This window comes from Streptomyces sp. NPDC029159, from assembly GCF_055564055.1.
Window position 1 is genome coordinate 3599 of record NZ_JBVHWT010000011.1, and the last position, 223515, is coordinate 227113.

A 223515-nucleotide genomic window follows, 5' to 3' on the forward strand; every position below is an offset into this window, starting at 1 on the left:
ATTCCCTCTCCCTCCCCCTCCCCCCGTCGCCGTTCCCCCCCCCCCTCCCCCCCCCCCCCCCCTCCCCCCCCCCCCCCCCCCCCCCCCCCCCCCCCCCCCCCCCCCCACCACCTCCCGTTGTACGTCGGGTGCGGACCGCCCCCTCGGGAGGGAGGGGCAAGAAAAAAGCAGGGTGCGGGCCCTGGTCAGCTGTGGCCCAGTTCCTCGGTGGGGGTGGTGTCCTCTACGGAGCCGCCGGTGGGTTCGGGGCGGAGGGTGAGGGGTTCGATGATGGTTTCGTCCACGACCGGGGTGGCGGGGCGGGGTGGGGCGGGCATGACGGCGGCTTCGGAGTGGCCGCCGCAGCCGTAGGAGAGGGAGACGACGTGGCCGTCGGCGGGGGAGAACTCGTTGGCGCAGACGCCGAAGGCTTGGCGCAGGGAGCCGGCGAGCGGGGTGAGGAAGCCGCAGGAGATGCAGGTGGCGGGGGCCGCCTGGGCCATCGGGGTGCGGGCGCCGAAGGACTCGTCCCAGCGTTCGGCGGCCTCGTGCAGGCCGTAGCGGGAGAGCACGCGGGCGCGGCGCATGCCCAGTTCGTCGGCGAGGGAGGCGAGGTCGCCGCGGGCGGGGGCGGGCTGGACGGCGGGCGAGCCGGGGACGACGTCGGCGTCCTCGGTGTCGGCGATCTGCGCGATCTCCGCGGTCTCGGCGGGCAGCTCCGCGGCGAGGACGGAGTTGGGCGGCGGGGCGTCCTCACCGGTGTAGCCGGGCTCCAGGCGGAGGTCCTCGGCGTCGGTGGGCAGCAGGTCGCCGGGGCCCATGTCGCCGGGGCGCAGCCGCTCGCTCCACGGCACCCACTCGGGGGCGAGGACGGCGTCCGGGCCGGGCAGCAGCACCGACTCGTCCAGCGTGACGATCTTGGCGCGGGAGGCGCGGGCGACGGTGACGGCCCAGCGCCAGCCGCGGTAGCCGGGCTCCTTGCAGGCGAAGAGATGGGTGACGACGCGGTCGCCGTCGGCGACGGCCTCCAGGTGCTCGCCGACCATGCCCGGCAGCGCGGTCTCCTCGGCCGCCGCACGGGCGAGGTCGACCGCCTCGGCGCACAAGCGGTCCGGGGTACGGCTTCGCATCGCAGCACTCACAAGAATCGATTCTCTCTTCCACGCCGTCTCACGGGTGCGCCAGCCGGAGCTGTCCTGTCCTTGTCCGGACGACCGGCGGGGCGGGGCGGGCGGAGCGGACCTGGGGACCGCGTCGACGTCCGCGCCCGATCGCTTGGGTCGAGCGCACCTCTCACGACCCATTCTGAGGGATCGCGCAAAGGCGCGCGGCCATGGACGACCGCCGGTGGCGCGCTACACACGCTACCCCTTCGTTCGCGGACGACCCCTCGGCGGGAGCGGCAAATGTGATCACCGGGGCCCGCCGGTGGGGGCCGGAGGGGCGCGGACCGCCGTCGCCTCACGCAACAAGCCCAGAAAACCACCCGATAGCCAGCCAATTCGGGCAGTATGGCCGGGTGGCTGCCGCACGGGCGTCGAAGGGGCCGAGGGGCCCGCGGTTCTCGCGCGCGTCGACCCGGAGCGGGGCGGGGCGCGACCGGGTCCGGCAGGCGGGGCGGTCCGCCGGGCGGGCGCTGCACCGCCCGGTCACCGGCGCGGCCCGGGGCGTACGGCGCGCCACCCATGCGCACGGCGCGGGCGAATCGGGCCTGGGCAAACTCATCGAGCTGCACGCGGTGAACTCCGCCGGCGACATGCTGATCACCGTCGCGCTGGCCTCGACGGTGTTCTTCTCCGTACCGACCGACCAGGCACGGGGCCGGGTGGCGCTCTACCTCGCGGTGACGATGGCGCCGTTCGCGCTGCTGGCGCCGATCGTCGGGCCGCTGCTCGACCGGGTGCCGCACGGGCGGCGGGCCGCGATGGCCGCCGCGATGCTGGCGCGGGCGCTGCTGGCCCTGACGATGTCGGGCGCGGTCGCCACCGGTGGCCTGGAGCTGTATCCGGCGGCGCTGGGCGTACTGGTGGCGTCGAAGGCGTACGGGGTGGTGCGCAGCGCCGTGGTGCCGCGGTTGCTGCCGCCGCGGTTCTCGCTGGTCAAGGCCAATTCGCGGGTGACGCTCGCCGGACTGCTGACCACCGCGGTGGCCGCGCCGCTGGGGGGCGGGCTGCATCTGCTCGGGCCGATGTGGCCGCTCTTCGGCGCTTTTCTGGTGTTCTGCGGCGGCACCTTCCTCTCGTTCACGCTGCCGCACACGGTCGACTCGGCGAAGGGGGAGGCCCGCGCGCGGCTGACCGCGGGGCCGGGGCGGCGGCCGGGGCTGCGGACCGTCGGCCCGGCGGTGCTGCACGGCCTCCAGGCCAACGCCACGCTCCGCGCCCTGTCGGGGCTGCTGACGTTCTTCCTCGCGTTCCTGCTGCGCGAGCACCCGCTGGACGGGCTGGGCGCCGCGACCTCGCTGGGGCTCGTCGCGGTCGCGGCGGGCGGCGGCAACGCGCTGGGCACCGCGGTCGGCGCCTGGCTGCGGGCGCGCGGCCCGGAGCGGATCGTCGCCGGGGTGCTGGGCGTCGCGCTGGCCGCGGCGGTGGCGGCGACGGTCGGGTACGCGCCGCTGCCGCTGGTGGTCGTGCCGGTGGCGGCGGCCACCGCGGGCCTCTGCCAGGCGCTGGGAAAGCTGTCGCTGGACGCGATGATCCAGCGGGACGTCCCGGAGACGGTGCGCACCTCCGCGTTCGCCCGGTCGGAGACGGTGTTGCAGCTGTCGTGGGTGGTCGGCGGCGCGATCGGCATCGCGCTGCCGCTCTCCGGCAAGGTGGGCATGATCGTCGCGGCGGCGCTGGTGACGCTGGGCGCGCTGGTGTCCGTACGGGGGCTGCTGGGTGCGGCCCGGCGCGGCGGACGGGCCCGGGCGCGGGTGCGGTGAGGGCGGACGGCGCCGGGTGCGGGCGCTGCGCATGTGGGCGGCGCGGGGCGGCACGCCGCACCCGGGCGTGGTGCGCGCCGGGGCGCCAGATAGCCTGCCCGTCATGACCGCTGCGATGATCTCCTGGGGCAAGGGCCGCCGTGCCGCTGCCGCCATCGGTGCCGTGTCCCTGGGCCTCGTCACCCTCTCCGCCTGCTCGAAGCCGACCGACCTGGCGACCGTGACCGTCGGCTCCACGACCGTCACCGCCGAGGCCACGCCCGGCTGCAACGGCGACGGCAAGCTGCTGAGCAAGAAGCAGGTCGAGACCTGCATCTCCAAGAACGGTGGCAAGACCATCACCGTCCAGCCCGGTGAGCGGGTCCGCGTCGGCGTGACGCCGGACGTCGCCAAGTCCGGCTGGATCGTCATCGGCGGTGGCCCCGTGATGCGTGAGGCGAGCACCCAGACGTACCGCTCCTTCGACGCGGACACCCTGTTCATGCAGCAGAACCCGCAGACCGGCCAGACCACCTACAGCAAGTCGGTCACGCTCCAGGTCGCGGAGCTGGGCAAGGGCGAGGGCCCCAAGACCATGTGGCACTTCAACCTGAAGCAGAAGGACTGAGCCCGCTGATCCGGGCGAGCGCGGGGCGGGCCGGCTGATGCGGGTACTCGTCGTCACGGCGGTGGCCGCCGAACGCGACGCGGTGTGCGCCGCGGGCGGTCCGTACACCCCGCGCGCCCTGCCCGGCGGCCTCGCGCTGCACACCGGCGGCGCGGCCCCGGGCCCCGCCGTCGACGTGCTCGCCGCCGGCGTCGGCCCGGCCGCCGCCGCTGCCGGGACGGCCACCGCACTGACCGCCGCCGCGCTGGACGGCGCACCGTACGCCCTGGTGATCTCCGCCGGGATCGGCGGCGGCTTCGCGCCCGCCGCCCCGCTCGGCTCGGTGGTCGTCGCGGACGCGCTCACCGCCGCCGACCTGGGCGCCGAGACGCCCGAGGGCTTTCTGCCGGTGACGGAGCTGGGCTTCGGTACGGTCACGCACCGCCCGGACCCGGCGCTGGTACGGGCCGTCGCCACCGCGTGCGGGGCGCGCACCGGACCGGTGCTGACGGTCTCGACGGTGACCGGCTCCGCGGCGCGCGCGGCGGAGCTGATGGCGCGCCATCCCGGCGTGCTGGCGGAGGGCATGGAGGGCTTCGGCGTCGCCGAGGCGGCCGTGGCGCACGGCGCGGGCGTGCTGGAGGTCCGTACGGTCTCCAACGCGGTCGGGCCCCGCGACCGGGCGGCCTGGCGCATCGGCCCGGCGCTCACCGCGCTGACCGGCGCGTTCGCGGCGTTGCCCGCCGCACTGCGCGCCCTGTGACACCCCGGCCCGGCCACCGCGCCGGGCCCTTTCGCGAGGAGGACCCGTGACCCGGCCGCTGGACATCGCCTATTCGCCGTGCCCCAACGACACCTTCGTCTTCGACGCCTGGGCGCACGGCCGCGTCCCCGGCGCGCCGGAGCTGTCGGTGACCTTCGCGGACATCGACCGCACCAACGGCATGGCCGAGCGCGGCGAGTTCGATGTGCTGAAGGTGTCGTACGCGGTGCTGCCGTGGGTCCTCGAGGAGTACGCGCTGCTGCCGTGCGGCGGGGCGCTGGGCCGCGGCTGCGGGCCGCTCGTCCTGACCCGCGAGGGCGGCGACGCGGCGGGGCTGGCCGGGAAGACGGTGGCGGTGCCCAGCGAGCGCTCCACCGCGTATCTGCTGTTCCGGCTCTGGGCGGCGGCCGAGGTGCCGGGCGGCGTCGGGGAGATCGTGGTGCTGCCGTTCCACGAGATCATGCCAGCGGTCCGCGACGGCAAGGTCGACGCCGGTCTGGTCATCCACGAGGCCCGCTTCACCTACGGCAACTACGGTCTGACCTGCCTGGCCGACATGGGCGAGCACTGGGAGCGCACCACCGGGCTGCCGATCCCGCTGGGCGCGATCATCGCGAAGCGGTCGCTGGGCGAGGAGACGCTGCGGCAGCTGGCGGACGCGGCGCGGACGTCGGTGCGGATGGCGTGGGACGACCCGGAGGCGTCGCGTCCGTACGTCCTGGGGCACGCCCAGGAGATGGACCCGGCCGTCGCCGACCAGCACATCGGGCTGTATGTGAACGAGTACACCGCCGACCTCGGCGAGCACGGCTATGCGGCGGTGCGGGGGCTGCTGACGCGTGCGGCGGCCGAGGGGCTGGTGCCGCCCCTCGGCCCGGACGCGCTGACGTTCGTCTGATCCACGCGCTCCGGCCGGGCGCGGCCCCTTCGGGCGTGCGCCCGGCGGGGCGGGTCAGACGTCGAGCTGGTCGGCGACCGCGCGGAGCATTCCGGCGATCTTGGCGCCGTGCGCCTTCTCGGGGTAGCGGCCGCGCTCCAACTGCTGGGTGACGTTCTCCAGCAGCGTGGTGAGGTCCTGCACGATCGAGGCGAGTTCATCGGGCTTACGGCGCTGGGCCGCGGCCACCGAGGGCGCCGGGTCGAGGATGGTCACGGACAGTGCCTGGTCGCCGCGCTGACCGGCGACGACGCCGAATTCGACGCGCTGGCCCGGCTTGAGTGCGTCCACGCCGTCGGGCAGCACCGACGAGTGCACGAAGACGTCACCGCCGTCGTCGCGGGAGAGAAAGCCGAAGCCCTTCTCGCTGTTGAACCACTTGACCTTGCCGGTAGGCACGTCTGTCCTCGTCCTCGTACTCGTGGGAAAAAGCGGGCTGACTGCTCGAAAAAAGCCGGAAGTGCGGAAATTACGGAAAAGCGTGCGGGAAAAACGGGTCTGGATAGCAGTGCAGCGGGTCACCCGGACCCGCCGTCACCAAGGCTAATGCTCCCGCGCGCGGTGACAAGACGTACCGGGCGGTTCCTCGATGTCGGTGGCCCGGACTTACCCTGGTCAGGTGTCTGACGAAACGCCCCGTGACGGGGATCTGCTGGTCCGAATCGGCGCGATCGTGTTCCTCATTGGCGCGCTGGCCACTCTGGCCACGATGACCCCACTGTTCATCGGCGCCGAGCCGCTGCCCTCGGTCTTCTACTGGGTGTGCATGCTGATGGGCGTGGGCTTCCTGATCTCCGGTGCGGGTGTGGTCCGCTCCGTCCTGGGCCAGCGCCGGCAGGCTCAGGCGGAGGCGGCGTCCTCCGCGACGTAACCGGCCAGCCAGCCGGGGAACGCCGTCAGGTCGTCGAGGACGACATCGGCGCCGGCCGCGCGCAGCTCCGCCGCGCCGCACGGCCCCGAGGCCACCGCGACCGACAGTGCGCCCGCCGCCCGCGCGCCGCGTACGTCGCCGGTGTGGTCGCCGACGTAGACCGTGGCGCCGTGTGCGCGCAGCGCCTCGCCCTTGGCCTCCGCCCACAGCGAGCCGACGAGGATGTCGACGTCCAGGCCCAGGTGGTCGAGGTGGAGCTTGGCGCTGGGCTCGTACTTCGCGGTGACGACGAGCGTGCGGCCGCCGGCGGCGTGCACCGCCCGCAGCGCCTCACGCGCCCCGGGCAGCGCGGGCGACGGCGCGACCGCGTACCGCGGATACAGCTGCCGGTACAGCGCACTGGCCTCACCGACCTGCTCCTTGGGGAACCACTCGCGTATCTCCTGCTCCAGCGGCGGGCCCAGCCGGGTGACCGCGAGGTCGGCGTCGACGTACACGCCGGTGCGGGCGGTCAGCTCCAGGTAGGTGGCCCGGATGCCGGGGCGGGAGTCGATCAGCGTCATGTCGAGATCGAAGCCGACGGTCGGGGCGGGGGCGGTCGGGCGGGTCGGGGCAGCCATGTCACCCATTGTGCCGGGCACCGCTGACAGCCCGCGGGGCCGCCCGGCCCGGTACGACCCCGGGTCGTACCCTTAGCCTTGCCTTACCTAAGAGCGTGCCCCTGGGGCGCATACGGCGCCGAACGGGATCCGGGGGCGCGTGCCGCGCCCGGATATCTCGAAATGGACCCGATGTCAGCCGACCAGGCAAGCAGCACCCGGAGCGCCGCCGCGCGCCCCGGCGCATCCGGCCCGGGAGGGCGCGCGATGAGCCGGATGCGCGGGCGGCGGCTCGTTCTGACGCTGGCGGCGGTGGCGGCGCTGCTGCTGGCCGTCCTCCTGTCGCTCGCCGTCGGCAGCCGCGCGTTCGCCCCGTCCGAGGTGATCGGCGCGCTGGTGCACGGCGGGGACGGCGACGCCGCGCAGGTGGTGCGCTATCTGCGGCTGCCGCGCACGCTGATCGGCCTGATGGTCGGGGCGGCGCTGGCGATGGCCGGGACGGTCCTCCAGGGCATCACCCGCAACCCGATCGCCGACCCCGGCATCCTCGGCATCAGCCAGGGCTCGTCGGTCGGCGTGGTGCTGGCGATCTCGCTGTTCGGGGTGCACACGCTCACCGGCTACGTCTGGTTCGCCTTCGCCGGCGCCGCCCTCGCCTCCGTCGTCGTCCACGCCATCGCCACCCGGGGCCGGGGCGGCGCGACGCCGGTGAAGCTGGCGCTGGCCGGTGCGGCGATCAATGCGCTGCTGGTGTCGGTGACGATGGCGGTGCTGACGACGCAGGCGGCGGCGCTGGACGAGTTCCGGTTCTGGCAGGTCGGCTCGCTGACCGGCCGGGACAGCGCCGTCGCCGCCCAGATCTGGCCGTTCCTGCTGGTCGGCGCGGTGCTGGTGCTGTCGGTGGCGCGCGGTCTGGACGCCCTGGCGCTGGGCGAGGACGTCGCCCGGGGGCTGGGCCAGAAGGTCGCCGTCGTACGGATCGTCGGCGGGCTCGGCGCGACGGTGCTGACCGGGGCGGGCGTCGCCGCGGCCGGTCCGATCGCGTTCGTCGGGCTCGCGGTGCCGCATCTGGCGCGCGCCGTCGTCGGAGGCGACCACCGCTGGGTGCTGCCGATGGCGGCGCTGCTCGGCCCGGTGATCGTGCTGGTCTCGGACACCGTCGGGCGGATCGTCTTCCCGCCGTCGGAGGTGCCCGCGGGCGTGATGACGGCGCTGATCGGCGTGCCGTTCCTGGTGACCCTCGTCCGCCGGAAGGCGGTGGCCGCATGAGCGCCCCCACGGCCCGTACGGCCCCCGCACGGCCGGTCCGCGGGCACCGGCCGGCCGGTTACGCCGTCGTCGGCACCCGGCGCGTCTCGTTCCTGCTGCACCGCCGCGCCGCGGTCGTCGCCACGCTGCTGGCGGCGCTGCTGGCCGCGGTCTGCCTGGCGTACCTCTGCGTCGGCGAGGACTTCGTCGCGCCGTCCGACGTGCTGGACGTGATCCTCGGGCGGCCGTCGTCGCAGGAGCTGGTCGTCGGGGCGCTGCGGCTGCCGCGGATGGCCGTGGGGCTGCTGGTCGGCGCGGCCTTCGGCATCGCGGGCGGGCTGATCCAGACGGTCGCCCGCAACCCGCTGGCCAGCCCGGACATCATCGGCGTCACCCAGGGCGCGGGCGCGCTGACGGTCGGCGCGATGACGCTCGGCGTCACCTCGTACGCGGCGTTGCCGTATCTGTCGGTCGTCGGCGGGCTGCTGGCGGCGGGGCTGGTCTACGTCTTCGCGTGGCGCGGCGGGCTGCACGCGACCCGCTTCGTCCTCATCGGCATCGGCTTCGCGGTGGCGCTGCGCTCGGTGATCCAGCTGTTCCTGACGAAGGGCGACTACCTGGTTGCGCAGCAGGCGCAGGTGTGGATGACCGGATCGCTGAACGGGCGCGGCTGGGCGGAGGCGGCGCCGCTGGGCTGGGCGCTGCTCGCGCTGCTGCCCGCGGTGCTGTGGGCGGCGCGGGCGCAGCGGACGGTGTCGATGGACGACGACACCGCGACGGCGCTGGGCGTCCGGCTGGGCCGCACCCGGCTGGGGCTGGTGGCGCTGGGCGTGGTGCTGGCGTCGATGGCGACGGGGGCGGCGGGCCCGGTGGACTTCGTGGCGCTGCTGGCGCCGCAGATCGCCCGGCGGCTGACCCGTACCGCGCAGATCCCGCTGCTGTGCTCGGCGCTGCTGGGCGCGGCGATCGTGGTGGGCGGCGATCTGCTGGCCCGCAAGCTGTTCGCGCCGACGGAGCTGCCGGTCGGCGTGTTGACCGCCGCCGTCGGCGCGCCGTATCTGATCTGGCTGATCATCCGGGGCCACCGCACCCGCAGCCGGACGGCGGGCCGCGGCCGCGCCGTCGGCCCCCGTAGTCGTGGCAGCCGTGCCGCAGGAGGAGAAGCGTGACCGAGACCGCCGCCCCCACGACCGGGGAGCCCGCCGCGAGCCGGCTGACGGCGCGGGAGCTGACGCTGGCGTACGAGGACCGCACGGTCGTCGACGGGCTGGATCTGGACGTGCCGCAGGGCGCCGTCACCGTCGTCGTCGGGCCGAACGCCTGCGGCAAGTCGACGCTGCTGCGCGCCCTGGGGCGGCTGCTGCGGCCCCGTGCCGGGGCGGTGCTCCTGGACGGCGCGGACCTGGCCCGCATCCCGACGAAGCAGATCGCCCGCTCGCTGGGGCTGCTGCCGCAGACGCCCGTCGCACCGGAGGCGATCACCGTCGCCGACCTCGTCGCACGGGGCCGCCAGCCACATCAGCACTGGTGGCAGCAGTGGTCGGCGGAGGACGAGCGGGCGGTGACGGAGGCGATGGAGCGCACCGACGTCGCCGAGCTGGCCGAGCGCGCCGTCGACGAACTCTCCGGTGGCCAGCGGCAGCGGGTGTGGATCGCGATGGCGTTGGCCCAGGAGACCGATCTGCTCCTCCTGGACGAGCCGACGACGTATCTGGACATCGCCCACCAGGTGGAGGTCCTCGACCTGGTGCGCCAGCTCAACCACGAGCGGGGCCGCACGGTCGTCGCCGTCCTCCACGACCTGAACCAGGCCGCCCGCTACGCCGACCACCTGGTCGCGATGCGCGCGGGCCGCGTCCTCGCCGAGGGCCCGCCCGCCGAGGTGGTCACCGCGGAGCTGGTGCACGAGGTCTTCGGCCTGGAGGCGGTCGTCATCCCGGACCCGGTGACGGGCTCCCCGCTGGTGGTACCGGGGCGGCCGTGGGCGGGGGCGCAGGTCTAGGGGAGTCCCGGTCCTCGCGGGCCAGGACCCGGGCCTGCCTCGGGCGGGAGTCCGCCCGTCCGTCAGACCTCCGAGGAGACCGTCACGAGGACCGGGCCCGACAGCCCCGTCACCGCCCGGATCGTGTCGGTGAACACCTCCGTCGTCCACGCGGCCGTGTCCGTGGACCACTCGGGGGCGTCGCAGCGGAAGGCGAGCGCCGGGCGCAGCCCCTCGGCCTGCACCGCCCCGGCGAGGGGACGGGCGAGCCCCGGAGTCGTCGCGCGGGCGGGCTTGAGCGGCTCCACCGCCATGCGCCCGTGCGTACGTTCCCGCGCCGCCTCGCCGACCTCGGCGGCCCGCGCGGCGAGGCGTGCCGACGGCAGCGCGTCCACGGTGACCGTCAGCGAGGCGGCGCCGGACGGGTCGGCGAGGGCGAACCAGTCGGCCACCTCGGCGAGTTCGGTGCGGGCGTCCCCGGCGCGGTGCAGCGGCACGAGGGCGTGGGTGCCGGTGAGGCGGACGGTGCCGATGCGGCGCAGGGCGTCCGAGAGGACCGTGACGACGGGCAGCACCGGGAGGCGGCGGGCGCGCCGCTTCCGGCCCGGTGTCCGCACCGGCTGCGGCAGCGACGCGTACAGCCAGGCCAGTTGCCGGACCGTGCTGTCCTGCGTCCAGTCGCCGTCCGCGTCGTGGTGGTCCCAGAGATTGTCGGCGGGCCGGTCCGTCAGGGCGGTGGAACTCCAGGCGAAGGCGGCCGCCCGCTTCACGGCGAGGCCGAAGACGTCCTCGTCGAGGTCGTGTTCGGCGCTCACCCGGTCGATCCAGGGATGCCGCGCCAGCACACCGTGGAGCCCTACGACGAGGGTGGCGTCGGGGCCGTTGTCGCTCATGGTCGTCCTCGCTCCTGGACCGCGTCGTGAGCCGAACGGGCGGCTGCGCAGGGCCGTCTGCCGAGGGCCGTCGGCTCAGCGGCCCGCCGTCCCTGCCGGGACGTCTCCGAGCACATCAGATGGCGCGGCTGGACGCGACCGACTTCGTACGGGCCGCCGCCCGACGGGGAGCCGTGGCCGACCGGCCCTTACGGGTACCCGGCCCTTACGGGTACCCGGACGCGCCCTCGCCCCGTACGGGTATCCGGCCCGTAGGCCCGCCCCTTACGGGTACCTCTACGGGTACGCACCACCGCCCGTCCTCCCCACCCGAGCCGAAAGGGCACTTCATGACCCCCCGCACCGCCCGTCGTGCCGCCACCCGTCACCTGAGCCGCCGTGTGCTGCCGCGTTCCGTCCGCCGTACCGGGGGCGCCGTGGCCGGGACGGTCGCCGCCGCCCTTGCCCTCGCCGCCTGCGGAAGCGGCGGGTCCGACGCCGGTGGCGGCGGGGCCCTGAAGGCGGCCGACTGTCCCAAGCAGCCGGTGACGCACTGGGCGCAGCCGTCCCCGGGCGGTGGGCCGCACAAGGTCGCGACGGCGATGGGCGAGGTGACGGTCCCGGCCGCGCCGAAGCGGGTGGTGGTCCTGGACACCGCGGAGCTGGACTCCGCCCTCACCCTCGGCATCAAGCCGATCGGCGCCACCCGCTCCGACGCCGACTCCGGCTTCCCCGACTACCTGCCGAAGGACGACACCGCGGGCATCAAGGACGTCGGGAAGATCGGCGCCCCGAACCTGGAGGCCGTCGCCGCCCTCAAACCGGATCTGATCCTCACCAACAAGGTCCGCGACGGAGACAGCTACCAGCAACTCACCCGCATCGCACCGACGGTGATGACCGAGACCACCGGCTACCCCTGGAAGCAGAACTTCGCCACCCACGCGGCGGCGCTGGGCCGGATCCCGCAGGCCAGGAAGGTCGTCGCGGGGTACGAGGCGCACGTCCGGCAGGTCACCGCGGCGCTCGGCGGCCCGGCGAAGGCGAAGGCCCTGCGGACCAACGTCGTCCGCTTCGTCGAGGGCGCCGACACCCGGGTCTACGGCTGCCGGAGCTACATCGGCACCGTCCTCGACGACCTCGGCACCGGCCCGACGGACGTCGTCAACGGCGCCAAGGACGGCCTGATGACGGAGCTGAGCGCCGAGCAGATGAACCGCGCCGACGCCGACGCGGTCTTCTACGCGAGCTACGGCTCCCCCGAGAAGTCGAAGGAGGCACAGGTCACCAGCGGTCCGCTGTGGAAGCACCTGCGCGCGGTCAAGAACGGCCGCTCCTTCCGCGTCGACGACCAGCTGTGGATCCAGGGCATCGGCTACACGGCCGCCGACAAGATCCTCGACGAGGTACGGGAGCGGTTGGCCAAGAGGTGAGGGGCGGGCCGCCCTGGGGCGGGCTGCCCTGGGGTGCGCTTTCGGGGGCGTTGTGTTCCCGGGAGACGGTGGCGGGGGGGCCGCGGTGGCTTCGTTCGGTCCCGTACGGGGATGCCGTAGGGGGAATGCCGTAGGGGCAGGCTCCCGTACGGGAGCCCCGTAAGGGCGGACGCCCCCCTACGGGGCGGGCCCGTGAGGGCCGGTCAGGCCGCGAGGGCCCGGCCCCGGAGGGCCCGGCCCCGAAGGGCTCGGCCCGTCACCGGGCCCAGCGCCGCATCCGCCACACCAGGAACACCGCCGAGGCGACGGCGGCGACGCGGACCAGGAGCGGCAGACCGTCGAGGAGCACGGCGCCCATCTTCCCGGAGGCGATCGGGTCGCCCCACCGGCCCGTGGCGCGGCCCCACATCCACACGGCGGCGCCGCCCGCCAGCAGTCCGGGCACGCCGAGCGCGGCGAACTTCGCCTCGGTGTGGGTGAGACGGCGGGAGAGGAACGTCACCGCCCAGCCCGCGGCCAGCGCGAACCAGCTCCCGAGCACCGCACCGGTCAGCAGCAGCACCACGGCGAGCGACACCACGGGGCTGAGCCGGACCCGGGCGGCCGGGGCCTTCTCGGCGGCCGGTTCCGGGGCGGGCGGTTCCGCCGCGGGCGCCGGCTGCTTCCGGCCGAGGGCGCGGCGCAGCAGCCCCGGCAGCGGACGGCCCGCCTCCGCACCGGCGGCGCCCGCCTCCGGCGTACCGTCCTGCACCTTCTCCTTGTCGTCATGCTCGCCGGGCCGCTTCCAGATCTCCGGGATCTCGATGCCGCCGACGAAACCGGGCACCGTCTCGCCCACGCCGGTCGCCTCCGGCCGCGCCAGCCACCAGTCCGCGTCGCCGTCGCCGTCGCCCAGTTCGTCGGCCCCGGCGAGATGCGGCGGAGCGGCTCCCCCGGGCGCCAGCGTGAACCGGGGCCCTGCCCCGGCCGCCTCTCCGGCCCCAGCGCCCTTCTTCTTGAACAGCCCGGCCCACTGCCCGGGCCGCGACCCGTCCCGCGGCCCCGGAACCTTCCCCGCCGCCCCGGCCTGCCCGGACTCCCCCGCCGCCCCCGGCTTCCTCAGCGAGAGGGGCCGGTCCGGCTCTTCCCGCGGCGGGCCGGACGGCTCCGCCGGGCGGGACGGGTGGGATGGCTCGGGCACGTCGGCGGGGCCGGGCACGTCGGCGGTGCCGGTCGGAACTGACGGTACGTCCACGGCCGACGGCCCGGTCGAGGACGACGGCGGGGCCGCAGCCGAAGGAACGTCCGGAGCTGACGGCACGGCCGGAACCACTGGCGTATCCGGGACCGACGGGACAGTAGGGGCCGATGGCACAGCGGAGGCGGGCGGCGCAGCGGAAGCTGACGGCGCGTCCGGTGTCGACGCCTCGGCGGCCGACGGCGACCGCGTCGGCTCCCGTCCGGGCTCCGGCCCCGGCCGTCCGCTCGTCCCGGCGGCCGTCTCCGCCGCCGACACCACCGCCTCCGGGGTGCCCAGCCGGGACAGCACCCGCTTGATCTGGGAGGTCGACGGCGACTTCTGCGCCGCGATCCGGGCCGTGACCTCGGCCCGCAGATCGGCCACCAGCCGCATCCGCGCCGACGAGGGCAGGCCCCGCTGCTGGGCCAGGTCGCCGACCCGGCTCAGATAGTCAAAAACGAGCTGATCGTTCTCGATACCCACGAAATCCCCTGCGGCGTCCGCTGGTTACTTCCCCGACCGTACCGCCTCCCTTCCCCAGCGGTCCGAGGACGGCCCGCCCACTCTCTGAGCGGGTGCCAGAACCCTTACGGGCCACGCCCCTGACGCCCGGTGAGGGGCGGCCCGCAAGGGGGAGGCGTCCCTGGGCTCAGCCGACCGTTCCGGCTTCGGACGACCCCGGACCCGTCGGGCCCCCGTGCGGAGAGCGGCGCCACCCGCCCCGTACAGGTCCCCCGGAGACGACCGCCCAGCCCCTACGGAAAACCCCTGAAGCCGGCCCCGGGACCGACTCACCTCCACCCCGCCCCCTACGGCTCCCCCCGATCCCGGAGCCCGGGGCGTGCGGTGCGTGCGTACGGGCCCTGGTGCGCGCCGTCACAGCGGGATCCCGTTACGGGGGCCACCGGCCCGGCTAACGTAGGGCGGATGACGGATACGCCCCGCACCCTGGCCGAGGAGCTACGGACCCGCACCGACGGCGGGCTCGTCGACCTGCTGCGGGCCCGCCCTGACCTGCTCAATCCGGTGCCGGGCGACGTCACCCAGCTCGCCACCCGGGCCGGGACCCGGGCCTCGGTGGTGCGGGCCGTCGAGCGTCTGGACCAGTTCGCGCTGCAGACCGCCGAGGCGCTGGCGGTGGCGCCCGACCCCTGCCCGTACGCCACGCTCGCCTCCCTGATGACCGGCGCCCCGGCCGTGGCCCCGGGAGCCGCGGCCCCGAACGCGCCCTCTCTGGAGGCGACGGTGCTGACCGCGCTGCCCGGTGCCGTGGCGGCGCTGCGGGCGCAGGCCCTGGTGTGGGGGCCGGACGACCGGCTGCGGCTGGTGCGGACCGCCCGTGAGCTACTGGCCCCGAGCCCGGCGCACCCGTCGCCGACCGGCCTCGGGCCGACCGTCGCGGAGGCCGCGGCCGGGATGTCGCCGGGGCGGCTCCAGGAGGTCATCGCCACCGCCGGGCTGCCGCCGACGCACGACCCGGTGACCGCCGTCGCCGCGCTGACCTCGCTGTTCACCGACGGTGAGCGGATGGCGGCGCTGCTGGACGAGGCGCCCGCCGAGTCCGTCGCCGTCCTCGACCGGCTGCTGTGGGGCCCGCCCTACGGCAGCGTCACCGACCAGCCCGCACCGCATCTGCGCTGGCTCCTGGACCGCGGGCTGCTGCTGCCCGCCGGCGCCCGGAACGTCGTCCTCCCCCGGGAGGCGGCGCTGCATCTGCGGGCGGGGCGCGCGCACCGTAGCCCCGCGCCGGTGCCGCCCGCCCTCGCGCCGGTCACCGCGCGCGATCCACAGGCTGTGGACGCGGCCGCCGCCGGGCAGGCGTTCACGGCGCCGGCGACCGTCGAGGAGCTGCTGAAGGAGTGGGATCTGGGCGGTCCGGCGGTGCTGCGCGCCGGGGGCCTGAGCGTCCGCGACCTCAAGCGCACCGCGACCGCCCTGGACACCACCGAGCAGACCGCCGCCTTCTGGCTGGAGCTGGCCCACGGGGCGGGCCTGATCGCCTCCGATGGCGAGGCCGACGAGCGGTTCGCGCCGACGCCCGCCGCCGAGGAGTGGCGGCAGCTGCCCGACGAGCGGCGCTGGGCAGAGCTGGTGGCGGCCTGGCTGGACGCCACCCGCACCCCGGGCGTGGTCGGCACCGCCGACGCCAAGGGCCGGGCGGCCGCCGCCCTCGGTCCGCACCTCGACCGCTCCCCCGCCCCCGAGGTCCGCCGACGCACCCTCGCCCTCCTCGCCGAGCTGCCGCCGGGCTCCGCCGTCCCCGAGGCGGCCGTCCTCGACCGCCTCCACTGGGAGCGCCCGCTGCGCGCCGCCGCCCCGGAGAGCGCACCCGCCGCCCCTGGTGGCGCCACCCCGCCGCCCGGGGAGGATCTCCGTACCCGGCTCGCCCGGTGGACGCTGGCCGAGGCCGAACTGCTGGGCGTCACCGGACGCGGCGCCCTGTCCACCCACGGCCGCGCGCTCCTGGGGGACGCCGAGGGCTCCGCGGAGGCGGCCCGTACCGCCCCGACGGCCGCCGCGACCCGGGAGGCGGCGGCCCGCGCCGCGGCGCTCCTCGCGCCGCTGCTGCCCGAACCGCTCGACCACGTCCTGCTCCAGGCCGACCTCACCGCGGTCGCGCCAGGACCGCTCCAGCGTCCGCTCGCCGACACCCTGGGCGTCCTCGCCGAGATCGAGTCCAAGGGCGGCGCGACGGTCTACCGCTTCACGCCCGCCTCGGTGCGCCGCGCCCTGGACACCGGCCGCACCGCCGCCGAGCTGCAGGAATTCCTCACCGCCCACTCGCGGACGCCGGTCCCGCAGCCGCTCGCCTACCTGATCGACGACGTGGCCCGCCGGCACGGGCGGCTGCGGATCGGCGCGGCCTCCGCGTACGTCCGCTGCGACGACGACGCGCTGCTCGCCGAGATCCTCGCCGACCGCCGCGCCGCCCCGCTCCGGCTGCGCCGTCTCGCCCCCACGGTCCTCGCCGCGCAGACCGCCCCGGATCTCCTCCTGGAGGGCCTGCGGGCGATGGGCTACGCGCCCGCCGCCGAGTCCCCCGAGGGCGACGTCGTGGTCGCCCGGCCGGACGCGTACCGCACGGGGCCGCGCACCGCGCCCGTCCCGGTGCCCGAGGGGCCGCCGGTCCCCGACGCGCCCCTCCTGGAGGCGGCGGTCCGCGCCATCCGGGCCGGCGATCTGGCCGCCACCGCCACCCGCAAACCCGTCAACGCCGCCACCCCGGCCCCCGGCGCGCCGCCCCGCACCACCTCCGCCGAAACCCTCGCCACGATGCAGGCCGCGGTCCTCACCAACGCCGCCGTCTGGATCGGCTACGTCAACGCCGACGGCGCCGCCAGCCAGCGCGTCATCGCCCCCGTACGCGTCGAGGGCGGCTTCGTCACCGCCTACGACCACACCGCCGACGAGGTCCGCACCTACCCCCTGCACCGCATCACCGGCGTCGCCGACCTGGCGGACGACACGGTCTGAGCGCCCCGGGCCTGCCATTCCACGGCGAGAACCAGGCGAGGACCAGCAACGCCGACACCACCGGCACGGCGACGATCAGGCCGAACCTGATGAGCATGGAGTGGAGAACAGGAGCCACCACGGTCCGTCCCCGCGATGCGGCACACTGGACGTTTGGCCACCCGCCCGGCCTCGGGCCGTGGTCGGTGACCGGGCGGCTACGGAGCCGGCCGGGCGGCACTCATGTAGGAAGGCGAGGCGCGTGAACGGACCTCTCATCGTCCAGAGCGACAAGACGCTGCTGCTGGAGGTGGACCACGAGTCGGCGGACGCCTGCCGGCGGGCCATCGCGCCGTTCGCGGAGCTGGAGCGGGCGCCCGAGCACATCCACACGTACCGGGTGACGCCGCTCGGGCTGTGGAACGCGCGGGCCGCCGGGCACGACGCCGAGCAGGTCGTGGACGCGCTGGTGCAGTTCTCCCGCTATCCGGTGCCGCATGCGCTGCTCGTCGACATCGCCGAGACCATGTCGCGGTACGGGCGGCTGACGCTGGTCAAGCACCCCGCGCACGGGCTCGTCCTGACCAGCACCGACCGGCCGGTGCTGGAGGAGGTGCTGCGGTCGAAGAAGATCCAGCCGCTGGTCGGCGCACGGCTCGACCCCGACAACGTCGTGGTGCACCCCTCCGAGCGCGGGCAGATCAAGCAGACGCTGCTGAAGCTGGGCTGGCCCGCCGAGGACCTCGCCGGATACGTCGACGGCGAGGCGCACCCGATCGCGCTCGCCGAGGACGGCTGGGCGCTGCGGCCGTACCAGCAGCAGGCCGTCGAGAGTTTCTGGCACGGCGGTTCGGGTGTCGTCGTCCTGCCGTGTGGTGCGGGAAAGACGCTGGTCGGGGCCGGTGCGATGGCGCAGGCGAAGGCCACCACGCTGATCTTGGTCACCAACACCGTCTCCGCCCGGCAGTGGAAGCACGAGCTGGTGAAGCGGACCACGCTGACCGAGGACGAGATCGGCGAGTACAGCGGGACGAAGAAGGAGATCCGGCCCGTCACCATCGCCACGTACCAGGTGCTGACGACGAAGCGGAAGGGTGTCTACCCGCACCTGGAGCTGTTCGACTCCCGGGACTGGGGCCTGATCGTCTACGACGAGGTCCATCTGCTGCCCGCGCCGGTCTTCAAGTTCACCGCCGACCTCCAGGCCCGGCGCCGCCTCGGCCTGACCGCGACGCTGGTGCGTGAGGACGGCCGGGAGTCGGACGTCTTCTCGCTGATCGGCCCGAAGCGGTTCGACGCGCCGTGGAAGGAGATCGAGGCGCAGGGGTACATCGCGCCCGCGGACTGCGTCGAGGTGCGGGTCAGCCTCTCCGACTCGGAGCGGCTGGCGTACGCGACGGCGGAGACCGAGGAGAAGTACCGCTTCTGCGCGACGACCGGCAGCAAGCAGCGGGTCACCGAGGCGCTGGTCCGGCGCCACCAGGGCGAACAGACGCTGGTCATCGGGCAGTACATCGACCAGCTCGACGAGCTGGGCGCCCATCTGGACGCCCCGGTGATCAAGGGCGAGACGACCAACGCGCAGCGCGAGAAGCTCTTCGACGCCTTCCGGGAGGGCGAGATCTCGGTGCTCGTCGTCTCCAAGGTGGCGAACTTCTCGATCGACCTGCCGGAGGCGACCGTCGCGATCCAGGTCTCCGGGACGTTCGGCTCCCGCCAGGAGGAGGCCCAGCGGCTGGGCCGGGTGCTGCGGCCGAAGGCGGACGGGCACGAGGCGCGCTTCTACTCCGTCGTCGCCCGCGACACCGTCGACCAGGACTTCGCCGCCCACCGGCAGCGCTTCCTCGCGGAGCAGGGCTACGCGTACCGGATCGTGGACGCAACCGAGCTGCTCTCCGCCGAGGAGGGCGCCTGAGCCGTCGGGAAGACACGCCCTAGGGCTCAGCCCGCGCCCGGCACCGATTCCCTGGCGCCGTCCGGTATGGCCGGCGCCGGGGCCGGTATGCGGACCGGGCCGGCGGCGACGGTCCGGGGGCGCGGGACGGTGGCGCCGGACGGCGTGCCGGGCGCCCCGGGGGCGGCGGTGCGGGCGTGCCACCCCACCGCGGCCAGCAGGGCCAGGCCGAGCAGTGGGTAGGGCGAGGTCAGGGGCTGTTCCCACCAGCTGAAGTGCAGATCGCGGTCGCCGGCGTGCGGGACGATCCACAGGGTGCGGGCGGTGAACGCGACGGTGACGGCGGCGAGCAGCGCCCGGCGCCAGGGGATGCGGTAGGTGTGCGCGGCGAGCGCGATGAGCAGCGGCACGCACCAGACCCAGTGGTGGGACCAGCTGATCGGCGAGACCAGCAGCGCGGTGACGGCGGTGCACAGCACGCCCCAGAGGTCCGATCCGCGGCGCCGGTGGACGCGGTACGCGGCCCAGAGTCCGCCGACCGCGGTGAGCAGCGCGGCGACCGCCCAGACGGCGCCGGGCTCGGGGGTGTGCAGCACGCGGGCGAGCAGGCCCTGGAGTGCTTGGTTGTCGACGATCCAGACCTTGCCGACCCGGTCGGTCTCGAACATCCGCCGGGTCCAGAAGTCGATGCTGGCGTCCGGCAGCACCAGGAAGCCGAGCACGACCGATCCGAGGAAGCCGGCCAGCGCGGTGCAGGCGGCCTTCACCCGGCCGGTGACCAGCAGATAGACCGCGAAGATCGCCGGGGTCAGCTTCACCCCGGCGGCGATGCCGACGGCGAGCCCCTTGAGGCGGGCGCCGTCCGGACGGCTCAGGTCCCACAGGACGAGGCAGGTGAGGGCGAGGTTGACCTGGCCGAAGATCAAGGTCTGGAACACCGGCTCCAGCCAGATGCCGAGCGCCGTGGCGCCCAGGACGGCGGGGGCGGTGTAGGCGGAGCGGCGTACCCCGGCGGCCTTGCAGGAGAGCTGGATCAGCGCGGCGAGCAGTGCGGCGTTGGCGGTGAAGCAGGCGACCTTGAGGGTGGCGAGGGAGATCCAGGTGGTGGGGATGAAGAGCAGGGCGGCGAAGGGCGGGTAGGTGGCCGGGAGGTTCCACCGGGTGGTGGTGAAGCCGTAGAGGTCGCTGCCGGAGGCGGCGGCCTGTCCCTCGGCGCGGTAGACCTCGATGTCGGGCATCGCCAGTGGGTGGACGGTGTAGAGCACGCCCAGTCCGATGAGGGATGCCGCGAGCAGCGCCCCGGCGATGACCATGCGGTGCGGGTGCGCGACGCTCTGCGCCCACGTACGCCGCCATGTCCACGTCCGCGTCCCGTCGGCGGCAGACACTCGTTCCCCTCCCCGTCGTCCTGCACGCTCTCAGCGGCGACGCTAACCGATCAGGGCCGACGGCCCGTAACCGTTTCCGGTCAACCAGATGTCCGGTGAGGAACGCGCCCGGACGCGCGGTGGCGCAGGCAGGTGGCCCGCTGCCGGAGGTCGGCGGTCCCGTCGGGGACGCGGCCGGTCAGGGACGTATCCCGGCGGCGTCGCGGGTGCGGGACGCGTGGCGGCCGGCCCCCTCCTCTCCGTACTCGCCGAGGAGGACGACGCTGAGGGCGGCCGAGGCGAAGACCTTCACGGCGCGCAGGGCGCTGCCGACCGGGTGGCGACCGCTGTGGGCGGGGCCGAGGGCCGTGGCGCCCTTCATCGGGTGCAGGGATGCCGGGTGTCCGGCTGCGGGGTTGATCGTTGCGCTGCTCATGCCTCCATCATGCTTTTCACGCGAATGCCGCACATCGGCCCATGGGCCCATTCCCGGACCGAGGGACCTCTGACTGCGGTATCACCCGCACCCCCTACCGGAGATGTACGCGCCCCCTACGGAGGGGGGACGGCCCGGCGGCGGGCGCAGGTCGGCGGGTGATACCGCCACCACGCCCGCCGACCGGCGCCGACGGGCCGACGGGCGGCCGCAGCCGCGCCCCGTCCGGCCCGCGAGAAATGCGGTGGCGCCCCGCCCGCCCCCTGACTAGAATCGCGCGTCTCCCTGCCTCCCGTCGGCTTCCGTCGAGGAGCGCCGCCGACCGGACGGAAACCGGCCGGTCCTTCGCACCACGCCGATGACCGCCCCACGTCCAGCGGGCGTGGCGCCATCCGGCGTCCGTTCCGTACGACGGCCCGCCGTGCCCGCCCGCCGTGGCGCACGCCCGCCGAAGTGAGAGTCCACCGGAGGCAACGCCCGTGCCCGCGCACGCCCAGCACCCCGTATCCGATCCGCACGCCCCGGCCGCCGGTGAGGGCGCCGATCCGCTCGGCAGCGAGCGGGACCATCTCGCCGCCTCCCGGGCCGCGCTGCGCGCGATGCGCGCCGACGCCGAGGCGCTGAACATCACCGACGTCACCGCGAACTGGGTCAACGCCGAGGTCCTCCAGGGCGAGATCGACGCCCGGATCAAGGCGCTCGCCGATCTCGCCCACACCCCGCTGTTCTTCGGCCGCCTCGACTACCTGCACGCACCGGGCCTCGACCCGTCCGAGGGCGGCGCGGGCGGCCACGGCGGCGAGAACTTCTACATCGGGCGGCGCCACGTCCACGACGCGCACGGCGACCCGATGGTCATCGACTGGCGCGCACCGGTCTCCCAGGCGTTCTACCGGGCGTCCAAGAAGGACCCGATGGACCTCCGGATGCGCCGCAGGTTCGGCTACACCGGCGGTGAGCTGACCGCGTACGAGGACGAGCACCTGAGCGACCCGGCGGAGGCGGAGCGGACGAGCCGGCTGCTCCAGACGGAGATCGAGCGGCCGCGTGTCGGCCCGATGCGGGACATCGTCGCGACGATCCAGCCGGAGCAGGACGAGATCGTCCGTGCCGGGATCAGCGGTTCGGTGTGCGTCCAGGGGGCGCCGGGCACCGGGAAGACGGCGGTGGGCCTGCACCGGGTCGCGTATCTGCTGTACGCGCACCGGGAGCGGCTGGCCCGTTCGGGCACCCTCGTCATCGGGCCGAACGACTCGTTCCTGCACTACATCGAGCAGGTGCTGCCGGCCCTGGGTGAGCTGGAGGTCAAGCAGGCCACCGTCGACTCCCTGGTGGGCCATGTGGAGGTGCGCGCCAAGGACGACGCGGCGGCCGCGTCGGTCAAGGGGGACGCGCGGATGGCGGAGGTGCTGCGGCGGGCGGTGTGGTCGCACATCACGCCGCCCGAGGAGGCGTGCGTGGTGGTGCGCGGCTCGCGGCGCTGGCGCATTCCGGCCTATGAACTCCAGGAGATCGTCGAGGAGTTGCGGGAGCGGGACATCCGCTACGGCGCGGCGCGCGAGGCGCTGCCGCAGCGGATCGCGCACGCCGTGCTGGTGCGGATGGAGCAGGCGGGCGAGGCGCCGGACGACCGGGTGCAGGACGCGGTGGCCCGGAACGCCGCGGTGAAGGCGACGGTCAAGGCGGCCTGGCCGCCGGTGGATCCGGCGAAGCTGGTGCTGCGGCTGCTGGGCGATGCGGAGTTCCTGGCCGAGCACGCCGAGGGGCTGCTGACGCCCGAGGAGCAGAAGGCGGTCCTGTGGGCGAAGCCGGCGCGGAGCGTGAAGAGCGCCAAGTGGTCGTCGGCGGACGCGGTGTTGATCGACGAGGCGACGGACCTGGTGGCGCGGACGCCGTCGCTGGGCCATGTGGTGCTGGACGAGGCGCAGGACCTGTCGCCGATGCAGTACCGCGCGGTGGGCCGCCGCTGTACGACGGGTTCGGTGACGGTCCTCGGCGACATCGCCCAGGGGACCACGCCGTGGGCGACCGACACCTGGGAGGAGGCGCTTCGCCATATGGGGAAGCCGGGTTCGGTGGTCGAGGAGCTGACGCAGGGGTTCCGGGTGCCGCGCGAGGTCATCGCGTACGCCTCCCGGCTGCTTCCGGCCATCGCGCCGGATCTGCGGGAGGCCACGTCGATCCGTGAGGCGGCGGGCGATTTCGAGATCCGCAGGGTGCGCCCGGAGGCGCTGGACACCTCGGTGCTGGCGGCGTGCCACGACGCGCTGGCCAAGGAGGGGTCGATCGGCTTGATCGCGGCGGACGCCCGGGTGCCCGGGCTGCGCGCCGCCTTGGAGGAGGACGGGCTGAAGTGCCTCGCGCCGGGTGAGGAGACCTCCGCCGAGGCGCGGCTGACGCTGGTCCCGGCGACGCTCGCCAAGGGCCTGGAGTACGACTACGTGGTGCTGGACGAGCCCGCCGCGATCGTCGACGGCGAGCCGGACGAGCGCACCGGTCTGCGCCGTCTCTACGTCTGTCTGACCCGTCCGGTGTCGGGGCTGACGGTCGTCCACGCGGCGGCGCTGCCGGAGCAGTTGGCGGACGGCGGCGAGGCCGGGTAGCCCGGCCGGGTTCGTGTGTCCCGGGGCGCGGGCAGGTGCGGCGCGCGCCCCGGGTCGGTCACTCCTCCGCGCCGTCCAGGGCGGTGCGCCAGCGGCGTACGGCCGCCGCGTCGACGGGGGCGGACCAGCCGGACGGGCGGGCGGCGCCGCCGATGTGGAAGGCGTCGACACCGGCCGCGCGCAGGGTGGGGAGGTGTTCCAGGGCGAGGCCGCCGCCCACCAGGACCTGCGGGGCGTAGCCGGGCTCGCCGGCGGTGGTGCGGGCGTGTTCGGCGAGGAGGACGGGCAGGCCGTCGGCGACGCCGGTTGCCGCCCCGGCGGTGAGGTAGGTATCCGGGCCGCCGGTCAGCGTGGCGAGTTCGGTGCGCAGGGTGTCGCGGTCGGCGGCGTGGTCGAGGGCGCGGTGGAAGGTCCAGCGGCAGCCGTCGATCGCCTCGGTGAGCGCCCCTACGGTGGCGAGGTCGGGGCGGCCGTCGGGGGTGAGGAAGCCGAGGACGAATTCGTCGGCGCCCTCCGCCCGGAGCGCGGCGGCATCGGCGCAGAGGGCGTCGACGTCGCCCGCGACGAAGCCGCCGCTGTGGCGGAGCATGACCCGGAGGGGGATGTCGACGGCGGCGCGGATCGCGGCGAAGACGTCGCGGGGCGGGGTGAGCCCGTCGGCGGCCATGTCGGTGACGAGTTCGAGGCGGTCGGCCCCGCCGGTCTGCGCCGCGACCGCGTCCTGCGGGTCGAGCGCGATCACCTCCAGCAGTGCGCGGTTACTCATGGGACCCCAATCGGTGGTGGGTGTGGCGGACGGGCGTCGTGCGGGTGGCGACGCCCGGGGAGCCGCCGCGATAGGTCTAGTCCAATCACGGCCCAGCGTAAACGGTGTCCGCCGCTCCACGGCTTTTTTACGGAACGGACACGGCCGGAAACGTTCCGTACCGACACCGCGCGACGGAGCGCCGCCACCCGCCACGCTCGGCGAACGCCGTTCCGCCCGGCGGCCGGCCTCCCCGCGGGCACCTCTCCGGGCGGCGCGTTTTACGCCCGGAGAAGGCACCCTTCCGCCCGTCGCGGGCCCGGTTGAGAAGATGGTGTGAAACCCGGCGGATATGGGTAACACGCCTTCCCTGTAAGGGCGTTGCGGCATGTCGCGGGCGCCCCACCGACGGGGGGAGAACACATGTCAGAACTGGCCACGGTGTCCGCCGAGATCGCTCCGTATCTCGCGATGGCGGCGAGCAGCCTGGGTACGTCCGTGCTCACCGCGGCCCAGCAGCGGATCACGGACCGTACGGTCGACGCCGGTGAGGGCTTCTTCCGGCGGCTGCTGGGACACGGCACCGACCGCATCGGGGGCGGCACGGAGCCCGTGCTCGACGCGGACCGCGCGGCCTCGCTGGACGGCAGCCTGGCCCGGCTGGGCGACGCCGAGCGACAGGCACTGGCGGAGGCACTCGCCGCCTGGCTGGCCGGTCCCGTCACCGCACGGGACGCCGCCGGGTTCCTCTCGCACCTGGCTCCGCACCTCTCCGGCACCACGATCAACTCCCCCACCACGTACGGGGACCACTCCGCCGCGATCGGCGTGGTGAACGGCACCGTCCATCTGAGCGGTGGCTCGGACACCGAGGCCGCCTCATGAGCCGCGGAAAACCGCCGCGCCGCGCCCGCAGCGCGAGACGCCCGGGGAGCGCGGGCACCGGGAATCTGCCGGGCCGGGAGCGTCCTGCCGGCAACGACGCAGGTCAGCGCCGTACCGGCACGGGGAAGCCGGGAGTTCCCGATACCGGGAGACCGGGGCGCGCCGATACCGGGAGACCGGGGCGCACCGGAGCCGGTGCCGCGCCCGGTGCCGACGAGCCACGCCCGACCGACGCCGCCGCGTCCGGTGCCGACGAGCCACGCCCGACCGACGCCGCCGCGCCCGGTGCCGACGAGCCACGCCCGACCGACGCCGCCGCGCCGCCCTCCGGGAAGGACGACCGTCCGGCCGAAACCGGCCCCTCCCCCGCCCCCGAGGTCCACCACCACGACATCCGGCACAACAACCCCGTCACCACCGGCCCGCACTCCATCGCGGCCAACGACATCAAGAACGTGATCATCCGCTGGGTGATGCACCCCAGCGCCCGCTGGCTGCCGCTGCTGCTGGCCTGTGCCGCCCTGGTGATCGCCCAGACGGCCGACCCGCACGGCCCGGCGGGGCAGTACACGCTCTGCATCACGCTCGCCGTCCTCGCCATCGCGGCGGGGGCGGTGCGGGTGCTGATCCGTAAGACGCCGAGCGTGGCGGCGGTGGGTGCGCTGTCGCTGGTCTCCGTGCTGGCGACGGTCGGCGGCTGGCTCTCGTTCCAGTACACCGCCGCCCACGCCGACATCGATGTGACGGGTCAGATGCAGCCCGCGGGCAAGAGGGCGCCGCTGACGGGCCGGAACAACACCGTCACCTTCGCCCTGGGCCCCGCCCAGCTGCGCGAGCCCCGGGAGCGGCTGCGGCTGACCCTGACCGTGTCGGACTGGGACCCGAGCGCCCCGGCCTGCTCGTACCGCACCTCGGCGACCGCGTATCTGATGGACGGCGGCGCCCCCACGCAGGCGCCGGTCCGCTCCGGCCGTCCCCTGGATTTCGTCCTGAACTCCGGCGCCACCTCCGTACGGATCCAGGTGACGCTGGCGGAGAAGGATCCCGGACGGAACTGCCGGACGGACGTCCGGGCCGTCTCAGCCGTGCTGCACGACTCCTGACCCGGGCCGTACGCGGGGCCGCGGCCGGCCACCGCGTACGGCCACACGGCCGCCGCCGCGTCTCACCTGTCACACCACGCACAACGGGGAGATCCCATGACTTCAGCCGCACCGCGGCGCCGCGCCCTCGTCGGCGCCGCGCTGCTCGTCCTGACCGCGCTCGCCGCGTCCGCCTGTGCGGACGACCGGCCGCCGACCCTCCTCGACCAGCAGTCGGTGTCGGTCGGGGTGAAGAACGACCAGCCGGGCACCGGCGAGGAGGCCGCCTACAAGTTCGCCGGGTTCGACGTCACCGTGGCCCGGCATCTGCTCGAAGAGCTCGGCGCCAAGGGGCACTTCAGCAGTGTGCCGTCGGAGAACCGCAGCCAGGTGATCACCGACGGGGACCAGGATCTGGTCGCCGCGACGTTCTCGATCACCCCGACACGGATGAAGGACATCGACTTCATCGGCCCCTACGCGACGACGTCCCAGGGCGTCATGGTCCGGAACAAGGACGCCGGCCGCATCAAGAAGCTGGAGGATCTCAAGGGCCGGGCCGTCTGCACCTGGAAGGGCGCCATCTCCTTCGACGAGCTGAACAAGGAGGCGTACCGCAACATCAGCGTCTATCAGGTGGCCGACGCCTCACGCTGCATCGACGACCTCCGGGCGGGCCGGGCCACGGCGGTCTCCACCGACCAGATGATCCTTTACGGCTTCACCCAGAAGTACCCCGAGCTGCACGTGGTGCCCGGGATCGTGGTCGGCTCCCCCAACGACTACGGCATCGCCATCGCGAAGAAGTACCGCGCGGACTGCCGCAAGCTCAGTGACAAGCTGCGCGACTATCTCAACGGCACCGACTGGGAGCGGGACTTCGCCCTCTCGCTGCCGTCCATCGCCAACCATGTGCAGAACTGGCAGACGGAGTTCAAGCCGTCCGCCGAATCCGTGGGCCAGCTGTCCTGCCGGGACGCGCCCGCCGCCTGACCGCCCCGGGCCCGCCGGGCGGCCCGGCGGGCCACAATGGCGGTATGACTTCCGACTCCCGAACGGAGCCCGGCGGCCCGGCGGCGGAGCTGCGCCGCCGCTGGGCGGCGACCGTGGCCCGCACCCGAGGCGCGGCGGGCCCCGATCCGGCCCCGTACGCGGAGAACCTGCTGGCCCGCTGGGCGGAGCCGCAGCGCCGCTACCACACGGTCACGCATCTGGCGGCGGTCCTGGAGCGGGTCGACGAACTCGCCGCGTACGCCGCCGATCCGGGCACCGTCGAGCTGGCGGCGTGGTTCCACGACGCGGTCTACCGCCCGGACCGTTCGGAGAACGAGGAGCGCAGCGCGGCGCTCGCCGAACGCGCGCTGCCGGAGCTGGGCCTCGGCGCCGACCGTACGGCGCAGGTCGCGCGCCTGGTCCGGCTCACCGTCAGCCATGATCCGGAGCCCGGCGACCGCGACGGCGAGGTGCTGTGCGACGCCGATCTGGCGGTGCTCGCCGGGGCGCCGGACGCCTATGCGGCGTACGCGGCGGCCGTCCGCGAGGAGTACGCGTTCGTGCCCGACCCGGACTTCACCGCGGGCCGGGCGGCGGTGCTGCGGCAACTCCTCGGTCTGCCCCGGCTGTTCCGCACCCCGCTGGGCCGGGAGCGCTGGGAGGGCGCCGCCCGGCACAACCTGGCGACGGAACTGGCGCTGCTGAACGGCTGACCTGCGGGGACACTGGGCGCACCGCATATCGGGACATACCGCACGGCGTCCCTGGTGCGGGAATGCGACGCGTCCGGGCACTGTTGGTGGCGGACATGCCTGTCCCCTCCGAACGCACCCGTATGCCCGCCGCTGTCTACGTACTGGGCCTGTCCGTATTCGCTCTTGGCACCAGCGAATTCATGTTGTCCGGCATCCTCCAACCGCTCGCCCACGACCTGGGTGTCTCCATTCCGCAAGCGGGTCTGCTGGTCTCCGCGTTCGCGATCGGGATGGTGGTGGGTGCCCCCGTCCTCGCCGCCGCGACGCTGCGGCTGCCGCGCCGCACCACGCTGATAGCCCTGCTCGCCGTCTTCGCACTGGGGCAGGTGGCGGGCGCGGTGGCGCCGACGTACGGCGTGCTCTTCGCCTCGCGGGTGGTGAGCGCGCTGGCGTGCGCCGGGTTCTGGGCGGTCGGCGCCGCCGTGGCGGTGTCGCTGGTGCCGGTCACCGCGCGGGCCAAGGCGATGGCGATCATGGTCGGCGGGCTGAGCATCGCCAACATCGCGGGCGTACCGGCCGGTGCCCTGCTGGGGCAGCACGCGGGCTGGCGCTCGGCGTTCTGGGCGGTGGCCGTGCTGGCGGTGATCGGCCTGGTGGGCGTGGTCTTCGTGGTGCCCCGTACGGAGGTGCCGACGGGCGAGGAGCGGCCGCAGCTCCGCCGTGAGCTGGCCATTTACAAGGACAAGCAGGTCTGGCTGGCGCTGTCCGCCACGGCGCTGAACGCCGCCGCGGTCTTCTCGCTCTTCTCGTACCTCTCGCCGCTGCTCACCAAGACCGCCGGGCTGGCGGAGAGCTGGGTGCCGACGGTGCTGGCGCTGTTCGGCATCGGTGCGCTGATCGGCACGTTCATCGGTGGCCGGGTCGCCGATGCGCATCTCTTCCCGACGCTGTTCGCCGGGATCTCCGCATCGACGCTGGTCCTGGCGGTGCTGGCGCTGACGGCGCACAGCCCGGTCGCCGCCGTCGGGCTCTCGCTGCTGCTGGGTGTCACGGCGTTCACCACCACTCCGGCGCTGAACGCCCGGATGTTCAACGTCGCGAACGCCGCCCCGACCCTCGCCGGGGCGACGACCACCGCGTCGTTCAACATCGGCAATACCCTCGGCCCCTGGCTCGGCGGTCTGGCCATCAGCGCGGGCTGGGGCTACGCCTCCACCGCCTGGCTGGGCGCGGTGCTGGCCGCCGCGGCGGTCGCCCTCACCTTCATCGCCTTCCGGCTGCACCGGGCGCCGCAGCGCTCCCGGGTGATCGCCTCCTCGGCGCCGGGCGCGGCGCCGGGCGCGGAGTCCGGCGTCGAACTGGCGAAGGACGGCGCGGCGACGCCCGCAGGCAGCTGACCGCCGGCCACCGCCCGCCCTCCGGCCGCAGGACCCGCCTCTCGCGGTTCCTGCGGCCGTTCGCCGTTCCGGGGCTCCCTACGCCCCCGGCTCGCCGGGCAGGCTCGGCCCGCTGACGGGCCAGGTGACCGCGCCGGTGACCGGCCAGGTGTCCGGCGGGCGGTGCTTGGGGCGGCGGAGACCGGCGGCGGTCAGGCGGCGGAGCAGCTCCTTGCTGCCGACCTCGACCGCCCCGGCGAGCACCGCGGCGTCGTAGCGCTCCCGGGGCAGGTCGTAGTGATCGCGCTCGAACGCCTTCGGGGGGACGCCGATCCCGGAGGCGAAGAAGTGCAGCTCCTCGAACGACACGTCGCTGACCAGGTGCGACCACATATGGCCGTGGCCGGGCCAGATGGGCGGGTCGATGTAGAGCGCCATCTCAGTGCTCCGCGGGCGCGCCGAGCCTGCCGACGCGGGCCACCGCGACCGCCGTCTTGGGGCAGACCCAGTGCGGATCGGGGCCCAACTCCGGCTCCACGTCGAGCGCGTGCGGATCGCCGGACTCCGTGCACACCGGGCACAGCGGCCAGCGGCCGTACCGCTCCAGCAGGGCGTCCTGGACGTCCTGGGCTATCAGCCCGGCGACGAACTCCACCCCGGCCGGCCACTGCTCCACCCACCAGCGGCGGTGGGTGACGGCGTCCTCGACGAGGGAGACGATGTCGGCGTCGGCGACGTCGTTCGCCACCAGGTCGGCGAGGATCAGCGCCCGCGCGGCGTGCAATGCCTGTTCCAGCTCCATGCCGTCCATTGTCGCGCGGACCGGTGACAGTCCGCTCCGCCGTCCACAGCCCCGCGGCGGGCCCGGCGGCCGTTGTCCACAGGCCGTGACGAAGTATTGACGCGCCCTGGCGTTGAAATTACTTTTCAGTCGTGAGCAGCAGCGTGAAGGAAACTTTCAGCGAGGTGGCCGTCGAGTCCCGACCGGCCCCGACCCCGCCCGCCCCCGCGGCGCTGGCGGCCAAGGTCCGCACCCTCGGTCCGTCGATGACGCGCTCCATGCAGCGGGTCGCCGAGGCCGTCGCGGGCGATCCGGCCGGCTGCGCCGCCCTCACCGTCACCGGCCTGGCCGAGCGCACCCGCACCAGCGAGGCCACGGTCGTGCGCACCTCCCGGCTGCTGGGCTATCCCGGCTACCGCGATCTGCGGCTGGCGCTCGCCGCGCTCGCCGCCCAGCAGGCCGCGGGCGGCGCCCCCGCCGTCACGGCCGACATAGCGGTCGACGACTCCCTGACCGACGTCGTCGCGAAGCTGGCACAGGAGGAGCAGCAGTGTCTGGCCGACACCGCCGCCGGACTGGACGTCACCCAGCTGGAGGCCGCCGTCTCCGCGCTGGCGTCGGCCCGCCGCATCGATGTGTACGGCATAGGGGCGTCGAGCCTGGTCGGCCAGGATCTGGTGCAGAAGCTGCTGCGGATCGGCCTGATCGCGCACGCCCACGCCGATCCGCATCTCGCGGTGACCAACGCGGTGCAGATGCGGGCGGGTGACGTCGCCCTCGCCATCACCCATTCGGGCCGGACGACGGACGTCATAGAGCCGCTGCGGGTCGCCTTCGACCACGGCGCGACGACGATCGCGATCACCGGCCGCGCGGACGGCGAGATCGCCTCGTACGCCGATCACATCCTGACCACCTCCACGGCCCGCGAGAGCGAGCTGCGGCCGGCCGCGATGTCGTCGCGGACCAGTCAACTCCTCGTCGTGGACTGCCTGTTCATCGGCGTGGCGCAGCGTACGTACGACACCGCCGCGCCCGCCCTGTCCGCCTCCTACGAAGCGCTCGCCCACCGCCACTCCCCCCGCTCGCACCGCTGACCCCGCCGCGCGCCGCCCGCCCGGCGGCGCCCGCCCGGCCGGCCCCGCCCCGCCGGCCTCCCCCGCACCCGCACCACAGCACGTCGTACAGATCCGTCCGTACGAGCCGGAAAGAGCCGCCACATGACTTCGACAGCCGACCACGCACATCTGCGGGCCCAGTTGGACACGCTCACCACCGAGGCGTTCCGCCCCGAGCTGGCCGAGATCGACCGGCGATCCACCCTGGAGATCGCCCGGACGATGAACGACGAGGACGCGCGGGTGCCCGGCGCGGTCGGCGCGGTGCTGCCGCGGATCGCCGCGGCCATCGACGCGCTCACCGCCCGGATGGCCGAGGGCGGCCGGTTGATCTACGCCGGCGCCGGGACGGCCGGGCGGCTGGGGGTGCTGGACGCCAGCGAGTGCCCGCCGACGTTCAACACCGACCCGTCCGACGTGCTGGGGCTGATAGCCGGCGGCCCGTCGGCGATGGTCACGGCGGTGGAGGGCGCGGAGGACAGCAGGACGCTGGCCGCCGCGGACCTGGCGGCGCTGGGCCTGACCGAGCGGGACACCGTCGTCGGGATATCCGCCTCGGGCCGCACCCCGTACGCGGTCGGCGCGGTGGAGTACGCCCGGAGCGTCGGGGCGCTGACGGTCGGGCTGTCCTGCAACACCGATTCGGCGCTGGCCGCGGCGGCGGAGCACGGTATCGAGGTCGTCGTCGGTCCGGAGCTGCTGACGGGCTCGACGCGCCTGAAGGCGGGCACGGCGCAGAAGCTGGTGCTCAACATGTTGTCGACGATCACGATGATCCGGCTCGGCAAGACCTACGGCAATCTGATGGTCGACGTCCGGGCGTCCAACGACAAGCTCCAGGCCCGTTCGCGGCGGATCGTGGCGCTCGCCACCGGCGCCTCCGACGCGGAGATAGAGACCGCCCTCGCGGCGGCGGACGGCGAGGTGAAGAACGCGATCCTGATCGTGCTGGGCGAGGTCGACGCCCCGTCGGCCGCCCGCCTTCTCGACGCCTCCCGCGGCCATCTGCGCGAGGCCCTGGAAGCGGCCCGCACGGCCTGAGGCCGCACCGCCCGACCCGTACCGCCTGATACCGGCTCGGCGCCCCGAACGGTCCCGCACCGCCGCGATCCCTACCGTCGCGCCCTCCGGCCACCCGATTCATCCTGTTAAGAACCGTTCCTCCCCTCCGCTCGTTGTCCGCACAGCAAGGCACCGCACATGTCCGAAGACAAGAACCGCGCCACCGCCGCCGCGATCCTCCCCCTCGTCGGCGGCGCCTCGAACCTCACCTCCGTCGCCCACTGCATGACCCGGCTACGGCTCGGGATCCGGGACCGTTCGCTGGTCCGGGAGGAGGCGCTCAAGGCGCTGCCCGCGGTCCTGGGCGTCGTCGAGGACGACACGTACCAGATCGTGCTGGGCCCGGGGGCGGTCGCCCGCGTCACCCCGGAGTTCGAGCGGCTGGTGGCCGAGGAACGCGCCACCGCACTGGAGCCGGCCCCCGCACCGGTGACCGCCGAGGCGGCCCCCGCACCGACCGCCTCCGTCGCACCCGACGCGCCGGAGGCGACGGAGCCCCCAGAGACAGAAACGGCGGACGCCCCCGGCACTCCGGCCCCGGCCGCATCCGGCGGGTCCGCCCCCGGCGCGCCCGCTCCCGCCGGGGCCGCCCCCGCCGGACCCGCGCACGCCACCACCGCCGCCGACCTCGCCGCCCAGGGTGCCGCGCTCAAGGCGCGGCAGAAGGCGCGGAACGCCACGCCGTTCAAGCTGTTCCTGCGCCGGGTCGCCAACATCTTCGTACCGCTGATCCCCGCGCTGATCGGCTGCGGCATCGTCGCCGGTGTCAACGGGCTGCTGACCAACCTCGGCTGGCTGCCGTCCGTCGTCCCGGCGCTGGCCGCGGTCGCCTCCGGCTTCATGTCGCTGATCGCCGTGTTCGTCGGCCACAACACCGCGAAGGAGTTCGGCGGGACGCCGGTCCTGGGCGGGGCGGTCGCCGCCGTCATCGTCTTCCCGGGCATAGCGAACATCACGGCGTTCGGCCAGAAGCTCTCCCCCGGGCAGGGCGGTGTCCTCGGTGCGCTCGCCGCCGCGCTGCTCGCCGTCCAGGTGGAGAAGTGGTGCCGCCGCCATGTCCCGGAGGCGCTGGACGTCCTCGTCACGCCGACGCTGACGGTGCTGGTCACGGGCCTGGTGACGATCTACGGCCTGATGTTCGTGGCGGGCGAGGTGGCCAACGGCATCGGCACGGTCGCCACCTGGCTGCTGGCGCACGGCGGGGCGCTCGCCGGTTTCGTCCTCGGCGGGCTCTTCCTGCCGCTGGTCATGCTCGGGCTGCACCAGGCGCTCATCCCGATCCACACCACCCTGATCGAGCAGCAGGGCTACACCGTGCTGCTGCCGATCCTCGCGATGGCCGGTGCGGGTCAGGTCGGTGCCGCCGTCGCGGTCTATCTCCGGCTGCCGCGGAACACCTCGATCCGCCGGACCATCAAGTCCGCCCTCCCCGCCGGTTTCCTGGGCGTGGGCGAACCGCTGATCTACGGCGTCTCGCTGCCGCTGGGCCGCCCGTTCATCACGGCATGTGTGGGCGGCGCGTTCGGCGGCGGCTTCATCGGCCTGTGCAACCAGCTCGGCGACGCGGTCGGCTCCACCGCCATCGGCCCGTCCGGCTGGGCCCTCTTCCCGCTGGTCAAGGGCAACACCGCCCTCGGCACGACGCTCGCGGTCTACGGCCTCGGGCTGCTCGTCGGCTACATCACCGGCTTCCTGGCCACGTACTTCTTCGGCTTCAGCCGCCAGATGCTCACGGAGCTGAACGCGGCACCGGAGGCTGCGGGCACCCCGGAAGCCGCCGGGAGCGGGCCGGCCCCGGAGGCCGCGCCCGAAGCCCCAGAAGCTCCCGCAGCCCCCACCCCGGAAGCCACCGGCGACGCCTCGGCCCGAATAGCCGACGGCCTCGCCCCGGCACCGGCAACGACGGCCCCGGCCCCGCCCCCGAAGGAGTCCGCCACCACCTGACCGCACCCCGGCCGCCGCCCGCAGCGCACGCCTGCAACACCAAGGCGAGAAGGTCCGTGACCCCTCCCCGCCACTCTCCACGGACAGCGTTCCCCGCGACTTGCGGCAAGTCCCGGGGAACGCCCGAAACGTGCCGGCCCGGTGATTCCGGTTCCGGGCACACCTCCCCAGCGCGCGCCCCGCCCTCCTCGCGGGCGCCCCTGTCGCCTCCTCCCCGACCCAGTACGCTCCCCTCCCGAACAGGTCCGACCAACAGAGGGCCGATCAACGGGGAGTTGGGTACATGCCGCGCGACACCATCCAGCCACCACCGGACCAGAACCCACCGGACCCGAGCCCCACGCCGAGCCCGGCCCTGCCCCCGGACCCGAGCCCGCCCCCGAGCCCCACCCCGAACGATCCGCCGCCCGCCGCCCCGGCCCCAACTCCGCCCGCAGCCCCGGACGCACCTCCGGCCCCGGACCCAACCCTCCACGCCCCCGGCCGCCTCCGCCGCCTCACCCGCTGGTTCACCGCCCTCTCCACCGACCGCAAATTCGCCGTGGTGGGCCTCGTCCTCGCCGCCGTCCCGCTCGCCACCCCTCTCGTCACCGCCGCTTACGACGCCGCCTTCAGCGAACCCGCGCTCGTCCTCTCGGCGGCGCAGAACGACGACACCTGCTCGACGGCTTGGCGCGTCGCCCCAGGTCAGGAAAGTCTCCGCGCGTCCTTGCCGCACGCGGACGTGCATGCGCTCACCCGCTGGGAGCGGGAGCGGAAGATCACGCACCTGGGGACCGTCGACTCGTCCGTCAGCATCCGCGGCAACCTCGGCAAGGCCGTTCAGCTCCGCGACCTCTCGATCACCGTGCTCAAGCGCGGCGCCGCGCTCCCCGGCACCCGGCAGCCCACGGTCGACTGCGGCGGCGCGGGACCGCCCGAGCTGTTCTACGTCGACCTCGACACCCTGCCCGTCAACCGCCCGGTCCCCGCGAGCTACCTGATGACCAGCCCGCACCAGAAGGCGGCCCGCAAGGAGGCCGAGCGGTACAGCCGGAAGCCGATGCGGCTGCCCGTCTCCGTCTCCACCTCCAGCGTCTACGACCTGATGCTCATCGGCCGCAGCCAGTCCCACTACGTCGAGTGGCAGGCCACCGTGACCTGGTGGGACGGCGAGGAAACGCGCACCACGACGATCGACAACGACGGACAGCCGTTCCGTGTCACCGCGGAGCACCGATGAGCGCCCCGGAGACCGCCGCCGCCCGGAACCGCCGCGGTCGCCTCCCCCGCTCCCCCTTCACCTACGCCGCGCTCGCCGTCGCGCTCGTCCACCTCGCCGGTGCGCTCCCCTTCCAGGTCGACTGGGCGGGCCGCATCGGCGCGGACACCGCCCCCGGGAGGGCCCTCGACGCGCTCCGCCTCCTCACCGTCTCGCCCGTCCGCCGCTTCAGCACCGCGACGGGCCCGGCCGCCCTCGGCCTCGAAGCGCTGTGGACCGCCTGCTTCCTCTTCCTGCTGACGGCGGCGACCCGCGCCCTCACCGCCCGTACGACGCTCCCGCCCCGCGACCCGGAATCGGCCGTGACCAGGGCGTACGCGCATATCGCCGCCTGGCCGGTACTCGCCCCGCTCGCGCATCTGGCGGCCCTCGCCCTCACCCGCCTGCCCGAGCTGTCCTTCGACCCGACGCTGCGCGGGAACACCGCGTACACCCTGTTCCTCGATGTCCGCGCCGGGCTCGGGCACACCGTTCTCCTCGGCCTGCTCGGCGGTTTCGCCGCCGCGGCGGCGCTGCTCGCCTTCGACCCCGATGTCGCGGAGCACGCCCCGCCGGCGGGCCCGCGCGATCAACTGCGCCGCCTCCGCGGCCCGCTGTCCACCCTCTGGCCCCGCATCGGCGCCACGCTCCTCACGACTGCCGCCGCAGCACTGCTCCTGGACGTCGTCGCGAACGGCCTCCCGGGCCACGTCCTGGCGCCGCTGGCCCGCTTCTGGTGCGCGCCCTCCGAGATCGCCCAGGTCTGCGGCGACGACCTCGTCCGCCTCTCCGGTCTGGACCTCCCGGAGTTCCCCAACGGCGAACCGCTCCTCGTCCGCTTCTCCCGGCTCTACGCCTGGCAGGCGTTCGTGCTGCTCTTCGCCGTCACGCACTTCGCCGTCACCTCGCTCACCCACGCCCTGCCGCGCCCCGCCCGCGCGGCCCTCGCCGCCTGGTGCGGCTATACGGCGGGCGCGATCGGCTTCGGCGCCGCGGCAGGCGCGGTCTCCGCCCTCTGGAATTCCCCCACCCGCAGCCTGACGCTCAACCAGACCCTCGGCCTGCTCCTCCCGCCCACGGGCCTCAACCACGCCCTCTACTCCGCCCCGTTCGCCGCCCTCCTCTGCGCCGCCCTCACCCGCGTACGGTTCCGGCGACGCAAGGCCCCGGCCGCGACGGACGCCTCCCGAACACCCGAAGCCGCCGCGCCCGCATCCGGCGCGGCGGCCCCCGCTCACGGCAACCGGCTCGCCTGATTCACCTCCGCGACCCGCGCCCACAGCTCCTCCCGCAGCACCGGCTCGCGCAGCTGCTCCGGCGGGCAGTCCCACTCCCGGCCGCCACCCGCGGGCCTGAGCTGCACGTATGGCCCCTCGCGGCCCATGATCCGGCCGAGCCGCCCGTCCCGTACGTCGACGGCGTACCCACCGGGCCGCAGCCACAGCGGCTCCCCGGCCGTCCGCCGCCACGCCCCGGCCCGCGGCGCTCCGTACGGCCCTTCCGGCCGCCGTCCGCCGCTCACTTCTCGCACCGGGCCAGTACCTCCACGAGCTGCCGCGCGGTGGCGAGGTTGCACCGGCCCAGCTCGACGAGCGGACGCGGATCGACCATCGCGCACGACAACGGATCGACGCCCAGCGACGGCAGTTTGACGCCGTGCACCCGCAGCCCCTCGTCCAGCGCCCGGACGACATCGTCCGCCTCCCAGAGCGCGTCGGCCGCCGGCCGCCGTCGTTCGCTCATCTCCATCGTTCTCCACCTTCCACACTGTGTATGACGTTCGCCACACAGCGTGGCCGGACTCGGCTAGCCTGGAAAAGGGGCGCAGACCCAACAACATCCCGTGTACGACCTGGAGTTCTCCATGGCGAAACCCAAGCGTCTCGATCCCTCTTCCTCGCCTCGGGCGATGCTCGGCGCCGAGCTGAGACACCAGCGGGAGAAGGCGGGCCACTCCCAGGAAGAGCTGGGCACCCTGCTCTTCGTCAGCGGCTCGTTCATCGGCCAGCTGGAAGCCGGTACGCGCCGGATGCTGCCCGAGTACGCGCAGAAGATAGACGAAATCCTCAAGACGGACGGGTACTTCGCGCGCAATTGCGGGGCCGCGGCCAAGTCCAAGTATCCGGATCACTTCGCGGAGGCGGCCGAGGCCGAAGCCCAGGCCACGTCGATCAAGGAGTACGCGCCCCAGCTCATCCCGGGACTGCTCCAGACCGAGGCGTACGCACGGGCCGTCTTCCGCGCACACGAACCGACCACGACCGAAAAGGTCATCGACGAACTGACCGCAGCCCGACTCGAACGAGCCCAGCTGCTGGACGACCCAACAAATCCGCTGCTGTGGGTCGTTCTGGACGAGGCGGTACTGCGCCGGGTGACCGGAGGACCGCAGGTCATGGCGGAGGCGCTGCGCCATATCGCCTCGCTGGCCCGGCGTCGCCGGATCATCATGCAGATCCTGCCGCTGGATGTGGGAGCCCACTCCTCGATGGAGGGCTCGCTGAAGTTGCTGGCGTTCAACGACGCCCCAACTCTGGTCTACATCCAGGGCCTGGGAACAGGTCAGTTGCTGGACGATCCGGCAACCGTCGCACGCCACTCGCTGACCTACGATCTGATTAGGGCCAGCGCATTGTCACCGGAAGCTTCTCTGGCCCTGATCGAATCAGTGGCGGAGGAATTCACCCGTGACGAGTGACTACGACCTGAGTACCGCGTCCTGGCGCAAGTCGAGCTACAGCGGCGGCAGCGGCGGCGACTGCCTGGAGGTCGCACAGGACTTCCCGGGTGCGGCCCGCTGGCGCAAGTCCACGTACAGCGCGGGCGACGGCGGCAACTGCCTCGAAGTCGCCGACGGCGTCCCCGGGATCGTCCCCGTACGGGACTCCAAGCGCCCCGAGGGCCCGGCGCTGACGTTCCGGGCCGCGTCCTGGACGCGGTTCGTGGGCGGGCTCAACGCCGGGTCGTTCGGCGAGGTATGAGCGGTACGCGCGAACGCCGCGGCCCCGGTTCCCCATGAGGGAGCCGGGGCCGCTGCGTGCCGTGGTCGGCGGTGCCGCTCCTCGTCACGTCGAGATCCTCGGCTTTTCCCCTACGGGAAAGTGCTCCGGGTGTGCGGGAAACGGCTCGTCCTCGCCGGTGCCGACGGGGCCCCACGCTCCTAGCATGGTTCTCCGTTTCGCTCGGGGGGAGCGCCGCGTGAGAAGCCTTGACCCGGATGATCTCGACCAGCTCGCCACACTTCTCGACGGCAGGAACGGCGTCGCGGCGAACACCGCAGCCGCCCTCGCCCAGGCGTCCCGGCTCGGTGTCGCCGACACCCTCGGGCCGCTCAAGCCCCTCACCTCCTGGTCCACCACGACAGCCACCGACCTGCGGCGACGCGCCCTGATCAGCAGGCTGGAGGAAGGCGACCTGTGGGCGGGACTCCGCCGGATCGGATTCAGCAGCACCGACCTCGCCACGTACGCGGACGCGATCACCCCGGACACGCTCGACTTCGCCAACCGACTGGCGGTCAGGGCGGGCCACGCCGCCAAGAAGCGGCCGAAGGAGACTCTGAACGAGTGGCGGAACCGGATGGAGGCGACCGTCATCACCCGCCTGACCGGCCTCCAGCCTTACGAGCCGCAGGTCCGGAAACTGCTCGGCCTCGGCGGCGACGGGCTCGGGCTGATGACGGCGACCGATGTCGTAACCGTGCAGGGCTCCGCCCTGACCAGGGTGGTCGTCGGCAATTCCCTGCGGGCCGGCTACGGCCGGTCCCTGAAACTCCGTACCGGCGCAACGCTGCGTTCCTTCGGCATGCGAGGGCCGGGAAACCGCCTCATCCAGTGGCAGCCGCGGATCCGCTCCCTCAACGCACCGGGTACGTGGGCCCCCTCGCAGCTGGGGAACTACCTGAACCGTTACCCGGTCTACCGGAACGCCGCGAGCGTCCCCTTCACCCGCAACGTCCGCGGCGACATGTTCGGCCAGGCGTGGAGCCGCGGACGCGGCACCCTGGCGCGGTCGGACCGCGCCCGACGCCTGATCAATTCCGCCATCGGCTCCGACGAGCTGGCCGCCACGTACGGCGGACTCTCCCACTCGGGCCAGCCCGTCACCCGCGCCGCCGGAGCCAGCCTGTGGAGGATCCACCGCACCGCGGGCCTGGGTACCGCGGCGAAGACGGCCGGTTTCCTCCGCGGCGCGGGAGTCGTCGCCAGCGGCGCCGCCACCGGCTGGAGCATTGCGAACGTCGTCACCCAGGGCGATCCCATGGACGCCTTCCAGAAAAGAGGGGCCGCATACGTCGCCGACGTCGCCGAGATGGGGTTCAACGCCTCCATGACCGCGGCGTTGGTGGCGCCGAACCCCGTCACGATCGGTCTGGCAGTCGGTACCGGAGTGGTTTACGGAGCTGCTGAGATCGTCCAGCACTGGGACGACATCAAGAGCGGCTCCCGGAAAGCGACCGCCTGGCTCCAGAACAAGGGCGCGTCGGCCGCCTCCGGTATCGCCCACGGGGCGAAGAGCCTCGCCCGGCACATCAATCCGGTGAATTGGTTCTGAGGCGGCCCTCCGCCGCCGCCCGTCAGGCCCGGCGGCGCCTGCGCAGCCTGGCGTACAGCACACATGCCTCCATCGTGACGAGGAGGCCGGCCGAGCAGACGGCCGACCGAGTCAGCGCCGCGTCGTCGCCGGGCGAGCGGACCCTGGGGGCGAGCCAGCCCGCCGGGTCCACCTGTAGGTCTACATGCTCCAGGCGGAGTTCACGGGCGCAGCCCTGCGCCATCCCGACGGAGTACACCGGGGAATGGAGCACATCGAGTGGGGCGACATCGCACACCGGCTCCGCACCGTGTTTGCGATACACGCTGCGGACGTCCACCACCAGGGCCGGGTGGGATTCGCCGCGCCGGTCGAGGACGTAACTGCCCAGCGCCGGTCCGGCGAAGAGCATCAGGGCGAGACCCACCACGGCCACGCAGGTGCCCAGGACCCCGCCGCACAGCACTCCGGCGACGGTCAGCATGGCCAGCACCAGGAAAGAGGCGAGCACCACCGCGACCACGCCGTCGCGCTGAGCGAGCCACCCGCAGCCGGCCAGCCCCACCGGCAGCAGCACCATGAGCCCGGCCGTGACGAGCCCCCACCGGCGAGGCGGCGGAACCGGGACGACCGGCACCCGCTTCTTCCTCCTGGCCCGCACACGCGTCACCTCGGTACCCGCCCTTCCCGGCAGCAGTGCACGATCAGCCCTCGCCGCTCTCGCCGCTCTCGCCGGAGAGTTCCTCCCGGTCCGGCAGGAGGTCGGCGATCTTCTCCCACAGTTCCCCGCCGCCGACCCGCTGCAACACCAGCGCGGTGTCTGGCCCCGCCTGGCCGGGCAGGACCGGCTCCTCCGGCTGGATGCGCTGCCAGTAGCCGTGCGGTCCGCAGTCCCAGACGGCCAGCGCGCGCACCATGGCCGTACGCGCCCCGTCGTGGCGGCCGTCCCAGGTCACGGTGGTGCGCCAGGTCGCGTTCAGGTCCGTCACCAGGTCGGCGAACCGGTCGCGCGCCGGGCCGTCCAGGTTGCCGTCGTGGTCCGCCAGCGCCGCGCGCACCGCGGCCCGGACACCGTCCTCGTCGGCGCCGGACGCCTCCCCCACCGCGACGAGCGCCGCGTCCAACGCCCCCGCTGTCGTCACCACGCGGGAGGGCGCCGGGCCGTCGGCGCCGCCGCCCCGGAGATTGACCTTGCGCGCGATCTCCCAGACCAGCGTGGCCGGTTCGATCGGCACGTACTCGGACTCCTCCTCCCCGGGCCAGCCGTCGTGGGAGAGGACGGCGTCCTGCCCCACGATCACGCCGTGGTGGACGGTGCCGTGCTCGCCGGTGACCTCCACCCGGATCACGGCGAGCGGGGCGGCGAGCGCGCCGAGCAGATCGCGCAGCAGCGGCGCCAGCTCGCCCTCGGGCCCGACCAGTCCGGTGTCCTGAAGCTCCTCCAGAGAGGGCCACAGGTCGTCCGGCGGACTCTCGCCGTCGAGGAGGTGGGCGAAGACGCTGATGTGGCGGTCGGCCAACCGGAGGCGTCCCCGGGAACTGTCGCTCGACGGCATGCGCTCGGCCCTCTCTCACCGCTGCACGCGGCTCATTTGTCGGGGTGCTGGAGTTCCTTCGCGTCCTGCATCGCTCGATGTGCCTCTCTGCGCAGTTCCCCGGCGACCGCGGCACAGGTCGTGTGCCAGCTCTTCAGCCTGCCCCGCACCTCTGCGGCGTTCGGGCCCGACCAGGTCTTCATGCCGGTGGTGCTGCGGCTCCGCGGTGCGTCGACCAACGATTCGACGTGGTCGGCCAGCGCCCGCAGGGACGCGGCACGCTCCTTCAGCTCCCTGATTCTCGGATCGTTCACGGCGCCTCCCCCGCTGCCATGTCCGCGGTCCAGCGTAGTGCGGAACGCCCCGCGGAAGAGGCTGGACGGAGCCAACTTCGGCCTCGGGGAACATCGGTACAGCGGTTGGCGCTGAGAACGATCTTGTTCAGGGTGTGAGGGCGCTGACCCTGTTCTCGTACTCGCGGCGGGCCTTGCGCTGGGCGGGGACTGCGGGGAGGCCCTGGGCGCCGTCGAGCGGCTGGCAGCGGGCGAGGAGCCCTCGGTGCACGGCGGGGACGGCGCTGACGCGCAGGGTGTAGCCCTGGCCGCGCCGTACGGCCACCCCTTGGTCGAGCGCGGCACGCTCGGCGGACTCCAGCTCGGTGGTGCGGAGGTAGTCGGCGACCTTGCCCGGCATGTCGAGCGCGACCGGTAGCTCAGGGGCGGGCGCGTCCTCCTCGATGGCGGTGTGCTCGGGCAGGAGGTCGGCGACGGCGGTGCGGATCGCGCCGCGGCTGACCCGGTGGTCGCGGGCGAGGGCGGCGATGGAGCGGCCTTCCAGGTACGCGGTGCGTACGTCGTCGGTCTTCGCGCCCGCGACGGCGGGGCGGCGCCCGCCCTTCGCGCCCTTGGCCTCGGCGGCGCGCAGCCCGTCGTAGGTCAGCTCGCGCTGGAGGTCGCGCTGGAGTTCGCCGGCGGCGGCGAGGGTCTGCACCATGAACTTCACGGTGGACAGCAGCTCGCCGGTGCGCGGGTGGCGTGCGGTGAGGTCCATGGCGGAGAACGCGCCGTCGTGGATGCGCAGGGCGAGACGGTCGCGGTGCAGGACGTCGAGCACGTCGAGGATGTCCTGGTTACCGCGCACGAGGCGGAACATCTCGGAGATGTGCACGGTGTCGCCGGGCCGCGCGTAGGTGAGCAGTTCGCGGAACTTCGGGCGCTGGAGCGGATGGAGGCGGCTGGAGGTGCCGGGGTCCTCCTCGAAGACGACCGGGTCCTCGATCCCGGCCTCGTCCAGGACGAGGTCCTGGCGGGCGGTCGACTGCTGGTCGGTCGAGACTCGCTTGTAGACCAGGTTCGCCACTCGTGGGCCCCTTCCGTAGGGAGGAATGGACCCTATCTGTCATCAAACCCTGTCAGCAATCATCATCGGATCTGATTGGATTCGGGCCGCCGCGAACCCCCGGGTTGCAGGGTTCATTGGACGCGCCGCTTGCCTGTCGTCAAACGACCATTTGACGACAGGGCGGCGGTCCCCGGCTTGCCGGTGCTGATGAAGATCACTGAGATGGTCGTGCACACAACCAAGATGCCGACGGCCCACCAGATGGCGGTCGAGGGGCCCTCGCCCCTGCCTGGGTCCTGGTGCGGCTTCAGCGTGGCCGAGGTGTCGCGTGGGCCTTCTTTTGCTTGCGCGGTATCGCTATCAGTCGGCGAGCGTGGTGTAGTCGGTGTAGCCGCGGGTGTCGCCGCCGTAGAACGTGGTGGGATCGGGTTCGGTGACGGGGGCGTGGTTCTGCCAGCGCCGGACGAGGTCAGGATTGGCGATGAAGGCCCTGCCGACGGAGACGAGGTCTGCCCGGCCGCTGTCGATGTGCCGGCGGGCGGCGGTGGCGTCGGTCATCGGGTACCAGCCATCGTTGACGATGAGCGTGCCGTCGAAGCGGGTCCGGAGGTCGGTGAGCAGGGGTGTGGCGGGGTCACCGATGGTGTGCAGATAGGCGAGCCCCAGCGGGGCGATCGCGTCGATGAGAGTGCGGTAGGTCGCGGCGGTTTCGGCCTGGTCGTCCTCGATCGCTCCGTGCAGGTTGATGCCCGGCGAGATGCGCAGGCCCACGCGTTCGCTGCCGACCGCCTCGGCCACGGCCGTCGCCAGGTCGATCGCGAAGCGTGCCCGGCCTGTCGTGGATCCGCCGTAGGTGTCGGTGCGGTGGTTGGTGGACGGTGCGAGGAACTGATGGATCAGGTAGCCGTTGGCACCGTGCAGTTCGATGCCGTCGAGGCCGGCTTCGACGGCGGCGCGTGCGCTGTCCACGTACTCCTCGATGACGGAGGGGATCTCCGCCGTGGTCAGGGCCCGCGGCACCGGGTGTGGCCTGGGCCCGCTCGGGGTGAACATCTCGCCGGGCGCGGCGAGGGCGCTGGGGGCTACGGTTTCATGGCCGTTCTTGTTGTCCGGGTGCGCGATCCGTCCCGCGTGCATGATCTGGGCGACGATGTGGCCGCCTTCCTCGTGCACGCCGTCGGCGACGGCGCGCCATCCGCCGATCTGACGGCGTGTGTGGAGGCCAGGGGTGTTGGAGTAGCCCTGTCCGGTTGCGCTGGGCTGGACGCCTTCGGTGATGATCAGGCCGGCAGTGGCCCGCTGCCGGTAGTAGGTGGCGGTGGCCTCGCCGGGCACGCCGGAGGCGTCGGCGCGGCTGCGGGTCATGGGGGCCATGGCGATCCGGTTGGGCAGTGTCCACTTGCCGACGGTTACGGGGCTGAACAGGTCGGGCATTTGGGGTTTCTCCTTGGGGTGGTTGTGTCTGTCGGCGGTGGCCGGTCGGTCGGGTCGGGTGGTCACGTGGCGAGGCGGCGGATGGCGATGACCGTGTCGGTGACGGTGGTGGTCTGTCCGGCGGGGCCGGCCGATGCCCGGCCGGTCGAATTGCTGGTGCTGTTCGGCAGACAGGGCGAGCGCGCCCATCTGCGGGCCCGAACCACCTGACGGCCGGTGGGCGGGCGTGGGTGCCTCAGCCCTGCTGTGACGGCCCGAGAGACAACAGGCCGTCCAGGCCGTGGCGGCGTTCGCCCATGACCTGCTGGCACAGGGCCGCCTCCGCCTCGGGTGCGAAGACGCCCGCGACGTCACGGGTCCGGCGGCGGGCGAGTGCGGCGTCGGTGTCGGCGGCCACCAGGTCGGCGTTGATGGCCGCGGCTGCTCGTACGCCGCCGGCGGCGGCGGCCGGGACTCCGTCCAGGACGTCGGCCACGTTCCCCGCGACCCACACTCCGCCAGCCGCAGTCAGTCCGGTACCGTCCGCGCCCACCTGATCGCCGATGGCCCACGGATGCTCCACGGCCGTCAGACCGAGCTCGGCGAGGACGTCGTCCCGGGCCTCGAACCGGGGAGCCACGACCAGCGCGGCGAGCGGAACCCGATCTCCCGATGCCAGTCGGACACCGGTCAGGCGGTCGTCCTCGATTACCAGGTCCGTGACGTCCCCCTCCACCACCGCGACCCCTCGGGCCGCCAGCCTCTCCCCGTCCTCGACGCCGAATTCACCGATGCTGTGCCGGAACAGGGTGACCTGGTCGGACAGCTGGCGAAACAGCAGCGCCTGATGGACGGCCGCCGGGCCGGTGGCGAGCACCCCGACCGGCTGATCCCGTACCTCCCAGCCGTGGCAGTACGGGCAGTGCAGCACGTCCCGCCCCCACCGCTCGCGCAGCCCGGCGATGTCGGGCAGCCGGTCGACTAGCCCGGTGCACATCAGCAGCCGCCGTGCCCGGAACCGGTGTCCGCCAGCCGTGTCCACCACGAATCCGTCGCCGTCCCGGCCTGTCGTGACCACCCGGTCGGAGATCATCCGGCCGCCGTACGAAATGACCTCCTCCCGCCCCACGCGCAGCAGTTCGCTCGGGTTGATGCCGTCCCTCGACAGCAGGCCGTGTACACCGGACGCCGGGGCGTTGCGGGGTTCACCGGAGTCGATCACCACCACCGAACGCCGGGACCGGGCGAGCGTCACCGCGCCCGACAGACCGGCGACTCCACCGCCCACCACCACGACATCGACATCGGCGTCGCCGACGACCTCGGTATCGACACCACCTGGGCTGTTCGCGATCTCAGTCATACCAACAGCCTCACCCGGCACCTGTCCGGTGCCCAGAAACCATGCTGTTTCGGCAAGATTCCGGATCGCTTCCGGCCCGGGCAGCAGCGCAGGCCGTCGATCACCAGGTGCAGCAGAGGAGTTGCCTGGTCGGTGGAAGGAAGTCACCCTGTTCCTGCACGAGGGCGCGGGGCTGGCGCAGGAGCAGTGGGAACAGCTGCCTGCTCTGGGCGCGGGTGTGGTCGAGGGCCGGGTCGGCGCTCGGAGGCCGAGGTGTCGCGGCGGGTGCTGAGCCCGCGCGTGCATGGCCTGGAGGGTCTCGTGGACGGTCACTGAGGGGTGCTGGCGTCTTCGCCGGGGCGTGATTCAGGTGGTGCGGGCCTTGAGGTGGGCCCGCTCTCCCTGGGTGCCGAACAGGATCAGCAGTTCTACGGTGCGGTCGTCGTCGGGGCCGAGCCAGTGCGGCACATGGGTGTTGAACTCGGCGGCCTCACCGGGCTTGAGGATCACCCTCTCCTCACCGAGGAGCAGGCGCAGCCGGCCGGCCAGGACGTAGACCCATTCGAAGCCCTCGTGGGTACTCAGCTGCGGCTCGGTGCCGGGCCGGGGCGGAATGAGTAGCTTGTGAGCCTGGACACCGCCGGGCCGGCTCAGCGGCACGAAGGTCATGCCGTCGCGGACGACCGGTTTGAGGTGGATGCGCGGGTCCCCGGTGCGCGGTGCGCCGACGAGCTCGTCCAGGGGTACGGCGTAGACCTCGGCGAGCGGCAGCAGCATCTCCAGAGTCGGTTTGCGGCTCCCGCCTTCAAGGCGGGAGAGGGTGCTCTCGTTGATCCCAGTCTGCTCGGCCAGAGCGGCCAGCGTCAGACCGTGCCTGCGGCGCAGGTCCCGCAGCCGCGGCCCGACCGCGGTCAGACCGTCCTTCTTCCCGATGTGCCGTGCGGCGCTCATACCCACCAGCATGCTGAAACAGCATGAGGCTTTGCAACTCCAGCAGTGGCCATCGCAGTGTCGTACCAGCGGCCGGCCCGATTGCCCGGTGGCCCGCGAATGACCTGCCCTTTTCCCTTGATCTGCTGAGGACTGGCCCCTGCGATGACGACGGAAACCGACGCGGTGGACCGCCGCGAGGACGCTTTGGACCCACGGCGCTGGTGGGCGCTGACGGTGATCTCGGTGGCGACGCTGATGGTGGTGCTGGACGCCTCCGTCATCAACATCGCTCTCCCGCACGCCCAGGCCGACCTGGACATCAGCGACGCGAACCGGCAGTGGGCGGTGACCGCCTACGCCCTCACCTTCGGCGGTCTGCTGCTGCTCGGGGGGCGCGTCGTCGACTTCGTCGGCCGCAAGCGCGTCTTCCTGATCGGCCTAATCGGCTTCGCCGCCGCCTCCATGCTCGCGGGCATCGCCCCGAACGGGATGACCCTGTTCGCCGGACGCGCCCTGCAAGGCGTGTTCGCCGCACTGCTGGCCCCGGCCGCACTGTCCCTGATCGCGGTCACCTTCACCGACCCACGCGAGCGGGCCAAGGCGTTCGGCGTCTACGGCGCCCTGCAAGGTGCGGGCGGCGCGGTCGGACTGATCGCAGGCGGCCTGCTGACCGAGTACACCAGCTGGCGCTGGTGCCTGTTCGTCAACACCCCCATCGCCCTCGCCATGGCCCTGGCCGCACTCCCGGTACTCAAGGAGAGCCGCGCCGAGGGCACCCGCCGCTACGACATCCCTGGCGCCCTGCTGGTCACCACCGGCCTGGTCGCCGTCGTCTGGGGCTTCACCCACGCCGCGGAAGCGGGCTGGAACACCCCGGCGACCTGGCTCCTGCTCGCCGCCGGCCTGGCGCTACTGGCCTCGTTCGTCCTGGTCGAGCAGCGCACCGCCCACCCGCTGCTGCCCCTGCGCGTCATCTGGGATCGGGACCGCGGCGGCGCGTTCCTCGCCTCCCTGCTGATCGGGGCGGGCATGTTCGGCCTGTTGCTGTTCCTGACCTACTACCTTCAAGTCAACCTCGGCTACCAGCCGCTGCGTGCGGGACTGGCGTTCCTGCCCTTCAGCGCCGGCATCATCGCCGCGGCCACCTTCGGCGCCCCGCTGGTGACCCGGCTCGGCCCGAAGACGCTGATGACGGCGGGCACGGCCGTCACGCTGGCCGGCACCCTGGTGCTGACGCTGCTGAAGCCCACCGAGGGCTACCTGGCCGTCGTGCTGCCCGCCATGATCCTGACCGGTCTGGGTCTGGGCGCGTTCTTCGTCGCCCTGCCCAACACCGCCCTTGCCGGCATCTCCCCGTCCGACACCGGTGTCGCCAGCGCGATGATCAGCACCACGCAGCAGGTCGGCGGCGCAGTCGGCCCCGCCCTCCTCAACACCCTGTACGTCTCCGCCCTCGCCGGGTTTCTCGCCGACCGCACCGGCGCCGTGTCGCAGGCGGTCCGGCTGGAGGGATACGTGCACGGTTACCGGGTCGCCTTCCTCGCCAGCGCCGCCCTGTTCGCCCTCGCCCTCGCGGCCACCGGCCTGATCATCACCAGCCGCCGCACCAGCGCCGCCACCTCCTGACCACCCGCACCGAAAGGCCCCGCACATGAACAGCGCAAACGACTCCGCCGCGTTCTGGGAGAAGCACTACGCCGGCATGGACGCGCAGTGGGGCACCAAGCCCAACGCCGTCCTCACCGCCCTGCTCGCCGCCCTGAACCCCACCCCGGGCACAGCCCTGGACCTGGGCTGCGGCCACGGCGGCGACGCACTCTGGCTCGCCTCCCAGGGCTGGGACGTCACACCCGTCGACGTCTCTCAGACCGCCCTCGACCGCGTCGCGGCAGGCGCCGCGGCCACGGGCCTCACCGACCGGGTCCACCCCCAGCAGCACGACCTCTCCGAAACCTTCCCCGACGGCGCCTGGGACCTGGTCACCGCCACCTACTTCCACACCCCCGTCACCATCGCCCGCGAGAGCGTCCTGCGGCGAGCCGCCCAGGCCGTAGCACCCGGCGGGCGGCTGATCGTGATCGAACACGCCTCCACCGCCCCCTGGTCCTGGCAGGCCGGCCAGGACATCCACTACCCCACCCCCGACGACGTCATCGCCTCGCTCCAGCTCGACGACACCTGGGCCGTCGAACGAGGCGACGCACCCCAGCGCACCGCCACCGGACCCGAAGGACAGACCGCGACCGTAACCGACAACGTCATCGCCGTCCGACGCACCGGCTGACACCGCCAGAACAGAGCCACAGCCGCCCCCTGGCTCCACACCACCCCGACGTCCGCCGGAGCACACCATGAAACCGGCGCCGCTTCAGCTCGCCCCGTCGTCATCCTCGTCCAGCTCCGGCCCGTCCGGGTCACGCAACGGACGCAGGGCGCCGGCGGCCGGAACGCTGGCGGTGAAGCTGTAGCGGCCGAGCAGGTTCAGGTTGCGGTGCTTGAGCGGAGACAGACGGGCGATGTCCTCTTCCCGGATCTCGTGGCCCTCGGCGCGGAGCTGGGCAACGGCGGCGTCGATGTACTTCGTCGTCCAGAGCACGATGGCGTTGAGGACCAGGCCGAGCGCGCCAAGCTGGTCCTCCATCCCGTCGCGGTACGCCTGGTGGATCGTGCCGCGCTTGCCGTGGCACACGTCCCGGGCCAGCTTGTGGCGGGACTCCTGCACGGTGAGCTGCCGGTTCATCTGCCGACGGTAGGTGTCGTCCACCGGGTCGACCACCCGCAGCAGGTGCTCGGTCTTCGCGATCCGCCCGTACTCCGCGAACGCCGCCCCGAGCGGCGTCGGGCGCCCGTCGCGGCCGAACATGCGCAGCAGGTCGTAGGCGCGGACCTGATTGGTGACCAGGGAACCGGCGACCTTCAGCATGTCCGGCCAGTGCGTGCTCACCTTGTTCAGGTTCACGCGGTTGCGGGCCAGGTCCTCCACCGCGCCGTACGTGCCGGTCTCGACGCCGGGCATCGTGGCCCGCCAGAACCGCTGGTCGTCCAGGTCGCGGAACCGCGGGCTGAAGTTGTAGCCGAGGATCTTGAACAGGCCGAACACCATGTCGGAGTACGAGGCGTTGTCGGTCGCCACCATCTCCGGCTTCACCCCGCCGTCCAGGTGCAGCAGCGCGTCCAGGATGTGCAGGGAGTCGCGCGGCGTGCCGGGCACGACCATCTGCCCGATGCCCGCGACCTGGTCGTTGACGGCGTTGAGCCAGGTGATTCCCCGCTTGAACCCGAAGTACTTCGGCGACGGGGCGGCGTTGATGGTGCGCCGATGTTGCACGCCTCCGAGACCAGCAGCGCGACCACCGAGGTGGGCAGGTCCTTCATCCGGGTCGTGCCGTCGCCGAGGTGGACGAAGGCGTCGAGGAACCCGGTCCAGGCGTTCACCTCGAACAGCAGGTCCGGCAGGTCGATCTTCGGGAGCATCTTCTCGACCCGCTGGCGCAGCCAGGTCAGGGACTTCGGTTCGCCGAGCGCGCCGAGCTTGTCGACGTTCAGCTTCACCCGCCCGTCGTCCTGGACCTCGATGGAGACCTTCGCCGCCGGCCCCGCCTCCTCCAGCCGTGTCGCGAGCTGCTTCCACCCGGCGTCCAGGCCGCGCACCAGCTCCGCCAGGTGCTCGGTGACGGGCATGTCCAGGCTCAGGGCCGCCAGGACGTCCTCCTCGACCGCGTCCCAGTCGGGCCCGTCCAGCAGGCGGGCGCGCGGGTTGGACCAGCGGTGCGAGGGCGAGGCGAAGACGTCGCGGTTGTTCAGGGCCCGGTGCAGCTGCTCCAGCACGCACACCACGTACGCGTCCCGGTCGACCGCGCCCTGGGGCAGATCGGGGTTGGCGTACACCGCCTTGCGCCACGCGGGCGGCACGAGCTTGTCGTCCACCTCGCGCGGCAGCAGCGGCTTGACCCCCACCTTCCGCCGCGCCAGCGCCGGAAGCCCCCGCACTCCGGCCAGGACCCGCTTCCCGGCGCTCGCCGCGTCCAGAGCCTTCGACTCACCCAGCAACGCGAGGAACGGGCGCACCGTGGCGTACCGGTTCGCGAGCGCGGCCCGCATGGCGACCTCGGCCGAGTTCTCGTCCTCGGGCACCAGGGTCACCACAGTGGCCGCCGCGGTCATCACGGCCGCGCGCGGGGCGACTTCCTCCACGGCTGCCCAGAGCGCGGCCACGTCCAGGTCCGTCTCCTGCTCCTCGACGAGCTCCAGTTCCTCGAACAGCACCTTCGCCGCTCGCGCGAGCACCCGTGACGCCTTCTCCAGCTGCGGCAGCGTGGACAGCCGTTCCTTCTCCGTCTTGCGCTTCGCCGTGTTCAGCAGCCGGGTGGCCATGAGGACCTGGAACAGGTCCAGGGCCTCGTCAATCGCCTTCGCCTCCAGGTGCCGCATCACCGCGGTGAGCATCGCCGTGCGCTTGGGCTCCGCCGCCCGCTCCAGCAGCGGCGCCTTCGATCCCAGCGCGTACCGGGCCAACGCCGCCAACCGGTTCGGCGGGATCTGCGACAACCTCAACCTGCCGAGCCGGTACGCGCCGATCTCGTCCACCCGCTCCAGCGCGCGGGCGAACGCCGTGCCCGTCGTCCGCGTCGGCGGCCGGCGCAGCCGCTCCAGCTCCGAGAACCGCGAGCCCTCCGGCGTCTTCAGCGTCGCCACCAGATCCCCGGGCAGCGCCGGGTCCGCGCGTCGGGCGGCGCCCGCGACGGTGGCGTGCAGCCGCTTGTCCGCGACCTTCCGCACCTCCGACACCTGCCGGGCCAGTACCGAGACACCCGGCAGCAGCACCCGGTTGCGGCGCAGCCAGCCCACCGCATGGTCGAACAGTGCCTTCGGGCCCTCGGCGTGCGTCCACGCACGCCCGTGCAGGAACGTACGGAACCGCCGGGACCACTCCGCATCGTCGTACTCGTGGTACTCGTAGGCGTCCCGGATCTCCCACGCGTGCTCGTACGCCGTCTTCGGCCGCTCGGTGTACCGCTTCACCACCGATGGGTCCTCGATGCCGAGCTGCGCGGCCAGATGCTCGACCACCGGCCACGGTGCGTCGAGCGGGTCGTCCGGGAGAAACCGGCCGATGTAGCGCACCGTGCACATCTGGAGCGCGAAGCCGAGCTGGTGGTGCGTCGAGCGCCGCAGCGCGATCAGATCACGGTCGACATCGTCCAGGAAGAAGAACCGCTCCAGTTCAGGGCGGGTCGGCTCCTCGGCGAACTTCCCGTACGCCTCGGCCTGCTCATCAGTCAGAAACTCCACCGGCACGAGCGGACCGTAACCAGCCCCGGCACCCGCCCGGCGATCTTTCCGCGAACCCCAGCGGAGCCCGCAGCCGGTGTGCTAGCCGACCATGATCGTTCTCAGCGCCAACCGCTGTACCGATGTTCCCCGAGGCCGAACTTCCCCAGGTGTGGGAATGCGGAACTGCCGTTTCCTGCCAGGGACTTCCGGCCACATGTGCCGCCGGTGGCGGAAGCCTTACGGGTGAGTGTCCCGTGATGTTCCGGACCTCTGTCGGGCGGATGGGGCCTGCGATAGCGTCCGGAAAACAGACGGGGTGCCCGTCTGTCTCTGCCGCACGGGGAGGAGCGTCATGGAACGCGGTGCAGACCTGGAGAAGCTCAGGGACCTTTCGCGGGAGTTCCACAAGAAGTCCGCCGAGCTGCACGCGCTGGTGAAGTCGTTGGACAGCAAGACCAGGTCCAGCGAGAGCTACTGGAGGGGCCCGAAGGCCGACCAGTTCCGGCAGGAGTGGGATGCGGTCCGGCCCACGTTCGACAAGTTCGCCGACACGCTGGAGTCCGCGAGCAAGTCCGCGCGGACCAACGCGGACAACATCGAACGCGCCACCTGAGCACCTCGCGCAGGCCGGTACCTCAGTACGACGGGGTGCCGGCCTCCGCCCCGTCCGGCCCCGGTCCGTCCGTCACCACGCACTGGACGGGCCGGAAGGACCCGCCGGATACGTAGAGCCCGCTGCCGACCGGGCCCGCACCGGCGTTCGCCGGGAGCCTCACGTGGAACAGTTCGCCGTCCTGGGCGGTGCGCGGGGCGAGCAGCAGGCCCTGCTGGGCCGCGCGGGCGCTCACCGCGAAGCCGCGGTACTGCGCGGACAGCCCGTCCAGCGCACCGGCGGCGACGAGCCCGTGCCCGCCGTCCATACCGCTCCGTACGACCTGCTCCAACGCCTCGTCCAGCAGCGACTCGTGGAGAAGCTCCGCATCGTCGACGAGGACGGCGTAAGGGCGCTCGCCCGCCTTCTCCAGCAGCTCCGTCAGCTCGTCCTCCGTGGCGTCGGTGCCGCGCAGCAGCCCCAGCACGCCCGGCGCCTCCGCCAGCGCGCGCAGCGGTGAACGGCGCGGGGTGACCAGCACGACCGGGGTCCCGGAGCGCAGCAGGGAATGCGCCGCGGTCACCAGCGCGGTGGAGCGGCCGGATTTGGGCGGGCCCGCGATCACGAAGCCCGGACCGTCCGCCTCCAGGTCGACGCCGACGGGGTGGAGTTCGTCCCCGCCGACGGCGAGCAGGGCCCACAACGGCGAGGGCGGGACGAAACCGGGGACGAGGGCGTCACACTCGCGTGCCGTGATGCGGTGCGGCAGGGCGTCCACCCGCAGGGGACGCAGCCGGGCGGGCAGCTGCCCGGGGTGCGCGCGGCGGGCGGCGTCGGCCAGCTCCCGCAGGGTGCGCACCTGAGCCTGGCCGGACGGGTCCGGGGCGAGCAGGGCGAGCTGGGTCTCCTCGACGCCGCCGTCGGTCAGCCGCAGGGCACGGCCGTTCGCCATCTCCTTCGGGACGTCCCGCGTCTGGAATCCGGCGGTGGCGTAGTCGCCCGGATCCGTCATCCGCAACACCAGCCGCTCCGCGAAGAGGGACGCCACCTGGCCGCCGAGCCCGCTGCGGTCGGCGGTCATGACGACCTTCAGGCCCACCGCCGCCCCCTCGCGGAAGATCCGCTGTGCCGCGTCGACCAGCTGCCCGTAGTTGTAGTCCTCGAACGCCTGGGTGAAGCCCTCCCAGCCGTCCAGCAGCAGCACCAGCCACGGCAACCGCTCCTCCCCCGCCGCACCGGCACGCTGCTCGGCGGCGCCCGCGGCGCCCCCGGCGGCGAGGATCTGCTGGCGCCGGGCGATCTCGGCGAGGAGCCGGTCGAGCAGCCGCCGGACCCGGTCGGGTTGATCGCGGGTGACGACGGCCCCGGCGTGCGGCAGGGCGGTGAGCGGCGCCAGGGCGTTGGAGCCGCAGTCGATGGCGTGGACATGGACGTCGTACGGGGCCGCGGTGCGGGCCAGGGAGCCCGCGAGGGTGCGCAGCGCGGTGGAGCGGCCGGAGCGGGCGCCCCCGACGATCAGGACGTGCTCGCCCCGTACGAGATCGAGGACGAACGGCGCGCGGCGCTGCTGGGACGGGAGGTCGGTGAGGCCGAACGGGACCGGCGGTACCTCGCCGTCGTCCGCCGGGGCCTTCGGCCGGGGCACCTCGTCCAGGGTGAGGCGGTCGGGCAGCGGGGGCAGCCAGGGGCTGCGGGGCGGGGGTGCGCCCGTGCGGGCCGCGGCGTCCCGGACCGCGTCGACGAGGACGGCCAGGTCGGTGACCATGGTGCCGTCGTCACCGGCATCCGCCGCGCGGGGCAGGGGACGGCCGTACGCGGGGCCGTCGAGCGGGATCAGACTGACCCGGGGGCCCGTGTCGCCGGAGCGGGGACGCCGTCCGCCGATCCGGGCCGACTGCACCGCCACGAGGGACTGGGCGCCGGAGCGCACATAGGCGCGGCCGGGTGTGGTGCGGGCGATGGCACCGGCGTCCGGGGCGTCGAGGACATCCGCCGACTCCGCAGCGTCGGTGACCCGGAGCGCGATGCGCAGATTGGTGTTGGCACGGATGTCGGCACTGACCACACCGGCCGGGCGCTGGGTCGCCAGCACCAGATGGACGCCGAGAGAGCGGCCGCGGCGGGCGATGTCGACCAGGCCCTCGATGAAGTCCGGGAGTTCGGCGACGAGTGAGGCGAACTCGTCGATGATCAGGGCGAGCCGCGGCAGCGGCGCCAGCTCGGGGCGGAGCGCGCGGGTGTCGGTGTAGTCCTCCAGGTCCTTCGCCCCGGCGGCGAGCAGGATCTCCTCCCGGCGCCGGAGTTCGGCGGCGAGCGAGGCGAGGGCGCGTTCGGTGAGGTGTGCGTCGAGGTCGCTGACCATGCCGACGGTGTGCGGCAGCCGCGCACAGTCCATGAAGGCGCTGCCGCCCTTGTAGTCGATCAGGACGAAGTTCAGGGCGTCCGGCCGGTTGGCGACCGCGAGCGAGGCGATGAGGGTCTGCAGCAGTTCGGACTTACCGGATCCGGTGGTACCGGCGATCAGGGCGTGCGGGCCGTCCCGGCGGAGGTCCAGCAGGAACGGCCCGTCCGCCGCGACGCCGACGGCGGCCTCGGTGGAGGCGCCGCCGGACCGCCACCGGCGGGCGATCTCCGTCCCCGTCGGCTCCGGCAGCTCCAGCAGGGACAGCAGCCGCGCCTCTCCGGGAAGGGCGCCGTCGGCGTCGTCGCGGCTGACATCCCGTACGGGTGCGAGCGAACGGGCGATCAGCTCGCACCACTCCGCGCCGACCTGGTCGGCCACCACCTCGCCGACGCGCTCCAAGCCGGCGCCGCGGACCACCAGGCGCGTCGCGGCGCCGAGCGGCCAGCGCACGGCGGCTCGGCACTCCTCCGGCAGCAGCCGCTCGTCCTCGTCGAGGCAGAGGGCGAAGATCCCGTGCTCGGGGCCGTCCTGGAGCAGTTCGGGCATCCCCACCACGCGGCGCAGCAGCCGGGCGCCGTCCAGGACAAGGAGGATGTGCGGGTCGGGGCGGAGCGTGCCCGAGGCGCGGTGGCTGTCGCGGGCGGCCTTGCGCCGGTGCAGCTCGGCGAGGAGTTCCTGGACGCGCCGCCCGACGGCCTCGGCGTCCGAGCCGACCAGTGCCGGACAGTCCTGCCCCTGCTGCGGCCGGGTGTGTGGCAGCCAGTGCGCCCATGCCCAGTCGTCACCGGCCGGCCGGGTGGCGGCGAGGACGACGACGGAGAGGTCACGCGGGCTGTGCAGCACCGCGGCCTGCACGGTCAGCCAGCGGGCGGTGGCCAGCGCCCGGGGCCGCTCACCGGCGACCCCGACGACGCCGAGGCGCGGGAAGGACACGGTGGCGGGGACGTCGGGCAGCGCGGGCGGGCGCGGTGCGTCGCCGTCGCGCGGGGCACCGTGGTCGGCGACGAGTTCGATGTCCGCGGGGAGCGCGGCGACGCCGAGGCGCAGTTGCAGGGTGTCGGGGTCGGTGAGGCGCCGCTCCCACAGCCGCCGCCGGGGTCCGGTGGCGAAGAGCAGCACCTCGGCGGGGTCGGGGTGCTCCCGGCGCCGCAGCCGCTGTTCCTCCTTGCCGAGCCTGGTCAGCTCGGCGTCGTGCGCGGCGAGTTCCTTTTTGTACCGGCGCATCGAGGTCTTGTTCCGCTTCTTGCCCTCACGGTTGTCGCTCAGCCACTGGCCGGCCATCATCACCGGGCTCATCAGGCAGAACAGCAGCATGTACGCCTGGCCGGTGACGCCGTACATGACCAGGCCGAAGAGCACCGGCAGGAAGGCCGCGATCAGCTGGAAGCGGGCGCGCTCGGCCCGTCCGGGCGGGGCCGGGACGACGAGCCGGGAGCGGGGCCGTACGGGCGTCAGACGCGGCGGCCGGTGGTAGGCGAGCCCGCCCTCGTGCGTCGGGGTGAGGTGGGCGTCGGCGTCGGCGGGCACGTCCAGCACGAAGAGGGAGTCGCCCGCGCGCAGGACCGCGCCGGGGGGCCAGGCGCGGTCCGTATCCACCGGCGCGTCATCGAGGGAGCAGTCGGCGCCAGGGGCCGGGGCGAGGGTGAGGCCGCCGTGGATGTCCACCGTCACACGGACCGCCAGAGGCGGTAGTTCGGGGTCGCCGACGCGCAGGGTGCAGGCGGGCCCGGAGCCGAGGGTGGTGACCCCCGCGCCCAGCCGGAGGACGCGGCCGGAGCCCGGTCCACCGGCCACCCGTAACTCGAAACGACCGGTGGGTTCGCCCTCGCGGAGGAAGGGCCCGAGGGTGTCGTCGAGGGTGAGGCGGGCACCGTCGGTGAGGACCGCGGCGGCCGGCTCCCCGGGCTCGCACCGGCGGCCGTTGATCCAGAGGTGGCCGGCGGGCGCCCCGAAGCCCCGGGGGCCGGGGCGGGGGCCCGTCAGTGGGACGACCACGGGGCGCGGGGGTCCGGGATCCGCCGGCCTCCGCGCCGGTGCGGTGGCCAGCGCCCCGGCCACATCGGCGACTTCGGCGCCGTCCTCCGCCAGCACCAGGGCATCCTGCGGCTCACCGCCGTCCCGGACGACGGTCACCAGGACCCGCATCTGTGCCCTCCCCCTGTGCCGTGACGGGCGGCACCGCTCCGGCGCGGCGCTGGTCCGGCGGACCGGTCACGTAGGGCGCATTCCCCACGTCCATGCGCCCAACTCACGCTTTCGCGGGACCGGTCGGCCGTTCCGCGATCGCCGGTGTGGAACTGTCAGCCGACCAGAGTCTCGCCCCGGCCGGTGAAGGTGAGACTCTGATTGGAGGCGAACAGGCGCCCCTCGGCGAGGCCCGGTTTGACGATGCGGGCGGACCGGTCGGAGCTGTCCGTCGCCTCCGGGTAGACGGCCCAGCCGTTCCGTTCGAGATGGGCGGTGGCCTTCCGGAGCAGGGCGTCGTTGCTCTGGGTCTCGCGCGGGTCCCAACCGGCCACACGGACATCGAAGGACGTGGTGGCACCGGAGGCCACCGGCTCGCCGAATTCGTCCGCCGGGTGGACCGCCTTGGCCGTCGCGGCACGCACGGCGGCCCGGATCTCACCGGAGATCGTTTTCTGGACTTCGTTGACGGACACCTGTCCCACCTCGCACGTCAGCCTTACGGGCGCCCTCGGCGCCGCTCCGGGAAAATACGGCCGCGATCCTATCGCTGGCCCGGAATGCCGGGGTTCTGTTCACGGCCCGGAACATCAGCACCGCGACCTCGGTCCGGAACATCGTCATCTTCGTACCGGCCCGGAATGCCGTGGAAGGAGACCGTGGGTACCTCGACCACGAAGACCCCGCCGCCGATGCCCCGGTGCGCCGCGTAAAGTCCGGCGCCGGACGGGTCAGCCGCCGCCTCCCATTCCCGTTCCCCCAGTTCACGGACGAGCGCATCGGTGATCTCCGCAGCCGTTCTGCGGTCCTTCTCGTCGTACACCGTCAGGGCCACGGCTTCTTCGGACACCTCGGAAGGAATTTCCACGACCGTGCCGCCAGGGAAGAGAGAAAGAAATATCGCCCGTACTTCTCCGGAAAGATCGGGCACGGGACTTCCGGCCGGCGTGCTGTTGCCCTCTGCTGCGGTCATTTTCCACCTCTCCGGTGACCACATCGGACTTCTTCGTTGGACACTGACTATTCCAGCGGATTGAGGAGGTCACCCGCGGATTTGAGGATCCGCACCCCGTCATCCTTCAACGAGCCTCCGGAGCGGGGGTGGCGGACGTTGTTCCACAAGCGTCCCAGCTCCAGCCCCTTGGACACCGGTGAAGCCGCGCCCTCGGTAATTCCCGTGGCGCTGACCCGTGCGCCTTTGGCCGCCGCTCTGGCGACCCAGTCGGGCGCACCTTTTCCCTTAACCGCCCGGTAGGTCTTCTTGCCCGCGACGTCCCCGGCCAGCCCAGCCACCTCGTTCTTCAGCGCCGCCGGCGTCACGTGGTCCAGCATGTGCCATTTGTTCAGTACCACGAGAAGCGGGCGCACCATACCCAGTTTGGTGAGACGGCCGTTGAGATGGCTTTGCATGATCGGATCGATGTCCTTGCCCATCTTGATGGCGACATCGGGGGGCACCCTGGCGCGGATGAAGCCGATGAGTTTACGCACCTCCAGCGCACCGAGATGCTCGTCGTCGAGGGTGGTGTGGGTGAAGGTGAGTTCCTTGGGATCGCCGAAGAGGATGCGCTGGAGGTTGGCGATCGATTGGGTGCGCTGGTTGTAGTACTCACCGTGACCCGAGGCACCCGTTGTATCCAGCCGGGTGATGTCCTTGAAGTCCGCAGGATCCTTACCGTGCCCCTGAGTGCAGGAGACCCAGTCCTGGCGAGCCCGCATCGCGTAAAACTTCGTCTTGGGCATGTGGAAGTCGGCGACGGAGTTGATGTTCGGGCCGAGGCCGGGGCTTCCCATGAAGACGATACTGTCGACGTCTTTCATGCCGTTCTGAGTCGCCTTCGAGGTGACCAGCGAACCGTAGCTGTGGGCGAAGACGTTGACGTCGGCATCCTTACGCAGATCCACGGAAATTCCGTGCCGGAAGTCGTTGAGCTGCGCCCCACCCACTTCGGCCTTCTCCGGATCGAGTGAATCCCCGATCTCCGGAGTGTCATAGCCGAGCCAGTTGACCACCGCAGTATCGGGATCTTCCTTCTCGTCATCGCCCTTCTGGGCGAGGTTGTAGCCGCCTTCGCTGAATTCGTTGAAGTTGTCGAGGCGGTTGAGGATGCCCGGGACACGGAACGCCACGTGCTTGGCGTTCTCCAGATCGCCCACGACTTCGGCGACCCGGCCGTCGGGCTGCTGGGATGCCTTCGGGTCCGACACCGAGCCGTACGACGGGTCGAAGACGAGGAACTGCCTCGGGACATCGACGTTGACCTTCTTCCCGGTGTCCGGATCGATCGTCGTCTGCGTACGGGAGGCCAGGAAACTCCGGAGCGTCTTCACCCGGGCCTTGGTGCGCATGAACCGGGGGTCGTCCTCCTTGAGGCCCTCCAGGTATGCCGACTCCTTGTTGTACTGCTCCTGGATGAATATGCGGTTCGCCGCGTACCGCACCCGGGTCGGGACACCATCGAGGTTTCCGACCAGATGGGGGTGGGATACGGCGAGGGCCGCCTGCGCGTCCGGGGAGAGCCCGTCGAAATACTGCTTGATCGCGGCGGCGCGTTCCTTCGGCGTCCCGTCCTTGTGGTCACTGAGGACTTTCCGCAGCCCAGGGGCGTACTTCTCTCCTTTGTGCTGCCGCGCCAGGCCATCCGGCAGTCCGAATAACGCCAGTGCGTCGAAAGGAGATTCGGACGGCGAGCGGAGAATCTTGGCCCGGCTCCGTAAGCTCTTGGCCGTGTCACCGAGCCAGGTCGCCAGCGCGGACAGGCCGGATACCTCACTCGCCACACCCAATGCATGTGCCCGGCTTCTGAGATGGGGTATCTCTCGGGCCCTCCGGTCCATCGCCTTGGCCAGCCGTTCGAGCATGTCAGGATCCGCCAGAACCATCCCCATGGCCAAGTACCGTAGCGGTAGGGCCCCGTTACAGTCAGGGCCTCTGAACCAGATTGGCAGAAGAGGGAGTTCGGAATGGCGAGTGAGGCGGAGAAGATCCGTTCCCTGGCAACGGACGTGCGACATCTGCTGGATGACGTACAGGATGTCGCGACCGGAAGGAGCGGCAAAGGTGCTGCCCGGTGGGAAGGCCCCTACGCCACGAAGGTTCGCGGGCAGCTGTCGGTGCACAAGCGGAAGCTGTCGGCCATGGCCGACAACCTGAACACCGAGGCCGGGAAGCGGAAGGGGAAGGAGAAGGGGAAATAGGCCGTTGATCCCTCTCCCCCGGACTCACTTCTGCCAGTTGGGGTTCCACAGACAGTCGGTCATCACCATGACGCTGAGGATCGGCACATCCTTGCCGGATCGGAGAGTGAAGCGTTTCGCACTGATGTGAGCGGAACCGGCAACTCCTTTCTTGGCGACGGTGGTGGTGAGGTCACTGAACCCCCGTTTCCGGGAGGTGATCTCCCAGCCCATCTCCTTGAAGTGGTGAATCGCCTGTTCCACCAGCTCACCGGGTGTGCGGCGATCGGAAGCACCCCCGACGACCTCGTAGAAGACCGTGGAGTGGATCTTGCTTGCGTTCTTGCTGTCCAGGAGATCGGAACCGCCGCAGCTGGTGTCCCCGTCCTGTGATTCATCGACTTCGACGCCTGGCATTACCGCCTTGAGGGCGCTGACGGTATCCGGCCGCGCCGCCGCAATCACCTGCGCGGGGGTCGGGCCCTTCTTCCTCTTCGTGGCGCCCTCCTTCGCATCATTCGCGGTGGAGCAGCCGCTCACCACGACGAGAACGGACAGCGCCACCGCCAGGCGGCGCACTCCGGTGCACATCACCCCGCGCACCACAGGAGTTGATTCCGGCCCCATATTCCAGCCCGCCGCCGGACTGGTGTCGCACCCGATTCCTTCACGTGCGGTCATCACAACTTCCGACTCCCGACAAGATTCCCGGCCATGAGTGACGGTCTCCGGCACGATAGGGGGTCTACCCCTGCGCGAGGCAGGGACACACCACTCCTCCGGTGCCACAGAGTTGACTGTTGTGTTCCCCCCCGGACAATGCGGCGCGCACCGCGGGTTACAGACTTCTTTGCTGTTACACGAAGTAGCCGCGCAAAAGCGGAACATTGTTCGCCTGGACGGAATGAGCAGGCCATCCCCGACTTTCCCCGCCAACGGCCCACCCCCTCCACTACCGTGCCGACGTGGACCTGACGCTGACCTTTCTCGGTGCCGTGTTCGGCGGTGCGGCCGGAGCGCTCGTACCGCGTGCCGCCTACCGGTTCGCCGTCGTACCGGCGGAGCCCTGGCGTACGCGGTGCCCTCGAGGGCACGCGATCGCGGGGCCGTGGGGCGGCTGGGTCGGGGTCGCCCGGTGTCCGACGGACGGGCTTCCGGAGGGCGAGGGCGGATGCCGGTACGGGCCGGGACGGTCCGTGGCGCCGGTCGTCTCGGCGCTGGTGTGCGGGGTGCTCGCCGCCGTGGTGGGTGCCCGTCCGGAACTGGTGGTGCTGCTGCTCGTCACGCCGTTCGCGGTGCTGCTGTCGGCGGTGGACGGGGCCGTGCACCGGCTGCCGGACGTGGTGACGCTGCCGCTGGCCGGCGCGACCGTCGCGCTCCTGGGGGCAGCGGCGCTGCTGCCCGGACACGGCGGGAGTTGGGTGACCGCGGTGGCGGCAAGCCTGGCGCTCGCCGCCCTCTACGGCGTGCTCTTCCTCGTCAATCCGGCAGGCATGGGGCTCGGCGACGTGAAGCTGGCGCTCTCCGTGGGTGCGCTCCTGGGGTGGTACGGCTGGCCCGCCCTCTTTCTGGGAACGCTCGCCGCCTTCGGAGCCGGTGCGGTCTTCGGGCTGGCGTTGATGGCGGCGCGGCGTGCGCACCGGCGGACGGCGCTGGCGTTCGGCCCCTTCATGCTGGTGGGTGCGCTGGTCGGCGTGATCGGGGCGAGTTAGGGACGATTGCCGAACTTCCCTCACCTGCATGTCAGTTCGCCGTGCGCGCATGCCAGGCCGGCGCGAGTTCGTCGAGCAGGGCCCGTGTCTGGGGCGGCAGAGCGCGGGGCGGGGCGTGGTGGTCGAGCAGGCGGCGGACGACGGCTTCGAGGCGGGCGGTGTCGCCCGTGGCGTGGGCGGTACGGAGGAGCTCGTGCCAGAGGCGTTCATCGCCGGGTGCGGCGGCGAGTGCCGCTTCGATGGCCGTGGCGGCGGACTGCGGACGGTCCTGCGCACGGTGGTGGGCAGCGAGGTCGAGGGCCGACTCGATGAGCAGGAACCGCAGTTGGGCCTCGGCGATCTCGTGGGCGAGCCAGGCGTAGCGGCCTTCGGGGCGGTCGGCCAGCAGCGGGCCGCGGGCGAGGGCCAGGGCGTCGGTGAGGAACCGCTCCCGTACCGCGGGGTCGTGGGCGCCGGGCCCCGTGGTGGCCTGGTGGTGCAGGTTCTGCAGGACGTCCCAGTCGGAGACGACGGAAGGCGCCAGGACCAGCCGTCCCGTGGCATCGGTGGTGAGGCGCGGGCCGCCGTCGGGGTCGTTGCCGAGCCAGACCCGCAGGCGGGTGACCAGGGCGTCGTGGACGTCGATGGTGACGCCCCGGGGCCACAGGGCCGCGGCCAGGACGCGGGGGTGGACGCCCTCGCGGTGCAGCAGGAGCAGGGCGAGCGCCTCGCGCAGCAAGGCGGCCCGTTCGGCTTCCGGGGCGTCGAGGCCGGTGATCTTGTACGGGCCGATGATGCGGGCGTAGACGGCGGGCGGGGTGGGGCCGGTGAGGTCGACGGCGAGGGCCGGGGCCGTGGGGCCGGGGCCGTCGTCGGTGGGGGTGGCGGAGGCGAAGAGCGCGACCACGGCGGCGTGTTGCGCGGCCGGAAGCTGCTGCGCGGCCAGGTCCAGGCCGAGGAGCGGAGCGATCAGCCGGCCCTCGGGGGTGATCTCCAGTTGCCAGCTGGCGCCGGGCACGTCCGTCGTGGCGGTGGCCAGGAGGTAGCCGATACCGAGGCGGCCGGAGTCGGCGGCGAGGGCGGCCAGCCGCTGGGCCTCCTCGGGTGCGGGTTCGGCGGCGAGGAGTACGAGGTGCGGCGCCGATTGGGCGTGCCGGGCCCGGCCGGTACGCCCGGTGAGGACCGAGTCGTGTCCGGCGGCGGCCAGGGCACGGCGGCGGTGCGCGGTCTCGGCCTCCAGGGATTCCAGCAGCGCTGCCGTGTCCGGCAGGTGCCGCAGCCGGGTGGGGGCGAGCGCGGGGAGATCGGCGCCGAAGCCGACGAGGGTGACGGTCATCCGGTCGGACCAGCCGTTGGTCGCGAGTTCGGCGGCGAGGGAGGAGAGGACGGCGGTCCGCGCCGCGGGGGCGCCCGTCAGCGTGACGAGCCCGGGGACGGCTTCGAGGTTGAGCAGCAGGCGGGCGCCGTCCAGGGTGCCGAGGCTCACCAGACCGGGGTAGGGGGCCGCGGTCTCCTCGTCCTGGGGCAGCCGGGACACGGCGGCGCGTTCCAGACGCCAGAACATCTGGTCCTGACCGCGCTCCCAGGGCTCCGGCGGCGGGCCGGCCTCGTCGGCCAGTTGGAGGTGGAGTGCGTCCGGGGTGAGCCAGGCGGCGTAGACGGCGGGCAGGGTGCGGCCGGCCGCGGTCAGCGTGCGGGTCAGGCCGCGCAGGGCCTGGTCGAGATCGCGTACGGCCTCGGGGTCGGCGCCCGCCAGGAGGGCGTCGTGGACGTCGGTGGCGGGTCCGTCGGGGACGGGCATCCGGTGGCGGACCGGGCGTACGGCGCGGGCCGCCGCGTCCCACAGTGCGGCGCGGCGCCGGCGGCCCAGCGCGGCGAGGAGACCGGCGGCCAGCAGCGGGGCGGCGAGCAGCGCTTCGGGCAGGCCGGTGGCCGGGGCGTCGTGGACCTCGGCCGGGTGGCCGTCGGCGGCCGGGGGCGGTGGCGCGGGCTCGGTGGTGTGGTCCGCGGGCGGTGCGGGGTCCTCGTTCCGGGCACCGGGGCCGTGGTCCGCGGCGGGGTGGCCGGAGCCCGTCTCCGCGTACGCGGCGATCTGCTTCCGGACGCCGGGGCCGGTGCCGGGCGCCTCGCCGGGCAGCTCCACGACGTCGCCGCCGTGCGCGTCGGCGGGCATCTCCACGATCCAGCCGGGCCGGATCAGGCTGGCGAGGGAGAGACGGGAGCCGTCCGGCTGGGGGCGGTCCTTGTTCAGCTCGTAGATCTCCTGGTAGCGGCGGCCGTCGCCGAGATGGCGTTGGGCGATCTCCCAGAGGGAGTCGTGGTGGCGGCCCTCGGGGGGCTGGACGCGGTAGAACTTCGTCGCCCGGGCGCCCGCGCGCGGCGCCGCGGCGGTCGCGCCCCGCGTGTCCCCGGGGCGGGACTCCGTACTGCCCCGCCGGTCCGCCACGGGGCCCGGCCCCGGCTGTTTCCGCCGGGCCGACGGGTCCTGCGGCGCGGTCGCCGTCGAAGAGGCGCGGTGCGGCGCGGTGCCGTCGGGGGCGAGGGAGGCCAGGCTCGGCGCCAGACTCGCGGCGGACGCGCCGAGCAGCAGGACGGCGGTGACGAGTTGACGGGCCATGAGCTGACTGGGCCCGGCACCGGGCACCCGGGTGGGCAGCCCGACGCCGGAGACCGCCGCCTTGACCTCCACCAGGACGCAGGCGGTGAACTGCGCCCAGGCGAGCCAGACGACGACGGCGAGGACATCGACGAAGGTCGCCGGGGTGATCGGCTGCCGGAGCATGGCCAGGGACGGCGGGGAGTCGGGCAGCGGCCAGCCGACGAAGTGGACGAGGGCGAGCGGCACCGCGATCAGCAACGCCGCCAGGGCGAGGGCCGCGAACAGGGCCCGCAGGACGTCGCCCGCCCCGCGGGGCCCGCGCGGCGGCGGCGCGGACGGGGGCGCGGTGTACGGGGTCTGTCGGGCCATGACGCTCGCTCCCGGATCGTGGATCGGTGTGGGCGGTGGGTGGCTCAGCCGGTGCGGGATTCGGCCGTGGAGGTGCCGTGCACGGTGATCGCTCCGTCGTAGAAGAGGCCGGTCAGCACGGGGCGGTAGGTGAGCTGGACCTCCACCTCGACCCGTTCGGTGTCGGCGCTGCGGCAGTGGGAGGCGGCGGCGTCCGGGCCGGAGAGACCGGCCTCGCGGACGTACGCGGCCACCCGGCTGCCGCAGTTGCGGTAGTTGATGGGGGCGTCGGCGCGGCCTTCGCGGATGGCCTCCACATCGAGGTCCTGCGCGGCGTAGCGGGCGGCCTGTTCGGCGATGTCGGCAGCGCGTTCGCGCTGGGCGAGGGAGAGCCCGCCGTCGATGACGAAGGCGGCCAGGGCCAGGAACAGCACCGCGAAGAGGAGTACGGCGGCGCTGCCGGACCCGCGGTCGTCCGAGGCCCGGCGGCCGGGGCGCGCGCTCACCGGGCCCGCCGGAACGGGTCGAGAGGCGAGGTGGCGCGACTGGTGAGGCGGGTGGGGATGTCGAGGCCCAGCACGGCCAGTCCCCGGATCTCGCAGCCGACCTCCACGGTGAAGAACCCGCCGGGCGTGAAGCCGGCGCTGGTCCGGCGCACCGTGACCGGACCGGAGCACACGTCCGCGAGATCGGCCTCGGCGGCCTTGCGCGCCTCCCCCAGGGCCACGGGGGCGTCCCGCTGGATCGAGCCCGCGCGGGCGGCATCGCGGGCCGCGCCGTCGACGGCGCCGCGCCCCTCGACGAGCTGCCCGAAAGCCACCATGACCAGGACGAACAGGATGAGGACCGGTGCCAGAATCACCACTTCGACGGAGGACATGCCCCGGTCCGTACCGGACGGGTCCGGCCGGTCGCCCACCCCTGGGACTGTGCGCACGTCCGTCACTCCCCTTCCGGTACGAAGCGTTCGACGGGCCCCTGCGACCGGGCGTGGACGGTGAAGTGGAGGCCGGGGAAGACGTTCGGCACCCGAGCGGTGATCTCCACGCCGACCGTGTCCGGATCCGGCCGGACGGAACGGACCCGGGGCGCGACGAGCAGCCGCGGCCCCAGCTGCTCGATGTAGCTGTCCGCCTTGGAGGTGGCCCGGCCACGCCAGCCGCCGGGGTTGTCGTCCGCCTCGGCACGGGCCTCACGCGCACCGGCGCGGGCCGCTGCCTGGGCCACGTGGTCGGCGAAGAAATACAGGGCGAACTGCACCGTCGCGAAGATCATGAAGAACAGGACCGGGGTCAGCACCACGAACTCGATCGCGGACATGCCCGCGTCACGCCGCGTCGCGGCCGACCGCCCGCCGCGGCGTACGTCCCGTCGCTCTCCCGGCCCGGTCCGGTTCATCGCGCGACGCGTCAGCAGGTCTTGCTCGCCGTGGCGCCCTTGATGCAGTCGCCGACCTTCGTCGCGCCGCTCTTGAGCGCATTGTTGATGATGAAGGCGACCACCCCGACGATGGCGACGACCACCGCGGAGATGATCACCCACTCGACCGCGGAGACCCCGCGGTCCGCCTCACCGGAGCGCGCACGTGCCAGCCGCGCCTGGAGCAGGACGACCAGGAAGTCGACGGCCGGGTGACGGAAGCGGAGCGTACTCATCGCGGAAATTCCCCCTTGAAGCTGATGGTGGACTCGGTCACATCTGGAACACGCGGATCGCTGCCGGGAAGACGAGGAAGACCAGGAACGCCGCACAGAGCAGGAGTTGGGCGACGAGCATCGACTGCGACTTCTCGCCCGCTCCCCCCTCGATCTCCGCCAATTCACGCTGCCGCATGGTCTCCGCCCGTGAGGCAAGGGATTCGCGGACCTTCGCCCCGTCGTCGGCAACCAGGCCCAACGAGGCGGCGAGATCGCGTAGTTCATCGACACCCAGCTCCTCGCCGAGCCGCCCCAGCGCCTCCCACTGGCTCGTGCCGGTGATCCGCGCATCGGCGAGACAGTCGCGGACCCGCCGCAGCGCCCATCCGTCGCCCACCTCGGCAGCCGCCGTCAGCGCCTCCGGCAGGCCGCGGCCACCGGCGAGGTTCATGGCCACCAGATCGAGATAGGCACCGATCACCCGCCGCAGGTCCCGGCGGCGTACGACCGCGTCCCGTCGTACCTCCAGGTCGGGCAGGACGAAGAAGAGCGCGGCGAACAGCAGGGCCAGCCAGAGCGGTACCGCCGGACCGCTGCCGAAGCCCGCCGCCCACAGGACGGCGAAGACCAGCGGCCCGAAGAGGAGTCCGCACACTGCCAGCAGCACCTTGGTGGCCAAGAAGGGCTCCCAGGCACGATCGAGCACCGCCAGATCCACCCGGAGCGACCTCAGCTCCCACCCCTGCCGCAGGGAGAAGGCGGCCGCCCGCGCGCCCACCCTGGCCCGCAGCGGTCCCAGCCGGCCCGTCGCCGGTGCGGCTGCCCGCCCCGGGCCCGGCGCGGTGGCACGGGCGCGCAGCGCATCCACCCGTGCCACCGACGCCACCGCGCCCCGACGGGACGGCAGCAGCGCGCGGACGAGGAGGTACACCCCGAGCCCGAAGGCCGCGCCGACCAGCACCATCGCCGTCATCGCGGCACCGTCCCCGGCAGTCCGCCCTCGCTTCCCGGCGACGCCCAAGGGGTCCGAGGGCGGGCGGCGGGTGCCGCGGTCCCGTTCCGGATCAGGAACCGCTCCGGTGTCTCGACCCGCGACAGCTTCCGCAGCCAGCCGAAGCCCAGCGCGAACAACCCGCACACCCCCGCCAGCACGACCTGCCCGAGCGGTGTTCCGTACGGTGCGACGAAACCGCGGTTGAAGACCGACAGGCCCAGCACGAACGCCACCGAGACGCCCACCACGATCTGCACGCTCCGCCGGGTGCTGGCCCGCTGGGCCATGACCCGCTGCCGCATGCCGACCTCCTCCCGCGCCGCCTTGGCCAGCGCACCCAGGACCTGGCGCAGCCCCGGCCCGCGCAGCCGGGAGTTGAGGATCAGCGCCGCGATGACCAGGTCCGCGGACGCGTCGTCGATCTCGTCGGCGAGCTGCTGCAACGCGTCGGGCAGCGGGGTACGGGCACGCACCCGATCCACCAGGGCGTCCAGGTGGGGGCGGAGCGCGGGCGCCGCGGCCCGCGCCGATGCGGGGATCGCCTGCTCCAGACCGACCGCACCGGCGACGGTGTCCCGCATCGACTCCGTCCACGCCGCCAGCGCCTCCACCCGCCGCACCGCCGCCCGCTCCTCGGCCGCTCCGCCGAAGAAACGGTGCCAGACGAGGACGAGCACACCGGCGGCGACGGCGAGCACGATCCACCGGGTCACCAGCAACATCAGCAGCCCGACGCCGAGCGCCAGCGCGCCCCGGCGGCCGGCGAACCGGGCGAGGCCGCGCGCCCGCTCGCCCACGCGCCCGTACCCGGCGGGCAGCCCGCGCACGGCGACGACCAGGAGCAGCAGCCCGCCGCCCGTACCCGCACCGCACAGCAGCGCGGCGAGCACCGGCAGCGAGAACAAGCCGCCCGACGCCCCGAATCCGCTCACCCCGGACTCACCCCCACGATCCGCCGGTGCGGTAGCCGAAGGCGGCCAGCTCCTGCGCGCAGGACAGCGGCGCGTGGGGCACGGTCCGCCCGTCGGCGGTTTCGGCGAACACCTCGCTCGACAGCACCCGCCCGTCCATGCCGTTGACCTCCCGGACGGAGGTGACCGTACGGGTGAGGCGTCCCCCGGTGGCGTAGGCGTTGCGCCGTTCGACGAAGACGACGAAGTTGACGGATCCGGCGATCAGCATGTGTGTGGCCTCGATCGGCAACCGTTCCTGCGCCTGGAGCGCGTAGGTCGCGATGCGGCTGAAGACCTCGGCGCTGCCGTTGGCGTGGATCGTCGACAGCGATCCGTCGTTCCCCTGCGACATGGCGTTGAGCATCGTGACGATCTCGTCGCCCAGCACCTCGCCGACGATGACCCGCGACGGATTCATCCGCAGGGACCGCCGCACCAGCTCCGCCATCGTGATGGCGCCCTGCCCCTCGGAGTTGGGCAGACGCTCCTCGAACGCCACGACATTCGGGTGGAGTTCGGGGAACTGCTCAAGACCCAGCTCCAGCGCGCGCTCCACGGTGATGAGCCGCTCCGCGGGTGGGATCTCGTTGGCCAGCGCCCGCAGCAGCGTCGTCTTCCCGGCATTGGTCGCGCCCGCGATCATGACGTTCTTCCGCGCCCGCACCGCGGCCGACAGGAACGCCCCGACCTCCGGCGTCAGCGTGCCGTTGCCCACCAGGTCCGCGACGAACACCTTGCCCAGCCGGGCCCGCCGGATCGACAGCGCGGGCCGGCGGGTCACCTCCATCACGGCCGACAGCCGCGAACCGTCCGGCAGCCGCAGGTCGAGCTGCGGATTCGCGGTGTCGAAGGGGCGCGACGACAGCCCGGAGTAGGCGCCCAGCACCTGGATCAGCTCGACCAGTTCCTCGTCCGACTCGGCCACCGGATCGGTGACCACCTCGCGCCCGTCGGCGTATCCGACGAAGACCCGGTCGCAGCCGTTGATGTCAATGTTCTCGACCTCCGGGTCGTCCAGCAGCGGCTGGAGGCGCCCGACGCCGAACAGGGCCGCGTGCACCCCGGCCGCGTACGCCTCCTCGGTCTCCGCGTCCGGCGGCGTCCGCCCCAGACCGATCTCCGTCCGCGCGTACGCCTCCAGGATCTGGGCGATGACGGACCGTGCGTACTGCCGCTCGTCCTCGCCCGTCATCGGGGCGAGCCCGGACGCCTGGTCGATGCGCCGCTGCTCGGCGATGCGGTCGCCGGCCTCCTGCCGGAACCGCTTGATCAGCTGATGGTCGACGGCGTTCATCGGCCGGCCTCGGAGCCCGGCCCGCGCAGCCAGGCCGCGCCGTACCGCCGGTAGAGGTCCTGTACGACCTGACGCGCCGACCTGATGAGTAACGTCCTGTCCACCCGTCCCCCTCTGCGTCCCGCCAGCCGGGCGGCCCCGACCGGGTCCCGGGCGATGGTGCCGACGACCTGGGCCCCCGCACCTGCGCGGTGCAGCATCGCGTCGACCTCGGCGGCCAGCCGCGCCGCCCGGGACGCCTCGGCGACCAGCAGGACCCCGACCGACGGCACACCGGGGGCGGCCCGTGACCCGCCGGGCGCCCGCGCCGACAGCGCCGCGGCACGGTCGCGGACCCGCGCGAGCTGCTCCGGCTCCGGCCCCGCCACCAGCAGCAGTACGGACGCGTCCGCCAGCAGCTCCGCCGCCGGGGAGTCCGTCCCGAGCCGCCCGCAGTCGGCGATGACATCCGCCGCACCCCGCGGCGACTCCCCCAGCTCCACGAACGCCCGCCCCAGGGTGGACCACAACCCCGACACCCCGGCGGCCTGTTCGGACGTCCCGAGCCCCACGAGGACGTCGAGCCCGCCGGACATCGGCTGAACGTGGTCCCACACCTGCTCGGCGACGAGACCACGCCGCGCGGTGGCCGCCAGCGACAACAGCCCGAGGTTCGGATCCAGCGCGCCGCCATGGGCGGCGGCATTGCGGTACACCAGGTCGCCGCCGGCCGGATCGACCTCCGCCAGCAGCGCGCGGCGCGGCCAGACGGCGGACAGCGCGAGGGCCGTGGTCGTGACTCCGGGGGCCCCCTTGTCGGCGGCGAGGGCGATGAGCGTCATCCCGCGCCCCGGTCAGCCGCCGTGCGCGGGCACGAGTACGAGCGTGACCTCACCGGCCGCGGCGGCCTGCGTCAGCCGCGGCGCAGAGGTCTGCTCGACCACCAGGGAAACCGGCAGATCGCCCCCGCCGACACCGTCGCTCTCGTCCCCGCCACCAGTGCGCTGCACCTTGGCACGGTCGACGAGGAGGGGATCGCCGGCCTCCGCAGCGGCGCCGTCGTCCGCTCCACCGGCGGAGGACCGCGCTCCGTCCGTCCCGGCGCGGTAGGCCGCGACCGTGTCCCCGGCCCGCAGCCCGTCCGGGTACTGCCCGCTCTTCAACGACAGCCCCACGACGACCTGATGCGCCTTCGGGCCCTGCCGTTCGGTGAGCATGGGCCCCACCAGCACGGAGTCCTCGACGAGATCGGTCGCCGCACGGTATTTGCCCAGCAGGCCCCGCTGGGACCACTCGACGTAAGGCACATCGGAGTCCTTCGCCACCATGACGGAGGCGATGGCCGACTCCGGGACCGGCTCACCGGCCGGAACGCGCTGCGTCACCTTGATGGCCTCGACGCGTTCCCCGGCCCGCAGCACGAGAAGTGTCGACCCGAGCGCCCCGGCCAGTATCAGCAGCACGGCCAGCGCGGCGAGGGCCGGCTTCCGCTCCCGAGGCGTGACCGGCAGCCGCTCACCTGCCGAAGCACCGCCCGGGCCGGTGCCTTGAGGTCCTGTCGGTGCACGCTGCTGAGTCTTCAAGAGATCCCCCCGGATGTCTCCCGAGTGCCGCTGCGCAGCCCCTCGGAACGGGTCGGAATTCCACTGCGACAAACGGTCAACCATCAAGCCGGGAAACCGTATCAGCCGCTCACCGGCCCCTCAAGGGATAACAACTTCCCTGTAACTCCGGCCGGAATCAACTGCTCCACACCTGCGTTCCCTCCCCCACTTGAGGAAAACCTGTCCGGCGAAAGCCCGGCGCATGAGGATTCGCCTACAGCTCTCCGATACAAACCTGCCCAGGTGTCGGTTTTTGCGACCGACTCCAGCCAGCCATCCACCGCGCACGGCACGACGTTCGGCCGCACGCAGCAGCATCAAGATCACATACTGCGCACCCAGCCACCCGAAAAGCGTGGAGAAATCCCCTCGAGCATCACAGAACACACCACCAACACCCGTACAAGACATCCCTCTTGGCCAGAAGCATCGGAAGGAACGCCTCTTCACCGGAATTAGTGATTCAGAACAGCGGCAGGGGTACCGAGGGAGATAACAGCAGCAGAACAACACCGCCCGAAGCCCTGACGGACCGACACGCGGATCACTACCGTCATCGCGCCAACCAGAGCCCATACCAGTGGAGTTGCTCGTGTCCCGACGCCCTCTGATGCTGGCCACCACCCTCGCCGCCGGCGCCTCCCTGCTCCTGTCCGGATGCGGAGGCGGCACTCAAGATCACAAGGACCCAGAAAAGATTACGGGAGCAGGCAGCACAACGAAGAATCCGGCTCCGCCCTCCGCGGGGGAGCCTTCCGAGGGTATGGACACACAGGGGCGTCCCCCCTTGAAGACTGACAAGAATTTCAAGGAGCAGTTCGAGGAATGGGCCTCCAAAGATCAGAAAACAAATTCCGTTCTCCTGGACGGAAAACTGCAGATGATCGCCACCAACTCGGCCATCTTCAAATCGAATCCCGAAGCTCCCGAGATCGCGTTCTACAACGATGGGCCGGCGCTACAGTCCGCTCGTGAATGGGTAACTCGATTCAAGAAGGAGAATCACACACTGACCGGCGTTCTTCGCTACTATGACCCACAGGTCAGATTCCTCACCGAGGACTACGCGACCCTCATTTACTGCACGGATGAATCCAAAGCCTTCTCGAAAGAAACAAAAACCGGAAAGGTCCTCACCACCACCCCTTCCGAGAAAGATCGCGTACTCTACGTAACCGGCATGAAAAAGGGTACGAACGGGGTCTGGAAGACCCATTCTCTGAGCAGCGAGAGGGGAAAATGCACAACATGAGGCGCAGGGTACGGGCGATATCCACCTTGAGCGCGGCAGTGTTTCTCTCCGCCTGGCAGTCCGCGGCCCACGCCGGGGTCGAGCACGGTGGCACAACACGCGGCAAGGCACACGCGTCCCAGCTCAGCGCCGAGGCGTCCCAGACGCGGGTGAAGATCATCGTCTCTGGGGGCTCACCAGGTACCGGCCACCTCACTCCGGCGAACCCCGACTGGACGCCGTCCCCGTGCTGGTACGAGCCCATCGCCACCCCGAAGCAGTTCAAGGCGAGCGTGCAGAATCTCAAGAAGACCGGGGGCGTCGCCCTCGCCAATACCTACAACTTGTGGGACTACAAGCTCTTCGAGGACGAGTACAAGAAGAAGGGCCAGCACGGCCTGTCCGGACAGGTGCTCAGCGAGTACGGCGACTACAACATCTCCCAGCAGGGGAAGGGGATGTGGTACCGGGGCGTTCTGAACCCCAATGTGGAGAAGGGGAAGCCTGCCCACGAGCGCGGCTGCCGAGCAATAATCCACTGGGTCCCCAACGGCAGCCCCCCGCCCTACCCCGAGACCATCTCCCCGAAAATCCTCGCAGGCTACGCCTACAGCTCCGTACGGATTCCGGAAACCACCGTCTCCCTCAACCCGGACGGCAAGCAGACCGTCAATCTCCCGACCTGGATATGGCTGGACAGTGCCACGTTCAAACCGGTGAGTGTCACCGCCAGCCTGCCTGGTACAGGATTGTGGGCGACCACCACGGCCACACCCGTCGGCCTCCACCTCGACCCGGGCACGAAGGACGCCGACCTCTTCCCCAGCTCAGGTATCTGCCCGATGAACGACGGCCGGATCGGACACCCCTACATCAAAGGCTCGGGCCTCAATCCCCCGCCCTGCGGGGTGACCTACCTCCGCTCCACCGCCCGCACCGGCCCCTACCGCCTCAAGGCAACCCTCACCTGGCGGGTCTCCTGGAAGGGCTCGGGCGGCGCGGGCGGAACGCTTCCCGACGGCACCTTCGGCTCGGACATCACTCTCGGCGTCCAAGAAGCCCAAGCCGTCAACCGCTGACGCTGCGCCCGCCCACGACCGCCCGCCCTCACCGCAACGCCAACCCCAACCCCTTCTCCAGCGCCGTCGCCTGCTCCGGCGTGACAAGGGCGATGATCGTGTCGTAGACGCCGTGCTTCTCGCGCGGGAAATCGACGTAACGGAAGGTCCGGGCGTCGTCGCCGCCGGGGTTCAGCGCGTCGATCGCCTCCGCGGCGGCCAGATGGTCGTAGTACTCGTCCGAGAAGTGTTCGGCGGGGACGGCGACCGCGATGCCGTTGCGTTCGAACTCCAGGGTGTCGTCCCGGGAGGCGCCGTCCGGCGAGCGGTCACCCTCCACGAGGCGGACCTTGCCGACGGTGACGGCACCGCCGGTCAGCTCCGCGGCGCGCTCCAGCAAGGAGGCGTAGCCGGGCTCCAGATAATCGATGTCGTCGGCGTGGATCGACAGCGCTATCCCGAAGGACTCCAGCGCGCGGGCGACCTCGTACGGGCGCAGCGGATCGTGCGCCCACTCCGCGTACTCCGCCAGCACCTCCCGGACCTTCTCCGGCGCCACCACACCGGCCTCTTCCAGGACCGCTCCGACCCGCACGTACGTCATCGTCTGGGTGTTCGACATACCGGCATCCTGCCAGAGGGGTACGACACCATGTGGCCCAACAATGCAGGTCGTTGGGGAGGACGCGACCGCTCCGGCACTCAGGCGGCGCGGCCCGCGACCTCGTCCGTCAGGGCCGCCAGCAGCCAGTCGTGCGCGGCGCCCGGGGTCGGCACGGGGCGGCCGTCGCGCGGTCCCAGGACCTCCGCGGCGAGCGCCCAGTACGGGTCGAGGCGCGGGTCCGCGGCGAGGCCCCCGGCGAGCTGACGGCGGAATTCCGGGGTGTCCCGGGCGCCGCCGCAGGAGGCGGCGTACGCGGCGACGAAGCAGTCCAGCGCCTCCCCGGGGTGCGGCGCCCGCGCCCGCCGCAGCGGCGCCGCCGCCAGCTCGTACGCCTCGCCGAGCCCGTCGTAGAGGACCTCCGGGCGGAAGCCGGGCCCGGAGCGGTGCGCGGCGGGCTGCGGGCGGGCGGAGCCGTCGCACGGGCGGGTCACCAGGGCGTGCAGCCGGGCGAAGGCGAGGACCTGCGCGGGCGTCGGGTCGTCCGGTGGCGCGGGCACCGCCTGCTCCAGGAAGGCGGCGACCGCGCGGGCCGGCATCCGCGGCGGCAGCCACGCCCGCCAGAACCGGGCGAGCGGAGCGGTGCTGGGCGGCGCCGCCACCGCCCCGATGAGCCGCAGCCGGTCGGCGCGCTCCTGGGGCGGACACTCCTGGACGAGCCGCAGCCCGGCCTCCCGCCAGCGCAACGCCGCCATCCGGTCGCCCAGCTGCCGCAACTGCCCGGCGACCGCGTCCTCCAGCGCGCCGCCCGCGCCCGCCTCGTCGTCGACGATCCGCCGCACCTGGGGGACGGGCAGGTCCAGGGCCCGCAGGGAGCGGATCAGCCGCAGCCGGTCCAGGGCGTCGGGGCCGTACCGCCGGTGCCCGCCCGCGCTGCGCGACCGTTCCGGGAGCAGCCCCCGGTCCGAGTAGAACCGCACGGTCTTGACGGTGACACCGCCGCGTTCGGCCAGCTCACCGATGCTCCACAGCCCGTCGGACGCCGTCACTTGAACCTCCCTCAGGGGGAGTTCCTACCGTACCGGCGGGCTCGGACGGACGGGCCGATCGGGGGACGGTCCGTCCGGTCGCCCGCCCGGCTTCGGGGGGCGCGCCGCAGTGCGCCGGGCGCCCCCTCCGCACCCGGTGGAGCCCTGCCGATCACGGACGAGACGAGGAGCGAACGATGAATGACGCGGAACGGAACAGCACCCACGACGGGCAGACCAGGCCCCATTTCCTCCTGGTGCCCGGCGCCTTCACCGGCGGGTGGGTGTGGGAGGAGACGGCCGAGCGGCTACGGGCGGCGGGCGCGGGGGCTGGCGCCGTGACGCTCGTCGGTCCCGAGGGGGCGCGCGGCGGCGGGCGCGCGCCGGACCTGGAGGCGCATGTCGATGCGGTGGTGCGGGCCGTCGACGCCGTCGGCCGCCCCGGCGACGCGGCCGGGCCCGCCACCCGGGACATCGTCCTCGTCGGCCACGGTTACGGCCTGCACCCGGTGCTGGGCGCCGCCGCCCGGCGGCCGGACCGCGTGACGCGGATCGTCGCCCTGGACACCGCCCCGGCCCGGCACGGCCAACCGGCCTGGGCCACCCTCCCCGACCAGGGCGTACGGGAGGAGCTGGCGGCACGGGCGGAGTCCGCCGGGCCCGACGGCGGGCCGCTCCCGCCCCCGGACTCGGCGGCCGCCTGGCGCCGCTGGGGCAGCACCGAGGGCCTGACCGACGCGGCCCTGGAGCGACTGGTCCGGGACGCCGTCCCACAACCGCTCGGCACCCTCCTCCAGCCGCTCCACCTGACCGGCGCCGCCGCCGACCTCCCGACCACCGGCATCCTCTGCACCGCCAACGGCGCGAGCATCGACCTCGTCCAGATGCGGGTCAGCCTCGGCGACCCGGCGTTCCAGCCACTCACCGCACCCGGCGTGCGCTTCCTCGAACTGCCCACCGGGCACTGGCCGATGCTCTCCTGCCCGGACGAACTCGCCGACGCCCTGCTGCGCGCGGCGGCCGGCGAGGGCCACCGCCTCACCCCGGCGGGCAGCCAACCACCGCCGCATCTGCGGCCGTTCGTCGTCGACGTACCCGAGGTGCCGCACGAGCGGAACGAGACCTTCGATCTGTACCTCCCCGGGGGCGACGGCCCGCATCCGGCGGTGATCGTCGTCCACGGCGGGCCGGTCCCCGAGGGCATCCGGCCGACACCCCGCACCTGGCCGACGCTCACCGGATACGCCCGCCTCGCCGCGTCCCAGGGCGCGATCGGCGTCACCTTCGACCACGGGCTGTACGACATCGACCGCTACCCGCGCGCCGCGGTGGACGTCGCCGCGGCGGTGGCGCGGGTCCGCGAAGACCCGCGGGTGGACGCCGACCGGATCGCGCTGTTGTTCTTCTCCGGCGGCGGACTCCTCGCCGCCGACTGGCTGAGCGCCCCGCCGCCGTGGCTGCGCTGCATCGCCGCCAGCTACCCGATCCTCGCGCCGCTGCCCAACTGGGGGCTGGACGGCGACCGGTTCCGCCCGGCGGCGGCGGTCCGCGGCGCGGGCGACCTGCCGCTCGTCGTGGTCCGGGCCGGCCGCGAACTACCCGAGATCGCCGCCACGGTCACGGAGTTCCTGACCGCGGCCGAGGCACACGGCGCCGCACTGGAGGTGATCGACGTACCCGACGGCCACCACGGCTTCGACACCGCGGACGCCCCCTCCGACACCGACCGCGCGACTCTTTCCGCGGCCGTGCAGACGGCGCTCCGCACCGTCCTGGGGCACCTGACGGAACGGTAGGGCGGCCCGTACGGGGCCGCCGGACCTCGGCCCGGTCCGCGTCCGGCCCCGGAAACGCCGCAGGGGCGGCACCCCCGGAGAAGGGTGCCGCCCCTGCGGACCAGTGGACGGTGATCCGCCCGTCCCGCCGCGTGCGACGGGACGGGTCAGGGATCAGAAGTCCATGTCACCGCCGGGCATGCCGCCCGGAGCGCCCGCCGCGGCGGCCTTCTCCGGCTTGTCGGCGATGACAGCCTCGGTGGTGAGGAACAGCGCCGCGATGGAGGCGGCGTTCTGCAGCGCGGAACGGGTCACCTTCGCCGGGTCGATGATGCCCTCGGCGATCATGTCGACGTACTCGCCGGTGGCGGCGTTCAGACCGTGACCGACGGTCAGGTTGCGCACCTTCTCCACGACAACGCCGCCCTCAAGGCCGCCGTTGACGGAGATCTGCTTCAGCGGGGCCTCCAGGGCCAGCTTCACAGCGGCGGCACCGGTGGCCTCGTCGCCCTCCAGCTCCAGCTTCTCGAAGACGCTGGAAGCCTGCAGCAGGGCGACGCCACCGCCGGCGACGATGCCCTCCTCGACGGCCGCCTTCGCGTTGCGAACGGCGTCCTCGATGCGGTGCTTGCGCTCCTTGAGCTCGACCTCGGTCGCGGCACCGGCCTTGATGACCGCAACACCGCCGGCGAGCTTCGCCAGGCGCTCCTGCAGCTTCTCGCGGTCGTAGTCGCTGTCCGAGTTCTCGATCTCGGCGCGGATCTGGTTGACGCGGCCCTGGACCTGCTCGCTGTCACCGGCACCGTCGACGATGGTGGTCTCGTCCTTGGTGATGACGACCTTGCGGGCGCGGCCCAGCAGGTCGAGACCGGCGTTCTCCAGCTTGAGGCCGACCTCCTCGGAGATGACGGTGCCACCGGTGAGGATGGCGATGTCGCCGAGCATGGCCTTGCGGCGGTCACCGAAGCCCGGGGCCTTGACGGCGACGGACTTGAAGGTGCCACGGATCTTGTTGACGACCAGGGTCGACAGGGCCTCGCCCTCGACGTCCTCGGCGATGATCAGCAGCGGCTTGCCGGACTGCATGACCTTCTCCAGGAGCGGCAGCAGGTCCTTCACGTTGCCGATCTTGGAGTTGACGATCAGGATGTACGGGTCGTCGAGCGACGCCTCCATACGCTCCATGTCGGTGGCGAAGTACGCCGAGATGTAGCCCTTGTCGAAGCGCATACCCTCGGTGAGCTCCAGCTCCAGACCGAAGGTCTGGGACTCCTCGACGGTGATGACGCCTTCCTTGCCGACCTTGTCCATGGCCTCGGCGATCAGCTCGCCGATCTGGGTGTCGGCGGCGGAGATGGAGGCGGTCGAAGCGATCTGCTCCTTGGTCTCCACGTCCTTGGCCTGCTCCAGCAGGGCGGCGGAGACGGCCTCGACGGCGGTCTCGATGCCGCGCTTGAGGGCCATCGGGTTGGCGCCGGCGGCGACGTTGCGGAGGCCCTCGCGGACCAGCGCCTGGGCCAGGACGGTCGCGGTCGTCGTGCCGTCACCGGCGACGTCGTCCGTCTTCTTCGCGACCTCCTTGACCAGCTCGGCGCCGATCTTCTCGTACGGGTCCTCCAGCTCGATCTCCTTGGCGATGGACACACCATCGTTGGTGATCGTGGGGGCGCCCCACTTCTTCTCCAGGACGACGTTGCGACCCTTGGGGCCGAGGGTCACCTTGACGGCGTCGGCGAGCTGGTTCATACCGCGCTCAAGGCCGCGCCGCGCCTCCTCGTCGAACGCGATGATCTTGGCCATGTGAAGTGGTCCTCCCAGGACGAAGGGGGCACCTCCCGCGCCTTTGGGGCGTGGAGGCTCTTTCCTCCGGACCGCGCTGGCGCCCGCGACGGACGGCCCACCGAGGGAGCGGTTCCTTCCCGCCCCGCCTGTGGACCTCACCGACGGTCCAAAACTGTCACTCTCACTCGGAGAGTGCTAACGCAATGATTAGCACTCGACCCCTCCGAGTGCAAGGTGCTCCCCGAAGGAGGGCACGTTGCGCCCCCTCGCGCACGCCCCGCACCCGCGCACAACAGGAGGCCCGCACCCCCCGTGGGGTGCGGGCCTCCTTGACGCGCAGTCGGTCGGCGCTCAGCCGGCCGCCAACTTGACCATGTCGGCCTGCGGCCCCTTCTGGCCCTGCGAGATCTCGAAATCGACCCGCTGGCCCTCCTCGAGGGTGCGGTAGCCGTCCATCTGGATCGCGCTGTAGTGGACGAAAACATCCGCACCACCGTCGACCGCGATGAAGCCGTACCCCTTCTCCGCGTTGAACCACTTGACGGTGCCCTGAGCCATGCCTAACTCCCCTATTACTGGCCCTTCGCAGGACCGCACTCCGCGGACCCGGGTCAGACCTCACCCCGCGAATGGCCCGTGGGGTGTGCGCCGGAACGCGTCGACCGCCGCCGAATGTATCCGCACCGGTGCCCAGCGCAACAGGTCAATCGGACGAGAATTCTGACGGCGCGAGAAGTGGCGATATGCGCAGAACTGGCAATATTCCCGGGCAACTCGGGCCGGGCATAAGGAACTTAGGACGCAAACACCGCACACACTTTGCACACAACTCATCGTGATCCCGGGGCGTTCAGAAGGCCGCCACACCGCGCTCGACGAGCAGAAGAAGGGGATCGGCGAAATGGTATCGCGTTTTGCAGGACCCTTTCACAACGCGGAATCGCCCCGTCCGGATATCCGGACGGGGCGATTATCGGTCAGCGGGGGAAAGGAATGGCGAGAACCATTCGCCACCCGGGCGGGCGGCTCCCCTCTCCGGTGCGGGTGTCAGCAGCCGCCGGCCACCGCCGGGATGATCGAGATGCCCACGCCGTCCGGCGTCGGGGTCTCAAGCCCCTGCTCGAAGCGGACGTCGTCGTCGTTGACGTAGACGTTCACGAAGCGCCGCAGCTTGCCCGCGTCGTCCAGCACCCGGGCGGCGATGCCCTGGTGGTTCTTCTCCAGGTCGGTGATGACCTCGGACAGCGTCGCGCCCTCGGCGCTGACCTCGGACGCGCCGCCGGTGTACGTACGGAGGATGGTGGGGATGCGGACCTTGACGCTCATGGGTTCTGCCTTCCAACGACTGCGGATACGTCTGCGGAACCGGCCGCCGCGCCCCGGGCGGGGCGGCGGCGGACGGACCGGATCGGCCGGCTTCCGGCCGGGGGAGCGACCGGGATTCAGCCGGCCAGACCGGCCGAGCGGAACGCGTCCAGGCTCGGGCGGATGGTGGCCGTGGGACCGGAGGTCGGAGCGACGGCGTCAAGCGTCTTGAGGCCGTCGCCGGTGTTGAGGATGACGGTGGAGCGGGCCGGGTCGAGCAGGCCCGCTTCGAGGAGCTTCTTGGTGACGCCGACGGTCACGCCGCCCGCGGTCTCCGCGAAGATCCCCTCCGTCCGCGCCAGCAGCTTGATCGCGTCCACGACCTGCTCGTCGTCGACATCCTCCACCGCGCCGCCCGTACGGCGTGCGATGTCGAGGACGTACGGCCCGTCGGCCGGGTTGCCGATCGCCAGGGACTTGGCGATGGTGTCCGGCTTCTGCGGGCGGACCACGTCGTGGCCGGCCTTGAACGCGGTCGAGACCGGGGAGCAGCCCTCGGCCTGGGCGCCGTAGATCTTGTAGGGCTTCTCCTCGACGAGGCCGAGGGTGATCAGTTCCTTCAGCCCCTTGTCGATCTTGGTGAACTGGGAGCCGGAGGCCACCGGGATGACGATCTGGTCCGGCAGCCGCCAGCCGAGCTGTTCGCAGATCTCGTACGCCAGCGTCTTGGAGCCCTCGCCGTAATAGGGGCGGAGGTTGACGTTGACGAAGCCCCAGCCCTCGCCGAGCGGATCGCCGATCAGCTCGGAGCAGAAGCGGTTGACGTCGTCGTAGTTGCCCTCGATGCCGACGAGGTCGCCGCCGTAGACCGCGGCCATGACGACCTTGCCCGCCTCCAGGTCGTGCGGGATGAAGACGCAGGAGCGGAACCCGGCGCGGCGGGCGGCGGCGCCGACGGCACCGGCGAGGTTGCCGGTCGAGGAGCAGGAGAGGGTGGTGAAGCCGAAGGCGCGCGCCGCCTCGACCGCGATGGCGACGACCCGGTCCTTGAAGGAGTGCGTCGGGTTGCCGGAGTCGTCCTTGACGTAGAGGCCGCCGGTGACGCCCAGCTCACGGGCGAGGTTGTCGGCCTTGACGAGCTTGGTGAAGCCGGGGTTGAGGTTCGGCTTCTCGGCCACGTCCGCGGGGACGGGCAGCAGCGGTGCGTACCGCCAGATGTTGTGGGGACCGGCCTCGATCTGCTTCTTCAACGCCTCCGGGTCACCGCTCGGCAGGTCGTAGGCCACCTCCAGCGGACCGAAGCAGGTCGCGCAGGCGAAGATCGGGCCGAGCGGGAAGCGCTCGCCGCATTCGCGACAGGAGAGACCGACGGCAGCACCGAGAGTGACGGAGGGAGCGTTTTCGGTGACTTCAACAGTTTGCGCAGCCATGGAGGCGAGGCCCTTTCTCCTCATCTTCCTCGCGGCGCATTTCGCCACGAGACGGATTTGGCACCTTCCCTAGCCGGGAGCCTCGCGCCGCGTGATGCGGTCGAGACCGGCTGGAGGGTTGCCGGGGCTTCAACGGGCCGTGTCCCTCTGCCCCTCTGGATGAGCGGTATGGCGCTGGGGAAACCCAGGCGTTTGTGGTGCGGTGACCCCCGGCATGCGACGGTCGTCCGCGTTGTTCAAGACTGTAACCGACGGCACTGACAGTAGAGATAGTCGTCCGAACCGCGAGATGGATCACATGCGCCGCCGAGACGGCGCGCACCGAGGAGTCGTAGACGTGCTGGAAGAGGTGGAGCGCTGGCTGGGGCGTCGCTCCTGGTCGGCGGCCGACCGACCGCTGCCGCAACTGCTGGAGGCCAAGCGGCTCAGCGGCCGCACGGTCAGCGTCGTACTGCCCGCGCTCGACGAGGAGGCGACGGTCGGGACGATCGTCGCGGCCGTCCGCGCCGCCCTGATGACCGAGGAGGTGCCGCTCGTCGATGAACTGGTGGTGCTCGATTCCGGGTCCACGGACCGGACGGCCGAGGTCGCGGCGGCGGCCGGGGCGCGGGTGGTCGCCCGCGACAGCATCCTGCCGCGGCTGCCGGCGGTGCCCGGCAAGGGCGAGGTGCTGTGGCGGTCGCTGCTGGTCACCCGCGGCGACATCGTCTGCTTCGTCGACGCCGACCTGCGGGAGTTCTCGCCGACCTTCGTCTCCGGGATCGTCGGGCCGCTGCTGACCGATCCGGACGTGCAGTTCGTGAAGGCGATGTACGACCGGCCGCTGGAGACCGGCGGCGCGCCCGGGGGCGGCCCGGGCCAGGGCGGCCGGGTCACCGAACTGGTCGCCCGTCCGCTGCTCAACCTCCACTGGCCGCAGCTGGCCGGGTTCGTACAGCCGCTGGGCGGGGAGTACGCGGCGCGCCGGTCGCTGCTGGAGCGGCTGCCGTTCCCGGTCGGCTACGGCGTGGAGCTGGGGCTGCTGGTCGACGCGTTGCACACGGTCGGTCTGGACGCGCTCGCCCAGGTGGACGTCGGGGTCCGCAAGCACCGCCATCAGGACGGCCAGGCGCTCGGCCGGATGGCCGCGGCGATCTACCGCACCGCTCAACTCCGGTTGGCGCGCGGCCATTTGGTGCGGCCGCGGCTGACGCAGTTCGTGCGCGGTGAGGGCGGTTTCGTCCCCCGGACGAGCGATGTCGACACCGAGGAGCGGCCGCCGATGGCGGAGGTCCCGGAGTACGCGGCGAGCCGCGCGGCCTGAGAAAACCCGGTGCGCTCACCCGGTGGAGCGGCGGGTGTCCCTCCCTTGGCCGCATTCGTACGTGTGCGCCGATCCGGTGCGGGCTAGGGTCGCGGCATGGCCTCCGAACCCAGCGGTACCAGCCCTGCCCGGACGCCGGCCGCGGGGCGCGGCGCCGAGGTGCTCGTCGCGTCCAACCGCGGCCCGGTCTCGTACGCCGTCGGCGCGGACGGCGCGCTGAGCGCGAGGCGGGGTGGCGGCGGGCTGGTCTCGGGGCTGTCGGCGATCGGTCCGGAGACGGATGCGGTGTGGGTGTGTGCGGCGCTCGGCGACGGTGACCGGGAGGCGGTACGGCGGGCGGACGGGGAGCTTCCGGCGGCCGACACCGGTGGACAACGCGTCCGGATGCTGGACATTCCGGCGGAGGTGCACGCCGCCGCCTACAACGGCATCGCCAATTCGGTGCTCTGGTTCATCCACCACATGCTCTACCAGACACCGCTGGAGCCGTCGTTCGACACGGAGTTCCGGAAGCGGTGGGCGGCGTACGAGGCGTACAACGCGGCGTTCGCGGGGGCGCTGGACCGGGCGGCGGCGCCAGGCGCGGCGGTGCTGATCCAGGACTACCACCTGGCACTGGCCCCCGAGATGCTCCGCGAGCGCCGCCCCGACCTGCGGATCGGGCACTTCTCGCACACGCCGTGGGCGCCGCCGGAGTACTTCGCGCTGCTGCCCGACGACATCCGCGAGCGGCTGATCCGCGGGATGCTCGGCGCGGACCGGGCGGGTTTTCTGACGGAGCGGTGGGCGGCGGCGTTCGTGGCGTGCTGTACGGCCACGCTGGGAGCGCGGTGCGCCGTCCACCATTCGGACGGCGAGGCGCCGCACGTGGTCACCGCGCCCCCGGGACAGGCGCCGCACACCACCTGTATCGGGGTGTACGGGCTGGGCGCCGATGCGGAGTTCCTGCGGGAGCGGGCGCACCGCCCGGACGTCGACGAGCGGCTGACGGCGCTGCGCGCGCAGATCGGCGGCGGGGACGGACCGGAGCGGCGGCGGACGATCGTGCGGGTGGACCGCACCGAGCTGTCGAAGAACATCGTCCGCGGACTGCACGCCTACCGCCGCCTGCTGGCCGACCGCCCGGAGTGGCGCGAGCGCGTCGTCCACCTCGCGTTCGCCTACCCCTCGCGCCAGGATCTGGCCGTCTACCGCGACTACACCGCGGAGGTGCAGCGCGTCGCCGAGGAGATCAACTCGGCGTACGGCACGCCTGATTGGCAGCCGGTGGTGCTGCATGTCAAGGACGATTTCGCGCGTTCGCTGGCCGCGTACCGCCTCGCGGACGTGGCCCTCGTCAACCCCATCCGGGACGGGATGAACCTCGTCGCCAAGGAGGTCCCGGTGGTCTCCGACGCCGGGTGTGCGCTGGTGCTGTCCCGGGAGGCGGGCGCCCACGAGGAGTTGGGTGAGGACGCGTTGAGCGTCAATCCGTACGACATCAACGCGACGGCGGACGCGCTGCACCAGGCGCTGTCGATGCCCGAGGAGGAACGCGCGGGCCGCTGCGCCCGGTTGGCCGCCGCGGCAACGGCGCTGCCGCCGGCCCGGTGGTTCACGGAGCAGCTGACGGCGCTGCGGGGGTGAGGGCGGGCCCTGGGGTCGGGCCCCGGCGCGCCCTGGGGATCATGAGGGGGCCGCCGACCGGCGTGCGTCCACCGGCCCCGAGGAGTCCGATGTCCGCCGAACGCCCTGCCGTCGCACCGCCGTTCCTCCCGGACGGTGACGTACCGCCGCCGCGCCGCGGGCGGATCATCTTCCTCAACGGGACGTCCAGCTCCGGCAAGTCGAGCATCGCGCGGGAGCTGCTGGCGATCCTGGACGAGCCCGCGTTCCATCTGCCCGTGGACGCCTTCCACGCCATGCGCTCCCGGCGCGAGATCGCCCCGGAGGCGCTGGGGACGGTGCTGCGGCGCACCTGGATGGGGTTCCACCGGGCGGTCGCGGGCATGGCGGCGGGCGGCAACGACGTGGTCGTCGACCATGTGCTGAGCGAGGAGTGGCGGCTGCGGGACTGCCTGGCGCTCTTCCCCGCCGAGGACGTCGTCCTGGTCGGCGTCCACTGCACGCTGGAAGAGCTGGAGCGCCGCGAACAGGCCCGCGGCGACCGCCCCGAAGGGCTCGCCGCCCGCCAGTTCGCCCAGGTCCATGCGCACGGGATCTACGACCTGACCTGCGACACGACGGCCGTGCCCGCGGCGGAGTGCGCACGGCTGATCAAGGAGTTCCTGCCGGAACGGCCGACGCCGACGGCGTTCCAGCGGCTGGCGGCGGGCGCGGCGGGCGGCTGACGCGGTGGCCCGGAGCGGGCCCGGCGCCCGCCCGTCACTCCGTCAGCCGGTCCGCCAGCGCGTCGAGGAGGGCGACGACTCCGGTCGGACCGTCGACCACCAGGTCGGCGTGGGCGGCGAGTTCGGGGACCTCGGTGCTGCCGCTGCACACCAGGAGGCCGGTGCGGTCGGGCGCCTCGGGGTCGGTGCGGAGGCGGTCGACGGCGGCGAAGGCGGCGAGGTCCCCCAGGTCGTCACCGGCGTAGACGACCGTACGGGCGCCGGTCTCGCGGAGCCAGGCGGTGAGCGCCACGCCCTTGTCGACGCCGGGCGGGCGCAGCTCCAGGACGTAGCGGCCCGGTTCGACGAGGAGACCGTGGCGGGTGGCGAGGGCGGTCAGGGGGGCGCGCAGGGCGTCGAGTGCGCCCTGCGGGTCGGGGGCGCGCCGGGTGTGGACGGCGAGGGCGCGGCCGCCCTTGTGCTCGACGGCGGTGGCGGTCCAGGGGCCGTGCCAGACGCCGGACGCGGCGAGGGCGTCGGGGAGTCCGGCCTCGGCGGCGGCGACGGCGGGCGGCGGCCCGTCGGCGTACAGGGCGCCGGTCGCCGCCTCCCAGCGCTCGGCGCCGTAGTGGCCGAGGACGGTGAGGCGGTCCAGGCCCGGGGCACCGTCGACACCGGCGAGCCGGACGGCGACGGCGGCGGGCCGACCGGTGATCACGGCGGCGGCGCGCAGCCGGGGCACCAGCCGGCCCAGCGCCCGCGCGGCCCCGGGGTGTGCGCGGGCCGCCTCCGGGTCGTCGACGATCTCCGCGAGCGTCCCGTCGAAGTCGACCGCGAGCGCGGCGTCCCCCGGCGCGGCCAGCAGCGCGGCCAGCGCGTCACGGCCCGCTGCGGTACGGGGTACGGGGAGGCCGGGGCGCGGCGGCGGACCGGCGGCGGGCGCGCGGCCCGTGGCGGATGAGTGGTCGGCGCCCGGTTCCGGGCCCGGCGAGGATGCGGCGTCCGGGGAACTGCCCATGGGGCGAGGGTACCGGGACGGGGGCGCGGCGTACGGGGGAGAAAGCGCCCGCGTCCGGGCCGCGCCGCTCAGCGCCGCCCCCGCCGGGCCTCCCGCCGCCGCAGGAGCCGGTGGACGGTGCCCGCGTCGTGGCGGAGTGCGCGCGGGTCGTCGAGCAGGGCGTTGAGGAGTTGGTAGTAGCGCGTCGGGGAGAGGCCGAGGCGCTCGCGGATGTGGCGCTCCTTGGGGCCGGAGGCGAGCCAGGACCGGCGCTCCACGGCGAGCACCGCTTTGTCCAGGGCGGAGAGTTCGCCGGGGGCACCGGCCTCGGGGCCGCCGTCCGGGGCGGGCGCCGGGCCGCTCTCCGGGGACGCGGAAGCCGGACAGCCGTCGGCCGGGGCGGTCGCCGCCGTGCCGTCGTCCGCCCCCGGGCCCCTGCCGTCCTCGCCGCGCGTCGTCACGCGTCCCACGATAAGCCCCTGGTCGGACAATCAGGCGGGGCCGGAGCCCGGGCCGGGAAGCGGCACCGGGCCGGGCCCCGCCCCGGGCTCAGCCGCCGGCCGTGTCCGCCGCGTCGGCCGTGTTCTGGAGGTCGGACAGGACGCTGGACGGGTCACCCTTGGGGCCGACCGCCGCGCCCATCTGCGACTTGAGGGACTTGGCGACCTCCGGCCACGACGTCTTGTTCGCCGGGTAGAACTGCGCGTCACGCAGCGGGCCGACGAAGTCCTGGAGCCGGCCGAAGCGGCGGTCGCCCGCCATCTTCTGCGCGCCCGAGGTGGTGACCGGCAGCAGACCGAAGTCGTGGGAGAAGGTCAGCACGTTGGCCTCGTCGTAGACGTAGTCGAGGAACTTCCCCACCTGCGCGCGGTGGCCGTTCTCCTTGAACGCCATCATCCAGTCGGAGACGCCCAGCGTCGACGCCGCCGGGCCCTTCTTGCCGGGCAGGTCGGCGGTGCCGTAGTCGATGCCCTTGGCCTCGGCCTGCTTGATCAGCGCCGGGTGGCCGTTGAGCATCCCGACGTCGCCGTCGGCGAACCCGGCGAAGGCGTCCGCGCGGTTGAGGGTGGCCGGGTCGCCGCCGGTCAGCCCCTTGCCGACGAGTTCGTCGCGCAGCCAGGTGACGGTCTTGACGTTGGCGGGCGAGTCGATCGCGTACTTGCCCAGCTCGTCGGTGTAGCCGCCGCCCCCGCTGATCAGCCAGTTCAACGTCTCGGCCTGGGTCTCCTCCGGGCCGAGCGGCAGCGCGTACGGCGTCTTCACGCCCTGCTTCTTCAGCAGTTCGGCGTCCTCGGCCACGTCGTCCCAGGACTTCGGGGCCTCGGTGATGCCCGCCTCGGCGAAGAGCTTCTTGTTGTAGAAGAGGCGGCGGGTGCTGGCGGCGAAGGGGATGCCGTACTGCACCCGGCCCACCTCGCCCGCCTCGGCGAGCGCGGGCTGGAGGTCGGCCTGGACGGGGATGGAGAGCAGTTCGTCGGCGCTGTAGAGCTTGCCGTCGGCGGCGTAATCCACGTACGCGCCGATCTGCGCGAGGTCGGGCGCCTCACCCTTCCGGACCAGGTCGGCGACCTTCTTGTCGACGTCCTTCCAGCTGTAGACGTCGACGTCGACCGTGATGTCGGGGTGCTTCTTCTCGAACGCGCGGGTCAGCTGGTCCCAGTAGTGCCGGGAGCCGGGACCGGTGCCGTCGCCGTAGTCCGCGGCGACGAGCTTGAGGGTGACATGCCCCTGGCCCCCGCCGCAGCCGCTCAACGTGAGGGTCAGGGCGGTGGCGATTCCCGCCGCCGCCAGGCTCGTGTACCGCCGCTGCACTGCTGTTACCGCCCTTGTCCGGATAGATGGTGGTACCGGGTCCGCGTGCGGCATCGGGGATCGCCCTGCACCGCCACGGCGGTACGCGCCCGGGGCGCGCACCGTATGAGGTCTGCACCACAGCCTCCGCCGAGGCCCGGGCACCACGGATCTCCGCAGGTCACCACGGGGTTACGGCGTAAGAACCATGGGGTGTCACCAAGGATAAGGGCAGGCCGTGGCGCGAGTGGACTAGACCTTTAGGTCCGGCTCGCGCGAAACTGTCCCCGTGAGACACGTCATCGCCCTTGATGTGGGCGGCACCGGAATGAAGGCCGCCCTCGCGGGGGCGGACGGGACCCTGCTCTACGAGGCGCGCCGCCCCACCGGCCGCGAGCGTGGCACCGACGCCGTGGTCGAGGCCGTCCTCGGCTTCGCCGCGGAGCTGCGCGACATCGGCCGGTCCCGCTTCGGCACGCCCGCGGCCGCCGCGGGCGTCGCGGTCCCCGGCATCGTCGACGAACGGACCGGCATCGCCACCTACTCCGCCAACCTCGGCTGGCGCGATCTGCCGCTGCGCGATCTGCTCTCGCAGCGGCTGGGCGGCGTCCCGGTCGCCCTCGGCCACGACGTCCGCACCGGCGGGCTCGCCGAGGGCCGGATCGGCGCCGGACGCGACGCCGGACGCTTCCTCTTCGTCCCCCTGGGCACCGGCATCGCGGGCGCCATCGGCATCGAGGGCCGCATCGAGACCGGCGCGCACGGCAGCGCCGGCGAGATCGGCCACATCGTCGTACGGCCCGGCGGGCGGCTCTGCGGCTGCGGGCAGCGCGGCTGTCTGGAGACGGTGGCGTCCGCCGCGGCGGTCGGCCGCGCCTGGGCCGAGGCGTGCGGCGACCCGTCGGCGGGCGCGGCGGACGCGGCGAAGGCCGTGGAGTCCGGTGATCCGCGCGCCGCCGCGGTGTGGCAGGACGCGGTGGACGCCCTCGCCGACGGCCTGGTCACCGGCCTCACCCTGCTCGACCCGCAGACGCTGATCATCGGCGGCGGGCTCGCGGAGGCGGGCGACACGCTCTTCGTGCCGCTGCGCGAGGCGGTCGCCGCGCGAGTGACGTTCCAGCGGCTGCCCTCGATCGTCCCGGCGGCTCTGGGGGACGCCGCCGGCTGCCTGGGCGCGGGTCTCCTCGCCTGGGATCTTCTCTCCACGGAGGTTTCCGCCTGATGGCACAGCAACAATCCGCGGGCCGTACCGGCGACCGGCGCACCGTCCTGACCGGCGCCCGCGTCGCCACTCCGTCCGGCGTCGTCGAGGACGGCCGGATCACCGTCGCGGACGGCCGTATCGCCGAGGTGTCCGGCGGCCCCGCCCCGGACGGCCCCGGGGATGCCACCGCGGACCACACCGATCTGACGGGCCATCTCGTCGTGCCCGGCTTCATCGACATGCATGTGCACGGCGGGGGCGGCGGCTCCTTCTCCTCCGCGGACCCCGAGGAGTGCCTGCGGGTCGTCGAGGCGCACCGCCGCCACGGCACCACCTCGATGATCGGCTCCACCGTCACCGGCGACCTCGACGACCTCGCCCGGCAGGCGGCGGTCCTCGCCGAGCTGGCCGAACAGGGCGACCTGGTCGGCATCCACTTCGAGGGCCCGTTCATCTCCCCGCACCGCTGCGGCGCCCACCAGCCCGAGCTGCTGCGCGACCCGGACCCGGCCGACGTCCGCAAGCTCGTCGCCGCCGGCCACGGCCGGGCGAAGATGATGACCGTCGCCCCCGAACTCCCCGGCGGCCTCGACTCCGTACGGCTGCTCGCCGACTCCGGTGTGCTCGCCGCCGTCGGCCACACCGACTCGACGTACGACGCGACCCGCGACGCCATCGACGCGGGCGCCACCGTCGCCACCCACCTCTTCAACGCGATGCCCACGCTGGCCCACCGCGCGCCGGGGCCGGTCCTGGCGCTGCTGGAGGACGAGCGGGTCACCGTCGAGCTGATCAACGACGGCACCCATCTGCACCCGGCCGTCCTCCAGATGGCCTTCCGGGACGCGGGCGCCGGGCGGGTCGCGTTCATCACCGACGCGATGGGCGCGGCGGGCATGTCCGACGGGATGTACCACCTCGGCCCGATGGCCGTGGACGTCACCGACGGCGTCGCCCGGATCGCCGACGGCCCCACCGCGGGCTCCATCGCCGGCTCCACCCTCACCCTCGACCGCGCGTTCCGCCGCGCCCTGACCGTCGACGGCCTGACGGTCGGCCAGGCCGTACAGGCCCTTTCGGCCAATCCCGCACGGCTGCTGGGCATCGACGACCGCACCGGTTCGCTGACCGCCGGGAAGGACGCCGACCTGGTCGTCCTGGACGCCGGGTACGAGGTCGTGGGCGTGATGCGGCACGGCGCCTGGGTGGTCCGCCCGGCCGGCGTCTGACCCGCCGCGGGACCGGGCCGCCCCGCCGACATCCGGGCGGCGGGGCGGCGACGGGCGGGTGACGGCCCGGCGAAGCCCCCGGGTCTGGGCCGATCCCGGCGGTCGATGGCATGATCGCTCGCGCACTTGTCCGTACGCGGCCGCCCGGGGGCGGTTGCCCGGCCCGGTGGCCGCCGCGGTGGCCGCCCGGCCCACCACCGCCCGGCAACCGGCCGACCGGGCCCGGCGCGGGAGGGAAACATGATCCTCACGGTCACGCTCAACGCCGCCCTCGACCTGACCTACCGGGTGCCGCGGCTGGCCCCGCACGCCACCCACCGCGTCACCGACGTGGCCGAACGCCCCGGCGGCAAAGGGCTGAACGTCTCGCGGGTGCTGGCCGCGCTCGGCCACCGCACCGTCGCCACCGGGTTCGCCGGGGGCGGCACCGGGGACGCGCTGCGCGCCCTGCTGACCCAGGAGAGCGAGGTCACCGACGCGCTGGTGCCGGTGGGCGGCGCCACCCGCCGCACCGTCGCCGTCGTCGACGCCGCCTCCGGCGACACCACCCAGCTCAACGAACCGGGCCCGGTCGTCTCCCCCGCCGAGTGGCACACCTTCCTCGGCACCTACCGGGAGCTGCTGGCCGACGCGCGGGCGGTGGCGCTCTGCGGCAGCCTGCCGCCGGGTGTCCCGGTCGACGTCTACGCCCGGCTGGCCCGCGCCGCCCGCACCGCCGGGGTGCCGGTCGTGCTGGACACCAGCGGCGAACCGCTCCGCCGCGGTCTCGCCGCCCGCCCCGACCTCGCCAAGCCCAACGCCGACGAACTCGCCGCGCTCACCGGCACCACCGAACCGCTGCGCGCCGCCCGCGAGGCGCGCCGCCGCGGCGCCCACTCCGTCGTCGCGTCGCTGGGCGCGGAGGGCATGCTCGCGGTCACCGCCGACGGCGCCTGGCAGGCCGCCCCGCCGCGCCGGATCGCCGGGAACCCGACGGGCGCCGGTGACTCGGCGGTCGCGGGCCTGCTCTCCGGCCTCGTCGAAGACTTGTCATGGCCCGAACGTCTCGCCCGCGCGGTCGCGCTGTCCGCGGCGACGGTACGGGCCGAGGCCGCCGGGGAGTTCGACGCGGCGACCTACGCGGAGCTGCTGCCGGAGGTGGCGGTGACGGAACTCCCCGGCCCGCCGGCGCCCGGCCGCTGACCGGCCCGGGCCCCGGGAGGAGCGCCGGTCAGGCGATCTTCTTCTCCAGCCACAGCTGGTCGATGTTGACGTCGCACTTGTTGCCGTCCTCGCAGGAGAGAGTGACGGTGTTGCTGCCCTTCTTGAGGTTCACCCGCTGCCAGGTCTTCATCCACTTGTCCCAGCCGCCCTCGCCGGTCGTGAAGTTCCCCATGTTGATCGGCCGGGAGTCCCGCTGGCCGTTGACCGTCAGCGTGAGGTTCTGGTCCGCACCGGGCACGCCGTAGCCGACCCACATCTTGTACCCGCCGTCCTCCTCGACGTTCAGCGTCCACGTCGCCGACGCGCCGGGGGTGTTCATCCCGCCCACGTAGACGCCGCCGGCCGACCGCGCCCCGGGGATGTCCTTGGCGGTGGTGGCGCCGCCCCCGAGCTTCAGGCTGCCCGCGTCGTCCTTGGGCAGCGGCGCCTTGCTGGGCTTCTCGGCGGGCTTGTGCTCCGGCTCCTCGGTCGTGCTGACCGTCTCGCTGGGCTTCGCCTGGTCGGTGGTGTCCTTGTCGGAGTTGTTCAGCATCGCGACGCCGATCGCTATGCACACCACGCCCACCACGGCGACCGCGCCGATCAGCAGGCCCTTGTGGCTGCGCTGCGGCGGCGCGGGCGGCCCGGCCTGCGTACGGGCCCGGTCGCCGCCGGGCAGCGTCTCAGGCGCCGCGTAGGTGGCGTTCGGCCGGCCGTGGCCGGGCTGCTGGGACGCGCCGCCGTACTGCCGCTCACCGACCGCGCGGACCTGGTTGTACGAGGTCCGTGGCACGCCCTGCTGCCGGGTCGCGCCGTCGCCGCCCGCGCCCTCCTCGCCGCCCTCGGAGCGGTAGAGGTACCCGAACGGGTCGTCGTTACCCGGCGTGTCCGAGCCCGTGTTGCCGGCCGTCATTTGCGTGTCACTCCCCAGCGATCTTTATCGCGTCCGGATGCCCGCGCGGTCCCCGCGCGCATCTGCACTTTGAGCCCCCGGCGGCGCCGCGCCGCATCGGCGCAGCCTACCCCGTCCGCACCACGGCACGCCGGGCCTGTTCAGGGCACAAGATCGCTACGGATCGGTGAACGGCGGGTACGCCCGCCCGGCGCCCGGCAGCGGCGGCCCCGGGGCGCCGCGGGGCCCGCCGGACGGGCGGCGCCGGGCCGCCGCCGCGCCCCGGCGGTCACCCGGCGCGGCGGTTCGCCTTCGCCCGGGACCGCTTCTCGACGTACATCCGCTGGTCGGCGGATTGCAGCACCTCTTCGGCGGTCATCCCGCACCCGGCCCAGCTGATGCCGAAGCTGGCGCCGACCCGTACCGCGCGGCCGTCCACCCGGATCGGCGGGATGATCGCGTTCCGCAGCCGGACGGCGAGATCCTGGGCGTCGGCGGTGCCCAGACCGTCGGCGAGGACCACGAACTCGTCACCGCCGAGCCGGGCGACCGTGTCGCCGTCCCGGACACCGCTGGTCAGCCGCCGGGCGACCTCGATGAGCACCGCATCGCCCGTGTGGTGACCGAACCGGTCGTTGATCGACTTGAAGCCGTCGAGGTCGCAGAAGAGCACCGCGAGCCCCTTGGAGCCGTCGTCCGCCGGCCCGTCCGAGGGCGCGACGGTGTGCACATGGTGGTCGTACGGCAGCGCCCCGCCGACGCTGCGCTCCATGCCCGCCAGCCCCTCGTACGGCTCCGGGCCCTCCCCCGGATACGCGGTCGGGTCGCCGGCCCCGGCGAAGACGGCGGCGGAGACCGCGTAGGCGTCGGCGGCGTCGCCCGGCGCCCGCCCGCACAGCCGGGCGCTGAGGCGGGCCCGCAGCTCGGCGCTGTTGGGCAGGCCGGTCAGCGCGTCGTGGCTGGCGCGGTGGGCGAGCTGGAGCTCGTGCCGCTTGCGCTCCTCGATGTCCTCGACGTGGGTGAGCAGGAACCGCGGCCCGTCGGCGGTGTCGGCGACGACGGAGTTGCGCAGCGAGACCCAGATGTACGCGCCGTCCCGCCGGGCCAGCCGCAGCTCGGCGCGGCCGCCCTCGGCGGAGGTGCGCAGCAGGGTGCCGATGTCGTCGGGGTGGACGAGGTCGGAGAAGGAGTAGCGGCGCATCGCGGACGCCGGGCGGCCGAGCAGCCGGCAGAGCGCGTCGTTGGTGCGCAGCAGCCGTCCGTGCTGGTCACCGCCCATCTCGGCGACGGCCATCCCGCTCGGCGCGTACTCGAACGCCTGCCGGAAGGACTCCTCGCTGGCGCGCAGCGCCTGCTGCTCGCGCTCCAGCCGGACCAGCGCCCGCTGCATGTTGGCCCGCAGCCGGGAGTTGCTGATCGCTATGGCGGACTGGAACGCGTACATCTGGAGCGCCTCACGGCTCCAGGAATTGGGGCGGCGGCCGTTGCGCGGCCGGTCCACGGAGATCACGCCGAGCAGTTCGCCCTTGCCGTCGGGCGAGGTGTGCATGGGGGCGAAGAGGCGGTCCCTGGGGTGCCAGTCGCCGTTGAAGGTGGGGTCGGGCCCGGCGGAGTGCCACTGCGGGACGTCGTCGTCGTCCAGCACCCAGCCGTCGGTGTAGGGCACGAAGCAGAGCGTGCCCCAGCGCTCGCCCATGGACAGCCGCCGCTCCCAGGAGTCGCGTGAGCCGACCCGCCCGGCCATCAGCGCCTCGGCGCCCGCGCTCCCGGCGACCGCGGCCACCACGAGATCACCGTCCGGCCGTACGAGATTGACCGCGGCCAGCTCGAAACCGAGCCCGTTGATCACTCCGTCCGCGACGGTCTGCAAGGTGTCCGCCAGGCTGCGAGCGGTGTTCAGCTCGGCGACCACCTTGTGCAGCTGCCGCAAGGTCGTCAGGCGGACGTACGGCTCCGACTCGGCCTCCATCGCTCGCTCTCCCTGAGACCTCGACAGCAACTCCACACTTCTTTGTCGTCCGTTTCCACGGCCACTGAATCACAGTGAGCTGCCCACTCGGTACACAGGGTCAACAATTCTCGGGCGCTGTGACTCAAGTCACAAGCAGTGACGTGTAGTTGAGGGCCGCCGAGGGAAATGGGGAATCCCTTCTTCCAGGCTTTCTGAACGCAAATTCCGCGAAGCCCTTTCGAACGGACCTCCTCGGCCGCCAGACCTAGGCCGCGGGTGGTCCCGGGGCCCGATGCGCGTCCGTAGCGGGCGGCGCTAGCGTTCATGGCGTGTTCACGAAAAGCCCCACCGCCGCAGCTGCCGACCTCCCCACCCCCACCGCTCCCGCCCCCACCGTCAGCCTCGCATCCGCGCCGGAGGGCACTCCGGTCCCGCATTCTGGTGGGGTGAGCAACGACGAGTTCCGCGCCGCCCTGTCCCGCCTCGCCGCCGGCGTGGTGCTCATCACCGCGCACGATCCGGACAGCGGCGCACACGGCGAGGCCGTCGGCATGACCGCCACCGCGTTCGTCTCGGTGTCCCTGGATCCGCCGCTGGTGATGGTGAGCGTTCGCAACGACTCCCGGATGGACGACCTGTTGGCGCAACAGCCCCTCTGGGCCGTTTCGGTTCTGTCCGAGGCGCAGCGCCACATTGCGGGACGGTTCGCGATGAAGGGCCGCATCAGCGACCGACTGCTCTTCGAGGACATTCCCCACACAATCGGCGAAGCGACCGGCGCACCGCTCATCGGCGGCGCCCTCGCGAACCTGGAGTGCCGCACCGAGCAGCGCGTCACGGCGGGCGACCACACGCTCGTCATCGGCCGCGTGCTGACCGCCACCACCCCCACCGAGGACGACGGCCCGCTGACCTACTTCCGCGGGAAGTACCGGCACCTGGGCTGAGCCGCCGGGTGCGCTCCGGGCCGGTCAGTCCCAGCCGCGCCCGGAACGGCCCTTCTTGACGTCGCCGCGCTGCTTCTTCTCCCGCAGCCGCCGTTCGTTGACGCCCCGGGGGACGCGCGCCTTCCGCCGCTGCTTGGGCGGCGGCGCGGTCGCCTCGGCGAGCAGGGAGGCGAGCCGTACGGCCGCGGTCTCGCGGTTGCGCCACTGGGAGCGGTGGTCGGAGGCGCGCACGGAGAGCACGCCGTCGGTCAGCCGGTGCGCCAGCCGCTCCAGGGCGCGCTCCTTCCACACCTCGGGCAGCGCCTGCGTCCGGCCGAGGTCGAAGCGGAGCTCGACCTGGCTGTCGCTGGTGTTGACGTGCTGGCCGCCCGGACCCGAGGACCGCGAGAAACGCCAGACGAGTTCGGCTTCGGGAAGAACGACCGCACCGCGGATGACATGGGGCCCGGACATGCCCCCATGGTCCCGCGTTCCGCGCCGCCGGTCACCCGCATTTCGCCACGGGCCGCGGCGGACGCCCTCCGGCGCCGCGCCCGGGCCCGCCGAAAACCAACCGCAAAGAAAGTAAAGGGAGCTGGAACCTCGTGGCCCCTTGCTTGCGTTGAGTGAGGAAACGGTAGCTTCGTGCACAGCACGGAGCCGATGGGTTCACGAGGGAAAGGGACATCCGATGGCTGTAAGCCTGTCCAAGGGCGGCAACGTCTCGCTCACCAAGGAGGCGCCCGGTCTCACCGCCGTCACGGTCGGCCTCGGCTGGGACGTCCGCACCACCACCGGCACCGACTTCGACCTCGACGCCAGCGCCATCGCGGTCAACGCGGCCGGCAAGGTCTACTCGGACTCCCACTTCGTCTTCTTCAACAACAAGGCGACGCCGGACCAGTCCATCGTCCACACCGGTGACAACACCACCGGCCAGGGCGAGGGCGACGACGAGGCCATCAACGTCAACCTCGCCGCGCTGCCCGCCGACATCGACAAGATCGTCTTCCCGGTCTCGATCTACGACGCCGAGAGCCGCAGCCAGAACTTCGGCCAGGTGCGCAACGCCTACATCCGCATCGTCAACCAGGCCGGCGGTTCCGAGGTCGCCCGCTACGACCTGAGCGAGGACGCCGCCACCGAGACCGCCATGGTCTTCGGCGAGCTGTACCGCAACGGCGCCGACTGGAAGTTCCGCGCCGTGGGCCAGGGCTACGCCTCGGGCCTGGCCGGTATCGCCCAGGACTTCGGCGTCAACGTCTGACATGCCGCACAGCCGCGGGCCGGGACCGCAGGGATCCGGCCCGCCGCCACGCCTGACTGCTGAGGGCCCGGCTGCCGGGCGCCCGGCGCCCGTTCACACCCTCGGCCCGGCCCGCCCCGAGGACGCCACGGCGCTCGCCCGGATGCAGTTCGCGGCCTGGCTGGAGACATATCCGGGCGCGGCCCCCGGGATCGACGAGCAGTGGATCCGGGAACACCGCGGCGACCTGCTGACGGAGGAAGGTACCGCCGGGTGGCGCGCCTTCCTCGACAAGGTGTCGGACCACCCGCAGACCGCCTTCTGCCGTGTCGCCCGCGCGCCCGGGGCGCCTTGACCGCCGTGCTGTGCGGTCTGCGCGAAGCGGCCGGCCCCGCGGCCGGAACGGCGGCGCACCCACCCCCGCCCGGCCCGCCGTCGGAGACCGTCACGCTCGGGCCGATGTACGTACTGCACCGGGCACAGGGGCTGGGAATCGGCAGCCGTCTCATGGCCGCCTTTCTCGCCTGGGCTGGTGAGGCTCCGATGCGCCTCTGGGTGACGTCCTCCAACGAAGGTGCCCTCCGCTTCTACCGCCGCCACGGCTTCACCCCGACCGGCGAACGCCACCTCTGGCGCGACCGTCTGCCCAACATCCGGATGGTCCGGGGCGGCGGGGGCGCGGGCTGACCGCCGCCCGCCCAGGGCCCGCCGATCCTTCTTCCGTCCGGCCTACGCGGCCGCGGGCCTGCGCTGCGCGGCCGTCCGCGCGGGCGGCGCCGGTGCCGCTCCCTCGTCCGGGGCGTCTTCGGGGGTGGCCGCGCGGACGACGGCCTCCATCGACAGGCCGAGCGTGTCGGCCAGCGCGGCGATCGTGAAGAACGCGGGCGTCGGCACCCGCCCGGTCTCGATCTTCCGCAGCGTCTCGGCCGAGAGTCCGGCCACCGCCGCGACCTCGACCATGCTGCGGTCGCCGCGTGCCGCACGCAGCAGCGCACCGAGCCGCTCGCCGCGCTCGCGTTCCCAGGGAGTCAGTGGAGTCCGCACCATGGACGTGATACTAATACCGGTAATCCAATACCGGTAAAGAAATACCGCTCCGGTGTCGCCTCGCCGTGCCTGCCGCCTTGCCCGGGGGCTCGGCACCGCCCCCGCTCCTCGGGCCCCGCCCCAGGTGCGTCCGGCGTGACACAGCGACGGTTCCGGTGCACGAAATCCCTGAAAGGCCCCCACCATGGTCGAGCTCAAAACCGATGCGGCACTGGACGCGATGCGCGTGGCCGGGCGGGTCGTCGCCAACGCGCTGGCCGCCGCCCGCGCGGCCGCCGCCCCCGGCGTACGGGTGCGGGAACTGGACGAAGCGGCCCGCACCGTCCTCCACGAGGCCGGGGCCACCTCGCCCTTCCTCGGCTACCGGCCCTCCTTCGCCCCGACCCCGTTCCCCGCCGTGATCTGCGCATCCGTCAACGACGCGATCGTGCACGGCATCCCGGACGACACCCGCCTGCGCGACGGCGACGTGGTCGGCATCGACTGCGGCGCCCTCGTCGACGGCTGGGCGGGCGACGCCGCCGTCAGCTTCGCCGTCGGCACGGCGTGCCCCGAGGACCAGCGCCTGCTCGACACCACCCGCCAGGCCCTCGAAGCGGGCATCGCCGCGGCGGTGACCGGCGCCCGGATCGGCGACATCTCCCACGCCGTCGGCAGCATCGGCCGGGCCGCCGGTTACGGCATCCTGGACGGCTTCGGCGGCCACGGCATCGGCCGCCGGATGCACGAGGACCCGGGCGTCCCCAACGAGGGCCGCCCCGGCCGCGGCTTCCCCCTCCGCCACGGCCTGGTTCTCGCCATCGAGCCGATGTTCCACGCCGGCGGCAAGGACGGCTTCGTCACCGACCCCGACGGCTGGACCCTCCGCACCGAGGACGGCAGCCGCGCCGCCCACTTCGAACACACCGTGGCCATCACGGAGGACGGCCCGCGCATCCTGACGCTGCCGTAGGGCCCGTCCGCACAGTCCCGCTCGGCTCCCACCGCAGGCGCCCGTCCCCCTCCGGCCATGACACCATCGACAGCGTGATCGACCTCGGCTACTCGCTCTCCCGCCGCTTTCCGGACCCGCCCCAGACGGACTACCGGACGGCGGACGTCCGCACCCTGCGGCACGACCTCTTCTGCGGTGACGTCTACCTCGCCGACACCCGGGAGGACCGTGAGGTGTCCACGGCCTGGGGCTGGGTGCCGGTGCTCGACTTCGCCTGGGCGCTGTGCGACATCGTCGAGCAGCTGGACTCCGATCCGCGGGGCAACAGGTCGGCCCGGCCGGTCCACGCCGAGCTGGACTTCACCGAGTCCGCCGACCGGATGCTCTTCGAGCGGCGCTTCGGCTGGGTGGAGGTCACCGCCGACTGGATGACGACGGACGAACCGCCGCTCGTCCTCAACCACGGCGCCCTGCGCCGCGAGGCCCGCGACTTCCTGCACGACCTCATCGCCGACCTCGGCGACCTGCACGACGGCCTCGCCGACAACCCCGCCATCTGGGCCCTCCAGGCCCGCTTCCCCCGGATCTGACCGGGCTCTCCCCTGCGCGGCCGTACGTCCCTCACTCCGTGAGGCGCGCGGCCCAGGGGTGCGGCAGCCCGTACGTCCGGGTGATCGCGGCGGTGAGCCAGCGCCGTTGCGGGGCGGTGAGGACGGGCAGGACGGCGCGGAAGTCCGTCTCGTCCTTGGGGCGCGGGGCCTGGGCCTTGTAGTAGAGCTGCACCTCGGGGGTGAGGAACGGGATGGCGCCCGCGGGCGACGGTGCGCCGGTCAGCGCGTCGAGGGGCCTGCGCACACCGGGGTCGCGACGGGAGATCCACTCCTCGCCGCGGGACTCGTCCAGCATCACCTGGAGACGCCAGGGCGCCCGCGGGCCCGGGCGGCACCAGATGTCGTGCACGGCGGCGGGCAGGAGTTCGCCCGGCCGCCACGGGCGCAGCCGCCCCGGTGGATCGGCGGCCCACCACTCCCAGTCCGGCAGGGCGCGCTGCACCACGAGCTGATCGCGCCGCAGCAGCAGAACGTCGAGGTCGGCGTGGTCACGGAACCGGCGGCCCACCGCCCGCTCGATCGCGAGCCCGCCGGCCACCCACCAGCGGCAGCCGAGCCCGTCGAACGCGGCGGCCGCCTCGGCGGGCGAGGCGGGGTGCCAGTGGGTCAGGTCGCCTGGGTCTGGGGTGTGGGGGACTTCGTCCATGGTCTTCCTCTCCCCCTCCCCCCCCGCGCCCACCCACCCCACCCGCCGCCTGTCCCCCGCCGCTCCTCACGCCACCCGTATCACTCCGCCCCTGTCACTCCACCCGTATCCCCAGCTGGGCGGCGAACAGCGGTGCCAGGTCGAGGAGTTGGACGGGGCTGATGACGGCGCCGGCCAGGCCGTCGATGCCGCGGGTCACGTCGAGGGCGGCCGCGCCCCGCAGGTCGACGTCCTTCATCCGGGCGCCGGTGAAGTCGGCGCGGGCGACCGTGCAGTCCTCGAAGGTGACGCGCTCCAGCTGCGCGCCGGAGAAGTCCGCCTCGACCAGGACGCAGCCCTCGAAGACCACGTCCCGCAGCTTCGCGGTGCGCAGATTCGGGAAGTCGATCTTTCCACCGCGCACCACGACCCGCTCCAGCACCGCGCCGTGCAGCTGCGTACCGCCCAACCGGGCGTCGGTGACCTCCACATCGCGCAGCGACGCCTGGGAGAGGTCCGTGCCGACGCCCCGTATGCCGCTCAGGACGGTGTCGACGAACCGCGCGCGGCTCAGCTCCGTCTCGTCGAGCGCACAGCGGCGGAGTGCGCAGTCCATGAACCGGGCGCCGCGCGCCGACTGACCCACCGCGTCGACGTCGGTGAACTCCAGCCCCTCGTAGTCCCCTTCGGGCTCCAGCTCACCGCCGTCGTACGCCATCAGCTCGGGCAGCCTCACCTCCGCCCGGCGCACCGCCCGGACCGTCCCCGTACGCCGCCCTGCCACGCTCCACCGCCTTCCGTTCGCCGCGGCCGTGCCCGCCGCCCGGCCGCGGCGACACCCCCGTGCCCGCCGCGGCTGACCGACCGACCGGGCGCACCGTGATGTGCGCCCCACCGCCAACTGCTCACCCATCGTGAACCACACCACTGACAATCCCGTCGGCGCAGGCGCCTCGGCGGCGTCGTCCGCCCGTCGATGACCGTGCCGGCACCCGCTCCGACCTGCGGAAATATCGCGTGAAAAATTGTTTCGGGGCGCCCTGGGGGCGCGGTGCCGGCGGCCTCACCGCACCAGCGCCATGCCCCGCTCGGTGGTGTTGAGGCGGCGGCCGCCCGTCTCCGTGCAGGTGACGATGTCCTCGATGCGTACGCCGAAGCGGCCCGGCAGGTAGATGCCGGGCTCGATGGAGAAGCACATGCCGGGGACGAGGGGCAGGTGTTCGCCCTCCACCAGGTACGGCGGTTCGTGGGTGGTGACGCCGATGCCGTGGCCGGTGCGGTGGATGAAGTACTCGCCGTATCCGGCGGCCTTGATCACCCGGCGGGCCACCCGGTCGATCTCCTGGCACGCCACCCCGGGGCGCACCGCCTCGAACGCCGCCTGCTGCGCCTCGCGGACGATGTCGTGCACCGTGCGCTCCTCGGCGGTCGGCTCGCCGACGTGGACCGTGCGGGTGGTGTCGGAGCCGTAGCCGTCCTTGAGGCCGCCGAAGTCGAGGACGACCATGTCGCCGTCCTCGATCAGCCGGTCGCCCGCCTCGTGGTGCGGGTTGGCGCCGTTGGGGCCGGAGCCGACGATGGTGAAGTCGACCTGGCTGTGGCCGTGCCGGATCAGCAGCCGGCTGAGGTCGGCGGCCACCTCGCGCTCGCGGCGGCCGGCGAACGGCAGACCCAGGATGTCGTCGTACGTGGCGTCGGCCGCCGCGCCCGCCGCCGCCATCCGCTCCACCTCGTATGCGTCCTTCACGGCGCGGAGCATCGGCAGCGCCTCGGAGAGTGCGCCGTAGCCGCTGTCCGGCAGGGTGCGCTGGAGGCCGAGGAGGTGCAGCGACCAGGTGGAGTCCGAGACGCCGTAGCGTCCCTCGGGGGCGAGCCAGGCCGCCAGTTCCCCGTAGGGGTCGGTGCCGTCGGCCCACCCGGTGACGGTCAGTGCACCGGCGCCCGGGGCCGCCTCGGCGTCCGGGCGTTCCAGGGCGGGCACCAGCAGGCGCGGCCGGGCGCCGGGGGTGAGGACGAGGGCGGTCAGCCGTTCCGTGACCGCGGTGACCTGGTAGCCGCACAGCCAGCCCAGGTCCGGGCCCGGCGTCACGATCAGGCCGTCGAGTCCCGCCGCGGCGGCCGCGGCGGCGGCCCGTTCCATCCGTTGCTCGTAAGCGTCACGTGTCATGGAGGTCGCCATGGCCGCAATGTACGCCCGCCGCTCCGGCACCCGCACCCGTTGCGGGCGGTCGGCCTCCGGGAGCGCCACCCGCTCGGCCACCGGCGCGGACGTCCCGCCCGCGCGCCCCGCGCGTCCGCCCGGCCGGTGCGCCCCCGGCGCGGGCCCCGGCGCCCCGGCCCGGCCCGCGCCCCGGACGCCTGCCCGGCCCGGCGGCTACGCCTTCGGCTGGGTGAAGCGGAGGTTGTTGCCGAAGGGATCGCGCAGTCCGCAGTCGATCCCGTACGGGCGTTCCGTCGGCTCCTGGGTGAACTCGACGCCGCGCGCCCGGAGCGTCTCGTAGGTGGCGCGGCAGTCGTCGGTGGCGAGGATGAGCCAGCCGCCCATCGCGCCCTTGGTGACCAGGTCACGGACCTGGGCGGCGGTCTCCTCGGACAGCGCGGGGGCGCCCGGCTTCTCCAGGAGGATCTGCCGCTCGGGGTGGCCGGGGACGGCGACGGTCAGCCACCGCATGAACCCCATGTCGATGTCGGCGGTGACCTCCAGACCGAGGGTGCCGACGTAGAAGTCGAGGGCCTTGTCCTGGTCGAGGACGTAGAGCTGGGAGTGTGTGATGGCGTGGAACATGTCCTCAACCTATGGGCGGGGGTGGCCGGAAAACTTCTCCGAAACTGCTCTCCTCGCCGACTTCCTACGAGCGCCGCGCCCCGCCTCACCCGTGGGGCCGCGTCCACGCCATGGTGAAGCAGGTCGGTACGCGCGCCGCCACCGCTTCCCTGCGGTACGTCCGCGGCGAGCTGCCGACGATCTCGCGGAAGGTGCGGCTGAACGTGCCGAGACTGCCGAAGCCGACCGCGTAGCAGATGTCCGTGACGCTGCGGTCGGTCTCCCGCAGCAGCGACATCGCCCGTTCGACCCGGCGTCGTTGCAGGTAGCGGTGGGGGGTCTCGCCGAAGGTGGCCCGGAAGGTGCGGGCGAAGTGGGCCGGGGAGACATGGGCGATCCGGGCCAGCGCCGGTACGTCCAGCGGCTGCGCGTACGCCCGGTCCATCGCGTCCCGCGCCCGCAGCATGCGCCGGTTGCGCTCCTCCACCGCCTCGTTCACGGCGCCATCAGACCATGCGGGCGCGCCCCGCGTCCGTGAGGCGTTCAGGATGTGTTCAGAACGCGGGTGGCACGGTCGGGCACCATGAGTGCTGATACCTCCGCAGCCGTCGCGGCCCACGGGCCGGCCGGCGCCGCGCGCCCCCGTCCTCGGCGTAACAAGGTCCCCGAGGTCACCCCGTACTTCTGGGTGATCAAGATTCTGTGCACCACGGTCGGTGAGACGGCCGCGGATCTGCTGAACGAGAAGTTGGGGCTCGGGCTGACCGGGGTGTCGCTGCTGATGAGCGCGGTGCTGGTCGGGGCGCTCGTGGCGCAGTTCCGCACCGCCGCCTACCGCCCCGGCGTCTACTGGTCGGCGGTGGCGCTGATCAGCGTCGTCGGCACGCTGCTCAGCGACAACCTGACCGACAACCTCGGTGTGCCCCTGGAAGCCTCCACCGCCGCCTTCGCGCTGGTTCTCGCGGCGGTGTTCGTCCTGTGGTTCCGCAGCGAGCGGACGCTCTCGATCCACCACATCGACAGCGTCCGCCGGGAGTCCTTCTACTGGCTCGCCGTGCTCTTCACCTTCGCCCTGGGCACCGCCGCCGGCGATCTGGTCGCCGAGCGCCTGGACCTGGGCTACTCGCTCTCCGCCGTGCTGTTCGCCGCCGCCCTCGCCGTGGTGGCGGCGGCGCGCTCCACCCGCGTCCTGGGTGCGGTGGGGAGCTTCTGGACCGCCTACGTGCTGACCCGGCCGCTGGGCGCCTCCCTCGGGGACTACCTCGCGCAGCCGGTCACCGACGGCGGACTGGGCATCGGCACCGTGCTCACCAGCGTGCTGTTCCTGGCGGTCGTTCTGATCCTGGTGGTGTTCCTGACCGTGACCCGGCGCGATGCCTCCGAGCCGGAGAACGGGAGCCCGCAGGGGGCCTGAAGACGGGGGCGTGGCGGCGCCCAGGAGGCGTTCAGGATGTGTTCAGGGAGCGGCTGGGAGGGTCGGGCGGCGTGCGCCGTCACCGCGCACGCCCCATCGCCGGCATTCCCTCGGAGAGTTCGCACGTGGAAAACCCCCAAGCCCTGACCGGTCCGGACGCCGCCGCCACCGCCCCGCCACCGGCGTCCGCGGCGCCCGGCACCGGCCCGAAGAAGCTGCCGGAGGTCACCCCCGCCTTCTGGATCATGAAGATCGCGGCGACCACCCTCGGCGAGACGGCCGGTGACCTCTTCGCCCAGACCCTCAAGCTGGGCTACTTCCTCACCACCGTCCTCCTGTTCCTGATCTTCGTGGTCACCCTCGCCGTCCAGCTGCGGTCCCGGCGCTACCACCCGTTCTTCTACTGGACCGTCATCCTGTCGACCAGTACGGCGGGCACCACGATGTCCGACTTCATGAACCGGGACGCGAGCGCAAAGTACCTCTCCGGCGGGGCCACTTCGCTGGGCTGGGGCCCGCAGGGCCTGGGCCTGGGCTATCCGGCCGGAGCCGCGATCCTGATCACGCTGCTCCTCGCGATCTTCGCCGTCTGGAAGAGCACCGGGCTGGCGTTCACCCTCCGCGACATCGTCACCTTCCGCGCGGAGGCGCTGTTCTGGGCCGCGATCCTGGTGTCGAACACGCTCGGCACCTCGATGGGCGACTTCCTCTCCGACAGCTCCGGACTCGGCTACGCGGGCGGCGCGCTCCTCGTCACCGGTGCGCTCGCGGTGCTCATGGCCCTGATGAAGGTGCCCGCCGTGCCGAACGTGCTGCTGTTCTGGATCGCCTTCGTCCTCACCCGCCCGCTCGGGGCGACCGCCGGCGATGTCCTCACCAAGCCGCTCGCCAAGGGCGGACTGGACCTCGGTACGGCGGGTTCGTCGGCCGTGCTCCTCGCCGTCCTGATCGGCTTCACGGCCCGTGCACAGCTGCGGGAGCGACGGGACGCCGCCCTCTTGGAGCGCTGACGGCGGCCCCGCTCAGCCGCCGGGCAGGGTGACCACGAACCGCGCCCCGGACGGGTCCCCGGCCTCATGGGCCACCTCGCCGTCCGCGGCGCGGGCCAGCCGCCGGGCGAGCGGCAGTCCCAGACCCGCGCCGCCGTGTCCGTCCGCCGGATCGGCCCGGCTGCCCGGCCGGAACAGTTCGGCGGCGAAAGCGGGCGGGACCCCGGGGCCGTCGTCGGTGACCTCCACCGTGGTGGTGCCGTCCGCCGCCCGCCCGACCCGGATGCCGACCGCGGTACGCGCGTACCGCAAGGCGTTGTCGGCGAGCGGGCCGACGATGCGTTCCAGCAGCGGCGTGGGCACCCCGGCGACCGCCGTGTCCGGGCCGGTGACCGTGACGGCGGGCCCGTCCGGGCGGGTGAGCCGGTCCGCGAGCCGCCGCAGCGTGGCCACCGCGTCGGTGGTCCCCGGGGCGGTCCGGGCGTCGGCGCGGGCGTCGTCGAGGAGGGTGTCGCAGATGGAGCGCATGGAGTCGGCGGCGTCGGCGAGGTGCGCATGGGTCGCCGCGGTCTCGGTGGCGGAGCGCGGGCGCGCCCGCCACCAGTCGAGTTCGGCGGTGATCCGCGCCAGGGGCGTGCGCAGCTCGTGCGAGAGCTCCCGGGTGAGCTGCTGTTCGTGGCGGAGCACCGCGCGGATACGGTCCAGCAGCTCGTCCAGGGAGGCGCCGAGCCGCGTCAGTTCGGCGGGGCGTCCGCTGCCGGCCAGGCGGTGCGGGGAGGCGACCGCGCTCCACCGGGTGGCCTGGTCGGTCATCTCCGTCACCGGGCGCAGCGCCCGCCCCACGGCCAGCCAGGTCAGCACGTACGCGCCCGCCAGCACCGCGCCGTCCAGGGCGAGGGAGGCCCACAGCAGGGTGGCGGCCGAGGCGCGGTAGGGGCCGAGGTCCAGGGCGGCCACCACCACGGCGGCGGGTCGGCCGTGGGCGTCGGGGGCGCCCACCGGGGCCGCGCACAGGCGTATCGGCGCCCCGGCGTCGTGGACCGCGCAGCGCTTGTCGCCGTGGGCGGCGAGGCGGGCCGCGGTCCGGCCGAGCGGGGTGCCGGCCGGGGCGGAGGCGGGGTGTTCGAGGAGGCGCGGGCCCGCGTAGATCCACACGTTGGCGTCGAGGGGGGCGTCGTCGGTCGTCTCCAGGACGCGTACCGGGGTGCGGCGGGTGTCGACGGTGGCGGCGACCGCGGTGACCCGGGTGTGCAGTTCGTCGTCGGCCTGCCGTTGGAGGTGGTGGCGGACGACCAGGTTGCAGACGACGGTGAACAGCACCATCACCGAGACGGCGCAGGCCGTCGCCGCCAGGGAGAGCCGTCCGCGCAGGGTGCGGGGGCCGCGGCGGGCCGGCGTCACGGCGATCCGGGAACGGCGGGGCCGGTCGGGGCCGGTCATGACAGGCGGTGCCCGATGCCGCGGGCGGTGCCGATGGTCAGGGCGCTGCCGGCGTCCCGGAGCTTGCGCCGGAGCCGGCTCAGGTACTGGTCGAGGGTGTTGTCGCTGACCTGCGCACCGGCCGGCCACCCGGCGCGGACCAGCTCCCGGCGGCGCACCACCGCGCCGGGCTCGGCCAGCAGCGCGGCCAGCAGCCGGAACTCGGTGGGCGTCAGCGCCGCCTCGACGCCCCCCACGGACAGGCAGTGCCGCACCGGGTCGAGGGTGAGGTCCCCGGTGGCGAGGCCGGTCGCGGTGCCGGACCGGCGCAGGGCGGCGCGCAGCCGTGCGGTGAGTTCCGCGAGGTGGAACGGTTTGGGCAGATAGTCGTCACCGCCCGAGGAGAACCCGCTCAGCCGGTCCGCGAGCCCGCCGTGGGCGGTGAGGAAGACGACCGGCCGGAGGAATCCACGCGCCCGCATCGCCTGGCACACATCGCGGCCGTCCGCGTCCGGCAGTCCGATGTCCAGCACCACCGCGTCGACGCCGTCGCCGACGAGCCGCAGCGCACCGGCCCCGTCCGGGGCGACGGCCGTCCCGAACCCCTCCTCCCGCAGCCCGCGCACCAGGACGTCGCGCAGGGCGGGATCGTCCTCGACGACCAGAATCGTGGCGGGATGCAACGGCGGTCACCTCACGGACCCGGGCCCGGCCGGTCCGCGCGCCGCGCAGCCGCCGGGGCGGCGGCACCGGACGGCACGGCCTCGGGTGATCAGGGGCGGGCGGGACGCCCGCGACAATGTCTACAGCACTGTAGACGATGCGTCGCGCCGCCGGCCCGCCCCGCTCACCTCAGCGCTCCCGCAGCGCCGCCAGCGTCGCGTCCAGGTCCGCACCCCGGGGGCGGTTGTGCGGCAGCTTGGCGAGGATCGCCGCCATTCCGCAGGTGTCGGTGAGGGCGGAGAAGACCAGACCGCCCGCCACTCCGGCGGAGAGGATCTGGAAGGCGGGGTGCACGAACAGGCCGAGGACCAGCCCCAGCAGGACGAGCGTGCCCGCGGCGCAGCGCACCTGCCGCTCCATGCTCCAGCCCGCCCGGATCTCGCATGCGGCGGGCCGCTCCACCTCGTATCCGGCGGCGGCCCATCCGGCGGTGCCGCCGTCGAGGGTGGCCGCCGGGACGCCCCGTTCGGCGAGGAGTGCGCAGGCGCGCGCCGAGCGGGCGCCGGAGGCGCACACGATCAGCAGGTCGCGGCGGCCGGCCGCGTCCCGTATCCCGGACAGCGCGCGGTCGAGGTGGTCGAGCGGAATGTTGAGGGCTCCGGGCAGATGGCCGCCGGCGTACTCGCCGGGCGTCCGGACGTCGATGACGGTCAGCCCGGCCAGCCGGTCGTGGGCCCGGGCGGCATCGAGGGTGGTGGGGGTGGTGGAGCTGGTCATGGCGGGGTCCTCCAAGGGTCGCCACCCTCCCGAACCGGGACGTACAGTACCCCTAGGGGTATTGCAGAACAGCGGTCGGGAACGGCGGCGTGGTGAGGGAACGGAAGCGTGGTCGTGGAACTGGAGCTTGAGGGCGCCTCGTTGAAGGCGGTGCTGAACCGGCTGCGGCGGGCCCAGGGTCAGATCTCCGGGGTGATCCGGATGATCGAGGAGGGCCGGGACTGCGAGGACGTCGTCACCCAGCTGGCCGCCGCCTCCCGGGCCCTGGACCGGGCCGGATTCGCGATCATCGCGACCGGCCTGCAGCAGTGCGTGGCGGACATCGAGTCCGGCGCGAAGACCGGCGAGGACACCGCGCAGATGCGGGCCCGCCTGGAGAAGCTCTTCCTGTCGCTGGCGTAGGGCGGCCCACCGGCCGTCCGGCGGGCACCCTTCCCGTACCCGCCGGGCCGGCGACGCTCCCCCCGCGACGGCGGTGGTGGTGCCGTTGGCGGCTCATACGACCGCATCCACCAGCATGAACGCCGCCACCGCGAGCAGGACGACGGCGAAGACGCGCTGCAGGACCGGGCCGGACACCTTCGCCGCCAGCCGCTTGCCGTCCCAGGCGCCGAGGATCGCCGCCCCGGCGAACGGCCCGATGACGGCCCAGTTCAGACCGGTCGTCGTCCCGGCGCGCAGCCCCAGGGCCGCCACGGAGTTGACGGTGATGACCAGCAGGCTGGTGCCCACCGCCGCCCGCATCCGCATCCCGAGCACGCCGACCAGCGCCGGCACGGCGAGGAATCCGCCGCCGACACCGAGCACCCCGGTGACCGCCCCGAGCCCGGCGCCGGCGGCCACCGCCCGGCCGGTCCGTATCTCTCCGGAACCCTCCCTGACAGTTCGCCGCCGGAGCATCCGGAAGGCCGCGGTGGCCGCGAGCGCCGCGAAGGCGACGGTCAGCAGCGCGGTCGGCAGCCGCCCCGCGAGCGCGCCGCCCAGCATCGCCGGCCCGATCCCCGCCGCCGCGAAGAGCAGCCCCGTACGCCACTGCACCTGCCCGTCCCGGGCGTGCGCGAGGAGCGCGGTGGCCGAGGTGGCGGCCACGATGATCAGGCTCGCGGTGGTCGCCGCGACCGGCGTGAAGCCGAGCAGATAGATCAGCGCGGGCACCGCCAGCACACTGCCGCCGCCCCCGAGCGCCCCCAGCGCGACACCGATGACCGCGCCCGCGACCAGCGCGAAGATGACCGCACTCATACGGACCACCCGCCGGTGACGCGCGGGTGGTCGGCGGGGACGCGGACCGCCCGCCCCGGGTGCGGCGCGAAACCGGCGCACCCGGGGGCGATACCCCTACGGGTACCCGTACGGGCACGGCTACGGGCGGCGGTCCACCGGGCGTCCCCGCGCGCCGGTATGACGGGATCGCGTCCACAGGATCGGGAACTCATGCTGAGGGTGCTCACTCTCGGGTCGCGGTCGGATCAGGCGGGGCGGACGGTGAGTCCGGCCCGTTCGGCCGCGTCGAAGGAGTCATCGACGGCCACGACGTCGCGGCCCGCCGCGTCGAGCAGCGAGGCGGCGATGGCCGCCCGCATCCCGCCCGCACAGTGCACCCAGACCTGACCTGCGGGAACGTCCTGGAGACGCCGGTTCAGCGCATGCAGCGGCACATGGACCGAGCCCTCGATGAAACCTTTCGCCCGCTCGCCGTCCCGGCGGACGTCGAGGACGACGACACCGTCCCCGGCGCCCGCGGCCCGCTCCCCGAGGTCGGCGAAGGTGGCCCGGGGGAAGGACGCGAGGGCCTCGCCGTCCCGCACCCAGCCCGCCGGGTCCCCGGTGGCCGCCGCGGCGGGACGCTCGATCCCGACCCGCACCAACTCCCGCTGTGCGTCGGCGAGTTGCTCGGCCGACTCGGCGAGCAGCGTCACCGGCTTCCCCCACGGGATCAGCCAGGCCAGGTACGTGGCGAGCTGCCCGGCACCCTCGAAGTTGAACGAACCGGCCACATGCCCCTCGGCGAAGGCGACCCGGTGCCGCAGATCGACCACCCACTCCCCGGCGGCCAGCCGGTCGGCGATCTCCGCGGCGTCGGCGACGGCGGGCGGGGTGAGGTCGACGGGCGCGGGCCCGGCGGCGTTGACCGGCCCCATGTGCGCGTAATAGGCAGGGATGTCATCCAGTTCCGCCAGCAACCCGGCGACGAACGCCCCCACCTCACGGGTCAGCGCCGCGTTGGACACCTTCTCCACACCGATCGTGGTGGACTCCCCGGTCGTCCCGCCCGCCGCACAGAAACTGCCGAACCCGTGCGTGGGCAGCACCGCCGTCTCGTCCGGCAGCTCGGCGACCAGCCGGTGCGCGGAGGCGTGCTGCGCCCGCGCCAGCTCCTCGGTCAGCCGCGGCTCGACCAGATCGGGCCGCCCGACGGTCCCGATCAGCAGCGACCCGCCGGTGAACACGGCGACATCCACGCCGTTCTCCTCCAGCACGTACGAGGTGTGGTGCGGCGTGTGCCCCGGCGTCGCCAGCGCCCGCAGCGCGAGCCCCGCCTCCGCGTCGATCTCCGCCCGGTCCCCGTCCCGCACCGCCGTCCGCGCGAACTCCACCGAGGCTCCGGCCGGCACGAGATAGGCGGCACCGGTGATCCGCGCCAGTTCGAGCCCACCGGTGACGTAGTCGTTGTGCAGGTGCGTCTCGACCACATGGGATATCCGCACCCCCCGCCGAGCCGCCGCCGCGACCACCTGCTCCACATCCCGCGGCGGATCCACCGCCACCGCGGTCCGCCCGCCTCCGGCCAGGTAGCTGCGGTTGCCCAGACCGGCAATCTCAAGGGTGTCGACGAAGAACACGGGGCACTTCCTTCCATTACACGATTACCGTTTACCCCCCGGGGTATATCGACCGTAACACGGGTACCCCTGGGGGTATTCCTGAGCTCGGGGTGGTGCCCTGGGACACAGGGCGGAGGGGCGAGGCGCGACCACGAAGGATCAAGCGCAGCCGAAGGGTTCAGGCGACGCGCGCAGCGTTCAGGCGTACGCGCAAAGGCCGACCCCGGGCCCGGCGATCAGCGCACACGCAGACGTCGGGCACCGGGCACCGGCACCGGCACCGGGCACGGGCACCGGCACCGGCACCGGCACCGGGCATCACACCTCAGACATAGGCATCAGACATCAGGCATCACACGCGTCACGCCCGCTCGCGCTCCAGCCCCCACGTCTGCAGCACGTAAGCCCGCCCCTTCTCCTCCCCCGTGATCAGCGGCACGTCGAGCAGTCGGAAACCGGCCTTGGTGGCCACGGCCACGCTCGCCGCGTTCTCCGCCTCCAGTTCCAGGATCACCTGCTCCGCGCCCAGCACCTCGAAGGCGTACGTGGCCATCACCCGCACCGCCCGGGCCGCCAGCCCCTGCCCGCGGTGGGCCGGCCCGATCGCGTACCCCAGTTCCGTTCCCTCGGGGGCGCGCCGCAGCATCACCTCGCCGAGCGGCGCACCGCCGTCGACGGTGACGGCCAGCATGATGACCTTGCCCTCGGCCCGCAGCTGCCGGGCCCGGACCAGCCGCTCGCCGGCGGCCGCTGCGTCGAAGGGCGAGACGACCGGCGTCCAGTACGCGATATCGGGGTGATCGAACAACTCCGGCATCGCCCCCCGGTCCTCCTCCGTCCAGTCACGAAGAACGAGCCCCTCCCCCGAAAGCGCCATCCGCTCGGGAAAGGGCGACACCTTGCTGCTCATGACGGAAACCTCCTGGGCCGGGTGAGAACGAGGCAGGGTAACCGGCGGCCTGTCACCCCACCGAAATCCCGAACAGAGCGCTACACGGCGCACACACCACGCAGCCGGGATCGGCCGCGCAGCTACGAGGCGGCCTTGCCTCTGACGGCATCGGCCCTGCTGTACCGCGGCAAGTTTTCCGGCAGATTCATCACGCGATATCCACGGCCGTCATTGTCCAACCGCGTGCTCCCCGGCTCTCCGTCGGAGACCCAGGAAAAGGTGATCGCGAATCGCACGTCTTGGGCGACATTCCTGATGTTGAAGGTGAACTGCTCCGGATCTCCGGACGCCACCTTGAAAGGAAAGTCGCGTCCCTGGACGACCTTCCCTTGCCCCGTACGCTCCACGCTCGGCTTCAAGGAGACCGGGTCAGCCGTCAGATCGATGTCGAAGGGCCGCTCGTCCATCCCGCCGCCGCACTCGTTGTCGACAACCGACCCGTGTTCCGGGAGCGGGCGGGTGGAGAGCACGGAGACCTTGGCGCCCGTGACGACTATCGCCTGGGCTGTACTCGTCTGAAGAGTGACGGGAAGAGAAGGCCATACCTCGGCGGTCGGAATATGAACGCCGCCACGGTCGATCGCATTCGCCTGCTTGTGCAGCTCCGCCAACGAAGCGTCCAGATACCTCGGATTACACCCGTAAAGACCGGAGGAATAAGCCGTGAGCCCCGGAGGATCCGACAGCTGCCCTTGCAGCCATTCCCACCCTCCCTGAAATACCAGGGCAACCACACCGGTCAAGACCGTCACCAGAGCGCCGATCCACAATTTCCTGTCGCGCAGCGAAGCCCCTTCACGCTCCTCCGCGCCCGGTGCCGCAACCGGCGCTCTCCCCGATCTCGCGAGACGAGCCCGACGCGCAGCAGTACCGTTCCGCCCACGCCTGATCCGCGGCGTTGCCATGATTCCCCCTCGCCCACAAGGACGTTGGCCGCACGCGCCGACACTCAGCACCGCGAGCGGCCACCAACCGCACAAGCTTAATGTCCCTACGGACACGCCGACTTGGCAGAAACCCCTGCCCCGGACAAGGCCGCCTCAGGCAGGAGCCGCCACCCGCGGAGGGAGACGGACGGCGGCATGCGCCTGTTCCGGATGCCAGTAGCCGGTGAGGCGGCGCAGCCCGTAGAGGATGGGCATGAACGTGTGGTAGCAGCAGACCGAAGACGGTGTGTCGAGCGCCTCGGGCGTGGCGGCGAGCAGGGGAAGCTCGGCCATGAGGTAGTCGAGCGCGGCCCGGTGCCGGGCCTCACCCCCGTCGGCGGACGCGGCGTCGGAGTCGAGCCACCGGGCTACGTGGTCGTCGCAGATCTGCGCCAGGTCCTGGTCGTGGCTGCGCGCGGACGCCAACCGTGCGTCGACATTCCGATAGCCGGGCAGCGTGGCGCAATCGGACAGCGAGCGGACCTGGATGGCCGCGGTGGACGGCAGCTGTTCCACCGCCCGTCTGATGCGCCGTCGGGTATCGCGCGTCGCTTTGCCCGCCCGCGAGGCGGCACGCTCGGGCGGGTACCCGTCGGCCGCGTACACGTCGGCCAGGTGCAGGTCGGTGAGGACCACATCGACGAGGTCGAACCGGCCCGTGGCCCACTTCAGAAACCCCTTCAGGTCCCGGTCTCCCTGCATCGCGCCGCAGATGAAGTCGTCCACCTCCGCCCGCGGGTTCTCCAGGCCCCTGGCTGGTGACGCCCACCTGTAGTGGTTCGGGCACTGTCGACTCTCTTCCCGCGACGCCCTGCCCGGTGTTCAGCAGCGGATCGAGGTGCTGATCGTCCCGCCGCTCACCTGGTGCTCCGGCACCGTGCCGCGGGGGCGGGCGTCCCTCTCGTCCATGCCTGTACGGTCCGCTCCGGGAACGCCCGAGCGGGTCGACGTCCGACGGGGCTGTCCGGCGCGCCGCTCATCGGCGCGGGAAACAGGCACCGCTTCCAGTGCAACAGCGGTCGGGCCCGCCCGGCTCCACGCCCTCCGCCCTGGCGCGGCACCACTGGCCCTCGCCGCCGGAGAATCCGCAGCGGTGCCCGGACCTCAGCGGCCCGTCCGCTCACGCAAAAGGCCCCGGACGAGAAGTCCGAGGCCGATCACAGGGCCTCTGCGCTACAAAACCGCAGGTCATAAGGCCCAAGCTCAGAGCCCCCTGTCGGATTCGAACCGACGACCTTCGCTTTACAAGAGCGGTGCTCTGGCCAGCTGAGCTAAGGAGGCGTGCGGGAGCAGTGTACCCAGGTGGGGTGGATGCCGGTCGCCATTTCGTGACCTTGGGGGTACTGACACCGGGCATCGCCGCAGGTAGCGTCGCGCCCGGCCCGCGGTTGTGGGCCGCGCCACTCCTTTACTCGGATCGTCCGGCACGTTCCTGCCGGTGAAGGGACACATCATGGCTACGGTCACGTACGACCAGGCAACCCGGATCTACCCGGGTTCCGACAAGCCCGCCGTCGACAAGCTCGACATCGCCATCGAGGACGGCGAGTTCCTCGTCCTGGTCGGCCCGTCCGGCTGCGGGAAGTCCACCTCGTTGCGGATGCTGGCGGGGCTTGAGGACGTCGACGGCGGTGCGATCCGCATCGGCGACCGCGAAGTCACGCATCTGCCGCCCAAGGACCGGGACATCGCCATGGTGTTCCAGAACTACGCGCTCTACCCGCACATGACCGTCGCCGACAACATGGGCTTCGCGCTCAAGATCGCCGGGGTGCCGAAGGGGGAGATCCGGCAGAAGGTCGAGGACGCGGCGAAGATCCTCGACCTCACGGAGTACCTGGGGCGTAAGCCGAAGGCGCTCTCCGGCGGTCAGCGGCAGCGCGTCGCGATGGGCCGGGCGATCGTCCGGGAGCCGCAGGTCTTCCTGATGGACGAGCCGCTCTCCAACCTCGACGCCAAGCTCCGCGTCCAGACCCGTACGCAGATCGCCGGGCTCCAGCGGCGCCTGGGCATCACCACGGTGTACGTCACCCACGACCAGGTCGAGGCGATGACGATGGGCGACCGGGTCGCGGTCCTCAAGGACGGGCTGCTCCAGCAGATCGACTCGCCGCGGAACATGTACGACCGGCCGGCGAACCTCTTCGTCGCCGGGTTCATCGGCTCGCCGGCGATGAACCTCATCGAGGTGCCGATCGCCGACGGCGGCGTGAAGTTCGGCAACAGCGTGGTGCCGGTCGGCCGGGAGGCGCTGGCCACGGCGGCGGACAAGGGCGACACGACGGTGACCGTCGGCGTCCGGCCCGAGCACTTCGAGATCGTCGAGCAGAACGGCGCCGCCGCGTCGGCGCTGACGAAGGCGGCGTCGGACTCCCCCGCCGGTCTGGCCGTCACGGTCAACGTCGTCGAGGAGCTGGGCGCCGACGCGTACGTCTACGGGACCGTCGAGGTCGGCGGTGCGCCCAAGGACCTGGTCGTCCGGGTCAACGGCCGTCAGGTGCCGGAGAAGGGCACCACCCTGCACGTCGTCCCGCGGCCGGGTGAGACGCATGTCTTCTCGACGTCGTCGGGCGAGCGCCTGGCGGACTGACCCAACTCCGCCGTATAGCAGGGGATTGGCCGGTCGTGGCGTTCGGTCGCCGCGGTCGGCCGCCCCTGTTCCGGGCCCTTCGGGTGCCACGGGAACGAGCCCGGGCGGCAGAGGCCGTGAGGGGCGCGGGGGACCACCCCCGCGCCCCCTTCGTCAACATCGCGCCCCCACCAACGGCCCTTCTCGTCCCTCGATGAGGTGACGCAATGTCGCCATATCATCACCGCTCGCTACCATCGCGACCGTGAACTCCGCAGCCCGCCGTATCGGCAGAACTCTCGCCCTTGTCCTCCCCGTCGTCCTCGTGCTCTCCGGGACGCTCGCGGTCACCAGCGTGCCGTGGGCCTCGAAGTCGACGGACACGCAGATGCTGACCGCGTCCAGCGGGAAGACCCTCGCCAAGTCCGGGCCCCGCGCCCCGCAGGACGTCCTCCGCGACCGTCTGCTGCTCGAACTCCAGGAGAAGGACCCGGGGGTGGCGCTGACCCACCTCCAGCGGGCCACCACGGAGCGGCCGTCGCTCGCCAAGCACTGCACCTCCATCGCGCGGGCGCTGGGCCGGGCCGCCGTCGCCAAGTACGGCGCCGGGCACCGCGCGCAGGCGTTCTCCCGCCCGGTCTGCGACACCTCCTTCGCCTCCGGCGTCGCCACCGCCCCGTGACCTACCCTCGCACCGCATAGGGTGCGAACCATGACAGTCGCCCCGTATCCCTATCCGACACAGGCCGTTGTCCTGGCCGGTGGCCAGGGCTCGCGCCTGCGGCCGTACACCGATGACCGGCCCAAGCCGATGGTCGAGATTCCCGGTACGGGAACCCCGATCATCGGCCATCAGCTCACCTGGCTCGCCGCCGAGGGCGTCACCGACGCGGTGGTCTCCTGCGGCCACCTCGCCCACGTCCTGGAGGAGTGGCTGGCCGGTGCCGAACTCCCGCTGAACGTCACGACCGTCGTCGAGACCGAACCCCTCGGCCGCGGCGGCGGCCTCAAGCACGCGGCGGCGTCGCTGCCCCGCCCGGACGAGCCCTGGTACGCCACCAACGGCGACATCTGGACCCGTTTCCCGCTCACCGAGATGGCCGCCTTCCACCTCGAACGCGGCGCCGAGGCCACCTTGGCGCTGGCCCGGCCGCGGATCCCCTGGGGCGTGGTGGAGACCGACGAGTTCGGCCATGTCCTCGACTTCATCGAAGCGCCGCCGTCGCCGTATCTCATCAACGCCGGGGTGTACGTCTTCTCCGCCGCCTTCACCGCACTGCTGCCGGACCGCGGCGACCACGAACGCACCACCTTCCCCCGGCTCGCCCGCGAACGGCGGCTGGCCGGCTACCCCCTGCCGCACGGCGCGTACTGGCGCGCCATCGACACCACCAAGGACCTCACCGAGGCCGCCAAGGAGCTGGGCATCACGGGCGATTGAGCCCGGCGGGTGAACGTGGCGGTTGAGCGGCCGCGGTTGAACGCGGCGATTTGCCGAAACGGCAAATCCGCATACGGGCCGCCGGGCCGGTGCCGCACCCTGGCGCGACCGACACCCCGGGAGGACCGATGCCGCAGACCGCACCGTCACCGCAGTGGACCCACCGCCTGGTGGACACCCCGGACGGCCGTCTCCACCTCGTCGAGCAGGGCAGCGGGCCGCTCGTCCTGCTGCTGCACGGCTTCCCGGAGTCCTGGTACTCCTGGCGCCGCCAACTCCCCGCGCTCGCCGCGGCGGGCTACCACGCCGTCGCCCTCGATCTGCGCGGCTACGGCCGCTCCATGCGCCCCGCGGCCGTCGAGGCGTACGACATGGCGGCGCACGTCGCCGACAACGCCGCCGTGATCCGCGCCCTCGGCGCCCGCGACGCGGTCCTCGTCGGCCACGACTGGGGCTCCCCGATCGCCGCGCACACCGCGCTGCTGCGGCCCGACGTCTGCTCCGCCGTGGCCCTGCTGAGCGTCCCCTACGCACCCCGCGGGCCGGTCCGGCCGTCCGACGCCTTCGCGGCGCTCGGCGGCGACGAGGAGTTCTACGTCCGCCACTTCCAGGAACCGGGCCGCGCCGAGGCGGAGATCGAACCGGACATCCGCTCCTGGCTCGCCGGTTTCTACGCCTCGCTCTCCGGCGACACCGGGCCGGCGGACGGCTCCACCGGCCACTTCTTCGTCCCGCCCGGCGGCCGCCTGAGCGACCGCTTCGTCCGCGACCGCACCCCCGCCTGGCTCGGGGAGGCCGAACTCGACTTCTACGCCGGAGAGTTCGCCCGTACGGGGCTGGCCGGTGCGCTGAACCGCTACCGCAACGCCGACCGCGACTGGGCCGCCACCGCCGACCTGGAAGGCGCACCGATCCCCCAGCCGTCGCTCTTCATCGGCGGCACCCGGGACGCCTCCACCACCTGGCTCGCCGACGCCATCGCCGCCTTCCCCACCACCCTGCCGGGCCTGGCCGCCGCCCACCTCCTCGACGGCTGCGGCCACTGGATCCAGCAGGAACGGCCGGACGAGGTCAACCGCCTGCTCATCGAGTGGCTGCGGGGGCTGGACCTCGCCTGACGGGTCCCTTCCCGTCCCCCGGCACGGAACGGCCCCCGCGGACGGAAACGTTCCGTACGCGGGGGCCGTTCACACACCGTCCGGCCGGTCACCGACCGGTCCCCTACGGGATCACCCCAGGAGACCGCCCAGGGCCCCGGTGTGCTCCTTCGGCTTGTCGGTCGAGTCGTCGCCCTCGGAGCCGGTGGCCCCGCCGCCCGTGCCGCCGGACGGCTGCGCCGTGGTCGGCGCCGGGGCCCGGGTCGAGGCGGAGTGCTGCGGGGCGCCGGTCGTGGCGCCCGCGCCGGGCTGGTGGCCGGTGCCGCTGGTCGCCCCGGCCGTCGGGGAGCTGCTGCCCGCGGACGAGGGCGGTGTGCCCGTCGGACCTGCGGTGTGCCCGGCGCCCGGCAGTGGCGTACCGGGGCGGTGCGGGGCCGCGGTCCGGGTCTGCTGCGGGCGGGTCGCCTGCCGGTGCGGGCTGGGCAGCGGCCGGCCGGGCAGGTTGTTGATCGCCGGTTCGCCGGGCCGCGGCACGGACGTGACCGTCGCCGACCGCACGGCGCCGCCGAGCACCGAGCCGATCAGCAGCGTCAGCCCGGCGATCACCGCGGTCATCGCCGCGCCACGGCGCAGCACCCGGCGCCGCAGATCGATGACGTCGACGCGGGGACCGAGCCGCCGCCACGCCTCGCCGGCCAGCCGGGCGTCGAGGGAGTACACCGGGGCACCGGCGATGACCAGCGGGCTCCAGGCGGCGAGGTAGATGATGTCCGGCGCGTCGTACGCCGGGACGCTGTGCCAGGTGACGGTCATCAGCAGCACCGCGGAGAGCAGTGCGCCGACCGACGCGGCCAGCCGCTGCCACAGGCCGCAGATGGTCAGCACACCGACCACGACCTGGAGGAACGCGACGGTGAGCCCGGCGCCCACCGGGTGCGCCAGCGCGAAGTCGCGCAGCGGGGCGGCGAGCGCCCACGGCTCCAGCGACGACAGCCACTTCACCATCGAGCCGCGTTCGCCGCCGTCGAAGTAGACGGGGTCGCAGAGCTTGCCCATGCCGGCGTAGATCGAGATCAGGCCGAGGAAGATGCGCAGCGGGAGCAGGACGACGCCGAGGTTCATCCGGCGGCCCGGGTAGTAGGCGTGGCGGACGCTGTCGCCGCCGCGGCGCCGCTCGGCGTCGTAGCTCTCCCGTGCCTCGAAGCGGTCCGCGTCGCCGTCACCCGCATACGCGTCGTCGTACGCGGCGTCCCGCTCGCCCGCGAACGCCTCCCGGTCGGCGCCGTACGGGTCGTACGGGCCGCCGCCGGGGCGCACCGGGCGCAGCAGCGTGGTGTCGGCGTCGGCGGGGGTGCGCTGGCCGATGACGGTGGGGCCGGTGTCGGCGGTCACCCGCGGCAGGATCTGCGTCTCCGCGGCGTCGTCGACCCTGTCGGTGTCCAGGCCGATGCCGGAGGTGCGGACGGCGCGCAGGAGCTGGGTGGTGGCGCCGGCCGAGCCGCCCGGATCGGTGCGGCCGCTCCACACCACGGGCGCCCGGCGTCCACCGCCCCGCGCGCCGAGGACGGGGGCCCGGGCCCCGGCCCGGACCCGGGCCACGACGGGCTCGGCGAGCTGTACGCGGAAGCTGGCGTGGTTGACGATGACCTGCGCGGGATCGCACGGCACCTTGACCGAGCTCAGCGGCGGCTCGTCATCGAAGCCCGGCGAGCGTCCCCCCGTAGGCATGCGGGGTGTTCTGGTGTCCACGCTCATCTAACCGAGTGACGAGCGGTTAAGACACTGCCTTGACCTGGTCGATCTGTCCGAGACCCGTCAAAAAATCACAGGATCACCGGATGCCGCACGGAGCGTCACGCTTTGACCTGTGACTCCGTGCGGCGGAGCCGCCGGACGCGGGCCGTGGCCCGGCGCCCGGCGGAATGCGCTCAGCCGCGGCGGCGGGCCGCCTCCCACAGGACGACACCGGCGGCGACACCGGCGTTCAGCGACTCGGCGCCGCCCGGCATCGGGATCCGCACCCGCACGTCACAGGTCTCGCCGACCAGCCGCGACAGGCCCTTGCCCTCGCTGCCGACGACGATCACGACCGGACCGTCCAGCGCCTCGACGTCCTGGAGCTCCATCTCACCGTCGGCGGCCAGCCCGACGACCATCAGACCGGCCTTCTGGTACTGCTCCAGCGTCCGGGTCAGGTTGGTGGCGCGGGCGACCGGCGTACGGGCCGCGGTGCCCGCCGAGGTTTTCCACGCACCGGCGGTCATCCCGGCCGCGCGGCGCTCCGGCACGACCACACCGTGGCCGCCGAACGCGCAGACGGAGCGGACGACCGCGCCGAGGTTGCGCGGGTCGGTGACGCCGTCCAGCGCCACGATCAGCGGCTCCTCGCCGTCGTCGAACGCGGCGGCCGCCAGGTCCTCGGGGTGCGCGTAGTCGTACGGCGGCACCTGGAGGACCAGACCCTGGTGGTTGAGGCCGTTGGTCATCCGGTCCAGCTCGGGGCGGGGCGCCTCCATCAGGTTGATGTCGCCGCGCTGGGTGGCGAGCTGGAGCGCCTCGCGGACCCGCTCGTCGGAGTCGATGAACTGCTGGACGTAGAGGGTCGTCGCGGGCACGCCGTCGCGCAGCGCCTCGAAGACCGGGTTACGGCCGACGACCAGCTCGGCCGTGCCCTTCGCGCCGCCGCGCCGCGGGGCGGGACGGCGCGCCGCCACCTGCCTCGCCTTGGCGTTGGCGATCCGGTTCTTGACATGTCCCTTGCGGGCGGAGGCGGGCGGGGTCGGGCCCTTGCCTTCGAGGCCCTTGCGCCGCTGGCCGCCGCTGCCCATCTGCGCGCCCTTCTTGTTGGACGTGCGGCGGTTCCTGCGCTGGCTGTTGCCGGCCATGGGTCACCCGTTTCTTCACTGCGCTCGACGTCTCGCGACGTGGAGTGGATACGTACGTATGGATTGAGTGTCGCCCGCGGCCGCCGGGGAGGGCGAATCCGGACGGCGGCCGGGGTGCCACGGCGACGCTGCCGCCGTGGCGTGCGACGAGGTCAGGGCAGCGCGGCAATGCGGTGCCCGGGGACGGTCACGACAGCGACCAGCGCGGGCCGGACGGGGTGTCCTCGATGGCCAGACCGGACTGCTGGAGCTGGTCGCGGATGGCGTCGGCGGTGGCGTAGTCCTTCCGCCCCCGGGCGGCCTGCCGCTGGTCGAGCACGAGGCGGACCAGCGAGTCGACCACGCCGTGCAGGTCCTCGCCGCGCTCCGCACCGCCGGACCAGCGCTCGTCGAGCGGGTCGAGGCCGAGCACGCCGAGCATTGCCCGCAGCTCCGCGAGGCGGGCGACCGCCGCCTCCTTGTCGTCGGCGGTCAGCGCGGAGTTGCCCTGCCGGACGGTGGTGTGCACGATCGCCAGCGCCTGCGGGACGCCCAGGTCGTCGTCCATCGCCTCGGCGAAGGCCGGCGGCACCTCGGCTGCGGGCTCGACGGTCCCGACCTTCTCCACCACGCGCTGGACGAAGCCCTCGATCCGCGCGAACGCGGCCTCGGCCTCGTGCAGCGCCTCCTCGCTGTACTCGATCATCGAGCGGTAGTGCGGGGTGCCGAGGTAGTAGCGCAGCACGATCGGACGCCAGCGCTTGACCATCTCGCTGACCAGCACGGAGTTGCCCAGCGACTTGGACATCTTCTCGCCGCTCATGGTCACCCAGGCGTTGTGCGCCCAGTACACGGCGAAGTCGTCGCCGAACGCCTTGGCCTGCGCGATCTCGTTCTCGTGGTGCGGGAAGACCAGGTCGACGCCGCCGCCGTGGATGTCGAAGGCGCTGCCCAGGTACTTGTGCGCCATCGCGGAGCACTCCAGGTGCCAGCCGGGACGGCCGCGGCCCCAGGGCGTCTCCCAGCTGGGCTCGCCCTCCTTGGCCGCCTTCCACATCGCGAAGTCCCGCGGGTCCCGCTTACCGGTCTCGCCCTCGCCCGACGGCTGCCGGAGGCTGTCCAGCTCCTGGTTGGACAGCTCCAGGTAGCCGGGGAAGGAGCGGACGTCGAAGTAGACGTTGCCGTCGGCGGCGTAGGCGTGGCCGCGCTCGATGAGGCCGCGCATCATCTCGATCATCTCGGGGATGTGGCCGGTGGCCCGCGGCTCGTAGGTCGGACGGAGGCAGCCGAGCGCGTCGTACGCCTCGTTGAAGGCGACCTCGTTGGCGTATCCGATCGACCACCAGGGGCGGCCCTGCTCGGCGGCCTTCTTGATGATCTTGTCGTCGATGTCGGTCACGTTGCGGACGAACGTCACGTCGTAGCCGCGGTGGCTGAACCAGCGGCGCATGATGTCGAAGTTCAGGCCCGACCGGATGTGCCCGATGTGCGGGGCAGCCTGCACCGTCGCGCCACACAGGTAGATCGAGACACAGCCCGGAACGAGCGGGGTGAAGTCACGGATCTGCCGGGCGCTGGTGTCGTACAGGCGAATCGTCACGGAACCAGGGTAGTCGGAACGAGGGAGTGCCCTGTGCCCCCCGGGGGCACGGTTTCCGAAGCGTGACGCTCGCCCGTTCCGCTCCGGATCACCGTACGCCCCCAGGGCCGCGGACGGTGCCGCCAGGCACCTCCCCGGCGGGCGGCCCGCCGCCCGTTCGCTCAGATGCGGCCCACCACCTTGCGCGGCGTGATCCTTACGACCACCTGCCCGTCCTCCGCCGCCAAGGCAGGCCGGAAGTCGGCGTAGTCCTTCCCCGTGTACTTCCGCGACAGCTCATCCATCAGCTCCCGGCCGCCCTCCGTGGTCAGCGTGGCCGTGCCGCGTATCTCCGCGTACAGGTAGGGCGCGTCGGCCGGCTGGACGAGGACGCCGATACGGGGATCCCGCCGGAGGTTCTCGGCCTTGCGCCGACCGAGCGTCGTGAAGAACAACAGCTCCTCGCCGTCCCGCTGCACCCAGACCGGAGAGAGCTGCGGACTGCCGTCCGGCTGGATCGTGGCCACGGTCACGAACACCGGGGTGTCGAGAAGCTGCTTCAAGTCGTCGGAAAGGATGGCGGTCACGACGGGTCCTTCCAGGGATGCGGGCCGAGCGCGTTCGCTCCGATCTTCCCCCCAACTCCCCGCCGCCCAACGGCATTCCCGCCGATGTCAGGGAGATGCCGGGGCTCCCCGTAGGGGCCGCCCACCGCACCGGCGGACCGCCTCCGGCATCTCCCCTACGGGCTCACGCCGTACGGACCACCAGCGCCGTCGCCACCGCCGCGAGGCCCTCCGCGCGGCCGGTGAGACCGAGGCCGTCCGAGGTCGTGCCGGAGACCGAGACCGGCGCCCCGACGGCGGCGGACAGCGCCCGCTGCGCCTCCTCCCGCCGCTTGCCGACCTTCGGCCGCACACCGATGACCTGCACGGAGACGTTGCCGATGGCGAAGCCCTCGGCCCGTACGATGCGCGCCGCCTCGGCGAGCAGGGTCACACCGGAGGCCCCGGACCACTCGGGGCGGTCGGTGCCGAAGTGCGCGCCGAGGTCACCGACCCCGGCGGCGGAGAACAGCGCGTCGCACGCGGCGTGCGCGACCACGTCGCCGTCACTGTGCCCGGCGAGGCCGTACTCGGCGCCCTCCCACAGCAGCCCGGCGCACCACAGCTCCCGCCCCCGCTCGAAGGCGTGGATGTCGGTACCGATCCCGACGAGCGGCATCCCGGGCAGCCCGACGACGCCCCCCGCATCCGGCCCGGACTGCTCGGCCGGCTCAGACATACCCATCAGTGGCCCTCCTACGGGCGAGTACGGCCTCGGCCAGGACGAGGTCCAGCGGCCGGGTCACCTTGAACGCTTCCTCATGGCCGGGGACGACGACGACCGGCGCCCCGAGCCGTTCCACCAGACCCGCGTCGTCGGTGGCGCCCTCGCCCTCGATGACCGTGTCGTGCGCCTTGAGCAGGGTCTCCCGGTCGAAGCCCTGCGGCGTCTGCACGGCGCGCAGCAGCGCCCGATCCGGGGTGCCGGTCACCGGCTCCGCCTCGCCCCGGGGGCGCGGTTCGACCTGCTTGACGGTGTCGGCGAGCGGCAGCGCCGGGACGACCGCCCGGGCGCCGGAGCGGACCGCGGCGATCACCGCGTCGACGGTGTCGACGGGCACCAGCGGCCGTGCCGCGTCGTGCACGAGGACCACGTCGATGGTGTCGGGCAGCGCGTCGAGCCCGCGGCGCACCGACTCCTGGCGGGTCTCGCCACCGGGCACCACCAGCAGCTCGGCGCGGCCGAAGGAGTGCTCGTCGAGGAGGGCGCGCACCTCGGACGCGCCGTCCGGCGGGGCGACCACGACGACGAGGGAGACGGCGCGGGACGCGGCCATCGCGCGGACCGCGTGGACCAGCATCGGGGTGCCGCCGAGGGTGCGCAGCGCCTTGGGGGCGCCGGGGCCGAGACGGACGCCGCGACCGGCCGCGGGGATCACCGCGGCGGTACGGATCGGGCGGGAGGGATCTGGCATCGAGGGCTCCGGAGTCCGGGAGGTCCCGGAATTGGGGCAGACAGGTTTGTTGTCGCGGCCGACGTGGGTATGGCCTCACCGTGCCGGGCGCCACGCCTCAACCGCCCCTTCCGTGACAGTGGTCGAGGCAGTTGTCCGAGCCCGGCACACCACTTCGCCGCCCGGCAGGCGTCAGACCGTCCCGGGATCGGCCGCGCGGAGCGCAGATATGCCGCAGCGCCCGGCGACAGATCCCCCGGAGGGGTCGTCATCGGGCACCGCGGCATCACTGCGTGCTCACTGCTGCGGCGCGTCGTGCGCGCCGCTCACCACGCCGGTCCGTCCGTGTCGCCGCACGGAGCGCTACGGCGTGGTCTGCGCGTCGTCAGGACGCGAGGACCTCGTCGAGCAGGGCCTCGGCCTTGTCTTCGTTGGTGTTCTCCGCGAGGGCGAGCTCGCTCACCAGGATCTGGCGCGCCTTGGCGAGCATGCGCTTCTCACCGGCGGACAGTCCGCGCTCACGCTCCCGGCGCCAGAGATCGCGCACCACTTCGGCGACCTTGATCACGTCACCGGAGGCGAGCTTCTCAAGATTCGCCTTGTAACGACGGGACCAGTTCGTCGGCTCTTCGGCGTACGGTGCACGCAGCACCTCGAAGACCCGGTCCAGCCCGTCCTGGCCGACCACATCGCGCACACCGACGAACTCCGCATTGTCCGCCGGTACGCGAACCGTAAGATCACCCTGGGCGACCTTCAGCACCAAGTAGGTCTTGTCCACGCCTTTGATCTGGCGAGTTTCGATGGCCTCGATCAGCGCGGCCCCGTGATGGGGATAGACCACGGTGTCGCCAACCTTGAACGTCATGTGACAGGTACCCCTTCCGTGGCTATCCATGCTAACACGGGAACGGACCGTTCTGAATGGCGTTTTCGCAGGTCAGGGCATATCTCGGGGCTTGACAACAGCAGCTGCGTCGTGCTTCAGAGGGGGACGGAATACAGGTATCCGCAGGTGAGAGGTGTTTCTCCGGTGAAGAGAAACGCACCCACGACGAGCCCGGAAGCACCCGTCCAACAGGGTGAAAGGTCCGCTTTGCGCCGATCCGTATGAGCGACTTCCGCTACTCCGTTCGGACTCCGACGATCTCTCGGACGGGTTTCTGGAATTGATCACCTTCGGGTCCGCGGGCCCGGTGATCAATTCCGTGGACGGACGGTTTTCCCGGCGAATACTTCTTTCGTCGGGGAACGGCACAGATTCCGGCCGCCCGACCTCGGTAACCGGCTCTCCGTGCATATTCCCGTCACAAAGCACCCGCCGTCGCACCCCGTGGAAGACACATACGGAGGGGGCAGTTCCGGCGGGGTGGGACGGCCCGTGATCGCGCTGGGGGCGGGTCGGGTGCGGCGGCGCGAAGACGGCTCGGTAACCTAGCGGCGCTGACACACCCTTAGGGCGGCTTTACGCACCCGTCGATCATGACGCGTACGCTGCGCCGCCCAGCCGTCCATCCGCGACCGGACGCCGTTCGGCCGCCGAAGCTCGTCCAAGGAGATGCCGCCGCCGTGAGCCGCAGCCTTCGACGCGGCGTCCTCGCCGCCACCGTCCTCACGCTCTCCATCGCCTCGCTCTCCGCGTGCAGCGCGGGGAACGATGCCCAGACCCTGGAGATCAAGCCGGACAACGCCGAGACCTCCGTCGGTGACATCAGGGTCCAGAACGCCAACGTGGTCACCCAGCCCGACCTGAAGGCCAAGGGCCCGGCAGTGGTCACCGCGACGGTGTTCAACAACGGCACCAAGGACCAGAAGCTCGACTCCATCTCCCTGCCCGGCACCGGCCAGAGCGCCGAGCTGAGCCCGGCGAAGGGCGCCAAGGGCCCCCTCACCGTGCCCGCCCACGGCTACCTGGTGCTCGGCGGCAAGGGCAACGCCTCCGCGGTCCTGGCCAACGGCCGGGAGGCCGCGCAGGACGGCAACGCGCAGCCGGTCACCTTCTCCTTCAGCCGCACCGGCAAGGTCCAGATCCCGGCGCTGGTCGTGCCCGCGCACGGCTACTTCAAGGACTTCGGCCCCGAGATCGTCCCGCAGCCCGGCACCACGCCGACCGCGACCGGCCAACCCACCGAGTCGGGCAAGCCGTCGGAGTCCGGCAAGCCCACCGAGTCGGGGCAGCCCGGTGCGCCCGCCGGTCACGACGGAGAGGCGCACTCCGGCCACTGAGCCGCCGCCACCCGCAGCAACGCCACTGGGGCGCCCCTCCGGATCAGAGGGGCGCCCCAGTGGCGTCCGGTGGCCGCCCCGGAGGGCGGCCGGGCCCGGTCACGGCTCGAACTTGTAGCCCAGGCCGCGGACGGTGACGAGGTAGCGCGGGGCGCCCGGGTCCGGTTCGATCTTGGCCCGGAGCCGCTTGACGTGGACGTCCAGCGTCTTGGTGTCGCCCACGTAGTCGGCGCCCCAGACGCGGTCGATGAGCTGCATACGCGTCAGCACCCGGCCGGCGTTGCGCAGCAGCATCTCCAGGAGGTCGAACTCCTTGAGGGGCAGGTCGACCTTGCCGCCGCCGACGGTCACGACGTGCCGGTCGACGTCCATGCGGACCGGACCGGCCTCCAGGGCCTGCGGGGTGACCTCCTCCGGCTCGCCGCGGCGGCGCAGCACCGCGCGGATCCGGGCGACCAGCTCGCGCGAGGAGAACGGCTTGGTGACGTAGTCGTCGGCTCCTATTTCCAGGCCGACGACCTTGTCGATCTCGCTGTCCTTGGCGGTCACCATGATGACCGGGACGTTGGAGCGGCCTCGCAGCTGGCGGCAGACCTCGGTGCCGGGCAGGCCCGGCAGCATCAGGTCGAGCAGGACCAGGTCGGCGCCGTTGCGCTCGAACTCGTCCAGGCCGTCGGGGCCCGTCGCCGCGATGGCGACCTCGAAGCCCTCCTTGCGGAGCATGTACGACAGTGCGTCGCTGAACGATTCCTCGTCCTCGACGACAAGCACTCGGGTCACGGAAGGACCTCCGGGGCGGGGTGAGCAGGAAGTGGATCGTTGAAGGTCTCGTACGGGCGGTCCTCGTCGTCGAGGCCCTCCGCAGCTGTGCGGTCGTCGGGGCGTTCGCGGTCGCGTACGGCGCCGGCTTCCGGGAGACGCAGGGTGAAGGTGGAGCCCTGTCCCTCAGCGCTCCACACGGTGACCTCTCCGCCGTGGGAGGCGGCCACGTGTTTGACGATGGCGAGGCCGAGGCCGGTCCCGCCGGTGGCGCGCGAGCGCGCCGGGTCCACGCGGTAGAACCGCTCGAAGACACGGTCCCGGTCCTTCTCGGAGATGCCGATGCCCTGGTCGGTCACGGCGATCTCGATCAGGTCGCCGCCGGGTGCGGAGACCCGGCGGGCGGCGATGCCGACGCGGGTGTGCGCCGGGGAGTAGTTGACGGCGTTCTCGACGAGGTTGCCGAGGGCGGCGGCGAGCTGGCCGCGGTTGCCCCAGATGTGCAGGTCGGGGACTGGCAGCGGGCGTCGGCCGGTCTCGCTCTCCGCGGTGGAGCCGGAGGGCACGCCCATGTTGGAGGCCATGGTGATCTGTTTCGTGCCGGCCGGCTGGCGGCAGCGGTCCATCGCCTCGGCGACCAGCTCCTTGACCGCCACCGGCTCGGCGTCCTCCAGCGGGTCGTCGTTCTGGACCCGGGAGAGGTCGATCAGCTCCTGGACGAGGTTGGTGAGGCGGGTGGCCTCGTTCTGCATCCGGCCGGCGAAGCGGGTGACGGCCTCGGGGTCGTCGCTGGCGTCCATCACCGCCTCGGAGAGCAGGGAGAGCGCGCCGACCGGGGTCTTCAGCTCATGGCTGACGTTGGCGACGAAGTCCCGGCGGACCGCCTCGATGCGGCGGGCCTCGGTGAGGTCCTCGACGAGGAGGAGCACCAGCCGGGAGCCGAGCGGGGCGACGCGGGCGGAGACCGCGAGGGTGTCGCCGCGGCCGGTGCCGCGGCGCGGCAGGTCCAGCTCGACCTGGCGTATCTCGCCGTCGCGGCGGGTCTCCCGGGTCATCTGCATCATCGGCTCGACGGCGAGCTTCCCGCCGCGGACCAGCCCGAGCGCGTACGCGGCGGAGCTGGCCTTGACGACGGCGTCGGACTCGTCGAGCACGACGGCGGAGGAGCGGAGGACGGAGAGTACGGTGTCGACGCCGGGCGGCAGGACCGCGTCGGTGTGCAGGGAGGTGCGGGTGGGCTTGACCTGGTCCCGCTCGCTCCAGCGGAACGCCAGCATGGCGAAGACGCCGGTCCCCAGACCGGCGACAGCTGCCACTGCGGCGAAGGCCGCGTCCACGTTCATGACTCCAGGTTATGCGGCAGGTCCGACACTTCCCCAGCCGTCCGGGTGTCTGCTCGAACAGCCGTCGCCCAGAGTTCACCGTGGCGTCAGAAGTGGTTCATTCCGGTGGTCACGAATCGGCCGTTCGGGGCGGTTCCCGGCCATTCCGGCCCCGTCGGCCGCGCCGGGCGGCCTCCGTGTGCTCCCTCGGAAGGGGCACGTCACAGGCGTACGCCGCCGCCCGGAGGGGGGATCCGGGCGCCCGCTCCGGCCGTGGCCGCGTCGCCCAGAGTTCACCTTGAGGCCGTCCCCGCTTCACCCCCGGTGGCACCGCTCTTCGTGATGCCCGCGCACTGTGAGCGGTGCGGATGCGGGCGCGCAGCGGTCCCGCAGCGGCGGACGGCCGTGGCGCCGGGGCGGTCCGTGGAGGCAGTGCTTCCGGTGTCCGTGCCGGATCCGGCGTCCGGACGCGCTCCGGGTCCGCCCGGGACCCCCTTCCCCGGGCCCCGGGCGGCCGGTGGGCTCTTCGCGGAGTCCGGTCCGTCCGCACACCGTCCGTGGGAGCGTGGGAGCGGAACGTGTGTGCGCACCGTCCGCGCCCCCGTTCGCCCACGTCACCAGTCGATGCGAGAGAAGGTCACAGATGCGGGACGCGTACCACGAGGAGCTGGATTCGATCGGCGAGGGCCTGGTCGAGATGGCCCGGCTCGTCGGCTCCGCGATCGGGCGCGCCACCACGGCGATCCTGGACGCGGACCTCAAGCTGGCCGAGAGCGTGATCGCCGCCGACGAGAAGGTCGACGACCTCCAGCGCGATCTGGAGGCCCGGGCGATAACCCTCCTGGCCCGGCAGCAGCCGGTCGCCACCGATCTGCGGATCGTCGTCACCTCGCTGCGGATGAGCGCCGACCTGGAGCGCTCCGGCGACCTCGCCCAGCACGTCGCGAAGCTGGCCCGGCTGCGCTTCCCGGAGACGGCCGTCCCGCGTGACCTGCACGCCACCATCCTGGAGATGGGCCAGCTGGCGCAGCGCCTGATGGCGAAGGCGGGCGAGGTCATCATCACCAAGGACGTCGATCTGGCGCTCCAGCTGGAGCAGGACGACGACGCGATGGACCGGCTGCACCGCGCGCTCTTCCAGCACCTGATGGACGACCGCTGGAAGCACGGCATCGAGACGGCCGTCGATGTGACGCTGCTGGGCCGCTACTACGAGCGGTTCGCCGACCACGCGGTGTCGGTGGCGAAGCGGGTCGTCTATCTGGTGACCGGTGAGCACGCCGACGAGATCGCCCCGCCGACGGGCGTCGAGGGCGCCTGATCCAGCCATGCGCGGCGGACGCGGCCGGGCCCGGAGGCGGGCCGGCCGGTGCGGGGGCGCCGACCGGCCCGTCTCCGGGTGCCGGTGGTGTGCGCCGGGGCCGTGTGCCTCTGCGCGCCGTTGACGCGCCGCGGTGCGCGGGCTTGGAATGGCGACAGGTGATCCAGAGGAGGCATGTTCATGGCACGCAGCACGGAGAACCACGAGACGACGGCCCGCACCGAGCAGGTCCCCGGCGAACGGCCCCGTCTGCCGCTGCTCGGCGCATGCGGCTGCGGCGCCGGGTGCAGCTGCGGCTGCCAGGGCGGCGCGCCCTGCCAGTGCGGCGGATCCTGCGGCTGACCTTCGGGCGGCCGCCCTTCGAGGCACGACGAGCCCCGTACGCCTTCGGGTGTGCGGGGCTTTGTGCCGGGTCCCTGCGTGTTGGCGGTCGCCTACGGGCGGCGGGCCCGCAGGTCAGGGGTGCGGCTGGTCCCCCGTACGGCCGCAAGCTGGCGGCGCGGCGGCTCACCCCGCCCACGGTGGAGCGGCAGGCGTCGCACAAGGAGCGCATCCCGAGGGAGATCGCCCGGCTGCGCCGGGACCAGCCGCAGCAGGGGCAGCAGGACGTGATCTGAGGCCGACCGGCCGCCCCGGGGCGGCCCCGGACCGCCGCGACGAGCCCCCTACCGGTGACAAAACCGCAGGTAGGGGGCTCACCAGCAGGGAATTACTTCTTCTTGCCCTGGTTCTTCACCGCTTCGATGGCGGCCTTGGCGGCCTCCGGGTCGAGGTAGGTGCCGCCCGGGGTGACGGGCTTGAAGTCGGCGTCCAGCTCGTAGGAGAGGGGGATGCCGGTGGGGATGTTGAGGCCCGCGATGTCGGCGTCGGAGATGCCGTCGAGGTGCTTGACCAGGGCGCGGAGGCTGTTGCCGTGGGCCGCGACCAGGACCGTCTTTCCGTCCAGCAGGTCGGGGACGATGCCGTCGAACCAGTACGGGAGCATCCGGACGACGACGTCCTTGAGGCACTCGGTCTGCGGGCGCAGCTCCGGCGGGAGGGCGGCGTAGCGCGCGTCGTCGAACTGGGAGAACTCGGCGTCGCGGGCGAGGGCCGGCGGCGGGGTGTCGTACGAGCGGCGCCACTTCATGAACTGCTCCTCGCCGAACTCGGCGAGGGTCTGCGCCTTGTCCTTGCCCTGGAGGGCGCCGTAGTGGCGCTCGTTCAGGCGCCAGCTGCGGTGGACGGGGATCCAGTGGCGGTCGGCGGCCTCCAGGGCCAGCTGCGCGGTGCGGATGGCGCGCTTCTGGAGGGAGGTGTGCACGACGTCGGGGAGCAGACCGGCGTCCTTCAGCAGCTCTCCGCCGCGGACCGCCTCCTTCTCGCCCTTCTCGTTGAGGTTGACGTCCACCCAGCCGGTGAACAGGTTCTTCGCGTTCCACTCGCTCTCGCCGTGGCGGAGCAGGATCAGCTTGTACGGTGCGTCGGCCATGTCTTCGAGCCTAATCGACGCCCGGTGGGGGAACGCCCCGAGGCCGGGCCGGGCGGGGAGCGCCGCCCCGGGCCGCCGCCGGGGCCGAAGCCGCAGGTGGGCGAGGGGGCGGGCGGCCGTGGCCGGTGCGGGTGGCGGGGTGCGTGGGCGGGGGCGGGCGCCCCGGGCGGCCGGTGGCTGCCGCCGGTCCGGAGTGCCCGGGCGGGCCGCGTGCGCCGGGGGCGCACGGTCGGCGCTGCCCGCCCCCGGGACGTTTGACGGTTCCCGTCAATTCGTTGGCCGTGGCGTCGGGGCGCTCAGTAGTTTTCCGAGCGGTGGCGGCGCCCGGTGGGGGCGCCGCCGGTCCGGTCGGGTGCCGTGCGCGGTGCCGTCGTCCGCTCACCGTCGGGGGAAATGACATGCCCGCAGCATCGCGGTTCGCCAGGGCTCTGCCCGCGAGCTTCTCCGGTCTTCCGGCCCAGTTCTGGTGGCTGTGGACCAGCACCCTGGTCAACCGCCTCGGCGGCTTCGTCTCCACTTTTCTGGCCCTCTATCTGACCGTCGAGCGCGGCTACTCCGCCTCGTACGCGGGGCTCGTCGGCGCGCTCTACGGGCTCGGCGGGGTGGTCGGGTCCATCGGGTCGGGGGTGTTGACGGACCGGGTCGGGCGGCGGCCGACGATGCTGCTGTCGCAGCTGGCGACCGCCGCTTCGGTGGCGACGCTCGGGTTCATGACGCATCCGGTGGCCATTGCGGCGGTGGCGGGCGTGGTCGGCGCCGCCTCCAGCGCCTCGCGGCCCGCCGTGCAGGCGATGATGGCGGACATCGTCGCGCCCGAGGACCGCACCCGCGCCTTCGCGCTCAACTACTGGGCGATCAACATCGGCTTCGCCGTCTCCTCGACGGCTGCCGGGCTGATCGCCGAGCACGGCTATCTGCTGCTGTTCCTCGGCGAGGCGACGCTCGTCCTGGTCTGCGCGCTGGTGGTGTTCCGCAAGCTGCCGGAGTCCCGTCCGCAGGCGGCGCAGGCGGGCGCCGGGACGCGGGAGGCGCCCGCGCGGGTGTCGATGCTGACGGTGGCGCGCGACGGCCGCTTCATGACGGTCGTCGGGCTCAACCTCCTCCTCGCGCTCCTCTTCCAGCAGGCGTATGTGTCACTGCCGGTGTCGATGGGCCGCGACGGGTTCGGCAGCGGCGACTTCGGGCTGGTCATCGCGGTCAACGGCGCGCTGATCGTGCTGCTCCAGATACCGGTCACCCGCTTCATCGAGCACCGCAGCCCCGCCGCGCTGCTGATCGGCTCCGCGCTGCTGGCCGGGTACGGCTTCGGGCTCACCGCGGTCGGCGGTTCGGTCGCGGTGTACGCGGTGACGGTCGCCGTCTGGACGCTCGGTGAGATCATCAACTCCCCCACCCAGATGGGGCTGGTGGTCCGCCTCTCGCCCACCCACGGCCGCGGTCGCTACCAGGGCATGTACTCCCTGTCGTGGTCGGTCGCGTCGCTGACCGCGCCGCTGGTCGGCGGCACCGTCATCGACCACTACGGGCCGCAGGTCCTGTGGGCGGGCTGCGCCGTCGTCGGCACCGGCGCGGCGGTCGGCTACGCGCTGCTGCTGCGCCGCCTGCCCGGCACCGGTGCCTCACAGCCGCAGCGCACGCTGCGCGTCGTAAAGGTTGGGCGGGAAGACCGCGCCCGGGTGTCCGTACCGCTCGGTGCGGGTGCGCAGCGGTCCGGTGAAGTCGGGGGTGTCGATCTGGCCGAACGGGCGGACCTCGCTGATCGCGACGGTCGCGCTGTACGGGGCGATGTCGTCGAGCCGTACGCAGCCGGCCCGGTGGTTGGTGACGGTGATGTTCCAGTGGGTGAAGCGGGCGCCGTAGAGCGGTCCGGCGCTGCCGTCGCCGCCGTGGGCACCGTCGTTGGTGAGGGTGATGTCCGTACGGACGTCGGCGAAGGGCAGTCCGCGGTGGGTGTCGAAGGTGCCCATCGCCATCCGGCCCCGTGACCAGACGTTGTGGCTGGACAGCCCCTCGACGTTGATGCCGTGGAGCTGGGTGCCGGGCGGCGCCGGGACGGTGCGGCGGTCGAGGGTGAAGTCCTCGACGAGGTTGTCGTGCGAGCCCTCGCGGCAGCAGTACGGATGGTGGCTGCCGCGCCCGGAGACGCGGGTGCGGCGCAGGGTGCACGCCTTGGCGGCGACGAGCAGGAAGCCGTTGTCGGCGTGGCGGACGTGGACGTCGTCGACCCAGCAGTCCCAGGCGCACTGGAGGGCGACGCCGTTGTAGCCCTTGTCGAGGAGGTGCGGGGACTGCGGCGTCTCGGTCATCTCCAGGGTGAGCGCCTCGACCCCGGCGCCGGTCAGCGGCGTGATGTGGGTGGTGAGGCGGGGGTGGAAGGCGGGGCGGGCGTCGAGCGGCAGCGGGCGGTCGAGGGTGATGCGGCGGTCTCGGGGTGCGACGGCGGCGACCCGGCAGGGCCACTCGTAGGGAACGTACGAGGTGAGCTTGGTCCTGTCGTCCCAGGGATAGGTGGCGGCGCCCGGGATGTCGCCGCTCATATGGCGCAGGAGGGTGTGGTCGGCGTCGTCGGAGAGCTGGAGCAGGACGCGGGCGCCGGGGTGCAGGGCGGAGGTGTCGGCGACGGTGAGGGTGCGGTCGCCGCGGCGGGCGGGGCGGACGGTGGTGAGGGTGCGCCAGGCGTCGCGGCGGTTGCCGGTCCAGCCCTCGAACGGCCAGTCGCGGGCCCGGATGGCCTCGGTCAGCGACTCCCAACGGGCCTGCGGGCAGAGCCAGATGAGGCCGCCCGCCCAGGACCAGCTGGATTTGTCGCCGCCGTAGCGGCTGCCGTACGGGCCGATGAGATCGGTGAGGCTGCGGGTGGCGTGCAGCGTGGTGCGGTCGCTGCCCGCGCCGCGCAGAACGACGTTGTCGTGGCCGATGCGGATGATGCCGTCGATGCGGTAGGTGCCCGGCGGGAGGTACACGGTGCCGCCGCCGCGCCGCCCGGCGTCCCGTAGCGCGCGGTTGAGGGCCGGGGCGGCGTCCGCGGAGCCGTCGGGTCGGACGCCGTAGTCCCGGACGGCGTCGGCCACTACGGGACGCCGGGGCGGTTCGGCGCCGCCGCGGTATCCGGCGCGGCCCACGTAGGGGATCTGCGGGTGGGTGAAGGGGCTACGGGTGAACTCCCGCCAGAGGGCGGCCGTACGGTCCCCGGCGCCCGCCGGATCCGCGGTGGCCGGAGGTGCGGCGTGCGCGGTGCCGGGTGGCAGGGCCGCCGCCGCGGCGACGCCGATCGCACCGCCGAGCAGCCTCCGTCTCGTGGTCGCCATGCGTCCCGCCCTCCCCCGTATACGCATGTGACGACGTATACGTATGTGATCGGTGTTCAGGTTGCTGACGGCGTGAGGATGCCACGGGTCACGGACGGGCGGAAGAGGGACGGAGAACCTCGGCGTTCGGGTCCGCAGACGTGCTGTCGGGGTGGCCGCGCCCCCGATACGGGTGTCAGCCCCCTCGCGCCCGGCCCGGCGGGTCCACGATGCTGAACACGGGTCCGCGGCGGCGCTGCGGTCACCCGGTGGAGTGCGTACGGAGGACGGGGGTGCGGCGCCCGTCGCCGGGCCGGGGCTCGCGCGCGACGCGGCGAGGTGCGGCACGGGCGCCGGGAACACCCTTCGGGGAACGCCGTACACCGAGGCGGAGGGAGACGGACGGATGGACGCGACGGAGCAACGGGTGATCCGGCGGGCGGCGACGGTGGCCGCCGCGGTCATGACGGCCAGTCTGATCGTGGGGGTGACCGTCGGAACCGGCGGACCGGGCGGACCGGGCGACCACCGCGGGCCCAACCGGCCGGTGACCACGGTGCATTCGACGGGCTCGATGAACCCCGTGGGGGCAACCGGGACGGCCGGCCGCGACGCGTCACCGGCAGGCGCCCGGGCGCGCACACCGGATAGCGAGTCCTTACCCCTCCTCACGGGGGACGACGGTCCGGCGGGCGGGCGGAAGCCGGAGGCCCCCGGGGGCGCGGTGCGGGCGGCCGCCCTCCGGGGCACGCGGCCGGCTGCCGCGCCCGGTCCGGTGCGGATGCGGCTGCCCGCGCCGACCGGCGCCCACCCGGTGGGCATCACCACGTTCCCGATCACGGACCGGCGGCGGCCCGACCCCTGGGTGGCCGGGCGGTCCCGGGAGCTGATGATCAGCGTCCGCTATCCGGCGCGCGCCGACGCGCGGCTCTTCCCGCGGGCGCCGCAGATGCTCCCGGGCGAGGCGGCCGGGTTCGACGAGAGGAACACCTTCACGCCGCGCGTCCCCGCGGGCGAGGTCGACTGGGCGGCCACCGCGACCCACGCCCACGAGGGCGCCCCGCCCGCCCCGCACCACGGGCGGCTGCCGGTGCTGCTGTACTCCCCCGGCGCCTTCGACCCGCGGACCCTCGGCAGCACCCTCTGCGACGAACTGGCCTCCCGCGGCTATGTGGTGGTGAGCGTCGACCACACCTACGAGGCGCCGGCCGTGGAGTTCCCCGGCGGCCGGGTGGTGCGCAGCGTCCTGCCTGCGGAGATGGCCCGCGCACAGCAGGAGCACCGGATGCCGGAGCTGCTGCGGAAGGTCTCGGACGTCCGCGCCGACGATCTCCGGTCCGTACTGGACGCGTTGGGGCGCCCCGGCTCCGCGAACGCCCTGCCGGACGGGGTGCGCGGCGCGCTGGATCTCGGTGCGGTGGGGGCGTTCGGGCAGTCCGCGGGCGGGTTCACCGCGGCCCTGGCCCTGCATGACGATCCGCGGGTGAAGGCCGCGGTGAACATGGACGGGGTCATGGGATACACCCAAGAGGATGACGATCCGAGGAATCCGTCCCGCGTGGGAACGGACGGCGTGCACCGCCCGTTGCTGCTCTTGGGAATGGACGGAGACAACCGTCACACCGTCGCCTCGTGGGGCGCCACCTGGGCACACAGCTCGGGCCCGCTGCGGGGGTTCATGCTGAAGGGGAGCCGGCATGCGAGTTATACGGACGGGCAGTCGCTGATCCCGCAGATCGCGCGGGCACTGAAGCTGCCGCAGGACGACGTCACGGCGCTGATCGGCACGGTCCCGCCCCGGCGCGCGGTGGCCGCGGAGAAGGCGTACGTCTCGGCCTTCTTCGACCGGTGGCTGCGCGGACGCGATGACGGCGGACTGCTGGACGGGAATTCGGGGCGGTATCCGGAGATGCAGTTCGTGCCGTAGGGGGCTTGCGGCGTACCGGGGGTGGCAGGGCGGGAGCTGCCGGTCCGCCACCCAGCGGGTGGGCCCGGAGCGGAACAGACGAGGCCGTGCTCGGCATCGCCCGCCTGCCCCACCACGCATGGGCCGGTTGAGCAGTTCTGGCGGCGTCGGCGTACTCAGCTCAGCGTCAAGTGCACCAGGTCGATCTCCTCGCCACGGGCCGGTGCGAAGCACCGGTTCTTCCCGGTGACGAGGAACCCGCACTTCTCCAGCACGCGGAGGGAGCCGGCATTGTCGGCTACGGCTTCGGCGTGCAACGGCCGCGCGGGCTCCAGCTTGATCAGTTCGGCAAGGGCCTCGGTGGCAATACCCCGGCCCCAATGGGTTCGCCCGATGACGTACGTGACCTCACGCTCCGACGGCGGGCCGAAGACAGCGGCGTGCCCTGCTACAGCGCCGTCGGCGAGAACGGTTCGCAAGATCACGGACGGGTCCGAGCGAACCTTGGCCCAGTGCTGGTCGAAGTGGCCGCGATCGTAGTGATACTTCCTGGTCACAGCCGCCATCTGCTGCAACTCGGGATCCGTCAGCTGCTGCCAGAAGATCGGCAGGTCGCTGTCCGCAAGCTCGCGCAGGGTTATAGCCATATGCACAGTCCCACTCCCCAGAAGACCGGTACCCGGATAGCCGGGTCAGGGTAGGCCCGGCTTGCCCTTACGGGACAACCTTTGGTCGGGCGGGGGCCTGGCGTCGGCAGGGAGGAGTGGGGGTGGGCGGCGGGAGGGGCCCCCGGCCTCACCCCTCGCCCGCTCCCGGCTCCCCCGCCCCCCGCGTCAGATTTCCGAACGCCTCCAGGTTCCGGGTCGACTCGCCCCGGGCGACGCGCCAGGCGTACTCCTTGCGGATCGCCGTGGCGAAGCCCATTTCCAGCAGGGTGTTGAAGCTGCCGTCGGCGTTCTCCAGGACGGTGCCGAGGATGCGGTCCAGCTCCTCCTCGGTGACGGCGGTGAGCGGGAACTTCCCGACGAGGTAGATGTCGCCGAGCTGGTCGATCGCGTAACTCATGCCGTAGAGCCGGGTGTTGCGCTCCAGGAGCCAGCGGTGGACGGCCTCGTGGTTCTCGTCGGGGCGCCGGACGACGAAGGCGTTGACGGAGAGGGAGTGGCGGCCGACGACGAGGGAGCAGGTGGTGGAGAGTTTGCGGGTGCCGGGCAGGGTGACGACGTAGCGGCCGGGGGCGGGGGACTCCCACTCCAGTCCGGCGTCGCCGAGCGTCCGCTCGATCACCGCGGCGGCGGTCGCTCCGGCGCCCCGGTCCGTCCGCCCGTCCTTCACGTCAGCCACCTCGTCAGCCATGGGGTGATCGTAGGTGACGGCGCCTTTCCTGCAGTGCGGCGGCGTAGACGTCGCCGGTGGCGGCGGCTGCGGTGTCCCAGCCGAAGGACTGGGCGTGCCGGGCGGCCGCGGCGCCCATCCGGGCGGGCAGCGCCGGGTCGGTGACGAAGCGGTCGAGGGCGCGGGCGTAGTCGGCCGGGTCGTGGCCGGGGACGAGGTGGCCGGTGACGCCGTCGCGGACGGCCACCGGCAGCCCGCCGACCTCGGCGGCGATCACCGGGGTGCCGCACGCCTGCGCCTCGATGGCGACGAGCCCGAAGGATTCGCTGTACGAGGGCATGACCAGCACGGATGCGGCGCGGTACCAGTCGGCGAGCTGCTGCTGGCCGACCGGCGGGCGGAAGCGGACGACGTCGGTGATGCCGAGCAGCGCGGCGAGTTTCTGGAGCTCCTCGGGCTTGGCCAGGCCGCTGCCGCTGGGGCCGCCGACCACCGGGACGAGGAGCCGGGAGCGCAGCTCCGGGCGCTGTTCGAGGAGGACGGCGACGGCGCGCAGCAGCACATCGGGGGCCTTGAGGGGCTGTATCCGCCCGGCGAAGAGGGGTATCAGCGCGTCCTGCGGCAGGCCGAGGCGGTCGCGGGCGGCGGCGCGTCCGGCGGCGACGGAGGCGTCCGCGCCGGTGCCGGTCAGGGTGACGGGGGTGGCGCCGGGGCCGAGGGGGCGGAAGCGGTCGAGGTTGACGCCGGGGTGGACGACGGCGACCCGGGCGGGGTCGGCGTCGTAGTGGCGGACCAGCTCGTCGCCCTCCTCGGCGGTGTTGGCGATGAGGCGGTCGGCGGCGCGGACGATCTGGGTCTCGCCGATGACGCGGGCGGCGGGCTCGGGGGTGTCGCCCTCGGCGAGCGAGGCGTTCTTGACCTTGGCCATGGTGTGCATGGCGTGGACGAGGGGGACGCCCCAGCGTTCGGCGGCGAGCCAGCCGACGTGGCCGGAGAGCCAGTAGTGGGCGTGGACGAGGTCGTAGTAGCCGGGGCGGTGGCCGGCCCATGCCTGCATCACGCCGTGGGTGAAGGCGCAGAGCTGGGCGGGCAGCTCCTCCTTGGCGAGCCCTTCGTACGGTCCGGCGTCGACGTGGCGGACGAGGACGCCGGGGGCCAGCTCCACGGCGGGCGGGAGGGTGGCGGTGGTGGCGCGGGTGAAGATCTCCACCTCGATGTTGATCGCGGCGAGCTTCCGGGCCAGTTCGACGATGTAGACGTTCATGCCGCCGGCGTCGCCGGTGCCGGGCTGGTGGAGCGGGGAGGTGTGGACGCTGAGCATCGCCACCCGGCGCGGGCGGCGGGCGGCTCCGGGGAGCCGCAGCCGGGACGGGCCCGGGTGCTGGCCGAGGGGACGGCTGCGGAGCCGGGACACATATGGGCTCACTGCGAGCTACCTCTCTCCTGTGACGGGCTGCGCGCCTCCGACCTGGTGTAACAACGCGGACCTGGCATCCATTTCCCCCGGACCGCCCGAGTTCCCACCGTTATCCAACCGTAACCGTACGAGGCGGGGTGCCGACTGGACGTGACGATCACGCCGCCGGACGGGCTTCCGGCGGCGGCCGCTTAGGCTCGTCGTATGCCCCGCCGCTCCGCCGTTCCCGCCGCCGCCCGTCCCGTCGGGAACGCCACCCGGGGTACGACCAATCCGAACCGGCTGCGCCGGATGGACCGCTGGATCGCCGCCGAGCACGGGGCGGCGCTGCGGCGCAGCCGGGATCCGGTCGCCGTCGATCTCGGGTACGGGGCGGCGCCCTGGACGGCGCTGGAGCTGCTGACGCGGTTGCGGACGGCCCGGCCGGACGCGCGGGTGGTCGGGGTGGAGATCGATCCGGAGCGGGTGGCGGCGGCCCGGCCGTTCGAGCGGCCCGGGCTGGAGTTCCGGCACGGCGGGTTCGAGGTGCCGCTGCCCGGTGCCCCGGGGCGGGCGCCGGCGCTGATCCGGGCGGCGAATGTGCTGCGGCAGTACGACGAGGACGAGGTCGCGGCGGTCTGGCGGCGGCTCTGTGCGCGGCTGGCGCCGGACGGGCTGCTGGTCGAGGGCACCTGTGACGAGATCGGGCGCCGCCATGTGTGGGTGGCGCTGGGGCCCGAGGGGCCGCGCACGGTGACCTTCGCGGCCCGGCTCGCTTCTCTGGACACCCCGTCCGACCTGGCCGAACGGCTGCCGAAGGCGTTGATTCACCGCAATGTGCCGGGCGAGCCGGTGCACGCCTTCCTCCGCGACTTCGACCGTGCCTGGGCGGCGGCGGCCCCGCTCGGCGCGCTCGGTGCCCGGCAGCGCTGGCTGGCCGCCACCCGCGCCCTGGCCGCCGACTGGCCGCTGACCGGCGACCCGCGCCGCCGCCGTCAGGGCGAGGTCACGGTGGCGTGGGAGGCGGTGGCGCCCCGGGGGTGAGGCCCGGCGGGCGTTCACCGCGTCCCGGCGGGGCGTTCACCGCGTACGGGCGGGCCGCTCCCGGTGGGAGGCCGACGGGGCGGCCGGGGCGGGCCCACGGTGCGACCAGGTACGACGGCGCCGCCAAGCCAGACGCCCGACGCGGCCGCACGGCCCGACTCCGGCCCGGCCCCGGCCGGTGCCTCACGCCGCCGGAACCCGCTCCCCCGCCACCCGCCGGGCCAGCTCCCGCAGCCGGGTTTCCGTCAGGGAGCCTTCCTGAGCGCTGTAGGTGACGAGGGCCTGTTCGTCGTCCTCGGCGGCGAGGAGGAGGCTTTCGAAGGTGAGGTCCATGGCGCCGACCCAGGGGTGGACGATGCGCTTCACGCCGTAGCGGCATTCGCTGACCGCCTGGGCCTCCCACGCCGTACGGAACTCCGGGCTGCGGTCGAGGAGTTCGCCGACCACCGCGGCGATCCGGGGGTCGCCGGGCCACCGGCCGCTCTCGGCGCGCAGGACGCCGACGACCTGCTCGGCGACGCGTTCCCACTCGGGGTGGAGGGCGCGGGCCGCCGGATCGAGGAACACCAGCAGTGCGGAGTTGCGACGGTCGGGGGCGACGGCGTCGAGGTCGAAGGCGATCCGGCCGCCCAGCGCGTTCCAGGCGAGGAGGTCCAGCCCCCGGCCGACGACCATCGCCGGGACCGCGCCGTCCATCGCGTGCAGCAGCTGCCGCACCTCGGGCCGTACGGTCCGGCCGGGGGCGTCCGGGCCCCGGCCCGGTGTGCGGCGGCCGTGGGAGGCGAGGTTGCGCAGGTACGTCGCCTCGCCGCCGGTCAGCCGCAGCGCCCCGGCGAGGGCGTGGAGGACACCGTCGGAGATCGCGGAGGCGCGGCCCTGTTCGATGCGGGTGTAGTAGTCGACGCTGATGCCGGCGAGCTGGGCGACCTCCTCGCGGCGCAGGCCACGGACCCGGCGGCGGTGCAGCCCGCCGGGCAGCCCGAGGGCGTCCGGATCGAGCGCCGCGCGGCGGGCCTTGAGGAACGAGCTGATCTCTGCTTCGGCGGGCGGCATCCGTCCAGTATGCGGCGGGGCCCGCTCGGGTGGTTCTGCCGGACCCAGGTTGCGGCGGGTCTGGTGACGCGGGAGAGCGGCCCGCAGGCTGAGGTCACCCGCCGCCGGACCTGTAGGGAACGGCCGGGCTTTCGCCGTGGACACGGCACCCACCCGCACTCTCCGCAGGAGGAGCAGCAGATGAAGCAGAGGACGCTCGGCGGCACCGGGATCTCCGTGAGCGAGTTCGCGCTGGGCGCGATGATGCTCAACCCGATGGGCGGCACCGACCCCGACGAGGGCGTCCAGGCCGTCCAACGGGCGCTGGACGCCGGGATCAACTTCGTGGACACCGCCGACATGTATGCGGCGGGCGAGTCGGAGAAGATCGTCGGCCGGGCGCTCAAGGGCCGCCGCGACGAGGTCGTCCTGGCGACGAAGTTCTACCACCCGATGGGCGACGACCCGAACCAGCGCGGCGGCTCCCGGCGTTGGATCGTCCGCGCGGTCGAGGACAGCCTGCGGCGGCTGGACACCGACCGCATCGACCTCTACCAGATGCACCGCCCGGACCCGGCCACCGATCTGGACGAGACCCTCGGCGCGCTGTCGGATCTCGTACGGGCGGGAAAGGTGCTGGCGGTGGGGAGTTCGACGTTCCCCGCCGAGCAGATCGTCGAGGCGCAGTGGGTGGCCGAGCGGCGCGGCCACGTCCGCTTCCGTACCGAGCAGCCGCCGTACTCGATCCTGAACCGCGGGGTGGAGGCGGCGGTGCTGCCGGCCGCGCAGCGGTACGGCATGGGCGTGCTGACCTGGGGTCCGCTGGGGGCCGGCTGGCTGTCCGGGCGGGATCTGTCGGTGAGTTCGCGGGCGTCGCTGGAGACGCAGAAGTTCGATCTGTCGCTGCCGGGCAACGCCCGTAAGGCGGAGGCGGTGGCGGAGCTGAAGCAGGTCGCGGCGGAGGCGGGGTTGTCACTGCCGCATCTGGCGACGGCGTTCGTCCGCGCCCACCCCGGGGTGACGTCCGTGATCATCGGGCCGCGCACGCTCGACCAGCTGAACAGCCTGCTGGCGGGCGCGGACGTGACGCTGAGCGCGGATCTCCTGGACCGTATCGACGCCATCGTCCCGCCGGGCACCGACCTCAACCCCGCCGACAACTACTACACGGCCCCGGCGCTGGCGGATGCGTCGCTGCGACGGCGGTGACGCATCCGGAGAACGGCGGCGGGCTGCTGTGCACGGCGGGCGGCGGGCGGCTCCGGGCAGTCCTTTCGAATTCCTCCGCCGGAATTCGAAAGGACCACTCCGGAATTCGAACTCCTTTCACCCGCCCGACCCGCCGTCACGGCTCCGCCCGCGCCGGAGCGGAATTCCGCACTAGATTCGACCGGCGTCCGCATTCCGGGAATTGCCGGAGGAGAATTCCGGGCGCGCCGTGAATTCCGCACCCGGGAGAGAACGTTGACCCTGCCGCCCCGACCGCGTCCCGACCGCCCGGCCGCCGCCCGCCCGGCGCCCGGCCCCCGGGCATCCCGCCGTACCGTCCGCGCCGCCGCCCTCGGGGCGGTCGCCGTGCTGGCCGCCGCCGTGCCCGGTGTCGGCGCCGCGGCCACCCCGCCCGCGGCCACCGCACCGCTGGCCGACGGCGTCTACACCCTCGGCCAGCGCGGACAGTGGGTGACCCAGCCGGACGGGGACCCCGACGCGCACGCCACGCTGCTGCCGCCCGCGGCGCAGCCGGACGCCCAGCGGTGGGAGGTCCGCTGTGACGACGGCGGCGACTGCACGCTGAGCAATGTGCGCAGCGGCGCGTTCCTCGGCCATCGCGGCGGGCCGGGCGCCCATGTGCCGGTGCTGACGCGGACGGCGGCGACGGCCTGGCATCTCGACCCGGCGGGCGCGCCCGGCACCTACCGGCTGCTCGCCGCCAAGGACCGGAATTACGCGCTGGACCTCTCGCCGCTGCTCCTTTATCCGCCCCGGCTGGAGCTGAACACGGCGGGCGGGAACAGCAGCCAGGTGTGGGAGATCCGGCCGGCACATTCCTGAGCCGGATATAAGGAGGGGCGGGTGCGGCCGGTGTGGCCGCACCCGCCCGTTCCCGTCCGGAAGCATCCGTACGCGTACGGGCCCCGCGGCCGAGGGGCGCGACTCAGGGGCGCGCACCCCACCGCCGCGCGCCCCGCCCCGCACGCGCCTCAGCCCACCACCCCGGCCCCCCGCAACACCTCCAGCAGCGCGTCCACCAGCCCCCGGTCGCGTTCCTGGGTGACCTGGGCCCGGGCAGCCGCCGGGGGCAGCCACAGCAGTTGGTCGACCTCACGGTTGGGGAGGAAGCCGCCGCCGGTGGCCTCGGCGGCCCAGTAGCGGACCTCCTTGGGGCGGCCCTCGACGACGTAGTGGACGGTGGGCAGCGGGGGGCCGAGGACGCAGGTCATGCCGGTCTCCTCGACCGTTTCGCGGACCGCCGCCTCCTGGAAGCTCTCCCCCCGCTTCAGCTTGCCCTTGGGGTGCGACCAGTCGCCGTACTTGGGCCGCCCGACGAGCGCGATCTCCAGCCCGTCACCGGACGCGGCCGGGCGCCACAGGACGCAGCCCGCGGCCCGGATCGGGCGCGCCCCCGGTTCGGCGGGACCGGGCACCTTCTCGCTCGCCGTCGTCATCTCGTCGTTCCTCCTGCCGGTCACGGGCCTCCTCGGGACGTCGGGCGCGGGCGGTCAGCTCCAGCGGCTCTCGGGCGTGGGCCCGGGCAGCCACAGGCGGCTGAAGGCATGGCGGGCCGCGGCCACCTCGTGGCGCTGGTCGGCGTGGAGGACGCCGAGCGCGTACGCGGTGGCCGGGGCGATGCGGGGCGTACGGGCGGCGGCGGCCGCGGCGGACGCGGCCTCGGCGGCGTCGCGGTGGCGGCCCAGCGCCCGTCCGGCCTCCGCCAGCCGCGGGTCGGCGCGGCCCGGTGCGACGACCTCCTGGGCGTAGCGGCTGAGCCGGACCAGCGTGCGCACCTGGTGCCAGGGGGTGTCCTGGCGGTGCTCGGCGGAGAGCGCGTCGGACGGGTAGGCGTGTCCGGCGCGGGCCGGCGGCAGTGCGGCGACGGCCTCGGCGAGGCGGCGGTGGGCGTGCTCGGCGAGCGGCTGGAGCGCCCCGGCGGCCGACGCCGTCCCGGCCGCACGGGCCGGCGGTGCCTCGGACGCCAGGACCGCGACCGCGTCGGCGAGCGCGTGGAAGCGGGCGGAGCCCAGCGCTTGGAGGGCGGCGGAGTGGGCGCGGCTGCGGGCCAGGGTGAGCTGCCGGTCGAGGAGGGCGGCGGCGCGCGCGGCGCCCGCCGACAGCAGCCCGTCGCCGTCCGGCTCGCCGACCGCGTCGGCCGTCTCCGTACCGGCGTCGGGGCGGCCGCGCGCCGGGGCGGCGCCGCGCCCGGCGGCCGTGCGGTCCCCGCGTCCGGTGGTGCGTCCGGCGGGCTGGGGCCGGTCGGTGCGGCCGGTGAGGCGCTGGAGGGCGGCCATCAGGCGGTCGCGGCGGTCGGCGAGGGCGTGTTCGCGGGCGAGGGCGCCGGTCAACCAGCCCAGTTCGGTGCGGAGTTGGTCGGCCCACACCTCCTCGGTCAGTGGCCGGAAGGTGTGCAGGGTGGCACTGATCCGGCGGGCGGCGCGCCGTAGTTGCCGGGCGGCTTCCTCGGCGCCGTCGGCGTCCGAACCGCTCTCGCGGTGCCGGCGCAGGCTGCGCAGGAAGTCCGCGGACCGGTCGTGGAGGTACGCGGCGAGGGCCTGCCCGGCGGTGGCGCCGTCGGCCGGCGCGCCCTCGGGTGAGCCTCCGTACGGGCCGGGCCCGTCCACCACCGCGGCCCGTGTGCCGCTTCCCGGTCCGGGCTCGGGTCCGATGCCGATGCCGATGAGACCGCCCGGCCCCCCGGCCGGAAGGTCAGGTCGCTGGGCCACGCCGGCGCCTCCGCGCGTCAATGAGCATTTCCTGTACGTTGCGCAACGGCGTGCCGTCCGCGTCGACCGCGTTCCGGGTCCAGTCGCCGTCGGGGCCGAGATGCCAGGACGAGGTGGTGTCCGAAGTCCCGGTCTCCAGCAGTCTGTTGAGGGCGGCGCGGTGCGCGGGGTCGGTGACCCGCACCAGCGCCTCGATCCGCCGGTCGAGGTTACGGTGCATCATATCGGCGCTGCCCAGCCACACTTCGGGCTCGCCGCCGTTGCCGAAGGCGAAGACCCGGGAGTGCTCCAGGAAGCGGCCGAGGACGCTGCGGACCCGGATGTTCTCGCTCAGCCCGGGCACCCCGGGGCGCAGCGCGCAGATGCCGCGGACCCATATGTCGACGGGCACCCCGCCCCGGGAGGCGCGGTAGAGCGCGTCGATGACCGCCTCGTCGACGATGGAGTTGACCTTGAGGCGGATGTAGGCGGGGCGTCCGGCGCGGTGGTGGGTGATCTCCTCGGCGATCCGCTGGAGCAGTCCCTCGCGCAGTGAGCGGGGGGCGACCAGCAGGCGGCGGTAGGTGCCGCGCCGGGAGTAGCCGCTGAGCCGGTTGAAGAGGTCGGAGAGGTCCGCGCCGACCTGCGGGTCGGCGGTGAGCAGGCCGAGGTCCTCGTAGAGCCGGGCGGTCTTGGGGTGGTAGTTGCCGGTGCCGACGTGGGCGTAGCGGCGGAGCGTTTCGCCCTCCTGGCGGACGACGAGCGACAGCTTGCAGTGCGTCTTGAGGCCGACGAGCCCGTAGACGACGTGGCAGCCGGCCTCCTCCAGCTTCCGGGCCCATTTGATGTTGGCCTGCTCGTCGAAGCGGGCCTTGATCTCGACGAGGACGAGGACCTGTTTGCCGGATTCGGCGGCGTCGATCAGCGCGTCCACGATCGGCGAGTCGCCCGAGGTGCGGTAGAGCGTCTGCTTGATCGCCAGCACGTCCGGGTCGGCCGCCGCCTGCTCCAGGAACGCCTGGACGGAGGTGGAGAACGAGTCGTACGGGTGGTGCAGCAGCACATCGCGGGCGCGGACGGCGGCGAAGATGTCGGGCGCGGACGCCGACTCGACCTCGGCGAGGTCACGGTGGGTGCCGGCGACGAACTTGGGGTACTTCAGCTCGGGCCGGTCCAGTGCGCCGATGCCGAAGAGGCCGGTGAGGTCGAGGGGGCCGGGCAGCGGGTAGACCTCGGCCTCGGAGATCTTCAGTTCCTGGACGAGCAGGTCGAGGACGGACGGGTCGATGGACTCCTCGACCTCCAGCCGCACCGGCGGCCCGAAGCGGCGCCGCATCAGCTCCTTCTCCAGCGCCTGGAGGAGGTTCTCCGCGTCGTCCTCCTCCACCTCCAGGTCCTCGTTGCGGGTGACCCGGAACATGTGGTGGGCGCGGACCTCCATCCCCGGGAACAGCTCCTCCAGGTGGGCCGCGATCACGTCCTCCAGCGGGACGTACCGCTGCGGGGAGGCTTCCAGGAAGCGGGAGAGCAGCGGCGGGACCTTGACCCGCGCGAAGTGGTCGTGGCCGCTGACCGGGTTCCGTACGACGACGGCGAGGTTGAGCGAGAGGCCGGAGATGTACGGGAAGGGGTGTGCGGGGTCGACGGCGAGCGGGGTGAGGACGGGGAAGATCTGCTGGCGGAAGAGGGTGAACAGGCGGGCCTGTTCCTTCTCGGTCAGCTCGGGCCAGCGGATGAGGTGGATGCCCGCGTCGGCGAGGGCGGGGGCGACGTCCTGCTGGTGGCAGGCGGCGTGCCGGGCCATGAGCTCGCGCGAGCGGGTCCAGATGAGGTCGAGGACCTCGCGGGGCTGGAGCCCGGAGGCGGAGCGGGTGGCGACGCCGGTGGCGATGCGGCGCTTGAGCCCGGCGACGCGGACCATGAAGAACTCGTCGAGGTTGGACGCGAAGATCGCCAGGAAGTTGGCGCGCTCCAGCAGCGGGGTGGCCGGGTCCTCGGCCAGCTCCAGCACCCGTTGGTTGAACGCCAGCCAGCTGCGCTCCCGGTCGAGGAAGCGCCCCTCGGGCAGCTCCTCGCCGCCCGCCCCCGGGATGGCGGTCTCCTCGTAGGCGTCCGGGTCGGAGTCCAGGTCGGGCGCCAGCTCCGGGACGGACGGGGCGACCGCGTTCGGGCGGTGCGCCGCGATGGAACCGACCGACGGCTGGACCGCGGGGCTCCGGTCCGGCGACGCCACGGCGGGCCGGGGCGGAGCCGGCCGCCCGGTCTCGGTGGGGACCTGAGCGCTCGGCTGCTGGTTCATGTCCCCATTCTTCCGCGCCACGTGCGTTCCGGGCGCGTCGGACGGGTACGCGGCTGAGAGCCGTGGTGGGGGAACGTTCGGCACAGCGGGCTGCATTCACCGATGCTCGCAAGCGCGTCTGAACCACCGGTAACGCGAACGTGGCGACCAGGCAAGCGGGGCGCTACCGGGCGACGACGGAGCGTGTCACACGGGAACGTCCGGAGCCCGCAGGGACGGCGGAATCCGGCCCGTGCGCGGGGAGCACGGGGGCCCGGAACGCGCCGACGGCGCCCGTTCCCCCTCCCGGGTGGAACGGACGCCGTAGCGCCGCGGGCAGTGCGGCTCAGCCGAACCGGCGCCGCACGATCCGGTAGATCACGGCCGTCACCACCGCCGCGAGGGCGAGGGCGATGCCCGACGCGATCCAGGCGAGCGGCCAGTGGTGGGAGGCCGGGTGGTGGACGATGTACGAACCGCCGTCGACGTGGTGGGAGAGCAGGCACTTGTCCACGCCGGGCCCGGCGGAGCAGGTGCCGCGGGGCAGGCGTTCGCCGCTGGCGGTGAGGCTGCCCTCCCACAGGACCCAGGCGGTGTCCGACACGTGGCCACCGTGCGGGAAGTCGGTGGTCACGGGCGGCAGCAGGTACGCCGTGACGTTCGTGAACACCAAGGTCGAGGCGGCGGCGGCACCGAGGGTGACGAGCATCGACGCGACGGTCCGCTGCATCAGCAGCCCGACCAGCGTGCCGATCACGAGCATCAGCAGACTCTGGGCGACGGGCACCGGACCCAGCGCCATGAACCCGGAGTCGGAGTACCAGTACGCACCCAGCGTCTCCTGGCCGCCGGAGCGCCACATCCACAGATAGCCCGCGGCGAGCCCGGCGGTGGTGACGGTCACCAGCACGGCGGGCAGCGCCAGCTTCGCGGTCAGCCAGCGCAGCGGACCGACGGACTGGGTCAGCGCGACCTTGTGGGTGCCGCTCTCCAGCTCCCGGGCGAGCAGCGGCGCACCGACGAACAGGCCGACCAGCGCGGGCAGCAGGAACAGCAGCATCTGCGCGAGGCGGAAGGTCCTGCCGTACGCCGTCCGGAACTCCGCCACCGCCTCCTGGAGGCCCTCGCAGCGCGGGTTGGTGGAGATCAGCGCGCAGCCCGAGATGTCGTGCTGGGCGAGGTACCCGGACATCAGGCCGCCCTGCACCGCCATCCCGATGCCGCCGGCCACCAGCAGGGCGAGGAGGCCGAGCACCATGCCCCGGTTCTGCCGCCACACCAGCCACAGCAGACCGCCCCACCGGCCCGTCCCGGCGGTGCGTCCCGCCGCCCCCGCCGTCCGGGGTTCCGTCGCCGTGCTCATACCGTCACTCCTTCGTTGCCGTGCAGTTCCCACCCGTGGACGAGGCGCGCCGCGCCGCCCTGCCGCCGTCCGCGCGGGACACCGGACAGCAGCGGCCCTCCGGCCGTCCGGGGCGCCACGCCGCCCCGGGGCGCGCCCCCGTTGCGCGGCAGCCCCGGTACGCCCGGCCGCTGCCAGAGCCGCGGGCCCACCGGCATGCCGCCGGACGCGGGCGCCGCGGGCGCTCCGGGCGAGCGGAGGTGGCCGAGCAGCAGCTCCTCCAGCGACGGTTCGGCGACCTCCCACGGCCCGTCGAGCGCGCCCCGCCGCCGGACCAGCGCGGTGTAGCGCCGCCCCGACCACTGCGCGTCGACGACCTGCTGCGCGGCGAGCCCGGCGGGCAGCGCCCCGGGCCGTTCGGCGGTGCCCAGCAGCAGCGCGTGCCCCGCGATCACGTCGTCGACCTCGCCCGCCAGCCGGACCCCGCCGCCACTCAGCAGCAGCAGGTGGTCGCAGATCCCGTCCAGCTCGGCGAGGGCGTACGAGGAGAGCACGATCGTGGTGCCGTACACCGCCGCCTGCTCCATCAGCTGGGCGGCGACCTCGTGCCGGGTCAGCGGGTCGAGTCCGGCGAACGGCTCGTCCAGCAGCAGCAGTTCGGGCCCCTGTGCGAGCGCCAGCGCCAGCGCGAAGCGGGCGTACCGCTCCGCCGACAGCTCCCCGACCCGCGCCTGGAGCGGCACCCGCCCCGCCGCCAGCACCCGCTCGGCGCGCGCCGCCTGCCAGGGCCCGTCGTGCCGGGCGCGGACGTGCCGCAGCGCCTCGGAGACGGTGTGCCAGGGCCGGGTGACCCGCTCGCGGCCCAGGTACGCGACCCGGCCGCGGCCGTCCGCCGTCCTGGGGTCGGCGCCGAAGACACGGACGGTGCCCGCGGTGGGGCGGAGGTCTCCGGCGGCCAGGGCGAGGAGGGTGCCGGTGCCCGCGCCGGGCGGTCCGGCCAGCGCGCAGATCCGTCCGGCGGGCAGCCGGAACGTGCAGTCCCGCAGCTCACCGTGGTGCCGGTGGCGTCTGCCGAGGCCGATCGCCTCCATCGCCGTCCCGCTCGAAGCGCCGCCGAGGGGACCACTCACCGCCCGTCGCACCCGCACACCTCATTCCACTAATTAAGTAGTGGAAGAGTGAGGGAAAGGGGCTGCGCCTGTCAACCTGAACCCTCTACGCTCCCCCGATGCCGACCCCTCCCGCGCACCCGCCGCTCCCCTTCACCCCGCCGAACCCGCTGCGCACCGCCCGCCTCGACCTCCGCCCGGTCACCGACGACGACTTCGCCGCCATCCACGCCTACCAGCGCCTCCCCGAGGTCTGCCGCTACCTCTACTGGGGCCCGCTCGACGAGGCCGCCTCCCGCGACTCCGTCACCAAGAAGACCGCCCGCACCGCGCTGCACACCGAAGGCGACGTCCTCCAACTCGCCGTCGTCGTCCGCGAATCCGGCACGCTCGTCGGCGACGTCACCTTCGTCTGGACGAGCGCCGCCCATCGCCAGGCGAGCATCGGCTACGTCTTCCACCCCGCCCACCACGGCCACGGCTACGCCACCGAGGCGAGCCGCGCCCTCCTCGCCCTCGGTTTCGACCACCTCGGACTCCACCGCATCCAGGCCGAGTTGGACGCCCGCAACACCGCCTCCGCCGCCCTCCTCGAACGCCTCGGCATGCGCCGCGAGGCCCACCTCGTCGAAAACGAATTCCTCGACGGGGAGTGGACCGACGAGGTCGTCTACGCGATGCTCGCCCGCGAATGGGAGGCGCTACGGGCGACGGACCCGGAGGCCGCGCCTCGCGTCTGAGCGGGACCCGGCCGGGACAACCCGGCCGGGGCAGGGCCCGGGGTCCGCGCGCACCCTCCCGCCGACGATCACGGCACGGCCCGGCCCGACCTCTGGAAACCCTCAAGCAACTTGTCACCCGCCAAGCACACCCACCACGATTACCCCATGGCACCTCTTGCAGGACTGAGCGGAAAGAAGCACGACGTCGTACCGGTCATCCGGGACGCGGACGTGATCGCGGCGGCCCTGCGCCAGGCCCTGGCCGAGGCCCCGCCCGAGGAACGCCCGGGTCTGGAACGCGCCGCCGCACTCGTGGAGTCCACCGCCGCGGCCACCGAGGCCCAGCTGCGCGCCCGCTGGGTCCGCTCCCGGCTGGCCGCCGTCGGCTTCACCGGAGCCATCGACTCCGTCGCGGCGGTCAAGGCCCTGCGCCAGGCTGAACCGAAGCTGAGCCTGCTGGCGGCGACCCAACTACAGAGGGATGCCGTGCAGCATCCGTAGTGACCTGGCGGGGCGTGATCCCGCGGCGGCACTCATCGGCCGACCAGCCCATCGGCCGCCGCCTGAGCGGGCGTTACGCGGCGGCCGGGCCGAATGTAGCGGTCCGGCTGGGCGTGGCGGCCGGGTCAGGTGCGGCAGCCCGGCCGGGCGCGGCAGCCGGGCCGTGGGCTTCCGCCTCCCCGCCCGGCGCCCCGAGGCCCGCCACCCCGCCGATCTCCGCGGCCAGATCCACCACCGTGCACCGCCGCAACTCCACCACCAGCTGCGACGCCAGGAACCACGCCGCGTGCGGATGCCCGTACGGCAGGAACCCGTCCTCCGACGCGGCGGCCAGCCGTCCCCCGCTCGGCGCGTGGAACCCGCCGTACACCCCGCGCACCCGCGCCTTCCGCACCCTTACGGCGACCGGATCGCCTAGATGCGGACAGTGCCGCACCGCGACCGCCGCACACCCCACACAGACCGGCGGCTTCATCCCGTACGCCCCCTCCGGCCACCCCGGCGCCCGCCCCTCCTGACGCGGCAGCAGGAACAACGCCCCGCGCCCGGTCCGCCCCGCCGGCCCCCCGCACACCTGGCACAAACCCGCCAGCAACGCCCGCCGCTGCCGCACCGGATGCACCACCCGGAACCGCGGCCGTCCCTCCCCCGGCGCCTCCCCGACCCGGCTCCACAACACCCCGTGCGCGTCCCGGTCCCCCGCCGCCTCGTCCCGGTACGCCAGCCCCGCCCCGTCCGCCCGCACACTCAGCGAACGCACGGCCACCCGTTCCCCACTCCAGGCGGTGATGTACGGAACGGGCACCTTGCCGTCTCCTTCGGAATGCAGCATTGCCGTCGGCCTCCTTGCCACGAGGTTCGAATCCCACTCCCGGGTGAAGTCGGCCCGGGATGTGCTCAGTTGGTCACCTGGGAAACGCACCGGGCAATACGATGGCGCCACTTAAACGGCAACGCTGAAAGCGCTGACCTGCCGTAACGCCGACCGGAACCACCAGAAGCAGAGGTCGCGGCATTGGAAGAGACAACACCGTCGGAGCGTTTGAATCCCCTCCAACGCTTCGGACTCGACGTGAGACGCGTCCGCTCGGGCCGCCGCCTCACCCAGAAACAGCTGGGCACGGCCACCGGCTACTCCCACGCGTACGTGAGCATGGTGGAAGCCGGAAAGGTCATGGCCAGCATGAAGTTCGCCAAGGGCTGCGACCTGGCCTTCGGCACCAACGGCCTCTTCGAGGGGATGCTGACGCGGATCGACGAGGGAGATCATCCGTCGTGGTTCGTGCCGTATCTGAACCTGGAGAGCCAGGCGTCGAAGATCCTGACGTACGAGACCGATCTCGTTGCGGGCATCCTCCAGACAGAGGAATACGCGCAGGCCGTCTTCCGCGTATCCAATCCACAGGCAACGGAAGAGGGCATCGCGGACAAGGTCGCAGCGCGACTCAGACGGCGCGAGGCCCTGGAGCGGGACAATCCTCCGTACCTCTGGGTCATCCTGCACGAGACCTGCCTGCGCACCATTGTCGGCAGTCCCGAGATCATGGCCGATCAGCTCCAATATCTGCTGTCGCTGACCGCTTCACCGAAGTTCAGGCTCCAGGTGATGCCGTTCTCGGCAGGCATCCACGCCACTTCCACGATGCCCTTCATCCTGCTGCGCTTCCAGGGCTCCCCCACGGTGCTCTACACGGAAACCCGGGTAGGAGGACGGATGCACGATTCCGCACAAACGGTCGAGGCAGCCCTCGATGATTATGATCTGCTCAGGGCACATGCGTTGTCCCCAGACCACTCCGTGACCTTGATCAAGACGTTGCTGAAGGAGTACCGAGCATGAGCCCCAACACCGATCTCACCGCCGCTAAGTGGGCCAAGTCCTCGCACAGCGACGCCAACGGCGGCGACTGCGTCGAGTTCTCCCGCACCTTCACCTGGGTCAAGTCGTCGTACAGCGGTGGCAACGGCGGGGCCTGCCTCGAATTCGCGCCCGCCGCGCAGGCACACGGCATCGTCCCCGTCCGCGACAGCAAGAACCCCGACGGACCCGCACTCACCTTCCCCGCCGGGCACTGGACGGCATTCGTCAAGGCCCTGAAGGGCGGGGAGTTCGGGGCCATCTGAGGGTCGACTTCCACTGACTCCCGGTGCTGCGTACCGGGAGTCGACCCCGTCGGGCAAGGCTTCAGCGGAGTCCGCGGCCCGTCACGCACTGGTTGGCTAGTGTGAATTCACCGAGTTGAGGTCGGCGGGAGGGGTGGGCTCCATGAGCAGCGACAACAACGGGTGGGCCGAGGGACAAGGCCGGGTATTCCAAGCCTCCGGCGATCAGCACATCACCGAACAGCACTATTACGGCCCCAACTGGTCGGGACCGGATTCGGTACGCCGCCCTGCGGTCGGCCGCGCACCAGTTGTCCTGCGTGACCGTTCCGGAGAGATGAGCCGCCTGCGCGCCGCTGTCGAACCCGGCGTAGGCAACTGCGTCTACGTCCTCCACGGCCTTGGCGGCTGCGGCAAGACCGCTGTCGCGTACGCACTGTTCCAGGAAGCCACCGGCCAGGCCGGTCGCATCGGCCTGTGGGTCAACGCCTCCGACTCCGCTTCCTTACGGGCCGGAATGCTTGCGGTCGCAGCTGACCGCGGTGCCTCCGACGGTGAATTGATGGGCGCGCGCAGCGGATTACGCCCCGCGGCCGATCTGGTCTGGCACTACCTGGACCACTCCGATCAGCCCTGGCTCCTGGTTCTCGACAACGCTGACGATCCGACCGTCCTCCGCGACGGCGGCTGGCTCCGTACCAGCCCCACCGGCACGGTCGTCGTCACCACCCGGCAGGCGGCGACCCACTGGTGGCCCGGCGCCGAACTCCTTCAATTCGGTGTCCTCCCCCGTGAAGAGGCCGCTCTCGTACTCCACGATCTGGCGCCCCATGCGGGATCGGTGGAGGACGCAGCAGAGATCGCCGATCGCCTTGGCCGCCTTCCCCTGGCACTTACTCTGGCCGGTGGATTCCTCGCCCATCAGGTCATCACTCCTTGGACCCTCACCGACTACGGCCACCAACTCGACGGCGGTTCCGGTCTGGACCCCATCGAACTCATCGACCAAGGCGCCGTCGCCGTCGGCGGTGAATCCCGCCACCTGCTCAGCCGCACCTGGCAACTCTCCCTCGACGCCCTCACCGCCCAAGGGCTCCCCGAAGCCGGCTGGCTCCTGCGCCTCCTCGCGTGCTGGGCCAACGACCCGCTGCCTCTGTCGATCCTCTCCGGAGCGGAACTTGGCCCGGAACTCCCAGGCTCTCGCGTCGAAACAGCACTCCGGGGGCTCCTCGACCATTCCCTCAGCGAGGTTGTCTCCCGTGACGTTCGGTGCCTTCGCACCCATGGCGTCCTCCTCGACAGCGTCGCCCGCACCACCCCCGTCGACCAACGAGAGCAACTTGCGGCCACAGCTGCCCAGCTACTCCTCGCCGCGCTGCCGGAGGTCCCCGACCGCGGAGCGCAAGAGCCGCACGTGAACCTCCTCGCGCCGCATGTGATCGCCCTCCTACGGAGAGCCGTGAACTGGGACGTCAGCCAACCGACGCTGGAAGCCGCAGCAGAGTGCGCCCGTAGGATCGCCACTGCCGTCCACCGATCCGGCGACTTTGCCTCAGCGCTAGCTCTGAGCAGCGAGGCTGCGGAGATCGCTTCTCCGCTGCTCGGGAAAGAGAACGTTGCGGTCATCCGGCTGCGCCAACGCGTAGGACGTGCTCTTTTCCGCCTTGGACGGTTCGAGGATTCCGAGGTTTTGCACCGAGAGGTGCTGGAAATCTGCGAGAGGACGCTGGGAGCAGAGGCGCCGGATACTTTGGAGACGTGCTTGAAGCTGTCCGCGCCACTCGTGAACCTTAATCGCGAAGCGGATGCCCTCTCATTTATTCGACGAGCAGCCGAGGGCCGCATTCGACTCTTCGGAGCCGAGCACCCTCTTTCCATGCTCGCGCGGACTTCCCTTCTGGGACAGTCCACGAATCCAGAAGACATTTCGGCAGAGTCAGCGCTGGTAACGGAGTGCCATCGCCAGTTCGGGGAGAGTCACCCCATCACGCTTCGCGTAGAACTCGACTTCGCGTACGCTCTCCGTCGCGCGGGAAACCCGGCGGAGGCCCTCCCTCACAGTCGCACGGCTTTCGCAGGGCACATGCAACGCTTTGGACCCGAATACCCCATCACGCTGAACGCGCGATCCACGTTGAGCGCAGTCCTGGCCGCACTTGGGCAACATGCTGAGGCAATCGAGCACGCAGAGGCGCTCGTGGAAGGACGGACCCGAGCACTTGGGCCCGAACACCCCTGGACACTTCGCGCTCAGCAACTCTTGGATCAAAACCGACGCGCACAGAGCGGAATGTGACTATGCGCCCGAGATGTTCGGGGCGATGGTCTCTTCCAGCGAGTTCACGACATGGCAGGCAACGGGCCGCTCCGCCTCGGGCGCCCGGAGTTCGGCGCGTACGAGGACTCCGGTAGCCGGATCGACGGTGAATCCGCAAGCGAGCGAGTCATCCGGGGCCCAAGCGCTGAAGGGGAAGGTCCGCATGGGACGGATTGTCGCCGACAGCGACGCCTGTCCAGTCGGGGTGGCTTCCTGTAGGTGGGAGACGATGCGGGCGGGGGACAGGAGTTCCGCCAGGCGGGCGGCGGCGGGGCCGGTCCGGTCGGGCGGGTAGTCGCCGGTCATGGCGAACTGCTCGGAGCCCTCGTCAGGGCGGGCGACGGTGACGTCCCACGAGCGCCGCCCGGGCGGACCGTCGAGGTCCGACGGCGACAGGTCGCGGTGCGAGTCGCACTCGACGGCGACCTGAGCCGTCAGCCGCACCGGTTCGAGGAGTGTCGCGGCCATGCGCGCCGGGACATAGCCCGGCTGGTCCTGGGCGGACGAGGGCGCGTTCAGGCGTCCGTCGCGGACGGCGCAGGGGCCGGTGGGGGGCACTGCGTCGGCACGAAGTTCGTCGAGGTGCCAGGAGATGACGCTCCCGTCGTGGGCCCGGAGTTCGGCGGAGAGCAGGAATCCGGTGGCGGTGTCGACGGCCATGCGCAGGGAGCGGGCGTCTCCGGGCAGCCAGAATCCGGCGGGGTCGGCGAACAGGCGGTGCGGCTCGATCTCCATCTCGACGCAGTCGCGACCGATGCGCCGACCGGGACGGACATCGACGACCGAACCGAACCCCCGGATCAGCCGCGCAGGGTCGAACAGCGTGGCCAGCGCCTGCTCGCCGCTCTCGTCCTCCCGCTGCTGCCTGCCGGACGTGCCGTCGATCCGGATCCGTCCCTGCGAAGGCGCAGTGCGCGGGGCAACGCGACCGGAGGCGATATCCCCGTACGGACCACCCTCACGACCGGCGGAAGGCGCACCGCCGGCACGGGTGGCGTACTCGACGACCGCGTCGCACGCGATGTCCTCGCCCAAGGTCGCCGCGAGCCTGGCCAGCGTCCACACGGCCAGATCCGCTCGGTCGACAGGCGGCTCGCCCAGCCAGTGGGCAACTGCCATGAGGTCCAGCTCTCCTCGTCGTCGGGCCCGTCCGCCGGCCACTGCGGGCGGTGGTGCCCTCGTTCGGAGTTCCGCTGCCGGGGCGTCAGAGCGGGCCCCCGGGGTTCGTCAGGTACGGGCTTGGCATTCCGGCCCCTGATGTGCGCGCCCATCAGGGGAGCCGGTTGATGCGGCGACCTCAGCGCCTGGCACCTGAGGTCATCCGTATTACGCCAACGGCGCCCGCCGAATGACGAGTCCCCGGCGCATGCGACCCGCTACACCATCAGTACAGCGCCCAAAGGGAGATACGCCCGTTGTTGTCGATGCACTTGGCGTCCTCGTAGTGCTTCTTCGCCTCGGGGATGTCCGCCTGGCACGCGGCCATGTCGGGGTACATCTCGGGGCCGCCGGCGACGTCGTGCCAGCTTGCGGCGGAGGCGGAACCAGCCGTCAGCGGAATCGCGACCGCGGCGGCGAGGACGGCGAGACCGTAGGTCATCGGCTTACGCCACGACTTCATATTTTTCTCCTCACGTAAAAGGGCCGGACCCGTGCCGGGCCGACCGCGTCAGGTGAATGCATGTCCCAGAAACCCTCGGACAGTTGTCAGTTCAACACACAGACACCACGCGCCCCAAAGCCACCAGAACCCTGTTACAAGTCCCTGACATGGCGGAACGGGCAGAGGCTGCGAAGCGGGACGTGGCGGCGGCCTCTGGATCACGCCGCGCGACGATCTCCGGATCCACCGGTGCGTCCCCGTCGATGTGATAGCCGCCGGAAGCCCGCTCCCCCGGTGCTGCACACCAGGAGAGCGGGCTTCCTCGTCACCGCCCGGCAGGACCCACGACCCGCCGCGCGATGACCGTTCCGTGGCCGGTCACCGGCCGGGAGCGTGTCTCAGCGGTAGAAGACCGCCATGATCGGGTCGCTGTCGTCGCACCACACCTCGTGGTAGCCGTTCGCCTGGGCTCCGGGCAGTTCCTTCGCCTCGCACTCCGCCTTCGAGGGGTAGCGCTCGGCGCCGGCGGGGATCCAGCCGTCGCCGGGCGGCGGTGCGGCGAAAGCGGTGGCGGCGGAGAGCGGGATGGAAACCGCCGCGGCGCCGACCGCGAGACCGATGCCGATACGGGAACGCCAGGAATTCATCTCTTCCTCCATGCAGGGCGGGATCGAATTCGACACCGCCACGGAATTGCGCACCATCCGTTGCCAAGTCCCACTCGGTACGGGGACGTTGATGGTGCGCGTTTTTCGTGGAGGAAGATGCGGACCCGGCGAGGGGAGTTCACCGCCGGACGGGGATTTCCCGGGTCTGCCCCGCCGCGGGAGCAACCGTGGTCCGTACGGGCAAGATCCGGGATAGTCCGCGTAATGCGGGGGCAAAGCGGCATGCCGGAGAGGAATGGGGGAACGGCCATTCCTCCCGCTGCATCTTCATGCCGAGAGCCCCGCGACCGGCGTGCGGTCGCGGGGCCCTCGGGGTCGGGTCGACGGCCCGGCTCAGGTCTCCGAGCGGTACATCAGGTCCGTCTCGTGCGTCACGAAGCCCAGGCGTTCGTACACGGTGACCGCAGCCGTGTTGTCGGCGTCGACGTAGAGCATCGCGGTCGGCAGGCCCTCGGCGGCGAGGTGGCGCAGGCCGATGGCGGTGAGGGCCTTGCCGAGGCCGCCGCCCTGGGCGCCGGGGCGGACGCCGACGACGTAGACCTCGCCGAGGCCCTCGTCGGCGTGGACCTTCGTCCAGTGGAAGCCGACCAGCGTGCCCTCGCGCTCGGCGAGGAAGAAGCCCTTCGGGTCGAACCAGGACTCGGCCTTGCGGTCGTCGAGGTCGCGCTGGGTCAGCGAGCCCTGCTCGGGGTGGTGGGCGAAGGCGGCGGCGTTCACCTCCAGCCAGGCGGCGTCGTCCTGGCCGGGCTGGAAGGTGCGGACCGTCACGCCGTCGGGGAGCTGCGGTTCGGGCAGGTCGAGGTGGGCCAACGGGCGGCGCATCTGGCGCAGTTCGCGGAACTTCGTCAGGCCGAGGGTCTGCGCCAGGTGGCGGGCGGCGGCGTGGCCGCCGTGGGCCCAGACGCGCAGGCGGCGGCCGGACTGGGCGAGCAGTTCGCCGCCGAGCGCCCGGCCGTGGCCGCGGCCGCGGTGCGCGGGGTGGACGACCAGTTCGGCGGCGGGCGCCTCCACCGGGTCGGTGTCCTCCAGCTGGCCGTAGGCGACCAGCACGGTGCCCGCCTCGACCTCCTCGGACGGTACGGACACCAGCAGGTGCCGCACCCCTTCCCGGGCCCCGCCGCGCAGCTGGAGCCGTCCCTGTTCGGACACGGCGGGCTGCCCGTCGGTCCGCACGGCCTGCTCGATCAGCGCGAGCACCTCGGCGGCTTCCTCGGACGTGAGCGTGTCGGCGACCCGGATCCGGCGGCCGGTGGGGCCCATCTCCTGTGCAGCGTCAGTCATGGTCTGAAGCGTACGGCCCCGAGGGGCGGGGCGGACGGACTCCGTGGCCCGACCCCTACGGGCCTCGGTCCCGTAGGGGTCGGGCCTTACGGGCGCGTACGGGCACCGGGTCTCGGGGTCACCCCGTACGGGGCCGGGCCGTCGGGGCCCCGTAAGGGACGCCGGCTCCCACGGACGCCCCGGCGCGATCGTCGGCCCCCGCCGCGATCCGGCCGATCCCCCGTCACCATCCGGCCATCTCCCGGACCTGTTGCGCTACGCGCGTTGACCGTAGGCTGCGTCCGCCCGGGCGCAGCCGCGTGCCGGTACCGCACAGCCCCGCCCGGCCGCCCGCACCCGCGCGGCGCCGCCGGGCGGACGGTTCACGGAAGGGATCCCATGGAAGCGACACCCCAACGGCGCCGCCTCGTGCGCAGATTGACGGCCGGCGCGGCCGTGCTGGCCGCCGCCACCGCGGTCACCGCGGCCTCGCTGCCGTCCGGTGCGGGACCGGACGCCGGCCGCGCGGGCAGCGCCCAGGGACGCACCGTCGATGTCCAGCTGCTGTCGTTCAACGACTTCCACGGCAACCTGGAGCCGCCACAGGGCTCGTCCGGGACGGTGGAGGAGGTCCAGAAGGACGGCGGCAAGAAGACCATTGCGGCGGGCGGCGTCGAGTACCTCGCCCAGTCCCTGCGCACGGCCCGTAAGGGACATCCCTACTCCGTGACCGCGGCCGCCGGGGACATGGTCGGGGCCAGTCCGCTGCTGTCGGGGCTCTTCCACGACGAGCCGACCATCGAGGCGATGAACAAGCTCGGCCTCGACGTCACCTCCGTCGGCAACCACGAGTTCGACGAGGGGCAAGCCGAGCTGACCCGCCTCCAGAAGGGCGGCTGCCACCCCAAGGACGGCTGCTTCGAGAAGGGCAAGACCTTCAAGGGCGCCGACTTCCCGTACCTGACGGCCAACGTCACCGACGAGAAGACCGGAAAGCCGCTGCTCAAGCCGTACACCGTGTGGAAGCACCACGGCGTGAAGATCGGCTTCATCGGGGTGACCCTGAAGGGGACCCCCGACATCGTCAGCGCCGACGGCGTCAAGGGGCTGAAGTTCCACGACGAGGTCGCCACGATCAACAAGTACGCCAAGGTCCTCGACAAGCAGGGCGTGAAGTCGGTCGTCGCCCTCATCCACGAGGGCGGGATGCCCGCCTCCACCTCGTACAACTACGACTGCGACAGCCCCGGTCCGGGCGACGGGATCTCCGGGCCGATCACCGCGATCGCCAAGAAGGTGACCCCGAAGGTCGACGCGCTGGTCACCGGCCACACCCACCAGTCGTACGTCTGCACCATCCCCGACCCCTCCGGGAAGCCCCGTACGGTCACCTCCGCCGCGTCGTTCGGGAAGCTCTACACCGAGACCACGCTGACGTACGACCGCGCCACCGGCGACATCGTGCGCACCAACGTCAAGACGCGCGGCCACGCGGCGCGTGCGGTCAACCACGTCGTGGACCGGACACAGCCCAAGGCGGCGGACATGACGTCGCTGATCGCCCGCTGGAACAAGCTGGCCGCACCGGTCGCGGACCGGCCCGTCGGGCACATCTCCGCGGACATCCCGGGCCGGGGCGAGCAGGCCCCTGAGTCGCCGCTCGGCGATGTCGTCGCCGACTCGCAGCTGGAGGCGACCAAGGCCGCGGACAAGGGCGGTGCGCAGCTCGCCCTGATGAACCCCGGGGGGATCCGTTCGGATCTGGCCTATGCGGCGTCCGGCAAGGAGGGCGACGGGGTCGTCACCTACGGGGAGGCGTTCACCGTCCAGCCGTTCACCAACATGATGCGGACCGTCGACCTGACCGGCGCTCAGCTGCTCACCGCGCTCCAGCAGCAGGTCAGCGGCGCCAACGAGGCGTCGCCGAAGATCCTTCAGGTCTCCGACGGGCTCACCTACACCCTGGATCTGACGAAGAAGGGCGCCGACCGGATCGTCAAGGACTCGGTGAAGCTGGACGGCGCCGCGCTCGATCCGGCGAAGACCTACCGCGTCGCGATGAACGAGTTCCTGGCCGGTGGCGGCGACGGCTTCCCCGCCTTCAAGGACGGGAAGAACCCGCTGGTCGGCGGCTCCGACCTGGACGCCTTCACCGCCTATCTGACGGCCCACTCCTCGGCGGACAAGCCGCTGGCGCCGCCGAAGGCGGACCGGATCACCGTCGTGAAGTGACCGCGGGTGGGCGGCGGTCTCCCCGCCGCCCACCTACGGGATTGCCCTTGCGGGGCCCCCTACGGGCCCGCCCCGGGCCGCCGCCGCGGCCGCGCGGCCCGTAGGGGTTGCCCCACCGGGTACCCGTACAGGCCGGACGCCGGGACCCGGTCGGGCTGCCCCCACCGACCCGTACGGGACACACCTCCGGTCCACCGGGCCACCGCCGCGCCCGATATTCCCCTTCCACGCCATGTCCACCGTGGCGTTGCGCACTTACGGCCGGGTGGAGTTGCTAACGGGGGACCCGCTCATGGTCAGATGTGCGGATGCGAACCCCCCAACGCATATCTTCACCCTCGTCCCCGCTCCGCGAACCGGGCTCCGCCGCCCCACCGGCACCGGACGAGAAGGATCGGGACACCCGTGAGTTCGAGCCGGTCAATCCGTACGCGGACCTGGCCGCCCTCGCCGACCCCGAGCCGGAACCGGAGCCCGAGACCGTCGAGCCGCACCGGCTGGAGAACCGCCGGTACCTCAACGAGCGGGACGGCAGCGACGACCCGCTCGGGCTGGGACTCCGCTCCGACGAGGACGACCCGGACGCCTGGCAGCCGCCCAACCACCGCCGGATGAAGCGCGGCATCAGCCGCTTCGCCGCCGTGCCGCTCACTCTCAAGGTGCTGGTCGCGGTCGTGGTCCTCACCGCCTTCCTCGCCCTCGGCGACCGCTTCGCCGTGCTCTACGCGCAGAACAAGGCCGCGGAGCAGATCAAGAAGGCGATGCGTCTGACGGCCTCCCCCGAGGTCGACATCAAGGGCTTCCCCTTCCTCACCCAGGTGCTGGACAAGCGCCTCGACCAGGTCGACGTCACCGTCCCGGACGTGGCGGCCGACCGGGTCTCGCTCGCGAAGCTGGAGGCCAGCGCCCGCGACATCCGGCTGGACGGCGATCTGCCCACCGCCATCAAGGGCGCCACCATCGGGCAGATGCACGGCACCGTGCTGCTCGCCTTCGAGGACATGAACCGCGAACTGGGCGCCTCCCAGGTCAAGTTCAGCGAGCTGGGCCCGAACGAGGTCCGTGCCGTGGGCCGGCTGCCGATCGCCGGGCACGAGCTGCGGATGCACGCCCAGGCCCGTATCCAGCAGGCCGGCGACCGGGGCGTCTCCACGCAGATCAGCAAGATGCGGCTGGACATCGGCGATGTCGCGGTCTACCGCCCCGGCACCGGCAAGGAGGAGGGCCTGCGGCTGACGAAGAAGACCGCCGATCAGCTCAGCCGCCAGGCCGACAAGATCAGGTCGATGCTGAGCGTGCCGGCCATCGTGCACCGCATCGGCATCCCGCAGGAGTACGTCGACCAGGCGCTGCACAACGAGGACAAGCTGCACGAGCTGACCGGTTCGCCGGACTTCGTGTCGAAGCTGATGAAGGTCAACCTCGTCGACGTGGTCGTCGACCACCCGTGGCTGCTGGAGAAGGTCGGCATCGACCCGAAGGTCCTCGGCACCCTCTCCGGCCTGACCAAGCCGCAGCTCGCCGACCAGCTGTCGCTGTCGTTCCGCCTCCCGAAGACCCCTGGTGATGTGCGGCTGCGCCACATCTCGGTCCAGGAGGACGGCATCCTCGCCGAACTCGACGGCCGCGACCTGCCGATCGGCGACGCCGCGAAGAAGGCGGGGAAGTAGGAGAAGCGGCGGAAGCGGGCAGTACGGGCCGGGGCCCGGCGGAGCCAAGCGGCTCGGCCGGGCCCCGGCCCGTTCCCGTCGGCCCGGCGTCCGGCCGGGCCCGTCCTCACCCCGAGGTCTCCCCCGGTGGCTCCGGCTCCACCGGCCCCGCAGGCGGCGGGGTGGGCGCCCCCGGCAGCGTCAGCACCGCCTCCGTGCCGCCGCCCGGTGCGGGCCGCAGCAGCACGCCGCCGCCGGCCTGCTCCGCCGTCCGCGCGACGATCGACAGGCCCAGACCGCTGCCGGGCAGCGAACGGGCCGACGGGGAGCGCCAGAACCGGGCGAAGACGTGCGGGAGTTCGTCCTCCGCGATGCCCGGGCCGTGATCGCGTACGGTCAGCTCGCCCGCCGCGAGACGGACCTCGACGGTGCCGCCCGCCGGGCTGAACTTCACCGCGTTGTCCAGCAGATTGACCACCGCGCGCTCCAGCGCCGCCGGCTCCGCGCGGACGTACCAGGGCGCGAGATCCGAGGTGATCGTCAGGTTCGGGCCGCGCAGCCGGGCCCGTTCCAGGGCGGTGGCGACCGTGTCGTGCAGCGCCACCACCCGCAGCGACGTGCCGCCGCCCGGCCCGGCGTCCGGCGTCCGGGACAGCTCCTGGAGATCGCCGATCAGCGACGCCAACTCCCCCATCTGCGCCTTCACCGACGTCAGCAGCGCCTCCTTGTCGGCGGGCGGGATCGGCCGGCCGGCGCGTTCGCTGCGCACCAGCAGATCGATGTTGGTCCGCAGCGAGGTCAGCGGCGTACGGAGTTCGTGCCCGGCGTCCGCGATCAGCTGCCGCTGGAGCTCCCGGGAGGCGGCGAGCGCCGCCGTCATGGAGTTGAACGCCCGCGACAGCCGGGCGATCTCGTCCTCCCCGTCGGCCGGGATGCGGATGGTGAGGTCCTCGGTGCGGGCGATGTGCTCGGCGGCGTCGGTGAGCCGGTCGACGGGCTTGAGTCCGGCGCGCGCCACCCACAGTCCGGCGGTCGCGGCGCCCAGCACCCCGACCCCGGAGACGATCAGCAACACCAGCGCCAGCTGGTTCAGCGGCGCGGTGACCTGGTCCATCGGCGCGGCGACGGAGACCGCGATGTGGTTGCCGCGGGCGTCGGTGACCGGGCCCGGGTAGTGCAGGGTCGCCACCCGCATCTCGGTGCCGTCCACGGAGCGGGTGGTGTGGACGGCGGAGTTCAGCCGCCCGTCCGCGACGGCCACATCGGCGCGCTGCGCGGGGATCGGGTCCTTCTCCGGCGAGGTGCACACGTCCCCGGACGTCGACACCAGCTGCACGGTGTACGGCGTCGGCTGGAACGCCACCTGGCCGTCGGCCGTGCCCGAGCAGGAGATCTTCAGCGCCTGGACGTAGCCCTGGCCGACGTCGACGCTGCGCAGCGTGGAGTCGAGCTGTTCGGTGAGCCGGTCGCGGGTGATCAGCCAGCAGGCGGCGGCGGACGCGGCGACGGCGAGCGCCACGGCGACGGCGGTGAGCATCGCGAGGCGGGAGCGGAGCGGCAGCTGCCGGTAGCGGCGGGCGGCGCGGGCCAGCAGCCCGGGCGCCCGCTCCGCCGCCGTGGCGCCGTCCGGGGCCTGCGGTGGCGGGGGCTGGGCGGTCATTCGCCGCCGCCCTCCGCGCGCAGCACGTAGCCGACGCCGCGCACCGTGTGCACCAGCCGCGGCTCGCCCGCCGCCTCCGTCTTGCGGCGCAGATACATCACGTACACGTCCAGGGAGTTGGAGGTCGGCTCGAAGTCGAAGCCCCAGACGGCCTTGAGGATCTGCTCGCGGGTGAGGACCTGCCGCGGGTGCGCGAGGAACATCTCCAGCAGCGTGAACTCGGTCCGGGTCAGCTCGACGGGCCGCGCGCCGCGGGTCACCTCGCGGCTCGCCAGATCCATCCGCAGATCGGCGAAGGCGAGGACGTCACCGTCGGCGGGCGCCGCGCCGGCGGCGGCCGCGTACGAGCTGCGGCGGAGCAACGCCCGGATGCGGGCGAGGAGTTCGTCGAGTTCGAAGGGTTTGACGAGGTAGTCGTCGGCGCCCGCGTCGAGGCCGGTGACGCGGTCGCCGACGGTGTCGCGGGCGGTCAGCATCAGGATCGGCACGGTCACCCCGCCGGCCCGCAGCCGGCGGGCGGCGGTCAGCCCGTCCATCCGCGGCATCAGGACGTCCAGCACGATCAGCTCGGGATCGTACGAGGCGACCTTCTCGACGGCGTCGAGCCCGTCGACGGCCTCCTCGGTGGCGTATCCCTCGAACGCCAGCGAGCGCCGCAGCGCCTCGCGGACCGCGGGCTCGTCGTCGACGATCAGGATGCGGGCGGGCTGGTCACCGTGGTCGGCGGGGCTCATGCGCGACTACCTCTGGATACCTCTGGACGCGATACGGGACGGCGGGCGGCGGGGCCGCCCGGGGCAAGCGTCGCACGAGGGCGGCCCGGCCCGAGGGGAGGTCGGGCCGGGCACGGGACGCAGGCGTCCGGGAGGCCGGGACCGGGGCGGACGCGGGGGAAGGGTGACGGGGCGGCCGACCGGCCCCACACCGGCCGGCCACCTCGTCACCCTTCCCCCGGGACTCACACCCCGCTGTTCGGCCCGCCGCTGCCGCCCCCACGCAGCGCGGCGAGGTCCGCCTTCACGGTGTTGATCGGGATCGCGAAGCCCAGCCCCACGCTCCCGGCGGTGCTGCTGCTCGCCGAACTCGGCGAGTACATCGCGGAGTTGATGCCGACGACCTGCCCGGACATGTTGATCAGCGCACCACCGGAGTTGCCGGGGTTGAGCGAGGCGTCGGTCTGGATGGCCTTGTACGAGGTCTTCGACGCACCGGTGTCGCCGTTGTAGCGGTTGCCGCCGAACTCGAACGGCCACTGGTCGCCGCCCTGCCCCGGGTCCTGCCCCTGTCCGTCGCTCTTCGGCACCGTGACATCGCGGTTGAGCGCGGAGACGATCCCGCTGGTCACCGAGCCGGTCAGGCCCTCCGGCGAGCCGATCGCCACGACCTGGTCGCCGACCGCCAGCCCACCGGAGTCCCCGAGGCTCGCGGGCGTCAGCCCCTTCGCGTCGTGCACCTTGACCAGCGCCAGGTCCTTGTCGGGGTCGGTCCCGACGACGGTCGCGGTCTTCCGGCTGCCGTCGCTGAACGCCACGGTCACCGTGTGGGCGCCGGCCACCACATGGTTGTTGGTGACGATCTCGCCCTTGCCGGTGACGACCACTCCGGACCCGGTGGACTCGCCCTCGCCGGTCCGCGCCTTGATCTCGACTATCGACGGGCTGACCGCCTTCGCCACCGCGGAGACCCCGCTGCCGCTGGTCTTCCCCGCGTTGACCAGCGGCGCGGAGACCCCCGCGTCCTGCCGGTGCTGCGTCGCCCCGGCGATCAGCGCCGCGCTGCCGCCGCCGATGAGCCCCGAGGCCAGCGCCACCGCCGCGATCAGCGCGACCGGCCGCCGCACCCGGTGCCGCGGCGCCTCCTGGGGCGCCTGCGGCGCGGCCGGATTGGCACCCGCGAACCCCGCGTACGCCCCCTCACCACCGGGCGCGTACGGAGGTGGCGGCGGGTACGCCGCTCCGGCCCCGCCCGTGCGGGCGCCGTCGCCGTGGCCGTAGCCGTACGGCCCGTCCTGGGACATCTCATCGCCGCTGCGGCGGTAGCTCTCGGTCATGGGATCACTGTGCGCGGCCACCATGAGAACGGGGTGAGAACGCCCTGAGAGACCCGGCAGAAGTAGGTATGCCCGGTATAAGACCACCCGGCCGGAGGCGCCTGGCGCCGCGCGGCCTCCTTCCGCCCCGAAGCCGCCCGGCGTCAGCCGCCGCAGCCGCAGGAGCGGCGGACCACCAGCCGGGAGGGGAACTGCCGCAGCCGCTCGCGGCGCGAACCGGCCACCCGCAGCCCGTCGTCGAGGACGAGATCGACGGCGGCGCGCGCCATCGCCTCCCGGTCCGAGGCGACCGTCGTCAGCGGCGGATCGGTCAGCCCGGCTTCCTTCACATCGTCGAACCCGGCGACCGCCAACTCCCCCGGCACATCGATCCGCAGCTCCCGCGCGGCCCGCAGCACGCCGATGGCCTGATCGTCGGTGGCGCACATCAGGGCCGGCGGCCGGTGGGGCCCGGCCAGCAGCTCCAGTGCGACCTGGTAGGCGTCGTAGCGGTTGTACGGGGCCTGGAAGTAGCGGCCTTCCAGCGAGAGGCCCGCCTCCAGCATCGCCCGGCGCCACCCCTCGACGTGGTCGGTGACCGGGTCGCCGGACTTGGGCGTCTGCTCCGTACCGCCGAGGAACGCGACGTACGGGTGGCCGTGCTCCAGCAGATGGCGGGTGGCGAGCTGGGCGCCCCACACGTCGTCGGTCATCACCGCGACGTCGTCGATCGCATCGGGCCTGCGGTGCAGCAGCACCACCCGGGCGTCCCAGGCGTCGATCTCGGCGGCGGCGTGCTCGCTGGGGCCCTGGCTGATGAGGATCAGGCCGGAGACCCGCATCCCGAGGAAGGCGCGCAGGTAGTGGACCTCGCGCTCGTCGAGGTAGTTGGCGTTGCCGACCAGCACCATCTTGCCGCGCTCGGCCGCGGCCTGTTCCACGGCGTGCGCCATCTCCGCGAAGAACGGCTGCCGGGCGTCGGGGACGATCAGCCCTATGAGATCGGTACGGCGCGAGGCCATCGCCTGCGCGACCCGGTCCGGGCGGTACCCCAGCTCCTTGATCGCGGCGAGCACCCGCTCCCGGGTGGCCGGCGCGACCGGCCTCGGACCGTTGTTGATGACATAACTGACCACCGCGGTCGAGGTCCCCGCCAGCCTTGCCACATCATCCCGCGTCACCTTGGCCACGCGCGGCAGTCTACGCGGGTGAACGGGGGGCTCCCCAGGGGGCGGACGGCGAGGGTCCGCGGCCCGGCCGAGCCCGGCCTACCTGATCTGATCGAGCCAGTAGCGGTACGCCGAGGCGAAGGGTTCGGCGCCGTCACCGTCGCGGCGGCCCGCCGCCATCAACCACGCGCAGGTGCGCCGGGCCTCGCCGACCACACTCGCGGGGTAGCCGAACCGCAGACGGTGCTCGGCGAACTCGTCCTCGTCCTCGATCCGGGCCTCGCCGCCGGGAAGCCGCACGACATCGAGATCGAGGTCCACCATCCGCAGGACCGTCCCGTCCGCGTTCCACTCGGGCACCGTGCACACGTCGCAGTACATCTCGGGCCCCGGGGCCGCGCAGAACGTGGCCGTCCACCACTCACCCCGCGGGACCACCGTCACGTACGCGAACCGGCTGGTCCAACCGCCCGTGGCCGAACTGACGGGGACGCCCCGCGCCGTGCCCAGCCACACGCCGTACGCGTCCGCGCCGAGCCGGTCGGCGGTCCACCGCGCGCTCAGGCTCCCGTCGTACTTCCGGATGTCGACCAGCACGGAGGAGCTCGCGGGGTTCATGCCAGGACGCTAACGCGGCGACGGCGCCCAGGAGCCGGGTCCGCAGAGGCCGCGGGGCGGCCGACGGTTCAAGGGGCGGGCGGCGAGGCTCCGGGCCGTGAACCGTCGGCCCGCGTTCACCTCTTGGCGGTGCGTGCCCCGGTCGCCGCGGAGCCGGAGTGCACGGTCTCCTTGGCGGGCGGGTCGGCCGCGGTCTTCTCGCCGGACGGCGGGGGCGCGGCCTTCTTCTCCTTCGCCTCGGCGGCGCGCTCCGCCTTGTCCGGCACCACGAAGCGGTAGCCGACGTTGCGGACGGTGCCGATCAGCGACTCGTGCTCGGGGCCGAGCTTTGCGCGCAGCCGCCGGACGTGGACGTCCACGGTGCGGGTGCCGCCGAAGTAGTCGTAGCCCCAGACCTCCTGGAGCAGCTGGGCGCGGGTGAAGACCCGGCCCGGGTGCTGCGCGAGGTACTTCAGCAACTCGAACTCCTTGAAGGTCAGGTCCAGGACCCGGCCCTTGAGCTTGGCGCTGTAGGTCGCCTCGTCCACCGAGAGATCACCGGTGCGGATCTCCATCGGGCTGTCGTCGACCGACAGCTGGCGGCGGCCCAGGGCCAGCCGCAGCCGGGCCTCGACCTCGGCGGGACCCGCCGTGTCGAGCAGGACGTCATCGACGCCCCAGTCGGCGGTGACGGCGGCGAGTCCGCCCTCGGTCACCACGAGGATCAGGGGACAGCCGGGGCCCGTGGACCGCAGCAGCTGGCACAGCGACCGCACCTGCGGCAGGTCGCGGCGGCCGTCGATGAGGATGACGTCCGCTCCGGGGGTGTCGATCAGGGCCGGGCCCTCGGCAGGAGCCACCCGCACGCCGTGCAGCAGCAGGCCGAGGGCGGGAAGCACCTCCGCCGACGGCTGCAGCGCGTTGGTCAGCAGCAGGAGGGAACTCACTTCCGACCACCTGCCCGGTACCCGGCCCGTTCTTGTCGGTACTGCTCGCTTCGCTCGCCCATGACGTCTGGTTCCTCCTCGGTCCCTGCGACGGGGGCACCACCCGGCCTCGGCCGGGGGAGTCTGCGGCACTGCTTCGTACGCTGCTTTCGGCCACGCACCGTGCCTGTCCGAAAGCACAAAAGGATCCGGGGGCTTCGCTGCCCGGATCCTCCACGCCCAGCAGAATAGCCCACATGTCCCCCGGACCCGAGGTCGATCCCGGCCGCTCCCGTGTTTCCTCGATCACGTCACGTGGTCACCGCGCCTCCCTGCTGACCGCCGACGGCGTCCGGATCGAGGCCGCCTACACCCCGCGTTCCGGCGCCTTCGGCGCGGGCCGCGAGGGCGTCGCCGACACCCTCGCGCTGGTCGTCGCGCACGGTTTCACCGGCTCCCTGGACCGCCCGGCGCTGCGCCGCGCAGCCGCCGCCTTCCAGGGCCGGGCGGCGGTGGTGACGTTCTCGTTCCGCGGCCACGGGCGGTCCGGCGGGCGCTCCACCGTCGGCGACCGGGAGGTGGAGGATCTGGCCGCGGCGGTCCGCTGGGCCCGCGCGCTGGGCCACCGCCGCGTCGCCACCCTCGGCTTCTCCATGGGCGGCTCCGTCGTGCTGCGCCACGCCGCGCTGCACCGCCCGGCGCACAGGGGGCGCACCGGAGCTCACACGGATGCGGTCGTGTCGGTGAGCGCCCCCGCGCGCTGGTACTACCGCGGCACCGCCTCGATGCGCCGGCTGCACTGGGCCGTCACCCGCCCCACCGGCCGCCTGGTCTCCCGCGTCGGACTGCGCACCCGTATCCACCCCGAGGACTGGGATCCGGTGCCGCTCTCCCCCGTCGCCGCGGTCCCGCTGATCGCGCCCGTCCCGCTGCTCCTCGTACACGGCGACCGCGACCCGTACTTCCCCCTCGACCACCCGCGGATGCTGTACGCCGCCGCGGACCCCGCCACCTGCGGCCTCTGGCTGGAACCGGGCTTCGGCCACGCCGAGAACGCCGCCGCCCCCGAACTGCTGGACCGGATCGGGGGGTGGATCGCGGAGCGGCAGGCGGGGGCGGGCGGCGGCTGCGGATGAGCTATTCGGCCTCCACCACCGCCTCCGCGAACTGGGCCGCGTAGAGGCGGGCGTAGGCGCCGTCGGCGGCGAGGAGGGTGTCGTGGGTGCCCTGTTCGACGATGGTGCCGGACTCCATGACGAGGATCAGGTCGGCGTCGCGGATGGTGGAGAGGCGGTGGGCGATGACGAAGCTGGTGCGGCCGGTGCGCAGGCGGGCCATGGCCTGCTGGATCAGGACCTCGGTGCGGGTGTCGACGGAGCTGGTGGCCTCGTCGAGGACGAGGATGGCGGGCTCGGCGAGGAACGCGCGGGCGATGGTGATCAGCTGCTTCTCGCCGACGGAGACGCTGCCGCCCTCGTCGTCGACGACGCTGTCGTAGCCGTCGGGCAGGGTGCGGACGAAGCGGTCGACGTGGGTGGCGCGGGCCGCCTCGACGACCTTCTCGTGCGGGGTGCCGTCGGGGGCGCCGTAGGCGATGTTCTCGGCGATGGTGCCGCCGAAGAGCCAGGTGTCCTGGAGAACCATGCCGATGCGGGCGCGCAGCTCCTCGCGGCCGAGGCCGGCGATGTCGGTGCCGTCGAGGGTGATCCGGCCCGAGCGGGTCTCGTAGAACCGCATGAGGAGGTTGACGAGGGTGGTCTTGCCGGCGCCGGTGGGGCCGACGATGGCGACGGTCTGGCCGGGCTCGACGGTCAGCGACAAGCCCTCGATCAGCGGCTTCTCCTCGTCGTAGCGGAACGAGACGTTCTCGAAGACGACGCGTCCCGCGGTACGTGCCGGGGCGGCGGACGGCTCCGGGTCGGGCGTCTGCTCCTCGGCGTCGAGGAGTTCGAAGACCCGCTCGGCGGAGGCGACGCCGGACTGGACGAGGTTGGCCAGCGCCGCGATCTGCGTGAGGGGCTGGCTGAACTGGCGGGAGTACTGGATGAACGCCTGGACGTCACCGACCGACAGCGCGCCGGAGGCGACCCGCAGACCGCCGACGACGGCGATCAGGACGTAGTTGAGGTTGCCGACGAAGGTCATCGCGGGCTGGATGAGGCCGGAGATGGCCTGCGCCTTGAAGCTCGCCTCGTAGAGCGCGTCGTTCTGCTCGCGGAACCGCTCGGCGGACTCCTTCTGGCGGCCGAAGACGCGGACCAGGGAGTGGCCGGTGTACATCTCCTCGACATGGCCGTTGAGCTTGCCGGTGGAGGACCACTGCTTGACGAACTGCGGCTGGGCGCGCTTGCCGACCTGGGTGGCGACGATCACCGACAGCGGGACCGTGACCAGCGCGACCGCCGCCAGCAGCGGGGTGATCCAGAACATCATCGCGAGGACGCCGAGGACGGTCAGCGCCGAGGTGACGATCTGGCTGAGGCTCTGCTGGAGCGTCTGCTGGATGTTGTCGATGTCGTTGGTCGCCCGGGAGAGCACCTCACCGCGCTGCTGCTTGTCGAAGTAGCTCAGCGGCAGCCGCGACAGCTTCGCCTCGACCTGCTCGCGCATCCGGAAGACGGTGCCCTGCACGGCGGTGGTGACCAGCCGCGCCTGGAGGAAGCCGAAGAGCGAGGCCGCCGCGTAGATCAAGGTGGCGTAGAGCAGGACGGTGCCGACGGCGGTGAAGTCGATGCCGTGGCCGGGGACGAGCGGCAGGGTGCCGATGAGGTCGGCGAGGCCGCCCTGGCCGTGGGCGCGCAGCTGCTCGGCGGCCTGCGCCTTGGTGACGCCGGACGGCAGATCGCGGCCGATCAGCCCGGCGAGAAGCAGGTCGGTGGCGTGCCCGAGGACGCGCGGGCCGGTGACCGTGAGCGCCACGGAGGCGATGGTCAGCAGGAGGGCGCCGGTGAGCGCGGCGCGCTGCGGCCGCAGCTGGCCGAGCAGCCGCTTGCCGGAGCCCTTGAAGTCCAGCGATTTGACGAGCGGCGGGCCGCCCATGGCGCGGGCCGGGCCGGTGGGGCGCGCGGCGCGGCGCAGCTCCTCCGCCTGCGCGGCGTCCTCGCCGCGGGTCTCCGTCTCCTTGTCCGCGGTGGTCACGCCGCCTCCTGCTCGGTGAGCTGGGAGAGCACGATCTCCCGGTACGTTGCGTTGTCCGCCATCAGTTCGGCGTGGGTGCCGGTGCCGACGACGCGGCCCTCGTCGAGGACGACAATGCGGTCGGCGCCGCGGATGGTGGCGACGCGCTGGGCGACGATGACGACGCTCGCGCCGCCGGTCTCGCGGGCCAGCGCGGCGCGCAGCGCGGCGTCGGTGGCGTAGTCGAGGGCGGAGAAGGAGTCGTCGAAGAGGTAGAGGTCCGGCTTGCCGACCAGGGCGCGGGCGATGGCCAGGCGCTGGCGCTGGCCGCCGGAGACGTTGGAGCCGCCCTGCGCGACGGGCGCCTGGAGACCGCCCTCCATCGCCGCGACGAACTCCTTGGCCTGCGCGGTCTCCAGCGCCCGCCACAGCTCCTCGTCGGTGGCGTCCGGGTCGCCGTGGCGGAGGTTGGAGGCGATGGTGCCGGAGAAGAGGTACGGCTTCTGCGGGACGAGGCCGATGGTGCGGGCGAGCGTCGTCTCGTCGAGGGTGCGGACGTCCTCGCCGCCGACCAGGACGGTGCCGCCGGTCGCGTCGAAGAGGCGCGGCACCAGGCCGATCAGGGTGGACTTGCCGCTGCCCGTGGAGCCGATGACGGCGGTGGTCTCACCGGGCCGGGCGAGCAGCGAGATGTCCTTGAGGACGGGCTCCTCGGCGCCGGGGAAGCGGAACTCCACGCCGCGCAGCTCCAGCTCGCCGGGTCGGCTGAGGGTGGCGTGCGGCCGCTCGGGCGGGACGACGCTGCTGTCGGTGTCCAGCACCTCCTGGATGCGCTCGGCGCAGACCTCGGCGCGCGGCAGCATCATCGTCATGAACGTCGCCATCATGACCGACATGAGGATGTACATGAGGTAGCTGAGGAACGCGGTGAGCGAGCCGATCTGCATCGCACCGGAGTCGATGCGCAGCCCGCCGAACCAGACCACGGCGACGCTGGAGAGGTTCACGATCATCATGACCAGCGGGAACATCGTCGACATCAGCTTGCCGGAGCGCAGCGACACGTCGTAGAGGTCGCGGTTGGCGGCGGCGAACCGCTGCTGTTCGTGGCGGTCGCGGACGAAGGCGCGGATGACGCGGATGCCGGTGATCTGCTCGCGCAGCACGCGGTTGACGGTGTCGATGCGCTCCTGGACGCTGCGGAACAGCGGCCGCAGCCGGCGCACGATGAGCGAGACGAAGATCCCCAGGATCGTGACGATCACCAGCAGCAGACCGGAGAGCGGAACGTCCTGGTTGAGCGCCATGATCACGCCGCCGACGCACATGATCGGCGCGGACACCATCATCGTGAACGTCATCAGGACCAGCATCTGGACCTGCTGGACGTCGTTGGTGGTGCGGGTGATCAGCGAGGGCGCGCCGAAGGCGGCCACCTCCCGGGCGGAGAACGTCTGTACCCGGTCGAAGACCGCCGCCCGGACGTCCCGGCCCAGCCGGCCGGCGGTGCGGGCGCCGTAGTAGACGGCGCCCGTCGCGCAGGCGACCTGGAGCAGCGCGATGGCGATCATGAAGCCGCCGACCCGCAGGATGTAGCCCGTGTCCCCGCGGACGACACCGTGGTCGATGATGTCGGCGTTGAGGGTGGGCAGGGAGATGGTGGCCAGCGTCTGGATGAGCTGGAGGAGAACGATCAGCGATATTGCGCGCCTGTGGGGCCGGAGATGCGCCCGCGCGAGTCGGACCAACACCGTACGACCTTATGCGAACACTTGCCCGCGGCAACCGGATATCCGACGAGAACACCGGATGCACGGGGGCACCCGCCTCCGCCGACCGTGTGCCGGAGCCGCCCGCCCGGCCCCCGGCCGCGCCGGGCCCGGCCGTGCGTACGCCATCATGGACGGCGCGGTCCCAGGGCCCCTGTTCCGGCGCCGCGGCGGGAGCACGCACCCCGCATCCACCACACCCACGACGAAGAGGCCGCCGTGACAACAACTGGCACCGTGCGCTACTGGGCAGCCGCCAAGGCCGCCGCAGGCACGGCCGAGGAGCCGTACGCGGCGGAGACGCTCGCCGAAGCGCTGGACGCGGCGCGCACCGCGCACGCCGCGCACCCGGAGTTCGCCCGCGTCCTGGAGCGCTGCTCGTTCCTGGTGGACGGCGACCCGGTCGGCACCCGCGACCACGCGGACGTCCCGCTCGTCGAGGGTGGCACCGTCGAGGTCCTGCCGCCGTTCGCGGGAGGCTGAGGAAACGATCATGAGCGACTCCCCGCAGCACCCCTACGGCACCCCGGAGCAGCAGCCCGGCCCGAGCCCGCAGCCCGGCCCCGACCCGTACGCCGCGTCGGGCACCGACCCGTACGCCGCCCCCGGCCCGTACCCCGGACAGCCCTCCCCGCAGGGGTACGCGCAGTCCCCCCACGGGCAACCCTCCTACGAGCAGGGGCACGCCCCGCAGCAGCAGTACGGGCAGGAGCCCTACGGGCAGGGGTACGCCGGGCAGGCCCCGCACGGCCAGGGGTACGGCGCCCAGGCCGCGTACGACCAGACGCCGTACGGGCAGGCCCAGCCCCCGTACGGGCAGACGCCCGCGCCGCAGCAGCAGTACGCGGCGCAGCAGCAGTACGGGCAGCCCCCGCAGGGTCACCCCGGCCAGGACCCGTACGGGCAGCCCCAGGGCGCCCCGGCCGCCGCCCCGTACGAGCAGGCCCCGGCCGCCACCGCTCCCTACGCCCCGGCCGCGCCCACCGTCCCCGCCCCCGGCGGCGCGGAGGCCGGTGCGGCCCACGGCGCCCAGGGCACCGCGCAGGGCACCCCGCAGCCGGACGCGCCGCAGGACCTCTCCCGGCTGGCGCCCAACCAGCGGGCCCGCGCCGAAGGCCGGTCGCCGATCATCGCGCCGGGCCTCCAGCCCGCCGCGCTGACCGCCGTGCTCGCGCTGCTGATCGCGGTCACCGCACCGCTGCCGGAGGCCGTACGGGCGGTGCCGGTGGTGCTGCTCCAGGCGGTCACCGCGGCCGGATGGTTCCGGCTGAACGGCATGTGGCCGGCCCGGCAGGGCATCGCGCTGGCGTTCCTGGCGGGCGCGGTGACGGACGTCGCGCTGCTGGCGACGGAGCGCGCGGACGCCCCGCTGGTGGTCCTCGGCACGCTCGGTGTGTGGTGTCTGCTCGTCCTCGTCCTCCAGCTGCGCAACCGCAGCAGCGCCGACGAGCGGATGTACGCGCTGACCGCGGGGCTGACCTCCACGGCGCTGACGGTGCTCGCCGCCGGACAGCTCTCCGCCCTCTCGGACGCGGTCGTGGTGGGCGCCGCCGCCGTCGCACTGGCCGTGCTGGTCCGCGCGCTACCGCTGCCGGGCCCGGTCTCCCTGGTCCTGGCGCTGCTCGCCGCCGCCGGTGCGGGCGCGGGCGCGGGGCAGCTCAACGCGTTCGGCACCATGGGCGCCGCGCTGGGCCTGGCCGCCGGTTGCTGTGCGCTGATCGGTCTGCGGGTGGCGAGCTACGACTACCCGTCCCGCTTCGTCCACCTCACCGCGGGCGTCGCGCTGCCGCTGGCGCTCGCCGCCCCGGCCGTCCATCTGCTGGGCCCGGTCCTCGGCTGACCCGCCCGCCCCTTCGACCGGCCGCCGCCGGGCGCCCCGCGCGCCCCCGGCGGCCGTTCGCGTTCCCGGCGCCGTACGGCCGCGGCCGCGCGCCGGGAACCGGTCGCCCTCGCCGCTCCCACGGGCCGGTCGTCTAGGCTCGCCGGTGCGCGGGCAGGGGGCCCGTGACGTACGGAATGCAAGCAAGAGGCCGGGCGACCGGCCGAGTGTGGGGGAAGGGTTCGATGCGCGCACTGAAAGTGCTGCTGGTACTGGTCGTGGTGGTCGGCGGGTTGTTCGTCGCCGCCGACCGGGTGGCGGTCAATCTCGCCGAGGACAAGGCGGCGGAGAAGATCCGCGGCAGCCTGACGCTCCCGGCGGATCCGGAGGTCTCGATCAAGGGCTTCCCGTTCCTGACCCAGGTCGCCGGGCGCAGCCTGGACGAGGTCGACACCTCGCTGGGTGACATCAAGGCCAGCGCCGACGGCCACACGCTCCGGGTCGCGGAGCTGAAGGCGACCTTCCACGACGTGCGGCTCTCGGAGAACTACAGCTCGATCGAGAAGGCCGCGTCGGCCACCGCCACCGCCACCCTCTCCTACCCGGACCTGACCTCGGCGTCCGGCGCGAATGTGCAGGTGGCGTACGGCGGGCAGAAGGACGGCCGGGGCCAGGTGAAGATCTCGCCGACCATTCCGCTGCTCAGCTCGCTGGAGGTGACCGGTTCGGTCACCGCGCAGGGCAACACCCTGCGGCTGCGCGCCGACTCCATCCCGACCATGTGCCGGCTGATCCCCGGCTGCGCCGACAAGGTCCGCGCGCAGACCGACCACGAGTGGAAGCTCGACCAGCTGCCGTCCAACCTCAAGCTCGACAAGGTCACCACCGGCCCCGGCGGCGTGAAGATCACCGCGACCGGTACGGACGTCAAGCTCCCCGGCTGACCGCTCACCGCCCGGACGCCCCACACGTCCAGCCGTTGAGACGGCACATCCCGTACGACAGACCCCCCACCGTTCCACCGCCGCCCGGCCCCTGCGAGGGAGCGCCGGGCGGCGCCTTTCGTTCCGTATCGCGGACAGTTACGTCTCGTCATATGACACACCGGTGACAGGCCCCGTCCTGCGTCCCTACGATCGGCACCATGCAGAGCGCATCGAGCGGTCCCCGTTTCCGGGGACAGGCGAACCTCACGAAGCGGCGGGCAGTCGACCTGTGCCGCGTCGCCACCATGCTCTGTCGCCCTGTCTGACGGGTCCGTCCCCGTCGCCGGCCGGTCCGCCCCCCGGCCGCTCCGTCTGATCGCCGTTCCCGTTGTGCCACGCCGCGCCGCGCGCCGCCCTCAGCCGCCGCGCTTCCCCGGCGTATCCGCGTGCCCGCCCCGCAAGCACATCCCCGCAACTGCCCCGGAGGAGAAGAACATGAGCCGCACCGACGTTCTGGTGGACGCCGACTGGGTCGAGGCCCACCTCGACGACCCGAAGGTCGTCCTCGTCGAGGTCGACGAGGACACCGCCGCGTACGACAAGAACCACATCAAGAACGCCGTCCGGATCGACTGGCAGAAGGACCTCCAGGACCCGGTCCGCCGTGACTTCGTGGACCAGGAGGGCTTCGAGAAGCTGCTCTCCGCCAAGGGCATCGCCAACGACGACACCGTCGTCCTCTACGGCGGCAACAACAACTGGTTCGCCTCGTACGCCTACTGGTACTTCAAGCTCTACGGCCACGACAGCGTGAAGCTGCTCGACGGCGGCCGCAAGAAGTGGGAGCTGGACTCCCGCGACCTGGTCGACGGCTCCGAGGTCCCCAGCCGCCCGGCCACCACGTACAAGGCCAAGGCGCAGGACACCTCCATCCGCGCCTTCCGGGACGACGTCGTCGCCGCGATCGGCACCAAGAACCTCGTCGACGTGCGCTCCCCCGACGAGTTCAGCGGCAAGCTGCTCGCCCCGGCCCACCTCCCGCAGGAGCAGTCGCAGCGCCCCGGCCACGTGCCCAGCGCCCGCAACATCCCGTGGTCGAAGAACGCCAACGACGACGGCACCTTCAAGTCGGACGAGGAGCTGACCGCCCTCTACGAGCAGGAGGCCGTCGACCTGGCGAAGGACACCATCGCCTACTGCCGTATCGGTGAGCGTTCCGCCCTGACCTGGTTCGTGCTGCACGAGCTGCTGGGCCAGGCGAACGTCAAGAACTACGACGGCTCCTGGACCGAGTACGGCTCGCTGGTCGGCGTGCCGATCGAGCTGGGCGCCAACAAGTAAGTCCGCCCCACCCCTCTACCCCTCAAGGAATCCCATGTGTGGAGCACAGGCCGGCGGCCCCGACGCGTCGACCATCAAGCCCGGTGAGACCACGATCCAGGGCAGCGTGACCCGCGACGGCGAGCCCGTCACCGGCTACGTCCGCCTGCTGGACAGCACCGGCGAGTTCACCGCGGAGGTCCCCACCTCCGCGACCGGACAGTTCCGCTTCTACGCGGCCGAGGGCACCTGGACGCTGCGCGCCCTCGTCCCCGGCGCCACCGCCGACCGCACCGTGGTCGCGCAGAAGGGTGGCCTGGCGGAGGTCGCCATCGCCGTCTGACGACAGCGTGCGGTGGGTGCGCGGCGGCGGTCGCGCACCCACCGGCGGAGGGCCGTACCCCCGGGGGTTGGACGCCATACCGGGGGTGCGGCCCTCCGTGCTGTGTACGGACCGGCGGGCCGTGTCGCGAACGGGCCGCCGGGGCTTCTTTCCGGGGCGCTGCGGACTTACCGTGGAGGTATGCCCGGCTGGCCGCCTCCCCGCCGCCGTCATCGCTGGTACTTCGTGATGATGGGGGTCTGCCTCACCCTTTTCGTGCTGGCCTGGAGCGTGGTGCGGATGTGGTCGGTGACGGCCGCGGTGGTGATGTGCGTGATCGCGATGGTCATCCCGCCGGTCGCGGCGATCGTCGCCAACCGCCGGGGCCCCGACGAGCGCTGGTGGGACGAGTCCGGCGACCCGGAGTCGGACCGCTGGTGGCGCGAGCTGGACGACCGCGACGACCACCACTCGCACTGAGCGGACGGCCCCGCTCCGCGCGCGGGGAACCTCACAGCGCCACCGCGAACGGCGACGACTAGACTCGTGTCCGGTCCGTTCCACCCCACTCCGTCCAAGGAGCACGACGTGCTTGAGGCAGTCTTCACCACCCTGCTCGTCCTGGTCGGCGTCGGCGTCATCGCCTTCGCCGGTCTGACCTACAAGAAGCTCTACCAGGGTCAGCGCTGACGACCGCCTCCCGCCGTGCCGCCTTGTCCCTCCCCACAGATCGCCTGAGCTGATGATCGAGATCCCGTCCGACCTGAACCCGGCCCTCGTCCCGCTGGCCTTCCTCCTCGGCAACTGGGAAGGCGCGGGTGTCGCGGACTTCCCGGGCACCGAGAAGTGCAACTTCGGGCAGGAGGTCACGTTCACCCACGACGGCCGTGACTTCCTGGAGTACACCTCGCACAGCTGGGTCCTGGACGGCGAGGGCAAGAAGGTCCGCCCGCTGGAGACCGAGAGCGGCTACTGGCGCATCGACAAGGACCGCAAGGTCGAGGTCGTCATGATCCGCGACCAGGGCATCGTCGAGGTCTGGTACGGCGAGCTGGCCGACCAGAAGCCGCAGATCGACCTCGCCACCGACGCCGTCGCCCGCACCGCGGCCGCCGGCCCGTACACCGGCGGCAAGCGTCTCTACGGCTACGTCAAGAGCGACCTGATGTGGGTCGGCGAGAAGGCCACCCCCGAGGTGCCGCTGCGGCCGTACATGTCCGCGCACCTGAAGAAGGTCGCCGACCTCAAGGAGTGGGCCGAGAGCCTGCCGGCCGACACCCCGGACGGCGTCTCGTTCTTCAACGCGGACGGCACCCCGTACGAGGGCTGAGCACCGCCCGACGGCGTACGGGGCCGGCGCCCCGTACGTCCCACAACCGCATATGTATGACGCGCCCCGCGGGGGAAGTCCGGTGAGAGTCCGGCGCTGACCCGCAACGGTAAGCGGAGCCCCCGGCCAGGGGAGCGTCCGTGAGCCCGATCGCCCGCGGCGGCGCCTGCTCCTGTAGAACTCGCCGTGGACTGCGAGGGGACACCCGTCGCACGCGCCGGGCCGTGTCTTCACCCGTAGGACGGCCCGAGCCGAAGGCGGACCGTCCGTGGAACCAACGCCCTCCCAGGCCACCGCGCCCCGCGCCGCGCGCCCGCCCGAGGCGCCCGCGCCGGTGCGCCGCCTCCGCCTCCCGCCGCTGGTCGCGGCCCTCACCCTCGCGCTGCTCGGCTCCGTCGTCTGCGGCGTGGGCCTGGGCTCCGCCGGGGTGAGCTGGGGCCAGGTGGTGCACTATCTGACCGCCGGGGTGACCGGCGGGACCCTCCCGGCCGAGGACGTGGCGGGCTACACCGTCGTCTGGGAACTGCGCTTCCCGCGAGCGCTGCTGGCCGCCGTCGTCGGCGCGGGGCTCTCCGCCATCGGCGTCGCCGTCCAGGCGCTGGTCCGCAACGCGCTCGCCGATCCGTTCGTCCTCGGGATCTCCTCCGGCGCCGCCGTCGGCGCCAACGCCGTGCTCCTCTTCGGCGCCGCCGGGGCGCTGGGCGTCTGGGCGCTGTCCACCTCCGCCTTCGTCTGCGCGCTGCTCGCCATGGCCCTGGTGTACGCCGCCGCCCGCACCGCGCACGGCCTCACCCCGCTGCGGCTGGTCCTCACCGGCACCGCGATGTACTACGGCTTCTCCGCCGTGACGACGCTGATGGTGTTCTCCGCCGACCGCGGCGAGGCGGCCCGGTCCGCGGTGATGTGGCTGCTGGGCTCCCTGAGCGGCGCGGGCTGGCCGTCGGTGCCGCTGGCCGCCGCCGCGGTGGCCGGTGCGGTGCTCTATCTGCGGCTGGCCGCGGGCCGGCTGAACGCCCTGGCGATGGGCGACGAGACGGCCGCGGCGCTCGGGGTGGACGCCGGGCGGCTGCGGCGGGAGCTGTTCCTGGTGGTGGCGGCGGTGGCCGGGGCGGTGGTCGCGGTCAGCGGGGCGATCGGCTTCGTCGGGCTGCTGGTGCCGCATGTGACGCGGATGCTGGTGGGCGCCGACCACCGCCGGGTGATCGCGGTCGCGCCGCTGCTCGGCGCGGTGCTGCTGGTCTGGGCGGATGTGCTGTCCCGGGTGCTGATCGCGCCCGTCGAACTGCCCGTCGGGGCGATCACCGCGGTGCTCGGCGTGCCCGGCTTCGTGCTGCTGATGCGGCGCAACGGCTACAGCTTCGGAGGGGGCGTCTGATGCGCGTCGACATCGACGATCTGGCCGTGGCGGTCGCCGGGCGGCGGCTGCTCCACGACGTGACGCTGCGCGCCGCCGAAGGGCAGCTCATCGGGGTGATCGGCCCGAACGGCAGCGGTAAGTCCACACTGCTGCGGTGCGTCTACCGGGCGCTGCGTCCGGCGGGCGGCACGGTCCGGCTGGACGGCGCCGATCTGCACGCCATGGACGCCCGCGAGGGCGCCCGGCTGCTGGCCGCGCTGCCGCAGGAGGGCCAGGCCACCTTCGATTTCACCGTCGCCGAGATCGTGGCGATGGGACGCCTGCCGCACCAGCGCGGCAGCGGCCGGGCGTCCGCCGCCGACCAGGAGATCTGCGCGCGGGCACTGGCCCGGGTCGGCGCCGGGCATCTGGCGCACCGCGGCTTCCCCGGGCTGTCCGGCGGCGAGAAGCAGCGGGTGCTGATCGCCCGCGCGCTGGCCCAGGAACCGCGGGTGCTGGTGTTGGACGAGCCCACCAACCACCTCGACATCGCCCAGCAGCTGGAGGTCCTGGCGCTGGTCCGCGACAGCCGGCTGACGGTGCTGGCGGCGCTGCACGACCTCAACCTCGCGGCGCAGCACTGCGAGGCGCTGTACGTCCTGGACGGCGGCCGGATCGTCGCCTCCGGCGCACCGCACGAGGTGCTCACCGCCGAGCTGCTCGCCGACGTCTTCGGCGTCCGCGCCCACCGCGTCCGCCACCCGGAGACCGGCGCCGTACAGCTCCTCTTCGACCGGCTCCCGGAGGCCACCGGGCGCTCCGCCCCGCCGGGCGCCTCACCGGACGCGCCTTCCCTCCCCTCCCCCACTCCCCGATGAGGCCCCCGATGTCCCGCCGCCCCACCGCCCTGATCTCCGCGCTATCCGCCCTCGCCCTGGCCCTCACCGGCTGCGGCGCGAAGTTCGCCTCCGACCGGTCCGACAGGAGCGCCGATGCCGAGGACGCCGCCGGATACCCGGTCACCGTCAAGAACTGCGGCACCGAGCTGACCTTCGACAAGAAGCCGTCCCGGGTCGTCACCAACGACATCGGCATCACCGACCTGATGCTGGCGCTCGGCCTGGAGGACCGGATGGCCGGGTACGTCACGCCGTCGTACCGGGGCCGGATCGACAAGGTCGCCTGGCGGGACGCGTACGACAAGGTGCCGTGGCTGTCGAAGAAGGCGATCACCAAGGAGATCGCGCTCGACGCGCACGCCGATCTCGTCCTCGCGGGCTGGAACTACGGCTTCGGCGAGGGCAACGACCTCACGCCCGCCTCCCTCAAGAAGCTCGGCATCGGCTCGTACGTCCTGACCGAGTCGTGCCGCAACGGCGGCGCCGGCAGCGCCCGCGGGGTGATGCCGCCGCTGGAGGCGCTCTACGCCGACCTGACGAACCTCGGGAAGATCTTCCACGTCGAGGACCGCGCCGCGAAACTGGTCGAGGAGTACCGCGCGCAGATCGCCGAGGTCCGCGCCTGGCACGCCAAGGACGGGAAGAAGCCCTCCGTCTTCCTCTACGACAGCGGCACCGACAAGCCGCTGACCGCGGGCGCCTACGCCGGTCCGGACGACATCATCACCAAGGCGGGCGGCGTCAACATCACCAAGGACCTCAAGGACACCTGGACCACCGTCGGCTGGGAGACCGTCGTCGAGCGCAACCCCGACGTCATCGTGATCAACGACTACGGTTCGCCGACCGCCGCCCAGAAGAAGGACTTCCTGCTCCACTACAAGCCACTGGCGAACGTCTCCGCCGTCAAGCACGGCCGGATCTACGCGCTGGACTACGCCGACCTCGTCGAATCGCCCCGGAACCCGGCCGCGGTCCGCTCGCTGGCCCGCCATCTCGCCGCCGGGCACGTCGGCTGACTCCTCGGGCGGCCGGGCGCTCCTTACACTGGCCCTGTGGTGAGCACCGACTGGCAGAGCGACCTCCGCAAACGCGGCTACCGGCTGACGCCGCAGCGTCAGCTCGTGCTGGAAGCCGTCGACAGACTGGAGCACGCGACCCCGGACGACGTCCTCACCGAGGTGCGCAAGACCGCGGGCAGCGTGAACATCTCCACCGTCTACCGGACGCTGGAGCTGCTGGAGGAGTTGGGCCTGGTCAGCCATGCCCACCTCGGGCACGGCTCGGCGACGTACCACCTCGCCGACCGCCACCACCACATGCATCTGGTCTGCCGGGACTGCACGGAGGTGATCGAGGCGGATCTGTCGGTGGCCGAGCCGTTCGCCGCCACGCTCCAGGAACAGTTCGGCTTCACCACCGACCTGAAGCACTTCGCCATCTTCGGCCGCTGCCGCGCCTGTACACAGAAGGCGGCGCGGGAGCAGGACGGCGAGGCGTAGACGCTGCGGCGGCGTGCCCGGAGGCCCCCACCGCGCTCCCGGTGGTGCCCCGCCGGGCCGTAGGCTGGCGGCATGAAGAGTTCCCTGCTGTCGCTGCCCGGCGCCGTCCCCGCCGAGGCCCCCGACGAAGGCGTCGCCGCGCACTACGGTGACCTCTTCCGTGAACAACGCGCGCTGGCGGACGGCTCCGGTTTCGTGGACCTCTCGCACCGCGGCGTCGTCACCGTCACCGGTCCCGAGCGGCTGAGCTGGCTCCATCTGCTGGTCACCCAGCACGTCAGCGAGCTGCCGCCCGGGCAGGCCACCGAGGCGCTGATCCTCTCCCCGCACGGCCATGTGGAGCATGCGCTCTACCTCGTCGACGACGGGGAGACGACGTGGCTGCATGCCGAGCCGGGCACCCAGGAGGCGCTGATCGCCTATCTGGAGAGCATGAAGTTCTTCTACCGCGTCGAGGTCGCCGACCGCACCGCCGACTTCGCCGTGGTGCACCTGCCGGCCGGTTCGATCACCGAGGCGCCCGCGGGCACCGTCGTCCGCGAGACGCCGCACGGCCGGGACCTCTTCCTGCCGCGCGCCGAGCTGGACGCGTTCGCCGCGGCCCACGGCCCGGCGATCGGCGTCCTCGCGCTGGAGGCGCTGCGCGTCGAGGCGCACCGCCCGCGGCTGGGCCTGGAGACCGACCACCGCACCATCCCGCACGAGCTGGGCTGGCTGGAGACCGCGGTCCACCTGCAGAAGGGCTGCTACCGCGGCCAGGAGACCGTCGCCCGCGTCCACAACCTGGGGAAGCCGCCGCGCCGGCTGGTCTTCCTGCACCTGGACGGCAGCGAGGTGCATCTGCCGCCGCACGGCACGCCGCTGCGGCTCGCCGCCGACGGTCCCGAGGGCCGCCAGATCGGCTTCGTCACCACCTCGGCCCGCCACCACGAGCTGGGCCCGATCGCGCTCGGCCTGATCAAGCGGAACGTCCCCGTCGACGCCCCGCTGGACGCCGAGGGCACCGCCGCGGCCCAGGAGGTCGTGGTCGCGCCGTAGGGCGTTCGCGTAACGGCCGCGGTCCCTCGCGCAGGGGCCGCGGCCGCAGCCATACCGGGACAGGGCCGGTCGTCAGACCTCCACGAGGACCGTGAACGGCCCGTCGTTGGTCAGCGACACCTTCATGTCGGCGCCGAAGCGGCCGGTCTCCACCTGGGCGCCCAGGGCCCGCAGCTGGGCGACGACCTCGTCGACGAGGGGTTCGGCGACCGGTCCCGGCGCGGCCGCGTTCCAGGTGGGGCGGCGGCCCTTGCGGGCGTCACCGTAGAGAGTGAACTGGCTGATGACCAGCAGCGGGGCGGCCGTGTCCGAGCACGACTTCTCGCCCTGGAGAATCCGCACCGACCACAGCTTCCGGGCGAGCTGCGCCGCCTTCTCCGCGGTGTCGTCGTGCGTGACCCCGACCAGCACGCACAGTCCCTCGCCGACGATCTCGCCGACCGTCTCGCCGTCCACGACGACGCGTGCGCCGTCCACTCTCTGCACCACTGCTCGCATACCCGCCATCATGCCGGGCCCCGCAACCGTTCGGACAGCCGTGCCCCTCCGGGGGCCGTTCGGGTGTCATGGCCCTGCATACGGACCGCCCAGAGTGGCACGATGCGTGCACGTGGTGCGTTTCATGGACAACATGCCCTGGATGCCGCACCGGACGAGGGGACAACCACTCATGAGCACTGCCGGCGCCGGGCGGATCCCCGGTCCCGTACCACCCGCCCGTACGACTCCGAGTGCCGCTCCGGCACCGCCCGTCGCCCGTTGGACGACCATGGCGACGGCTCCCGCCGACGGCGCCCGCACCGAGGATGGCCCCATGCTCCAAGCCGGCCGGTCGCAGCACCGCCCGCCGCAGCAGCGCGACCGCTTCCACCCCGTCGTCCAGCCGGATCTGACCGCCCCGGGCCTGCCCGAGCTGCGGGTGCTGCGGCGCGACGCACAGCGCGAGGAGGCCGATCTCAGCTATCTGCGGCGGCTGCTCCAGGGCCGGATCGACATCCTGCGGGCGGAGCTGGCCCGCCGGGCGGCGCCGCTGCCGCCGCTGCTCGACCGGCTGCCGGAGATCCTGGCGGACGTCCCGTCCCGCCACCGCTCCTCCGCCCGGCACGTCACGGTCGGCACCCCGCACGGCGAGGAGTACCGGCGGCTCGCCGACGACATGCTCGGCGAGGTCGAGCTGTCCGATCTGGGCGCGCGGACCGACGGCGAGCTGACGGCGGCGATGGCCCGGCTGGTCCGGTACGAGCAGCAGGTCTCCGGGCGGCGGCAGTCGCTCCAGCGGATGGCCGACGATTGCAGCACCGAAATCGCCCGCAGGTACCGTGAAGGGGAAGCACAAGTAGACGACCTGCTGTCCTGACCTGGGCCACAAGCCTTCCGGGGAGGGCCGGTCGCTTTCCCGGAAGGCCCATCGATGTCTCCGTCCCGCCCGATATCCGACCGCCCGGACTCCCCGGACGCCCCGGACGCCCCGGTCCTCGCCGAGGTCGTCCGCTCCGGTTTCGTCGAGGGGCGCCACCGCGGCTCCCTGGTGGTGCTGGCCGCCGACGGCAGCGTCGAGACCGCGCTCGGTGACATCGACGCGCCCGTCTTCCCCCGCTCCACCAACAAGCCGATGCAGGCCGCGGCGCTGCTGCGGGCGGGCCTGGAGCTGTCCGGCGAACGGCTCGCGCTGGCGGCGGCCAGCCACTCCGGTGAGGCGTTCCACCTGGATCTGGTGCGGACGATGCTGGACGAGTTCCGGCTCGACGCGGCACAGCTGCAGACGCCGCCGGACCTCCCGCTGGACCCGGAGGAGGCCGAGCTCTACCTCGCGTCCGGGCAGGTCCGCTCGCCGCTCACCATGAACTGCTCCGGCAAGCACACCGCGATGCTCGCCGCCTGCGTCGCCAACGGCTGGCCGACGGAGACCTACCTCGACCAGGACCACCCGCTCCAGCAGCTGGTCCTGGAGTGCGTGCGCGCGGCGAGCGGTGAGGAGGTGGCGCACATCGGCACGGACGGCTGCGGTGCGCCGCTGATGTCGCTGTCGCTGACCGGTCTGGCCCGCGCGTTCCGGACCTTCGTCCGCGCCGAGCCGGGCACGCCCGAGCGGCGGGTCGCCGACGCGATGCGCGCGCACCCCGAGTACGTCGCGGGGACCCGGCGCCCGGACACCTGGCTGATGCGGGAGCTGCCCGGCACGCTGTCGAAGATGGGCGCGGAGGCGGTCCAGGCGCTGGCCCTGCCCGACGGCCGGGCCCTCGCCTTCAAGATCGACGACGGCAACACCCGCACGCTGGGCCCGGTGCTGGCCCGCACGCTGCGCGGGATGGGCGTCGAGGCGCCGGTCCTGGACCGCATCGCGGACGTACCGCTGCTGGGCGGCGGCGTCCGGGTCGGGGAGATCCGCGCGGCGTTCTGAGCCCTGCGGGAGCGGGGGCGGGGGGCGGTGCCCGGCCCTCGCCCCGCGGCTGTCCGGTCGCGTGGTGTTCCCTCGTCGTACGGCGTTGGCCTGCACAAAGGGGCGGGGGCGTGCCTACAGTGGCGGCGCACAGCCAGTTGGCGACGATCACAGGAGGCCGGCGATCATGAGCGATGCGCAGACCGGACCGCAGGGGCCCGAGGCGACCGAGCACGCCCACGACCCCGAGGTGCTACAGCTCGCGGCCAAGGTGTTCGACCTCGCGCGGCAGGGCGACACGGACACCGTCGCCGCGTACGTGGACGCCGGGGTACCGGCCAACCTGACCAACGAGAAGGGCGATTCGCTGGTCATGCTGGCCGCCTACCACGGTCACGCGGCCACGGTGGAGGCGCTGCTGCACCGCGGCGCCGACGCCGACCGCACCAACGACCGCGGCCAGACGCCGCTGGCGGGCGCGGTCTTCAAGGGCGAGGACGAGGTCGTGAAGGTCCTGGTCGCCCACGGCGCGGACCCGGCCGCGGGCACGCCCTCGGCGATCGACACGGCCCGGATGTTCGAGAAGAAGGAACTGCTGAGGCTGTTCAAGGCCGCCTGAGCGGGCGGATCCCCTGGGGCACGGGCCCCGGACGGAGCGGGCACGGGCCGGATGCGGCACGGAGTCACCTCCGTCCGGGGCCCGTACCGCATCCGGCCGAGCGGCGGACGCACGCGGCAGGCGGCAGGCGGCAGATCGCGACCGGCCGGCGACAGTTGACCTGAACTCCACTTGAGGTTCTAGCGTCGGTCCCGACGGCGGCACCCGCCCTCGCCACCCACGCTCCCCTCCGGAGGAATCCCGTGTCCGCACCCGGCGCCCAGACGCCCGAAACCGACGCCCCCGCCCGCCACACCCTCGCCGTGCTCGTCGGCTCCACCCGTGAGGGCCGGTTCGCGCCGGTCGTCAGCGGCTGGTTCGCCCGGCAGGCCGCCGCCCGTCCGCACCTCGACGTCGACGTGATCGATCTGGACGAGGTCCGCCCGTACGAACTGCGCCACGGGACGCCGGAGTTCGAGGAGTTCGCCGGGCGCATCGCGGCGGCCGACGCGTTCGTGGTGATCACCCCCGAGTACAACCACTCGTTCCCCGCGCCGCTCAAGCACGCCATCGACCTGCTGAACCCGCAGTGGCACGCCAAGCCCGTCGGCTTCGTCTCGTACGGCGGGCTCTCCGGCGGGTCGCGGGCGGTCGAGCAACTGCGACTGGTCTTCGCCGAATTGCACGCCACGACGATCCGCGAGACGGTCAGCTTCCCGCTGGCCTGGACCCTCTTCGACGAGAACGGCGAACTCCACGACCCGGCGCCCGCCACCAAGGCGGCCGACACCCTCCTGAACCAGCTCACCTGGTGGGCCCTCACCCTGCGCGAGGGCCGCGCCGCGCGGCCGTACGGGGCCTGACGCCGGGGGCGCGCCCGCACCCGGCGCGCGCCCCGCGGCTCAGCCCGTGCGCCGGGCCACCGCCACGTACACCGTCATCCCGCACGGGATGCGGCCGTCCGGCAGCGCCGTCGGGGCGGTGGCGGCGGTGAACCGGTCGTGCAGCTCCGCGACGGTCGCCGGGTCCAGCAGCGCCAGGTCGTAGAGGCAGCCGACCGTCCGCCACACGGTCTCCGGCGGCGCGGTCAGGTCGAGCGGTACGCGTTCCCAGGCCACCGGGGCGAATCCGGCGGGCCCGAAGACCGCGTCGAACCCCTCGCGGGTGCGTAGCCGCCGGTCACCGAGGCGCGGGAGGCGGCGCTCGGGCGGCGCCGCGTCGAGCACCGGCCGCAGCAGCCGCAGGAACGTCGCATACGCCTCGCCCTCCCCCGGCCCGCCGCCCAGGACCGCGGCGAGCGTCCCGCCGGGCGCCAGCACCCGGCCGATCTCGGCGGCGACCCGCTCGGGGTCGTTCATCAGCATCAGCGCCATGTGCGAGACGACACCGCCGAACTCACCATCTGCGAAAGGGAGTCGGTCGGCGCTCCCGGCGTGCAGCGGTGCCGCGTCCAGTCCCGGACGGCGGCGGGCCAGGGCCAGTTCCGCAGCCGACAGGTCGATGCCCGCGACCTGCCGACCGGGCCGGGCGGCGAGCAGTTCCAGCAGCAGCCCGTCTCCGCAGCCCACGTCCAGCACCCGGCGCCGCCCGGCCACCGCGTCCCGCAGCAGCACATAGCTGGACCGGCCGTCGGGCGCGCGGCCGTGCGCCATGGCCCGGGCGGTGACGGCGGGGTGCGCGGCGTGGAAGCGACGGAGGAAGGCGGGGCCGTCGGGGGCGCCGCCGGAGGCCGACCCTCCCGGGTCCCTCACTTCCCCACCAGCTCCAGGCTCCCGGCGTCGTAACGGGTGCCGGCGACGCGGTCGGCCGGGGCCGCGGCGTCGATGGCGGCGAGGTCATCGGCGGACAGTTCGATGCCGACCGCGGCGAGGTTCTCCTCCAGGTACCGCTCGCGCCGGGTGCCGGGGATCGGGACGACGTCGTCGCCGCGGTGCTGCACCCAGGCCAGCGCGAGCTGCCCGGCGGTCACCCCGCGCTCGGCGGCCAGCTCCGCCAGCTTCCGTACGATCGCGAGGTTCTGCTCCAGGTTCCCGTCGGCGAACCGCGGCTGGCTACGCCGCACATCGGTCTCCGCCATGCCCTCCACGGACGCGTAACGCCCGGTCAGGAAGCCGCGGCCGAGCGGCGAGAACGGGACGAGGCCGATGCCCAGCTCCCGGCAGACCGGCGCGATCTCCCGCTCCAGGTCACGGGTCCACAGCGACCACTCGCTCTGCAAGGCGGCGATCGGATGGACGGCGTGCGCCCGGCGGACGGTCTCCGCGCCCGCCTCGCAGAGCCCGAGGTGGCGCACCTTGCCCGCCGCGACCAGCTCCGCCATCGCGCCGACCGTCTCCTCGATCGGCACCTGCGGGTCGACGCGGTGCTGGTAGTAGAGGTCGATGTGGTCGACGCCGAGGCGGCGCAGCGAGGCGTCGCACGCCTGCCGTACGTAGGCGGCGTCGCCGCGGATGGCGGCCGGGTCGCCGAGGCGGTTGGCGAAGCCGAACTTGGTGGCCAGCACCACCTCGTCACGCCGCTCGGCGAGCAGCCTGCCGAGCAGTTCTTCGTTGTGGCCCGCCCCGTAGAAGTCGGCGGAGTCCAGCAACGTGACGCCGAGATCGAGCGCCCGGTTCAAGGTGGCGAGCGACATCTCGTCATCCGACGCCCCGTACCCGTGGCTCATCCCCATGCACCCGAGCCCCTGAGCCGAAACCTCCAGCGCCCCGAGCCTGCGCGTGGGCATCCCCGTCATCTCCGCCACCTCCTGGCACGGCCCGCCACCGGGACTCTCCCGGAACCGCGACCGTCCCGACGAAGGTAGGAGTTCGAGTGCCCTCGAAGTCAAAGGCGCCTCGACGGGGAAGGGTGGACCCGTACCGGGCACGCGCGCGGACGGCGGTCCGGCGCGGCCCTCGCGGACGACCGAAGGAGACAGCAGATGGGCAAGGTCACCACCAGCGCCACCACGATGTCCCTGGACGGCTACCTCGCCGGACCGGACGAGAGCGGCTTCGACCTGCTGTTCCAGTGGTACCGCAACGGCGACGTCGAGATCCCGTCGGCCAGCCCCGACGTACCGCCGTTCCACGTCTCCGCAGCCGACGCCGCACTGCTCCGGCAGGAGTGGGGGAACGCGGGGGCGCTGCTCGTCGGCCGGTACCTCTACGACCTGACGCACGCCTGGGGCGGGCGCCACCCCATGGGCGTGACCACGGTCGTCCTCACCCACCGGCGCCCGGACGACCGCCCCGAGGACGACGAGAACTTCGTCTTCGTCACCGACGGCATCGAGGCGGCGGTGGCCACGGCGAAGGAACTGGCCGGGGAGAAGGATGTCGTGGTGAACGGCGGCCAGATGGCCCAGCAGTGCCTGGAGGCCGGCCTCCTCGACGAGGTCGGCGTCGCCCTCGTCCCGGTCGTCCTGGGCGGCGGAAAGAAGCTCTTCGGCACCTTCAGCGGGCCACCGGTGCAGTTCGACGGCCCCGTCGCGGTGATCGAAGGCGCCGGCGTCACCCACCTGCGCTACCGGGTCAGGAAGTGAGCCGGACCCGTCCCGTGCGACACCACCCCGGGGTGCCCGGGTGACGGGCCCGTCCCACTCCCTCAACGCGGGGGCCGTCGGCGACCCGACCTCAGCCCGGCAACACGATCAAGGCGTGACGATGGCGAAGTTCGTATCCGGCTTGGTGATGTAGGCGAAGACCGTGGCAGGCGCGGTCAGGTCGTCGCCGGTGACGGTGATGTCGCCGTTGTCGACGGCTGTTTGGAACGCGTTCTGGAAGGTGCCGGTGGGGGCGGCGGCCTCGATGAGGACCTTGTTGAGGGTCTGGCGGGTGAGGGTGAGGGTCGCCCGGGGCTTGGCGATCTGGAGGTCCTTGCCGGGGACCTGGATCAGGGCGCCGTTGCGCAGGGTGGTGGTGACCTCCTGCTCCTGCGGTTCGGTGAGGTGCCACTGGAGGGCGATCGGTTCGGTCTGTTCGCGGCCGGCCGTGGGGCCGTCGATGCCTTGGGCGAGCGTGTCGAAGACCTGCTCCAGGCTCAGGCTCGGCACCAGGTCCAGGCCGCCCTGGGTGGGGGTGCCGCCCGGCCCGTCGAGGACTTCCTTCGCGCCGGTGAGGTAGAAGTTGCGCCAGGTGCCGTTCTCGGCGCCGTAGCCGAGCTGGGTGAGCGCCAGGGACTGCAACTCCTTGGCCCGGCCGCGGTCTTCGTCGGGAACGTCGGGGGCGAAGACGGCGTGGTTGACCAGTTCCACCACCCACCGGTAGTCCCCGGCGTCGTACGCCTCCTGGGCCTTGGCGAGCAGGGGCGCCACGCCGCCGATGGCGTCGAGGTAGCGGCGGCCCGCTTCGGTGGGCGGGTAGTTCCACAGGTGGGCCGGGTTGCCGTCGAACCAGCCGATGTAGCGCTGGTAGACGGCCTTGACGTCGTGGTTGACCGAGCCGTAGTAGCCGCGGTTGTACCAGTGCGCGGCCAGCGTGGCGGGCAGCTCGAAGTCCTCGGCGGCCTCGATGCCGGTGGCGCCCTGGTTGATGAGCCGCAGGGTCTGGTCGTTGAGGTAGGCGTACAGGTCCCGCTGGTTGCTGAGCAGCGCGACGATGTTCTCCTGGCCCCAGGTCGGCCAGTGGTGCTGGGCGAACTCGACGTCGGTGTGTTCGCCGAAGGTCTGGAGGGCCTGGGTGAGGTACTTCGACCAGGCGTGGGCGTCGCGGACCTGGGCGCCGCGCAGGGTGAGGAGGTTGTGCAGGGTGTGGGTGGCGTTCTCCGCCATGCACAGGGCCCTGAGCGCGGGGAGGTAGATGTTCATCTCCGCCGGCGCCTCGGTGCCCGGGGTGAGCTGGAAGATCAGGCGTACCCCGTCGACGGTCAGGCGGGTCAGGCCGGGCGCCCAGGGGATCACATCGGCCGTCTCCCACTCCTCGCTCGGGGTGGCGGTGGCGTGGGTGATCGTCCGGTTCGGCGGGATGAGGGTGACCTCGCCGGTGGAGATGGTCAGGCCCAGGCCCGCGCCCACCTGCCCGTACGGCCCCTTGTCCAGCTGCGGCCCGTACATGAAGGAGGCGCGGCGGGCCATCGCGGGCCCGGCGTAGATGTTCTCGCTGACGGCGTGCTCCAGGAAACCGTCCGGCGCGATGATCGGGATGTCCGGGACGTCCTGGCCCTCCAGGCCGAACAGGCCGCGTGCCCCGCCGAAGTGGTCGACGTGGCTGTGCGTGTAGATCACCGCCGAGACCGGCCGCTGGTCCTCGGTGGTGTCGCGGTAGAGCTTGAGCGCGTGGTACGCGGTCTCCCGTGAGGCCAGCGGGTCGATGACGATGAGACCCGACTGCCCGGTGATGATCGTCATGTTCGACAGGTCGTAGCCGCGGACCTGGTAGATGGCGTCGGCTCCGTTGGCGGTGACCTGGAACAGGCCAGCGGACGCCAGGAGTCGACTCTGCCGGACGAGGCTGGGGTTGGCGGTCGGGGGGACCTCCTCCATGCCGTCCGTGAGGAAGTCGTAAGAGGTGAAGTTCCAGACGACGCGCTCGGAGTCGGCGCGCGACACGATCACGGGCTCGGGCGGTACGGCCATCAGCCCCCGCTGCGCGCCCCTGAAGTCGGTGGAGTCGCCGGAGGGCAGAGTCTCCTTCATCGCCCGGTTCGCCTCGGCGATGAAGGCCGACGCCTCGACCGGCTCCCGGTACTGGCCCGACTCCCTGTAGCTGCTCACGCAAATACCTCCCCGCCGGACACGGATTGTCCGCGTCCAGACACTCTGGGTGAGCGATCAGGTTTTCGCGTGCCCCCTCGGCGGATCAAGGGGGCAAACCAGCCATATGAAATGTCCCGCCCTTCCGGGGCGCGGGGGCACAGGCCGGGCGGGGCGCGGCACGCCCCGGCGTTGTCTCGCCGGGGGCTCTCCGCCGGGCGCCGCGGAGCGAGCGGTCAGCCGATGGGGTTGACGAAGGTGGCCGGGTGGGTGGCGCCGGACTGGTCGACGAGCGGGCCCCAGGGCCAGGCGACCGTCAGGGAGGTGGTCTCGTTCGGCGGGGTGATCTGCACGGTTGCCGGCTTCCAGGACCCTTCGTCGTTCTCGTGGGCCATACCGAGGCTGATCGTGAAGTCGGTGGCCTCGCCGGGGCCCAGGGTGATCGAGCCGTACGTGGCGGACGAGCGGGCCAGCGACCAGGGGCTGCCGCCGTTGTCGGGCACGAGGTCCACGCCGGGGAAGCCGCCGAGCGTGCAGGTGCGGCCGCCGGCGTTGGTCAGGACGACGCTGGTGGTCGTCGAGCCCTGCGCGTCCGGGTCCGGGGCCGCGTCGTCACCGGTGGCGAACTCCGCCTTCAGGCCGGATGTGTGGCACCGCTCGCCGCGGGTGGTGGCGGAGTTGGCGGCCCCCTGCTCCGTGGCCCCGGCGTGGGCGCCGCCCTTCGCACCGGCGTCCGCCTGCGGCTCGCCGTTCTGCACCGTGGTGGACTCCCCCGCACCGGCGGCCTCCGGTGCGGCCGCGGCCGCGTCCGCCTGCCCCGCGACCTTCGTCCCGGCGTCCGCACCGGAGCAGGCGGTCAGGGTCAGCCCCGCGGCCATGGTGAGCGCGGCGGCGGCGATACGCAGGGTGCGGCGGCGGGCGGTGATCGAGCGCATGGCGGTTCCCCCTGGGGCGGTGGGTGAGGTGGTCTCCTCGGTACGTCCACGACTCTGCCGGGCGGCCCTGGCGCGGAACTGCCGCCCGGCTAACGGGGGACTAACAGCCGCGTGGCGCAGGAATTCCGGGGCCGCGTCACCCCGCCGTCCGGCGCCGGGACCACACCCACACCAGCAGCCCCGCGCAGCTGAACCCCGCGCCCAGCACACAGACCGCGCCCCATCCCGCCGCCGCGTAGAGGGAGGTCGCGGCGAGGGCTCCGGTGGCGCTGCCGATCGAGTAGAAGACCATGTAGCCGCCGATCAGGCGGCTGCCCGCGTCCGGGTGGAGGGCGTAGATCACCGTCTGGTTGGTGACATGGACCGCCTGGACCGCGAGGTCGAGGAGGATCACCCCGGCGGCCAGCGCCCAGAGCGAACTGCGGGTGAAGGCCAGCGGCAGCCAGGCGGCGGTGAGCAGGGCGAGGGCGAGGCCGGTGGTGCGGCGGGCGAGGCCGCGGTCGTTGAGGCGGCCCGCGACGGTCGCGGCCAGCGCGCCGGCCACCCCGATCAGCCCGAACGCGCCGATCGCCCGGTGCGGCAGGAAGTACGGGGCTTCGCTGAGCGGCAGCGCGACGCTGCTCCACAGGGTGCTGAACGCGGCGAAGACCAGCAGGCAGTACAGCGCCCGCAGCCGCAGCACCGGTTCGCGCGCGAAGAGGGTGAGCGTGGAGCGCAGCAGCTGCCCGTAGCGCAGGGCGGTCGGTGCGGCGGCGCGGCGGGGCAGCACCCGGTACAGGATCAGCGCCAACGCCGCGGTGAGCGCCGCCGAGGCGAGGTAGACGGAGCGCCAGCCCGCGAGGTCGGCGAGGAGTCCGGAGGCGGTGCGGGCGAGCAGGATGCCGATGACCACGCCGCTGGTGACCATCCCGACGACCCGGCCGCGCCCGGCGGGCGGCGCCAGCGACGCGGCGAACGCCACCAGTGTCTGGGTGACGACCGCGAGTAGCCCCGTGGCCGCCATCCCCACGAGCAGGGCCGTCGCCGTACGGGCGGTGCCGACCACGGCCAACGCCCCTACCAGCAGCGACAGTTGCAGCACGATGATCCGCCGCCGGTCGGCCACATCGCCCAGCGGTACGAGGAAGAAGAGCCCGAGGCCGTATCCGACATGGGTGAGCGTGACGACGCCGCCGACCAGCGCCGGGCTCATGGCGAGGTCGCGCCCCATGGTCACCAGCAGTGGCTGCGCGAAGTAGACGTTGGCCACCGCGGCCCCGCAGGCGACGGCGAAGAGGATGACCGTTCCCCGGGACAGGGCGTACGCGGGCTCCGCCGTCTCCCCGCCCTCGGTCCGTCGCGTCACGGCCTCACCGTTACCGGGCACCGGCACTCACTCCCCACCATCTGGTTTCATCTTGCTACCAACAAACGAGGGTGACGCTAGCCTCCTTGGTAGCATGTTGCAACCACTAAGCACGGAGACCGACGGGAACGAGGGACGCCATGGTGAGCAGGACCCGCTTCGACGACAGCGACTGTCCCGTCGCCCGGTCCGTGGACGCGATCGGCGACTGGTGGTCCCTGCTGATCGTCCGGGACGCGTTCGACGGCAGCCGCCGCTTCGGGGAGTTCCAGCGCAGCCTGGGCGTGGCGAAGAACATCCTCACCACCCGGCTGCGCACCCTTGTCGCGGGCGGCGTCCTCGCCTCCGTCCCCGCCTCGGACGGCAGCGCCTACCGCGAGTACGTCCTGACCCCGAAGGGCGAGGCGCTCTTCCCCGTCATCGTGGCGCTGCGCCAGTGGGGCGAGCAGCACTTCTTCACCCCCGGCGAAACCCACTCCGAGCTGGTCGACCGGCGTGCGGGACACCGGCTGCGACCGCTGGAGGTCCGGGCCGATGACGGGCGGCAGGTGACCCCGGGCGACACGACGGTCCGGAAGGTGCCCGCGGAATGACCCGGGCCCGGGTCTGCGCCGATTCGCGGGCCCGGCCGGTCCAGGCCGCGCCCCGCACGGACGCCACTATAGGAAACCCCTATACCGTCCGCTGAATTTCCGTCTTTGCCCCGCCCTCCTCCCCCTACGTACCGTGAATTCACCCGGCCCCGAAAAGCTCCGCAAGGAGCTACGCAATCGCGGGTCGGACCGAACGGAAATGACGTAGGAACAATGAATTCGAATGCATTCGGGAGGGTCGACGGAATGACCATGACCACTGTCGAGAACGGATCGGAAAAGCGGGAACTCGCCGGAAAGCGGGCCCTGGTCACCGGCGGCACCCGCGGTATCGGCGCCGCCGTCGTACGCAGGCTCCTGGAGGCGGGCGCCGAGGTGCTGACGACGGCCCGGGCGGCGACGGGCACGGCGCCGGACGGAGCCCTCTTCGTACCGGCCGACGTGGCCACCCGGTCCGGCGCGGAGGCGCTGGCGGCGGCCGCGCAGGAGCGGCTCGGCGGGGTGGACATCCTGGTCCACAACGCCGGTGGGGCGCAGCCGTTCCGGGACGCCGCGGCCATCCCCGACGAGGAGTGGCAGCAGGCGCTGGACCTGAACTTCCTGGCGTCGGTGCGGCTGGACGCGCTGCTGGCGCCGGGGATGCGGGAGCAGCGTTCGGGGGCGATCGTGCACATCTCGTCGGCCGCGGTCGCCACGCCGGTGGGGCCGTTCCTGCACTACACGGCGGCGAAGGCGGCGCTGGAGAACTACAGCCGGGGGCTGGCCGCGGAGCTGGCGCCGTCCGGCGTCCGGGTCAACACCGTCTCGCCCGGCCGGACCGCCACCCCCGGCGGCGAGGACACCCGGGAGCGCTGGGCGCGCCTGTCCGCGGCGCCGGGCGCGGTCAACGCCGACGACACCACGCCGCTGGGCCGCGAGGGCCGCCCGGACGACATCGCCCACGCGGTGCTCTACTTCGTCTCCGAACGGGCCGACTGGCTGACCGGAAGCAAGCTCGTCGTGGACGGCGGAGAATTCCCGCGGGGCTGACGCGGACGGAATTCCGGGGCATTTCACGGCGGCCCCGGAATACGGGCAGGCCCCTCACGGAAAAGAGGGCTCCCCTTCCCGTATTCGGTGATCCGGCAGGGCGGCGCTCTCCCCCGCCCACTCCTCCCGCCGGAGGAATTCCAGCAGGGCCGTCTCCGCCGGGCCCGGGGTGGCGCGGAGCACGGCGATGACGGGCTGGGACACGGCCGGGGACACCGGGCGGACGAGGTGGGCGTAGCCCTGGGGCACCGCGGAGGCGGGGACGAGCGTCACGCCCAGCCCGTGGGCGGCCCAGCGCACGGCGGTCGCGGTCTGGGAGACGCGGGCGGCGGTGGCCGGATCCAGGCCGTTGCCCTCCAGGACGTTCAGGAGGACGGCGTCGAGTGCGCTGTCGCGGTCGAACCGCACCCACGGCTCGGCCGCCAGCGCGCGCAGCTCGACCCGGTCCGCGGCGAGCAGCGGGTGCCCCTCGGCCAGCACCACGACGAACTCCTCGTCGCCGAGGCGGTGAGCCTCGGCGGGGGGCCGCTCGCACTCCGCCATCAGGGCGAGGTCCAGCGCGCCCCGGCGGCACAGCCGATCCAGCTCCGCGGCGCCCGGCTCCTCGAAGACGGTGACCTCCAGGCGCGGGAAGCGGCGGCGCAGTGCGGCCAGCGCCCCCGGGAACTGCCGGGTGCCGAAGCCCATCTGGGCAGCGACCACCACCTCACCCACCAGATCCTCGGCACCGGCCCGCGCCGTCGCCCGGGCCCGCCGGGCCGCGCCCACCGCGGCCTCCGCCTCCCGTAGGAACGCCCGGCCGACCACGGTGGGCACCAGCCCGGACGGCGTCCGTGCGAACAGCTCGACGCCCAACTCCCGCTCCAGCCCGCGGATCTGCTGGGACACCGACGGCTGGGCGACCCGCAGCACCTCCGCGGCCGCCGTCACCGACCCTTCCGCGGCCACGGCCAGCGCGTACTCGAACTGCCGCAGGCTCATCGCGCCCGCCCCACCGCGTACGGGAACGCCACGGCCGTCACCCCTGCGCCGTCGGCCGGACGACGACCTCGCTGATGTCCACGCCCGCCGGCTGCTCGATCGCGAAGCCGATCGCGGCGGCGACGGCGGAGGGCGGCATGGCGATCTCGTCGCGCTGCCGGACCAGCGCGGCCGTCGCCTCGGGGCTCGCCCCCTTGCCGACGCCCTCGGTGTGGGTGAAGCCGGGCGAGATGAGGGTGACCCGCAGGTCGGGGCCGGACTCCTGCCGCAGCCCCTCGGTCAGCACCTTGACCGCCGTCTTGGTCGCCGCGTACACGCCCTGCGGCGACTTCACGACGTGCGCCGCGGTGGAGCCGACGTTGACGAACTGGCCGGAGCCCTGCCGCCGGAAGACGGGCAGCGCCGCGCCGATGCCGTTGAGCAGACCGGTGATGTGCGTGGCGACCATCGCGTCCCAGTCGTCCTGGCGCAGCTCGTCGAAGGGGGAGATCGCCATCGTCCCGGCGTTGGAGACCAGGACGTCGAGCCGGCCGAACCGGTCGACCGCGGTGTCCGTGAGGCGCTTGAGGTCCTCCCGCCGCGTCACATCGACGACCACGCCGACGGCGTCGCCCCCTCGCGCGGTGATGCCGTCCACCACCGCGGTCAGCCGCTCCGCCCGCCGCGCGCCCAGGACGAGCCGGGCCCCCTTCTCCGCGAGATACGTCGCCGTCGCGGCCCCGATGCCACTGCTGGCACCCGTGACCGCCACCACCTTGCCTGCAATTCCCGACATCGCCATGAGTCCTTGCGTGAGTCCTTGGAGGAGAGATACGTACCGGTCAGGCCGGCCCTTCGCGCGGACTCACCGGGCGTCGACCGCGCTACGCCACCTGCTCCAGCAGCTTTATCGTGCAGGACGCGTGCCACTTGCCGTCCCTGGCGACTATCGAATACGCATCGCCGTCGGAGCCGTAGCGACAGACGTACGGGGACCCCTTCCACCCTTCGGGCCGGTACTTCTTCGCCTCCTCCAGCAGCCGCTTGCGCGCAGCCGTCTGGTCCCACTCCCCCAGCGTCTGGAGAACCTTCACCCGCCGCTCCGTCCGTCCGCCCGCCGCCTCGGCCATCTCCTCGACCACGATCAGCCACTTCGCCATGGACAACCACCCTCTCCGCTGCCGTATGCCCCGACAACGTCCCGCAGGGGCCCGACGTTCCAGCAACTCGCCGCCCGTTAGGCGACGTTGACGATCCCTGCTTCGAAGATTCCGCCCTCCTGCCCCACCAGGGCTGTTAAGTTCATGCCGCCATGAAGGGGGCGCGATGGCGCGCCACGGCGTGGGGGGGGCGGAGATGCGTCGCAGCGGGTCGGCAGGGGTCGGGGCGGTCGTCGGGCTGCTGCTCGTGACCGGCTGCGGAGGGGGCGGCGGGAGCGGGTCCGGCCCCGCGGTGGACCCGGCGCTGGCCAAGGCCGTGCACAAGAGCTGCGGCCCCTTCCTGAAGCCGGAATCGGTCGCCGCGGCACTCGGCGACAACGTCTTCGACGGCGCCCTCGGGCAGATCCGGGGCGGCAAGGGTTCCTGCTCGATCACCATCAAGGTCAGGGAGGCCGGCCGCGGGACGAGCGGGCCGCTGCACTCCAACGTGAAGCTTTCGCTGGAGATCCTCGACTGGAAGGACCCCGCCCTGGTGACCCGTTCCGTCGACGAGGTCTGCCACAACACCTCGGCCTACGGGGTCACCGAGATCACCCAGGGCCCCAAGGGGGCGTGCAGCGTCTACCGGGCCGAGCCCGCCGAGGAGTTCCTGGTCGGCGGCAAGCTGGACGTCCACGGAGGCGAGGGCAGGAAGCGGATCACGGTCACCGTCCACGGCGTGGACGGCACCCTGAAACAGGACCGCGAGCACGCCCGCCAGCTCCTGGCCGATGCCCGCGCCGGGGCCTCCCACGGGGCGTGAGGCAACGGGCCCGGCGCCGGGCCGCCCCCGTAACACTCCCGCAAGCACTCCGCTTGCAATAGTTAGCACCAGCGGTGCACGATGGGGCCATGGCATCGCTCAACGTCGGCAATCTCGGTGAGTTCCTGCGGGAGCAGCGGCGTACGGCGCAGCTGAGTCTGCGGCAGCTCGCGGAGGCCGCGGGGGTGTCGAACCCGTATCTCAGCCAGATCGAGCGCGGGCTGCGCAAGCCGAGTGCGGAGATTCTGCAGCAGCTGGCCAAGGCGCTGCGGATCTCCGCCGAGACGCTGTACGTCCAGGCCGGGATCCTCGACGAGCGGCAGGGGCCGAGCGGTGTCGAGCTGCAGACCGCGATACGCACCGACCCCTCGCTCAACGAGAAGCAGAAGCAGGTTCTGCTGCAGATCTACGACTCCTTCCGCAAGGAGAACGGATACGGCAGCACCGACCCGGGAGCCGCCCCGGCCGGTGACGTCCCCGGCCACGGCTGAGCGCACGACATCCGCATCAGGACACCGAAGCAGGAGGAAGCACCTCATGGCCATCACCGATGACCTCCGCAAGACCCTGACCGACCCGACCCCGCTGTACGCCCTCGCCGGTACCGCCGACCTGGCGGCCGAGAAGCTCGGTGAGGTGCCGGTGCTGGTCGAGCGGATCCGTGCGGAGGCCCCCAAGCACATCGAGGCGGTGCGGGCCACGGATCCCAAGGACGTCCAGGCGCGCGTCGCCCAGCAGGCCAAGGAGGCCCAGGGCAAGCTGAACGACCTGCTGGGCTCGCTCGACACCGACCTGAAGAAGCTCCGTGAGCAGGCGCAGGTCCTCGCGCTCCAGGGCGTCGGCCGGGCCGCCGAGTACGCGGTCCGGGCGCGCGAGACGTACGACGGGCTGGCCGAGCGGGGCCGCGGGGCGGTGCAGGGCTGGCGCGGTGACGCCGCCGACCACGTCGAGGAGCTGGCCGTGGTGATCGAGCCGGACCCGGCGCCGAAGGCCGCCCCGAAGCCGGCGAAGGCCAACGGCACGGCGAACGGCACCGCCAACGGCAAGGCCGCGGCCAAGCCGTCGCGGACCGGCGCGGTGCCGAAGCCGGTCACCAAGCCCGCCGCGAAGCCCGCCACCGCGAAGGCGGACGGCGCGAAGGCGGCCGAGGCGAAGTCCGCGAAGAAGGCCCCGGCCCGCAAGCCCGCCACCCGTCGGAGCACCCCGCCGTCGAAGTGACGTAGTTATCCACACGGGCCGGGCACGCAGCGGCGGCCCGGCCCGTTGTCCGGGTACGGTGGGCCGCGACGGCCCTGAGACGACAAGGTGGTGCGCGGCGTGCTGGTGTACGGATTCCAGTCCCTGCTGGGCTGGGCACAGCTGGCCCTGGGCATCTATGCCGCGGTGATGCTGATCGACGCGGCGGTCCGCCGCGACGACGCCTACCGCGCGGCCGACAAGCAGACCAAGCCGATGTGGCTGCTCTTCCTGGCCCTCGCCACGCTGCTGCTCTTCGTCATGCCGCTGATGTCGTTCCTGCCGATCATCGGCGTGATCGCGGTGATCGTCTACACCGTCGACGTCCGCCCGGCCCTCCGCCACGCCACCGGCGGCGGTGGCCCGCGCCGCGGCGGCTCCAGCTCGGACGGTCCGTACGGGCCGTACAACGGGGGGCGCTGAGCAGGAGCGGACAGGCGCGGGCCGGCCCGCGCACGAGGGCCCGGTGCCGCTTACGGCCCGGGCCTCTTGCCGTTTCCCGGCCGGACCGTCAGCCCCGGCCCCGGTCCAGCCACAGCACCGCGACGTCGTCCGTCAGCTCGCCGCCGTTGAGGTCGCGGACCTTGTTCAAGGTGGTGTCCAGCAGTTCCTCGCCGGTCAGGCCCGCGGCCATCCGGCGGGCGACCAGCTCGGCCATGCCCTCCTGGCCCAGCCGCAGCCGGCCCTCGCCGACATGGCCCTCGATCAGGCCGTCCGTGTACATCATCAGGCTCCAGGCGCCGCCCAGCTCGATCTGCTGGCGCGGCCAGCGGGCGTACGGCAGCAGGCCGAGGGCCGGGCCGCCGAACTCGTACGGGAGCAGCCGGGGCGGGCCGCCCGCGCGGGAGAGCAGCGGGGCCGGGTGGCCTGCCAGGCAGAGGCCGGCGCGGCGGCCGTCCGGGGAGATGTCGACGGTGCAGAGCGTCGCGAAGATCTCGTCGTCGGCGCGCTCGTGCTCCAGGACCTTCTGGAGGGTGGAGAGGAGTTCGTCGCCGCAGAGTCCGGCGAAGGTCAGTGCCCGCCAGGCGATCCGCAGCTCCACGCCGAGCGCCGCCTCGTCGGGGCCGTGGCCGCAGACGTCGCCGATCATCGCGTGGACGGTGCCGTCCGGGGTGCGGACGGTGTCGTAGAAGTCGCCGCCGAGCAGCGCGCGGCTGCGGCCGGGGCGGTAGCGGGCGGCGAAGCGCAGGTCGGAGCCGTCGAGCAGCGGGGTCGGCAGCAGGCCGCGCTCCAACCGGGCGTTCTCCTGGGCGCGCAGCCGCGACTCGGTGAGCTGGCGCTGTGCGAGGTCGGCGCGCTTGCGCTCGACGGCGTAGCGCACCGCGCGGCTGAGGACCGCGCCGTCCAGCTCGTCGCGGAAGAGGTAGTCCTGCGCGCCGACGCGGACGGCCTCGGCGGCGCGTGCGGCGTCGGTCTCCGGCGTCATCACCAGGACGGCGTGGGCCGGGGCCATCCGCAGCACCGCGTGGAGCGCGCCGAGGGTGTCGTCGGCGCCGTCCGCCGCGGGGGCGTCCGCGTCGGTGGCCGGGGCGAGGTCGAGGAGGATGCAGTCGACGTCGTCGGTGAGCAGCCGCGCCGCCTCGGTGAGGTTGCGGGCGGTGCGCAGCCGGACCTTGCGGCCCGCCCAGTCCCACATGTCGGGGACGGTGCTGCTGGGGTCGGCGCCGATGAGGAGGACGGTGAGGCCGGGCCCGGAGCCGTTGTCGGCGGGCGTCTCGGGGCGGCGGGCGCCCGGGAGCGGCACCGGCGTGGCGCCGGCATGGGCGCCGGCGTCGGCGGCAGTGGCGAGAAGGTGCGCGGGCACGTCCGCCGCGCCGTCCGGCGTGCGGCGTGCGGCGCAGGCGTCACGGGCCGGGGCCGCCTGCTGCGACAGCACGGCCGTGCGCCGGTGCGGAACGGGTACGGACATGGCTCTGCTTCCTTCCCTCCCCCTGGGTCGTGGTGGGCCGGTTCGGCGCCTGGTTCGCCGGTGGACGCCCTGACGGGCGCGAGCCACGTGCGAAGGCGTTTCCTCAAGGCCGTCCCGGCGCGCCGTCCGGCGCACCAACGTGCCCGGTCGTGCGCCGCTCGTGGGGGAGAGCGGTGCGCCACCGGGCACCGAGAGTGCGACCATAGCGCCATCGGACACTTGTGCGGAATGACCCACGGCACGCGGCACGCGTCATATGCCGCCGGGAATAAGCCATTTGACCTGGAGAGACCGGGAGAAGCCGGAAAGGGAATGACGAACATCACCCCGCCGGGGCCGGAACCGATCGCAATGCGCCACGGCTCGGCGACCGTCCGATAACGGCCTCACCCGCATCGCCACCGGCAATCACGGATGAGGCCGTCACGCGCATTCCGTCATTTATCGGGCCGTACGACACCGAGGATCGGCATCGAACCAGCCCCGGCGATCGTGACCTGCCGGCCCGGTCGCGGAGCGTGCACGATCGCCCCGTCCCCCAGATACATCCCGACATGGCTGGCATCGGAGAAATAGATGATCAGGTCCCCCGGGCGCAGGTCCGTGACGGCGACGCGGGGCAGCTGCCGCCACTGCTCCTGGGAGGTCCGCGGAATGGTACGGCCTCCGGCCTGCCAGGCGCGCAGGGTCAGCCCCGAGCAGTCGAAGGTGTCCGGTCCCACGGCGCCCCACACATAATCCTTGCCGATCTGCGCGGTGGCGAAGGAAACGGCTTTCTTTCCGGCGGCGGACGCCTTGTTGTCGATCTCCTTCAGGATGCCGGTGTCGAGCCATTTCTGCTGTTCGGCGCGGGCCCGGGATTCCTCCAGCTCTTTCAGCCGGTCCTTTTCCGCCGCGGCCAGCCGGGATTCGATTTTCTTCGCCGCATCGATCTTCTTCCGGATGTCACTCCGTGCTTTTTCCTTCTTCACGCGTTCGGCGTCGAGGTGTTCCCAGCGGGCCGTCGCGGAGTGCGCATCGTCGCGGAGCCCGGCCGCGAGACGGCTCAGTTCCGCGGCGACGTCCGCGGCGGCGCGCTGGCTCTTGCGGGCCAGGACCACGTTGTCGAGGTACCCCTCGGGGTCCGCGTTCAGCAGCAGCCGCGCCTCGTCCGGGACGCCCCCGGCGCGGTACTGCGCACTGGCCAGCACGCCCGCCTGCCGCTTGAGCGCCTCGCGGCGGCGCTGCGCGGCATCGATCCGCCGGGCGAGGTCGACGATCTTCCGCTGCTCGCCGGTGACCTGCTCCTGTGCGGCGTTGTACGCGTCGGTGGCCCGCTCCGCGGCGCGGTAGAGGGCCTCGATCTGCTGGTGTATCCGGGCCAGCCGGTCGGCGCCGGGGCCCGCGGCGCCCGCGTCCCGGCCGTCCCCCGCGCCGTTCGCCGCCTCCCGCGCGGCCACGCGTCCGTCCGGCCCGTCGGCCGCCCGTCCGGCCGAGGCGTACGCCGCCGGGGCCGGCGGGCCGAGCAGCCCGAGCGCACAGACCACCACGACGGCGCGGGCGACGGCCCGGCCCCGCGGGGCGCCGCGGCCGGACGTGGCCCCCGTGCCGTCACCCGGAGCGACGGCACCCCCTGCGCCCCCGGCGTCTCTTCCGTCTGCTCCGCCCCGTACGGTCTCCGCCGCCCCCTGGGTCCCCACCCGCCACCTCCGGTCGATGCACATCGATTCGTCTCCCCGTGGTCGTTGCCGCGGATCGTGCCATACCGATCGGTAAGTCGACAGAGGTCGGGGCAATTCCCCGATTTCGCGTGACTGATACATGCCAGGGCAGGCCACCCCCAGCTGACGGATGAGGTTCACCGTGCGTTCACTCTTCGCCGTTGGTCACTTCACTTGATCTGCCTAATTTCAGCCGTACCGAGTGCGCGTCACCGTCGCGAACCGATAAGGGCTCCGGCTGACTCCGCACACTCCTGACACACCTCGCACGCCGAGCAAGCGGCGCGCCCCAGGAAGGAACTCTCGACAGTGAAGCTTCAGCGCAAGAACCGGGTTCGCGCCCTCGCGGTGGGCGCTCTCGCCGTCACCGGTGCCCTGGCCCTGACGGCGTGCGGCTCCGACGACACCAGCGCCTCCGGTGGCGCGGGCAACGCCGCCAAGGCCGGCAGCATCAAGTGCGAGGGCAAGGGCAAGCTGCGCGCCTCCGGCTCCTCGGCGCAGAAGAACGCCATGGACGTCTGGGTGCAGAACTACGCCGGTGCCTGCAAGGACACCGAGATCAACTACCAGCCGACCGGCTCCGGCGCGGGCATCACCACCTTCCTCCAGGGCCAGACCGCGTTCGCCGGTTCCGACTCGGCCCTCAAGCCCGAGGAGGTCGCCAAGTCGGAGAAGGTCTGCAAGGGCGGCAAGGCGATCAACCTGCCGATGGTCGGCGGCCCGATCGCGGTCGGCTACAACGTCCCCGGCGTGGACAACCTCGTCCTCGACGCGCCCACCCTCGCCAAGATCTTCGACTCGCAGATCACCAACTGGAACGACGCGGCGATCAAGAAGCTCAACCCGGGCGCCTCGCTGCCGGACCTCAAGATCCAGGCGTTCCACCGCTCCGACGACTCGGGCACCACCGACAACTTCACCAAGTACCTCAAGGGCGCCGCCCCCGACGCCTGGAAGCACGAGCCCGCGAAGACCTGGGAGGGCAAGGGCGGCCAGGCGGCCTCCGGCTCCGCCGGTGTCTCCTCGCAGGTCAAGCAGACCAACGGCGCGATCTCCTACTTCGAGCTGTCCTACGCGACGGCCGGGAAGATCCCCACCGTCAAGATCGCCACCGGCGCCAAGACCCCGGTCGAGGCCACCGTCGACAACGCCTCCAAGGCCATCGCCGAGGCCAAGCAGGTCGGCAAGGGCGACGACCTCGCCCTGGAGCTGAACTACGCCACCAAGGCCGAGGGCGCCTACCCGATCACCCTGGTGACGTACGAGATCGCCTGCGACAAGGGCAACAAGACCGAGACCCTGCCGGCCACCAAGTCCTTCCTCACCTACATCGCGAGCGAGGACGGCCAGAACGCCCTGAAGGACCTGGGCTACGCCCCGCTGCCCGGTGAGATCGCCGACAAGGTCCGCAAGACCGTCGCCGCCCTCGCCTGATCCACCGGGCGGCGGCCCCCGCCGCAAGGCCCCCGGGCCGCCGCCCGTCCGGTGCACCGCCGCGCCAGGAGCCCCCGGGCTCCGCAGACCGGAGAAACCATGACCCCCTCAGCAACCGCGACACCCGACGCCGCGGCCTCCTCCGTCTCGGGGAAGGCCCAGCGTCCCGGCGACCGGATATTCCTCGGGCTCTCCCGCGGCTCCGGTATCGCCCTCCTGGTGATCATGGCGGCCATCGCCGCCTTCCTCACCTACCGGTCCGTGCTCGCGATATCCGGCGACCACGCCAACTTCTTCACCACCCTCGACTGGAACGCCACCGGCACCGAGCCGAAGTTCGGCATCGCGGTCCTGGCGTTCGGCACCGTCGTCAGCGCCCTGATCGCGATGGTCATCGCGGTCCCGGTCGCCGTCGGCATCGCCCTCTTCATCTCGCACTACGCCCCGCGCAAGCTGGCCTCCCCGCTCGGCTACGTCATCGACCTGCTCGCCGCGGTGCCCAGCATCATCTACGGCCTGTGGGGCGCGCTCTTCCTCGTCCCGCACCTCGGCGGGCTCTACGGCTGGCTCGACGACTACCTCGGCTGGACCGGCATCTTCAGCTACGGCGGCGGCGCCGCCCGCTCGCTGTTCACCGTCGGCATCCTGCTGGCGATCATGATCCTGCCGATCGTCACCAGCGTCAGCCGCGAGGTCTTCCTCCAGGCGCCGAAGATGCACGAGGAGGCGGCCCTGGCACTCGGCGCCACCCGCTGGGAGGTCATCCGGATGTCGGTCCTCCCCTTCGGCCGCTCCGGCATCATCAGCGCCTCCATGCTGGGCCTGGGCCGGGCGCTCGGCGAGACGATGGCCGTCGCCACCGTCCTCTCCCCCAGCTTCCTGATCAACACCAGCCTGCTCGACCCGGGCGGCGGCACCTTCGCGCAGAACATCGCCGCGAAGTTCAGCGAGGCCGACACCTTCGGCCAGGACGCACTGATCGCCTCGGGCCTCGTCCTCTTCGTGATCACCCTGCTCGTCAACGGCGCGGCCCGCCTGATCATCGCCCGGCGCAAGGAGTACTCGTGAGCGACGTCATGACGGAGCGGCAGGCCCGCACCGAGCGGCCCGGCGGCGCGGCCCGCCTCTCCCTCAAGCAGGCCCGGCTCCCCCGGTGGACCCCGGCGGCCCTCGCCCTCGCCTCGGCCGCGATCGGCTGCGGCATCGGCCTCGGCGCCGGTCTGGACAGCCGGCTCCAGTGGGGTCTGATCGCCGCGCTGGTCTTCGTGGTCGCCACCTTCGCGCTGTCCGCCGCCGTCGAAGGCGCCCGGCAGGCCAAGGACCGCCTCGCCACCGGCCTCGTCTGGATGGCCTTCCTGCTCGCCGTCATCCCGCTGGCCTCCCTGCTGTGGGAGACGGTCGTCCGCGGCAGCAAGGTCCTGGACGGCTACTTCCTGTCCCACTCGATGGGCACCCTGCCGGACGCGCTGCCCGGCGGCGGCATCTACCACGCGATCATCGGCACCCTGGAGCAGGTGGGCCTGGCCACCCTGATCGCCGCGCCGCTCGGCCTGTTCACCGCGATCTACCTGGTCGAATACGGCCGCGGCCGGCTCGCCAAGGCCGTCACGTTCTTCGTCGACGTGATGACCGGCATCCCGTCGATCGTCGCCGGCCTCTTCGTCCTCTCCGTCTGGATCCTGATCCTCGGCTTCGGCCCGTCCGGCTTCGCCGGGGCCATGGCGCTGGCGATCTTGATGGTCCCGGTCGTCGTCCGCTCCACCGAGGAGATGCTCAAGCTCGTCCCCAACGAGCTGCGCGAGGCGTCGCTGGCCCTGGGCGTGCCGAAGTGGCGCACCATCCTCAAGGTCGTCCTGCCGACGTCGATCGGCGGCATCACCACCGGCGTGATGCTGGCCGTCGCCCGGATCACCGGCGAGACCGCGCCGGTGATGCTGCTGGTGTGGGGCGCGAAGACGATCAACAACAACCCGTTCCAGGACGCCCAGCAGTCCCTGCCGCTCTACGTCTTCCAGCAGTGGCAGCAGGGCTCCGACGCGTCGTACGACCGCGCCTGGGCCGCGGCCCTCGTCCTCATCGCCTTCGTGATGATCCTCAACCTGGTGGCCCGCGGCATCGCCCGCTGGAAGGCCCCCAAAACGGCCCGCTGACCGCGCGTCCAGAAAGAAGCAGTGATCCCCATGGCCAAGCGAATCGATGTCAGCGGCCTCTCCGCCTTCTACGGCAACCACAAGGCCATCGACGACATCTCCATGAGCGTCGAGCCCCGCTCGGTGACCGCCTTCATCGGCCCCTCCGGCTGCGGCAAGTCGACGTTCCTGCGCACCCTGAACCGGATGCACGAGGTCACCCCCGGCGGCCGTGTCGAGGGCAAGGTGCTCCTGGACGACGAGGACCTCTACGGCCCCGGCGTCGACCCGGTCGCGGTCCGCCGCACCGTCGGCATGGTCTTCCAGCGGCCCAACCCGTTCCCCACGATGTCGATCTTCGACAACGTCGCGGCCGGGCTGCGGCTCAACGGCACCACCAAGAAGAGCGACCTCAACGACATCGTCGAGAAGTCCCTCAAGGGCGCCAACCTCTGGAACGAGGTCAAGGACCGCCTGAACAAGCCCGGCTCCGGCCTCTCCGGCGGCCAGCAGCAGCGCCTCTGCATCGCCCGCGCCATCGCCGTCGAACCGCAGGTCCTGCTGATGGACGAGCCCTGCTCGGCGCTGGACCCGATCTCCACGCTCGCCGTCGAGGACCTCATCGGCGAGCTGAAGGAGCGCTTCACGATCGTCATCGTGACGCACAACATGCAGCAGGCGGCGCGCGTCTCGGACCGTACGGCGTTCTTCAACCTCTCGGCGGTCGGGCAGCCCGGCACCCTCGTCGAGATCGACGACACCGAGCGGATCTTCTCCAACCCGTCCGTCCAGGCGACCGAGGACTACATCTCCGGCCGCTTCGGCTGAGCCGCCCGACGGCCCCACCCGCGTCCTGCGGTGCTGCATGGCGGTGCCACCGCACGACGAAGGGCCCGCCCCCACATCGGGGGCGGGCCCTTTTCCTCCGTACGGATGCGCCGGACCGGAGCCCGGCGCGGGTCAGCCGAAGGCCAGCTTGATCACCCAGTAGGCGACCGCGGCGACGATCGCCGCCGCCGGCATCGTGATGAACCAGCCCATCACGATGTTCTTGGCGACGCCCCAGCGCACCGCGCGCGGACCCTTGGTCGAGCCCACACCCATGATCGCGGAGGTGATGACGTGCGTGGTGGAGATCGGCGCGTGGAACATGAACGACGCGGTGTACATCACCGAAGCCGCCGTGGTCTCCGCGGCGAAGCCCTGCGGCGGGTCCAGCTCGATGATCCGGCGGCCCAGCGTCCGCATGATCCGCCAGCCACCCGCGTACGTACCGAGCGACAGCGTGATCGCACAGACCAGCTTCACCCAGACCGGGATGGCCGCGCTGGCGTCCTGGACATCGGCGATGACCAGCGCCATCACCACGACACCCATGGTCTTCTGCGCGTCCTGGAGACCGTGGCCGAGCGCCATGCCCGCCGCCGAGACGGTCTGCGCTATGCGGAAGCCGCGCTTGGCGCGGTGCGGATTGGCGCCGCGGAACAGCCAGAGGATGACGACCATCACCAGATAGCCGAGCACCAGGCCGATGATCGGCGAGATGAACATCGGCAGGACGACCTTCTCGATCACCCCGGCCCAGATCACCTCGGTGCCCCCCGCGAGCGCCGCGCCGACCATGCCGCCGAAGAGTGCGTGGGAGGAGGACGACGGCAGTCCGAAGTACCAGGTGACGAGATTCCAGACCACCGCGCCCAGCAGCGCGGCGAACAGGATCCCCATCCCCTTGCCGCCCTCGGGCGTGGAGATCAGCCCCTCGCTGACCGTCTTGGCGACCCCGCTGCCCAGAAAGGCACCCGCGAGGTTCATCACGGCGGCCATCGCCAGCGCCGCCCGTGGCGTCAGCGCCCGGGTCGACACCGAGGTGGCGATGGCGTTCGCCGAGTCGTGAAAGCCGTTGGTATATGTGAAACCGAGCGCGACCGCGATGGTCACGACTAGCGCGAAGGTGTCCATGGCCGGGGCTCAGGACTCCTTGACCGCGATGGTCTCGACGGTGTTGGCGACGTGCTCGAAGGCGTCGGCAGCCTCTTCGAGGATGTCCACGATCTGCTTGAGCTTCAGCACCTCGATGGCGTCGTACTTGCCGTTGAAGAGGTGCGCGAGCAGCTTGCGGTGGATCTGGTCGGCCTGGTTCTCCAGACGGTTGACCTCGATCCAGTACTCGGTGAGGTTCGACATCGTCCGCAGATTCGGCATCGCCTCGGCGGTCAGCTCGGCCGCCCGCGCCAGCACCTCGATCTGCTGCTCGACGCCCTTCGGCAGCTCCTCCACCTTGTAGAGGACGACGAGATCGACGGCCTCCTCCATGAAGTCCATGATGTCGTCGAGTGAGGAGGCGAGGTTGTAGATGTCCTCGCGGTCGAAGGGCGTGATGAACGAGGAGTTCAGCTGGTGGAAGATCGCGTGGGTCGCGTCATCCCCTGCGTGCTCCGCCGCCCGCATCCGTTCGGCGATCTCGGCCCGCGCGGAGGTGTCCGCCCCGAGCATTTCCATCAGGAGCTTCGAGCCGGTGACGATGTTGTCCGCGGATGCGGCGAACATGTCGTAGAAGCTCGTCTCCCTGGGGGTCAGACGAAAGCGCACGTGAAATCCTCGGGGTGCATCGGTTTCGGTCGAGTTGATGCTAGGCGCATCATCCAGCCACTGCTTACCAGCATTCCTTCAGTGTCGCGCATCGGGCAGCATGCTCTGCACGGGGTACCTCCGGTACCCGGAAAATTCGGTACCATATACCTACCAGGGGTATATGGATCGACGGGATACCACGGGAGACGGCCATGACGACCACGGACGCCGGCGCGGACGGCACCACCGAAACCGCCCCGGCCACCCCCGCACCCGCGCCGAAAACCGCCCCCCAGGGCGACCCGAACGCCGTCACCGACCACGACCGCGGCATCCACGGCTACGCCCACCAGAAGGACGCCCACCTCAAGCGACTGCGCCGCATCGAGGGCCAGATCCGCGGTCTCCAGCGCATGCTGGAGGAGGACGTCTACTGCATCGACATACTCACGCAGGTCTCGGCGAGCACGAAGGGCCTCCAGTCCTTCGGGCTCCAGCTCCTGGAGGAGCACCTGCGCCACTGCGTCGCCGACGCCGCGGTGCACGGTCCCGAGGCCATCGACGCCAAGGTCCAGGAGGCCACCAAGGCGATCGAGCGGATGCTCCGCACCTGAGCCGCCCGGCGCCGCGGCCGCCGGGTCACCGCTCGGCGGACCGCTCCCGCCGCCGGCATCCGCCGACGTCCAGCAGTTCATCGATCCGGTCCGGGCTCAGCCGCTCCTCGCTCGCGGCCGCCGCGGCGATCATCAGCTCGCCGATCAGCTCGATCTCGACGAGGGCCACGTGGTCCTGAACCGTCGTATCGCAGGTCACGGTCACGGACGACACCTTCCTTCGCGCGCCTCCCCCTCCGAGGCGGACACCGCCCAGCGTAGGGACGGCGCCACCCGCCGCCCATGGCACGGAAGGACCATTTCCGCCACCCCCGCCCGGGTGGCGCCCCCTCCCCCGACCCGCTCCGGAGACGGCCGAAAACCGACGGTCAGGAACGCAACCTTCCGGGGCGACGACCACGGAAGGGCCGCCCCGAAGGCCGCTACGACGACCGGCACGGCGGACGGACGCGGCACCCGCACGACGCGCCCCGACGCCCTTACCCACGCGCCGCCCTGACAGGCCATCACCCACGGCCCGCGCGGCTCCCCGTCACTCCCCCGCAGCCGCGATCCGCCCCGTGTAGATCGCCTCCCGCGGCGGCAGCGCCACCTCCGGCCGACGCCCGAAATGATCCAGCTCGGTCGTCGACGTCACCGCCGCACCGCGCCGCGAACCGTTGGCGAAGCGGTAGTGCTCACTGACCCGGCGCGGCCGCCCCGCCTCGTCCAGATAGACGTCGAACGGCACCCGCCGCGTGGTGAACCCTTTTTCCGCCGCCGTCAGCACCGGCCGGGTCCGCGCCGACGCCGCTCCGGCCGCCGCCGCGAGGTCCGCCGTCCCGCTGTAGTGCCGCACCGCGACCCCGCCGATCCGCGCCTCGCCCCGGTACGTCACCTCCTGCGCACCCCGCAGCAGTTCGGCCGCGGCCAGCGGATCGGTGGCCCCGCCGGTGACGAGGTTGCCGTCCGCGAGGCCCGTCGCATCGATCCGCACCCACTTGTCCGCGGGCACCCCGGCCCCGCGGTTCTTCATGTAGAGCGCGCCCGGCACCAGGATCTCGGTGACCGGCGGCCGCGGCCCGCGCCCGTCGCCCGCCGCGTCCGGCAGCGTCAGCCGCAGCCGCCCCGTCCCGCGCCGGAAGTCGTACTCACCGCTCCCCCGGATCGCCACCCGGGTGCCGCCGCTGACCGTCTCCATCGTCGAGGTGACCCGCGCCCCGCCGGCCCGCAGCAGCGCATCGGCGCCGGCCCGCACCGCCCGCCCGGCCGCCGGGGAATCCGCACCCGGCAGCCCGTCGCCGGACACCCCGCCCGCCGAACACCCCGCCGTCAGCAGCCCCGCCCCGCACACCAACGCCGCGACGACCGCGCCCGCCTCCCGTCCGACCTGCGCCACCATCGCCTACGAGCCCCTTCGGCCGCTTCCCCTGGGCGGACCCGGAACGGTCGGCGCGAAGCCGCCGATCGGGCACTCCGGGCACCGGCGGTCCGCATCGAGCGGCCCGTTCCGGACGGCCGGATTCCCACCGACCGCCCCGTTCAACGACCGTTTCCGGGGCCCGTCACGCCCCGCCACCCGGGGCGCGTAGCGTGGCGGGGTGACCGATCGCGCCCCGCACCCCCCTCCGTCGGGCCCCTCCGTCCCCGGCCCCGCGCCCGCCGCCGACGACGCCCCGGCCGGGCACCTCACCGCCACCTCCGAACGCGGCTCCTTCATCTCGGCGGGCTGCTCCTGCGGCTGGCGCGGCGCCGCCCGCCGCGCCCGCTCCCAGGCCCGTACGGACGCCGAACGCCATCTGGCCGCCGCCGCGCGACCCGAATGATCCGCCGTCCGGGAACCGTCAACCGCCCGGCCGCATCTGGGTAGGGAGAGAACGACGGCACCGGGCACCGGCGGCGCACCGACCTGACAGCCCTTCGGGGCCCCTCCGCGCCACCGGAGCGCCGCCCCCACGGCGGCGCCTGACGCCCCGGCGCCGCACCCCTCGGCCACCGGCCGGACCCGTGGCCGTACGGGGACGCCGGATCACCACGAGGGGACATTCACCCATGAAGCGCCGCACACTCCTGCAAACCGGTGGCGGTCTCGCGGCCACCTCGGTCGCCTGGGCCACCGGCTGCACCACGAACGGCGCGGCCACCGGCTCCTCCGCCTCCGCGACGACGCCCGGCGGGGCGCTCACCGCCACCACCACCTCGGCCGCGAAACCGGCCGCCACCAAGGCCGGTTGGAGCGCCCTCGCCAAGAGCCTCGACGGCAGGCTCATCCGCCCCTCGGACGCCGCGTACGCCATGGCCGGGCGGCTCTACAACACCCGCTACGACTCCCTGAAGCCGTCGGCGGTCGCCTATGTCGCGCACCCCTCGGACATCGCCGAGTGCCTCTCCTTCGCACGCCGCTACCGCACCCCCGTCGCCATCCGCAGCGGCGGCCACTCCTACGCGGGCTACTCCAGCGGCAACGGCAAACTCGTCATCGACGTCTCCAAGCTCGACAAGGTCGGCGCGCCCTCCGGCGGCGAGGTCACGATCGGCGCGGGCGCCAAGCTCATCGACATCTACACCGGGCTCGGCGCGCACGGCGTCACGCTGCCCGGCGGCTCCTGCCCGACCGTCGCGATATCCGGCCTCACCCTGGGCGGCGGACACGGCGTCACCTCCCGTGCGTACGGCCTGACCTGCGACTCCCTCGTCGGCGCGACGGTCGTCACGGCCGACGGCAAGACCGTCCGGTGCGACGCCTCGCACCACCCCGACCTCTTCTGGGCGCTGCGCGGCGCCGGCAACGGCAACTTCGGCGTCGTCACCGAACTCCGCTTCCGTACGCACCCCGCACCGCGTTCGGTCATGGCGTACATGACGTGGCCGTGGGCGAAGGCCGCCAAGGTGCTGGGCTCCTGGCAGAAGTGGGGCCCCTCGCAGGCGGACGAGATATGGTCCGCCTGCCATCTGGACGCCCGCCCCGGCGGCACCCCCGCCGTCTCCGTCGCGGCGTTCTCCATGGGCGGCTACCGCGACCTGCAGAATGCCGTCGACCGGCTCGCCGACCAGCCCGGCGGCCCGGGCCCCGCAGCCACCGTGCGCCTCACCCCCATCGACCACCTGGACGCGATGGAGGCGTACGCGGGCTGCTCCTCCAAGACGACGGCCCAGTGCCACGCCCCGGGCGCGCTGCCCGGCCAGACCGCACCGGGCCAGTTGGGCCGCGAAACGTACGCGGCGCGCTCGCACTTCTACGACCGGCCGCTGTCCGCGTCCGGCATCCAGACGGCCCTGGCGCAGATCGAGAGCGGCGGCCACAAGGGCGTGACCGGCAACGTCGCCTTCACCGCGCTGGGCGGCGCGATCAACCGCGTCGGCGCCACCGACACCGCCTTCGTCCACCGCGGCTCGCGCTTCCTCGCGCAGTATCTGGCGTCCTGGCCGGCGGGCGGTTCGTCCGCAGGCCGCACCGCCTGGCTCGATTCCTTCCACGGCGCGATGCGCCGCCACGCCTCCGGCGCCGCCTACCAGAACTACACCGACCCGTCCCTGAGCGACTGGAAGTCCGCCTACTACGGACCGGCCGCCGGCCGCCTGGACAAGGTCAAGCGGACGTACGACCCGCAGCGGCTGTTCAGCACGTTCCCGCAGGCGCTGTAGGCGCGGTACGGGACGCGGCCGGGCTCCGGCCCGGCCGCCCCGCCGTCACGCCGCCAGACCGCGTTCCGGCCCCTTGCCGCCGGGCCGCGCCGCACCGGCCGGAAGCGCCAGGTCGTCGCCCGCGTCCTGCGGTGCGTACCGCTCGCCGTAGGTCTCCGCGAACGTCTGCGCATACGCCGCCTCGACCGCCGCCTCCGCATCGGGCGTCCGCACCGTCTCCGGAACCCCGGGCGCCCGCACCACACGCCCCACGCGCGAGCGGCCCAGACGCGTCATCAGCGGTACCAGCAGCGCCTGCGCGAGCGGCGCGAGCAGCAGCACCACGGCGGTGCCCAGCGCGAACCCGCCGATGACGTCCGTCGGGTAGTGCACGCCCAGATAGATCCGGCAGAACCCTTCGAGCACCGCCAGGCCGATACCGATCAGGCCGTAGGAGCGGCGGACGAGGAAGAGACCGGCGCCGACCGCCATGGCGAGCGTCGCATGGTCGCTGACGAACGAGAAGTCGGTCTTGCCCGGGACGAGGACCGCCAGCCCGGCGTGGTCGTGGAACGGGCGGGGGCGGCCGACGATGGCCCGGATCGGGATGTTGGCGAGCAGCGCGAGGCCGCCGGCGAGCGCCGCCCACACCAGCCCGGCGACCGCCGCGGGCGCCCCGGCGCGGCGCCGCACGGACCACCAGGCGAGCACGCACAGCACGGCGAGCGCGGCGAGGACGCCGTATTCGCCGAGATACTCCACCGTGTGGTTGACCCACCGGGGAGCATCCTTCGCGAGGCCGTTGATGCCGCCGAGCACGTCGGCATCCGGGTCCGGCCCCACCAGTGCGAGTCCAGCCATCTGCTGCGACCCCTTATCTTCCGCGCGCGCGAGCGCCGTGTCCGTGCTGCCGACCCCCGTGGTCGTCCTGTGCCGCCGTACCGCCGCACCGGGCGCGCCCCCACGTCCGGACCGCACCACGCCAGGAGAACGCGCTCGTCATCGTGGTCGTTCCGCTCTCCACCGGAAGATCACCAGCCTGTTGTCCCAGCGTGACCCACCCCGGGCGTCGGGCGCCTCATGTTCACGCGGTGTTCGCAGCGGGCAGCGCTTTCGCGCCATCGGAGGTGACGCGGGTGGCGCCGATGTAGTCCGGCACATCGATCTTGTCGAACCGGATCAGCGCGCCGGTGTGCGGTGCGTTGACCATGTAGCCGCCGCCGACGTAGATGCCGACGTGGTGGATCGACCGCGGGTCCGTCAGATCGTTGGCGAAGAAGACCAGATCGCCGGGGAGCAGTTCGTTGCGCTTGGGGTGGGGACCGGCGTTCCACTGGTCGTTCGCCACCCGCGGCAGCTCTATGCCGACCGAGCGGTACGCGGCCTGCGTCAGCCCGGAGCAGTCGAACCGGCCGTTCTGCGCGGCGGTGCCCGTACCGCCCCACAGATACGGCGTACCGAGCTTCGCCTGTGCGTAGTAGATGGCCGCGGCGGCCTGCTTCGACGGGGCGACCGGCGCGGTCGGCGCCTCGAAGCTCTTGGCGAGCGTGGTGATCGTCTTGACGTAGTTCTGCGTCTCGCCGTAGGGCGGGACGCCGCTGTACTGGATGACGCGGTAGGCACCGGCGTTGTACGCCGCGAGCATGTTGTGCGTCGCGTCGCCCGGCGCGTCCTTCACGTACTGCGCCAGCTCACAGTCGTACGACGCGGCCGACGCGATGGCGTCCGCCGGGTCCCAGATGTCCTTCTTGCCGTCGCCGTTGCCGTCTATGCCGTGGGTGGCCCAGGTGCCGGGGATGAACTGCGCCATGCCCAGCGCGTTCGCGGGGCTCTGCGCCTTGGGGTTCCAGCCGCTCTCCTGGTAGAGCTGCGCGGCCAGCAGCGAGGGGCTTATCGCCGGGCAGAGCCGGCCCCACTTCTGCACCAGTGCCTGGTACTCGGCGGGCACCGCGCCCTTGGCCAGCCCGAGCGCCTGCCCGCCGGCCCCACCGATCAGCCCGGCGGCCGCGGTGTACGTGCCGATCACGAGCAGCGCGACCAGGCCGAGCATCAGCCCCGCCCCGATACCGCCTGCAATCCAGAGTTTCCGCACGCCTCAACCCTCCCCCATCCGGGCCCACTTCGCCGCCGATTCCCCGCCACCTCTGGAAGTTCCCACCGCACGGCGGCGCACACCTCGGCGCAGGGGGCGCTCACCGGGGAGCGGCGTACGGCCGAGAGGCTACCGGGCGCGCCCGGCACCGGACGGTGGCTCCCTGACGGTGCGACAGGGAACCATCCGACCCCGCGTCACGTCCCTCCTCCCGGGAGGGCCGCACACCCCCGGACCTGCCCCGACGCTTCCGCCCGCCGAACACATCGGGCACCCCGCACCGGCAGACTTCACTCCATCATTGCTCACGGTTATCATACGTGATACACACAGTGACATCACATGGGTTCACCGGGTGAAGCAGGGCACCGCAGGGCCGATCCTCACCCCGCCCCTACGAGATCCGCGCAAGAATGCCGCCAAGTCGACATCTGGTGGTGTCTTTGTCGGCGAAGATGGAGACTGACCCCTGTCAGATATTCAGGGGACCACAACTACCCATAAAGGGGCGGTGAGTTCAATGTTCATTGCGGCCGACAAGGGCGACATCAGCACCATCATCGGTGGAATCGCCCCGGACTGGGGCCCGTTCGGCACCCTGGGCCACGAAGCGCGGGTGATGGTCGAGGTCATCATGGCCGTCGCGATCCTGATCTGCCTGGGCATCGCTTTCTGGGGCGCCGCCAAGCAGCGCATCGGCGCCACCGCGCTCCGCGACACCTTCAGCGCCGAGCAGGGCAAGGGCCTGATCGTGGCCGGTCTCACCGGCGTCTTCATCATCGGCTCCCTCGGCACCCTCTTCACGATCGTCTACGGCATGGCCGTGTAGCGCGCCCCCGACGCCCGTCGGCCGCCCCTCCCGGCGCCCGACGGGCCGTCACCTCCCCACTCCCAGGCCCCGCGGCTCCCCGCCGCGCGCCGCACCCCGGGCCGGACCGCCACCGGCGCCCACCGCATGCGCCCCGTCCGCCGCCCGTGTGCCTCCATCCACCCCCCGACGGCCCCACCTCCCGCGCCGAGGCCCCATGCTGACGTCCGCCCACCCCTGCACGGCCGGCCCCCCGGCCCGCCCCGGCACGCCCGCGACCAGCGGACCGGTTGGGGCGGCCACCCCGTGGGGACAGGTCCGTCCGGAAGGAAGAAGGTCGCGGCGGGAGGCGGTGAAGCGGGTGCACCCCAAGGGGATAAAAGCCGCACGGCACCCCATTCACCCCCATCGCCCAGCAGCTGAGGACCCGTCACCGTGAGATGTACTCCCACCACTTCACCCGAGCCGCCGACCACGCGGCTACGGTCATACGAGGGCGGCCCTGCGACGGCGGGGACGGCGACGACGGCGGATACGGCAATGGCGGTTGAGGGGGCACGTACGCGATGAGCACCAGCGACGACGGCTACGGTGACTACACGAGTCCCACCGGCCAGACCCGCACCAGACTTCCGGACAGCGAGGGCGACCACGGCTCGGGACGCCGCTCCCGGTCCGGGCTGTCCAGCCGCAACCTCGTCGCCGTCGTCGGCGTGGTGGTCCTCCTCATCGCCGCCATCGCCTTCGCCAACCGCGGCTCCGGCTCCGACCCGGCCACCGACACCGCGGACGGCGCGCCCAAAAACGGCCCCGCCGCTCAGCCCACCGCCCCCACCGGCACCGACCCGGTGAAGGACAGGAACGGCACCATCGCCAAGGGCTTCGCCAAGACCCAGCAGGGGGCACAGTCGGCGGCGGCGAACTACGCGGTGGCGCTCAACGGAGTCGGGATGTACTCGACCGCCGACCGCCGGAGCATCGTGGAGGCCGTGTACGAGCCGTCCCTCGCGGCGGCCCGCACCAAAGACCTCGACAAGCGCTACTCGAACCCGGCCGTCCTGGGGCGCATCGGCCTCAAGCCGGACGGCAGCGCCCCCAAGGGCATGACCTTCGTCGCGCGGGCGATTCCCGCCGGGACGAAGATCGAGGCATGGCACGGCGACACCGCCAAGGTGTCGGTCTGGTATTCCGCCCTCTTCGGTCTGGCAGGCGTCGAGTCGAAGAACCCCGTCTCCGAGAGCTGGTACACGAACACCTTTGATCTGAAGTGGACCGGCGGGGACTGGAAGGTCTCCGCCGTCACGACGAAGGACGGGCCGGCCCCCGTCGGCCGCGACCAGGCGGCCGCATCGGCCGAGGACATGTCCAAGGCCGTGCAAGGGTTCGGAGGGTTCACCTATGCCCGCTAACAATCGACGCCGTCTCCTCACCCTCGGCGGGCTGGTGACGTCGCTTCAGACCACCGCGGTGCTGGTGTCCGCGCGTGCCATGGCCGCGCCGGACCCCAAGCCCACCGACAACGGCTGCATCGGCCCCGCCCAGGACTACTGCCAGGACGGCAGCAACGCCCCCGGCGTCCCCACCCCCGGCATAGGCGACAACAACCCCCTCGACCCCCTCACCTCCCTCGCCAAGGGCTGTGCCAAGGCCGCCGGCTGGATCGTCGACAAGTTGGCCGACGCCGTGAAGGCGACCTCGAAGGTCGACTTCACCAACTCCGCGTTCCTGCGCCAGTACGCCGTCGTCTTCGCCGCCTCGACCGTCCTCACCCTCGTCCTGTGGCTGCTCGCCGTCGCCAAGCGCGCCGTCCGGGGCGTACGGCTGACGGAGGCGATCAGCGAGGCCATCGGGTTCCTCTGGCTGACCGTGCTCGCCTCCGCGTTCACCCCGCTGATCCTCTACACCGTGGTCTCCGCGACCGACAGCATCACCGAGATCATCGCGAAGGGCACCGGCGCGAAGACCGACACCTTCTTCGGGGCGTTCTCCGCGGCGCTGACCAAGGGCACCGACATCGGCGGCGGCCCGATCATGCTGATCGTCGTCTCGCTGGTCTCGGTGCTCGCCGCCGGCGTCCTCTGGCTGGAGCTGGTGATCCGCGCCGCGCTGCTGTACGTCGGGGCGCTGCTCGGCACCGTCGTCTACGCCGGGCTCGTCGACAAGAACATGTGGGGCCACGTCCGCCGCTGGGCCGGGATCATGATCGCGGTGATCATGGTGAAGCCGGTGATCGTGATCGTCCTCGGCATCGCCGGCGCCCTCTCCTCCGACGAGGGCCCCAACGCCTTCTCCGCCGTCGTCTCCGGCCTCGCCATCATCGTCCTCGCCATCTTCGCCAGCGCGGTGATCTACCGCTTCGTCCCCGGCTTCGGCGACGAAATGATCTCCGCCCGGACGAACAAGGGCCGCGCCACCGACGGCAGCCAGGCGGCCGCCATGGTCTCCTCCCCCGCCGCCCTCGTCTCCCAGGGCATCAAGACCCACAGCAGCCGCAAGTCCGACGGCGGCGGCCAGTCGCCGAGCGGCGGCGGCCAGTCCCCGGCGGGCGGCGTGGCCGGCGGCGTCGCCGCCCACAGCTCCCGCAACGCCCCACCGGCCCCCCGTACCAACCCCGGCTCCGGCGCCCCCGGCGGCTCCCGCACCGGCAAGTCAGCAGGAGGTGAGGGGCGGTGACCACCCCCCATCCGATCGCGCCCCGCAGGACGTACCTGATCGGCCGCGCCCGGCCCAACGCCGTCATCGGCAAGAACCGCGAGACCGGCGAGATCGCCCTGATCATCGTCTGCGCCTTCCTCGGCATGATGGGCGGCCTGGCGATCCAGGTCCTCGCCCTGCGGATCATCGCCCTCACCGGCTTCCCGATGCTGGGCCTGGCCGCCGTGTACGTCCCGTACAAGGGCCGCACGTTCTACAAGTGGTTCGAGATCCGGCGCAGCTACCGCCGCACCCTCCGCCGCGGCACCGCCTACCGCTCCGCCGCCGCCGAGGCCGGCACCCGGCTCGACGGCCGCGAGGTCGAGATCGGCCCACCGCCCGGCATCGGCCGTATCAACTGGCTCGCCGCCCCCTTCGGCCCCGACGAGATCGCCGTCCTCCTCCACGCCGACCGCCGCACCGTCACCGCCGCCATCGAGATCGAGGGCCCCGGCGTCGGCCTGCGCGACAGCGAGGACCAGGAGGCGCTGGTCGACCGCTTCGGCACGCTGCTCAAGCACGTCGCCAACGGCGACGGCTTCGTCACCCGCCTCCAGATGCTGGCCCGCACCCTGCCCGCCGACCCGGACGCGCACGCCAAGGACGTCGCCCAGCGCGGCGACACCGCCGCCCCCGCCTGGCTCCAGGAGTCGTACGACCAGCTCCAGTCGATGGTCTCCACCTCCTCCGAGCAGCACCGTGCCTACCTCGTCGCCTGTATGCACTACGACCGCGAGCTGGCCGCCGAGGCGATGACGATGGCCCGCGCCGCGGCCGCCCAGCGCGGCGGCCCGGGCCGCGGCAAGCTCGACCGCGACGCCGGCCTCGCCGTCGTCATGGCCCGCGAGCTGACCGACATCTGCGCCCGCCTCGCCGAGGCCGACATCCGCGTCCGTCAGCCGCTCGGCCAGGCCCGCCTCGCCTCCCTCGTGCACTCCATGTACGACCCGGACCACCCCATCGACCACATCCAGGCGATGAGCAAGCGCAACGCATGGCCCGCCGAGCTGGACGCGATGGAGCCGACGTACCTCCAGGCCAAAACCCGCGAGTCGACCACCCGCGCCCCCTGGTGCCACGCCACCGCCTGGGTCAAGGAGTGGCCGCTGACCCCGGTCGGCGTCAACTTCCTCGCCCCGCTGCTGGTCCACACCCCCGATGTCATCCGCACCGTCGCGGTCTGCATGGACCTGGAGCCCACCGAGATCGCCATCGAGCGGATGCTGACGGAGAAGACCAACGACGACGCCGAGGCCAGCCGCGCCGCGAAGATGAACCGCGTCGTCGACCCCCGCGACGTCGCCCACCACGGCCGTGTCGACCAGCGCGGCGAGGACCTCGCCTCCGGCGCCGCCGGCGTCAACCTCGTCGGCTATCTCACGGTCTCCTCCCGCTCGCCCGAGGCGCTCGCCCGCGACAAGCGCACCATCCGGGCCTCGGCCGGAAAGTCCTATCTCAAGCTGGAGTGGTGCGACCGCGAGCACCACCGGGCGTTCGTCAACACCCTGCCGTTCGCGACCGGAATCCGCCGCTAAACCGCTGGGAGGCGCGTACGTCATGGCCATGCTCGATCCGCTCGGAGCGCTCACCGACGCCTTCACCACCTTCCTGTTCGGGAAGGTGGAGACGACGCGGCTGCCCGTACGCACCTCCACCGGGCAGGCGCAGGCCGTCTACCTGCCCACCGCCGCCCCCGGCCTCGGTGACTCCGGCGTCATCATCGGCCGCGAGGTCTACAGCGGCAAGGGCTACATCTACGACCCGTTCCAGCTCTACGGCCAGCAACTCCCGGCCCCGCACTGGCTGGTCCTCGGCGAGTCCGGCAACGGCAAGTCCGCGCTGGAGAAGACGTACGTGCTCCGCCAGCTCCGCTTCCGCGACCGGCAGGTCGTCGTCCTCGACGCCCAGGGCGAGGACGGCGTCGGCGAGTGGAATCTGATCGCCGAACAGCTCGGCATCACCCCCATCCGCCTCGACCCGACCGCCGCCCTCAACGGCGGCATCCGCCTCAACCCGCTCGACCCGTCGATCACCACCACCGGCCAGCTCGCGCTGCTGCGGACGATCATCGAGGTCGCCATGGGCCGCGGCCTGGACGAGCGCTCCGGCTTCGCCCTCAAGGTCGCCCACTCCACCGTCCTCGGCGAGTTCGGCGATGGAGGCGACGACTCCGGCGCCCCCCGCCAGCCCGTCCTCACCGACATCGTCGAGCAGCTGCGCCACCCGGAGGCCGAGGCCGCCGAGGCGATGAACGTCGACATAGACGATGTCCGGGCATGGGGCCTGGACGTCGCCCTCGTCCTCGACCGCCTCGTCGACGGTGACCTGCGCGGCATGTTCGACGGCCCGACGACCGCCGGCATCGACCTCGACGCCCCGCTGATCGTCTTCGACCTCTCGCACATCGACCGCAACTCCATCGCCATGCCGATCCTCATGGCGATCGTCGGCGTCTGGCTGGAGCACACCTGGATCCGTCCGGACCGCAAGAAGCGCATCTTCCTGGTGGAGGAGGCGTGGCACATCATCAACTCCCCCTTCGTCGCGCAGCTCTTCCAGCGCCTGCTGAAGTTCGGCCGCCGCCTCGGCCTCTCCTTCGTCGCCGTCGTCCACCACCTCAGCGACGTCGTCGACGGCGCCGCCGCCCGCGAGGCCGCCGCCATCCTCAAGATGGCCTCCACCCGCACGATCTACGCCCAGAAAGCCGACGAGGCCCGCGCCACCGGCCAGGTCCTCGGCCTGCCACGCTGGGCCGTCGAGATCATCCCGACCCTGACCCCCGGCATCGCCGTCTGGGACGTCAACGGCAACGTCCAGGTCGTCAAACACCTCATCACCGAGGCGGAACGCCCGCTGGTCTACACCGACCGCGCGATGACCGAGGCGTCCGAGGTCTCCGCCGCCTCCGCCCTGCCCACCGACGAGGCCCGTGCCCTGGAGGCCGCCGCCGACGCCGAGGCCGAACAGCGCGCCGAGGCCCTGGCCCTGGCCCGCCAGCTCCACGGCGAGTCCAGCGAGACGGTGGCGTGACCCCGCCGCCCGA

General features: G+C 72.8%; 213 protein-coding genes, 1 tRNA gene, 3 pseudogenes and 2 riboswitches. Of the genes and pseudogenes, 105 read left to right on the forward strand and 112 right to left on the reverse strand.

Translation table 11 applies throughout. The annotated features are described in order from the left end of the window. Window positions 1-185 precede the first annotated feature (185 nt). Window positions 186-1109: a DUF3027 domain-containing protein gene (locus tag ACZ4U4_RS21165; RefSeq protein WP_467876479.1), complete on the reverse strand. Its 924-nt coding sequence runs from the start codon at window positions 1107-1109 to the stop codon at window positions 186-188. Between the two features lie 389 nt (window positions 1110-1498). Here ACZ4U4_RS21165 and ACZ4U4_RS21170 point away from each other — a divergent pair, with 389 nt between their 5' ends. From ACZ4U4_RS21170 to ACZ4U4_RS21185, 4 genes are all read left to right on the forward strand, one after another. After that, complete coding sequence (locus ACZ4U4_RS21170; protein WP_467876482.1) at window positions 1499-2905, forward strand: MFS transporter; 1407 nt, start codon at window positions 1499-1501, stop codon at window positions 2903-2905. A 103-nt stretch (window positions 2906-3008) separates the two neighbouring features. Next, window positions 3009-3512 carry a hypothetical protein gene (locus ACZ4U4_RS21175; protein WP_467876485.1) on the forward strand — a complete coding sequence of 168 codons (504 nt, stop codon included), beginning with the start codon at window positions 3009-3011 and terminating at the stop codon, window positions 3510-3512. 37 nt (window positions 3513-3549) lie between these two features. Then, window positions 3550-4254: a futalosine hydrolase gene (locus ACZ4U4_RS21180; RefSeq protein WP_467876487.1), complete on the forward strand. Its 705-nt coding sequence runs from the start codon at window positions 3550-3552 to the stop codon at window positions 4252-4254. Window positions 4255-4300: 46 nt separating this feature from the next. Next, window positions 4301-5152: a 1,4-dihydroxy-6-naphthoate synthase gene (locus ACZ4U4_RS21185; protein ID WP_467876490.1), complete on the forward strand. Its 852-nt coding sequence runs from the start codon at window positions 4301-4303 to the stop codon at window positions 5150-5152. Window positions 5153-5206: 54 nt separating this feature from the next. Here ACZ4U4_RS21185 and ACZ4U4_RS21190 read toward each other — a convergent pair whose 3' ends face one another. After that, window positions 5207-5590: a cold-shock protein gene (locus ACZ4U4_RS21190; RefSeq protein WP_143942785.1), complete on the reverse strand. Its 384-nt coding sequence runs from the start codon at window positions 5588-5590 to the stop codon at window positions 5207-5209. A 220-nt stretch (window positions 5591-5810) separates the two neighbouring features. Between ACZ4U4_RS21190 and ACZ4U4_RS21195 the strand changes: the two genes are divergently transcribed. Beyond that, the gene (locus tag ACZ4U4_RS21195; RefSeq protein WP_037678930.1) at window positions 5811-6062 is read left to right on the forward strand and encodes a hypothetical protein; all 252 of its coding nucleotides are present in this window, start codon (window positions 5811-5813) and stop codon (window positions 6060-6062) included. On the opposite strand, the gene ACZ4U4_RS21200 is transcribed toward ACZ4U4_RS21195, so the two are convergent. Further along, window positions 6032-6682: an HAD family hydrolase gene (locus tag ACZ4U4_RS21200; RefSeq protein ID WP_467876495.1), complete on the reverse strand. Its 651-nt coding sequence runs from the start codon at window positions 6680-6682 to the stop codon at window positions 6032-6034. The genes ACZ4U4_RS21195 and ACZ4U4_RS21200 overlap by 31 nt on opposite strands. A gap of 246 nt (window positions 6683-6928) precedes the next feature. Here ACZ4U4_RS21200 and ACZ4U4_RS21205 point away from each other — a divergent pair, with 246 nt between their 5' ends. Genes ACZ4U4_RS21205 through ACZ4U4_RS21215 form a run of 3 tightly spaced genes read left to right on the forward strand, consistent with a single transcriptional unit; the run spans window position 6929 to window position 9911 of the window. Then, window positions 6929-7930 carry a FecCD family ABC transporter permease gene (locus ACZ4U4_RS21205; RefSeq protein ID WP_467876497.1) on the forward strand — a complete coding sequence of 334 codons (1002 nt, stop codon included), beginning with the start codon at window positions 6929-6931 and terminating at the stop codon, window positions 7928-7930. Continuing rightward, window positions 7927-9078, forward strand: coding sequence for a FecCD family ABC transporter permease (locus ACZ4U4_RS21210; protein WP_467876499.1), 1152 nt, complete (start codon window positions 7927-7929; stop codon window positions 9076-9078). The genes ACZ4U4_RS21205 and ACZ4U4_RS21210 overlap by 4 nt, the downstream gene beginning before the upstream one ends. Next, window positions 9075-9911, forward strand: coding sequence for an ABC transporter ATP-binding protein (locus ACZ4U4_RS21215; protein WP_467876503.1), 837 nt, complete (start codon window positions 9075-9077; stop codon window positions 9909-9911). The genes ACZ4U4_RS21210 and ACZ4U4_RS21215 overlap by 4 nt, the downstream gene beginning before the upstream one ends. Window positions 9912-9973: 62 nt before the next feature. Here ACZ4U4_RS21215 and ACZ4U4_RS21220 read toward each other — a convergent pair whose 3' ends face one another. After that, a complete protein-coding gene (locus ACZ4U4_RS21220) occupies window positions 9974-10783 on the reverse strand; it encodes a hypothetical protein (RefSeq protein WP_467876506.1) in 810 nt (269 codons plus the stop codon). A gap of 329 nt (window positions 10784-11112) precedes the next feature. On the opposite strand from ACZ4U4_RS21220, the gene ACZ4U4_RS21225 reads away from it, so the two are divergent. Continuing rightward, entirely contained in the window at window positions 11113-12195 is a 1083-nt protein-coding gene (locus ACZ4U4_RS21225) for an ABC transporter substrate-binding protein (RefSeq protein WP_467876509.1), read from the forward strand. A gap of 256 nt (window positions 12196-12451) precedes the next feature. On the opposite strand, the gene ACZ4U4_RS21230 is transcribed toward ACZ4U4_RS21225, so the two are convergent. After that, window positions 12452-13897, reverse strand: a complete 1446-nt coding sequence (locus ACZ4U4_RS21230; RefSeq protein ID WP_467876512.1) for a hypothetical protein — start codon at window positions 13895-13897, stop codon at window positions 12452-12454. A 444-nt stretch (window positions 13898-14341) separates the two neighbouring features. Here ACZ4U4_RS21230 and ACZ4U4_RS21235 point away from each other — a divergent pair, with 444 nt between their 5' ends. Together ACZ4U4_RS21235 and ACZ4U4_RS21240 are read left to right on the forward strand one after the other, a co-directional pair. Beyond that, the gene (locus ACZ4U4_RS21235) at window positions 14342-16888 is read left to right on the forward strand and encodes a helicase-associated domain-containing protein (protein ID WP_467876514.1); all 2547 of its coding nucleotides are present in this window, start codon (window positions 14342-14344) and stop codon (window positions 16886-16888) included. 241 nt (window positions 16889-17129) lie between these two features. Continuing rightward, window positions 17130-18782, forward strand: coding sequence for a DNA repair helicase XPB (locus tag ACZ4U4_RS21240; RefSeq protein ID WP_467876517.1), 1653 nt, complete (start codon window positions 17130-17132; stop codon window positions 18780-18782). A 26-nt stretch (window positions 18783-18808) separates the two neighbouring features. Here the strand turns inward: ACZ4U4_RS21240 and ACZ4U4_RS21245 are convergent, their stop codons facing one another. Together ACZ4U4_RS21245 and ACZ4U4_RS21250 are read right to left on the reverse strand one after the other, a co-directional pair. After that, complete coding sequence (locus tag ACZ4U4_RS21245; protein ID WP_467876519.1) at window positions 18809-20149, reverse strand: glycosyltransferase 87 family protein; 1341 nt, start codon at window positions 20147-20149, stop codon at window positions 18809-18811. Window positions 20150-20327: 178 nt separating this feature from the next. Then, window positions 20328-20564, reverse strand: a complete 237-nt coding sequence (locus ACZ4U4_RS21250; protein WP_467876524.1) for a hypothetical protein — start codon at window positions 20562-20564, stop codon at window positions 20328-20330. A 479-nt stretch (window positions 20565-21043) separates the two neighbouring features. On the opposite strand from ACZ4U4_RS21250, the gene ACZ4U4_RS21255 reads away from it, so the two are divergent. After that, complete coding sequence (locus ACZ4U4_RS21255; protein ID WP_467876527.1) at window positions 21044-23167, forward strand: HelD family protein; 2124 nt, start codon at window positions 21044-21046, stop codon at window positions 23165-23167. Window positions 23168-23225: 58 nt separating this feature from the next. Here the strand turns inward: ACZ4U4_RS21255 and ACZ4U4_RS21260 are convergent, their stop codons facing one another. Further along, window positions 23226-23933, reverse strand: coding sequence for a copper homeostasis protein CutC (locus tag ACZ4U4_RS21260; protein ID WP_467876530.1), 708 nt, complete (start codon window positions 23931-23933; stop codon window positions 23226-23228). Between the two features lie 402 nt (window positions 23934-24335). Here ACZ4U4_RS21260 and ACZ4U4_RS21265 point away from each other — a divergent pair, with 402 nt between their 5' ends. From ACZ4U4_RS21265 to ACZ4U4_RS21285, 5 genes are all read left to right on the forward strand, one after another. Then, window positions 24336-24797, forward strand: a complete 462-nt coding sequence (locus tag ACZ4U4_RS21265) for a hypothetical protein (RefSeq protein WP_467876533.1) — start codon at window positions 24336-24338, stop codon at window positions 24795-24797. Continuing rightward, the gene (locus tag ACZ4U4_RS21270; protein ID WP_467876536.1) at window positions 24794-25900 is read left to right on the forward strand and encodes a hypothetical protein; all 1107 of its coding nucleotides are present in this window, start codon (window positions 24794-24796) and stop codon (window positions 25898-25900) included. Before ACZ4U4_RS21265 ends, ACZ4U4_RS21270 begins: the two co-directional genes overlap by 4 nt. 96 nt (window positions 25901-25996) lie before the next feature. Further along, window positions 25997-26872: a transporter substrate-binding domain-containing protein gene (locus tag ACZ4U4_RS21275; RefSeq protein WP_467876538.1), complete on the forward strand. Its 876-nt coding sequence runs from the start codon at window positions 25997-25999 to the stop codon at window positions 26870-26872. Between the two features lie 44 nt (window positions 26873-26916). After that, window positions 26917-27585 (forward strand): HD domain-containing protein, encoded by a 669-nt coding sequence (locus ACZ4U4_RS21280; protein WP_467876541.1) that lies wholly within the window; start codon window positions 26917-26919, stop codon window positions 27583-27585. A gap of 122 nt (window positions 27586-27707) precedes the next feature. Further along, window positions 27708-28964 (forward strand): Cmx/CmrA family chloramphenicol efflux MFS transporter, encoded by a 1257-nt coding sequence (locus tag ACZ4U4_RS21285; protein ID WP_467876987.1) that lies wholly within the window; start codon window positions 27708-27710, stop codon window positions 28962-28964. A gap of 78 nt (window positions 28965-29042) precedes the next feature. Here ACZ4U4_RS21285 and ACZ4U4_RS21290 read toward each other — a convergent pair whose 3' ends face one another. Both ACZ4U4_RS21290 and ACZ4U4_RS21295 read right to left on the reverse strand, forming a co-directional pair. Further along, the gene (locus ACZ4U4_RS21290; RefSeq protein ID WP_467876544.1) at window positions 29043-29381 is read right to left on the reverse strand and encodes a DUF4031 domain-containing protein; all 339 of its coding nucleotides are present in this window, start codon (window positions 29379-29381) and stop codon (window positions 29043-29045) included. 1 nt (window position 29382) lies between these two features. After that, a complete protein-coding gene (locus ACZ4U4_RS21295) occupies window positions 29383-29745 on the reverse strand; it encodes a hypothetical protein (protein WP_467876546.1) in 363 nt (120 codons plus the stop codon). A 131-nt stretch (window positions 29746-29876) separates the two neighbouring features. On the opposite strand from ACZ4U4_RS21295, the gene ACZ4U4_RS21300 reads away from it, so the two are divergent. The 5 genes from ACZ4U4_RS21300 (at window position 29877) to ACZ4U4_RS21320 (ending at window position 36344) form a co-directional block, all read left to right on the forward strand. After that, entirely contained in the window at window positions 29877-30821 is a 945-nt protein-coding gene (locus ACZ4U4_RS21300) for a MurR/RpiR family transcriptional regulator (RefSeq protein ID WP_467876549.1), read from the forward strand. Between the two features lie 123 nt (window positions 30822-30944). After that, window positions 30945-31883: an N-acetylmuramic acid 6-phosphate etherase gene (murQ, locus tag ACZ4U4_RS21305; protein WP_467876552.1), complete on the forward strand. Its 939-nt coding sequence runs from the start codon at window positions 30945-30947 to the stop codon at window positions 31881-31883. 159 nt (window positions 31884-32042) lie between these two features. Then, entirely contained in the window at window positions 32043-33848 is a 1806-nt protein-coding gene (locus ACZ4U4_RS21310) for a PTS transporter subunit EIIC (RefSeq protein WP_467876555.1), read from the forward strand. 283 nt (window positions 33849-34131) lie between these two features. Beyond that, on the forward strand, window positions 34132-35070 hold the full coding sequence (locus ACZ4U4_RS21315) for a hypothetical protein (protein ID WP_467876558.1): 939 nt from the start codon (window positions 34132-34134) through the stop codon (window positions 35068-35070). Then, complete coding sequence (locus tag ACZ4U4_RS21320) at window positions 35067-36344, forward strand: hypothetical protein (RefSeq protein ID WP_467876560.1); 1278 nt, start codon at window positions 35067-35069, stop codon at window positions 36342-36344. Before ACZ4U4_RS21315 ends, ACZ4U4_RS21320 begins: the two co-directional genes overlap by 4 nt. Here the strand turns inward: ACZ4U4_RS21320 and ACZ4U4_RS21325 are convergent. Together ACZ4U4_RS21325 and ACZ4U4_RS21330 are read right to left on the reverse strand one after the other, a co-directional pair. Then, a complete protein-coding gene (locus tag ACZ4U4_RS21325; protein ID WP_467876564.1) occupies window positions 36323-36619 on the reverse strand; it encodes a hypothetical protein in 297 nt (98 codons plus the stop codon). The two genes, ACZ4U4_RS21320 and ACZ4U4_RS21325, sit on opposite strands and share 22 nt — an antisense overlap. Further along, the gene (locus ACZ4U4_RS21330) at window positions 36607-36831 is read right to left on the reverse strand and encodes a hypothetical protein (RefSeq protein ID WP_467876568.1); all 225 of its coding nucleotides are present in this window, start codon (window positions 36829-36831) and stop codon (window positions 36607-36609) included. The genes ACZ4U4_RS21325 and ACZ4U4_RS21330 overlap by 13 nt, the downstream gene beginning before the upstream one ends. A 121-nt stretch (window positions 36832-36952) precedes the next feature. Between ACZ4U4_RS21330 and ACZ4U4_RS21335 the strand changes: the two genes are divergently transcribed. The 3 genes from ACZ4U4_RS21335 (at window position 36953) to ACZ4U4_RS21345 (ending at window position 39642) form a co-directional block, all read left to right on the forward strand. After that, the gene (locus ACZ4U4_RS21335; protein WP_467876989.1) at window positions 36953-37786 is read left to right on the forward strand and encodes a helix-turn-helix domain-containing protein; all 834 of its coding nucleotides are present in this window, start codon (window positions 36953-36955) and stop codon (window positions 37784-37786) included. After that, complete coding sequence (locus ACZ4U4_RS21340) at window positions 37776-38069, forward strand: DUF397 domain-containing protein (RefSeq protein WP_467876571.1); 294 nt, start codon at window positions 37776-37778, stop codon at window positions 38067-38069. Before ACZ4U4_RS21335 ends, ACZ4U4_RS21340 begins: the two co-directional genes overlap by 11 nt. A gap of 217 nt (window positions 38070-38286) precedes the next feature. After that, window positions 38287-39642: a PE-PGRS family protein gene (locus tag ACZ4U4_RS21345; RefSeq protein WP_467876574.1), complete on the forward strand. Its 1356-nt coding sequence runs from the start codon at window positions 38287-38289 to the stop codon at window positions 39640-39642. 22 nt (window positions 39643-39664) lie between these two features. Here the strand turns inward: ACZ4U4_RS21345 and ACZ4U4_RS21350 are convergent, their stop codons facing one another. The 5 genes from ACZ4U4_RS21350 to ACZ4U4_RS21370 all read right to left on the reverse strand — a co-directional run bounded on the left by ACZ4U4_RS21350 (window position 39665) and on the right by ACZ4U4_RS21370 (window position 43931). After that, the gene (locus ACZ4U4_RS21350) at window positions 39665-40282 is read right to left on the reverse strand and encodes a hypothetical protein (RefSeq protein WP_467876577.1); all 618 of its coding nucleotides are present in this window, start codon (window positions 40280-40282) and stop codon (window positions 39665-39667) included. 43 nt (window positions 40283-40325) lie between these two features. Next, entirely contained in the window at window positions 40326-41141 is an 816-nt protein-coding gene (locus ACZ4U4_RS21355; RefSeq protein ID WP_467876581.1) for a hypothetical protein, read from the reverse strand. 68 nt (window positions 41142-41209) lie between these two features. Then, entirely contained in the window at window positions 41210-41470 is a 261-nt protein-coding gene (locus tag ACZ4U4_RS21360; RefSeq protein ID WP_467876585.1) for a hypothetical protein, read from the reverse strand. A 127-nt stretch (window positions 41471-41597) separates the two neighbouring features. Then, window positions 41598-42515, reverse strand: coding sequence for a recombinase family protein (locus tag ACZ4U4_RS21365; protein ID WP_467876588.1), 918 nt, complete (start codon window positions 42513-42515; stop codon window positions 41598-41600). Between the two features lie 342 nt (window positions 42516-42857). Further along, complete coding sequence (locus tag ACZ4U4_RS21370) at window positions 42858-43931, reverse strand: alkene reductase (protein ID WP_467876591.1); 1074 nt, start codon at window positions 43929-43931, stop codon at window positions 42858-42860. Between the two features lie 123 nt (window positions 43932-44054). On the opposite strand from ACZ4U4_RS21370, the pseudogene ACZ4U4_RS21375 reads away from it, so the two are divergent. Beyond that, window positions 44055-44141 (forward strand): annotated as a pseudogene (locus ACZ4U4_RS21375) (XRE family transcriptional regulator); the annotation flags it as partial. Between the two features lie 25 nt (window positions 44142-44166). On the opposite strand, the gene ACZ4U4_RS21380 reads toward ACZ4U4_RS21375, so the two are convergent. After that, window positions 44167-45273, reverse strand: a complete 1107-nt coding sequence (locus ACZ4U4_RS21380; protein ID WP_467876593.1) for an NAD(P)/FAD-dependent oxidoreductase — start codon at window positions 45271-45273, stop codon at window positions 44167-44169. Between the two features lie 345 nt (window positions 45274-45618). Continuing rightward, window positions 45619-46203 (reverse strand): helix-turn-helix domain-containing protein, encoded by a 585-nt coding sequence (locus tag ACZ4U4_RS21385; protein WP_411146881.1) that lies wholly within the window; start codon window positions 46201-46203, stop codon window positions 45619-45621. Between the two features lie 144 nt (window positions 46204-46347). Between ACZ4U4_RS21385 and ACZ4U4_RS21390 the strand changes: the two genes are divergently transcribed. Further along, window positions 46348-47811 (forward strand): MFS transporter, encoded by a 1464-nt coding sequence (locus ACZ4U4_RS21390; protein WP_467876598.1) that lies wholly within the window; start codon window positions 46348-46350, stop codon window positions 47809-47811. A 25-nt stretch (window positions 47812-47836) separates the two neighbouring features. Further along, window positions 47837-48469 (forward strand): class I SAM-dependent methyltransferase, encoded by a 633-nt coding sequence (locus tag ACZ4U4_RS21395; protein ID WP_467876602.1) that lies wholly within the window; start codon window positions 47837-47839, stop codon window positions 48467-48469. An 84-nt stretch (window positions 48470-48553) separates the two neighbouring features. On the opposite strand, the pseudogene ACZ4U4_RS21400 reads toward ACZ4U4_RS21395, so the two are convergent. Next, window positions 48554-51483 (reverse strand): annotated as a pseudogene (locus ACZ4U4_RS21400) (Tn3 family transposase). Window positions 51484-51811: 328 nt separating this feature from the next. Between ACZ4U4_RS21400 and ACZ4U4_RS21405 the strand changes: the two are divergent. Beyond that, entirely contained in the window at window positions 51812-52072 is a 261-nt protein-coding gene (locus ACZ4U4_RS21405; RefSeq protein ID WP_467876605.1) for a WXG100 family type VII secretion target, read from the forward strand. Between the two features lie 22 nt (window positions 52073-52094). On the opposite strand, the gene ACZ4U4_RS21410 is transcribed toward ACZ4U4_RS21405, so the two are convergent. From ACZ4U4_RS21410 to ACZ4U4_RS21425, 4 genes are all read right to left on the reverse strand, one after another. Further along, window positions 52095-56600, reverse strand: a complete 4506-nt coding sequence (locus tag ACZ4U4_RS21410; RefSeq protein ID WP_467876609.1) for an FtsK/SpoIIIE domain-containing protein — start codon at window positions 56598-56600, stop codon at window positions 52095-52097. Between the two features lie 155 nt (window positions 56601-56755). Further along, a complete protein-coding gene (locus ACZ4U4_RS21415; RefSeq protein ID WP_467876613.1) occupies window positions 56756-57115 on the reverse strand; it encodes a hypothetical protein in 360 nt (119 codons plus the stop codon). Window positions 57116-57183: 68 nt separating this feature from the next. Further along, window positions 57184-57612, reverse strand: coding sequence for a hypothetical protein (locus ACZ4U4_RS21420; RefSeq protein WP_467876616.1), 429 nt, complete (start codon window positions 57610-57612; stop codon window positions 57184-57186). Between the two features lie 47 nt (window positions 57613-57659). After that, a complete protein-coding gene (locus ACZ4U4_RS21425) occupies window positions 57660-59528 on the reverse strand; it encodes an alpha/beta hydrolase (RefSeq protein WP_467876620.1) in 1869 nt (622 codons plus the stop codon). Between the two features lie 75 nt (window positions 59529-59603). Between ACZ4U4_RS21425 and ACZ4U4_RS21430 the strand changes: the two genes are divergently transcribed. Next, entirely contained in the window at window positions 59604-59837 is a 234-nt protein-coding gene (locus ACZ4U4_RS21430; protein WP_467876624.1) for a hypothetical protein, read from the forward strand. 24 nt (window positions 59838-59861) lie between these two features. Here the strand turns inward: ACZ4U4_RS21430 and ACZ4U4_RS21435 are convergent, their stop codons facing one another. Beyond that, window positions 59862-60497, reverse strand: a complete 636-nt coding sequence (locus ACZ4U4_RS21435; protein WP_467876628.1) for a hypothetical protein — start codon at window positions 60495-60497, stop codon at window positions 59862-59864. Between the two features lie 515 nt (window positions 60498-61012). Between ACZ4U4_RS21435 and ACZ4U4_RS21440 the strand changes: the two genes are divergently transcribed. Continuing rightward, a complete protein-coding gene (locus ACZ4U4_RS21440) occupies window positions 61013-61528 on the forward strand; it encodes a prepilin peptidase (protein ID WP_467876631.1) in 516 nt (171 codons plus the stop codon). Window positions 61529-61559: 31 nt separating this feature from the next. Here the strand turns inward: ACZ4U4_RS21440 and ACZ4U4_RS21445 are convergent, their stop codons facing one another. From ACZ4U4_RS21445 to ACZ4U4_RS21490, 10 genes are all read right to left on the reverse strand, one after another. Beyond that, a complete protein-coding gene (locus ACZ4U4_RS21445; protein ID WP_467876634.1) occupies window positions 61560-64475 on the reverse strand; it encodes a BTAD domain-containing putative transcriptional regulator in 2916 nt (971 codons plus the stop codon). Window positions 64476-64519: 44 nt separating this feature from the next. Further along, window positions 64520-64960, reverse strand: coding sequence for a pilus assembly protein TadG-related protein (locus tag ACZ4U4_RS21450; RefSeq protein WP_467876637.1), 441 nt, complete (start codon window positions 64958-64960; stop codon window positions 64520-64522). Further along, a complete protein-coding gene (locus tag ACZ4U4_RS21455; protein WP_467876640.1) occupies window positions 64957-65334 on the reverse strand; it encodes a TadE/TadG family type IV pilus assembly protein in 378 nt (125 codons plus the stop codon). Before ACZ4U4_RS21455 ends, ACZ4U4_RS21450 begins: the two co-directional genes overlap by 4 nt. 62 nt (window positions 65335-65396) lie before the next feature. Beyond that, on the reverse strand, window positions 65397-65774 hold the full coding sequence (locus tag ACZ4U4_RS21460) for a TadE family protein (RefSeq protein WP_467876642.1): 378 nt from the start codon (window positions 65772-65774) through the stop codon (window positions 65397-65399). A gap of 89 nt (window positions 65775-65863) precedes the next feature. Next, entirely contained in the window at window positions 65864-66109 is a 246-nt protein-coding gene (locus ACZ4U4_RS21465; RefSeq protein ID WP_467876644.1) for a hypothetical protein, read from the reverse strand. 37 nt (window positions 66110-66146) lie between these two features. Further along, window positions 66147-67064 (reverse strand): type II secretion system F family protein, encoded by a 918-nt coding sequence (locus tag ACZ4U4_RS21470; protein ID WP_467876647.1) that lies wholly within the window; start codon window positions 67062-67064, stop codon window positions 66147-66149. Next, window positions 67061-68017 (reverse strand): type II secretion system F family protein, encoded by a 957-nt coding sequence (locus ACZ4U4_RS21475; protein ID WP_467876650.1) that lies wholly within the window; start codon window positions 68015-68017, stop codon window positions 67061-67063. Before ACZ4U4_RS21475 ends, ACZ4U4_RS21470 begins: the two co-directional genes overlap by 4 nt. A 7-nt stretch (window positions 68018-68024) precedes the next feature. Beyond that, window positions 68025-69332, reverse strand: a complete 1308-nt coding sequence (locus ACZ4U4_RS21480; RefSeq protein WP_467876652.1) for a CpaF family protein — start codon at window positions 69330-69332, stop codon at window positions 68025-68027. Then, the gene (locus ACZ4U4_RS21485; protein WP_467876655.1) at window positions 69329-70153 is read right to left on the reverse strand and encodes a hypothetical protein; all 825 of its coding nucleotides are present in this window, start codon (window positions 70151-70153) and stop codon (window positions 69329-69331) included. The genes ACZ4U4_RS21480 and ACZ4U4_RS21485 overlap by 4 nt, the downstream gene beginning before the upstream one ends. A 12-nt stretch (window positions 70154-70165) precedes the next feature. Further along, complete coding sequence (locus ACZ4U4_RS21490; protein ID WP_467876657.1) at window positions 70166-70894, reverse strand: hypothetical protein; 729 nt, start codon at window positions 70892-70894, stop codon at window positions 70166-70168. 613 nt (window positions 70895-71507) lie between these two features. Between ACZ4U4_RS21490 and ACZ4U4_RS21495 the strand changes: the two genes are divergently transcribed. Then, a complete protein-coding gene (locus ACZ4U4_RS21495; protein ID WP_467876660.1) occupies window positions 71508-72167 on the forward strand; it encodes a hypothetical protein in 660 nt (219 codons plus the stop codon). After that, window positions 72164-73225, forward strand: coding sequence for a hypothetical protein (locus tag ACZ4U4_RS21500; RefSeq protein WP_467876663.1), 1062 nt, complete (start codon window positions 72164-72166; stop codon window positions 73223-73225). Before ACZ4U4_RS21495 ends, ACZ4U4_RS21500 begins: the two co-directional genes overlap by 4 nt. A gap of 28 nt (window positions 73226-73253) precedes the next feature. Here ACZ4U4_RS21500 and ACZ4U4_RS21505 read toward each other — a convergent pair whose 3' ends face one another. Further along, window positions 73254-73826 (reverse strand): hypothetical protein, encoded by a 573-nt coding sequence (locus ACZ4U4_RS21505; protein WP_467876666.1) that lies wholly within the window; start codon window positions 73824-73826, stop codon window positions 73254-73256. Window positions 73827-73906: 80 nt separating this feature from the next. Continuing rightward, complete coding sequence (locus ACZ4U4_RS21510) at window positions 73907-74854, reverse strand: helix-turn-helix domain-containing protein (protein WP_467876669.1); 948 nt, start codon at window positions 74852-74854, stop codon at window positions 73907-73909. A gap of 176 nt (window positions 74855-75030) precedes the next feature. Between ACZ4U4_RS21510 and ACZ4U4_RS21515 the strand changes: the two genes are divergently transcribed. Next, window positions 75031-76629 carry an alpha/beta hydrolase gene (locus ACZ4U4_RS21515; protein ID WP_467876672.1) on the forward strand — a complete coding sequence of 533 codons (1599 nt, stop codon included), beginning with the start codon at window positions 75031-75033 and terminating at the stop codon, window positions 76627-76629. Window positions 76630-76782: 153 nt separating this feature from the next. Here the strand turns inward: ACZ4U4_RS21515 and groL are convergent, their stop codons facing one another. The 4 genes from groL to thrC all read right to left on the reverse strand — a co-directional run bounded on the left by groL (window position 76783) and on the right by thrC (window position 81125). Further along, window positions 76783-78408, reverse strand: coding sequence for a chaperonin GroEL (gene groL / locus ACZ4U4_RS21520; protein ID WP_030285850.1), 1626 nt, complete (start codon window positions 78406-78408; stop codon window positions 76783-76785). Between the two features lie 333 nt (window positions 78409-78741). Further along, window positions 78742-78948, reverse strand: a complete 207-nt coding sequence (locus ACZ4U4_RS21525) for a cold-shock protein (protein ID WP_030285851.1) — start codon at window positions 78946-78948, stop codon at window positions 78742-78744. Between the two features lie 489 nt (window positions 78949-79437). Then, window positions 79438-79716: a MoaD/ThiS family protein gene (locus tag ACZ4U4_RS21530; RefSeq protein WP_467876675.1), complete on the reverse strand. Its 279-nt coding sequence runs from the start codon at window positions 79714-79716 to the stop codon at window positions 79438-79440. Between the two features lie 116 nt (window positions 79717-79832). Then, a complete protein-coding gene (thrC, locus tag ACZ4U4_RS21535; RefSeq protein WP_467876678.1) occupies window positions 79833-81125 on the reverse strand; it encodes a threonine synthase in 1293 nt (430 codons plus the stop codon). A 17-nt stretch (window positions 81126-81142) separates the two neighbouring features. Beyond that, a riboswitch (SAM riboswitch) is annotated at window positions 81143-81291 on the reverse strand. Window positions 81292-81462: 171 nt separating this feature from the next. Here thrC and ACZ4U4_RS21540 point away from each other — a divergent pair. The 3 genes from ACZ4U4_RS21540 to ACZ4U4_RS21550 all read left to right on the forward strand — a co-directional run bounded on the left by ACZ4U4_RS21540 (window position 81463) and on the right by ACZ4U4_RS21550 (window position 84758). Next, window positions 81463-82428, forward strand: coding sequence for a glucosyl-3-phosphoglycerate synthase (locus ACZ4U4_RS21540; protein ID WP_467876680.1), 966 nt, complete (start codon window positions 81463-81465; stop codon window positions 82426-82428). Between the two features lie 96 nt (window positions 82429-82524). Beyond that, entirely contained in the window at window positions 82525-84054 is a 1530-nt protein-coding gene (locus ACZ4U4_RS21545) for an alpha,alpha-trehalose-phosphate synthase (UDP-forming) (protein WP_467876683.1), read from the forward strand. 89 nt (window positions 84055-84143) lie between these two features. Then, window positions 84144-84758: a chloramphenicol phosphotransferase CPT family protein gene (locus ACZ4U4_RS21550; RefSeq protein WP_467876686.1), complete on the forward strand. Its 615-nt coding sequence runs from the start codon at window positions 84144-84146 to the stop codon at window positions 84756-84758. 34 nt (window positions 84759-84792) lie between these two features. Here the strand turns inward: ACZ4U4_RS21550 and otsB are convergent, their stop codons facing one another. The 3 genes from otsB to ACZ4U4_RS21565 all read right to left on the reverse strand — a co-directional run bounded on the left by otsB (window position 84793) and on the right by ACZ4U4_RS21565 (window position 87546). Next, window positions 84793-85755, reverse strand: a complete 963-nt coding sequence (gene otsB, locus ACZ4U4_RS21555) for a trehalose-phosphatase (RefSeq protein WP_467876689.1) — start codon at window positions 85753-85755, stop codon at window positions 84793-84795. Window positions 85756-85823: 68 nt separating this feature from the next. Further along, entirely contained in the window at window positions 85824-86195 is a 372-nt protein-coding gene (locus ACZ4U4_RS21560) for a DUF3263 domain-containing protein (RefSeq protein WP_467876692.1), read from the reverse strand. Window positions 86196-86283: 88 nt separating this feature from the next. Then, window positions 86284-87546 (reverse strand): extracellular solute-binding protein, encoded by a 1263-nt coding sequence (locus tag ACZ4U4_RS21565; RefSeq protein WP_467876695.1) that lies wholly within the window; start codon window positions 87544-87546, stop codon window positions 86284-86286. A 268-nt stretch (window positions 87547-87814) separates the two neighbouring features. Between ACZ4U4_RS21565 and ACZ4U4_RS21570 the strand changes: the two genes are divergently transcribed. From ACZ4U4_RS21570 to pfkB, 3 genes are all read left to right on the forward strand, one after another. Further along, entirely contained in the window at window positions 87815-88747 is a 933-nt protein-coding gene (locus ACZ4U4_RS21570) for an ROK family protein (RefSeq protein WP_467876698.1), read from the forward strand. Beyond that, window positions 88747-89958: an N-acetylglucosamine-6-phosphate deacetylase gene (gene nagA, locus ACZ4U4_RS21575; protein WP_467876701.1), complete on the forward strand. Its 1212-nt coding sequence runs from the start codon at window positions 88747-88749 to the stop codon at window positions 89956-89958. Before ACZ4U4_RS21570 ends, nagA begins: the two co-directional genes overlap by 1 nt. A 240-nt stretch (window positions 89959-90198) precedes the next feature. Next, entirely contained in the window at window positions 90199-91140 is a 942-nt protein-coding gene (pfkB, locus tag ACZ4U4_RS21580; RefSeq protein ID WP_467876704.1) for a 1-phosphofructokinase, read from the forward strand. Between the two features lie 28 nt (window positions 91141-91168). On the opposite strand, the gene ACZ4U4_RS21585 is transcribed toward pfkB, so the two are convergent. Next, window positions 91169-92053 carry a carbohydrate-binding protein gene (locus ACZ4U4_RS21585; protein ID WP_467876707.1) on the reverse strand — a complete coding sequence of 295 codons (885 nt, stop codon included), beginning with the start codon at window positions 92051-92053 and terminating at the stop codon, window positions 91169-91171. 268 nt (window positions 92054-92321) lie between these two features. Next, window positions 92322-94001: a diguanylate cyclase CdgB gene (gene cdgB, locus ACZ4U4_RS21590; protein ID WP_467876710.1), complete on the reverse strand. Its 1680-nt coding sequence runs from the start codon at window positions 93999-94001 to the stop codon at window positions 92322-92324. A 311-nt stretch (window positions 94002-94312) separates the two neighbouring features. Between cdgB and ACZ4U4_RS21595 the strand changes: the two genes are divergently transcribed. Further along, entirely contained in the window at window positions 94313-94930 is a 618-nt protein-coding gene (locus tag ACZ4U4_RS21595; RefSeq protein ID WP_467876712.1) for a flavin reductase family protein, read from the forward strand. 24 nt (window positions 94931-94954) lie between these two features. Here ACZ4U4_RS21595 and arfB read toward each other — a convergent pair whose 3' ends face one another. Next, on the reverse strand, window positions 94955-95383 hold the full coding sequence (gene arfB, locus ACZ4U4_RS21600; protein WP_030285880.1) for an alternative ribosome rescue aminoacyl-tRNA hydrolase ArfB: 429 nt from the start codon (window positions 95381-95383) through the stop codon (window positions 94955-94957). A gap of 217 nt (window positions 95384-95600) precedes the next feature. On the opposite strand from arfB, the gene ACZ4U4_RS21605 reads away from it, so the two are divergent. From ACZ4U4_RS21605 to ACZ4U4_RS21615, 3 genes are read left to right on the forward strand one after another with little or no spacing between them, the layout of a single operon-like run. Next, window positions 95601-96176, forward strand: coding sequence for a TerD family protein (locus tag ACZ4U4_RS21605; RefSeq protein WP_467876715.1), 576 nt, complete (start codon window positions 95601-95603; stop codon window positions 96174-96176). Between the two features lies 1 nt (window position 96177). After that, complete coding sequence (locus ACZ4U4_RS21610) at window positions 96178-96510, forward strand: hypothetical protein (RefSeq protein WP_467876718.1); 333 nt, start codon at window positions 96178-96180, stop codon at window positions 96508-96510. A gap of 5 nt (window positions 96511-96515) precedes the next feature. Next, window positions 96516-96842: a GNAT family N-acetyltransferase gene (locus ACZ4U4_RS21615; protein ID WP_467876991.1), complete on the forward strand. Its 327-nt coding sequence runs from the start codon at window positions 96516-96518 to the stop codon at window positions 96840-96842. 42 nt (window positions 96843-96884) lie between these two features. Here ACZ4U4_RS21615 and ACZ4U4_RS21620 read toward each other — a convergent pair whose 3' ends face one another. Continuing rightward, the gene (locus tag ACZ4U4_RS21620; protein ID WP_467876721.1) at window positions 96885-97202 is read right to left on the reverse strand and encodes a helix-turn-helix domain-containing protein; all 318 of its coding nucleotides are present in this window, start codon (window positions 97200-97202) and stop codon (window positions 96885-96887) included. 184 nt (window positions 97203-97386) lie between these two features. Here ACZ4U4_RS21620 and map point away from each other — a divergent pair, with 184 nt between their 5' ends. Together map and ACZ4U4_RS21630 are read left to right on the forward strand one after the other, a co-directional pair. After that, window positions 97387-98154 (forward strand): type I methionyl aminopeptidase, encoded by a 768-nt coding sequence (map, locus tag ACZ4U4_RS21625; protein WP_467876727.1) that lies wholly within the window; start codon window positions 97387-97389, stop codon window positions 98152-98154. A 74-nt stretch (window positions 98155-98228) separates the two neighbouring features. Then, on the forward strand, window positions 98229-98726 hold the full coding sequence (locus ACZ4U4_RS21630) for a hypothetical protein (protein ID WP_467876730.1): 498 nt from the start codon (window positions 98229-98231) through the stop codon (window positions 98724-98726). Between the two features lie 31 nt (window positions 98727-98757). Here the strand turns inward: ACZ4U4_RS21630 and ACZ4U4_RS21635 are convergent, their stop codons facing one another. The 5 genes from ACZ4U4_RS21635 to ACZ4U4_RS21655 all read right to left on the reverse strand — a co-directional run bounded on the left by ACZ4U4_RS21635 (window position 98758) and on the right by ACZ4U4_RS21655 (window position 102602). Further along, window positions 98758-99393, reverse strand: coding sequence for a nucleotidyltransferase domain-containing protein (locus tag ACZ4U4_RS21635; RefSeq protein WP_467876733.1), 636 nt, complete (start codon window positions 99391-99393; stop codon window positions 98758-98760). Between the two features lie 94 nt (window positions 99394-99487). Beyond that, on the reverse strand, window positions 99488-100090 hold the full coding sequence (locus ACZ4U4_RS21640) for a pentapeptide repeat-containing protein (RefSeq protein WP_467876993.1): 603 nt from the start codon (window positions 100088-100090) through the stop codon (window positions 99488-99490). 345 nt (window positions 100091-100435) lie between these two features. Beyond that, complete coding sequence (locus ACZ4U4_RS21645) at window positions 100436-101539, reverse strand: aminopeptidase P family protein (RefSeq protein ID WP_467876995.1); 1104 nt, start codon at window positions 101537-101539, stop codon at window positions 100436-100438. A 207-nt stretch (window positions 101540-101746) separates the two neighbouring features. Beyond that, window positions 101747-102157, reverse strand: a complete 411-nt coding sequence (locus tag ACZ4U4_RS21650; protein ID WP_467876736.1) for a VOC family protein — start codon at window positions 102155-102157, stop codon at window positions 101747-101749. 85 nt (window positions 102158-102242) lie between these two features. Next, entirely contained in the window at window positions 102243-102602 is a 360-nt protein-coding gene (locus tag ACZ4U4_RS21655) for a helix-turn-helix domain-containing protein (protein ID WP_467876997.1), read from the reverse strand. A 117-nt stretch (window positions 102603-102719) separates the two neighbouring features. On the opposite strand from ACZ4U4_RS21655, the gene ACZ4U4_RS21660 reads away from it, so the two are divergent. Together ACZ4U4_RS21660 and ACZ4U4_RS21665 are read left to right on the forward strand one after the other, a co-directional pair. Next, on the forward strand, window positions 102720-103550 hold the full coding sequence (locus ACZ4U4_RS21660) for a COG4705 family protein (RefSeq protein ID WP_467876738.1): 831 nt from the start codon (window positions 102720-102722) through the stop codon (window positions 103548-103550). Window positions 103551-103675: 125 nt separating this feature from the next. Beyond that, window positions 103676-104560: a COG4705 family protein gene (locus ACZ4U4_RS21665; RefSeq protein ID WP_467876740.1), complete on the forward strand. Its 885-nt coding sequence runs from the start codon at window positions 103676-103678 to the stop codon at window positions 104558-104560. Between the two features lie 12 nt (window positions 104561-104572). Here the strand turns inward: ACZ4U4_RS21665 and ACZ4U4_RS21670 are convergent, their stop codons facing one another. From ACZ4U4_RS21670 to ACZ4U4_RS21680, 3 genes are all read right to left on the reverse strand, one after another. Then, on the reverse strand, window positions 104573-105979 hold the full coding sequence (locus tag ACZ4U4_RS21670) for a sensor histidine kinase (protein WP_467876743.1): 1407 nt from the start codon (window positions 105977-105979) through the stop codon (window positions 104573-104575). After that, window positions 105976-106641 (reverse strand): response regulator transcription factor, encoded by a 666-nt coding sequence (locus tag ACZ4U4_RS21675; protein WP_467876745.1) that lies wholly within the window; start codon window positions 106639-106641, stop codon window positions 105976-105978. Before ACZ4U4_RS21675 ends, ACZ4U4_RS21670 begins: the two co-directional genes overlap by 4 nt. Before the next feature lie 169 nt (window positions 106642-106810). After that, window positions 106811-107398 carry a rhodanese-like domain-containing protein gene (locus ACZ4U4_RS21680; protein ID WP_467876748.1) on the reverse strand — a complete coding sequence of 196 codons (588 nt, stop codon included), beginning with the start codon at window positions 107396-107398 and terminating at the stop codon, window positions 106811-106813. Between the two features lie 114 nt (window positions 107399-107512). Here ACZ4U4_RS21680 and ACZ4U4_RS21685 point away from each other — a divergent pair, with 114 nt between their 5' ends. Next, window positions 107513-107800, forward strand: a complete 288-nt coding sequence (locus ACZ4U4_RS21685; RefSeq protein ID WP_467876751.1) for a metal-sensitive transcriptional regulator — start codon at window positions 107513-107515, stop codon at window positions 107798-107800. 93 nt (window positions 107801-107893) lie between these two features. Here the strand turns inward: ACZ4U4_RS21685 and ACZ4U4_RS21690 are convergent, their stop codons facing one another. The 6 genes from ACZ4U4_RS21690 to ACZ4U4_RS21715 form a co-directional block, all read right to left on the reverse strand. Further along, on the reverse strand, window positions 107894-108640 hold the full coding sequence (locus ACZ4U4_RS21690; protein WP_467876754.1) for a sulfite exporter TauE/SafE family protein: 747 nt from the start codon (window positions 108638-108640) through the stop codon (window positions 107894-107896). A 227-nt stretch (window positions 108641-108867) separates the two neighbouring features. Further along, window positions 108868-110241: a rhodanese-like domain-containing protein gene (locus tag ACZ4U4_RS21695; RefSeq protein ID WP_467876757.1), complete on the reverse strand. Its 1374-nt coding sequence runs from the start codon at window positions 110239-110241 to the stop codon at window positions 108868-108870. Window positions 110242-110584: 343 nt separating this feature from the next. Continuing rightward, the gene (locus ACZ4U4_RS21700) at window positions 110585-111133 is read right to left on the reverse strand and encodes a GNAT family N-acetyltransferase (RefSeq protein WP_467876760.1); all 549 of its coding nucleotides are present in this window, start codon (window positions 111131-111133) and stop codon (window positions 110585-110587) included. A 122-nt stretch (window positions 111134-111255) separates the two neighbouring features. Further along, window positions 111256-111927 (reverse strand): hypothetical protein, encoded by a 672-nt coding sequence (locus ACZ4U4_RS21705; RefSeq protein ID WP_467876763.1) that lies wholly within the window; start codon window positions 111925-111927, stop codon window positions 111256-111258. 288 nt (window positions 111928-112215) lie between these two features. Beyond that, the gene (locus ACZ4U4_RS21710; RefSeq protein ID WP_467876766.1) at window positions 112216-112827 is read right to left on the reverse strand and encodes a tRNA-dependent cyclodipeptide synthase; all 612 of its coding nucleotides are present in this window, start codon (window positions 112825-112827) and stop codon (window positions 112216-112218) included. A 481-nt stretch (window positions 112828-113308) separates the two neighbouring features. Next, window positions 113309-113382: transfer RNA gene (locus tag ACZ4U4_RS21715), tRNA-Thr, on the reverse strand. 172 nt (window positions 113383-113554) lie between these two features. On the opposite strand from ACZ4U4_RS21715, the gene ACZ4U4_RS21720 reads away from it, so the two are divergent. The 4 genes from ACZ4U4_RS21720 to ACZ4U4_RS21735 all read left to right on the forward strand — a co-directional run bounded on the left by ACZ4U4_RS21720 (window position 113555) and on the right by ACZ4U4_RS21735 (window position 117229). Beyond that, a complete protein-coding gene (locus ACZ4U4_RS21720) occupies window positions 113555-114691 on the forward strand; it encodes an ABC transporter ATP-binding protein (protein WP_467876769.1) in 1137 nt (378 codons plus the stop codon). Between the two features lie 244 nt (window positions 114692-114935). After that, window positions 114936-115352 (forward strand): hypothetical protein, encoded by a 417-nt coding sequence (locus ACZ4U4_RS21725; protein WP_467876772.1) that lies wholly within the window; start codon window positions 114936-114938, stop codon window positions 115350-115352. A 30-nt stretch (window positions 115353-115382) separates the two neighbouring features. Further along, entirely contained in the window at window positions 115383-116111 is a 729-nt protein-coding gene (locus tag ACZ4U4_RS21730) for a nucleotidyltransferase family protein (protein ID WP_467876774.1), read from the forward strand. Window positions 116112-116239: 128 nt separating this feature from the next. Next, complete coding sequence (locus tag ACZ4U4_RS21735; RefSeq protein WP_467876777.1) at window positions 116240-117229, forward strand: alpha/beta fold hydrolase; 990 nt, start codon at window positions 116240-116242, stop codon at window positions 117227-117229. Between the two features lie 111 nt (window positions 117230-117340). Here ACZ4U4_RS21735 and ACZ4U4_RS21740 read toward each other — a convergent pair whose 3' ends face one another. From ACZ4U4_RS21740 to ACZ4U4_RS21770, 7 genes are all read right to left on the reverse strand, one after another. After that, the gene (locus ACZ4U4_RS21740) at window positions 117341-118936 is read right to left on the reverse strand and encodes a DoxX family protein (protein WP_467876780.1); all 1596 of its coding nucleotides are present in this window, start codon (window positions 118934-118936) and stop codon (window positions 117341-117343) included. Window positions 118937-119136: 200 nt separating this feature from the next. Next, window positions 119137-120093 carry a 23S rRNA (guanosine(2251)-2'-O)-methyltransferase RlmB gene (gene rlmB, locus ACZ4U4_RS21745; RefSeq protein WP_467876783.1) on the reverse strand — a complete coding sequence of 319 codons (957 nt, stop codon included), beginning with the start codon at window positions 120091-120093 and terminating at the stop codon, window positions 119137-119139. A 187-nt stretch (window positions 120094-120280) separates the two neighbouring features. After that, on the reverse strand, window positions 120281-121672 hold the full coding sequence (gene cysS / locus ACZ4U4_RS21750; protein ID WP_467876786.1) for a cysteine--tRNA ligase: 1392 nt from the start codon (window positions 121670-121672) through the stop codon (window positions 120281-120283). A 161-nt stretch (window positions 121673-121833) separates the two neighbouring features. Further along, entirely contained in the window at window positions 121834-122238 is a 405-nt protein-coding gene (locus ACZ4U4_RS21755) for a PPOX class F420-dependent oxidoreductase (RefSeq protein ID WP_467876789.1), read from the reverse strand. Window positions 122239-122401: 163 nt separating this feature from the next. Beyond that, window positions 122402-122935, reverse strand: a complete 534-nt coding sequence (gene ispF / locus ACZ4U4_RS21760; protein WP_467876999.1) for a 2-C-methyl-D-erythritol 2,4-cyclodiphosphate synthase — start codon at window positions 122933-122935, stop codon at window positions 122402-122404. Further along, on the reverse strand, window positions 122928-123671 hold the full coding sequence (gene ispD / locus ACZ4U4_RS21765; RefSeq protein WP_467876792.1) for a 2-C-methyl-D-erythritol 4-phosphate cytidylyltransferase: 744 nt from the start codon (window positions 123669-123671) through the stop codon (window positions 122928-122930). Before ispD ends, ispF begins: the two co-directional genes overlap by 8 nt. Window positions 123672-124035: 364 nt before the next feature. Then, window positions 124036-124518 (reverse strand): CarD family transcriptional regulator, encoded by a 483-nt coding sequence (locus ACZ4U4_RS21770; protein ID WP_003953493.1) that lies wholly within the window; start codon window positions 124516-124518, stop codon window positions 124036-124038. 701 nt (window positions 124519-125219) lie between these two features. Here ACZ4U4_RS21770 and ACZ4U4_RS21775 point away from each other — a divergent pair. Continuing rightward, complete coding sequence (locus ACZ4U4_RS21775) at window positions 125220-125876, forward strand: copper chaperone PCu(A)C domain-containing protein (RefSeq protein WP_467876794.1); 657 nt, start codon at window positions 125220-125222, stop codon at window positions 125874-125876. A 99-nt stretch (window positions 125877-125975) separates the two neighbouring features. Here ACZ4U4_RS21775 and phoP read toward each other — a convergent pair whose 3' ends face one another. Then, a complete protein-coding gene (gene phoP / locus ACZ4U4_RS21780) occupies window positions 125976-126647 on the reverse strand; it encodes a two-component system response regulator PhoP (protein ID WP_467605373.1) in 672 nt (223 codons plus the stop codon). 5 nt (window positions 126648-126652) lie between these two features. Next, entirely contained in the window at window positions 126653-127978 is a 1326-nt protein-coding gene (phoR, locus tag ACZ4U4_RS21785) for a two-component system sensor histidine kinase PhoR (protein ID WP_467876796.1), read from the reverse strand. A gap of 622 nt (window positions 127979-128600) precedes the next feature. On the opposite strand from phoR, the gene phoU reads away from it, so the two are divergent. Together phoU and ACZ4U4_RS21795 are read left to right on the forward strand one after the other, a co-directional pair. Continuing rightward, window positions 128601-129278, forward strand: coding sequence for a phosphate signaling complex protein PhoU (gene phoU, locus ACZ4U4_RS21790; RefSeq protein WP_030288826.1), 678 nt, complete (start codon window positions 128601-128603; stop codon window positions 129276-129278). A 180-nt stretch (window positions 129279-129458) separates the two neighbouring features. Continuing rightward, a complete protein-coding gene (locus ACZ4U4_RS21795) occupies window positions 129459-129620 on the forward strand; it encodes a hypothetical protein (RefSeq protein WP_467876799.1) in 162 nt (53 codons plus the stop codon). A 367-nt stretch (window positions 129621-129987) separates the two neighbouring features. Here ACZ4U4_RS21795 and ACZ4U4_RS21800 read toward each other — a convergent pair whose 3' ends face one another. Then, complete coding sequence (locus tag ACZ4U4_RS21800) at window positions 129988-130749, reverse strand: phosphoglyceromutase (RefSeq protein ID WP_467876801.1); 762 nt, start codon at window positions 130747-130749, stop codon at window positions 129988-129990. 398 nt (window positions 130750-131147) lie between these two features. On the opposite strand from ACZ4U4_RS21800, the pseudogene ACZ4U4_RS21805 reads away from it, so the two are divergent. Beyond that, a pseudogene (locus ACZ4U4_RS21805) lies at window positions 131148-132290 on the forward strand (MDR family MFS transporter); the annotation flags it as partial. Between the two features lie 78 nt (window positions 132291-132368). On the opposite strand, the gene ACZ4U4_RS21810 reads toward ACZ4U4_RS21805, so the two are convergent. Continuing rightward, a complete protein-coding gene (locus tag ACZ4U4_RS21810) occupies window positions 132369-134057 on the reverse strand; it encodes a glycoside hydrolase family 55 protein (protein ID WP_467876803.1) in 1689 nt (562 codons plus the stop codon). A 760-nt stretch (window positions 134058-134817) separates the two neighbouring features. Here ACZ4U4_RS21810 and ACZ4U4_RS21815 point away from each other — a divergent pair. Then, window positions 134818-135963 (forward strand): alpha/beta hydrolase family protein, encoded by a 1146-nt coding sequence (locus tag ACZ4U4_RS21815; RefSeq protein WP_467876806.1) that lies wholly within the window; start codon window positions 134818-134820, stop codon window positions 135961-135963. Window positions 135964-136118: 155 nt separating this feature from the next. On the opposite strand, the gene ACZ4U4_RS21820 is transcribed toward ACZ4U4_RS21815, so the two are convergent. From ACZ4U4_RS21820 to mshA, 3 genes are all read right to left on the reverse strand, one after another. Continuing rightward, entirely contained in the window at window positions 136119-136589 is a 471-nt protein-coding gene (locus ACZ4U4_RS21820) for a GNAT family N-acetyltransferase (protein WP_467876809.1), read from the reverse strand. 148 nt (window positions 136590-136737) lie between these two features. Then, a complete protein-coding gene (locus ACZ4U4_RS21825; protein ID WP_467876812.1) occupies window positions 136738-137298 on the reverse strand; it encodes a type III secretion system chaperone family protein in 561 nt (186 codons plus the stop codon). Next, on the reverse strand, window positions 137291-138703 hold the full coding sequence (gene mshA, locus ACZ4U4_RS21830; protein WP_467876814.1) for a D-inositol-3-phosphate glycosyltransferase: 1413 nt from the start codon (window positions 138701-138703) through the stop codon (window positions 137291-137293). Before mshA ends, ACZ4U4_RS21825 begins: the two co-directional genes overlap by 8 nt. Window positions 138704-138898: 195 nt before the next feature. Here mshA and ACZ4U4_RS21835 point away from each other — a divergent pair, with 195 nt between their 5' ends. Beyond that, the gene (locus ACZ4U4_RS21835; RefSeq protein WP_467876816.1) at window positions 138899-139717 is read left to right on the forward strand and encodes a class I SAM-dependent methyltransferase; all 819 of its coding nucleotides are present in this window, start codon (window positions 138899-138901) and stop codon (window positions 139715-139717) included. Between the two features lie 183 nt (window positions 139718-139900). On the opposite strand, the gene ACZ4U4_RS21840 is transcribed toward ACZ4U4_RS21835, so the two are convergent. Beyond that, the gene (locus ACZ4U4_RS21840; RefSeq protein ID WP_467876818.1) at window positions 139901-140770 is read right to left on the reverse strand and encodes a helix-turn-helix domain-containing protein; all 870 of its coding nucleotides are present in this window, start codon (window positions 140768-140770) and stop codon (window positions 139901-139903) included. Window positions 140771-140950: 180 nt separating this feature from the next. Here ACZ4U4_RS21840 and ACZ4U4_RS21845 point away from each other — a divergent pair, with 180 nt between their 5' ends. Both ACZ4U4_RS21845 and ACZ4U4_RS21850 read left to right on the forward strand, forming a co-directional pair. Continuing rightward, the gene (locus tag ACZ4U4_RS21845) at window positions 140951-141958 is read left to right on the forward strand and encodes an aldo/keto reductase (RefSeq protein WP_467876820.1); all 1008 of its coding nucleotides are present in this window, start codon (window positions 140951-140953) and stop codon (window positions 141956-141958) included. A gap of 255 nt (window positions 141959-142213) precedes the next feature. Then, window positions 142214-142801, forward strand: a complete 588-nt coding sequence (locus tag ACZ4U4_RS21850) for an RICIN domain-containing protein (protein WP_467876822.1) — start codon at window positions 142214-142216, stop codon at window positions 142799-142801. A gap of 149 nt (window positions 142802-142950) precedes the next feature. On the opposite strand, the gene ACZ4U4_RS21855 is transcribed toward ACZ4U4_RS21850, so the two are convergent. The 5 genes from ACZ4U4_RS21855 to ACZ4U4_RS21875 form a co-directional block, all read right to left on the reverse strand. Beyond that, a complete protein-coding gene (locus tag ACZ4U4_RS21855) occupies window positions 142951-143415 on the reverse strand; it encodes an NUDIX hydrolase (RefSeq protein WP_467877001.1) in 465 nt (154 codons plus the stop codon). 54 nt (window positions 143416-143469) lie between these two features. Next, entirely contained in the window at window positions 143470-144687 is a 1218-nt protein-coding gene (locus tag ACZ4U4_RS21860) for a CHAD domain-containing protein (protein WP_467876824.1), read from the reverse strand. After that, the gene (locus ACZ4U4_RS21865) at window positions 144671-146965 is read right to left on the reverse strand and encodes an RNA degradosome polyphosphate kinase (protein ID WP_467876826.1); all 2295 of its coding nucleotides are present in this window, start codon (window positions 146963-146965) and stop codon (window positions 144671-144673) included. The genes ACZ4U4_RS21860 and ACZ4U4_RS21865 overlap by 17 nt, the downstream gene beginning before the upstream one ends. A gap of 325 nt (window positions 146966-147290) precedes the next feature. Then, on the reverse strand, window positions 147291-148307 hold the full coding sequence (locus ACZ4U4_RS21870) for an ABC transporter permease (RefSeq protein WP_467876828.1): 1017 nt from the start codon (window positions 148305-148307) through the stop codon (window positions 147291-147293). Then, window positions 148304-149416 (reverse strand): ATP-binding cassette domain-containing protein, encoded by a 1113-nt coding sequence (locus ACZ4U4_RS21875; protein ID WP_467876830.1) that lies wholly within the window; start codon window positions 149414-149416, stop codon window positions 148304-148306. The genes ACZ4U4_RS21870 and ACZ4U4_RS21875 overlap by 4 nt, the downstream gene beginning before the upstream one ends. A 98-nt stretch (window positions 149417-149514) precedes the next feature. Here ACZ4U4_RS21875 and ACZ4U4_RS21880 point away from each other — a divergent pair, with 98 nt between their 5' ends. Both ACZ4U4_RS21880 and ACZ4U4_RS21885 read left to right on the forward strand, forming a co-directional pair. Further along, window positions 149515-150135, forward strand: a complete 621-nt coding sequence (locus tag ACZ4U4_RS21880; protein ID WP_467876832.1) for a GNAT family N-acetyltransferase — start codon at window positions 149515-149517, stop codon at window positions 150133-150135. Between the two features lie 147 nt (window positions 150136-150282). After that, a complete protein-coding gene (locus tag ACZ4U4_RS21885) occupies window positions 150283-150618 on the forward strand; it encodes a hypothetical protein (RefSeq protein ID WP_467876834.1) in 336 nt (111 codons plus the stop codon). A 73-nt stretch (window positions 150619-150691) separates the two neighbouring features. Here ACZ4U4_RS21885 and ACZ4U4_RS21890 read toward each other — a convergent pair whose 3' ends face one another. Continuing rightward, window positions 150692-151450: a hypothetical protein gene (locus ACZ4U4_RS21890; RefSeq protein WP_467876836.1), complete on the reverse strand. Its 759-nt coding sequence runs from the start codon at window positions 151448-151450 to the stop codon at window positions 150692-150694. 183 nt (window positions 151451-151633) lie between these two features. On the opposite strand from ACZ4U4_RS21890, the gene ACZ4U4_RS21895 reads away from it, so the two are divergent. The 3 genes from ACZ4U4_RS21895 (at window position 151634) to ACZ4U4_RS21905 (ending at window position 155017) form a co-directional block, all read left to right on the forward strand. After that, window positions 151634-152458, forward strand: a complete 825-nt coding sequence (locus ACZ4U4_RS21895; RefSeq protein ID WP_467876838.1) for a helix-turn-helix domain-containing protein — start codon at window positions 151634-151636, stop codon at window positions 152456-152458. Then, the gene (locus tag ACZ4U4_RS21900; RefSeq protein WP_467876840.1) at window positions 152455-152742 is read left to right on the forward strand and encodes a DUF397 domain-containing protein; all 288 of its coding nucleotides are present in this window, start codon (window positions 152455-152457) and stop codon (window positions 152740-152742) included. Before ACZ4U4_RS21895 ends, ACZ4U4_RS21900 begins: the two co-directional genes overlap by 4 nt. A 142-nt stretch (window positions 152743-152884) precedes the next feature. Beyond that, window positions 152885-155017 carry a tetratricopeptide repeat protein gene (locus ACZ4U4_RS21905; protein WP_467876842.1) on the forward strand — a complete coding sequence of 711 codons (2133 nt, stop codon included), beginning with the start codon at window positions 152885-152887 and terminating at the stop codon, window positions 155015-155017. Here the strand turns inward: ACZ4U4_RS21905 and ACZ4U4_RS21910 are convergent, their stop codons facing one another. From ACZ4U4_RS21910 to mshD, 4 genes are all read right to left on the reverse strand, one after another. Next, window positions 155018-156157, reverse strand: a complete 1140-nt coding sequence (locus ACZ4U4_RS21910) for a hypothetical protein (protein WP_467876844.1) — start codon at window positions 156155-156157, stop codon at window positions 155018-155020. Between the two features lie 265 nt (window positions 156158-156422). Continuing rightward, complete coding sequence (locus ACZ4U4_RS21915) at window positions 156423-156659, reverse strand: hypothetical protein (protein ID WP_467876846.1); 237 nt, start codon at window positions 156657-156659, stop codon at window positions 156423-156425. Window positions 156660-157039: 380 nt separating this feature from the next. Next, window positions 157040-157288: a hypothetical protein gene (locus tag ACZ4U4_RS21920; protein WP_467876848.1), complete on the reverse strand. Its 249-nt coding sequence runs from the start codon at window positions 157286-157288 to the stop codon at window positions 157040-157042. Window positions 157289-157642: 354 nt separating this feature from the next. After that, on the reverse strand, window positions 157643-158569 hold the full coding sequence (mshD, locus tag ACZ4U4_RS21925; RefSeq protein ID WP_467877003.1) for a mycothiol synthase: 927 nt from the start codon (window positions 158567-158569) through the stop codon (window positions 157643-157645). 399 nt (window positions 158570-158968) lie between these two features. Here mshD and ACZ4U4_RS21930 point away from each other — a divergent pair, with 399 nt between their 5' ends. Further along, window positions 158969-160801, forward strand: coding sequence for a bifunctional metallophosphatase/5'-nucleotidase (locus ACZ4U4_RS21930; RefSeq protein WP_467876850.1), 1833 nt, complete (start codon window positions 158969-158971; stop codon window positions 160799-160801). Between the two features lie 308 nt (window positions 160802-161109). Next, entirely contained in the window at window positions 161110-162471 is a 1362-nt protein-coding gene (locus ACZ4U4_RS21935) for an LmeA family phospholipid-binding protein (protein ID WP_467876852.1), read from the forward strand. A gap of 106 nt (window positions 162472-162577) precedes the next feature. Here the strand turns inward: ACZ4U4_RS21935 and ACZ4U4_RS21940 are convergent, their stop codons facing one another. The 6 genes from ACZ4U4_RS21940 to ACZ4U4_RS21965 all read right to left on the reverse strand — a co-directional run bounded on the left by ACZ4U4_RS21940 (window position 162578) and on the right by ACZ4U4_RS21965 (window position 168852). Then, window positions 162578-164110, reverse strand: a complete 1533-nt coding sequence (locus ACZ4U4_RS21940) for a sensor histidine kinase (protein ID WP_467876855.1) — start codon at window positions 164108-164110, stop codon at window positions 162578-162580. Continuing rightward, window positions 164107-164844 carry a response regulator transcription factor gene (locus ACZ4U4_RS21945; RefSeq protein ID WP_467876857.1) on the reverse strand — a complete coding sequence of 246 codons (738 nt, stop codon included), beginning with the start codon at window positions 164842-164844 and terminating at the stop codon, window positions 164107-164109. The genes ACZ4U4_RS21940 and ACZ4U4_RS21945 overlap by 4 nt, the downstream gene beginning before the upstream one ends. Window positions 164845-165068: 224 nt before the next feature. Next, on the reverse strand, window positions 165069-166160 hold the full coding sequence (locus ACZ4U4_RS21950; protein WP_467876859.1) for a S1C family serine protease: 1092 nt from the start codon (window positions 166158-166160) through the stop codon (window positions 165069-165071). 143 nt (window positions 166161-166303) lie between these two features. After that, entirely contained in the window at window positions 166304-167329 is a 1026-nt protein-coding gene (locus tag ACZ4U4_RS21955; RefSeq protein ID WP_467876861.1) for a LacI family DNA-binding transcriptional regulator, read from the reverse strand. A 78-nt stretch (window positions 167330-167407) separates the two neighbouring features. Then, complete coding sequence (locus tag ACZ4U4_RS21960) at window positions 167408-167926, reverse strand: DUF402 domain-containing protein (protein WP_467876864.1); 519 nt, start codon at window positions 167924-167926, stop codon at window positions 167408-167410. A 116-nt stretch (window positions 167927-168042) separates the two neighbouring features. Beyond that, window positions 168043-168852, reverse strand: coding sequence for a response regulator transcription factor (locus ACZ4U4_RS21965; RefSeq protein ID WP_467876867.1), 810 nt, complete (start codon window positions 168850-168852; stop codon window positions 168043-168045). A 236-nt stretch (window positions 168853-169088) separates the two neighbouring features. Here ACZ4U4_RS21965 and ACZ4U4_RS21970 point away from each other — a divergent pair, with 236 nt between their 5' ends. Further along, window positions 169089-169967, forward strand: a complete 879-nt coding sequence (locus tag ACZ4U4_RS21970; RefSeq protein ID WP_467876869.1) for an alpha/beta hydrolase — start codon at window positions 169089-169091, stop codon at window positions 169965-169967. 1 nt (window position 169968) lies between these two features. On the opposite strand, the gene ACZ4U4_RS21975 is transcribed toward ACZ4U4_RS21970, so the two are convergent. Then, entirely contained in the window at window positions 169969-171870 is a 1902-nt protein-coding gene (locus ACZ4U4_RS21975) for an ABC transporter ATP-binding protein (RefSeq protein ID WP_467877005.1), read from the reverse strand. A 95-nt stretch (window positions 171871-171965) separates the two neighbouring features. Continuing rightward, window positions 171966-173699 carry an ABC transporter ATP-binding protein gene (locus ACZ4U4_RS21980; RefSeq protein ID WP_467876872.1) on the reverse strand — a complete coding sequence of 578 codons (1734 nt, stop codon included), beginning with the start codon at window positions 173697-173699 and terminating at the stop codon, window positions 171966-171968. Window positions 173700-173936: 237 nt separating this feature from the next. Here ACZ4U4_RS21980 and ACZ4U4_RS21985 point away from each other — a divergent pair, with 237 nt between their 5' ends. From ACZ4U4_RS21985 to ygfZ, 13 genes are all read left to right on the forward strand, one after another. Next, on the forward strand, window positions 173937-174200 hold the full coding sequence (locus ACZ4U4_RS21985; protein WP_467876874.1) for a MoaD/ThiS family protein: 264 nt from the start codon (window positions 173937-173939) through the stop codon (window positions 174198-174200). 10 nt (window positions 174201-174210) lie between these two features. Further along, window positions 174211-175557, forward strand: a complete 1347-nt coding sequence (locus ACZ4U4_RS21990; RefSeq protein ID WP_467876876.1) for a hypothetical protein — start codon at window positions 174211-174213, stop codon at window positions 175555-175557. A 224-nt stretch (window positions 175558-175781) separates the two neighbouring features. Beyond that, window positions 175782-176480, forward strand: coding sequence for an LmeA family phospholipid-binding protein (locus ACZ4U4_RS21995; protein ID WP_467876879.1), 699 nt, complete (start codon window positions 175782-175784; stop codon window positions 176478-176480). Between the two features lie 200 nt (window positions 176481-176680). Beyond that, window positions 176681-176788: an Ms5788A family Cys-rich leader peptide gene (locus ACZ4U4_RS22000; RefSeq protein WP_351323616.1), complete on the forward strand. Its 108-nt coding sequence runs from the start codon at window positions 176681-176683 to the stop codon at window positions 176786-176788. A 169-nt stretch (window positions 176789-176957) separates the two neighbouring features. Beyond that, the gene (locus ACZ4U4_RS22005; RefSeq protein WP_467876882.1) at window positions 176958-177803 is read left to right on the forward strand and encodes a sulfurtransferase; all 846 of its coding nucleotides are present in this window, start codon (window positions 176958-176960) and stop codon (window positions 177801-177803) included. A 34-nt stretch (window positions 177804-177837) separates the two neighbouring features. Further along, on the forward strand, window positions 177838-178125 hold the full coding sequence (locus tag ACZ4U4_RS22010; RefSeq protein WP_030286290.1) for a DUF1416 domain-containing protein: 288 nt from the start codon (window positions 177838-177840) through the stop codon (window positions 178123-178125). A gap of 231 nt (window positions 178126-178356) precedes the next feature. Further along, the gene (locus ACZ4U4_RS22015; RefSeq protein ID WP_467877007.1) at window positions 178357-178584 is read left to right on the forward strand and encodes a DUF3099 domain-containing protein; all 228 of its coding nucleotides are present in this window, start codon (window positions 178357-178359) and stop codon (window positions 178582-178584) included. A gap of 262 nt (window positions 178585-178846) precedes the next feature. Beyond that, complete coding sequence (locus tag ACZ4U4_RS22020; protein WP_030286284.1) at window positions 178847-179434, forward strand: heme-binding beta-barrel domain-containing protein; 588 nt, start codon at window positions 178847-178849, stop codon at window positions 179432-179434. 74 nt (window positions 179435-179508) lie between these two features. Then, window positions 179509-179568: riboswitch (cobalamin riboswitch) on the forward strand. 134 nt (window positions 179569-179702) lie between these two features. Then, window positions 179703-180809 (forward strand): FecCD family ABC transporter permease, encoded by a 1107-nt coding sequence (locus tag ACZ4U4_RS22025; protein ID WP_467876886.1) that lies wholly within the window; start codon window positions 179703-179705, stop codon window positions 180807-180809. Next, window positions 180809-181648, forward strand: a complete 840-nt coding sequence (locus tag ACZ4U4_RS22030; RefSeq protein WP_467876888.1) for an ABC transporter ATP-binding protein — start codon at window positions 180809-180811, stop codon at window positions 181646-181648. Before ACZ4U4_RS22025 ends, ACZ4U4_RS22030 begins: the two co-directional genes overlap by 1 nt. An 8-nt stretch (window positions 181649-181656) precedes the next feature. Beyond that, window positions 181657-182688: an ABC transporter substrate-binding protein gene (locus ACZ4U4_RS22035; RefSeq protein WP_467876891.1), complete on the forward strand. Its 1032-nt coding sequence runs from the start codon at window positions 181657-181659 to the stop codon at window positions 182686-182688. Window positions 182689-182724: 36 nt separating this feature from the next. After that, entirely contained in the window at window positions 182725-183171 is a 447-nt protein-coding gene (locus tag ACZ4U4_RS22040; RefSeq protein WP_467876893.1) for a Fur family transcriptional regulator, read from the forward strand. A gap of 72 nt (window positions 183172-183243) precedes the next feature. Further along, complete coding sequence (gene ygfZ, locus ACZ4U4_RS22045; protein ID WP_467876896.1) at window positions 183244-184209, forward strand: CAF17-like 4Fe-4S cluster assembly/insertion protein YgfZ; 966 nt, start codon at window positions 183244-183246, stop codon at window positions 184207-184209. 72 nt (window positions 184210-184281) lie between these two features. Here ygfZ and dtd read toward each other — a convergent pair whose 3' ends face one another. Further along, the gene (gene dtd / locus ACZ4U4_RS22050) at window positions 184282-184707 is read right to left on the reverse strand and encodes a D-aminoacyl-tRNA deacylase (protein WP_384598183.1); all 426 of its coding nucleotides are present in this window, start codon (window positions 184705-184707) and stop codon (window positions 184282-184284) included. A gap of 172 nt (window positions 184708-184879) precedes the next feature. Here dtd and ACZ4U4_RS22055 point away from each other — a divergent pair, with 172 nt between their 5' ends. From ACZ4U4_RS22055 to ACZ4U4_RS22070, 4 genes are all read left to right on the forward strand, one after another. Continuing rightward, on the forward strand, window positions 184880-185566 hold the full coding sequence (locus ACZ4U4_RS22055) for an RsiG family protein (RefSeq protein ID WP_467876899.1): 687 nt from the start codon (window positions 184880-184882) through the stop codon (window positions 185564-185566). A 54-nt stretch (window positions 185567-185620) separates the two neighbouring features. Beyond that, entirely contained in the window at window positions 185621-186610 is a 990-nt protein-coding gene (locus ACZ4U4_RS22060) for an asparaginase (RefSeq protein WP_467876902.1), read from the forward strand. Between the two features lie 166 nt (window positions 186611-186776). Next, window positions 186777-187208, forward strand: a complete 432-nt coding sequence (locus tag ACZ4U4_RS22065) for an ankyrin repeat domain-containing protein (protein ID WP_467876904.1) — start codon at window positions 186777-186779, stop codon at window positions 187206-187208. A gap of 242 nt (window positions 187209-187450) precedes the next feature. Next, window positions 187451-188050 carry an NADPH-dependent FMN reductase gene (locus ACZ4U4_RS22070; RefSeq protein ID WP_467876906.1) on the forward strand — a complete coding sequence of 200 codons (600 nt, stop codon included), beginning with the start codon at window positions 187451-187453 and terminating at the stop codon, window positions 188048-188050. 39 nt (window positions 188051-188089) lie between these two features. Here the strand turns inward: ACZ4U4_RS22070 and ACZ4U4_RS22075 are convergent, their stop codons facing one another. Then, a complete protein-coding gene (locus ACZ4U4_RS22075; RefSeq protein ID WP_467876908.1) occupies window positions 188090-188938 on the reverse strand; it encodes a class I SAM-dependent methyltransferase in 849 nt (282 codons plus the stop codon). Further along, the gene (locus tag ACZ4U4_RS22080; RefSeq protein WP_467876910.1) at window positions 188935-189921 is read right to left on the reverse strand and encodes an aldo/keto reductase; all 987 of its coding nucleotides are present in this window, start codon (window positions 189919-189921) and stop codon (window positions 188935-188937) included. Before ACZ4U4_RS22080 ends, ACZ4U4_RS22075 begins: the two co-directional genes overlap by 4 nt. 186 nt (window positions 189922-190107) lie before the next feature. On the opposite strand from ACZ4U4_RS22080, the gene ACZ4U4_RS22085 reads away from it, so the two are divergent. Further along, the gene (locus ACZ4U4_RS22085; protein WP_467876913.1) at window positions 190108-190710 is read left to right on the forward strand and encodes a dihydrofolate reductase family protein; all 603 of its coding nucleotides are present in this window, start codon (window positions 190108-190110) and stop codon (window positions 190708-190710) included. Window positions 190711-190818: 108 nt separating this feature from the next. Here the strand turns inward: ACZ4U4_RS22085 and ACZ4U4_RS22090 are convergent, their stop codons facing one another. The 3 genes from ACZ4U4_RS22090 to ACZ4U4_RS22100 form a co-directional block, all read right to left on the reverse strand. Then, window positions 190819-192879: an alkyl/aryl-sulfatase gene (locus tag ACZ4U4_RS22090; RefSeq protein ID WP_467876915.1), complete on the reverse strand. Its 2061-nt coding sequence runs from the start codon at window positions 192877-192879 to the stop codon at window positions 190819-190821. Between the two features lie 215 nt (window positions 192880-193094). Beyond that, entirely contained in the window at window positions 193095-193793 is a 699-nt protein-coding gene (locus ACZ4U4_RS22095) for a DUF4232 domain-containing protein (protein WP_467876918.1), read from the reverse strand. A 136-nt stretch (window positions 193794-193929) separates the two neighbouring features. Continuing rightward, a complete protein-coding gene (locus tag ACZ4U4_RS22100) occupies window positions 193930-195138 on the reverse strand; it encodes an MFS transporter (RefSeq protein WP_467876921.1) in 1209 nt (402 codons plus the stop codon). A gap of 140 nt (window positions 195139-195278) precedes the next feature. Between ACZ4U4_RS22100 and ACZ4U4_RS22105 the strand changes: the two genes are divergently transcribed. Both ACZ4U4_RS22105 and ACZ4U4_RS22110 read left to right on the forward strand, forming a co-directional pair. Further along, entirely contained in the window at window positions 195279-195731 is a 453-nt protein-coding gene (locus tag ACZ4U4_RS22105) for a winged helix-turn-helix transcriptional regulator (protein ID WP_467876924.1), read from the forward strand. A gap of 252 nt (window positions 195732-195983) precedes the next feature. Beyond that, window positions 195984-196760, forward strand: a complete 777-nt coding sequence (locus ACZ4U4_RS22110; protein WP_467876926.1) for an oxidoreductase — start codon at window positions 195984-195986, stop codon at window positions 196758-196760. A gap of 54 nt (window positions 196761-196814) precedes the next feature. Here ACZ4U4_RS22110 and ACZ4U4_RS22115 read toward each other — a convergent pair whose 3' ends face one another. The 3 genes from ACZ4U4_RS22115 to ACZ4U4_RS22125 form a co-directional block, all read right to left on the reverse strand. After that, window positions 196815-197741 (reverse strand): LysR family transcriptional regulator, encoded by a 927-nt coding sequence (locus ACZ4U4_RS22115; protein ID WP_467876929.1) that lies wholly within the window; start codon window positions 197739-197741, stop codon window positions 196815-196817. Between the two features lie 37 nt (window positions 197742-197778). Then, window positions 197779-198516, reverse strand: a complete 738-nt coding sequence (locus tag ACZ4U4_RS22120) for an SDR family oxidoreductase (RefSeq protein ID WP_467876931.1) — start codon at window positions 198514-198516, stop codon at window positions 197779-197781. Window positions 198517-198604: 88 nt separating this feature from the next. Continuing rightward, the gene (locus ACZ4U4_RS22125) at window positions 198605-198880 is read right to left on the reverse strand and encodes a hypothetical protein (protein ID WP_467876933.1); all 276 of its coding nucleotides are present in this window, start codon (window positions 198878-198880) and stop codon (window positions 198605-198607) included. Between the two features lie 196 nt (window positions 198881-199076). Here ACZ4U4_RS22125 and ACZ4U4_RS22130 point away from each other — a divergent pair, with 196 nt between their 5' ends. From ACZ4U4_RS22130 to ACZ4U4_RS22145, 4 genes are all read left to right on the forward strand, one after another. After that, window positions 199077-199682, forward strand: a complete 606-nt coding sequence (locus ACZ4U4_RS22130) for a hypothetical protein (protein ID WP_467876936.1) — start codon at window positions 199077-199079, stop codon at window positions 199680-199682. Between the two features lie 89 nt (window positions 199683-199771). Beyond that, complete coding sequence (locus ACZ4U4_RS22135; protein ID WP_467876938.1) at window positions 199772-200173, forward strand: helix-turn-helix domain-containing protein; 402 nt, start codon at window positions 199772-199774, stop codon at window positions 200171-200173. A gap of 46 nt (window positions 200174-200219) precedes the next feature. Beyond that, a complete protein-coding gene (locus ACZ4U4_RS22140; RefSeq protein ID WP_467876940.1) occupies window positions 200220-200900 on the forward strand; it encodes a hypothetical protein in 681 nt (226 codons plus the stop codon). A 99-nt stretch (window positions 200901-200999) separates the two neighbouring features. Continuing rightward, entirely contained in the window at window positions 201000-201341 is a 342-nt protein-coding gene (locus ACZ4U4_RS22145; protein WP_345078921.1) for a DUF2516 family protein, read from the forward strand. Between the two features lie 88 nt (window positions 201342-201429). On the opposite strand, the gene ACZ4U4_RS22150 is transcribed toward ACZ4U4_RS22145, so the two are convergent. Both ACZ4U4_RS22150 and ACZ4U4_RS22155 read right to left on the reverse strand, forming a co-directional pair. Further along, window positions 201430-202827 carry a PP2C family protein-serine/threonine phosphatase gene (locus tag ACZ4U4_RS22150; RefSeq protein WP_467876943.1) on the reverse strand — a complete coding sequence of 466 codons (1398 nt, stop codon included), beginning with the start codon at window positions 202825-202827 and terminating at the stop codon, window positions 201430-201432. Window positions 202828-203264: 437 nt separating this feature from the next. Further along, window positions 203265-204356: a C40 family peptidase gene (locus ACZ4U4_RS22155; RefSeq protein WP_467877009.1), complete on the reverse strand. Its 1092-nt coding sequence runs from the start codon at window positions 204354-204356 to the stop codon at window positions 203265-203267. A 480-nt stretch (window positions 204357-204836) separates the two neighbouring features. On the opposite strand from ACZ4U4_RS22155, the gene pstS reads away from it, so the two are divergent. The 4 genes from pstS to pstB all read left to right on the forward strand — a co-directional run bounded on the left by pstS (window position 204837) and on the right by pstB (window position 208918). Beyond that, entirely contained in the window at window positions 204837-205961 is a 1125-nt protein-coding gene (gene pstS, locus ACZ4U4_RS22160; RefSeq protein ID WP_467876945.1) for a phosphate ABC transporter substrate-binding protein PstS, read from the forward strand. A gap of 99 nt (window positions 205962-206060) precedes the next feature. After that, entirely contained in the window at window positions 206061-207029 is a 969-nt protein-coding gene (gene pstC / locus ACZ4U4_RS22165) for a phosphate ABC transporter permease subunit PstC (protein WP_467876948.1), read from the forward strand. An 8-nt stretch (window positions 207030-207037) separates the two neighbouring features. Next, window positions 207038-208111, forward strand: coding sequence for a phosphate ABC transporter permease PstA (gene pstA, locus ACZ4U4_RS22170; protein WP_467877012.1), 1074 nt, complete (start codon window positions 207038-207040; stop codon window positions 208109-208111). Window positions 208112-208141: 30 nt separating this feature from the next. Continuing rightward, window positions 208142-208918, forward strand: coding sequence for a phosphate ABC transporter ATP-binding protein PstB (gene pstB / locus ACZ4U4_RS22175; protein WP_467876951.1), 777 nt, complete (start codon window positions 208142-208144; stop codon window positions 208916-208918). Window positions 208919-209050: 132 nt separating this feature from the next. Here the strand turns inward: pstB and ACZ4U4_RS22180 are convergent, their stop codons facing one another. Both ACZ4U4_RS22180 and ACZ4U4_RS22185 read right to left on the reverse strand, forming a co-directional pair. Then, entirely contained in the window at window positions 209051-210049 is a 999-nt protein-coding gene (locus ACZ4U4_RS22180; RefSeq protein ID WP_467876953.1) for an inorganic phosphate transporter, read from the reverse strand. Window positions 210050-210058: 9 nt separating this feature from the next. Continuing rightward, window positions 210059-210679, reverse strand: a complete 621-nt coding sequence (locus tag ACZ4U4_RS22185; protein WP_030286220.1) for a DUF47 domain-containing protein — start codon at window positions 210677-210679, stop codon at window positions 210059-210061. A 194-nt stretch (window positions 210680-210873) separates the two neighbouring features. On the opposite strand from ACZ4U4_RS22185, the gene ACZ4U4_RS22190 reads away from it, so the two are divergent. Continuing rightward, a complete protein-coding gene (locus tag ACZ4U4_RS22190) occupies window positions 210874-211275 on the forward strand; it encodes a metal-sensitive transcriptional regulator (RefSeq protein WP_467876957.1) in 402 nt (133 codons plus the stop codon). 25 nt (window positions 211276-211300) lie between these two features. Here the strand turns inward: ACZ4U4_RS22190 and ACZ4U4_RS22195 are convergent, their stop codons facing one another. Both ACZ4U4_RS22195 and ACZ4U4_RS22200 read right to left on the reverse strand, forming a co-directional pair. Further along, window positions 211301-211489, reverse strand: coding sequence for a hypothetical protein (locus tag ACZ4U4_RS22195; protein WP_467876960.1), 189 nt, complete (start codon window positions 211487-211489; stop codon window positions 211301-211303). A 318-nt stretch (window positions 211490-211807) separates the two neighbouring features. Next, window positions 211808-212656, reverse strand: a complete 849-nt coding sequence (locus tag ACZ4U4_RS22200; RefSeq protein WP_467876963.1) for an SCO4651 family lipoprotein — start codon at window positions 212654-212656, stop codon at window positions 211808-211810. 199 nt (window positions 212657-212855) lie between these two features. Between ACZ4U4_RS22200 and ACZ4U4_RS22205 the strand changes: the two genes are divergently transcribed. Further along, window positions 212856-213080, forward strand: a complete 225-nt coding sequence (locus tag ACZ4U4_RS22205; protein ID WP_467876965.1) for a hypothetical protein — start codon at window positions 212856-212858, stop codon at window positions 213078-213080. A 226-nt stretch (window positions 213081-213306) separates the two neighbouring features. After that, window positions 213307-214899 carry an FAD-binding oxidoreductase gene (locus ACZ4U4_RS22210; RefSeq protein WP_467876967.1) on the forward strand — a complete coding sequence of 531 codons (1593 nt, stop codon included), beginning with the start codon at window positions 213307-213309 and terminating at the stop codon, window positions 214897-214899. A gap of 45 nt (window positions 214900-214944) precedes the next feature. On the opposite strand, the gene ACZ4U4_RS22215 is transcribed toward ACZ4U4_RS22210, so the two are convergent. Next, on the reverse strand, window positions 214945-215739 hold the full coding sequence (locus ACZ4U4_RS22215; RefSeq protein WP_467876969.1) for a phosphatase PAP2 family protein: 795 nt from the start codon (window positions 215737-215739) through the stop codon (window positions 214945-214947). A 223-nt stretch (window positions 215740-215962) separates the two neighbouring features. Further along, window positions 215963-216970, reverse strand: a complete 1008-nt coding sequence (locus ACZ4U4_RS22220; RefSeq protein ID WP_467876972.1) for a C40 family peptidase — start codon at window positions 216968-216970, stop codon at window positions 215963-215965. Between the two features lie 520 nt (window positions 216971-217490). Here ACZ4U4_RS22220 and ACZ4U4_RS22225 point away from each other — a divergent pair. From ACZ4U4_RS22225 to ACZ4U4_RS22245, 5 genes are all read left to right on the forward strand, one after another. Next, window positions 217491-217799: a hypothetical protein gene (locus ACZ4U4_RS22225; protein ID WP_030286206.1), complete on the forward strand. Its 309-nt coding sequence runs from the start codon at window positions 217491-217493 to the stop codon at window positions 217797-217799. Window positions 217800-218344: 545 nt separating this feature from the next. Continuing rightward, the gene (locus tag ACZ4U4_RS22230; protein ID WP_467876975.1) at window positions 218345-219187 is read left to right on the forward strand and encodes a DUF8175 domain-containg protein; all 843 of its coding nucleotides are present in this window, start codon (window positions 218345-218347) and stop codon (window positions 219185-219187) included. After that, a complete protein-coding gene (locus ACZ4U4_RS22235; protein ID WP_467876978.1) occupies window positions 219177-220451 on the forward strand; it encodes a hypothetical protein in 1275 nt (424 codons plus the stop codon). The genes ACZ4U4_RS22230 and ACZ4U4_RS22235 overlap by 11 nt, the downstream gene beginning before the upstream one ends. Next, on the forward strand, window positions 220448-222007 hold the full coding sequence (locus ACZ4U4_RS22240; RefSeq protein ID WP_467876981.1) for an SCO6880 family protein: 1560 nt from the start codon (window positions 220448-220450) through the stop codon (window positions 222005-222007). Before ACZ4U4_RS22235 ends, ACZ4U4_RS22240 begins: the two co-directional genes overlap by 4 nt. A 28-nt stretch (window positions 222008-222035) precedes the next feature. Beyond that, window positions 222036-223502 carry an ATP-binding protein gene (locus ACZ4U4_RS22245; protein WP_030286199.1) on the forward strand — a complete coding sequence of 489 codons (1467 nt, stop codon included), beginning with the start codon at window positions 222036-222038 and terminating at the stop codon, window positions 223500-223502. Window positions 223503-223515: the final 13 nt, after the last annotated feature.

Bases quoted from the DNA above. Each gene is read 5' to 3' on its own strand.
- ACZ4U4_RS21165 (WP_467876479.1), bottom strand. From the start codon at position 1,109: ATGCGAAGCCGTACCCCGGACCGCTTGTGCGCCGAGGCGGTCGACCTC.
- ACZ4U4_RS21175 (WP_467876485.1), top strand. From the start codon at position 3,009: ATGACCGCTGCGATGATCTCCTGGGGCAAGGGCCGCCGTGCCGCTGCC.
- ACZ4U4_RS21180 (WP_467876487.1), top strand. From the start codon at position 3,550: ATGCGGGTACTCGTCGTCACGGCGGTGGCCGCCGAACGCGACGCGGTG.
- ACZ4U4_RS21200 (WP_467876495.1), bottom strand. From the start codon at position 6,682: ATGGCTGCCCCGACCCGCCCGACCGCCCCCGCCCCGACCGTCGGCTTC.
- ACZ4U4_RS21205 (WP_467876497.1), top strand. From the start codon at position 6,929: ATGAGCCGGATGCGCGGGCGGCGGCTCGTTCTGACGCTGGCGGCGGTG.
- ACZ4U4_RS21210 (WP_467876499.1), top strand. From the start codon at position 7,927: ATGAGCGCCCCCACGGCCCGTACGGCCCCCGCACGGCCGGTCCGCGGG.
- ACZ4U4_RS21220 (WP_467876506.1), bottom strand. From the start codon at position 10,783: ATGAGCGACAACGGCCCCGACGCCACCCTCGTCGTAGGGCTCCACGGT.
- ACZ4U4_RS21225 (WP_467876509.1), top strand. From the start codon at position 11,113: ATGACCCCCCGCACCGCCCGTCGTGCCGCCACCCGTCACCTGAGCCGC.
- ACZ4U4_RS21235 (WP_467876514.1), top strand. From the start codon at position 14,342: ATGACGGATACGCCCCGCACCCTGGCCGAGGAGCTACGGACCCGCACC.
- ACZ4U4_RS21250 (WP_467876524.1), bottom strand. From the start codon at position 20,564: ATGAGCAGCGCAACGATCAACCCCGCAGCCGGACACCCGGCATCCCTG.
- ACZ4U4_RS21260 (WP_467876530.1), bottom strand. From the start codon at position 23,933: ATGAGTAACCGCGCACTGCTGGAGGTGATCGCGCTCGACCCGCAGGAC.
- ACZ4U4_RS21265 (WP_467876533.1), top strand. From the start codon at position 24,336: ATGTCAGAACTGGCCACGGTGTCCGCCGAGATCGCTCCGTATCTCGCG.
- ACZ4U4_RS21270 (WP_467876536.1), top strand. From the start codon at position 24,794: ATGAGCCGCGGAAAACCGCCGCGCCGCGCCCGCAGCGCGAGACGCCCG.
- ACZ4U4_RS21275 (WP_467876538.1), top strand. From the start codon at position 25,997: ATGACTTCAGCCGCACCGCGGCGCCGCGCCCTCGTCGGCGCCGCGCTG.
- ACZ4U4_RS21280 (WP_467876541.1), top strand. From the start codon at position 26,917: ATGACTTCCGACTCCCGAACGGAGCCCGGCGGCCCGGCGGCGGAGCTG.
- ACZ4U4_RS21285 (WP_467876987.1), top strand. From the start codon at position 27,708: ATGCCCGCCGCTGTCTACGTACTGGGCCTGTCCGTATTCGCTCTTGGC.
- ACZ4U4_RS21290 (WP_467876544.1), bottom strand. From the start codon at position 29,381: ATGGCGCTCTACATCGACCCGCCCATCTGGCCCGGCCACGGCCATATG.
- ACZ4U4_RS21295 (WP_467876546.1), bottom strand. From the start codon at position 29,745: ATGGAGCTGGAACAGGCATTGCACGCCGCGCGGGCGCTGATCCTCGCC.
- murQ (WP_467876552.1), top strand. From the start codon at position 30,945: ATGACTTCGACAGCCGACCACGCACATCTGCGGGCCCAGTTGGACACG.
- ACZ4U4_RS21310 (WP_467876555.1), top strand. From the start codon at position 32,043: ATGTCCGAAGACAAGAACCGCGCCACCGCCGCCGCGATCCTCCCCCTC.
- ACZ4U4_RS21315 (WP_467876558.1), top strand. From the start codon at position 34,132: ATGCCGCGCGACACCATCCAGCCACCACCGGACCAGAACCCACCGGAC.
- ACZ4U4_RS21320 (WP_467876560.1), top strand. From the start codon at position 35,067: ATGAGCGCCCCGGAGACCGCCGCCGCCCGGAACCGCCGCGGTCGCCTC.
- ACZ4U4_RS21330 (WP_467876568.1), bottom strand. From the start codon at position 36,831: ATGAGCGAACGACGGCGGCCGGCGGCCGACGCGCTCTGGGAGGCGGAC.
- ACZ4U4_RS21335 (WP_467876989.1), top strand. From the start codon at position 36,953: ATGGCGAAACCCAAGCGTCTCGATCCCTCTTCCTCGCCTCGGGCGATG.
- ACZ4U4_RS21370 (WP_467876591.1), bottom strand. From the start codon at position 43,931: ATGCCCGACCTGTTCAGCCCCGTAACCGTCGGCAAGTGGACACTGCCC.
- ACZ4U4_RS21380 (WP_467876593.1), bottom strand. From the start codon at position 45,273: ATGACTGAGATCGCGAACAGCCCAGGTGGTGTCGATACCGAGGTCGTC.
- ACZ4U4_RS21385 (WP_411146881.1), bottom strand. From the start codon at position 46,203: ATGAGCGCCGCACGGCACATCGGGAAGAAGGACGGTCTGACCGCGGTC.
- ACZ4U4_RS21390 (WP_467876598.1), top strand. From the start codon at position 46,348: ATGACGACGGAAACCGACGCGGTGGACCGCCGCGAGGACGCTTTGGAC.
- ACZ4U4_RS21395 (WP_467876602.1), top strand. From the start codon at position 47,837: ATGAACAGCGCAAACGACTCCGCCGCGTTCTGGGAGAAGCACTACGCC.
- ACZ4U4_RS21405 (WP_467876605.1), top strand. From the start codon at position 51,812: ATGGAACGCGGTGCAGACCTGGAGAAGCTCAGGGACCTTTCGCGGGAG.
- ACZ4U4_RS21410 (WP_467876609.1), bottom strand. From the start codon at position 56,600: ATGCGGGTCCTGGTGACCGTCGTCCGGGACGGCGGTGAGCCGCAGGAT.
- ACZ4U4_RS21420 (WP_467876616.1), bottom strand. From the start codon at position 57,612: ATGACCGCAGCAGAGGGCAACAGCACGCCGGCCGGAAGTCCCGTGCCC.
- ACZ4U4_RS21425 (WP_467876620.1), bottom strand. From the start codon at position 59,528: ATGGGGATGGTTCTGGCGGATCCTGACATGCTCGAACGGCTGGCCAAG.
- ACZ4U4_RS21430 (WP_467876624.1), top strand. From the start codon at position 59,604: ATGGCGAGTGAGGCGGAGAAGATCCGTTCCCTGGCAACGGACGTGCGA.
- ACZ4U4_RS21435 (WP_467876628.1), bottom strand. From the start codon at position 60,497: ATGACCGCACGTGAAGGAATCGGGTGCGACACCAGTCCGGCGGCGGGC.
- ACZ4U4_RS21445 (WP_467876634.1), bottom strand. From the start codon at position 64,475: ATGGCCCGACAGACCCCGTACACCGCGCCCCCGTCCGCGCCGCCGCCG.
- ACZ4U4_RS21455 (WP_467876640.1), bottom strand. From the start codon at position 65,334: ATGTCCTCCGTCGAAGTGGTGATTCTGGCACCGGTCCTCATCCTGTTC.
- ACZ4U4_RS21460 (WP_467876642.1), bottom strand. From the start codon at position 65,774: ATGTCCGCGATCGAGTTCGTGGTGCTGACCCCGGTCCTGTTCTTCATG.
- ACZ4U4_RS21465 (WP_467876644.1), bottom strand. From the start codon at position 66,109: ATGAGTACGCTCCGCTTCCGTCACCCGGCCGTCGACTTCCTGGTCGTC.
- ACZ4U4_RS21470 (WP_467876647.1), bottom strand. From the start codon at position 67,064: ATGACGGCGATGGTGCTGGTCGGCGCGGCCTTCGGGCTCGGGGTGTAC.
- ACZ4U4_RS21480 (WP_467876652.1), bottom strand. From the start codon at position 69,332: ATGAACGCCGTCGACCATCAGCTGATCAAGCGGTTCCGGCAGGAGGCC.
- ACZ4U4_RS21485 (WP_467876655.1), bottom strand. From the start codon at position 70,153: ATGACGCTCATCGCCCTCGCCGCCGACAAGGGGGCCCCCGGAGTCACG.
- ACZ4U4_RS21500 (WP_467876663.1), top strand. From the start codon at position 72,164: ATGAGGCGCAGGGTACGGGCGATATCCACCTTGAGCGCGGCAGTGTTT.
- ACZ4U4_RS21505 (WP_467876666.1), bottom strand. From the start codon at position 73,826: ATGTCGAACACCCAGACGATGACGTACGTGCGGGTCGGAGCGGTCCTG.
- ACZ4U4_RS21515 (WP_467876672.1), top strand. From the start codon at position 75,031: ATGAATGACGCGGAACGGAACAGCACCCACGACGGGCAGACCAGGCCC.
- groL (WP_030285850.1), bottom strand. From the start codon at position 78,408: ATGGCCAAGATCATCGCGTTCGACGAGGAGGCGCGGCGCGGCCTTGAG.
- ACZ4U4_RS21525 (WP_030285851.1), bottom strand. From the start codon at position 78,948: ATGGCTCAGGGCACCGTCAAGTGGTTCAACGCGGAGAAGGGGTACGGC.
- ACZ4U4_RS21530 (WP_467876675.1), bottom strand. From the start codon at position 79,716: ATGAGCGTCAAGGTCCGCATCCCCACCATCCTCCGTACGTACACCGGC.
- thrC (WP_467876678.1), bottom strand. From the start codon at position 81,125: ATGGCTGCGCAAACTGTTGAAGTCACCGAAAACGCTCCCTCCGTCACT.
- ACZ4U4_RS21545 (WP_467876683.1), top strand. From the start codon at position 82,525: ATGGCCTCCGAACCCAGCGGTACCAGCCCTGCCCGGACGCCGGCCGCG.
- ACZ4U4_RS21550 (WP_467876686.1), top strand. From the start codon at position 84,144: ATGTCCGCCGAACGCCCTGCCGTCGCACCGCCGTTCCTCCCGGACGGT.
- otsB (WP_467876689.1), bottom strand. From the start codon at position 85,755: ATGGGCAGTTCCCCGGACGCCGCATCCTCGCCGGGCCCGGAACCGGGC.
- nagA (WP_467876701.1), top strand. From the start codon at position 88,747: ATGGCACAGCAACAATCCGCGGGCCGTACCGGCGACCGGCGCACCGTC.
- pfkB (WP_467876704.1), top strand. From the start codon at position 90,199: ATGATCCTCACGGTCACGCTCAACGCCGCCCTCGACCTGACCTACCGG.
- ACZ4U4_RS21585 (WP_467876707.1), bottom strand. From the start codon at position 92,053: ATGACGGCCGGCAACACGGGCTCGGACACGCCGGGTAACGACGACCCG.
- cdgB (WP_467876710.1), bottom strand. From the start codon at position 94,001: ATGGAGGCCGAGTCGGAGCCGTACGTCCGCCTGACGACCTTGCGGCAG.
- arfB (WP_030285880.1), bottom strand. From the start codon at position 95,383: ATGTCCGGGCCCCATGTCATCCGCGGTGCGGTCGTTCTTCCCGAAGCC.
- ACZ4U4_RS21605 (WP_467876715.1), top strand. From the start codon at position 95,601: ATGGCTGTAAGCCTGTCCAAGGGCGGCAACGTCTCGCTCACCAAGGAG.
- ACZ4U4_RS21610 (WP_467876718.1), top strand. From the start codon at position 96,178: ATGCCGCACAGCCGCGGGCCGGGACCGCAGGGATCCGGCCCGCCGCCA.
- ACZ4U4_RS21620 (WP_467876721.1), bottom strand. From the start codon at position 97,202: ATGGTGCGGACTCCACTGACTCCCTGGGAACGCGAGCGCGGCGAGCGG.
- map (WP_467876727.1), top strand. From the start codon at position 97,387: ATGGTCGAGCTCAAAACCGATGCGGCACTGGACGCGATGCGCGTGGCC.
- ACZ4U4_RS21635 (WP_467876733.1), bottom strand. From the start codon at position 99,393: ATGGACGAAGTCCCCCACACCCCAGACCCAGGCGACCTGACCCACTGG.
- ACZ4U4_RS21640 (WP_467876993.1), bottom strand. From the start codon at position 100,090: ATGGCGTACGACGGCGGTGAGCTGGAGCCCGAAGGGGACTACGAGGGG.
- ACZ4U4_RS21645 (WP_467876995.1), bottom strand. From the start codon at position 101,539: ATGACACGTGACGCTTACGAGCAACGGATGGAACGGGCCGCCGCCGCG.
- ACZ4U4_RS21650 (WP_467876736.1), bottom strand. From the start codon at position 102,157: ATGTTCCACGCCATCACACACTCCCAGCTCTACGTCCTCGACCAGGAC.
- ACZ4U4_RS21655 (WP_467876997.1), bottom strand. From the start codon at position 102,602: ATGCTGCGGGCGCGGGACGCGATGGACCGGGCGTACGCGCAGCCGCTG.
- ACZ4U4_RS21660 (WP_467876738.1), top strand. From the start codon at position 102,720: ATGAGTGCTGATACCTCCGCAGCCGTCGCGGCCCACGGGCCGGCCGGC.
- ACZ4U4_RS21670 (WP_467876743.1), bottom strand. From the start codon at position 105,979: ATGACCGGCCCCGACCGGCCCCGCCGTTCCCGGATCGCCGTGACGCCG.
- ACZ4U4_RS21680 (WP_467876748.1), bottom strand. From the start codon at position 107,398: ATGACCAGCTCCACCACCCCCACCACCCTCGATGCCGCCCGGGCCCAC.
- ACZ4U4_RS21690 (WP_467876754.1), bottom strand. From the start codon at position 108,640: ATGAGTGCGGTCATCTTCGCGCTGGTCGCGGGCGCGGTCATCGGTGTC.
- ACZ4U4_RS21700 (WP_467876760.1), bottom strand. From the start codon at position 111,133: ATGAGCAGCAAGGTGTCGCCCTTTCCCGAGCGGATGGCGCTTTCGGGG.
- ACZ4U4_RS21720 (WP_467876769.1), top strand. From the start codon at position 113,555: ATGGCTACGGTCACGTACGACCAGGCAACCCGGATCTACCCGGGTTCC.
- ACZ4U4_RS21730 (WP_467876774.1), top strand. From the start codon at position 115,383: ATGACAGTCGCCCCGTATCCCTATCCGACACAGGCCGTTGTCCTGGCC.
- ACZ4U4_RS21735 (WP_467876777.1), top strand. From the start codon at position 116,240: ATGCCGCAGACCGCACCGTCACCGCAGTGGACCCACCGCCTGGTGGAC.
- ACZ4U4_RS21740 (WP_467876780.1), bottom strand. From the start codon at position 118,936: ATGCCTACGGGGGGACGCTCGCCGGGCTTCGATGACGAGCCGCCGCTG.
- rlmB (WP_467876783.1), bottom strand. From the start codon at position 120,093: ATGGCCGGCAACAGCCAGCGCAGGAACCGCCGCACGTCCAACAAGAAG.
- ispF (WP_467876999.1), bottom strand. From the start codon at position 122,935: ATGTCTGAGCCGGCCGAGCAGTCCGGGCCGGATGCGGGGGGCGTCGTC.
- ispD (WP_467876792.1), bottom strand. From the start codon at position 123,671: ATGCCAGATCCCTCCCGCCCGATCCGTACCGCCGCGGTGATCCCCGCG.
- ACZ4U4_RS21770 (WP_003953493.1), bottom strand. From the start codon at position 124,518: ATGACGTTCAAGGTTGGCGACACCGTGGTCTATCCCCATCACGGGGCC.
- phoR (WP_467876796.1), bottom strand. From the start codon at position 127,978: ATGAACGTGGACGCGGCCTTCGCCGCAGTGGCAGCTGTCGCCGGTCTG.
- phoU (WP_030288826.1), top strand. From the start codon at position 128,601: ATGCGGGACGCGTACCACGAGGAGCTGGATTCGATCGGCGAGGGCCTG.
- ACZ4U4_RS21795 (WP_467876799.1), top strand. From the start codon at position 129,459: ATGGCACGCAGCACGGAGAACCACGAGACGACGGCCCGCACCGAGCAG.
- ACZ4U4_RS21800 (WP_467876801.1), bottom strand. From the start codon at position 130,749: ATGGCCGACGCACCGTACAAGCTGATCCTGCTCCGCCACGGCGAGAGC.
- ACZ4U4_RS21810 (WP_467876803.1), bottom strand. From the start codon at position 134,057: ATGGCGACCACGAGACGGAGGCTGCTCGGCGGTGCGATCGGCGTCGCC.
- ACZ4U4_RS21815 (WP_467876806.1), top strand. From the start codon at position 134,818: ATGCGGCTGCCCGCGCCGACCGGCGCCCACCCGGTGGGCATCACCACG.
- ACZ4U4_RS21820 (WP_467876809.1), bottom strand. From the start codon at position 136,589: ATGGCTATAACCCTGCGCGAGCTTGCGGACAGCGACCTGCCGATCTTC.
- ACZ4U4_RS21825 (WP_467876812.1), bottom strand. From the start codon at position 137,298: ATGGCTGACGAGGTGGCTGACGTGAAGGACGGGCGGACGGACCGGGGC.
- ACZ4U4_RS21835 (WP_467876816.1), top strand. From the start codon at position 138,899: ATGCCCCGCCGCTCCGCCGTTCCCGCCGCCGCCCGTCCCGTCGGGAAC.
- ACZ4U4_RS21840 (WP_467876818.1), bottom strand. From the start codon at position 140,770: ATGCCGCCCGCCGAAGCAGAGATCAGCTCGTTCCTCAAGGCCCGCCGC.
- ACZ4U4_RS21845 (WP_467876820.1), top strand. From the start codon at position 140,951: ATGAAGCAGAGGACGCTCGGCGGCACCGGGATCTCCGTGAGCGAGTTC.
- ACZ4U4_RS21855 (WP_467877001.1), bottom strand. From the start codon at position 143,415: ATGACGACGGCGAGCGAGAAGGTGCCCGGTCCCGCCGAACCGGGGGCG.
- ACZ4U4_RS21865 (WP_467876826.1), bottom strand. From the start codon at position 146,965: ATGAACCAGCAGCCGAGCGCTCAGGTCCCCACCGAGACCGGGCGGCCG.
- ACZ4U4_RS21870 (WP_467876828.1), bottom strand. From the start codon at position 148,307: ATGAGCACGGCGACGGAACCCCGGACGGCGGGGGCGGCGGGACGCACC.
- ACZ4U4_RS21880 (WP_467876832.1), top strand. From the start codon at position 149,515: ATGCCGACCCCTCCCGCGCACCCGCCGCTCCCCTTCACCCCGCCGAAC.
- ACZ4U4_RS21885 (WP_467876834.1), top strand. From the start codon at position 150,283: ATGGCACCTCTTGCAGGACTGAGCGGAAAGAAGCACGACGTCGTACCG.
- ACZ4U4_RS21890 (WP_467876836.1), bottom strand. From the start codon at position 151,450: ATGCTGCATTCCGAAGGAGACGGCAAGGTGCCCGTTCCGTACATCACC.
- ACZ4U4_RS21900 (WP_467876840.1), top strand. From the start codon at position 152,455: ATGAGCCCCAACACCGATCTCACCGCCGCTAAGTGGGCCAAGTCCTCG.
- ACZ4U4_RS21905 (WP_467876842.1), top strand. From the start codon at position 152,885: ATGAGCAGCGACAACAACGGGTGGGCCGAGGGACAAGGCCGGGTATTC.
- ACZ4U4_RS21910 (WP_467876844.1), bottom strand. From the start codon at position 156,157: ATGGCAGTTGCCCACTGGCTGGGCGAGCCGCCTGTCGACCGAGCGGAT.
- ACZ4U4_RS21915 (WP_467876846.1), bottom strand. From the start codon at position 156,659: ATGAAGTCGTGGCGTAAGCCGATGACCTACGGTCTCGCCGTCCTCGCC.
- ACZ4U4_RS21920 (WP_467876848.1), bottom strand. From the start codon at position 157,288: ATGAATTCCTGGCGTTCCCGTATCGGCATCGGTCTCGCGGTCGGCGCC.
- mshD (WP_467877003.1), bottom strand. From the start codon at position 158,569: ATGGGCCCCACCGGCCGCCGGATCCGGGTCGCCGACACGCTCACGTCC.
- ACZ4U4_RS21930 (WP_467876850.1), top strand. From the start codon at position 158,969: ATGGAAGCGACACCCCAACGGCGCCGCCTCGTGCGCAGATTGACGGCC.
- ACZ4U4_RS21935 (WP_467876852.1), top strand. From the start codon at position 161,110: ATGCGAACCCCCCAACGCATATCTTCACCCTCGTCCCCGCTCCGCGAA.
- ACZ4U4_RS21940 (WP_467876855.1), bottom strand. From the start codon at position 164,110: ATGACCGCCCAGCCCCCGCCACCGCAGGCCCCGGACGGCGCCACGGCG.
- ACZ4U4_RS21945 (WP_467876857.1), bottom strand. From the start codon at position 164,844: ATGAGCCCCGCCGACCACGGTGACCAGCCCGCCCGCATCCTGATCGTC.
- ACZ4U4_RS21950 (WP_467876859.1), bottom strand. From the start codon at position 166,160: ATGACCGAGAGCTACCGCCGCAGCGGCGATGAGATGTCCCAGGACGGG.
- ACZ4U4_RS21960 (WP_467876864.1), bottom strand. From the start codon at position 167,926: ATGAACCCCGCGAGCTCCTCCGTGCTGGTCGACATCCGGAAGTACGAC.
- ACZ4U4_RS21970 (WP_467876869.1), top strand. From the start codon at position 169,089: ATGTCCCCCGGACCCGAGGTCGATCCCGGCCGCTCCCGTGTTTCCTCG.
- ACZ4U4_RS21975 (WP_467877005.1), bottom strand. From the start codon at position 171,870: ATGGGCGGCCCGCCGCTCGTCAAATCGCTGGACTTCAAGGGCTCCGGC.
- ACZ4U4_RS21990 (WP_467876876.1), top strand. From the start codon at position 174,211: ATGAGCGACTCCCCGCAGCACCCCTACGGCACCCCGGAGCAGCAGCCC.
- ACZ4U4_RS21995 (WP_467876879.1), top strand. From the start codon at position 175,782: ATGCGCGCACTGAAAGTGCTGCTGGTACTGGTCGTGGTGGTCGGCGGG.
- ACZ4U4_RS22000 (WP_351323616.1), top strand. From the start codon at position 176,681: ATGCAGAGCGCATCGAGCGGTCCCCGTTTCCGGGGACAGGCGAACCTC.
- ACZ4U4_RS22005 (WP_467876882.1), top strand. From the start codon at position 176,958: ATGAGCCGCACCGACGTTCTGGTGGACGCCGACTGGGTCGAGGCCCAC.
- ACZ4U4_RS22010 (WP_030286290.1), top strand. From the start codon at position 177,838: ATGTGTGGAGCACAGGCCGGCGGCCCCGACGCGTCGACCATCAAGCCC.
- ACZ4U4_RS22015 (WP_467877007.1), top strand. From the start codon at position 178,357: ATGGGGGTCTGCCTCACCCTTTTCGTGCTGGCCTGGAGCGTGGTGCGG.
- ACZ4U4_RS22020 (WP_030286284.1), top strand. From the start codon at position 178,847: ATGATCGAGATCCCGTCCGACCTGAACCCGGCCCTCGTCCCGCTGGCC.
- ACZ4U4_RS22030 (WP_467876888.1), top strand. From the start codon at position 180,809: ATGCGCGTCGACATCGACGATCTGGCCGTGGCGGTCGCCGGGCGGCGG.
- ACZ4U4_RS22035 (WP_467876891.1), top strand. From the start codon at position 181,657: ATGTCCCGCCGCCCCACCGCCCTGATCTCCGCGCTATCCGCCCTCGCC.
- ygfZ (WP_467876896.1), top strand. From the start codon at position 183,244: ATGAAGAGTTCCCTGCTGTCGCTGCCCGGCGCCGTCCCCGCCGAGGCC.
- dtd (WP_384598183.1), bottom strand. From the start codon at position 184,707: ATGCGAGCAGTGGTGCAGAGAGTGGACGGCGCACGCGTCGTCGTGGAC.
- ACZ4U4_RS22055 (WP_467876899.1), top strand. From the start codon at position 184,880: ATGAGCACTGCCGGCGCCGGGCGGATCCCCGGTCCCGTACCACCCGCC.
- ACZ4U4_RS22060 (WP_467876902.1), top strand. From the start codon at position 185,621: ATGTCTCCGTCCCGCCCGATATCCGACCGCCCGGACTCCCCGGACGCC.
- ACZ4U4_RS22065 (WP_467876904.1), top strand. From the start codon at position 186,777: ATGAGCGATGCGCAGACCGGACCGCAGGGGCCCGAGGCGACCGAGCAC.
- ACZ4U4_RS22080 (WP_467876910.1), bottom strand. From the start codon at position 189,921: ATGACGGGGATGCCCACGCGCAGGCTCGGGGCGCTGGAGGTTTCGGCT.
- ACZ4U4_RS22085 (WP_467876913.1), top strand. From the start codon at position 190,108: ATGGGCAAGGTCACCACCAGCGCCACCACGATGTCCCTGGACGGCTAC.
- ACZ4U4_RS22095 (WP_467876918.1), bottom strand. From the start codon at position 193,793: ATGCGCTCGATCACCGCCCGCCGCCGCACCCTGCGTATCGCCGCCGCC.
- ACZ4U4_RS22105 (WP_467876924.1), top strand. From the start codon at position 195,279: ATGGTGAGCAGGACCCGCTTCGACGACAGCGACTGTCCCGTCGCCCGG.
- ACZ4U4_RS22110 (WP_467876926.1), top strand. From the start codon at position 195,984: ATGACCACTGTCGAGAACGGATCGGAAAAGCGGGAACTCGCCGGAAAG.
- ACZ4U4_RS22115 (WP_467876929.1), bottom strand. From the start codon at position 197,741: ATGAGCCTGCGGCAGTTCGAGTACGCGCTGGCCGTGGCCGCGGAAGGG.
- ACZ4U4_RS22120 (WP_467876931.1), bottom strand. From the start codon at position 198,516: ATGTCGGGAATTGCAGGCAAGGTGGTGGCGGTCACGGGTGCCAGCAGT.
- ACZ4U4_RS22125 (WP_467876933.1), bottom strand. From the start codon at position 198,880: ATGGCGAAGTGGCTGATCGTGGTCGAGGAGATGGCCGAGGCGGCGGGC.
- ACZ4U4_RS22130 (WP_467876936.1), top strand. From the start codon at position 199,077: ATGCGTCGCAGCGGGTCGGCAGGGGTCGGGGCGGTCGTCGGGCTGCTG.
- ACZ4U4_RS22135 (WP_467876938.1), top strand. From the start codon at position 199,772: ATGGCATCGCTCAACGTCGGCAATCTCGGTGAGTTCCTGCGGGAGCAG.
- ACZ4U4_RS22140 (WP_467876940.1), top strand. From the start codon at position 200,220: ATGGCCATCACCGATGACCTCCGCAAGACCCTGACCGACCCGACCCCG.
- ACZ4U4_RS22150 (WP_467876943.1), bottom strand. From the start codon at position 202,827: ATGTCCGTACCCGTTCCGCACCGGCGCACGGCCGTGCTGTCGCAGCAG.
- pstC (WP_467876948.1), top strand. From the start codon at position 206,061: ATGACCCCCTCAGCAACCGCGACACCCGACGCCGCGGCCTCCTCCGTC.
- pstA (WP_467877012.1), top strand. From the start codon at position 207,038: ATGACGGAGCGGCAGGCCCGCACCGAGCGGCCCGGCGGCGCGGCCCGC.
- pstB (WP_467876951.1), top strand. From the start codon at position 208,142: ATGGCCAAGCGAATCGATGTCAGCGGCCTCTCCGCCTTCTACGGCAAC.
- ACZ4U4_RS22180 (WP_467876953.1), bottom strand. From the start codon at position 210,049: ATGGACACCTTCGCGCTAGTCGTGACCATCGCGGTCGCGCTCGGTTTC.
- ACZ4U4_RS22190 (WP_467876957.1), top strand. From the start codon at position 210,874: ATGACGACCACGGACGCCGGCGCGGACGGCACCACCGAAACCGCCCCG.
- ACZ4U4_RS22200 (WP_467876963.1), bottom strand. From the start codon at position 212,656: ATGGTGGCGCAGGTCGGACGGGAGGCGGGCGCGGTCGTCGCGGCGTTG.
- ACZ4U4_RS22210 (WP_467876967.1), top strand. From the start codon at position 213,307: ATGAAGCGCCGCACACTCCTGCAAACCGGTGGCGGTCTCGCGGCCACC.
- ACZ4U4_RS22215 (WP_467876969.1), bottom strand. From the start codon at position 215,739: ATGGCTGGACTCGCACTGGTGGGGCCGGACCCGGATGCCGACGTGCTC.
- ACZ4U4_RS22225 (WP_030286206.1), top strand. From the start codon at position 217,491: ATGTTCATTGCGGCCGACAAGGGCGACATCAGCACCATCATCGGTGGA.
- ACZ4U4_RS22230 (WP_467876975.1), top strand. From the start codon at position 218,345: ATGAGCACCAGCGACGACGGCTACGGTGACTACACGAGTCCCACCGGC.
- ACZ4U4_RS22235 (WP_467876978.1), top strand. From the start codon at position 219,177: ATGCCCGCTAACAATCGACGCCGTCTCCTCACCCTCGGCGGGCTGGTG.
- ACZ4U4_RS22245 (WP_030286199.1), top strand. From the start codon at position 222,036: ATGCTCGATCCGCTCGGAGCGCTCACCGACGCCTTCACCACCTTCCTG.